The 230,686-nt window shown below is 50.6% G+C and carries 210 protein-coding genes, 5 tRNA genes and 3 riboswitches (2 of these 218 only partly in view); of the genes, 62 read left to right on the top strand and 153 right to left on the bottom strand.

What is annotated here, in order from left to right:
* On the top strand, positions 1-5,110 hold the 3' portion of the coding sequence (locus tag ACYUJT_RS01550) for a DUF7601 domain-containing protein (protein WP_460318299.1). 1,169 nt of this gene lie to the left of the window's left edge; the window shows 5,110 of its 6,279 coding nt (coding positions 1,170-6,279); its start codon lies off the left edge, out of view; its stop codon occupies positions 5,108-5,110.
* A 22-nt stretch (positions 5,111-5,132) separates the two neighbouring features.
* Positions 5,133-5,912, top strand: a complete 780-nt coding sequence (locus ACYUJT_RS01545) for a sortase domain-containing protein (RefSeq protein ID WP_460318297.1) — start codon at positions 5,133-5,135, stop codon at positions 5,910-5,912.
* A 213-nt stretch (positions 5,913-6,125) separates the two neighbouring features.
* Here the strand turns inward: ACYUJT_RS01545 and ACYUJT_RS01540 are convergent, their stop codons facing one another.
* Complete coding sequence (locus ACYUJT_RS01540) at positions 6,126-7,043, bottom strand: aldo/keto reductase (RefSeq protein WP_460318294.1); 918 nt, start codon at positions 7,041-7,043, stop codon at positions 6,126-6,128.
* Positions 7,044-7,167: 124 nt separating this feature from the next.
* On the opposite strand from ACYUJT_RS01540, the gene ACYUJT_RS01535 reads away from it, so the two are divergent.
* Together ACYUJT_RS01535 and ACYUJT_RS01530 are read left to right on the top strand one after the other, a co-directional pair.
* A complete protein-coding gene (locus ACYUJT_RS01535) occupies positions 7,168-7,548 on the top strand; it encodes a MerR family transcriptional regulator (protein WP_460318292.1) in 381 nt (126 codons plus the stop codon).
* A 341-nt stretch (positions 7,549-7,889) separates the two neighbouring features.
* Positions 7,890-9,965: a glycosyl hydrolase family 18 protein gene (locus ACYUJT_RS01530; RefSeq protein ID WP_460318290.1), complete on the top strand. Its 2,076-nt coding sequence runs from the start codon at positions 7,890-7,892 to the stop codon at positions 9,963-9,965.
* Positions 9,966-10,025: 60 nt separating this feature from the next.
* On the opposite strand, the gene ACYUJT_RS01525 is transcribed toward ACYUJT_RS01530, so the two are convergent.
* Positions 10,026-11,018, bottom strand: a complete 993-nt coding sequence (locus tag ACYUJT_RS01525; RefSeq protein WP_460318289.1) for a zinc-dependent alcohol dehydrogenase family protein — start codon at positions 11,016-11,018, stop codon at positions 10,026-10,028.
* A 44-nt stretch (positions 11,019-11,062) separates the two neighbouring features.
* Positions 11,063-11,203 carry a hypothetical protein gene (locus ACYUJT_RS01520; protein ID WP_460318287.1) on the bottom strand — a complete coding sequence of 47 codons (141 nt, stop codon included), beginning with the start codon at positions 11,201-11,203 and terminating at the stop codon, positions 11,063-11,065.
* A 283-nt stretch (positions 11,204-11,486) separates the two neighbouring features.
* On the opposite strand from ACYUJT_RS01520, the gene ACYUJT_RS01515 reads away from it, so the two are divergent.
* Entirely contained in the window at positions 11,487-12,080 is a 594-nt protein-coding gene (locus tag ACYUJT_RS01515) for a 50S ribosomal protein L25 (RefSeq protein ID WP_460318285.1), read from the top strand.
* Between the two features lie 73 nt (positions 12,081-12,153).
* On the opposite strand, the gene ACYUJT_RS01510 is transcribed toward ACYUJT_RS01515, so the two are convergent.
* Complete coding sequence (locus ACYUJT_RS01510; RefSeq protein ID WP_460318283.1) at positions 12,154-12,720, bottom strand: GNAT family N-acetyltransferase; 567 nt, start codon at positions 12,718-12,720, stop codon at positions 12,154-12,156.
* Positions 12,721-12,844: 124 nt separating this feature from the next.
* Between ACYUJT_RS01510 and speD the strand changes: the two genes are divergently transcribed.
* Positions 12,845-13,654: an adenosylmethionine decarboxylase gene (speD, locus tag ACYUJT_RS01505; protein WP_460318281.1), complete on the top strand. Its 810-nt coding sequence runs from the start codon at positions 12,845-12,847 to the stop codon at positions 13,652-13,654.
* Between the two features lie 10 nt (positions 13,655-13,664).
* Here speD and ACYUJT_RS01500 read toward each other — a convergent pair whose 3' ends face one another.
* From ACYUJT_RS01500 to ACYUJT_RS01480, 5 genes are all read right to left on the bottom strand, one after another.
* On the bottom strand, positions 13,665-14,735 hold the full coding sequence (locus ACYUJT_RS01500) for a metal ABC transporter substrate-binding protein (protein WP_460319721.1): 1,071 nt from the start codon (positions 14,733-14,735) through the stop codon (positions 13,665-13,667).
* An 89-nt stretch (positions 14,736-14,824) separates the two neighbouring features.
* Positions 14,825-15,706, bottom strand: a complete 882-nt coding sequence (locus ACYUJT_RS01495; RefSeq protein ID WP_460318279.1) for a metal ABC transporter permease — start codon at positions 15,704-15,706, stop codon at positions 14,825-14,827.
* Complete coding sequence (locus ACYUJT_RS01490; RefSeq protein ID WP_460318277.1) at positions 15,643-16,359, bottom strand: metal ABC transporter ATP-binding protein; 717 nt, start codon at positions 16,357-16,359, stop codon at positions 15,643-15,645. Before ACYUJT_RS01490 ends, ACYUJT_RS01495 begins: the two co-directional genes overlap by 64 nt.
* 100 nt (positions 16,360-16,459) lie before the next feature.
* Positions 16,460-16,609 (bottom strand): 50S ribosomal protein L33, encoded by a 150-nt coding sequence (gene rpmG, locus ACYUJT_RS01485; RefSeq protein ID WP_059046469.1) that lies wholly within the window; start codon positions 16,607-16,609, stop codon positions 16,460-16,462.
* A 48-nt stretch (positions 16,610-16,657) separates the two neighbouring features.
* On the bottom strand, positions 16,658-17,875 hold the full coding sequence (locus ACYUJT_RS01480; RefSeq protein WP_460318274.1) for a GTP-binding protein: 1,218 nt from the start codon (positions 17,873-17,875) through the stop codon (positions 16,658-16,660).
* Positions 17,876-18,081: 206 nt separating this feature from the next.
* On the opposite strand from ACYUJT_RS01480, the gene ACYUJT_RS01475 reads away from it, so the two are divergent.
* Both ACYUJT_RS01475 and ACYUJT_RS01470 read left to right on the top strand, forming a co-directional pair.
* Positions 18,082-19,128 carry a permease gene (locus ACYUJT_RS01475; RefSeq protein WP_460318272.1) on the top strand — a complete coding sequence of 349 codons (1,047 nt, stop codon included), beginning with the start codon at positions 18,082-18,084 and terminating at the stop codon, positions 19,126-19,128.
* A gap of 33 nt (positions 19,129-19,161) precedes the next feature.
* Positions 19,162-20,022 carry a TIGR03943 family putative permease subunit gene (locus ACYUJT_RS01470; protein WP_460318270.1) on the top strand — a complete coding sequence of 287 codons (861 nt, stop codon included), beginning with the start codon at positions 19,162-19,164 and terminating at the stop codon, positions 20,020-20,022.
* A gap of 100 nt (positions 20,023-20,122) precedes the next feature.
* Here ACYUJT_RS01470 and ACYUJT_RS01465 read toward each other — a convergent pair whose 3' ends face one another.
* From ACYUJT_RS01465 to ACYUJT_RS01450, 4 genes are all read right to left on the bottom strand, one after another.
* The gene (locus ACYUJT_RS01465) at positions 20,123-20,917 is read right to left on the bottom strand and encodes an ABC transporter ATP-binding protein (protein ID WP_460318268.1); all 795 of its coding nucleotides are present in this window, start codon (positions 20,915-20,917) and stop codon (positions 20,123-20,125) included.
* On the bottom strand, positions 20,917-21,834 hold the full coding sequence (locus ACYUJT_RS01460) for an ABC transporter permease (protein ID WP_460318266.1): 918 nt from the start codon (positions 21,832-21,834) through the stop codon (positions 20,917-20,919). Before ACYUJT_RS01460 ends, ACYUJT_RS01465 begins: the two co-directional genes overlap by 1 nt.
* 31 nt (positions 21,835-21,865) lie before the next feature.
* Positions 21,866-22,933 (bottom strand): ABC transporter substrate-binding protein, encoded by a 1,068-nt coding sequence (locus ACYUJT_RS01455; protein ID WP_460318264.1) that lies wholly within the window; start codon positions 22,931-22,933, stop codon positions 21,866-21,868.
* Positions 22,934-23,230: 297 nt separating this feature from the next.
* Positions 23,231-24,718 carry a copper amine oxidase N-terminal domain-containing protein gene (locus ACYUJT_RS01450; RefSeq protein ID WP_460319720.1) on the bottom strand — a complete coding sequence of 496 codons (1,488 nt, stop codon included), beginning with the start codon at positions 24,716-24,718 and terminating at the stop codon, positions 23,231-23,233.
* Positions 24,719-25,080: 362 nt separating this feature from the next.
* Between ACYUJT_RS01450 and queC the strand changes: the two genes are divergently transcribed.
* From queC to ACYUJT_RS01425, 5 genes are all read left to right on the top strand, one after another.
* Positions 25,081-25,749 carry a 7-cyano-7-deazaguanine synthase QueC gene (gene queC / locus ACYUJT_RS01445; RefSeq protein ID WP_460318262.1) on the top strand — a complete coding sequence of 223 codons (669 nt, stop codon included), beginning with the start codon at positions 25,081-25,083 and terminating at the stop codon, positions 25,747-25,749.
* Positions 25,746-26,240 carry a 6-carboxytetrahydropterin synthase QueD gene (gene queD, locus ACYUJT_RS01440; RefSeq protein ID WP_460318260.1) on the top strand — a complete coding sequence of 165 codons (495 nt, stop codon included), beginning with the start codon at positions 25,746-25,748 and terminating at the stop codon, positions 26,238-26,240. Before queC ends, queD begins: the two co-directional genes overlap by 4 nt.
* Positions 26,233-26,973, top strand: coding sequence for a 7-carboxy-7-deazaguanine synthase QueE (gene queE / locus ACYUJT_RS01435; protein ID WP_460318258.1), 741 nt, complete (start codon positions 26,233-26,235; stop codon positions 26,971-26,973). Before queD ends, queE begins: the two co-directional genes overlap by 8 nt.
* A 53-nt stretch (positions 26,974-27,026) precedes the next feature.
* On the top strand, positions 27,027-27,524 hold the full coding sequence (gene queF, locus ACYUJT_RS01430) for a preQ(1) synthase (RefSeq protein WP_460318256.1): 498 nt from the start codon (positions 27,027-27,029) through the stop codon (positions 27,522-27,524).
* Positions 27,525-27,602: 78 nt separating this feature from the next.
* Positions 27,603-28,574 carry a 2-hydroxyacid dehydrogenase gene (locus tag ACYUJT_RS01425; protein WP_460318254.1) on the top strand — a complete coding sequence of 324 codons (972 nt, stop codon included), beginning with the start codon at positions 27,603-27,605 and terminating at the stop codon, positions 28,572-28,574.
* A gap of 90 nt (positions 28,575-28,664) precedes the next feature.
* Here the strand turns inward: ACYUJT_RS01425 and ACYUJT_RS01420 are convergent, their stop codons facing one another.
* Both ACYUJT_RS01420 and ACYUJT_RS01415 read right to left on the bottom strand, forming a co-directional pair.
* Complete coding sequence (locus ACYUJT_RS01420; RefSeq protein ID WP_460318252.1) at positions 28,665-28,907, bottom strand: hypothetical protein; 243 nt, start codon at positions 28,905-28,907, stop codon at positions 28,665-28,667.
* Positions 28,908-28,970: 63 nt separating this feature from the next.
* Complete coding sequence (locus ACYUJT_RS01415) at positions 28,971-30,500, bottom strand: MDR family MFS transporter (protein ID WP_460319719.1); 1,530 nt, start codon at positions 30,498-30,500, stop codon at positions 28,971-28,973.
* A 333-nt stretch (positions 30,501-30,833) separates the two neighbouring features.
* On the opposite strand from ACYUJT_RS01415, the gene ACYUJT_RS01410 reads away from it, so the two are divergent.
* Positions 30,834-31,919 carry a M24 family metallopeptidase gene (locus ACYUJT_RS01410; RefSeq protein WP_460318250.1) on the top strand — a complete coding sequence of 362 codons (1,086 nt, stop codon included), beginning with the start codon at positions 30,834-30,836 and terminating at the stop codon, positions 31,917-31,919.
* Between the two features lie 140 nt (positions 31,920-32,059).
* Here the strand turns inward: ACYUJT_RS01410 and ACYUJT_RS01405 are convergent, their stop codons facing one another.
* Positions 32,060-32,758, bottom strand: coding sequence for a queuosine precursor transporter (locus ACYUJT_RS01405; protein WP_460318248.1), 699 nt, complete (start codon positions 32,756-32,758; stop codon positions 32,060-32,062).
* A 220-nt stretch (positions 32,759-32,978) separates the two neighbouring features.
* Between ACYUJT_RS01405 and ACYUJT_RS01400 the strand changes: the two genes are divergently transcribed.
* Positions 32,979-34,667: a methyl-accepting chemotaxis protein gene (locus tag ACYUJT_RS01400; RefSeq protein ID WP_460318246.1), complete on the top strand. Its 1,689-nt coding sequence runs from the start codon at positions 32,979-32,981 to the stop codon at positions 34,665-34,667.
* Positions 34,668-34,739: 72 nt separating this feature from the next.
* Here the strand turns inward: ACYUJT_RS01400 and cobS are convergent, their stop codons facing one another.
* The 12 genes from cobS to cobD all read right to left on the bottom strand — a co-directional run bounded on the left by cobS (position 34,740) and on the right by cobD (position 47,196).
* Positions 34,740-35,663: an adenosylcobinamide-GDP ribazoletransferase gene (gene cobS, locus ACYUJT_RS01395; RefSeq protein ID WP_460318244.1), complete on the bottom strand. Its 924-nt coding sequence runs from the start codon at positions 35,661-35,663 to the stop codon at positions 34,740-34,742.
* Positions 35,660-36,250 carry a bifunctional adenosylcobinamide kinase/adenosylcobinamide-phosphate guanylyltransferase gene (cobU, locus tag ACYUJT_RS01390; protein WP_460318242.1) on the bottom strand — a complete coding sequence of 197 codons (591 nt, stop codon included), beginning with the start codon at positions 36,248-36,250 and terminating at the stop codon, positions 35,660-35,662. Before cobU ends, cobS begins: the two co-directional genes overlap by 4 nt.
* Positions 36,247-37,326, bottom strand: coding sequence for a nicotinate-nucleotide--dimethylbenzimidazole phosphoribosyltransferase (gene cobT, locus ACYUJT_RS01385; RefSeq protein ID WP_460318240.1), 1,080 nt, complete (start codon positions 37,324-37,326; stop codon positions 36,247-36,249). The genes cobU and cobT overlap by 4 nt, the downstream gene beginning before the upstream one ends.
* A gap of 799 nt (positions 37,327-38,125) precedes the next feature.
* Positions 38,126-38,911, bottom strand: coding sequence for an ABC transporter ATP-binding protein (locus ACYUJT_RS01380; RefSeq protein ID WP_460318238.1), 786 nt, complete (start codon positions 38,909-38,911; stop codon positions 38,126-38,128).
* The gene (locus ACYUJT_RS01375; protein WP_460318236.1) at positions 38,908-39,954 is read right to left on the bottom strand and encodes a FecCD family ABC transporter permease; all 1,047 of its coding nucleotides are present in this window, start codon (positions 39,952-39,954) and stop codon (positions 38,908-38,910) included. Before ACYUJT_RS01375 ends, ACYUJT_RS01380 begins: the two co-directional genes overlap by 4 nt.
* A complete protein-coding gene (locus ACYUJT_RS01370) occupies positions 39,951-40,952 on the bottom strand; it encodes an ABC transporter substrate-binding protein (protein WP_460318235.1) in 1,002 nt (333 codons plus the stop codon). Before ACYUJT_RS01370 ends, ACYUJT_RS01375 begins: the two co-directional genes overlap by 4 nt.
* A 194-nt stretch (positions 40,953-41,146) precedes the next feature.
* Positions 41,147-41,402: riboswitch (cobalamin riboswitch) on the bottom strand.
* Positions 41,403-41,468: 66 nt separating this feature from the next.
* Positions 41,469-42,431 (bottom strand): TRM11 family SAM-dependent methyltransferase, encoded by a 963-nt coding sequence (locus ACYUJT_RS01365; protein WP_460318233.1) that lies wholly within the window; start codon positions 42,429-42,431, stop codon positions 41,469-41,471.
* A 108-nt stretch (positions 42,432-42,539) separates the two neighbouring features.
* Positions 42,540-43,511 (bottom strand): MsnO8 family LLM class oxidoreductase, encoded by a 972-nt coding sequence (locus ACYUJT_RS01360; protein WP_460318231.1) that lies wholly within the window; start codon positions 43,509-43,511, stop codon positions 42,540-42,542.
* 104 nt (positions 43,512-43,615) lie between these two features.
* Positions 43,616-44,224 (bottom strand): histidine phosphatase family protein, encoded by a 609-nt coding sequence (locus ACYUJT_RS01355; protein ID WP_460318229.1) that lies wholly within the window; start codon positions 44,222-44,224, stop codon positions 43,616-43,618.
* Positions 44,225-44,267: 43 nt separating this feature from the next.
* Entirely contained in the window at positions 44,268-45,230 is a 963-nt protein-coding gene (cbiB, locus tag ACYUJT_RS01350; protein ID WP_460318228.1) for an adenosylcobinamide-phosphate synthase CbiB, read from the bottom strand.
* The gene (locus ACYUJT_RS01345; RefSeq protein WP_460318227.1) at positions 45,227-46,105 is read right to left on the bottom strand and encodes an adenosylcobinamide amidohydrolase; all 879 of its coding nucleotides are present in this window, start codon (positions 46,103-46,105) and stop codon (positions 45,227-45,229) included. The genes cbiB and ACYUJT_RS01345 overlap by 4 nt, the downstream gene beginning before the upstream one ends.
* Positions 46,102-47,196, bottom strand: a complete 1,095-nt coding sequence (gene cobD / locus ACYUJT_RS01340; RefSeq protein ID WP_460318225.1) for a threonine-phosphate decarboxylase CobD — start codon at positions 47,194-47,196, stop codon at positions 46,102-46,104. Before cobD ends, ACYUJT_RS01345 begins: the two co-directional genes overlap by 4 nt.
* A gap of 253 nt (positions 47,197-47,449) precedes the next feature.
* Here cobD and ACYUJT_RS01335 point away from each other — a divergent pair, with 253 nt between their 5' ends.
* From ACYUJT_RS01335 to ACYUJT_RS01325, 3 genes are all read left to right on the top strand, one after another.
* On the top strand, positions 47,450-48,457 hold the full coding sequence (locus ACYUJT_RS01335; RefSeq protein ID WP_460318223.1) for a lipoate--protein ligase: 1,008 nt from the start codon (positions 47,450-47,452) through the stop codon (positions 48,455-48,457).
* Positions 48,458-48,478: 21 nt separating this feature from the next.
* Positions 48,479-49,381, top strand: a complete 903-nt coding sequence (locus ACYUJT_RS01330; RefSeq protein ID WP_460319718.1) for a DMT family transporter — start codon at positions 48,479-48,481, stop codon at positions 49,379-49,381.
* A 132-nt stretch (positions 49,382-49,513) separates the two neighbouring features.
* Entirely contained in the window at positions 49,514-50,317 is an 804-nt protein-coding gene (locus ACYUJT_RS01325) for a Cof-type HAD-IIB family hydrolase (protein WP_460318221.1), read from the top strand.
* A gap of 671 nt (positions 50,318-50,988) precedes the next feature.
* Here the strand turns inward: ACYUJT_RS01325 and ACYUJT_RS01320 are convergent.
* Both ACYUJT_RS01320 and ACYUJT_RS01315 read right to left on the bottom strand, forming a co-directional pair.
* On the bottom strand, positions 50,989-51,774 hold the full coding sequence (locus ACYUJT_RS01320) for an MBL fold metallo-hydrolase (protein ID WP_460319717.1): 786 nt from the start codon (positions 51,772-51,774) through the stop codon (positions 50,989-50,991).
* A 466-nt stretch (positions 51,775-52,240) separates the two neighbouring features.
* Positions 52,241-53,305, bottom strand: coding sequence for a sulfate/molybdate ABC transporter ATP-binding protein (locus tag ACYUJT_RS01315; protein WP_460318219.1), 1,065 nt, complete (start codon positions 53,303-53,305; stop codon positions 52,241-52,243).
* Between the two features lie 369 nt (positions 53,306-53,674).
* Between ACYUJT_RS01315 and ACYUJT_RS01310 the strand changes: the two genes are divergently transcribed.
* The 5 genes from ACYUJT_RS01310 (at position 53,675) to ACYUJT_RS01290 (ending at position 60,175) form a co-directional block, all read left to right on the top strand.
* Entirely contained in the window at positions 53,675-54,724 is a 1,050-nt protein-coding gene (locus ACYUJT_RS01310; protein ID WP_460318217.1) for a LacI family DNA-binding transcriptional regulator, read from the top strand.
* 118 nt (positions 54,725-54,842) lie between these two features.
* Complete coding sequence (locus tag ACYUJT_RS01305) at positions 54,843-56,096, top strand: ABC transporter substrate-binding protein (RefSeq protein ID WP_460318215.1); 1,254 nt, start codon at positions 54,843-54,845, stop codon at positions 56,094-56,096.
* A gap of 94 nt (positions 56,097-56,190) precedes the next feature.
* Positions 56,191-57,081: a carbohydrate ABC transporter permease gene (locus ACYUJT_RS01300; RefSeq protein ID WP_460318213.1), complete on the top strand. Its 891-nt coding sequence runs from the start codon at positions 56,191-56,193 to the stop codon at positions 57,079-57,081.
* A gap of 2 nt (positions 57,082-57,083) precedes the next feature.
* On the top strand, positions 57,084-57,902 hold the full coding sequence (locus ACYUJT_RS01295; protein ID WP_460318211.1) for a carbohydrate ABC transporter permease: 819 nt from the start codon (positions 57,084-57,086) through the stop codon (positions 57,900-57,902).
* Between the two features lie 23 nt (positions 57,903-57,925).
* The gene (locus tag ACYUJT_RS01290) at positions 57,926-60,175 is read left to right on the top strand and encodes a glycoside hydrolase family 31 protein (protein WP_460318209.1); all 2,250 of its coding nucleotides are present in this window, start codon (positions 57,926-57,928) and stop codon (positions 60,173-60,175) included.
* Between the two features lie 238 nt (positions 60,176-60,413).
* On the opposite strand, the gene ACYUJT_RS01285 is transcribed toward ACYUJT_RS01290, so the two are convergent.
* From ACYUJT_RS01285 to ACYUJT_RS01275, 3 genes are all read right to left on the bottom strand, one after another.
* Positions 60,414-61,010: a TetR/AcrR family transcriptional regulator gene (locus tag ACYUJT_RS01285; RefSeq protein WP_460318207.1), complete on the bottom strand. Its 597-nt coding sequence runs from the start codon at positions 61,008-61,010 to the stop codon at positions 60,414-60,416.
* A gap of 5 nt (positions 61,011-61,015) precedes the next feature.
* Complete coding sequence (locus ACYUJT_RS01280) at positions 61,016-61,648, bottom strand: YigZ family protein (RefSeq protein ID WP_460318205.1); 633 nt, start codon at positions 61,646-61,648, stop codon at positions 61,016-61,018.
* A 132-nt stretch (positions 61,649-61,780) separates the two neighbouring features.
* A complete protein-coding gene (locus ACYUJT_RS01275; RefSeq protein WP_460318203.1) occupies positions 61,781-63,136 on the bottom strand; it encodes a glucose-6-phosphate isomerase in 1,356 nt (451 codons plus the stop codon).
* A gap of 175 nt (positions 63,137-63,311) precedes the next feature.
* On the opposite strand from ACYUJT_RS01275, the gene ACYUJT_RS01270 reads away from it, so the two are divergent.
* Together ACYUJT_RS01270 and ACYUJT_RS01265 are read left to right on the top strand one after the other, a co-directional pair.
* Positions 63,312-64,208: an NAD(P)-dependent oxidoreductase gene (locus ACYUJT_RS01270; RefSeq protein ID WP_460318201.1), complete on the top strand. Its 897-nt coding sequence runs from the start codon at positions 63,312-63,314 to the stop codon at positions 64,206-64,208.
* A gap of 20 nt (positions 64,209-64,228) precedes the next feature.
* Positions 64,229-64,393 carry a hypothetical protein gene (locus ACYUJT_RS01265; RefSeq protein ID WP_460318199.1) on the top strand — a complete coding sequence of 55 codons (165 nt, stop codon included), beginning with the start codon at positions 64,229-64,231 and terminating at the stop codon, positions 64,391-64,393.
* 605 nt (positions 64,394-64,998) lie between these two features.
* On the opposite strand, the gene tkt is transcribed toward ACYUJT_RS01265, so the two are convergent.
* The 11 genes from tkt to ACYUJT_RS01210 all read right to left on the bottom strand — a co-directional run bounded on the left by tkt (position 64,999) and on the right by ACYUJT_RS01210 (position 82,324).
* Positions 64,999-67,023 (bottom strand): transketolase, encoded by a 2,025-nt coding sequence (tkt, locus tag ACYUJT_RS01260; RefSeq protein WP_460318197.1) that lies wholly within the window; start codon positions 67,021-67,023, stop codon positions 64,999-65,001.
* Positions 67,024-67,207: 184 nt separating this feature from the next.
* Entirely contained in the window at positions 67,208-70,120 is a 2,913-nt protein-coding gene (locus ACYUJT_RS01255) for a VWA domain-containing protein (RefSeq protein ID WP_460318195.1), read from the bottom strand.
* Positions 70,104-72,098: a vWA domain-containing protein gene (locus tag ACYUJT_RS01250; protein ID WP_460318193.1), complete on the bottom strand. Its 1,995-nt coding sequence runs from the start codon at positions 72,096-72,098 to the stop codon at positions 70,104-70,106. The genes ACYUJT_RS01255 and ACYUJT_RS01250 overlap by 17 nt, the downstream gene beginning before the upstream one ends.
* Positions 72,099-72,134: 36 nt before the next feature.
* Complete coding sequence (locus tag ACYUJT_RS01245; protein ID WP_460318191.1) at positions 72,135-73,064, bottom strand: DUF58 domain-containing protein; 930 nt, start codon at positions 73,062-73,064, stop codon at positions 72,135-72,137.
* Positions 73,061-74,053, bottom strand: coding sequence for an AAA family ATPase (locus ACYUJT_RS01240; protein ID WP_460318189.1), 993 nt, complete (start codon positions 74,051-74,053; stop codon positions 73,061-73,063). Before ACYUJT_RS01240 ends, ACYUJT_RS01245 begins: the two co-directional genes overlap by 4 nt.
* 29 nt (positions 74,054-74,082) lie before the next feature.
* Positions 74,083-75,738 carry a phage tail tape measure protein gene (locus tag ACYUJT_RS01235; protein WP_460318187.1) on the bottom strand — a complete coding sequence of 552 codons (1,656 nt, stop codon included), beginning with the start codon at positions 75,736-75,738 and terminating at the stop codon, positions 74,083-74,085.
* A gap of 50 nt (positions 75,739-75,788) precedes the next feature.
* Entirely contained in the window at positions 75,789-76,730 is a 942-nt protein-coding gene (locus ACYUJT_RS01230) for an ABC transporter permease (RefSeq protein WP_460318185.1), read from the bottom strand.
* Positions 76,717-77,655, bottom strand: a complete 939-nt coding sequence (locus tag ACYUJT_RS01225; RefSeq protein ID WP_460318183.1) for an ABC transporter ATP-binding protein — start codon at positions 77,653-77,655, stop codon at positions 76,717-76,719. Before ACYUJT_RS01225 ends, ACYUJT_RS01230 begins: the two co-directional genes overlap by 14 nt.
* A complete protein-coding gene (locus tag ACYUJT_RS01220; protein WP_460318181.1) occupies positions 77,652-80,045 on the bottom strand; it encodes a DUF7408 domain-containing protein in 2,394 nt (797 codons plus the stop codon). The genes ACYUJT_RS01225 and ACYUJT_RS01220 overlap by 4 nt, the downstream gene beginning before the upstream one ends.
* Before the next feature lie 191 nt (positions 80,046-80,236).
* Positions 80,237-81,136 carry a formyltetrahydrofolate deformylase gene (gene purU / locus ACYUJT_RS01215; protein ID WP_460318179.1) on the bottom strand — a complete coding sequence of 300 codons (900 nt, stop codon included), beginning with the start codon at positions 81,134-81,136 and terminating at the stop codon, positions 80,237-80,239.
* A gap of 72 nt (positions 81,137-81,208) precedes the next feature.
* On the bottom strand, positions 81,209-82,324 hold the full coding sequence (locus ACYUJT_RS01210) for a deoxyribonuclease IV (protein ID WP_460318177.1): 1,116 nt from the start codon (positions 82,322-82,324) through the stop codon (positions 81,209-81,211).
* 137 nt (positions 82,325-82,461) lie between these two features.
* Here ACYUJT_RS01210 and ACYUJT_RS01205 point away from each other — a divergent pair, with 137 nt between their 5' ends.
* Complete coding sequence (locus tag ACYUJT_RS01205) at positions 82,462-82,935, top strand: DUF2621 domain-containing protein (protein WP_460318174.1); 474 nt, start codon at positions 82,462-82,464, stop codon at positions 82,933-82,935.
* A gap of 91 nt (positions 82,936-83,026) precedes the next feature.
* Positions 83,027-83,962: a TIGR01777 family oxidoreductase gene (locus tag ACYUJT_RS01200; protein ID WP_460318172.1), complete on the top strand. Its 936-nt coding sequence runs from the start codon at positions 83,027-83,029 to the stop codon at positions 83,960-83,962.
* A 45-nt stretch (positions 83,963-84,007) separates the two neighbouring features.
* Here the strand turns inward: ACYUJT_RS01200 and ACYUJT_RS01195 are convergent, their stop codons facing one another.
* The 3 genes from ACYUJT_RS01195 to ACYUJT_RS01185 form a co-directional block, all read right to left on the bottom strand.
* Complete coding sequence (locus tag ACYUJT_RS01195; protein ID WP_460318170.1) at positions 84,008-84,382, bottom strand: FHA domain-containing protein; 375 nt, start codon at positions 84,380-84,382, stop codon at positions 84,008-84,010.
* Between the two features lie 281 nt (positions 84,383-84,663).
* Positions 84,664-85,785, bottom strand: a complete 1,122-nt coding sequence (locus ACYUJT_RS01190; RefSeq protein ID WP_460318168.1) for a DUF4238 domain-containing protein — start codon at positions 85,783-85,785, stop codon at positions 84,664-84,666.
* Positions 85,786-86,359: 574 nt separating this feature from the next.
* Complete coding sequence (locus tag ACYUJT_RS01185; protein WP_460318166.1) at positions 86,360-86,890, bottom strand: hypothetical protein; 531 nt, start codon at positions 86,888-86,890, stop codon at positions 86,360-86,362.
* Positions 86,891-86,967: 77 nt separating this feature from the next.
* On the opposite strand from ACYUJT_RS01185, the gene ACYUJT_RS01180 reads away from it, so the two are divergent.
* Both ACYUJT_RS01180 and ACYUJT_RS01175 read left to right on the top strand, forming a co-directional pair.
* On the top strand, positions 86,968-87,669 hold the full coding sequence (locus ACYUJT_RS01180) for a hypothetical protein (RefSeq protein ID WP_460318164.1): 702 nt from the start codon (positions 86,968-86,970) through the stop codon (positions 87,667-87,669).
* Between the two features lie 112 nt (positions 87,670-87,781).
* Entirely contained in the window at positions 87,782-88,411 is a 630-nt protein-coding gene (locus ACYUJT_RS01175) for a hypothetical protein (protein ID WP_460318162.1), read from the top strand.
* 98 nt (positions 88,412-88,509) lie between these two features.
* On the opposite strand, the gene ACYUJT_RS01170 is transcribed toward ACYUJT_RS01175, so the two are convergent.
* The 20 genes from ACYUJT_RS01170 to ACYUJT_RS01075 form a co-directional block, all read right to left on the bottom strand.
* Positions 88,510-90,072: a DUF6382 domain-containing protein gene (locus ACYUJT_RS01170; protein ID WP_460318161.1), complete on the bottom strand. Its 1,563-nt coding sequence runs from the start codon at positions 90,070-90,072 to the stop codon at positions 88,510-88,512.
* A 20-nt stretch (positions 90,073-90,092) separates the two neighbouring features.
* Positions 90,093-90,605, bottom strand: a complete 513-nt coding sequence (locus ACYUJT_RS01165) for an A24 family peptidase (RefSeq protein WP_460318159.1) — start codon at positions 90,603-90,605, stop codon at positions 90,093-90,095.
* 14 nt (positions 90,606-90,619) lie between these two features.
* The gene (locus ACYUJT_RS01160; protein ID WP_460318157.1) at positions 90,620-91,621 is read right to left on the bottom strand and encodes a TadE/TadG family type IV pilus assembly protein; all 1,002 of its coding nucleotides are present in this window, start codon (positions 91,619-91,621) and stop codon (positions 90,620-90,622) included.
* The gene (locus tag ACYUJT_RS01155; protein ID WP_460318155.1) at positions 91,590-93,812 is read right to left on the bottom strand and encodes a hypothetical protein; all 2,223 of its coding nucleotides are present in this window, start codon (positions 93,810-93,812) and stop codon (positions 91,590-91,592) included. Before ACYUJT_RS01155 ends, ACYUJT_RS01160 begins: the two co-directional genes overlap by 32 nt.
* A gap of 30 nt (positions 93,813-93,842) precedes the next feature.
* Positions 93,843-94,496 carry a TadE/TadG family type IV pilus assembly protein gene (locus ACYUJT_RS01150; RefSeq protein WP_460318153.1) on the bottom strand — a complete coding sequence of 218 codons (654 nt, stop codon included), beginning with the start codon at positions 94,494-94,496 and terminating at the stop codon, positions 93,843-93,845.
* The gene (locus ACYUJT_RS01145; protein ID WP_460318151.1) at positions 94,496-94,693 is read right to left on the bottom strand and encodes a Flp1 family type IVb pilin; all 198 of its coding nucleotides are present in this window, start codon (positions 94,691-94,693) and stop codon (positions 94,496-94,498) included. Before ACYUJT_RS01145 ends, ACYUJT_RS01150 begins: the two co-directional genes overlap by 1 nt.
* A 37-nt stretch (positions 94,694-94,730) precedes the next feature.
* Positions 94,731-95,606, bottom strand: a complete 876-nt coding sequence (locus tag ACYUJT_RS01140) for a type II secretion system F family protein (protein WP_460319715.1) — start codon at positions 95,604-95,606, stop codon at positions 94,731-94,733.
* A 19-nt stretch (positions 95,607-95,625) separates the two neighbouring features.
* On the bottom strand, positions 95,626-96,426 hold the full coding sequence (locus ACYUJT_RS01135; RefSeq protein ID WP_460318149.1) for a type II secretion system F family protein: 801 nt from the start codon (positions 96,424-96,426) through the stop codon (positions 95,626-95,628).
* Between the two features lie 41 nt (positions 96,427-96,467).
* The gene (locus ACYUJT_RS01130) at positions 96,468-97,685 is read right to left on the bottom strand and encodes a CpaF family protein (protein WP_460318147.1); all 1,218 of its coding nucleotides are present in this window, start codon (positions 97,683-97,685) and stop codon (positions 96,468-96,470) included.
* Positions 97,682-98,839: a P-loop NTPase family protein gene (locus ACYUJT_RS01125; protein ID WP_460318145.1), complete on the bottom strand. Its 1,158-nt coding sequence runs from the start codon at positions 98,837-98,839 to the stop codon at positions 97,682-97,684. The genes ACYUJT_RS01130 and ACYUJT_RS01125 overlap by 4 nt, the downstream gene beginning before the upstream one ends.
* 149 nt (positions 98,840-98,988) lie before the next feature.
* Positions 98,989-99,423, bottom strand: coding sequence for a thiol-disulfide oxidoreductase DCC family protein (locus ACYUJT_RS01120; RefSeq protein WP_460318143.1), 435 nt, complete (start codon positions 99,421-99,423; stop codon positions 98,989-98,991).
* A 167-nt stretch (positions 99,424-99,590) separates the two neighbouring features.
* Positions 99,591-99,869: a hypothetical protein gene (locus ACYUJT_RS01115; RefSeq protein ID WP_460318141.1), complete on the bottom strand. Its 279-nt coding sequence runs from the start codon at positions 99,867-99,869 to the stop codon at positions 99,591-99,593.
* Between the two features lie 164 nt (positions 99,870-100,033).
* Positions 100,034-100,459 (bottom strand): organic hydroperoxide resistance protein, encoded by a 426-nt coding sequence (locus tag ACYUJT_RS01110; protein ID WP_460318139.1) that lies wholly within the window; start codon positions 100,457-100,459, stop codon positions 100,034-100,036.
* Positions 100,460-100,556: 97 nt separating this feature from the next.
* Positions 100,557-101,438: an LptM family lipoprotein gene (locus tag ACYUJT_RS01105; protein WP_460318137.1), complete on the bottom strand. Its 882-nt coding sequence runs from the start codon at positions 101,436-101,438 to the stop codon at positions 100,557-100,559.
* A 13-nt stretch (positions 101,439-101,451) separates the two neighbouring features.
* Positions 101,452-102,690, bottom strand: coding sequence for an ABC transporter permease (locus tag ACYUJT_RS01100; RefSeq protein WP_460318134.1), 1,239 nt, complete (start codon positions 102,688-102,690; stop codon positions 101,452-101,454).
* Positions 102,687-103,391 (bottom strand): ABC transporter ATP-binding protein, encoded by a 705-nt coding sequence (locus ACYUJT_RS01095; protein ID WP_460318132.1) that lies wholly within the window; start codon positions 103,389-103,391, stop codon positions 102,687-102,689. Before ACYUJT_RS01095 ends, ACYUJT_RS01100 begins: the two co-directional genes overlap by 4 nt.
* 91 nt (positions 103,392-103,482) lie before the next feature.
* Complete coding sequence (locus ACYUJT_RS01090; protein WP_460318130.1) at positions 103,483-105,201, bottom strand: alkaline phosphatase; 1,719 nt, start codon at positions 105,199-105,201, stop codon at positions 103,483-103,485.
* Between the two features lie 200 nt (positions 105,202-105,401).
* Positions 105,402-106,406 (bottom strand): aldo/keto reductase, encoded by a 1,005-nt coding sequence (locus ACYUJT_RS01085; protein ID WP_460318128.1) that lies wholly within the window; start codon positions 106,404-106,406, stop codon positions 105,402-105,404.
* Between the two features lie 236 nt (positions 106,407-106,642).
* Positions 106,643-106,725, bottom strand: a tRNA-Leu gene (locus ACYUJT_RS01080).
* 62 nt (positions 106,726-106,787) lie between these two features.
* Entirely contained in the window at positions 106,788-107,150 is a 363-nt protein-coding gene (locus ACYUJT_RS01075) for a helix-turn-helix domain-containing protein (RefSeq protein WP_460318126.1), read from the bottom strand.
* A 218-nt stretch (positions 107,151-107,368) separates the two neighbouring features.
* Here ACYUJT_RS01075 and ACYUJT_RS01070 point away from each other — a divergent pair, with 218 nt between their 5' ends.
* Positions 107,369-108,007: a PAS domain-containing protein gene (locus ACYUJT_RS01070; RefSeq protein WP_460318124.1), complete on the top strand. Its 639-nt coding sequence runs from the start codon at positions 107,369-107,371 to the stop codon at positions 108,005-108,007.
* Positions 108,008-108,029: 22 nt separating this feature from the next.
* On the opposite strand, the gene ACYUJT_RS01065 is transcribed toward ACYUJT_RS01070, so the two are convergent.
* Both ACYUJT_RS01065 and ACYUJT_RS01060 read right to left on the bottom strand, forming a co-directional pair.
* Positions 108,030-108,740 carry an AzlC family ABC transporter permease gene (locus ACYUJT_RS01065; RefSeq protein ID WP_460318122.1) on the bottom strand — a complete coding sequence of 237 codons (711 nt, stop codon included), beginning with the start codon at positions 108,738-108,740 and terminating at the stop codon, positions 108,030-108,032.
* Positions 108,741-108,754: 14 nt separating this feature from the next.
* Positions 108,755-109,072, bottom strand: coding sequence for an AzlD domain-containing protein (locus ACYUJT_RS01060; RefSeq protein WP_460318120.1), 318 nt, complete (start codon positions 109,070-109,072; stop codon positions 108,755-108,757).
* Positions 109,073-109,265: 193 nt separating this feature from the next.
* Here ACYUJT_RS01060 and ACYUJT_RS01055 point away from each other — a divergent pair, with 193 nt between their 5' ends.
* Entirely contained in the window at positions 109,266-110,123 is an 858-nt protein-coding gene (locus ACYUJT_RS01055; protein ID WP_460318118.1) for an HAD family hydrolase, read from the top strand.
* Positions 110,124-110,246: 123 nt separating this feature from the next.
* Here the strand turns inward: ACYUJT_RS01055 and ACYUJT_RS01050 are convergent.
* The 6 genes from ACYUJT_RS01050 to ACYUJT_RS01025 all read right to left on the bottom strand — a co-directional run bounded on the left by ACYUJT_RS01050 (position 110,247) and on the right by ACYUJT_RS01025 (position 111,940).
* Positions 110,247-110,329, bottom strand: a tRNA-Leu gene (locus tag ACYUJT_RS01050).
* A 164-nt stretch (positions 110,330-110,493) separates the two neighbouring features.
* Positions 110,494-110,568 (bottom strand) — tRNA-Glu (locus ACYUJT_RS01045).
* 162 nt (positions 110,569-110,730) lie between these two features.
* Positions 110,731-110,822 (bottom strand) — tRNA-Ser (locus ACYUJT_RS01040).
* Positions 110,823-110,829: 7 nt separating this feature from the next.
* Positions 110,830-110,905: transfer RNA gene (locus ACYUJT_RS01035), tRNA-Asn, on the bottom strand.
* A 255-nt stretch (positions 110,906-111,160) separates the two neighbouring features.
* On the bottom strand, positions 111,161-111,406 hold the full coding sequence (locus ACYUJT_RS01030) for a hypothetical protein (protein ID WP_460318116.1): 246 nt from the start codon (positions 111,404-111,406) through the stop codon (positions 111,161-111,163).
* 60 nt (positions 111,407-111,466) lie between these two features.
* Positions 111,467-111,940, bottom strand: coding sequence for a SprT family protein (locus tag ACYUJT_RS01025; RefSeq protein ID WP_460318114.1), 474 nt, complete (start codon positions 111,938-111,940; stop codon positions 111,467-111,469).
* A 130-nt stretch (positions 111,941-112,070) separates the two neighbouring features.
* Between ACYUJT_RS01025 and ACYUJT_RS01020 the strand changes: the two genes are divergently transcribed.
* On the top strand, positions 112,071-112,421 hold the full coding sequence (locus ACYUJT_RS01020) for a hydrolase/acyltransferase (RefSeq protein WP_460318111.1): 351 nt from the start codon (positions 112,071-112,073) through the stop codon (positions 112,419-112,421).
* A gap of 75 nt (positions 112,422-112,496) precedes the next feature.
* Positions 112,497-112,634, top strand: coding sequence for a cortex morphogenetic protein CmpA (gene cmpA / locus ACYUJT_RS01015; RefSeq protein WP_460318109.1), 138 nt, complete (start codon positions 112,497-112,499; stop codon positions 112,632-112,634).
* 159 nt (positions 112,635-112,793) lie between these two features.
* On the opposite strand, the gene ACYUJT_RS01010 is transcribed toward cmpA, so the two are convergent.
* The 3 genes from ACYUJT_RS01010 to ACYUJT_RS01000 all read right to left on the bottom strand — a co-directional run bounded on the left by ACYUJT_RS01010 (position 112,794) and on the right by ACYUJT_RS01000 (position 115,457).
* On the bottom strand, positions 112,794-113,429 hold the full coding sequence (locus ACYUJT_RS01010; protein ID WP_460318107.1) for an XTP/dITP diphosphatase: 636 nt from the start codon (positions 113,427-113,429) through the stop codon (positions 112,794-112,796).
* A complete protein-coding gene (rph, locus tag ACYUJT_RS01005; protein WP_460318105.1) occupies positions 113,426-114,184 on the bottom strand; it encodes a ribonuclease PH in 759 nt (252 codons plus the stop codon). The genes ACYUJT_RS01010 and rph overlap by 4 nt, the downstream gene beginning before the upstream one ends.
* Before the next feature lie 211 nt (positions 114,185-114,395).
* Positions 114,396-115,457, bottom strand: coding sequence for a GerMN domain-containing protein (locus ACYUJT_RS01000; protein ID WP_460318103.1), 1,062 nt, complete (start codon positions 115,455-115,457; stop codon positions 114,396-114,398).
* 156 nt (positions 115,458-115,613) lie between these two features.
* Here ACYUJT_RS01000 and ACYUJT_RS00995 point away from each other — a divergent pair, with 156 nt between their 5' ends.
* Positions 115,614-116,180 carry a phosphatidylglycerophosphatase A family protein gene (locus tag ACYUJT_RS00995; protein WP_460318101.1) on the top strand — a complete coding sequence of 189 codons (567 nt, stop codon included), beginning with the start codon at positions 115,614-115,616 and terminating at the stop codon, positions 116,178-116,180.
* A gap of 75 nt (positions 116,181-116,255) precedes the next feature.
* Here the strand turns inward: ACYUJT_RS00995 and ACYUJT_RS00990 are convergent, their stop codons facing one another.
* The 3 genes from ACYUJT_RS00990 to ACYUJT_RS00980 form a co-directional block, all read right to left on the bottom strand.
* Positions 116,256-117,266 (bottom strand): MBL fold metallo-hydrolase, encoded by a 1,011-nt coding sequence (locus ACYUJT_RS00990; RefSeq protein WP_460318099.1) that lies wholly within the window; start codon positions 117,264-117,266, stop codon positions 116,256-116,258.
* Entirely contained in the window at positions 117,263-118,012 is a 750-nt protein-coding gene (locus ACYUJT_RS00985) for a methyltransferase domain-containing protein (protein WP_460318097.1), read from the bottom strand. The genes ACYUJT_RS00990 and ACYUJT_RS00985 overlap by 4 nt, the downstream gene beginning before the upstream one ends.
* A gap of 193 nt (positions 118,013-118,205) precedes the next feature.
* The gene (locus ACYUJT_RS00980; RefSeq protein WP_460318095.1) at positions 118,206-119,465 is read right to left on the bottom strand and encodes a peptidylprolyl isomerase; all 1,260 of its coding nucleotides are present in this window, start codon (positions 119,463-119,465) and stop codon (positions 118,206-118,208) included.
* 258 nt (positions 119,466-119,723) lie between these two features.
* Between ACYUJT_RS00980 and ACYUJT_RS00975 the strand changes: the two genes are divergently transcribed.
* Positions 119,724-121,079: a dipeptidase gene (locus tag ACYUJT_RS00975; RefSeq protein WP_460318093.1), complete on the top strand. Its 1,356-nt coding sequence runs from the start codon at positions 119,724-119,726 to the stop codon at positions 121,077-121,079.
* A gap of 365 nt (positions 121,080-121,444) precedes the next feature.
* Here the strand turns inward: ACYUJT_RS00975 and ACYUJT_RS00970 are convergent, their stop codons facing one another.
* The 6 genes from ACYUJT_RS00970 to ACYUJT_RS00945 form a co-directional block, all read right to left on the bottom strand.
* Positions 121,445-122,371: a nucleoside hydrolase gene (locus ACYUJT_RS00970; protein ID WP_460318091.1), complete on the bottom strand. Its 927-nt coding sequence runs from the start codon at positions 122,369-122,371 to the stop codon at positions 121,445-121,447.
* A complete protein-coding gene (rbsK, locus tag ACYUJT_RS00965) occupies positions 122,347-123,303 on the bottom strand; it encodes a ribokinase (RefSeq protein ID WP_460318089.1) in 957 nt (318 codons plus the stop codon). Before rbsK ends, ACYUJT_RS00970 begins: the two co-directional genes overlap by 25 nt.
* A gap of 19 nt (positions 123,304-123,322) precedes the next feature.
* Complete coding sequence (locus tag ACYUJT_RS00960) at positions 123,323-124,810, bottom strand: bifunctional metallophosphatase/5'-nucleotidase (RefSeq protein WP_460318087.1); 1,488 nt, start codon at positions 124,808-124,810, stop codon at positions 123,323-123,325.
* Between the two features lie 45 nt (positions 124,811-124,855).
* Complete coding sequence (locus ACYUJT_RS00955) at positions 124,856-125,692, bottom strand: carbohydrate ABC transporter permease (protein ID WP_460318085.1); 837 nt, start codon at positions 125,690-125,692, stop codon at positions 124,856-124,858.
* Positions 125,693-125,694: 2 nt separating this feature from the next.
* Positions 125,695-126,591: a carbohydrate ABC transporter permease gene (locus ACYUJT_RS00950; protein ID WP_460318083.1), complete on the bottom strand. Its 897-nt coding sequence runs from the start codon at positions 126,589-126,591 to the stop codon at positions 125,695-125,697.
* 61 nt (positions 126,592-126,652) lie between these two features.
* The gene (locus ACYUJT_RS00945) at positions 126,653-128,008 is read right to left on the bottom strand and encodes an ABC transporter substrate-binding protein (protein ID WP_460318081.1); all 1,356 of its coding nucleotides are present in this window, start codon (positions 128,006-128,008) and stop codon (positions 126,653-126,655) included.
* 197 nt (positions 128,009-128,205) lie between these two features.
* On the opposite strand from ACYUJT_RS00945, the gene ACYUJT_RS00940 reads away from it, so the two are divergent.
* A complete protein-coding gene (locus tag ACYUJT_RS00940; RefSeq protein WP_460318079.1) occupies positions 128,206-129,927 on the top strand; it encodes a sensor histidine kinase in 1,722 nt (573 codons plus the stop codon).
* Positions 129,924-130,688 carry a response regulator transcription factor gene (locus tag ACYUJT_RS00935; RefSeq protein ID WP_460318077.1) on the top strand — a complete coding sequence of 255 codons (765 nt, stop codon included), beginning with the start codon at positions 129,924-129,926 and terminating at the stop codon, positions 130,686-130,688. The genes ACYUJT_RS00940 and ACYUJT_RS00935 overlap by 4 nt, the downstream gene beginning before the upstream one ends.
* A gap of 72 nt (positions 130,689-130,760) precedes the next feature.
* Here ACYUJT_RS00935 and thiC read toward each other — a convergent pair whose 3' ends face one another.
* The 4 genes from thiC to ACYUJT_RS00915 all read right to left on the bottom strand — a co-directional run bounded on the left by thiC (position 130,761) and on the right by ACYUJT_RS00915 (position 136,012).
* Positions 130,761-132,542, bottom strand: a complete 1,782-nt coding sequence (thiC, locus tag ACYUJT_RS00930) for a phosphomethylpyrimidine synthase ThiC (protein ID WP_460318075.1) — start codon at positions 132,540-132,542, stop codon at positions 130,761-130,763.
* 93 nt (positions 132,543-132,635) lie between these two features.
* Positions 132,636-132,747: riboswitch (TPP riboswitch) on the bottom strand.
* Positions 132,748-132,912: 165 nt separating this feature from the next.
* Positions 132,913-133,137 carry a helix-turn-helix domain-containing protein gene (locus tag ACYUJT_RS00925; protein ID WP_009225122.1) on the bottom strand — a complete coding sequence of 75 codons (225 nt, stop codon included), beginning with the start codon at positions 133,135-133,137 and terminating at the stop codon, positions 132,913-132,915.
* A gap of 132 nt (positions 133,138-133,269) precedes the next feature.
* Positions 133,270-134,760 carry a glycerol kinase GlpK gene (glpK, locus tag ACYUJT_RS00920; RefSeq protein WP_460318072.1) on the bottom strand — a complete coding sequence of 497 codons (1,491 nt, stop codon included), beginning with the start codon at positions 134,758-134,760 and terminating at the stop codon, positions 133,270-133,272.
* Between the two features lie 784 nt (positions 134,761-135,544).
* Positions 135,545-136,012 carry a MarR family winged helix-turn-helix transcriptional regulator gene (locus ACYUJT_RS00915; RefSeq protein ID WP_460318070.1) on the bottom strand — a complete coding sequence of 156 codons (468 nt, stop codon included), beginning with the start codon at positions 136,010-136,012 and terminating at the stop codon, positions 135,545-135,547.
* Between the two features lie 275 nt (positions 136,013-136,287).
* Here ACYUJT_RS00915 and ACYUJT_RS00910 point away from each other — a divergent pair, with 275 nt between their 5' ends.
* From ACYUJT_RS00910 to nagA, 3 genes are read left to right on the top strand one after another with little or no spacing between them, the layout of a single operon-like run.
* Positions 136,288-137,127 (top strand): MurR/RpiR family transcriptional regulator, encoded by an 840-nt coding sequence (locus ACYUJT_RS00910; protein WP_460318068.1) that lies wholly within the window; start codon positions 136,288-136,290, stop codon positions 137,125-137,127.
* Position 137,128: 1 nt separating this feature from the next.
* Positions 137,129-137,857 carry a glucosamine-6-phosphate deaminase gene (gene nagB / locus ACYUJT_RS00905; protein ID WP_460318067.1) on the top strand — a complete coding sequence of 243 codons (729 nt, stop codon included), beginning with the start codon at positions 137,129-137,131 and terminating at the stop codon, positions 137,855-137,857.
* A gap of 2 nt (positions 137,858-137,859) precedes the next feature.
* Positions 137,860-139,044 (top strand): N-acetylglucosamine-6-phosphate deacetylase, encoded by a 1,185-nt coding sequence (nagA, locus tag ACYUJT_RS00900; protein WP_460318066.1) that lies wholly within the window; start codon positions 137,860-137,862, stop codon positions 139,042-139,044.
* Positions 139,045-139,138: 94 nt separating this feature from the next.
* Here nagA and ACYUJT_RS00895 read toward each other — a convergent pair whose 3' ends face one another.
* Positions 139,139-140,377, bottom strand: coding sequence for a YhcN/YlaJ family sporulation lipoprotein (locus tag ACYUJT_RS00895; RefSeq protein ID WP_460318065.1), 1,239 nt, complete (start codon positions 140,375-140,377; stop codon positions 139,139-139,141).
* A gap of 147 nt (positions 140,378-140,524) precedes the next feature.
* Here ACYUJT_RS00895 and ACYUJT_RS00890 point away from each other — a divergent pair, with 147 nt between their 5' ends.
* Positions 140,525-141,601: a glycosyltransferase family 4 protein gene (locus ACYUJT_RS00890; protein ID WP_460318063.1), complete on the top strand. Its 1,077-nt coding sequence runs from the start codon at positions 140,525-140,527 to the stop codon at positions 141,599-141,601.
* A 29-nt stretch (positions 141,602-141,630) separates the two neighbouring features.
* On the opposite strand, the gene ACYUJT_RS00885 is transcribed toward ACYUJT_RS00890, so the two are convergent.
* From ACYUJT_RS00885 to ACYUJT_RS00765, 25 genes are all read right to left on the bottom strand, one after another.
* Positions 141,631-142,686, bottom strand: a complete 1,056-nt coding sequence (locus ACYUJT_RS00885) for a glycosyltransferase family 2 protein (RefSeq protein ID WP_460318062.1) — start codon at positions 142,684-142,686, stop codon at positions 141,631-141,633.
* Positions 142,687-142,703: 17 nt separating this feature from the next.
* Positions 142,704-143,693 (bottom strand): polysaccharide biosynthesis protein, encoded by a 990-nt coding sequence (locus tag ACYUJT_RS00880; protein WP_460318061.1) that lies wholly within the window; start codon positions 143,691-143,693, stop codon positions 142,704-142,706.
* Between the two features lie 47 nt (positions 143,694-143,740).
* A complete protein-coding gene (locus tag ACYUJT_RS00875) occupies positions 143,741-144,430 on the bottom strand; it encodes a glycosyltransferase (protein ID WP_460318059.1) in 690 nt (229 codons plus the stop codon).
* A gap of 45 nt (positions 144,431-144,475) precedes the next feature.
* Positions 144,476-145,765: a nucleotide sugar dehydrogenase gene (locus ACYUJT_RS00870; RefSeq protein WP_460318057.1), complete on the bottom strand. Its 1,290-nt coding sequence runs from the start codon at positions 145,763-145,765 to the stop codon at positions 144,476-144,478.
* Positions 145,766-145,856: 91 nt separating this feature from the next.
* Entirely contained in the window at positions 145,857-146,789 is a 933-nt protein-coding gene (locus ACYUJT_RS00865) for a glycosyltransferase (RefSeq protein ID WP_460318055.1), read from the bottom strand.
* Between the two features lie 102 nt (positions 146,790-146,891).
* Positions 146,892-147,299 carry a hypothetical protein gene (locus ACYUJT_RS00860; protein ID WP_460318053.1) on the bottom strand — a complete coding sequence of 136 codons (408 nt, stop codon included), beginning with the start codon at positions 147,297-147,299 and terminating at the stop codon, positions 146,892-146,894.
* 137 nt (positions 147,300-147,436) lie between these two features.
* A complete protein-coding gene (locus tag ACYUJT_RS00855) occupies positions 147,437-148,156 on the bottom strand; it encodes a glycosyltransferase (RefSeq protein WP_460318051.1) in 720 nt (239 codons plus the stop codon).
* On the bottom strand, positions 148,153-149,088 hold the full coding sequence (locus ACYUJT_RS00850) for an NAD-dependent epimerase/dehydratase family protein (RefSeq protein WP_460318049.1): 936 nt from the start codon (positions 149,086-149,088) through the stop codon (positions 148,153-148,155). The genes ACYUJT_RS00855 and ACYUJT_RS00850 overlap by 4 nt, the downstream gene beginning before the upstream one ends.
* Entirely contained in the window at positions 149,081-149,911 is an 831-nt protein-coding gene (locus ACYUJT_RS00845; protein WP_460318047.1) for a dTDP-4-dehydrorhamnose reductase family protein, read from the bottom strand. Before ACYUJT_RS00845 ends, ACYUJT_RS00850 begins: the two co-directional genes overlap by 8 nt.
* Positions 149,908-150,894 (bottom strand): polysaccharide biosynthesis protein, encoded by a 987-nt coding sequence (locus ACYUJT_RS00840; RefSeq protein WP_460318045.1) that lies wholly within the window; start codon positions 150,892-150,894, stop codon positions 149,908-149,910. Before ACYUJT_RS00840 ends, ACYUJT_RS00845 begins: the two co-directional genes overlap by 4 nt.
* Positions 150,884-151,978 carry a non-hydrolyzing UDP-N-acetylglucosamine 2-epimerase gene (gene wecB, locus ACYUJT_RS00835; protein WP_460318043.1) on the bottom strand — a complete coding sequence of 365 codons (1,095 nt, stop codon included), beginning with the start codon at positions 151,976-151,978 and terminating at the stop codon, positions 150,884-150,886. Before wecB ends, ACYUJT_RS00840 begins: the two co-directional genes overlap by 11 nt.
* 4 nt (positions 151,979-151,982) lie before the next feature.
* Complete coding sequence (locus ACYUJT_RS00830; protein ID WP_460318040.1) at positions 151,983-153,413, bottom strand: glycosyltransferase family 4 protein; 1,431 nt, start codon at positions 153,411-153,413, stop codon at positions 151,983-151,985.
* Positions 153,414-153,479: 66 nt separating this feature from the next.
* On the bottom strand, positions 153,480-154,613 hold the full coding sequence (locus ACYUJT_RS00825; protein WP_460318038.1) for a CgeB family protein: 1,134 nt from the start codon (positions 154,611-154,613) through the stop codon (positions 153,480-153,482).
* Positions 154,614-154,650: 37 nt separating this feature from the next.
* The gene (locus tag ACYUJT_RS00820; protein WP_460318036.1) at positions 154,651-155,739 is read right to left on the bottom strand and encodes a CgeB family protein; all 1,089 of its coding nucleotides are present in this window, start codon (positions 155,737-155,739) and stop codon (positions 154,651-154,653) included.
* Positions 155,740-155,900: 161 nt separating this feature from the next.
* A complete protein-coding gene (locus tag ACYUJT_RS00815) occupies positions 155,901-156,275 on the bottom strand; it encodes a hypothetical protein (protein ID WP_460318034.1) in 375 nt (124 codons plus the stop codon).
* A 3-nt stretch (positions 156,276-156,278) separates the two neighbouring features.
* Positions 156,279-156,581: a hypothetical protein gene (locus tag ACYUJT_RS00810; RefSeq protein ID WP_460318033.1), complete on the bottom strand. Its 303-nt coding sequence runs from the start codon at positions 156,579-156,581 to the stop codon at positions 156,279-156,281.
* On the bottom strand, positions 156,578-156,928 hold the full coding sequence (locus ACYUJT_RS00805; protein ID WP_460318031.1) for a restriction endonuclease subunit S: 351 nt from the start codon (positions 156,926-156,928) through the stop codon (positions 156,578-156,580). The genes ACYUJT_RS00810 and ACYUJT_RS00805 overlap by 4 nt, the downstream gene beginning before the upstream one ends.
* A 23-nt stretch (positions 156,929-156,951) precedes the next feature.
* Positions 156,952-157,239, bottom strand: a complete 288-nt coding sequence (locus tag ACYUJT_RS00800) for a nucleoside-diphosphate sugar epimerase (RefSeq protein WP_460318029.1) — start codon at positions 157,237-157,239, stop codon at positions 156,952-156,954.
* 121 nt (positions 157,240-157,360) lie between these two features.
* Positions 157,361-158,713 (bottom strand): glycosyltransferase family 2 protein, encoded by a 1,353-nt coding sequence (locus tag ACYUJT_RS00795; RefSeq protein ID WP_460318027.1) that lies wholly within the window; start codon positions 158,711-158,713, stop codon positions 157,361-157,363.
* Positions 158,710-159,768 (bottom strand): GT-D fold domain-containing protein, encoded by a 1,059-nt coding sequence (locus ACYUJT_RS00790; protein ID WP_460318026.1) that lies wholly within the window; start codon positions 159,766-159,768, stop codon positions 158,710-158,712. The genes ACYUJT_RS00795 and ACYUJT_RS00790 overlap by 4 nt, the downstream gene beginning before the upstream one ends.
* A gap of 32 nt (positions 159,769-159,800) precedes the next feature.
* Complete coding sequence (locus ACYUJT_RS00785; protein WP_460318024.1) at positions 159,801-160,532, bottom strand: sugar phosphate nucleotidyltransferase; 732 nt, start codon at positions 160,530-160,532, stop codon at positions 159,801-159,803.
* Between the two features lie 27 nt (positions 160,533-160,559).
* Positions 160,560-161,306: a glycosyltransferase family 2 protein gene (locus ACYUJT_RS00780; protein WP_460318023.1), complete on the bottom strand. Its 747-nt coding sequence runs from the start codon at positions 161,304-161,306 to the stop codon at positions 160,560-160,562.
* Positions 161,303-162,397 (bottom strand): glycosyltransferase family 2 protein, encoded by a 1,095-nt coding sequence (locus ACYUJT_RS00775; protein ID WP_460318022.1) that lies wholly within the window; start codon positions 162,395-162,397, stop codon positions 161,303-161,305. Before ACYUJT_RS00775 ends, ACYUJT_RS00780 begins: the two co-directional genes overlap by 4 nt.
* A gap of 4 nt (positions 162,398-162,401) precedes the next feature.
* Positions 162,402-163,217: a glycosyltransferase family 2 protein gene (locus ACYUJT_RS00770; RefSeq protein WP_460318021.1), complete on the bottom strand. Its 816-nt coding sequence runs from the start codon at positions 163,215-163,217 to the stop codon at positions 162,402-162,404.
* Between the two features lie 193 nt (positions 163,218-163,410).
* Positions 163,411-164,568, bottom strand: coding sequence for a glycosyltransferase family 4 protein (locus tag ACYUJT_RS00765; protein WP_460318020.1), 1,158 nt, complete (start codon positions 164,566-164,568; stop codon positions 163,411-163,413).
* Between the two features lie 206 nt (positions 164,569-164,774).
* Between ACYUJT_RS00765 and ACYUJT_RS00760 the strand changes: the two genes are divergently transcribed.
* Positions 164,775-165,869 (top strand): YheC/YheD family endospore coat-associated protein, encoded by a 1,095-nt coding sequence (locus ACYUJT_RS00760; protein ID WP_460318018.1) that lies wholly within the window; start codon positions 164,775-164,777, stop codon positions 165,867-165,869.
* Between the two features lie 58 nt (positions 165,870-165,927).
* Here the strand turns inward: ACYUJT_RS00760 and ACYUJT_RS00755 are convergent, their stop codons facing one another.
* From ACYUJT_RS00755 to ACYUJT_RS00745, 3 genes are read right to left on the bottom strand one after another with little or no spacing between them, the layout of a single operon-like run.
* Positions 165,928-166,728, bottom strand: coding sequence for an energy-coupling factor transporter transmembrane component T family protein (locus ACYUJT_RS00755; RefSeq protein ID WP_460318016.1), 801 nt, complete (start codon positions 166,726-166,728; stop codon positions 165,928-165,930).
* Positions 166,725-168,332: an ABC transporter ATP-binding protein gene (locus tag ACYUJT_RS00750; RefSeq protein ID WP_460318015.1), complete on the bottom strand. Its 1,608-nt coding sequence runs from the start codon at positions 168,330-168,332 to the stop codon at positions 166,725-166,727. The genes ACYUJT_RS00755 and ACYUJT_RS00750 overlap by 4 nt, the downstream gene beginning before the upstream one ends.
* 3 nt (positions 168,333-168,335) lie before the next feature.
* Complete coding sequence (locus ACYUJT_RS00745; protein WP_460319714.1) at positions 168,336-168,938, bottom strand: ECF transporter S component; 603 nt, start codon at positions 168,936-168,938, stop codon at positions 168,336-168,338.
* 105 nt (positions 168,939-169,043) lie between these two features.
* Positions 169,044-169,155, bottom strand: a riboswitch (TPP riboswitch).
* A gap of 155 nt (positions 169,156-169,310) precedes the next feature.
* Between ACYUJT_RS00745 and asd the strand changes: the two genes are divergently transcribed.
* Positions 169,311-170,126, top strand: coding sequence for an archaetidylserine decarboxylase (gene asd / locus ACYUJT_RS00740; RefSeq protein WP_460318014.1), 816 nt, complete (start codon positions 169,311-169,313; stop codon positions 170,124-170,126).
* 111 nt (positions 170,127-170,237) lie between these two features.
* Here the strand turns inward: asd and ACYUJT_RS00735 are convergent, their stop codons facing one another.
* From ACYUJT_RS00735 to pdxR, 4 genes are all read right to left on the bottom strand, one after another.
* Positions 170,238-171,131, bottom strand: a complete 894-nt coding sequence (locus ACYUJT_RS00735) for a DUF4097 family beta strand repeat-containing protein (protein WP_460318013.1) — start codon at positions 171,129-171,131, stop codon at positions 170,238-170,240.
* A 211-nt stretch (positions 171,132-171,342) separates the two neighbouring features.
* Positions 171,343-174,894 carry a glycosyl hydrolase 53 family protein gene (locus ACYUJT_RS00730; protein ID WP_460318012.1) on the bottom strand — a complete coding sequence of 1,184 codons (3,552 nt, stop codon included), beginning with the start codon at positions 174,892-174,894 and terminating at the stop codon, positions 171,343-171,345.
* Between the two features lie 468 nt (positions 174,895-175,362).
* Complete coding sequence (locus ACYUJT_RS00725; protein ID WP_460318011.1) at positions 175,363-176,148, bottom strand: helix-turn-helix domain-containing protein; 786 nt, start codon at positions 176,146-176,148, stop codon at positions 175,363-175,365.
* A gap of 59 nt (positions 176,149-176,207) precedes the next feature.
* Complete coding sequence (gene pdxR / locus ACYUJT_RS00720) at positions 176,208-177,668, bottom strand: MocR-like pyridoxine biosynthesis transcription factor PdxR (protein ID WP_460318010.1); 1,461 nt, start codon at positions 177,666-177,668, stop codon at positions 176,208-176,210.
* 124 nt (positions 177,669-177,792) lie between these two features.
* Between pdxR and ACYUJT_RS00715 the strand changes: the two genes are divergently transcribed.
* The 3 genes from ACYUJT_RS00715 to ACYUJT_RS00705 all read left to right on the top strand — a co-directional run bounded on the left by ACYUJT_RS00715 (position 177,793) and on the right by ACYUJT_RS00705 (position 180,051).
* Positions 177,793-178,416 carry a pyridoxamine 5'-phosphate oxidase family protein gene (locus ACYUJT_RS00715; protein ID WP_460318009.1) on the top strand — a complete coding sequence of 208 codons (624 nt, stop codon included), beginning with the start codon at positions 177,793-177,795 and terminating at the stop codon, positions 178,414-178,416.
* Between the two features lie 101 nt (positions 178,417-178,517).
* A complete protein-coding gene (locus ACYUJT_RS00710) occupies positions 178,518-179,813 on the top strand; it encodes an aminotransferase class I/II-fold pyridoxal phosphate-dependent enzyme (protein ID WP_460318007.1) in 1,296 nt (431 codons plus the stop codon).
* Between the two features lie 106 nt (positions 179,814-179,919).
* Positions 179,920-180,051 carry a YjcZ family sporulation protein gene (locus ACYUJT_RS00705; RefSeq protein WP_460318006.1) on the top strand — a complete coding sequence of 44 codons (132 nt, stop codon included), beginning with the start codon at positions 179,920-179,922 and terminating at the stop codon, positions 180,049-180,051.
* 77 nt (positions 180,052-180,128) lie between these two features.
* Here the strand turns inward: ACYUJT_RS00705 and ACYUJT_RS00700 are convergent, their stop codons facing one another.
* The 5 genes from ACYUJT_RS00700 to ACYUJT_RS00680 all read right to left on the bottom strand — a co-directional run bounded on the left by ACYUJT_RS00700 (position 180,129) and on the right by ACYUJT_RS00680 (position 185,095).
* Complete coding sequence (locus tag ACYUJT_RS00700; protein WP_460318005.1) at positions 180,129-181,358, bottom strand: ABC transporter permease; 1,230 nt, start codon at positions 181,356-181,358, stop codon at positions 180,129-180,131.
* 3 nt (positions 181,359-181,361) lie between these two features.
* On the bottom strand, positions 181,362-182,108 hold the full coding sequence (locus tag ACYUJT_RS00695) for an ABC transporter ATP-binding protein (protein ID WP_460318004.1): 747 nt from the start codon (positions 182,106-182,108) through the stop codon (positions 181,362-181,364).
* Between the two features lie 37 nt (positions 182,109-182,145).
* Entirely contained in the window at positions 182,146-183,603 is a 1,458-nt protein-coding gene (locus ACYUJT_RS00690) for a DEAD/DEAH box helicase (protein WP_460318003.1), read from the bottom strand.
* Positions 183,604-183,742: 139 nt separating this feature from the next.
* Positions 183,743-184,519 carry an SDR family NAD(P)-dependent oxidoreductase gene (locus tag ACYUJT_RS00685; RefSeq protein WP_460318002.1) on the bottom strand — a complete coding sequence of 259 codons (777 nt, stop codon included), beginning with the start codon at positions 184,517-184,519 and terminating at the stop codon, positions 183,743-183,745.
* A 114-nt stretch (positions 184,520-184,633) separates the two neighbouring features.
* Entirely contained in the window at positions 184,634-185,095 is a 462-nt protein-coding gene (locus tag ACYUJT_RS00680) for a chemotaxis protein CheX (RefSeq protein WP_460318000.1), read from the bottom strand.
* A 283-nt stretch (positions 185,096-185,378) separates the two neighbouring features.
* Here ACYUJT_RS00680 and ACYUJT_RS00675 point away from each other — a divergent pair, with 283 nt between their 5' ends.
* Together ACYUJT_RS00675 and ACYUJT_RS00670 are read left to right on the top strand one after the other, a co-directional pair.
* On the top strand, positions 185,379-186,281 hold the full coding sequence (locus ACYUJT_RS00675; RefSeq protein ID WP_460317999.1) for a LysR family transcriptional regulator: 903 nt from the start codon (positions 185,379-185,381) through the stop codon (positions 186,279-186,281).
* A gap of 30 nt (positions 186,282-186,311) precedes the next feature.
* Positions 186,312-187,121 (top strand): histidinol-phosphatase, encoded by an 810-nt coding sequence (locus tag ACYUJT_RS00670; protein WP_460317998.1) that lies wholly within the window; start codon positions 186,312-186,314, stop codon positions 187,119-187,121.
* A gap of 131 nt (positions 187,122-187,252) precedes the next feature.
* Here the strand turns inward: ACYUJT_RS00670 and ACYUJT_RS00665 are convergent, their stop codons facing one another.
* The 7 genes from ACYUJT_RS00665 to ACYUJT_RS00635 form a co-directional block, all read right to left on the bottom strand.
* Positions 187,253-187,852, bottom strand: a complete 600-nt coding sequence (locus ACYUJT_RS00665) for a GNAT family N-acetyltransferase (RefSeq protein ID WP_460317996.1) — start codon at positions 187,850-187,852, stop codon at positions 187,253-187,255.
* Between the two features lie 25 nt (positions 187,853-187,877).
* Positions 187,878-188,039 (bottom strand): hypothetical protein, encoded by a 162-nt coding sequence (locus tag ACYUJT_RS00660; protein WP_460317995.1) that lies wholly within the window; start codon positions 188,037-188,039, stop codon positions 187,878-187,880.
* Between the two features lie 4 nt (positions 188,040-188,043).
* The gene (locus tag ACYUJT_RS00655) at positions 188,044-188,196 is read right to left on the bottom strand and encodes a hypothetical protein (RefSeq protein ID WP_460317994.1); all 153 of its coding nucleotides are present in this window, start codon (positions 188,194-188,196) and stop codon (positions 188,044-188,046) included.
* A 75-nt stretch (positions 188,197-188,271) separates the two neighbouring features.
* A complete protein-coding gene (locus ACYUJT_RS00650) occupies positions 188,272-189,006 on the bottom strand; it encodes a DUF1361 domain-containing protein (protein WP_460317993.1) in 735 nt (244 codons plus the stop codon).
* A gap of 134 nt (positions 189,007-189,140) precedes the next feature.
* Positions 189,141-190,451 (bottom strand): beta-N-acetylhexosaminidase, encoded by a 1,311-nt coding sequence (nagZ, locus tag ACYUJT_RS00645; protein ID WP_460317991.1) that lies wholly within the window; start codon positions 190,449-190,451, stop codon positions 189,141-189,143.
* 23 nt (positions 190,452-190,474) lie between these two features.
* Positions 190,475-190,642 (bottom strand): hypothetical protein, encoded by a 168-nt coding sequence (locus ACYUJT_RS00640; protein WP_460317990.1) that lies wholly within the window; start codon positions 190,640-190,642, stop codon positions 190,475-190,477.
* Positions 190,626-191,555: a GNAT family N-acetyltransferase gene (locus ACYUJT_RS00635; RefSeq protein ID WP_460317989.1), complete on the bottom strand. Its 930-nt coding sequence runs from the start codon at positions 191,553-191,555 to the stop codon at positions 190,626-190,628. The genes ACYUJT_RS00640 and ACYUJT_RS00635 overlap by 17 nt, the downstream gene beginning before the upstream one ends.
* Before the next feature lie 196 nt (positions 191,556-191,751).
* On the opposite strand from ACYUJT_RS00635, the gene ACYUJT_RS00630 reads away from it, so the two are divergent.
* The 4 genes from ACYUJT_RS00630 (at position 191,752) to ACYUJT_RS00615 (ending at position 195,733) form a co-directional block, all read left to right on the top strand.
* On the top strand, positions 191,752-192,429 hold the full coding sequence (locus ACYUJT_RS00630; RefSeq protein WP_460317987.1) for a response regulator transcription factor: 678 nt from the start codon (positions 191,752-191,754) through the stop codon (positions 192,427-192,429).
* Positions 192,426-193,805: a sensor histidine kinase gene (locus ACYUJT_RS00625; RefSeq protein WP_460317986.1), complete on the top strand. Its 1,380-nt coding sequence runs from the start codon at positions 192,426-192,428 to the stop codon at positions 193,803-193,805. Before ACYUJT_RS00630 ends, ACYUJT_RS00625 begins: the two co-directional genes overlap by 4 nt.
* Before the next feature lie 141 nt (positions 193,806-193,946).
* Complete coding sequence (locus tag ACYUJT_RS00620) at positions 193,947-195,059, top strand: ABC transporter permease (RefSeq protein ID WP_460317985.1); 1,113 nt, start codon at positions 193,947-193,949, stop codon at positions 195,057-195,059.
* Positions 195,059-195,733: an ABC transporter ATP-binding protein gene (locus ACYUJT_RS00615; RefSeq protein ID WP_460317984.1), complete on the top strand. Its 675-nt coding sequence runs from the start codon at positions 195,059-195,061 to the stop codon at positions 195,731-195,733. Before ACYUJT_RS00620 ends, ACYUJT_RS00615 begins: the two co-directional genes overlap by 1 nt.
* Positions 195,734-195,772: 39 nt before the next feature.
* Here ACYUJT_RS00615 and ACYUJT_RS00610 read toward each other — a convergent pair whose 3' ends face one another.
* From ACYUJT_RS00610 to ACYUJT_RS00595, 4 genes are all read right to left on the bottom strand, one after another.
* Positions 195,773-196,111 (bottom strand): n-acetylglutamate synthase, encoded by a 339-nt coding sequence (locus ACYUJT_RS00610; protein WP_460317983.1) that lies wholly within the window; start codon positions 196,109-196,111, stop codon positions 195,773-195,775.
* Positions 196,112-196,167: 56 nt separating this feature from the next.
* Complete coding sequence (locus ACYUJT_RS00605) at positions 196,168-196,632, bottom strand: hypothetical protein (protein ID WP_460317981.1); 465 nt, start codon at positions 196,630-196,632, stop codon at positions 196,168-196,170.
* 100 nt (positions 196,633-196,732) lie between these two features.
* Positions 196,733-197,134, bottom strand: coding sequence for a suppressor of fused domain protein (locus ACYUJT_RS00600; protein WP_460317980.1), 402 nt, complete (start codon positions 197,132-197,134; stop codon positions 196,733-196,735).
* A 28-nt stretch (positions 197,135-197,162) separates the two neighbouring features.
* Positions 197,163-197,609 (bottom strand): DUF2569 domain-containing protein, encoded by a 447-nt coding sequence (locus ACYUJT_RS00595; RefSeq protein WP_460317979.1) that lies wholly within the window; start codon positions 197,607-197,609, stop codon positions 197,163-197,165.
* A 404-nt stretch (positions 197,610-198,013) separates the two neighbouring features.
* Between ACYUJT_RS00595 and ACYUJT_RS00590 the strand changes: the two genes are divergently transcribed.
* Together ACYUJT_RS00590 and ACYUJT_RS00585 are read left to right on the top strand one after the other, a co-directional pair.
* Complete coding sequence (locus tag ACYUJT_RS00590; protein ID WP_460317977.1) at positions 198,014-202,198, top strand: S8 family serine peptidase; 4,185 nt, start codon at positions 198,014-198,016, stop codon at positions 202,196-202,198.
* Between the two features lie 208 nt (positions 202,199-202,406).
* Positions 202,407-203,066, top strand: coding sequence for a L,D-transpeptidase family protein (locus ACYUJT_RS00585; RefSeq protein WP_460319713.1), 660 nt, complete (start codon positions 202,407-202,409; stop codon positions 203,064-203,066).
* Between the two features lie 717 nt (positions 203,067-203,783).
* Here the strand turns inward: ACYUJT_RS00585 and ACYUJT_RS00580 are convergent.
* Positions 203,784-206,327 carry a beta-mannosidase gene (locus tag ACYUJT_RS00580; protein ID WP_460317975.1) on the bottom strand — a complete coding sequence of 848 codons (2,544 nt, stop codon included), beginning with the start codon at positions 206,325-206,327 and terminating at the stop codon, positions 203,784-203,786.
* A gap of 254 nt (positions 206,328-206,581) precedes the next feature.
* Between ACYUJT_RS00580 and ACYUJT_RS00575 the strand changes: the two genes are divergently transcribed.
* From ACYUJT_RS00575 to ACYUJT_RS00545, 7 genes are all read left to right on the top strand, one after another.
* Positions 206,582-207,937: an ABC transporter substrate-binding protein gene (locus ACYUJT_RS00575; protein ID WP_460317974.1), complete on the top strand. Its 1,356-nt coding sequence runs from the start codon at positions 206,582-206,584 to the stop codon at positions 207,935-207,937.
* Positions 207,938-208,051: 114 nt separating this feature from the next.
* Positions 208,052-208,948 (top strand): carbohydrate ABC transporter permease, encoded by an 897-nt coding sequence (locus ACYUJT_RS00570; RefSeq protein ID WP_460317972.1) that lies wholly within the window; start codon positions 208,052-208,054, stop codon positions 208,946-208,948.
* Positions 208,945-209,778, top strand: coding sequence for a carbohydrate ABC transporter permease (locus ACYUJT_RS00565; protein WP_460317970.1), 834 nt, complete (start codon positions 208,945-208,947; stop codon positions 209,776-209,778). The genes ACYUJT_RS00570 and ACYUJT_RS00565 overlap by 4 nt, the downstream gene beginning before the upstream one ends.
* A gap of 91 nt (positions 209,779-209,869) precedes the next feature.
* Positions 209,870-211,630, top strand: coding sequence for a cache domain-containing sensor histidine kinase (locus tag ACYUJT_RS00560; RefSeq protein WP_460317969.1), 1,761 nt, complete (start codon positions 209,870-209,872; stop codon positions 211,628-211,630).
* Entirely contained in the window at positions 211,630-213,141 is a 1,512-nt protein-coding gene (locus ACYUJT_RS00555) for a response regulator (RefSeq protein ID WP_460317968.1), read from the top strand. Before ACYUJT_RS00560 ends, ACYUJT_RS00555 begins: the two co-directional genes overlap by 1 nt.
* Positions 213,142-213,692: 551 nt before the next feature.
* A complete protein-coding gene (locus ACYUJT_RS00550; protein ID WP_460317966.1) occupies positions 213,693-214,679 on the top strand; it encodes a helix-turn-helix domain-containing protein in 987 nt (328 codons plus the stop codon).
* A gap of 149 nt (positions 214,680-214,828) precedes the next feature.
* Positions 214,829-216,112, top strand: coding sequence for a glycoside hydrolase family 27 protein (locus ACYUJT_RS00545; protein WP_460317964.1), 1,284 nt, complete (start codon positions 214,829-214,831; stop codon positions 216,110-216,112).
* A gap of 151 nt (positions 216,113-216,263) precedes the next feature.
* Here ACYUJT_RS00545 and ACYUJT_RS00540 read toward each other — a convergent pair whose 3' ends face one another.
* Positions 216,264-217,079 carry an AraC family ligand binding domain-containing protein gene (locus ACYUJT_RS00540; RefSeq protein ID WP_460317962.1) on the bottom strand — a complete coding sequence of 272 codons (816 nt, stop codon included), beginning with the start codon at positions 217,077-217,079 and terminating at the stop codon, positions 216,264-216,266.
* Positions 217,080-217,197: 118 nt separating this feature from the next.
* Here ACYUJT_RS00540 and lacZ point away from each other — a divergent pair, with 118 nt between their 5' ends.
* The gene (gene lacZ / locus ACYUJT_RS00535; RefSeq protein WP_460317960.1) at positions 217,198-220,308 is read left to right on the top strand and encodes a beta-galactosidase, LacZ type; all 3,111 of its coding nucleotides are present in this window, start codon (positions 217,198-217,200) and stop codon (positions 220,306-220,308) included.
* Between the two features lie 192 nt (positions 220,309-220,500).
* On the opposite strand, the gene ACYUJT_RS00530 is transcribed toward lacZ, so the two are convergent.
* From ACYUJT_RS00530 to ACYUJT_RS00480, 11 genes are all read right to left on the bottom strand, one after another.
* Positions 220,501-220,914 (bottom strand): DUF3888 domain-containing protein, encoded by a 414-nt coding sequence (locus ACYUJT_RS00530; RefSeq protein WP_460317959.1) that lies wholly within the window; start codon positions 220,912-220,914, stop codon positions 220,501-220,503.
* Between the two features lie 77 nt (positions 220,915-220,991).
* A complete protein-coding gene (locus ACYUJT_RS00525; RefSeq protein ID WP_460317958.1) occupies positions 220,992-221,522 on the bottom strand; it encodes a GNAT family N-acetyltransferase in 531 nt (176 codons plus the stop codon).
* 306 nt (positions 221,523-221,828) lie between these two features.
* Positions 221,829-222,239, bottom strand: a complete 411-nt coding sequence (locus ACYUJT_RS00520; RefSeq protein WP_460317957.1) for a family 43 glycosylhydrolase — start codon at positions 222,237-222,239, stop codon at positions 221,829-221,831.
* A complete protein-coding gene (locus ACYUJT_RS00515) occupies positions 222,236-223,219 on the bottom strand; it encodes a pectinesterase family protein (RefSeq protein ID WP_460319712.1) in 984 nt (327 codons plus the stop codon). Before ACYUJT_RS00515 ends, ACYUJT_RS00520 begins: the two co-directional genes overlap by 4 nt.
* A gap of 34 nt (positions 223,220-223,253) precedes the next feature.
* Complete coding sequence (locus ACYUJT_RS00510; RefSeq protein ID WP_460317955.1) at positions 223,254-224,144, bottom strand: dienelactone hydrolase family protein; 891 nt, start codon at positions 224,142-224,144, stop codon at positions 223,254-223,256.
* An 11-nt stretch (positions 224,145-224,155) separates the two neighbouring features.
* Complete coding sequence (locus ACYUJT_RS00505) at positions 224,156-225,517, bottom strand: glycoside hydrolase family 28 protein (RefSeq protein ID WP_460317953.1); 1,362 nt, start codon at positions 225,515-225,517, stop codon at positions 224,156-224,158.
* A gap of 103 nt (positions 225,518-225,620) precedes the next feature.
* Positions 225,621-226,718: a glycoside hydrolase family 88/105 protein gene (locus ACYUJT_RS00500; RefSeq protein ID WP_460317951.1), complete on the bottom strand. Its 1,098-nt coding sequence runs from the start codon at positions 226,716-226,718 to the stop codon at positions 225,621-225,623.
* Between the two features lie 64 nt (positions 226,719-226,782).
* Positions 226,783-227,658, bottom strand: coding sequence for a carbohydrate ABC transporter permease (locus ACYUJT_RS00495; RefSeq protein ID WP_460317949.1), 876 nt, complete (start codon positions 227,656-227,658; stop codon positions 226,783-226,785).
* A 21-nt stretch (positions 227,659-227,679) separates the two neighbouring features.
* On the bottom strand, positions 227,680-228,645 hold the full coding sequence (locus ACYUJT_RS00490; RefSeq protein ID WP_460317946.1) for an ABC transporter permease: 966 nt from the start codon (positions 228,643-228,645) through the stop codon (positions 227,680-227,682).
* A gap of 126 nt (positions 228,646-228,771) precedes the next feature.
* A complete protein-coding gene (locus tag ACYUJT_RS00485; RefSeq protein ID WP_460317944.1) occupies positions 228,772-230,307 on the bottom strand; it encodes an extracellular solute-binding protein in 1,536 nt (511 codons plus the stop codon).
* Between the two features lie 196 nt (positions 230,308-230,503).
* Positions 230,504-230,686 carry the final stretch of an extracellular solute-binding protein gene (locus tag ACYUJT_RS00480; RefSeq protein ID WP_460317943.1) on the bottom strand. 1,344 nt of this gene lie beyond the right edge of the window, so the window shows 183 of its 1,527 coding nt (coding positions 1,345-1,527); its start codon lies beyond the right edge, outside the window — the gene reads right to left on this strand; the stop codon is at positions 230,504-230,506.

Genomic DNA, 230,686 nt, shown 5'->3' with positions numbered 1-230,686 from the left:
GAGCGATGATACTGTTTTAGTGAGTGCAGGTCAAGAGATTTCCTTTGCTCCAGACTGGATTCAGACCGCAGGCTCGCTGGACCACGAGAATCAGATCATCACATGGACCACCGATGTCAATAGTAAGTACAACAAGAAGGGACTAAAAAACTTTACCATCACAGATGTGCTGCCGACAGGCCTCGAGTTCATGTCAGCAACATATCAGACATGGGAAGACGGTATTACATCCGGTTCAAAGTCGATTACTCCGGATGCAAACGGCGTTTACTCCTTCGGGGATATTAATGGGCGCGTCCAACTGGTGATTCAGTCCAAAATTATAAGCGGAGACGACTTCACCAATGTACCACGCGCCAACTGGGATTTGGAGACCAAGGACGCGAACGGAAATGCCTTACAGAACAATGATGTTAAAACTGGTACCAGACCCAATGCGGTAACCGACGAGGCGAGAATCATCGTCGGGGCGCATACGTTCACAAAAGCAGGCTCTATTTCGATGGCAGATTATAACCTAGGCGGCATTACATGGACCGTCAATCTAACACCACAGTATGCCCTGCCAAATGCCGTCGTATACGATGTGCTGATCCATGGCGGAGATTTGAACGTCTTGGACAACGCTGTGGATGAAACCGGCGAGGTAAGCGCGGAAACGATTGCGAAAATCAAAGCAAAAGTTAATACTGCGCAGCTTTGGAAGAGGTATCAGGATGGAACCTTGAAGGGTGTGACCAATGCAGCCGGCTTGAACATGAAGGCTATTCCTTTAACTGTGAACGGTGAAGTGGTTGCGGATTTGATCAAGGTGACCGGATACAACACCGACAAAGCTACATCTTTCAGTTTCCGTGCACTTGAAACCAACCTGGATGTCCTCTTCAGGCAGGATATTAACGCAGGGAAAACACGCTGGAACCGGGCTTTGCTCTTTGACGGTGAAAACGTAAAACAAGCAGAAAATCAGATCAACCTTCACCTGCGTATTCTGAATAAGGATATGCTTACGGCATCCTATCCTATTAAAAAGGACGGGACGGCTGACACATGGTATACCCCGAACGACGTTCACCGCTATATCGGTTATGATGGTACATCAAGCGGCGACGAATACACCTTGGCTGGGTATGACCGTACAACCAAGACCGTCACCTTCCGTCTAGGCGTCAATATGCCGGGCTACAACACGGTCGAAATGGCGAGAGACGGCGGAAATCGGGTTATCACCAATGTGAAGCTGGTGGATACCTTGCCGGAGGGTTGGGAATTTGTTCCTTTTGCAAATGGAAAGGACTATGAGCTTTACAAGGGCTATTCGGATAATGACAGTGGCACCGGCTATGGGGTTCGAAACAACGCCGTGTCAATCATCGAGCCGAACGACCGTGCTCATGTGGTGAGTTTCTCCCATAGCGGCAACGTAGGTACCTTCACCTTCTCTGAACTGGAAGGCCCTTATGTCATTTTGGTAAAGGCAAGACCTTCCAATGCAGCGCTGGAGAAATATTTGGAGGAATACACTACAATCGGCACAGACAGGCAGGTGCTGTATAACAAAGCCGACCTGCATATGACCTGGGGCGGTGCGGAAAAGGTCGTCACCGAACAGCGCAAAGTTATCGTCCCTATTCAGACCCTGGGCAAGTCGGTAACTAAGCCAGTTCCAGGGGTACTGGAATGGACAGTGAACTATACCCCGCCATTCAACATGAAGCAGGGCGTTTATTTGCAGGATACCTTAGGTGCAGGTATGAACCTGCGCTATGATGTAGGCGGGAATCTTGTACTGACAGCGCCTAGCATGGCAGTTTATCCTGCTAAAATGACTGCTAGCGGTGCTCTGGAACGGGACGGCGCAGCACTGGATCTAAGCGACCCGAATGCTGAAGTTCAGGTCGAAGCTGCACCAGGCTCGGGAGGCACCACAGTTCTAAAATTCAAAATGGACGACCCTAATAAGTTTTACCAGTTTGTGTATCAATCAGAGGTTGACCCATCTAAAACAAAAGCCGGGGACAAAATGGGCAACGAGGTAAAGCTGATTGGCGATGATAAGCTAAAATCTGTCAGTGCCAGAAGCGAAAGTACGCTGGACAGCTCAGACGTAGCCGGCAGTTCAAGCTCCAATGCCCAGCTCCCCCTGAAAAAGGTAGATCCTGATGCTAAGCCGCTAAAAGGCGTGAAGTTTACGTTGTTTAAGAAAGACGACGGAACTCAAACCGCCGAAGGAACAACCGGGGATGACGGTAAGCTCAATCTGCTATTCCCGAACCCGGGGTATTATGAGCTGAAAGAAACCTATATTGACACAAATACTTGGCTGCCGATCACACATGTGTACCAGGTATATGTAGGAAATACGCCAGGAAAGCCTATCTGGGTAGACGGCATAAAGGTAGATACGAATAATCCGCTGGTTGTGCCTACGCCGGCGCAAGGAAAGCTGACCATCAGCAATGAGGTGAAAGGAAACGGCAGCGATTCCTCCAAGGATTTTGAGTACACCGTAACCTTCACCGGCGAAGGCCAGGACGGAGAGTACACCTATAAGAAGCCGGATAATACGTTTGGCAAGATCAAGAGCGGAGGCAAGATTACCCTCAAGCACGGGGAATCAGTGACGCTCCCGGCATTGCCTGCGGGTCTGGTCTATACGGTAACCGAGGCCGATTATACCGCCGATGGCTACACGACCGCCCCGGGGAATAAGCAATACTCCGACAAAATCGAGAATAAAAGCGACCACAAAGCAGATTTTGTCAACGAGCGGTACGTTAGCGATCTGACCGTCAGCAATACCGTCACGGGAGACGGCGCAGAACCGGGCAAGCCGTTTAAGTACACGGTCACCTTTGACGGTACAGGAAAGGGTCAAGATTACAATTACGAGCATTCAGACGGCACGACGGGCAAGGTCAGATCCGGCGATACCTTCGAGCTCAAGCATGGTGAGACCCTTAAAATCAAGGATCTTCCAGAGAATTTGAAGTATACGATCACCCAGGACGGTTACAAGAACGACGGCTACGCGACCATCCCTGTGGCATTGTCTGATGAGGGAGTCATGGCGCGCGCCGATCGCGAAGCGGACTTCACCAATGAACGGACCGTCAACAAGCTGACGATCAGCAACACGGTCATGGGCAACGGCGGCGATAAGACGAAGGAGTTCGAGTACACGGTGACCTTTGACGGCACAGGCAAGGATGGAAGCTACTCTTACGAGAAGTCGGACGGCGGCAAAGGTACGATCAAGTCCGGCGGTACCTTCACACTCAAGCATGGAGAGACACTGGAAATTGTGGGTCTGCCTAAGGATCTGAAATACACAGTGACTCAGAAGGACTACACAGCCGACGAATACGCGACCATTCCTGAGGATCGGTATTATACCGGAATCATGGAGGGCAAAGATGAAGAGGCCCCGTTCACGAACGTGCGGGTCTTAGAGGGCGGCCTGCTCATCAGCAACACGGTTAAAGGCAAAGACGACGACAAGAGAAAGCCGTTCAAGTACACGGTCACTTTCACAGGCGAGGGAGCGGACGAATCCTACTCCTATGAGAAGTCGGACGGCAGCAAGGGCACGATTATGAGCGGAGACACCTTCGAGCTTACAGATGGCCAGACGTTCGTTGTGCAAGGACTTCCGACGTATCTCGAATATACGGTGATCCAGGATGATTATACGAAGGACGGCTATGTGACGGATCCTGAAAGTCTCGTTCACACAGGCGCAATTCCGGAGAAACAAGTGGCCGAAGTACACTTTGTCAATACCCGTCCGTATCTGGAAGGCGTACTGCGTGACAACAACACAGGCCAAGAAATTCCGAATGCGAAAATCATCGTGACGAACAAGAAGACCAACGAACAGCAGACGATTTGGACAAATGATAAAGGTGAATATTCGATCCCTGCCCAGGCGGATACCGACTATACGATCACGTATACGAAGCTGTATCAGGTGGGCAGGATGGATGTCCCTGTCGAGTTCACGCAGAAGGCCAATGTGGACAGCAGCGTAACGGACGAGACCGTTCCGGCGGACATTACGGCGGTAGGGATCATTCTGTTCAAGCAGCTGGATGGAACAACAGAGCTGTTCAACGATTCGTTTACCAGCAATATGTATATCTATTTGAAGGACAAAGACGGCAATTATATTAAGGAGAACGGCCATCCCAAGGCGTTTCCGATGGCTTCGAACGGCACCTTCTCCGTAGAAGGGCTAAGCGAGCAGAAGTACACCATGGAAGTTCGCTATAAAGCTGAGATCGGCGAGGAACTGCTCTTCAAAGTGATGCAGCTGAACGTGAAAGCTAACGGAGAGCTGAATATTTCCGAGGAATTGGTCGACCCTTACGGTACGGTTTATGATGAAACGACAGGAGATGCCATTACTGGCAAGAAAATTGACGGAGCCAAAGTTACACTCTATTATGCGGATACACAGCGGAATAGAGATAACGGCCGCATTCCGGATACGAAAGTAACGCTTCCTCCAGTTCCGAATTTCCCGCCGCACGATAACGAGAGCCCGGAACAGGATAGCGACGCAAATGGCTTCTATGCGTACATGGTGTTTCCTGAAGCGGATTACTATCTGATCGTAACGAAGGATGGATACGAGACGCACAGGAGCGATACGATTTCAGTCGATTTTGACATTGTAAAATACGACGTGCCAATGAAGCCGATCCGTTCAGGTGGCGGCTCCGGTGGCGGATCAGGCAACGGCAACAGCGGAACCGACAACAGTAACAGCGGAACCGACAACGGCAGCAGCGAGGCCGATAACGGCAATAGCGAAGCTGACAACGGCAATAGCGAAGCCGACAACGGCAACAGCGAAGCCGACAACGGCAATAGCCAAGCCGGCAACGGCAATAGCCAAGCCGAGAACGGCAACAGCGAAGCCATTAACGGCAATAGCGATGCCGGTAACGGCAATAGCAAAGTTGGTAACGCCAACGACGAGCTGGACGATGTTCCGAAAACAGAGGATAATAGCACATCGCCATTCTTCTATATGGCTTTGGCGCTGATGTCCTTAATGGTAATCGCGTTCTGTCTGTCCAGCAGCAAGAAGAAGCACATTCAGTAAACGGAAAGGCGGTAAGAAGAAAATGAGCAAACTCAAAAAAGTTCTTATCGCCTGTTCCACTCTTCTGTTGATTTTCTCTCTCTTCTCTGTTGCGCGAATTCTTTTGCGGGATTATGCTGAACAGCAGCGAATGAAAGAACTGGCAGCGGTCTGGAAAAACGGATCAGGCACAGGCGGGGGCTCTGCCTCCCCCTCCCCTTTCAGCACGAAAGCGCCCGGGCAAGTCATGCTCCCCGAATTTCAAGAGCTTTACGAGAGAAACCCGGACATCATCGGTTGGCTGAAAATGGACGGCACCCGTATTGATTACCCGGTCATGCAGAACCCGCAGGATCCGCAATTCTATCTCAATCATGATTTCGATAAAAAGAAGAGCAAAAACGGCCTCCTCTTTTTGGACGCATCCAGCCGGATAAACGATTCAGGCATTTTGCTGATTCACGGACATCATATGAAAAGCGGCCTGATGTTTGCAGATCTGATGAAGTACAAGAAAGAAAGCTATTATAGGGAGCATGCTACTTTCGAGTTCAGTACGCTTTACGAGAAGGAAGAATATGAGATCGTTGCCGTTTTTCTCTCACAGGTTTATCGCAAATCAGACAACGTTTTTAAGTACTACCAGATTGAGAAGGTAGGAACCCCCGCCGAGTTCGAGTCGTATGTTCAGAACATCAAAAAACTTGCTCTCTACGACACAGGCGTAACAGCCCGGTATGGCGATAAGCTGATTGTACTGTCTACTTGTGAGTACTCAACCGAAAACGGCCGGTTGGCAGTGGTCGCCCGAAGGCGTAAATGACGATGTTGAAACACGGGGTCAAGCAGATTCATATCACGTTCTCCACTGGAGGACGTGATTTTTTTTTGAATATGTTTAACCCTTTCTGTGAACATTTATCGCAGCCAAGCTGGAAATGTGATTTTGCGGACGATTTGTCCATGGTTCACTAACACGAAGAAGAAAAAAAAATGCCCTTAGGATAAGGGCATAGAAGAAAAGATTATGAAAGAACTAGGGAAGCACATTCCCTGCCGCGCGGTAAATTTCGTACCACTCTTCACGAGTAAGCGTGATGTCAGCAGCTTTGCAGCAGTCCAGTATTCTCTCCAGACTCATCGTACCGGTTACCGGCTGCATTTTAGCCGGATGACGGAGAAGCCATGCAATCGCGATCGTGGTGTTGGAAACCTCGTATTTTGCCGCGATCTCATCGATTTTCCGGTTCAGTTCAGGGAATTTGTCGCTGCCGAGGAAAACCCCTTCAAAGAAGCCGTATTGGAACGGCGACCATGGCTGAATAGTAATATCATGCAATCGGCTATAATCGAGAATGCTGCCGTCACGGTTGACCGCAGCGTCATTTTCCATGTTGACGTTGATTCCGTTTGAAATCATCGTCGCATTCGTGATGCTCAGCTGCAACTGATTCGCAACCAGCGGCTGCTTCACATGCTTCTTCAACAGCTCGATCTGCATTGGCTTTTGGTTGGAGACCCCGAAATGACGTACCTTGCCTGAGCTCTCCAGCTTATCGAACGCCTCTGCTACTTCCTCCGGTTCCACCAAGGCGTCAGGACGATGCAGCAGCAGCACGTCGAGATAATCGGTTTTTAACCTTTTCAGAATACCGTCTACGGAATTCAATATATGCTCTTTGGAGAAATCAAACATACCCTGGCGAATGCCGCATTTGGACTGCAGGATAATTTTCTCGCGCACATCATCATTCATATGAATCGCATCAGCGAAAATCTCCTCGCAGTTGCCGCCGCCGTAAATATCCGCATGGTCAAAAAAATTCGCCCCTGCTTCAAGCGCCGTCTGCACAAATTTCTCCGCCTCGGCTTGTCCCAGCGAATTGATGCGCATGCAGCCAACGGCAATCACCGGCACCTCCAGGTTGCTGGTTCCAAGTTTCATCGTTCTCATGATTCATATCCTCCTTGTCTAAACTTTTGAATCAACGGCTTGTATTGTACAATAGAATCTTAAGCCTTAAAGTTAACTTCAAGTCAAGAGCTGCACACCAAATTATATTCGGGAGAGAAATAAGATGGCGATGATCTACTCCATTAAACAAGTATCGGAAAAAACTAATTTGCCTAGTCACACGCTGCGTTATTATGAAAAAGAAGGACTGCTCCCGTTCGTCAAGCGCAGTGAAGGCGGCATACGCCGCTTTACCGACGACGATTTGGAGTGGCTTGGATTAATCTGCTGCCTGAAGGAAACAGGCATGCCTATTAAGCAGATCAAGGAATTCGTCGATTTAAGCGTACAAGGCGGAGGAACGCTGAAACAGCGCTGTGAAATATTGATCGAGCATAAGAAAAACGTCGAGAACGAGATCCGAACCATGCAGAAACATCTGCAAAAAGTAACGACCAAAATCAATCATTTCACCACACAATACGAGGAGTACGCCGGTCGTTGATGTGCTGCAATAAAGCCTACGCACTGAATAGAGGTAAGCCGTGAAAACACCATAGAGCTGACTAGGGCCCTGTTAACATTCATAACTGGGCTCTTTTTTTGCATAAAACTCCTTTTAACCCTGTCGCCGAATTTGATATACCTCTCCATACAATATGGTAGATTTTTCTCCCCTAATCACACAAACCTCTCCCTTCATACGAATCCGCCTAGCAATTAGAATAATAGGTAACCCTTTCCTATTATTTGCTGATTATTCCATAAAGGGGGTTGATAGATTCTTAGATTTGCCTGCAGGCTTCATGCACTACAAAACTATTGGACAAGAGGTGGATTTAAGCAATGACACTACGTAAACAATTATTTTCAAAGGGCAGCATCCTGCTGTTGGCTATCATCGTAACTCTATCTGTGTTTTCCTCATTGGCTTACGGGGGGCAAAAAGCGGAGGCGGCTTCCGATTATAAAATCATCGGCTATTATCCGTCCTGGGGGGCGTATGGAAGGAACTATAACGTCTCCGATATCGATGCCAGCAAAGTGACGCACATCAACTATGCGTTCGCGGATATTTGCTGGAACGGCATACACGGAAATCCGGACCCTACCGGACCTAACCCGGTCACTTGGTCCTGTCAAGACGAGATCGGCACGATCAATGTGCCAAACGGTACGATCGTACTCGGCGATCCCTGGATCGACGCCCAAAAATCCTTCCCGGGCGATACCTGGGATAAACCGATTAAAGGGAATATCGGCCAGTTGATCAAGCTGAAGCAAGAGAATCCTGGACTGAAGACGATTATTTCCGTCGGCGGCTGGAGCTGGTCGAACCGCTTCTCCGATGTGGCGGCAAACGCGCAAACACGCGAGACCTTTGCCAACTCGGCGGTTGATTTCCTGCGCAAATATCAATTTGACGGCGTGGACCTGGATTGGGAATATCCGGTTGGCGGCGGATTATCCGGCAATAGCGTCAGCCCTGCGGATAAGCAAAACTATACGCTGCTGCTGCAAAAAATCCGCGAGAAGCTTGACGCAGCCGGCGCGCAAGACGGTAAAACCTATCTGCTGACGATCGCCTCGGGCGCAAGTCCGTCATTTGCGCAAAATACCGAGCTTGCCGGCATCGCATCGGTTGTCGACTGGATCAATATTATGACCTACGACTTCAACGGCGGCTGGCAAACCGTTAGCGCGCATAACGCTCCTCTTCACTACGATCCTGCCGCTGCTGCCGCAGGAGTGCCCGATGCAGCGACATTCAATGCCGCCACTGGAATTCAAGGCCATCTGAATGCAGGCGTTCCGGCAAGTAAAATCGTAATGGGCATGCCGTTCTACGGTCGCGGCTGGGCAAATTGCGGCTCCGGCGGCAACGGACAGTACCAAAGCTGCTCTGGAGTCTCGAACGGGACATGGGAATCCGGCATTTTCGATTTCAGCGATCTGGAAGCGAATTATATCAACAAAAATGGATATACTCGTCATTGGAACGACACGGCTAAAGTGCCATACTTATACAACGCCTCAAGCCGCATTTATATTTCCTATGACGACGTAGAGTCCTTCAGCCACAAAACCGACTTCATTAAGAGCAATGGTCTAGGCGGGGCCATGTTCTGGGAGTTCAGCGGCGACCGGAACAAGACGCTCTTGAACAAGCTGGCGAGCGATTTGTCCACAGGAACGGGCGGACCTGGCAACGGTTCGGATACGACGCCGCCAACTGTACCGGCGAATCTTCAGGTTACTGGAAAAACGCCTACCAGCGTCTCCCTCTCCTGGGGCGCATCCACGGATAATGTTGGCGTTATAGGATATACGGTCAGCTACGGCCCGAACGAGTTGAGCGTGTCCGGCACGAGTGCCACGATCAGCGGACTCGCACCGAATACAACCTATACGTTTACAATAAAAGCCCGGGATGCCGCGGGCAACGTATCCGCTCCAAGCAGCCCATTGTCCGTCACGACAGACCCGGCTGCCGGCGATACGACGCCGCCAACCGCACCTGCGAATCTTCAGGTCACCGGAAAGACATCGAACAGCGTCACTCTATCCTGGGGTGCATCCACAGATAACGTGGGCGTTACAGGATATACGGTCAGCTATGGCTCGAACGAGCTGAACGTATCCGGCACGAGCGCCACGATTAGTGGACTCACACCGAATACGACGTATACGTTCACGGTAAAAGCCCAAGATGCCGCGGGCAATGTATCCGATGGCGCTTCAGTGACGGCAGCGACCGATGCAGACGGCGGGAACGCCATTGCTCCCTGGGCGCCAAACGTCAACTACAAGGCTAACGATCAAGTGACATACGAGGGCCAAACATACTATTGCATCCAAGCCCACACTTCCCTGCCAGGCTGGGAACCGGCAATCGTACCGGCATTGTGGGGTTTACTGTAAGATATATTCCAAAACAGCAGCACAGGAGCAGAGATCCTGGCTGCTGTTTTTTATGTGGGGTTACATAAGAAAGTATTTCCCCGGGTTTCTCCCGGAAGCTTCGGCGGCACGTACCGCGGCGCCTGCCTTCTGCAGCTCAAAGCGCGACCGCGGCAGTTGCAGCACAAGCTGTTTCGCTTGGATTAAGGACATCAGCTCCCTAAAAGTATCCTGCCACACTTGAACGCTAACTGTCTCATTCCAATGCCGCAGATGAAACAGCTTCGCCGCAGCGGTCGTACTGCGCCTGATTTCGACCCAATCCAGCGGCACTCCCGATAGAAGCCCCAGCGTTACAAACACCCCGTCTGCGCGTACGCAGCAAGCCAGGTCCGTACCTGGGCCGCCTCCGATCATATCCACCGCAGCGTCTGCCCCCAGGCCGCCAGTCTGCTCCATGATGGCCGGCTTTAGTGGAGTCTCATCCGTGTTGATCACGGAATCCGCACCTAGCTCAAGCAGTTCTTTCGTGTGATGATCATTTCTCGTCACTGCGATGAATCTTACGCCAAAAATTTTGCACAACTGGGCAAAAATCCGTCCGAGCGCAGAGCCGCATGCGTTGACGACAAGAACCGCCCCTGGCTTCAAGCCCAATATATCCCGGCAAATAAGCCATGCAGTCACCGGGTTGATATACAGCTGCGCTGCCTCATCATCCGTTATAGCATCCGGAATGGCAACGGCCCAGGACGCTGGCGCCTTCACGTATTGCTGCCAGGTTCCTTCACCCCGCAGCGGTAGCACCCGCTTGCCGATCAACTCCTGAGCGACATCCTTCCCCACGTCCTTCACAATGCCGACGCCTTCGTATCCAGGAATGCAGGGAAGTGATATCCGGTGCGAATACGCTCCCCGGATCGGAATCAGATCCGAAGGATTGACCGGCCGGGCGATCATTCGGACTAGCATCTCACCTTGTCCGGGGGCTGTAACGGGCCTCTGTTCGACCTTCAGGACGTCTTCAGGCGTTCCGAATTCATGAAAGACGATATATTGGTTATCCACGCACATGGCCTATCCCCCTCTCACCGAAGCATACAGCAGTTATTTTCCAATCATTGATTTCTTCTAGTATCCCACAGGCTCAGCACGCCAGGTTCTATTTCCACAAAACGGTCCGTTTCTCCTTCATGGCAGACGAGCAAATAACCTTCTTTGTCCAGCTGCACTTGAATCAGTCCCATCGTTAAGTTCATTCAAGCATAATTATGGTAATTAGTACAAAGTGATGAATAACAGCTGTCAGTTGTCGACAGACCAACACGTTTATGCTATCGTTATTTTATAAGGCATTTCGCTTCCAACGAAGCGAGGTGCCTTCATGTATATGTACATCTATTAACATTTAATGTTAACCAGGGCGGTGATGTCATGGTGCTCTTTATACCCCCGCGCAGGGGGCGAAATCAATGTTCACGGACGGATAGGGATTTTGGGAGCACAAAATATTATTGTTGAATTATAAGGAGTGTTGTAGTGATGAGAGCATGTTTTGCAGCGGAACAAAGATCACCCATGAACAGGTCTGGCCTGAAGCGCCTGCGCCACAGCGGACGTCTTCCAGGCGTTGTTATGGGACTGAACAAAGAAAGCGACATGATTCATATTTCCTCGCAGGAATTTCAACGTTGGGTCAGAGGCGGAGGATCAGGGTTATTGGAGGTTCAAGTGGGAGGCTCCGATAAAGTCCCTGTACTGCTCGAAGGATTGCAGCGGGATGCTGTGACACGCGAATATATTCATGTGGATTTCCTCCGTGTAAAGAAGGATGAGCTCGTTCGTACGAGAGTAACGCTTGATTACGCCGGTACCCCGAAAGGTACGAAGTTGGGTGGCATCGTACAGACGCAGAGCACATTCATCGAGGTTGAAGCATTGCCTCACCAGCTGCCGTCATCCATCAGCGTCGATATTAGCGGGCTGGATGTTGGTGATTCACTTCTAGTCGGAAATGTAGAGCTTCCGCCTGAAGTTACGTTGTTGTCTTCGGAAAACGAGCTGCTCGTTTCTGTCGTTACTCCGAGAATCCAAGCTGAGGATCTCGAGGCCCAGGACGAGTCGGCGGAAGCATAACCATAGATGCATAAAGCCAAAAAGGCGGGTCCGGTATAATGCCGGGCCTGCCGCTTTTTTTAACAGATGAAGTTTATACATATTCCTCTCGTAAAATGCCGTAAATCTCCAGATCGACCACGCCCTTGCCGGACCATAGATGAGCTTGCCTCAGGATGCCTTCCTGCTGAAAGCCATTTTTGAGCAGCACCTTTTTGGATGAATCGTTCGACGGCATCACTTCTGCTTGAATGCGGTTTACATGGGCATTTTCAAATAGAAACTTGACCACAGCCTGTACCGCCTGCGATGCGATCCCTTGTCCCCAATGCGATTCCGACAAAAAATAACCGATCGTAACCATATTCACCTTCTGGTTAAAATCGAAGACCTCCAGAATACCAACCAATCTGTCCTCGTCCTGTCTTTGGAAAATTCCCCATTTGATCCGGGTGCGCTTCGTGAAATCCCGCTCGAAATGCCCAATCATCGATTTGACCGTCTCTTTATTATGCTTGGGAATAATCCCGCAATATTCGAATACATTGTCATTGCTATAAATGGAATATACTTCGTCAAGATGGCCAAGCTCAATTTTCTTCATGATCAGGTCTCTCGATTCCAGCAGTGGAAATGCATCGAAAATAGCTTGCATATTCATAGGATCGCTCCTCTGCAAATAAAGTACTTACTCCATTATAATCCATAATTCTTACGGCCGTTAGAGAAGAGGCAGAATGGGTATAAAGATAATTAAGGCATATCATTTAATAACGGAGGCTGCTATGACACTGACACCAAAACAGCGTATAGAGCTGCACGAATTCAACAACCTGACCAAATCGCTAAGCTTCAATATGTATGATATCTGCTACACGAAAACAAAGGAAGAACGGCAAGCTTATATAGAATATATCGACGAGCAGTACAATTCGGACAGACTGACCCAGATTCTCATGGCCGTGTCCGACATCATCGGAGCACATGTACTCAATGTGGCCAAGCAAGATTATGTGCCGCAAGGAGCGAGTGTGACTGTGCTAGTATCAGAGGGGCCTATCGTGGAGGTGCCTACGGAGTCTTTTGAGGAATCACCGGGGCCGCTGCCGGACAACGTGGTATTACAGCTCGATAAGAGCCATATTACCGTCCATACGTATCCCGAATATCACCCGGACGAAGGAATCAGTACGTTCCGGGCCGATATCGACGTGTCCACCTGCGGTGAAATTTCGCCGCTCAAGGCGCTTAATTATTTAATCCATTCCTTTGATACAGACATTATGACGATCGATTACCGGGTTCGCGGGTTCACGCGGGATATCAATGGGCATAAGCTGTTCATCGACCACGAGATCAGTTCTATCCAGAATTACATCCCGGATGAAGTTATTGATGCGTACCATATGATTGACGTGAACGTGTACCAGGAGCATATTTTCCATACCAAATGCAAGCTGAAGGAATTTGATCTGAACAATTATTTGTTCGGCTATACGAAGGACAAACTTAGCCTGCAGGAGCAGGCGGAAATCACCGAGCTGCTGAAAACGGAAATGGATGAGATTTTCTATGGCAGAAACATCTCATCCTAAGGCTTTAAGGCTATTCGTTAAGCGCTAATTTCAACGCCTCTAAGTTTTGTCGCATCAGTGCGATGTAATCCCGGCTGTTACTTAAATCTTCCTCCGTTAAACCTTCGATTGGATTAAGGATGGCCGTTTGGGCGCCGATTTCTTTAGAAATGGCTTCGGCTACTTTGGAGGATACCAGCGTCTCGAAGAAAATTGTCTTCACATCGTGCTCCCTGGCAAACTTGACGATATCCGCCATCTGGGCTGCCGACGGCTCCAACTCCGGCGACAGTCCGGCGATCGGCACCTGCTGGAGCCCGTACTCCCGCGCGAGATATCCGAATGCGGCGTGCTGTGTAATGAAATCCTTGCGCTTCACGCTCGCAAATGCGTCTCGAAACTCCTGATCCAAAGACTCTAACTTCGCCACGTAAGCGTCCGCGTTTTTCTTGAACAGCTCTTGATGTTCCGGCGCGGCCTGAGAAAGACCTGCTTCAATATTACGAACCTCCTGTACCGCAAGGGCCGGAGAGAGCCATACATGCGGATCCAGCCCGCCGTGATCATGATCGTGATCATGGTCATGGTGACCGGCTGCTTCATGGTCGTGATCGTGATCGTGAGCCTCTTCATTTACCTGCTCATGATCGTGGTCGTGGTCGTGATGCTCATGATCCTCGTCCCCGGCATGTTCATGCCCATCACCGTCATGATGATCATGCGCGTCGGCATCCTCAATAATGTCGAGCCCGTGACTGGCTTCTATTTTCACGAGCTTCTCGCTGCTGACGGCGGACAGAACCTGCTCTACCCAGCCCTCCATGCCGGCGCCGTTATAGACGAACACATCGGCTTCCTCCAGTTTGGCGATATCCCGGGGTGTTGGCTCCCAGTCATGCGGCTCAACGCCGCTTGGTACTAGCACCTGCACATCAGCTGCGTCTCCCGCTACTTGTTTCGTGAATTCATACATCGGATAAAAGCTGACTTGAATATTCAGTTTACCCTCGCTGGAGGAGTCGGGAACCGTCGAGGCGGGAGACTCCGCTTCTGCTCCGCCAACGCCTGCGCCCCCCTTAGCGCCACATGCCGCAACGACCATGATGACCGCAAGCAGCAGTGCGGCGGCAGCTAGCCCCTTGTTCCATACTCTATTCCTTCCTTTACTTCCTGTTTGAATGCGATGTTTATTCACCCTTCCACTCCCTCTCGAAAATTTGAAGTTCTGCTTTCTTGTCCCATAAGCAGAGCTTGTTGTTTGTACCTACCCTGTCTCCGCCGCAGTTTCTGCACGAGCATGCCGGACAACAGCATCAACAGCAGCATAAGCGAAATCGTGCCTCCCGGCGGTACGTTGACGTAATATGAAATGGTCAAACCGCTGAAGATGCCCAGCCATCCGGCCGCGACCGAAACCAGCAGCGCCATCGTGAACCCGCTGGCAATGCGCAGGGCGAGTGAGGCCGGCAGAACCATAAGTGAAGAGACGAGCAGGACGCCGACGATCGGCATCGCTGCGGCCACCGTCATGCCTGTTAATACCGCAAACGAGAACGACAGCCGCTTCACCTGCAAACCGCTGATCTGCGCCGTCTCTTCGTCAAAGGTCATATTATAAAGCGGTCTGCGCAGCACGAACAAATAAATCACCCCTGCCGCTGTCACGCCGCCAATCAACCACAGTCCCGCATCATTCACCGCCACAATCGAGCCAAACAAATAGGAGCTGAAGCTTTTGCTCCAATTGGTACGCAAGCTCATGAGCACGATGGCAAGGGCAAGACCCGAGGTCATAATGATCGCTACGGACATTTCGCTATAGGTCCGATATGCCTGCCTCAACCTATCCACAAGAACTCCGCCAAGGACGGCGGCTGCAATCCCCGTCATGGTGGGATTCATACCAATTAAGGAACCAAGCGCCACCCCGGCCAAAGAGACATGGGACAGCGTGTCCGCCATCAGCGCCTGCCGCCTGAGCATCAAATAGACGCCTAAGACGGGAGCGATTATTCCAAGCATAGCTCCGGCCCAAAATGCACGCTGCATGAACTCGTAGTCAAACATTGCCATCCCTCGCTCTCCCGCTGTTCCAATGAAATGATGCGATCCAAGTATTTTCCCGACTCCTGAAGCTCATGCGTCACCATGATGACGGTCATGCCATGCGTTGTAACATAATGGCGCATAAGCTGATAGAAGCCCAATCTTCCCTGCTGATCCATTCCCGCCGTAGGCTCATCCAGGACAAGCACGTTCGGCTGCCCCGCCAAAGCCCTGGCAATGCAAATCCGCTGCTTCTGTCCCCCGGACAGCTCCCCAACTTTGCGATGCCGGTATTCCCACATGCCGACCTGCTTTAAACTCTGCTCGACAATTTTATGCTGTTCCCCTGTAAATCGCTTGAACAGGCCTAACCGGGAATAGCAGCCTGACCTGACTAATTCCAGCACCCGGCTGGGAAAACCGCTATTAAATGATGCTACGTTCTGCGGCACATATCCGATATTTAAACGCTCCCCTTCCAACGCCTCGGTATAGATGTGCACCGAACCGCTCCATGGTTCAAGCAGGCCGAGCAGCAGCTTCAGCAATGTTGTTTTGGCGGCGCCATTAGGGCCGGTAATTCCGACAAACTCTCCTTTATGAATATCCACGGAAATGCCGCTGAGCACTGGCGTATCCCCATACCCGAATACGACATTCCGCATGGAAGACAAAATCATGCAAACCCCTCACTTATACGTAAATATTACGATTAACAAAACCAACACTTCCACCTTTAATCCGCAGATGCAAGACGCTGCTGCGCGCTTATATTCCATCCTATCTAGTTTCGCGATGAATAGTATATTTCCTCAGACGCGGCGAATACTTTCTTAGCTCCAGACGTTCGGGATGCGTTTTTTTGTTTTTCGTTGTGGTATAGTTACGATCCCCGCATTCTGTGCATGCCAGCGTTACGACTACTCTCATTCGATACCCTCCTTTTAATTCAGCCAAAATTTCTGCCTGCTTAGCTTCCTAACCAAGGCCTGCTGCTAAATACTCCTCATCGCTGATCCACGGAAGTGGGTTACGGAAGCTGGCCCAATCCATGCCCATTTCTTCCTCTGTCAACAGGCATTGATCCAGTGATTCCTCAATCTCGGCACGGTCCATATGTATGCCGATAAACACGATTTCATTGAGGCGGTCTCCCCATACTTCATCCCATTTCCGTCTCATCTCCGGCTCGCTGCGGAGGACCTCCTCCTGCTGCTCTTGCGGAAAAGACGCCAGCCACTGCCCCGCCGGCCCAAATTGAATCGACGGTCCGGCCTGGCTCAAGCTCGCCGCCAAATCCGTCTTGGCCGCGATCCAGGCCAAACCTTTCGCACGCACGACCTCTTCAGGCCACTCGCTCATAAAGCCAGCCAGCCGCTCCGGATGAAACGGCCGCACTCTGCGGTACACAAAGGAGCTGATGCCGTATTCCTCTGTCTCAGGGGTATGGCTCTCCTGCTGAAGCTCCTTGATCCAGCCGGCGGACGTGCTCACCTGCTCGAAATCAAACAAACCTGTATTCAATATTTCCGCAGGATCGATGCTGCCGTGCTGTGATCGGATAAATTTGGCGGTTGGCTGCAGCTTTCTAAGTACCTCCTCCAGTTCATCCAGTTCCTCTTCTCCGATCAAGTCGCATTTATTCAGTACCAGCACATTGCAGGTTTCGATTTGATCGATCAACAGATCTACGACATCCCGCGTATCCTCTTCACCGCTGGCCTCGCCTCTCTCGAGCAGCGTCTCCCCGGAGGAGAAATCATGCCAGAAACGATAGGCATCAACGACGGTCACCATACAGTCCAGCCTAGCCAGACCACGCAAATCAATCCCGGTCTCTGTATCCTCATAAGTAAAAGTCTGGGCAACCGGAATCGGTTCACTTATGCCGGTAGATTCAATGAGAATATAATCAAATCTCCCTTCCTCCGCCAGCTTCTGCACTTCCTTCAGCAAATCATCCCGCAGGGTGCAGCAAATGCAGCCATTGGACATTTCTACCAGTTTCTCCTCTGTCCGCGACAGATTGGTTTCTGCGCTTACCAGTCCTGCATCAATGTTTATTTCGCTCATATCGTTGACAATGACGGCAACTCTCAGCCCCTGGCGATTATTCAACACATGGTTCAGCACCGTTGTTTTCCCCGAGCCCAAATATCCGCTAAGCACGGTAACCGGTAATTGTTTATCAGCCATTCGCCCGACTCCCTTCGTAAATCAGAATGATAACACAGACACTAATCGTAAATTTTACGATTAATAGAACCTAATATAATATCTGCCCGCCAGTTTGTCAATGTTAGCTGACAGGCAAAGTTTATGATTTCTGTTCTGAACCTCGTCCGTTACTAATAGTAATTATTATGATTAAGATAAACCTATGAAAAATAGAGGAGATTGCTATGAACCCATTGCGCCTATCCCGATGGCTTCCCTTTTTGCTTCCCGCAGCCTTTGTATTGGCCTGCCTAATCGTTATTTCACCCGCTTTGCTGCCTTTGATTTCGCTTGACTTCAATTACCTACATCTGTTCAAGACAAGCTTTATTGGCATACTGCTGGAGGCGCTCCCTTTCGTGCTAATCGGGGCGCTGCTCTCCTCGCTCGTACATCTATATATTTCCGAAGACACATTAAGCAAATGGATTCCCAAAAACCCCGCCGCCGGCATTTTATTCGCCTGTGCGCTAGGTTTCATATTTCCGGTGTGCGAATGCGGAATGATTCCCCTGATCCGCAAGCTCATTCAAAAAGGAATGCCCGTATACATTGCCGCCGTATTCATTTTGGCCGGACCGATCGTCAACCCGGTTGTATACGGCGCGACCTATATGGCGTTTCGGCTGCATCCGGAAATGGTCTATGCCAGAATGGGATTAGCCTTCGTTGCCGCCGCAGCGATCGGCTGGATGATTTACGCCACCTGGAAAGGGAATCCGCTAAGAGCCAAACTCCTTCCAGACGCTTCGAGCCATAATCACAACCATAATCATTCCCACGAACATGCCCATGGACATCATCACGATCATTCCCGGCAAGGCAGGAAGATAACAGCCGTATTCGTTCACGCGGCCGACGAAGTATTTGACATGGGAAAATACTTGATCATGGGCTGCCTCATTACGGCCGCTATTCAATCCTTTGTTCCCAGAGAGAGCCTTCTCGCCATCGGCGGCGGGCCTGTTGGTTCCTACGCCTTCATGATGGGCTTCGCCTTTTTATTATCGCTGTGCTCAACCTCCGACGCCTTTGTCGCTGCCGCATTCACGCATACGTTTTCGGCCGGCTCCCTGCTCGCCTTTCTCGTATTCGGACCGATGCTGGATCTCAAGAACGTCCTGATGCTCCTGTCCGTATTTAAAGCCAAATTCGTACTTTATTTCGCCTTTCTCATCTGTACCGTCGTATTTATCGGCTCTGTCCTCGTAGGCAAGCTCTATCTAAGCTGATACCCATTCCCTAAGCGAAGGAGGTTTACCATTATGAAAAAAGCCCACACAACACTGCGGCGGCAGCAGCTTGCACGAAGCTTCATTTTATTGGCCTTCGCCTTATTTATCGCCCATCTGTCCAGAAGCGGCACGCTGCATTACTATATCGCCCCGAAAATGGAGCCTTGGCTTCGCTACAGCGCGATTCCGCTCGCTGCCATGTCCCTATGCCTCGCCTGGGAGGCACTGTTTCGCAGCGCTTCCCCCGCCTGCGGCTGCGAGCACCATGCTGCGCCTGCATCCCTGTTAAAGAGCGCCGCTGCTTACGTCCTCTTCCTCGTCCCGTTGCTGCTCGGCGTTTTTATGCCAGATCAGGCGCTAGGCAGCATGGCGGCAGACCAAAAGGGCATGCAGCTCTCATCTCCTGCGCTGAACACGGAGCACCTCAACGATGTTTTCATCGCCCCGGACAAGTACAATACGGAGTTCGCCGAGCTCGCCAAAAAATTATATCCTCAAGACATTATCGAAGTTAAACCGGAAATTTACTCCGAGACGATAGGCGCCTTCGAGCTGTTCAAGGATCAATTCCGGGGCAAAACCGTGAAGCTGAGCGGCTTCGTCTATGAGGATCCCGGCTCGGACAGGGCGCGTGAATTCATTGTTGGCCGATTTCTTGTCCAATGCTGCACCGCGGACGCCTATCCGTTCGGCGTCGTCGTTTCCTCAGCTCAGCCTCTTCCCTGGTTCGAGCGGGATGCCTGGATCGAAGTGCAGGGGACGCTGCAAACGACGCTCCGCGACGATCGGGAAGTCCTCGCCGTCTCAGCGGAGGAAATCCGCGAAATTCCCCGCCCGGCGACGCCTTATGTTTACCCGAATGATCATCCCCTTGAAGCGTTCGATGAATGAGATGGCAAAAAAGCCGCCATACCCCGTCGCATTGCGATGCGTCAAGGGTATGGCAGCTTTTATGTTATGCGCCCGCTGCATGGCAGACGGCGCATGATTTCTATCCGAGCACGACACGGTCGTCCGACAGCTTGTGCCCGCTGATTCTTTCGAATTCGCCAAGCAGCTCTTCGATCGTCAGCGTCTTCTTTCTCGCTTCATTCACGTCAAGAATGATGCGGCCCTTATCCATCATGATGAGGCGATTACCGAGACGAATGGCCTGCTCCATGTTATGCGTCACCATCAGCGTCGTCAGCTTCATCTCGTTCACGATGCTCTGCGTTAGCTGCGTCACCAACTCGGCCCGAGCCGGGTCAAGCGCGGCGGTGTGCTCGTCCAGCAGTAGAATTTGCGGCCGGGTGAAGGTCGCCATCAGCAGGCTGAGCGCCTGGCGCTCACCGCCGGACAACGTGCCGACCTTGGCCCGCAGCCTATTCTCCAGCCCGATGCCAAGCCGGCTGAGCTGCTGGCGGAACAGGACGCGGCGCGAGGCATTGATGCCCAGCCCCAGCCCTCTCATCTTGCCCCGCGAATACGCCATCGCCAAATTCTCTTCGATCGTCATATTCGGCGCCGTACCGGCCATCGGATCCTGGAAGACCCGGCCAATCCAGCGGCTTCTTTGGTGTTCGATCAAATGGCTGACCTCGTTCCCGGCAATGCGGATCTCACCGACGTCAGGTTTGAGTACGCCGGAGATCATATTCATCAAGGTGGACTTCCCGGCGCCATTACTGCCGACTACGGTAACAAAATCACCTGGCTGCAAATGCAGACTGACGTTAGCGAGCGCAATCTTCTCATCCGGTGACCCGGGATGAAACAGCTTGGAGACATTCGATAGCTCCAGCATTAACGCCCACCCCCCATACCTACATGTTCACCAAGCGACTCCGCAACCTCTTTTGAGCGTCTCCGGCCAAGCGAGCGCTGCTTGGATGCGCGGCGCACGGATGGAAGCACCAAAGCAACAATTACGATCACCGCGGTAATCAGCTTTAAATCCGATGTCTCAAACCATTCGATGCGCAGAGCCAATGCGACAACCACACGATAAACGATCGAGCCTACGATCGCGGCCAGCGTAGCAAAGAATACGGTTCTCGCCCCCAGAATTGCTTCCCCAATAATGACGGAAGCCAGCCCGATAACGATCATACCGATCCCTGACGTGATATCGGCAAAGCCAGACTGCTGGGCAATCAGCGCACCCGATAAAGCAACCAGCCCATTCGACAGACTTAGGCCAAGAATAATCGTGTTATCGGTATGTGCGCCGAAGCTGCGAATCATGCGCTTGTTATCCCCGGTTGCGCGCAGCGCAAGCCCGAGATCCGTCTTAAAGAACAAGTCCAGCAGCAGCTTGATCGCAATTACGACGAACGGCATCAGCCACAGCGGGGAAATGGAGCTAAAGAGCGTTGCTTCGCCAAGCAGCGATACGTTGGGTTTGCCCAAGATCCGCATGTTAATCGAGTAAAGCGCGATCATCATCAGTATTCCTGACAGCAGCCCGTTGATGCGGCCTTTCGTATGAAGCAATCCCGTAAGCATACCGGCGATGATCCCGCCGCAGCAAGCGAGCAAGGTAGCCATTACCGGATTTGCTCCTTTCGTAATCATGACAGCTGCGATTGCGCCGCCCGTCGTAAAACTTCCATCCACCGTTAGATCCGGAAAATCCAAAATCCGAAAGGTAATATATACTCCAAGCGCCATCAGCGCATAAAGCAGGCCGGATTCAAGGGCTCCGATTAACGAGTTCACCATGATGAGTACCTCCTAAATGATTGAAACCAGCCTATTCCAGCAAGTTGTTCTCCTTGTCGTTAACCATGTCTTTCATGGCGTCGGTAACCTCGATTCCTTGCTCGGCAGCCGCCTTGAGATTCAGGATCAGATCCAGCTTGTCAGGGAAGGTGACCGGCATGTCGCCGACTTTCTTGCCTTCTTTCAGCACTTCAACAGCCATTTGGCCCACTTGGTAGCCATGATCATAATATTTAAAACCGACTGTAGCAAAAGCACCCTTCTCTACCGTATCGCGGTCGCTGGAGAAGAATGGAATATCATGCTCGTTCGCAATTTGAATGACGGTGCTGACTGCCTCGACAACGGTATTGTCCAGCGTCGTATACAGAGCATCGGCGCGGCCAACGAGCGATTCTGCCGCCTGCTTCACTTCGGAGGTGTTCGTTACCGGCGCTTTGATCAGCTTAATGCCGTGTTTTTGAAGCGCTTTCTCTGCGTGATCGGCCATGATCACAGCATTCGGCTCGCCTTGGTTAATCACGACGCCAACCGCTTTCACTTCCTTGAAGTTCTCAGCGATGAAATCCATCAGCTTGACGATGGCTTCCGGGTTCGTGTCAGATGCGCCAGAGACATTTCCGCCTGGCTTCTCCAAGTTATCGACCAGTTTGGCATCCAATGGATCGGTAACACTAGCGAACAAAATTGGCGAATTCTTAACCTGGCCTACAAGAGCCTGGGCTGGAGGGGTAGCAATCCCGAGGACGAGATCGTATTTCTCTCCGGCAATTTTTTGTGCAATCGTTAAGTTATTGGTCGGATCTCCCTGCGCGTTATTATAATCGAGCTTCAGGTTCTCGCCCTCTACGATGCCTGCATCTTTAAGCGCAGCGAGGAATCCTTCGCGGGTCGCATCCAAGGATGGATGCTCGACGATTTGCGAAATCGCGATTTTATAGCTCTCCTTGCTCGTATCGGCCGGAGCCCCGGTTTCAGCGTTGCCTTTGTTGGCCGCATTCCCGGTGTTGCTGCCGCCTCCGGCATTATTGCTGCCGCAACCGATTACCGTAATCAGCATCGCGACAATGACCATTAAAACTCCAATCTTCTTTTTCATACCGATAACCCCTCTCTCAAACAATGATAGATAACCCCCATAAAGATTTAGGCCACGAAAGCATGATCCTGCTAACGCTTTCCTATACGAAAGTGTTAAAGCGACAAATCATGACGGGCTGCTCTTTTTGAAGAAAGTATTATTCCTATCTTAAATGGAGGTTAATGGTACGTCAATTATTAAATAGCGGTCAATTTGCTAAGCTAAAAAAAAGAACTGCGAGCCTATTCGGTTCCCCGAACAAGCCGCAGTCCTTCTCTGGTGGACCTGCTTCACGCGCAGATTGCCGCTTGGCAATTAGTCGCGCGTTATAGTGATCCAACCATCCTCGTCTACATGCACCTTCGCTCCTAATGCTTCAGAGATAAAACGAAGCGGCACATACGTCTTGCCGTCCGTATGGATGAATGCCGGCTCGGACAACGTGGCTGCCTTTCCGGCTACCTTCGCCTGCTTAGAGCCGATCGTCAGCACAATCTCCTCTTGCGTGATATCGTCGATAAGCGTAATCGTCTTCGTTTCCTTGTTCCATTTCATCTCCGCATCGAGCTCAGCAGAGATGTAGCGCAGCGGCACGAAGCTGGTGCCGTTCTTCTGGATCACTTCGTAATAGTCGCCCGGATATCCGATCAACACATATTTGGAAGTGATTTGCATTTTGTCTTTAAGCAGCGTGTAAATGATCGAGCCCGGCTCGAAGTTGCGCAGGATTTGCCCCGGAGTGATCTCCTCGTCCCTGAAATCCAGCTTGCCTGCGTTTACGTTAACTTGATCCACGGCTACATTTCCGCCTACATTCCACATTTCGGATTCACTGCGTACGGTAAATGCTTTGATTGGCACGCCTTCGCCTTGAGGAATCGCTACCGTCAGCTCCATGTTCTGCTTGCGCGTGTTCAGGTCGCCGTCGAAATATATATCCGTTTTGAGCACAGTATCCTTGCCGAGCACGGTGTTCAGCTCCGGCATTTCTTCGAACAGAGCGGCAGCCTGCTGATCGTAATCCTTCAAGATCTCGCTCAGTCCTTCCTGAACTACACCGTACATGGCAGCAACGGTGAACTCTTTGGAGGATGCCGGTCCTTCATCGAAAGCGTCCGTTCCGAATTGTGCGCTAAGAATCGGATAGAATGTGTCATAGAAAGTGCCGATCAGCTCTTTCAAGCCTGCTTCGTCCTTCGATACATTCGTCAGCAGCGGCTTGACCAGCTTCACCAGCTCATCACCGCGAATTTCGGCATGCAGATGAGTCAGGCTAAGCGTTTCTTCATTGACTTTCTCCTGCACTTTTTCCACGGAAATCGTGGATGGATTCGGCATATGCTTGAGCAGGAAGCCAGCAGCCTTAACCCCGAATTCCTGAGCCTGCTCATTGTACGGCTCAAATGCAAGATACTCTGAGGATGCATCCTCTAGGGATATGTACAGCGGCTGCTTTGCCCCTTCAACTTGGATTGCCATGCTTTTGGCGTCCATGGAAATATGGTATGGAAGCTTCTCGCCGGAAAAACCGATCGAGCCTTTGAGCGACATCGTCGAAGGATCCTTGATTTTGGCATGGTCAATCGTTAAAGAAATGGAATTGATAAGGTCTATAATTTCCTTGTCTTCTGCAGACACATTATCCGCAGGGACAACTTCAACCGAAACCTTCTGCTTAAATTCACTGGATTGAACTTCCAGGCTCTTCTGCAAAGCCTTATTTACGTCATAGCCCCCTACAGCTTGGCAGCCCGTAAGGAAAACCAACAACAGCACTAGCGGCATCGCCAGCCATTTGCTCATTTTTTTCAAAATATTACCTCCTACAAATTAATATATTCTATTATCCTGTATCCCCAGCGCCTTGTAAATAAGAGAAAACAACTAGTTGACAGCTCTTGGAACAACAGTTTCCTCTTAATTTATGCTATAATGACATCGATTGTTAAGCACAATTGAAGAAGATCCATGCTGCTAAGGCATGGGAGAGGTTCGCGAACTCCCTCTATAAAAAACTACCGGCGCTTTGCGCTTTTTTTTGCCGTGCGCTTTTAGGGCCATCGGCGTGTTTTTTCATAGTGTCACAGTTCAAGAACTCTCTTTCTTCTATGTAAATGATGCTCCTCGCATCCTTTCACAAAATTCAGAAGAAGAGAGGTTTTTTTATGCTTCAACAAGAAAAAGCCGTCGTCGTATTCAGCGGCGGTCAAGACAGCACCACCTGCCTGTTTTGGGCATTGAAGCAATTCCGCGAAGTCGAGGTCGTAACCTTCGATTACGGCCAGCGCCATAAGCAGGAAATCGAATGCGCCCGCGGAATCGCCAAAGAACTCGGGGTCGAATTCCACCTGCTCGACATGGGGCTATTGTCTCAGTTAAGCCCGAATGCGCTGACCCGCCACGACATAGACATCGTCCATGAGGACGGCGAGCTTCCCAACACTTTCGTGGAAGGACGCAACCATCTGTTCCTCAGCTTTGCGGCAGTTCTCGCCAAGGGAGTCGGGGCAAGGCATATCATTACCGGCGTATGCGAAACGGATTTCAGCGGTTATCCGGATTGCCGGGACGCCTTTGTCAAATCGCTGAATGTTACGTTAAACCTAGCCATGGATCATAATTTCGTCATCCATACCCCGCTCATGTGGCTCGATAAAGCCGCGACATGGCAGCTTGCCGACGAGCTTGGCGCCTTTGACTATATCCGGGAGCGCACGCTCACCTGCTATAACGGCGTTATCGGCGACGGTTGCGGAGAATGCCCGGCCTGCAAACTAAGGCTTGCCGGAATGGAGTCCTATCTCCAAACGCGAGCAAAGGGGGAGACGTTATGAGCTTCGTACCCGGCGAATTTCGCATCGTCGACAAACTGCAAAAGCTGGGCGAGGACATTCCCCGCTCCAAATTAAGATATCATCAGCGGCGTGTGCTGGTGAGCAAGGAATTCACGTTCGACGCCGCACACCATTTACACGCTTATGACGGCAAATGCAAAAACTTGCATGGCCATACTTATAAAGTTGTTTTCGGAATCAGCGGGATCCCGGACGAGCTCGGCCTTACGATCGACTTCGGCACGATCAAGACGATCTGGAAGCAGGAGATCGAAGGTTATCTCGATCATCAGTATCTGAACGAGTCGCTGCCGCTGATGAACACGACGGCGGAAAATATGGCCGTATGGCTGTATGAGCAAATGGAGCAGGCGCTGCAAAAAGATACCTACCGTTCCCCGGAGCTGCAAGCCCGGATGGAATTCGTCCGCCTGTACGAGACGCCGACCAGCTATGCCGAAGCAAGACGGGAGTGGATGAATGGTGAGTAACCAGCATCAGCCGATTCCCGTCCTCGAAATATTCGGGCCAACGATTCAAGGAGAAGGCATGGTCATCGGCCAGAAGACGATGTTCGTCCGCACGGCGGGCTGCGACTACCGCTGCTCCTGGTGCGATTCAGCCTTTACCTGGGACGGCAGCGCCAAGGATGACATCCGCCTGATGACAGCCGAGGACATTTATGCTGAGCTGCAAGCTCTGGGCGAAGGCCGCTTCTCCCATGTGACGCTGTCCGGCGGCAACCCTGCCCTCCTCGGCGGGCTTGGCGCATTGGTGACACTGCTCCATGAGAATGGAATTGCCGCAGCAGTCGAGACACAGGGCTCGCGCTGGCAAGATTGGCTCGCCGAGATTGACCAGGTGACTCTGTCTCCGAAGCCGCCCAGCTCGGGCATGACGACTGACTGGGACGCGCTGGATGACGTTGTTTCGCGGCTGGCAGCCAGAGCTTATCCTTATAGCCAAAGCCTGAAAGTCGTCGTCTTTGACGAGGAGGATCTAGCCTACGCGAAGAAGGTGCATGCCCGCTATCCGGACATCCTGTTCTTCCTGCAGGTCGGCAATCCGGATGTCAGAAGAATGGATATCCAGCAGCATACCGCCGATCTTCTGGAGAGATACGAGCAGCTAATCGATCAGGTCGTCTCCGACCCAGAGCTGAACGATGTCCGCGTGCTGCCTCAGCTTCATGCGCTCGTATGGGGAAACAAACGCGGCGTCTAGCGTTCTCTATTATTGCTGAAAACAAGAAACAATCCGCTTAGGAGGAATTAAATATGACTGGAAGACAAAACGAAGAGCTTCAGGATTTAACGCTGCTTGGCAATCAAAAGGTGCAGTATTCTTTTGCCTATGATCCAAACATTCTCGAAAGCTTCGATAATAAGCATCCATACCGCGATTACTTCGTGAAGTTCAATTGCCCGGAATTTACGAGCCTGTGCCCGATCACGGGACAGCCCGATTTTGCCACCATTTATATCAGCTACATTCCCGACATCAAAATGGTTGAAAGCAAATCTCTGAAACTGTACCTGTTCAGCTTCCGCAACCATGGCGATTTCCACGAGGACTGCGTGAATATCATCATGAACGATCTAATTAAATTAATGGACCCAAGATATATCGAGGTTTGGGGCAAATTTACGCCGAGAGGCGGCATTTCGATCGATCCGTACTGCAACTATGGCCGTCCCGGCACGAAATACGAGGCCATGGCCGAACAGCGCCTGATTCAGCACGATATGTACCCGGAGAAAATCGATAACCGATAATCGAGGTTCGGACGGCTGCAATCTGTTACAATAAATAAATAGATGATTGCAACCTATTCCGGAGGGGAGATAACTGCCTTGAAGCCGAAAGTATTCATTGCCCGCAACGTTCCTAAGGAAGTAGAAGACTATATCGCCGAGCATTGCACCTACGACAAATGGGACCGCCCCGAGCTGATCCCCCGAGATGCCTTGCTGGCCAGCCTGTCCGATGCGGATGGGCTGCTCACCTTCGGCGGCAAAATCGATGCCGAACTATTGGACCATGCGCCGAAACTGAAGGTGGTCAGCACGATGAGCGTGGGCTACAACCATTTCGATCTGGACGCGATGAAAGCCCGCGGGGTTATGGGAACCAATACGCCGGACGTACTCAACGAGACCGTCGCGGATTTGATTTTCGCTCTAATGCTGGCCGCTGCCCGCAGGGTCCCGGAGCTTGACCGCTACGTGAAGGAAGGCCGATGGAAGCGCGGCAATAACCAGGATCTGTTCGGCCTGGATGTCCATCATAAGAAGCTGGGGATCATCGGCATGGGCGGCATCGGGGAAGCCGTTGCCCGCCGGGCCAAATGGGGCTTCCAAATGGACGTCCTGTACCATAACCGCAGCCGGAAGCCAGCTGCCGAATCGGAGCTTGGAGCCATGTATCGCTCCATGGACGAGCTGCTTCAAGAAGCTGATTTCATCGTGCTGATGACGCCGCTGACCCCGGAAACGGAGCGTCTGATCGGCGAGCGGGAATTCAGGCTGATGAAGCCGACTGCGATCTTTATCAATGCGTCCCGGGGGCAAACTGTCGATGAGCAGGCGCTCATCCAGGCTTTGGAGCAAAGGACGATATACGGGGCTGGATTGGACGTCTTCGAGCGGGAGCCCGTGTCGCCGGACAATCCTTTATTGAAGCTGCCGAATGTCGTTACCCTGCCTCATATCGGCTCGGCAACGAGCAAGACGCGCTTCGATATGGCGATGCTGGCCGCCGAGAACCTGGTCGCCGCCCTCAGCGGCAAAATTCCGCCGCAGCTCGTGAAGGAGCTTCGCCCTTAAGCTATGCCGGAACAACTGTAATTTTTGCCTAACAACAATAAAGGATGGATCAGGGCCTCTGATCCATCCTTTTTGGTGCCTAATGACGGTTTATTCGTCGTCTTCAAAGCCAGTATGATATTTGCCTTCGCTTGAGGAGCGATGCTTGGTCACTGCCTTTTCTCTTTCCTCCCGCACTTCCAGCCTCAAATCCTCCACGGGAATCGGGTCGACATGCATCTCGCTCTCGTGCATATCAAACAAGCTGGGATTGCTCGTCGGATACTGCTCGGGATGATCCCAGCTTCTTGCCCGGTTACCGGGCTTAGCACCATTTCTGGACTTGTCCTCCATATGTTATCACCTCGTATGCGTTGTAATCTTTTTATACCTCAAAAAGATACAAAATAAACGTGCCTACGAAGAATGCTGTGACTGCTTCTCGCTCCTGCCCTTTGGTAAGATACGGTCATTCGGCATGCATAATACGACGAGAACCGCTAATCCGGCGGGAACCAGAGCCCACATAAACGTATGGGCAATCGAAGAGGACAGCGCCCCTGTTATTTTCTCCAGTACCGGCAGCGGAATTTCTCCTCTCTTCTCCGGGGACAGCACTTCCCTCATATCACCGAACGATTGCCCCAGCTGGCCCGTTCCCATGCCCCCGAAAGCCCGCTTCATTTCATCCGCGACCAGATTTCTTTGCACGATTCCAAAAATTGTAATTCCCAATGTCATTCCGAGCGATCGCAGGAACGAGTTGGTGGACGTGGCCGCTCCACGCTGGCGCATATCAAAATGATGCACGGCCGCCATGCTTAGCACGGAAAAGGAATAACCGACCCCGAACCCGGTCAGGATGCTGTTCATCGTAAGCATGGTGCGGGTAGTATCGATGGACATCGTGCTTAAGGCAAATATTCCGCTCACAAAGCAGATGACGGAGATCATCATGATCGTCCGATACGACAGCCGCGTGGATAACATCCCGCCCAGCATGCTGCCGACAACTGAGCCGATCATCATCGGCATCAGAATCAAGCCCGAATTCGTCGCCGAACCGCCAAATACGCCTTGAACATAGATTGGAATGAATACAGTGGCCACGATGAACACGCTGCCGTAGAGCAGGGCCAGGCCGCTGCTTGTCGCATATAGCCTGTTCTTGAACATGCTGAATGAAATAATCGGCTCCTCTGCCCGCGTCTCGATGAACAGAAAAGCGATAAGTAAGACAGCAAAGCCCGCGAATAAACCGAGGATTGCCGTCGAATCCCAAGGATAAGTATCGCCGCCCAATTCCAGCGCGAACATCAGACACACGACGGAGCCGACAAGCGTAAATGCGCCGCCCCAATCGATTCGCTGCTTGGAACGAGACAGCGATTCGCGATAGAATACGATAATTAGTGCAAGGCAGATCAGGCCGATCGGCACGTTGATTAAGAACACCCAGTGCCAGCCCAGCGTGTCCGTGATATAAGCACCCAGCAGAGGACCGAAGATGCTGGAGGTTCCAAACACCGCGCCAAGCAGTCCAGTCATCTTGCCCCGCTTCTCCAGAGGAAATATGTCATATATAATCGTAAAAGCAATCGGCATCAGCGCCCCGCCGCCAATCCCTTGAATGGCCCGGAAGATGCTCAACTGGGCAATGCTGCCGGCGAATCCGCACAGTACCGAGCCACCTAAAAACGTAATGATCCCGAAAATAAAAAAGCGCTTGCGCCCATACATATCGGACAGCTTGCCAAAAATCGGAGTCCCGGCCATTACGGCAACCATATAGGCCGAAGTGACCCAAACGAACTGTTCCATGTCGCCAAGCTGCGACACGATGGTACCCATTGCCGTAGTAACGATCGTGTTATCCATCGCCGACATGAGGATCGCCAGCATCAAGCCGATCAAAATGAGAGAAGTGTTGTCCTTCTGTTTGGTCATCAAATAGGTATGCTCCTTTAACTTATTCAAATTGGATATACTTGCTTCTGTTGTTTATTTTATTGAAAATAGGCGGAATGTAAAGCAGCTTTGTAATACGACAAAGTACGAGCATTCACTTACAAATATTGTAATAATATGATACAATAATTACCGTGATCACAGCCTCATCCATTTCAAGCTTGAATAGATACACTTCATATGGGGATGTCCTGGAAGAGGACGTCTTTTTTCTTGAAAAAACTTGTCTCGAAAATAGTTCCGCCGAACTATGTGCGTCGTATCTTTTACCCTATAATAAATAAATAAGTTTCAAAGAGAGGGAGGTACCATATGAACTCCAAATGGGCCATACTGGAACAAAAAATGCGGGAGGTGGGCATACAAACTCTAATCATTACCGATCCCAAGCACGTCTATTACTTGACAGGCTTTCTTAGCAATCCTCACGAACGGTTTCTGGGCGCCGTATTTTCCATGGGCAAACAGCCCTTCCTACTTGTCCCCAAGCTGGATGAAGAGAATGCCCGGGCGGCAGCCGACATCGCCGAAGTCGTCACGCACAGCGATACGGATAACCCTTATGAAGTGTTGAAAAGAAATCTGAAATCCTCGGTAGGTACGATCGGTTTTGAAAAAGACCATATGTCCGTAGCGCGCTTCGAGCAGCTTCAGGAATCCCTGTCCTTCGCCAGATATCTGGATGTCGGGCCTTGGCTGCGCCAGCTTCGCAACCGCAAATCGCAAGAGGAAATCGAGAAAATCCGCCATGCGGCCAACCTTATCGAACGGGTATTACAGGACACTCTGCCCCGTGTAAAAATAGGCGTAACGGAAAACGAGCTCGTCGCTGAAATCGAGTACCTCATCCGCAAAGTAGGCGCCGAAGGCCCGGCCTTCGATTCCATGGTGCTTACCGGCAAGAAAACTGCCCTCCCCCACGGAGTACCGGGCAGTCAGGCCATAGCGAGCGGCGACCTGCTTATGTTCGATATCGGGCTGTATGCTGGCGGTTATGCCTCGGACATTACGCGTACCTATGCCGTCGGCCATTTGGACGAATCGCTGCAGCGCATCTATAATACCGTCCGGGCTGCTAATGAAGCCGCGATCCAGGCGATAAGGCCCGGCGTCTCCTATGCTTCGATCGATAAAGCCGCCCGCGACGTCATTACGGATGCAGGATATGGCTCCTACTTCATTCACCGGCTTGGCCATGGCCTTGGCATCGACGTTCACGAGTTCCCCTCCGTCCACGGCGAGAACGAGCTGCTGCTGGAAGAGGGCAACATATTTACCGTCGAGCCGGGAATTTATGTCCCAGGACTGGGCGGCGTCAGAATTGAGGACGATGTCGCAGTAACCGCTTCGGGAGTCGATGTGTTAACGACGCTTCCAAAGGAGCTTACTTATTTATAAACCACTTTATTAAACAACAGACAACCTGAAGCAGCCTCCGTCGTCATGATGGTGGCTGCTTTGCATTTCATATTGAATGTATCCTCTGCTGGGCGCGGCCATGCCATTCCTCTTCTGGATACCGTACGGTTTAAGCCCAGCTATCTTGCTTGCGCCGCTTCATCCTCATCGGAATGATAGTTTCGGGCGATATATAGAAATGGGGTACCTGCAGCGGTGAGGACAAATTTAATGACATAAGTCGTCAGTAAAATTTCCGTCCAAATGCGCAAGCTATATTGCCCGGCAAAAGCAATCGTGCAGAAAATTAGCGTATCCACGAACGAGCTGACCATCGTGCTGAAATTGTTGCGAATCCACAGCTGCCCGCGGCTCGGGTAGAACTTCCTAATCCATGCAAACAGCCGGACATCCAGAAATTGACTAATGAAGTATGCTGTCAGGCTTCCCAGCGCGAGCCTCGGCATCCAGCCGAATATGCTCTTTAGTGATTCTTGAGCCAAATCCTCGGGTTGAGGGGTGAAGACCAAGGCCATCTGCATCAGGACGGTCGTCATAATCAAAGTAAAGAAACCGAACCACACCGCTTTTTTGGCTTCGCCGCGGCCGTATTTCTCATTGAGCAAATCACTAGTCAGGTAGAGGCTGACATACATCGTATTGCCGAGAGTCATCACGATCCCGAACATTTCGATCGTCTTCACTACTTGAATATTGGCAATGACCGTGGCTAAGCCAATCCACGCATAAAGCCCTTTTTTCCCGAACCAGCGATAGCATATCAAGAAGAACGTAAAGTTCACGAGGACGAACAAAACGCCCCATCCGAAGTTGAACATAAGATTTCCTCCCTATGTTTTTGTCTCATTTATGAAAATACCGTGAAAAGTTTATGAAAAAAGGGAAAAATGACCAATACCCTATTTCCAAATGGGAGAACTTGCTATATCATATGTCTAATGAACCAATGGTTAATATTTCGCTTGGGTGAATGGAAGGAGACCAAAAGTAACAGCGACTGACCAAAATGGATTAAATAGATTAGGAGGATTTTTTGTCATGCTCGGAATCAAGCATTCAATTAGCCGTAAATTCATGACAACCTTTGCTGTCGTCATTGTATTGTCTTCATTGTTATTCAGTATAAGTTTTTACTACGTATCCATGGGGATCATCAATAATAACGTTTTGCCCCAGTTTGATAAAGTTCTACATACGAGTACGCAGGATATTTACCGCAGGCTCGACACTACCATGTCCCTCCAGCTGCTTAAGGGAAGTGAGAATAACCGATTCGGCGTGGAGGCTTACTTAACAAAGAGTGCAGAAGAATTTCAACTAGATACGGTTTATCTCATTCACCTGCATGATGAGCAGCCTACCGTCCTTGCGGCGAGCTCTGGCTCTGCCATGCAAGCTTCTGAAGCGATTGCCTTGCAGAATGCAATGAAGCAGGCGTCCGCAGGCAAACTGGCTATTAGCGACCTGTATTCGGACAAGTTCGGCTACCATAAGACGGCTTATATCCAAATTCCAGGAAGCGAGCTGTTGCTGGCCGTAGGAATGGATGCTACCTTCGTCAAGGAGAAGCAGTCGGAAATATTTTGGATCTGCTTCGTCATTACAGCCGTCATTATCATTGTTGGGTCTGCAGCAGCCTTCTGGATCAGTAAGCGCATTACACGGCCCCTAAAAAGCCTGACGCAGGTTACCGATAAAATGGCCCGCGGCGATTTCCGCCAATCGATCCAGGTTCAAGGCCATGACGAGTTGGCTCAGCTCGCGGCAAGTTTCCGCACGATGACAGAGCAGCTAAAGGGAATGATCTCGAGCGTACACCATACGTCCCAGGCTGTCGTTAACAATTCGGATAGCCTGCTAAGTTCGGCGCAAACCTTCGAACAATTGATTTACAGTTCCAATGAAGCTACACAGCAGGTAGAAAAGGGCAGCACCACGCTTGCCTCAACCGCAGCCGAAAACGCGCGGGCCATGGAGGAAATCTCCAAAGGCATACATTATATCGCGTCTTCCTCAGCTGAAATCACCGAAAAAATCGGCGAAGCCTCGCAGAAGGCGATAACAGGCAATGAGCTGGCGCACGACGCTGTCGACGGCATGCTTCTAGTTGAAGAAGCCGCCACGGAATCGATGAACCATATTTCTCTGATGAACGAGCGTTCCGAAGCAATTGCCCAAATTGTCGGAACGATTAAGGAAATCAGTAAACAAATCAACATCCTGTCGCTCAATGCCGCTATCGAGTCGGCCCGTGCCGGCGAACAAGGCAAGGGCTTCGCGGTCGTAGCCGAAGAAGTGCGCAAGCTTGCCGAGCAATCCCGCATCGCTACGGATGAAATCGGCGATTATCTCCTCGCTATCCAGGAGGAATCCGGCAATTCAGTCCGCGCTATGCAGCGGGTGAGCGAGGAAATCCAGTCTGGTACGGCTCGCGTCAAAAACGCAGAAGAAGCCTTCTCCCAGCTGACGGAATGGATTCAAGCGATTAACTTGACCATCCAGTCGATCTCTTCTTCTACCCAGCAGGTCTCGGCCAGCGCGGAAGAAGTAACCGTCTCTGTAGAGGACGCGGCTGACATTACCGCCAAATCGCTCGAGATGATCGAAGAGATTGCTGGCAATTCGGCAAGTCAGGCCGAGGAAATCAAGGATCATGCCAACACGGTGCGCAACCTGCACGAAGGTGCGCTATCCTTGCGGGAATCCGTCAGCAAATTTATCATCTGATAAATTCATACAATTTATTACAGCCATAAGGAATGCCGTGATACTTTGGTATCACGGCATTGTTATTTTTCTTTACCCAAAACAAATCACCGCTGCTAACAGCACCGCAGCTTCCAAACCTTCATTCAAAGCACCGTACACATCTCCCGTTAACCCGTGAAGCCGCTTGCTAATCCTGCTAGCTGCCAGCGTACCGGCGAGCCAGGCGATACAGGGCGCAATGAAATATAGCAGCAAAAGCGGCCAGGTAACAGTTCCCTGCTCCAGCCAGGCCATTGCCGTTAATCCGACGGCCGATAGCAGCAGGGAGGCAATCGTGGAAAAAGCGATACTGCTCAGCTTCAGTCCGCGAAAATTGCCTGCAAGTCCTTCGCCCTGGCGTGCCGTCGGCCATGCTTGCATCGCATAGGTCATAAACCAGCGGCTCCATATCGCTGCCATCAGAAGCGCTGCGCTAGCCTTGGCTAAACCGTAGCCGATTAGCGTGTAGAGGAGAGACATTTTCAACATGAGCAGCAGCACGCAAGCGATGACTCCCATGGCACCGACACGGCTGTCCTTCATGATTTCCAGCATTCTCTCCCTGCTTCGATAGCTCAGCAACGCGTCCGCCGAATCCATCCAACCGTCGAGATGCAGCCCTCCAGTCAGCCAGATCCACAAAGCGAGAATGAACACCGCTGCCGGCATCGGCGGCAGCACCCAAGCACAGCCAACAGCAGCCAGACCCAGGGCAGCTCCAATTGCGAAGCCGACCAGCGGATAATACTTGGCACTCCGACGAAGTATCTCCGGCGTAAAATTCACCTCAACCGGCACCGGGAACCGCGACAAAAATTGAAACGCTGCCGCCAGCGGCCAATCCTTGCCGGTATTCTTACTGGGATTGGCATCGGTAATGGTATTGGTGTCAGTATTGGCATTTGTGCCAATATTACTTTCGGAATTAGGGCTACTTGTCTCGCTAGGATTGCTACTGTTGTTGCTCCTGCTCATAGCTTATACTCCATGCTCTTCAGCTCAATCGGAATTCCTGCCGTAACAAGAAACACCTGGTCAGCAATAGCGGCTATACGCCGATTCAAAATCCCAGCCAAATCCCGATACTGCCGGCCCAGCGCATAAGCGGGAACAATTCCGCTGCCTACCTCGTTAGTAACGATTACAAGGGTGCCTCTATAACTTGCGATCACCTCAATAAGACGATCGATTTCCCTCATCATTTTGGCTTCGGCATCATCCTGCTCGTGTACAACAAGCAGCATATTGGACAGCCAGAGCGTTAGGCAGTCGATCAATACGGAATGAGAGGCTTCCCCTTCATATTCTCTATGCCCTTCTTCGAACTGACGGCTTCCCAAATTTAAGAGTAAATCGCCTAGTTGCAGCGGCTCCTCGATCGTCTCCCACACATAACCTGCTGATACCCTCTGCTGGCGATGCAGAGCGATCCTCTGTTCCATTTCCGCATCGAATGCCTGAGCCGTGGCGATATAATATGACTTGGACGCATGCTTCATACACCAACGTTCGGCAAAGCTGCTCTTTCCGCTCCGGGCGCCGCCAGTTACCATAACGATCACTTCGTATCCTCCTCGGCAGCCGGCTCACCCGCAGAAATTCCCGCGCTTTCAAAAGTAGCCATTTCCTTCATGATCCGGCAAGCTCCATCAATCAGATGCAAAGCAAGCGCGCCACCCGTTCCTTCACCGAGCCGCATATCCAGCTCCAGCATCGGGGAAAGACCCAGCTCGCGCAGCACTTGATTATGCCCCGGCTCCTGCGAGTTGTGGGAAGCTACCATATAGCTCGCCGTCTCCGCACATAACCGCTGAGCGACCAAAGCTGCTACGCTAGATATAAATCCATCGATAACGACCGGGCACCGATGGGCCGCCGCGCCCAATATAACTCCGGCTAGACCGGCGATCTCCAGACCGCCCACCTTGGATAGTACATCGAGCGGATCGCTGGCATCCGGTTGATTTACTGCGATCGCCCGTTCTACCACGGAAGCCTTATGCTGCATCTTCCGTTCATCGATGCCCGTACCGCGGCCAACACATTCTGCCGGAGTAATGCCCGTAAGCACACTCATCACCGCAGAGCTGGCCGTGGTGTTGCCGATGCCCATCTCTCCTGTGACGAACAATGTTGTGCCTTTATTCACAGCTTCCTTCACGACAGCAACCCCAGCCAATACAGCTGCCTCAGCTTCCGCACGGCTCATCGCCGGTCCCACGGCCATGTTGGCCGTTCCCATCCTCACCTTCCGCTCCACCAAATTCGGATGGCTCAGCACGGCATTCACGCCGATATCGACACACAGCACTTCCGCCGACGCTTGACGGGCAAATACATTAATCGCCGCTCCGCCAGCCAAAAAATTCAATACCATTTGCGGGGTTACCTCTGCCGGAAAAGCGCTAATCCCTTCCTCGCATACCCCATGGTCCGCAGCCATCACGATGATCGCGCGCTGCGGGAAGCCCGGCTTCACCTGCCCAGTAATCCCAGCAAGCTGTACCGCCAACGCCTCTAGCTTCCCAAGACTGCCCGGCGGCTTGGTCAAACGGTCCAAATGCTCTGTTGCCGCCTCTGCCGCCGCTCTTTGCAGCGGTGCAATTGATTCAATGACGTCCGTAATGGAATAACTCATCCTGCAGCCCTCTTCTCTAAATTAATCTACTATGTCTGTCGATTGACACTATTCGCAACATGCATGTTCTTGCCTGGGCAGACACATAGGGCACGTGTAATCAAGCATGATGTTAATGGTTTACGGACACAGAAGGCGCTATTTGCCCTATTTGCGCAGTTTACAGTGACCTAACGGACACCAAAGCCCCTATTGCCCTCAATTCTGCTCAAAAAGCTAACTTTTGTGCACTATAGCGGATCCACGGTCCGTTAGCCTACTGTAGACCAAGGTTTTACGTGAAATAGCGGAACCAGGGTCCGTAACAAATCCATCGGTGAGATGCAAAGCTTCGGGCCCAAATTATGGACGAAAGCTTCATATAGCCCAGACAAGCTAAAGTATTTAAAACTTACTTGTAACTTCTAGCTTACGGACACAGAAGGCGCTATTTGCCCTATTTGCGCAGTTTACAGTGACCTAACGGACACCAAAGCCCCTATTGCCCTCAATTCTGCTTAAAAGGCTAACTTTTGTGCACAATAGCGGAACCACGGTCCGTAAGCCTACTGTAGACCAAGGTTTTACGTGAAATAGCGGAACCAGGGTCCGTAACAAATCCATCCGTGAGATGCAAAGCTTCGGGCCAAAATTATGGGCGAAAGCTTCATATAGCCCAGACAAAGCTAAACTGCGCCAAACTTGCATGCATCTACTAGTTTATGGACACAGAGGACAGGCGCAGCTACAGGCAAAGCTTCAGGCGGTACAGCTACAGTCGCGCTACAAGCAAAGCTACAGGTGCAGCCCCCTCCCCGTCTCATGTCCCCTGCTCGCTCCGCAGCAATAGTTGGGGCACACCGCGATCCGGGTGTATGACCGAATAAGCATCTACTTCAAACAGCGACTTCACTATTTCCGGGGTAATAATTTCGTTTGGCGTCCCCGTAGCAACGATTTCACCGTCCCTTAAAGCGAGGAGCTTGTCGCAATACAAGGCCGCCAAATTCAAATCGTGCATCACAGCAACGACCGTTAAATGTTCAGCTCGCTGCCAGCTCGAGACCAATTCCATGAACTGCATCTGGTAACGGATGTCGAGGTATGTTGTCGGCTCATCCAACAGCACGAGCTCCGGCTGCTGCGCCATCACTTTACCGAGGGCAACCCGCTGCCTCTGCCCGCCGCTAAGCACATGCAGCGGCTTGTTTTCCAGCCCTTGCAAATCCAGACGGCTTATAATTTCATTGAGCAAGGCCTCCGCACCGCCGCCTTCTTCCTTCCCGCGCCAATTCTGAAAAGGGAACCTCCCCATTTCCAGCACCTGCCGCACCGGAAAAGCCATCGGCGGCAAGCCATCCTGCTGAAGCACGGCGAGCTTCCTTGACAGAGCCTTGCGCCCATAGGCAGTCAGCGGCCTGCCATCCAGCGTTACCTCCCCCGTCTCAGGACTCTCTATGCCTGACAGCACATTCAGCAGCGTCGTCTTTCCGCTGCCGTTAGGCCCGATAATTCCCCAGAAATCGCCCCGCTGCACCTGCCAGTCGATCCCCTTCAGCACCGTCTGGCGTCCGTAGGATTTTCCTATGCCTTGAACTTCGATCATTGCAACTCCTCCATTCTCCGCTTCTTATTCCGGTATAGCAGATAAGCAAAGAAAGGAGCGCCGACAAAGGCCGTGACCACGCCCAGAGGTATCTCCGTTGGGGCCAGCACCGTCCGAGCGGCAAGGTCGCTCCACATCATGAATATTCCACCGCCAAGCGCGGAGAGCGGAATAATCAACCGGTAGTCCGGGCCCGTCATCAGCCGTATCATATGCGGGATAACCAACCCGACAAATCCAATTACTCCAGATACGGATACAGCCGCCGCACTCATAAGCGTTGCCACAAGTAGAACCAAGAGCTTCGTGCGGTCGACATTCAGTCCGGAATGGGCTGCCTGACGCTCACCAAGCGCAAGCAGATTCAAGCTTCGCGCCTGGCTCCATAGGAACAGCAAGCCAATGACCAAATACGGGAAAAGGATGATCGTATACGACCATCCGCGCAAACTGAGACTTCCCATTGTCCAGTACAGTATTTCGTTAACTGTCTTTTTCGACATCGCCGTCAGAAATGAAACGATCGCGCCGAGGAAAGACTGCATGACCACGCCCGACAAAATCAGGCTTTCAATCGGGATTTTCCCGTTTTCCCTGGCCAGCCACATCACAACAAGCAGCGTGCTTGCCCCCGTTATAAACGCTATGACCGGCAATGTAAACACGCCGATTAAAGAAAACTGCCAACCGAAGAAAATCAGCGTGGCCGCGCCAACTGCCGCTCCTGATGACACGCCTAAAGTAAATGGATCAGCCAGCGGATTGCGCAGCACGCCCTGAAATGCGGCCCCCGCCACCGCCAAAGAAGCACCGACCAGCATGCCAAGCAGAACGCGCGGCAGCCGAACCTGCAATACGATTTGCTCTGCCGAGACATCCCAGTCCGGCGTAATCATGCTGCCGATCCAAGGCAGGCGGTGAAGCAAGATGCCGATAATCTGGCCGGTCGGCAGAAAGACGGAGCCAACGCCGATGCAGACCAGCAGCGTAACAGCCAGAAGCATCAAGCCCGCTCCTCCGTATCCCGCCAATTTATTCCTCATTGCTGGATCAATTCCGGATAAATAGCCTGCGCCATTTCAAGTAATCCCTGGGTTACGCGCGGTCCAGGACGGCTGAGCAGGTTATCGTCCAAGCCGATGACGCGGTCTTCCTTCACAGCTGTGATTTGATCCCAGCCGCCGCGGGCCTTGATCATGTCGCCGATCGTCTTGTTGTTCTCGTCGACGACATTTTTGGCAAACAGAATAACGTCCGGGTTCGCCTTAATGATGTTCTCTTCGTTGATTTCGTTCCAGCCTTCCAGATCAGAAGCCACGTTCTCTCCTCCGGCCAGCGTAATCAATTCGTCCATAAACACGCCTTTCCCAACGGTCCAGCCTGGCGAAAACTCGATATAGACTTTCTTCTTCTGATCTGAAGTCAAGGATTTAACAGCATCCAACACCATGTCGCGTTCTTTCTCCATTTGAGCGACGACTTCCGCTGCTTCTTTCTGCCGGTCTGTAATTTCCCCTACGGTTCTAATATTGGCCAGAGTTTCGTCCAGATTTGTCGGATTCGATTGATAAACCTTGATTCCGAGATCGCTAAGACTTTTTACGGTTGCCGGATCAATCAAATTGCCGGCCAGCACCAAATCCGGCTTGGCGGCAATGACCGCCTCAACGTTTACCTGGAACCCGCCCATACGCGGCTTGTCCTTCACCGCTTCAGGATAATCGTCGACATCGGACACCCCTACGATTTGCTCATCAAGGCTAAGCGCGAACAATCCTTCCGTCTCCGATGGAGCCAGCGAAACGATCCTTTGCGGCGCAGCTTCAAAAGTAAAGTCCGCTCCTGTTACATCCTTCACCGTTAGCGGATAACTCGTTTTCTGCGAATCCGCCTGCTCTCCTTGTCCCGTTTGAGCGTTCTGCTCCTGCTGCGCAGGTGCATTCGCATTGTTCGTCCCCGCCACATCCTTGCCGCAGCCAGCCATTACGACGAGCATGATCGCTAGCAGCCAAATCCCCCAGAACTTTCTAAACTTGTTCATGAATCTCTCTCTCCTTACAAGGTGTATAGTTTATACATGAAACGCCCGCTCAAAATGAAAAATAGCAGAAGGACAGAAAAAAGCCCCATCCGTTCAGGATCGGGCTACGTCTACAAGGCCATGTACGGCTCAAGCATCCAGCTTGTCCGGAGCATAGTTCTTTAAGCAGAACGTTATCCTTTCCTCGAAGGACCGTCTCTTCATTCCCATAGGCAGGTCTCCTGACTCCAGGTTGCCGATTCGGCTCGCCTTCCCATCTTCGCGTTCTCCTTCCTGCCGTACCTTAATGGTCAGGCAAAGCAGCAGTTCAACGAACGACAGTGGCATAAATGAGCTTCATCCCTGTTTACAGTGGCGGGACCGTGCCGGAATTACACCGGCTTCCCTATTAACCCGTGGCGGAGGCTTATGGATAAGCGCCGCTTTGGGACCTACGGTTTTTCCACTTGATTCTAGGCATTCATACATCTTCATCTGTATTGGATTATAGGGGAAAATCGCGCGGATGACAATCATTCATCCCTCTCCACCCGGCTCGCATACCCAAATGTGTCTGACAAAAGAACTTTTGCTGACCGTCCCGTAATCGCAAATGCGAAAGCCAGCGCAAACAATCTCTTCCTCCAACTGTTCCGTGGAGACGATGACTGCCCTTTGGCTAAACCTTCTTATGCTGCCCAGCATTTCCCCCCGCTCCTCGGGAGACAGTACGGAGCATAAATTGTACGGCATGTCCACGATGGCCGCATCGTAAAGCCCGCCTATTTCATTTAAATCGCCCAGGCTGACCCGATCATCGCCGTATCCGAAATGGCGCAAATTGATTCTAGCTCCCCGAACCGCTAGCGGGTTAATATCCCGGCCTACGATATCGATCCCCATCGATAACGCCTCGATCAGCACATTCCCCATCCCGCAGCAAGGGTCGATCACCTTGACGGCGTGCGGCTCGGGCACCGCGATATTCACCAAAGCCCTGGCGACAGCCGTGCTCAGTCCCGTAGAATAATTGCGCGGCTTGCTCTTATGATGCAGCCAAACGGACTCTGCCTCATGGCATATTCCAAGCAGCCAGCGTCCATCAACAGACATTAGGCCGAACGTCACCTCGGGACTGCGCATATCCGCTTTGCCGCGAATCCGACCACCGATCTGCCGCTCGATCTCACGCTGCTCCTCGTAGCTGCGTCCGAGCATACCGGCTAGCTTAATGCATACAACTTTAAAAGTTTTGCCCTGAAGATCAAGCTCAGCCACTTGCGAGGCCAGCCTATCCAAGTCATATCCCTCAAACATTACATCTATCCGGAATGAAATAAACGGACTACGGCTCGGATCGATCCGCCTGCCCGTTTCCACGTACCCCGCCTTACCCGCCGGCTGTCCAAACATAGCCTCAAGCTCCATTTCACACAGCCGCCGCTCATTCTCATGACAGGCGTAAGTGTAAATGTAACGGCCGCTGTTATCCATATACATTGTTTCTTCCTCCAACCATTAACTAACTTCGGCCCTTTTGCTCGGGTCAAGCTTCCTTTGCAGTGATATAGCGATATGGGGGTCATTAATGTGCGCTATCAAGCTCCATCAAGCACCGTCGAGCTCCCTGAGCGCCTCGGCTAGCAGTCTATAGCATTCCAGCCTTGCCGCGTAGTCCGGGATGGGGGACACGATCAGAAATTCGTCATTTGCGTATTCGCCCTGCAAATCCTTAAGCTGCTTATATACGCTATGCGGCGTACCGCTTATGCTTCGGAACGTACCTCGGCCCGTTTGTCTTGCCTTCTCATCGAGCACCTGCACCCAGTGCGCAGCCTCACTTTCCGCCGCTGCACAGATCACGCTGACGGCCAGCATCGTCTTCGGCGAGCTTTGCAGCGGAGAGGGGATAAAACCGTCTCGATAGGAGGCCAATGTATCTGCGCCGTCATACTCGCCCATAAACTGTCCAAAAACATAACCCGTTCCGAATTTAGCCGCATATTCCGCGCTTTTCTTATTAGTTCCAAGCATCCAGACCGCCGGTTCGATTTGCGGCTGCGGCCGTGCGGTTACGGCATGTCCCTCATATTTGTAAGCGTCCTGGAGCAGCTCCAGCAGCGAGGAAATCGTCTTTGGCAGCTCAGCAACCCGTGCTAGAAAATTGCCGCTAAGAGCCATGACGGTGTGCGCTTCTCCTCCCGGAGCACGCCCTAATCCCAGATCCACCCTGCCGGGATATAAAGCAGCCAGCAGCCGGAACCACTCCGCTACTTTCAACGGGCTGTAGTGAGGCAGCAGTACGGCCCCTGAACCGAGGCGAATCCGCTCTGTCTTTGCACCGACATGGGCCAGCAGCACCTCGGGCGAAGAACAGGCCAGCCCGGGCATATCATGATGCTCAGCCGTCCAATAACGGAAATAATCCCACTTTTCGGCATGCTGTGCCAAGGACACAGCTTGTCTTAACGCCTCTTCATCCGAATGCCCGGGTAAACAGGGAACCAGATCCAGCACACTAATCGCCAGCGGCGCAGATGTTCCCGTTTTTGTTTCTGGCAAGCCCATCACTTCCTTCATCGATATTGATGCGTAAAAATTAGCTTTAAATCATTTTATCCGCTCAAAGGCTTCGCCTTATGCTATTGCGACGTGCTTAGTCATAGTACTCCTGATTGCGCTAATCAGTGTGCAGTTCTCTCTTCGATCCTAAGTTTCAATACGCCTCCAGCTTCGATAGCCGTATCCCAAAACCCCGCTCCAGGCTGCAGCAAAGAGGAAACGAGCGCGACGACACCCCCATGGGTGACCGCGAGAATTCGCTGCTCCATGTTATCATCTGGATGATGATTGCGCTTTTCCAGGCTTACCCACTCCTCATAGATATGGCTTACCCGCCGGTGAAAGTCATCCCATGCTTCTCCACCAGGTGGAGTTACCGATGCCGGATCATTGATCCAGGCACGATAAAGCGGATCTTCCTTAAGCATTTCGTACGTCAGCCCTTCCCATTGCCCGAAGTTCATCTCCCGCAGGCGCGTATCGAACACAGCCCTCCCGGTAAGATCTGGCCTAACCCTCGCCAGAGTCTGACGACAGCGCAGCAGGTCGCTGCAATATATCGACGAGAAAGAAACGCCATCAAGTTCACGTTCCAGCCCCTTCAGTCCAGACGCTTCGTCGTCCAATAGAGCAACATCCGAATGCCCCTGATAACGCCGCTCCCGATTCCAATTAGTACGTCCATGGCGGACTAGCCACAGCTCAGCATCGTAACTCTTTTGCTTATTCACCCATTCCGCCTCCCGATCAGCTTTTAACTATATCGATCGGGAACTAAAACCCGCCCGTTAATGCCAGCCCCAACACAGTTCCTAGCAGCACGAACATATCCGAAACCACAAACAGCATTCGGCTCGTTTTTGGAATGTCGTCTGCCTCCAGGTCACGGGTCTTGTCCCCCATATACGCACGAAATGACACCACTCCGTGATAAGAATTCTCACCGCCCAGGCGAACGCCGAGCGCGCCGGCGACGGCCGATTCCGGGTACCCGCTGTTCGGGCTCGGATGGGACGAAGCATCCCGCCGCACCATGGCGGCAGCGCCCTTGGCATTAAAGCGCAGGAGCCAGGCTGCAACAATCAGCAGCAGGGCCGTAAAGCGCGCAGGAATATAATTCGCAATATCGTCAAGCCGGGCCGACGCCCAGCCGAGATCCATGTATTTCTCGTTCTTATAGCCGACCATCGAATCGAGGGTGTTGACGGCGCGGTAAGCCATCGCTAGCGGCGCGCCGCCCAGCAGCGCGAAGAAGAGCGGCGAGATGACGGCGTCGACGATATTCTCGGCGACCGTCTCCACCGCTCCGCGTGCCACTTCCGGCTCAGGGAGATGTGCGGTGTCGCGCCCGACGATCATGCCGAGCGCGCGCCGCGCGGCCGGCATATCCCCGCGGCGCAATTGGCCGCACACCTCCATGCCGGCATCGCGCAGCCCCTTGGCCGCGATGGTCGTGGCGATCAGCGCGGCTTCCGCCAGCGCGGCGAGCCACGGGCTGACCTGGGCCAGCAAACGCAGCACGGCCCAGGTCACGGCAAAGCTGCCGCCCGCGACAAGCAGCGGCAGCAGCAGCCCCGCGGCCCGGTAGGCGCGGGGCTTAACCAGGCGGCGAATTGCCGCCTCGATCGCGCTAATCGCCTTCCCCATCCCGACGACGGGATGGGGAAGCCAGCGCGGATCGCCAAGCAGCCGGTCGAGCGCGTACGCGACCGGCAGCACCCACCACGCGGCCGTCATTTCGGCCCTCCGGCCGCGGCCAAAGATTCGCGAACCGCGTCGTACACTAGGCGGCCTATAACGCCGCCCAGGTCGGTCGCCGTTCCCGCGTAGGCGTGCAGCAGCGGCCACTTGGCCCGCTGACTGACGCCCAGCATGACCGCATCCGTCGTCGTGCCGGTTGCGATCATGCCGTTCTCGGCGTCGCGCACGCCGAGATCGCTTAGCGCGGCCGCCTTCGCCTCCGTCGCCGTGATGACGGCGTTAACCATGGCCGCGGGGGTCATTTTGCCGTCGACGACGAGCATAATGTTGATCGTGCCCGGCGTCCAAGAGGCGGGGAACGTCGTACGCTGCACGCCGGCCCGGGCCGCGTTGGATACGCCCGCCGTCACGCAGCACAGCACGCCGAAATCGGTTCCCTGCTCCTCGAAGACCGCCGCATGCTTCAACTGCACCGCCGTGAGGAGTCCGGCCGTTCCCTGCTCAGGATATCCCCATTCGCCTAGCAAACTCCGGATATCCCGCACCGGATCTTCACAGTGATAGAACCTGTCCACGTATATATTCACAAACCGCTCAAGCGAATGCATTCCGCCGCCATATACCGCACTGCCTAAGCCATCCATCGGTTTCGGCGCTTCCAGCAAAATATGCCGCTCCTTCCGGCACAGCTTCAAGCCCGGCCAAATTTTTGCATGGTAGACCGTCTGATCAACTTGATCCATATCGCCAATTTGGCGGGTTTCATTCACTTTGGCGGGTTTCGCCTGACCAGCCAAACCAGTCCGATTAGCCTTATTTACCTCACTGACCTCTCTGACCTCTCTGACCTCTCTGGCCCCTCCAGCCTCCACAGCTTGTTCCGCTTGCACATGTAAAAAAGGGGTCGTCATTTCTGCACTCCTCCCATCACTTGCTCCATTTCCCGGATCAGCACGGCATTGGCCGCCCGATCCTTCACGGCGACGCGGATATGACCGGCGTCAAGGCCCGGATACATCGCGCAGCTTCGCACGAGTACGCCGCGCCGGCCCAGCGCCTCCTGCATCGCTTCGGCCGTCCACGGCTCCGCAAGCCTCAGGAGCAAATAGTTGGCTTCTCCCGGCGTCACCTCACAGCCTAGGCGCTCAAGCTCAGCACTAAGAAGTTTTCGCTCCCCCGCAATCGCGGAGATCGTCGCCGTCTCGTATTCCGGCCCTGCCTGAAGGCTGATCTCCCCCGCTCGCAGCGCCAAAATGTTAACGCTCCACGTCACCTGCTTATTTCTCATCGCAGCCGCCATTTGCGGATGGGCGATGCCGTAGCCGAGCCGCAGACCGGGGATCGCATAGAACTTCGTCATCGACCGAACGATAATAACATGAGGATATCGCCACAGTTCAGGCAGCAGCGACTGCCGCCGCTCCGCAGGTATAAAGTCGATGAACGCTTCGTCCAGCACAATATACGTATCATGACGCTCCCCGGCCTCAGCAAACCGCCTTAATTGCTCCACATTATACTGGACGCCGTTCGGATTGTTCGGCTGCCCCAGGAACACGAGGTCGCTGTCCGCGATCAGCTTCACGATTTGCTCTGGCTCGGCGCGATAATCCCGTTCTGCGGTGCCGTAAATCGCATGCACCTCCGCCCCGAACTGCCGGGACAGCGTTTCGTATTCCGAGAAGCAGGGCTGCACGACCCCGACCTTGCTTGGCGTTAACGCCAATAAGATAAGCGCCATGATTTCCGCCGCGCCGTTGCCGACACAAATGGCTGCCTGCTGTACCCCTTGACGTTCGGCCAATAAGGAGAGCAGAGCCCGATGGCCTGGATCGGGGTACCGAATAATTTCGGGCAGCGCTGCCCGCAGCGCGTCCAGCATGCCGGGCGGCGGCCCGAGCGGGTTAATGTTTGCGCTAAAGTCGGTGAATTGCCCCGGCGCAAGGCCGTATCGCAGTGCTGCCGACTCTACATCTCCTCCATGTCCGTACACTTCCAACATTTCGCTATTCCTCTTTTCCCCATAACCATTTATGTATTTCTGTGTTTTCTAACTGCTTTCGCCCAAGTTCAATGCCCTCATTATGAGGTTAATCCCTATACTCCGTCAATGATGGCACCCCGAGCTTAGCAATATATGAAAAATGACGGCACCCGCTTTTTTCCTTTGGTTTCAGCCTTAATTGGTTTACAATGAACGATAGGATATTTCAAATTTGCAGATTACAAATATAGATTTGGATGGAGGAAGAATCATGCTGTTTATTGATAACCAAGGGATTACCGACGCCTCGGTCAATCTGGCCATCGAGGAGTACGCGCTGAAGCATCTTCCGCTCGAAGATGACAGCTATTTGCTGTTCTACATTAATGCGCCGTCGATCATTATCGGCAAGCATCAAAATACGATTGAGGAGATCAATCTCGATTACGTCAAAGAGAATAATATCCAGGTCGTGCGCCGTTTGTCCGGCGGCGGTGCGGTGTACCACGATCTGGGCAACTTGAATTTCAGCTTCATCACAAAAGATGACGGACAATCCTTCCACAATTTCCGCAAGTTTACCCAGCCGGTCGTTGAAGCGCTGCAATCTCTTGGCGTCAATGCAGAGATGACGGGCCGCAACGATTTGCAGGTCGGCGAGCAGAAAATCTCCGGCAACGCCCAGTTCTCCACGCGCGGCCGCATGTTCAGCCACGGTACGCTGATGTTCAACCTGAATTTGAATGATGTCGCCGCTTCGCTGCATGCGAATCCGGAGAAATTCAAATCCAAGAGCACCAAATCCGTGCGCAGCCGGGTAGCTAATATCATTGACTTTTTGGAGCAAAAAATGACGATCGAGGAATTCCGCGCCGAACTGTTGCGGTTTATTTTCAGTATGGATGCGGCGGACAAGGTCCCGCAATATCGTCTGACCGAGGACGATTGGAGCAAGATCCACGAAATTTCCAAGGAACGTTATAAAAATTGGGATTGGAATTTCGGCTTGTCCCCGGAATCCAATGTAAAGCATTCGAAAAAATTCCCGGTAGGCATCATCGATCTGCGCATGGACATTAAAGACGGCCATATCCAGGATATTAAAATTTACGGCGATTTCTTCGGGGTAGGCGATGTCACCGATATCGAGGACAAGCTGCGCGGGGTGCGCCATGAGGAAGAGGCGGTTCGCCAGGCGCTAGCAGGCATCGACATCAAGCACTATTTCGGCAACCTGGAATTTGATGATTTCGTGGGCCTGGTCTTCCTGAAAGAGTAGCCAATCGTGAAAATAATGAACATGCCGCGCTCACGCATCGCCGACCTTAGCCTGCTGGCTGTCGCCATGATGTGGGGCTGCACCTTCCTGATCGTGCAAAATGCGGTGCAGGCTCTCCCGCCGCTCGCCTTTAATGCGATCCGGTTCATCGGAGCCTCCCTGCTGCTGGCGATCATTACGTCGCTATTCTACCGGAAGGATTGGCGGCGGTTCGATCTGCGCTTGCTTGGCCATGGCATGCTGCTGGGACTGTTTTTGTGCGCGGGCTACGGTTTTCAGACGGTCGGGCTGCTCTATACGACGACCTCTAATGCCGGATTCATCACCGGCTTGTCAGTGGTGCTTGTACCGTTCCTGTCGGTAATTCTGTTCAGTCACAAGCTGTCCGCTTTTACCTGGATCAGCGCGATGCTCGCTGCAGCCGGGCTGTACCTGCTAACGTTCACGAACGGCAGCTTGTCACTGAACCGCGGCGACATCCTGATTCTGTTCTGTGCCCTTGCCTTTGCACTGCATATCGGTTTTACCGGGCTCTATGCCCCGCGTTATCCGGCGCTGCCGCTGGCTACAGTCCAGTTGGGGGTAACCGGACTGTTCAGTCTGGCTGCCTCCCTCATGACCGAGCATGTCGGAACTTTGGCCCAAACGACGGAACTGCTGCTGCGACCCGAGGTGCTGCTGGCGCTTCTCGTTTCGATCGGCCCGACTAGCGCATTTGCCTTTTGGATTCAGACCGTCTGCCAAAACTATACGAGCCCTGCCCGGGTTGCCGTCATTTACGCGATGGAACCCGTATTCGCAGCGATTACTGGCGTGCTGTTCGCCGGCGAGCAGTTAGGATGGTCTGCGCTGCTGGGCTGCGGCTTTATTTTTACCGGGATGATTCTTGCCGAATTAAAAGCGGGGCAGAGTCCGGATCAGTGAAGTGAAAGCTCATCCGCCCCGAATTCTGCCGACATGAAAGAAAGCATCCCCTCGCTTCCTACTAAGGGTGCTACTTAACGGTCGTTGCTAATTGTTGCTTCAATCATGACTAGAAGAGGAGATATTCAGACGATGTATAAGCTCATTGCAATTGATATTGATGATACTTTAATTAACGATAACAAAGAGGTTACTCCAGCCACGCAAAAGGCATTGGAAGAAGCGGTCGCAGCAAGAGTCGTCGTTACGCTAGCGACCGGCAGAGCCTATTCCTCAGCTCAGGCTATCGCGCGCCAGACCGGCCTCAACGTGCCGATCATTACGTACCAGGGCGCCTACGTCAAAAATCTGCTCGACGAGAAGGTGCTATACGAGCGCTACCTCCCTCTGGATGCAGCCAGCAAGCTTTTTGACTATTGCGTCGAGCACAATTTGCATTTGCAAACATATATCGATGATAAGCTGTATTCGAGAGAAGAGAATCAGAAGCTGATCGACTATACTTCCCTCAACAATACGGAGTATTTTATCGAGCCGGATTTTGCCAAACTCGTAGCCCAGCCTACGCCAAAAATGCTCATTATCGACGAGCCCGATTATTTAGACGAAATCGCCCCATTGCTTCGCGAGCTGCTTGGGCCTTCGGTGCATATTACCAAGTCTAAGCCGAACTTCCTGGAGTTCATGCACAAAGAAGGGACAAAGGGCCATGCGCTGAAATTCATCGCAAATCATTTCGGCTGCGGATTGCATGAGACGATCGCGATCGGGGATTCCTGGAATGACCATGAAATGCTGGAAGCCGCCGGACTCGGTGTCGCAATGGGCAACGCAATCCCGGCGCTGAAGGAAATCGCCGATTATGTCACTCTGAGCAACAACAAGGATGGAGTGAAGCACGCGATCGACAAGTTCATTTTCAACCGGGAAGCGTAATGTTTGCCGAACATTCATAGATTAGCGTCACAATAAAGAACCTCGCATTTTTAGGAATGTGAGGTTCTTGTATTTGAATCTGAATTTAAGCTAAGGAATGAATCACTACGGGAGCAATAATGCTGTAAAACTGTAGTATTCTGCTGCATTTCACAATTTCCCTCTAATTTTCGAGAGCATTCTTTGATAATTCATAAGCGGAATGTATTTTATACAGCTAGTTAAGCTATTTTATCAAAATTACATGTGCTAAATGCAAAACATGCAGTTAGTTTGCCTGAATAGAGCTCATTCGTCGAAAAAGCTTAAAACTAAATGTAGGTTTTGCACTTAGTTACCTCTAACACGGCCAAAACCGCTGAACTAATTGCAGGAAATACATCTAGTTACCTTATCTCATCTTACCTTATCTCATCTTATCTTACCTTACCTTACCTTACCTTACCTTGTCCTTACTCCTCACCAACTAGGTACAGTCATAAATCAGTAGCTAAATTTACTGGAAAGGATGACTCCAGTCAATTAAGGGGCCGTGTAGTTTTCGCATTAGTATGCCGTATTTACGTCTCCATAAGAGAACTTTCCTGTACTTGCATCAATATCAACCTTTTCCTTGCATTCTCATAATTACAACCATGCAAGCTTCCAGATCAATCTTGATGCATGATATCTTAACTCAACTCAACCATCTGTCCTGTATAAGCCAGCTCCACGCCTTCGGGCAGTGCGTAGTCGCGGCGCAAGTCGATATCGTGGGACATATGGGTAAATAGCGAGCGCTTTGGCCGAACTTCCTGAAGCAGTTCCAGCGCCTCTTGGATGTCATATACAGAGCGGGTCGAAAATTCGGCCTTTTCCACATAGAAGCTCGTTCCAAGAATGAGCAAATCCAATCCGTGAAGCGGCTCCTTCTGTTCCTCGGAAAGCGCGATCGCGTCAGAGCAATAGGCCCAGGTGTATCCTCGCTTAGTCAAACGATAGGCGTAGGAATAGCCATTTTTGCCGTGAAATACCTTCCAGCCCTCGATATGCCACCCAGCCAAATCAAAACCTTGATCTATCGCATGCATATCCAACTGTGCCGGCAGCCACGGGTATTGGCGCAAAATCAAGTCGATCACTTCCTGCGGCGCATATAGCTGTCCCCGCCGGTTCAACCAGCGGCAGGAATCCGCCCATTCCGGCAGTCCGCCGATATGATCGAAATGAGCATGTGTCACCACAATATGATCTATAAAACGCAGGCCTTTCCGCTCCATCGCCTCACGCCAATCCGGGCCGCAATCGATAAGGATTGTTCCCTCCCTGCCTTCTAGCAGGACGGACGAGCGATACCGACGATTAGTGCCCTGTTGTCTCGCTTCACAGCATACCTCGCATTCGCAATATACCCTGGGTACGCCCATCGCGTCTCCTGTTCCCCAAAACGTTAATCGATCCCCAACTGCCTCGGTCATGCTGTCTGCCAGTTGTTCATTGAATTGTACTTTCAATCGTCCATCCTGTTGTTCACTCAATTGCTCATCCAGCTGCTCATCCAGTTGTTCATTCAGCCGTTCATTCAATTGTTCGTCCATTAGTTCATCTAGTTGATCCGCCGTCTCCCCGGCCCTGTCGTCATGTGCTCCTTTACTCACTTCCTAGTCACCCCGTTGTCCACAAAGATAGTCTATTGATATCGATTTCTATTTAATCCGGTTTAACACAATGTCATCAATTCGATCATAACACAGACTTGCCTTGCATCCATATCCTCAGCCCTCAGTCATCCTATGTAAGATAAGTGTGAACCCGCCACCAAATAATCACCAAGCAATAACCCCTCCACACATTCTCAGCATAACTTTTCGTCTCCCATCAAAAACAACCGTCCTCATGAATCCAAGGACGGTTGTCAGAATAACGATATGATGCATACAGAAACTAAATCATTACGCTCAATGGATCGGCCTTCAACGGATTTTCTACAATCCAGCTCTTCTCGTCATTAAACAGATACGCGCGGTGCACCAGCACCCTTACCTCCTGCCCGGCATGAAGAGTCTCCTTCTCCAGCGACCGGAATGTCGTTAGTTTATGACCGCCCACCTCAACTTCCACGAGCCATTCGCTTCCACGGAAGTGCAAATGCCGCACGATCCCTGGAGCAGTTGCGGATTTCAAAATGAACTCCTGCTCCGTCCCAACCTCAATATACTCCGGACGCACGAATGCGCGGACACCCGGATCTTCCGCCGCTTCCTCAAAACCTTTCAAGTCGGAAGCTCTCTCCACTAGCGTAGATTGCCCGATAAACGAAGCAACGAACGGCGTGATCGGCTCCTTATAAATATCCCAAGGCGTTCCCTTCTGCTCCAGTCGGCCCTGGCTAATGATCATGATTTCATCCGCAACCTCAATTGCCTCATCCTGATCATGCGTGACAAAAATAGACGTGATTCCAACGCGCTCGATCAACTCGCGGAGCCAGGAACGGAGCTCCTGGCGAATTTTGGCGTCAATCGCGGCAAACGGCTCATCCAGCAGCAGCAGCTGCGGCTCTGGAGCCAGTGCGCGGGCGAAGGCAACCCGCTGGCGCTGCCCGCCGGACAGCTGATGCGGGTAACGCTGCTCAAAGCCTTTAAGGCCGGTCAGCTCCACAAGTTCCATGACCCGCTCCTTGATCGCTGCCTTCGGAACCTTCTTCACCTGCAGGCCGAACGCGATATTGTCAAAAACCGTCATATGCTTGAATAAGGCATAGCTCTGAAAGACGAAGCCGATCCCGCGCTCTTGCGGAGCAAGGTTATTGACACGCTGACCATGAAACAGAATTTCCCCGGAATCTGGTTGTTCCAAACCTGCCAACATGCGCAAAATGGAAGTTTTCCCTCCACCACTCGGCCCGAGCAAACCGATCAGCTGCCCTTTCTCGATTCCGAAGCTGACATCTTTTACGGCATGAAAATTACCAAAATGTTTGTCCAAGTTTTTTACTTCCACATGCATTCCAGGCCACACCCTTTCATTGAATCCCTTTATCTGGATCACTTCATATATTATTCTTATGAATTTACTCGGTATTATATCAAAAACAAAAGCACCTATGGGTTGGTGCATATTGGTGCATACAAATATCCTCGCTTGATAATCTTTAAAAACACTTTACCAAACCCTGCCTTTACCGTCAATCCATTACGTTTCATTAATTTCATAACATTTGATGAAGGGTGATATGGCCATATCCCTGCTGTAAAAGGGATTGAGGAATGAATTGAAATATAAAATGATTAACGTAGATCATTTTTTTAATGAAAACGTTGACATATCGTCAGGTTTTCTTTTATGATTATTCCGAGAGCAGGGATGTGAAAGGTGATGAACATGTCAAAAGAGTCTTACAGCAAGGTAACCGTGAAAACGCTAGCGGAAAAACTCGGTTTATCAGTAGCTACGATTGATCGAGCATTAAACCAGAGGGGGAATGTCAAAAAGGCGACCTATGACAGAATCATGCAGGCTGTCGAGGAGCTTAACTATTCACCGAACAAGTCAGCAAGCTATTTGTCCAGGAATAGAATGATATCCATTGCCGTCATTTTCCAAACTTATCCCATCTATTTCTGGGAGCAAATCGAGATCGGCGTGAAGAACGCGCTAGATGAGCTGTCTCATTTCGGCCTTCAAGTGGAAATCATCCGTACAATGAATTCTAACATTGAAGAGCAGATCAAAAAGATCAACGAAGTTGTAGACAGCGGCAAATACGACGGCATCGCCATCTCCTCCGACGGTTCCTTCGAGATTGCGGAGCTGATTGACAAAGCTGTAAACAAAGGCATTGCCACCTGCACGTTCAACACTGACTCTCCAATAAGTAAGCGCTTATTTTACGTCGGCTGCGATTATCGGGATGCCGGTAAATTAGCCGCAGAGCTGCTGTGCAAATTTATCGGCCGCAAAGGTAAAACAGCCTTCATCCTGGAGACGGAGAACATGTTCCAGTTCCAGCAAAAGATCCTGGGCTTTCGCGAAGTCATCGGCCGTTACGACAACGTGCAAATGATCGGCCCTCTCAAACTGGATAGGAATAATATCGAGGCCTCTATGGAACACTTAATGAAAGATCAGCTCTCGGACGTAGACGGCATTTATCTGGCCACAGGTCAGCTTGCCATTATGTCCCAATACATCGAGAATTGGGGTCTTGACGTTGCCCTCATAGGTCATGACATGACTCCAGAAGTACATGATTATTTGCAAAAAGATATCATTACAGCGACGATTTGCCAGGATCCGCATAATCAAGGATACAACGCCGTCAAGCTCTTGTTTGATCATTTGACTCGTCCAACCGATTTCATTCCATCTCTTAACTTAAGCAAGCTTGAAGTCGCTCTGCGCGAAAACGCCGATTTCTTTCTGTGATTTTTTGCATTTTGTCTCCAAGCAGCACTTTTTGCTTCAAAATGATTAACGTACATCATTTCTAAAACATTCCAATCATATTTAAACTCATTTTAACAAACAAAGGGGCTCGTTAAATATGAAAAAAAAAGCATCTCTTATCCTCATTGCCATGATGATCTTCAGTCTCGTGCTCACCGCATGCGGAGGAGATCAAAAAAACGCCGACAAAAACAACACAAGTAACAGCGGAGCCAAAAAACAAGTCACATTTTGGTATTATTTCGGCGGAAATGAAGAAACTGCGATTAAGGGCGCTATTCAAAAATACAACAGCTCGCAGGATCAATATCAAGTTGTCGGACAATACGTACCATTTGGCGACATGAAGAAAAGATTGTCCGTAGGCCTAATGGGCGAAGAATTACCGGATATCGTAACCATCGATAATCCTGACCACGCTTCCTTCGCTGCAGCCGGAATATTCGAAGACATTACTGACCGTGTCAATGAATGGGGTCAAGGGGACCAATACCTTGATGGCCCTTTCGAATCCGCCAAATATGAAGGTAAGCTATATGGCCTTCCGTTTACGAGCAACACGCTCGCCCTCTATTATAACACCGACATGTTCAAAGAAGCCGGAATCACCGGGCCGCCTAAAACTTGGGACGAGCTTCGCGAAACAGCCAAAAAATTGACAACCAGTGATCGTCACGGCCTTGGATTTGCTGCCGTTAAATCCGAAGAAGGTGCTTTCGACTTCCTTCCATGGCTGCTTTCCACAGGCGCTAACTATGACAGCATCGATTCTCCCGAAGCTGCCCGCGCATTCACTTTCTTAACGGATCTCATCAAAGACGGCTCCGTCAGCAAAGAAGTTATTAATCTATCCAACAGTGACACTCTTAAGCAATTCTCTTCCGGCAAACTGGCTATGATGATCAATGGCCCATGGAACATTGCCGGCGTAAAAGCAGATGCCCCTAATATGAATTTTGCCATTGCCAAACTGCCGATCGACAAACAAGATGCTTCCGTACTTGGCGGTGAGAATATCGGTATCATTAAAGGCAATAACGTAGATGGCGCCTGGGATTTCTTGAAATGGATGTCCGAAGCGGACAACCTCGAAGCTTTCCTTGTGCAAACAGGCTATTTCTCGCCTCGCAAAGACGTCGCCGAAAAATCCGACCACTGGAAGAGCGACGAATATCTAAGCGGATTCCTGGAGCAAATGCAATCCGCACAGCCACGCGGTCCGCATCCAAAATGGCCTGAAATCTCCTCCATCATTCAAGAGGCATATCAAAAATCATTCTCTATGACGATGGATCCAGCCGCTGCAGCTGCAGAAGCCGGACAAAAAATCAAAAGTGTTATTAATCAATAGTCAGTAAAGCAACAAAGACTCTATTCCTCCTTCCCCTTCGCCTGAACTTAAAGGTGCTGGGGAAGGACAATCCCTTAGAAAGGGGCAGTTTCTTGTGGAATTAACCAAAAAAAATCTGCTGATCAGTCTGGCCTACGTTGTGCCCGCACTTATTTTCATGCTTGTATTGATCGGTTATCCGCTCTTCTACAACATCAAAATCAGTTTTCAGCAATTGGATCTGACGACGCTGAACAATCCGGATGTCGCGTTTGCGGGTCTTGAAAACTACCGCAAAGTCATCGGCCTGGACTCTTTTCATATCGCGTTTAAAAATACCTTCTTCTTTACGTTTTGGAGCATCTTCCTGCAATTTACGATCGGTTTTGCGCTCGCCTTGTTCTTTAATATGAAATTCCGATTGGCTGGATTTCTAAGAGGCTTGACGCTGGTATCCTATCTAGTTCCGATCGTTATTACATCTCTCTTGTTCAAATTTATGTTCAACCAAAGCGTAGGGATTATCAACTACGTCCTGCTCTCCATCGGTTTCGTAGATCAGCCGATCGAATGGCTGACACATCCGGAGCTTGCTATGTGGAGCGTCATTATCGCCAACGTATGGGTGGGAGCGCCGTTTAACATGATGCTGCTATCCACCGGGTTATCCTCGCTACCGGAAGACATTTATGAAGCGGCGTCGATCGATGGCGCAAATAAATTCAAACAGTTCGTGTATATGACCCTACCGATGCTTCGTCCGGTTATTATGATCGTCATCATGATGGGCTTCATCTTTACGTTTAAAGTGTTCGATCTGATCTTCGTCATGACCGCCGGCGGACCAGTAAATGCAACAGAAGTACTGTCGACCTTGGCCTATAAGCTGTCCTTTGACCAATTCAATTTCTCTCAAGGCGCAGCGGCCTCAAATATTCTTTTCTTCATTCTTTTCATAGTAAGTCTGATTTACTTGCGCATGGTTCGCAGCGATGAGGTGATGTAAAAATGCGAAGATCAAAAGAGCTTATATTAAGCATAGCTGGAATCATCATTGTAGGCGCGCTCCTGTTCCCAATATATTGGATGGTCGTCAGTTCATTCAAAGTACAAGGCGAAATCTTCCAGATGCCCCCAACCTTGATTCCGAATGAATGGTATGTAGGTGGCTACACCTCACAGCTTGGTGGTGCACTTGGCAGAAGCTTTATTAACAGTTTAATTGTAGCCATTAGTTCGATGGCCATCGTCGTCGCACTGGCCATACCTGCTTCTTACGGACTCGCGAGATACCCCGTTCCCGGCAAGAAGTGGATGATTCTGTTCTTTCTTGTCACGCAAATGCTGCCGGTAACTGTAGTTCTTACGCCGATGTTTATTTTGTTCAAGAAGCTGGCCCTGCTCAACAGCTTGGCAGCGCCTATTCTCGCAACAGCAACACTTGGAATTCCGTTCTCAGTGCTCATTCTTAGAACCTATTTCCTGAATGCACCGAAGGAGCTTGAAGATGCAGCAATGATTGACGGCTGCAACCGATTCACTGCATTCCTGAGAATCATGATTCCCATCTCTTACCCGGGAATTGTCGTATCGGCTACGTTCTCGTTCCTCTTCGCCTGGGGCGATTTGATTTATAGCATGACCTTCATTAGTAATTCCGATATGTGGCCACTAACAGCTGGGGTATACAATTCCATGGGCAAATACGGCATTCAGTGGAACAATCTGTTGTCCTTTGCAACCATAACCGTTCTTCCCGTCCTAGCCATGTTCATTGTATTGCAGCGTTATATCATTAGCGGACTTACTAGCGGAGCGGTTAAATAATATAGATATAGGTGGGGAAATCCATGAAACATTATCAAACCAGCAGACTCAATGAAGCTATCGACGTTAGCATTCCTTTTCATCAGTCGGATACCTTGAACTTTATGGGGGATCAGGTCACCGACTTCGATCCGCAATCGAGAAGCGGCCGGATCAAGTGGCTGCGCTCTACCCGCAAGCCGAGACTTGCGTTCAACCAATACGACTTCTTTATCGAACCGACACAATCATGGGAGTTCCCGGTAGAATACCCGGAATCCCCGGAAATGCCTTTTGATATTTCTTTTGTTACACCAAGAACAGCGCGTATTCGCATACAAACTCGGAGAAAAGTTGCCAAAGAGCAGCCTTCTCTCATGATTTCAGGAGAAATCAACGAGGATTCAACGTGGACATCGGCCACAAAGACCGATGATGGCTATGTATGGGAGAGCCAATTCGGAAAGGTCGAGCTTGGGCTTCATCCTTTCCACCTGACTTTTAAAGACGCGAACGGTAAAGTGCTTACGCAAACCTGGCATCATCAAGATACCTTCAGTTTGCAAAATATGTACCCAGTCCCATTCTCATTTGCCCGTTCTATTCAAGATATGTCCCATAAAATCGCAGCTACCTTCAGCCTGTCGCCAGGCGAGAAAATTTATGGTACCGGCGAATCCTTCACTGGATTGAATAAGCGCGGCCAGCGCATCGACCTGTGGACCCGCGACTCGCTCAGCGTGCAGACCGGCGATATGTACAAGCCGATTCCTTTCTTCTTGAGCAGCAGGCAGTACGGCATGTTTATCCATTCCACAGCGCCGATCACGCTCGATATCGGCAAGGAGTACGACGCAGCCAATACGATTTACATGGATGACGACAGTATGGACCTTTTCTTCTTCTTCGGCGATCCAAAAGAAGTACTGAGCGAATATACCGCATTGACTGGCAAAAGCCCGGTACCGCCACTATGGTCCTTTGGGCTGTGGATGAGCCGGATTACGTATGATTCGGAAGCACAGACCCGGGAAGTTGCCCAGAAGCTGCAGGAGCACCAAATCCCATGCGACGTCATTCACCTTGACACAGGATGGTTTGAGGAGGATTGGCGCTGCGATTACGAATTTTCCCATACCCGGTTCGATGATCCGCGGAAAATGATCGAAGATTTGCGCAAGCAGGGACTTCGCGTCAGCCTATGGCAAATTCCTTATTTCACGCCGACGAACCGCTACTTCCAGGAGTTGATCGATAAGGGGCTTGTCGTTACCGATCCTGACGGAAACCTGCCAACAGAGGATGCGATTCTCGACTTCAGCAATCCGGAGACCGTAGCCTGGTATCAGGAGAAAATCGCCGAGCTGCTCGAAATGGGCGTTAGCGCCATTAAAGCGGATTTTGGCGAAGGCGCACCGATCTTCGGGCGGTTCCATTCCGGTCAGAGCGGCCGATTGGAGCATAATTTGTATCCGCTCCGCTACAACAAAGCCGTCGCCGATGTGACCGAACGCGTCAACGGAGAACATATCATTTGGGCCCGCAGCGCCTGGGCCGGCAGCCAGCGCTATCCGATCCATTGGGGCGGCGATACGGAGAACACCGATTCCGCCATGTTGGCTTGCTTGAGAGCAGCCCTCTCGATCGGCCTAAGCGGCTTCTCTTATTGGAGCCATGATATCGGCGGATTCGTGAAGGAAAGCCCAGAGGCGCTATACCGCCGCTGGATGCCTTTTGGCATGCTGACCTCCCACAGCCGCTGCCACGGTGCCCCTCCGAAGGAGCCTTGGGCATACAGCGACTCGTTCATGGACGACTTCCGGGCCGCAGCTGAAATGAAATATAAGCTGATGCCTTATATTTATACGCAAGCCTATTTAAGCTCGCAGGCTGGCCATCCGCTGCTCAGAGCGATGTTCCTGGAGTTTCCGGAGGACCCGACCTGCTGGATGATCGAAGATCAATACCTCTTCGGCTCCGACATTCTCGTCGCGCCATTGTTCGAGGAAACTGACCATCGTACTGTCTACTTGCCGCAAGGACAATGGGTCGATTATCAGACTGGAGCCGTATATGAAGGCCAGCAATGGTTAACGATTCAGGCCGGTCAAATTCCGATCATTATGCTCGTTCGCGCTGGCGCTTCGATCCCGCATGTAGAGGCTGCACTGACGACGGACCACATCGATTGGGAGCAAGTAAACATGACCGCGTACACTGCGGACGGAATTACGCAAGGCCAAGGCAAATTCTATCATCCGCTCCGCCAGGAATGGGTTGAAGTGAACTCATAATATGTTCATATAAAAACAATAAAGAAGTAGGGTATCCTCATACCTTACTTCTTTATTTATTGTTTATGCATTTGTACGATTACTACTCCTTTGGAGGCATGTCACGAACCAAACCATGATAGCGGTAGTATAGTGTATTTACGAATTGGAAGTTTGTTACGTTATTAAAGTAATGTAATAAAGGAGTACAGCTATAACAATGTAAATGGATAAAGCACGAACCGAAAACAAAAACGTCCTATGACGTCAATCGGTAATTGCTCTGACTAAGCATTTTGACATGAGTAATGGCTGCAGGCATAATTTCATCAAATGTCAACCGATCTTGAATATAGAACGATATGAACCCATGGATTCCCAAAAACATGCTAAGCGGGAATGCCTGGTTGTTTTCCAAAGGATGTCTCTCTTCCTTCAGGAACCTCCTGACGATCGATTCGAACATATCGAAGCACTTCGCCTGCTCACTGCGACAATAGGCCAATATTTCTTCATCCCGAAGCATGAACATGATTTCATATTGATGCGGATGCTCCAGGCCAAACTTAATGAATTCCAGCATCAATTGCTCAATTTTGGTTAGCCCGTCCACCGGCGGAGATTTCATGACTTGGGTGCACAGTTGGGTCAGATGATTGAAATCCTGCACCACGATGGCATAAAACAGCTCCGCTTTCTCTTTAAAATGATAATAAAGAGAACCGTGACTATAGCCCAAATGCTGCCCGATGCTTCTCATCGATATCCCCCGGTATCCCTTGGTGATAAACAAATGTCTGGCCGCATCCATTATTCTTTCCCTCGACAACTCCTGCTCTACTGCTCTTCTTGCCATAGGCATTATTCCCCTTTAATAAAGTAAACCTGGTTACCTTCCTTCAATACGACCTGTCCTTGAGTCAAATCGACTAACCAAGCTTTAAAGGCTTCCGCCTCGCTTTCCAGCGGCAGACATAACAATGTGACGTTATCCGCAAAAGCGGTCTCTCCCGTCCGGATTTCCCGGTTTCTCAGCTCATTCTCGACCTTGCCCAGCCATGTGTAGTCAATCTCGGCAAATATTTCGCGATGAAGCACGCGGGTAATGACTTCTCCCGCCTCGGTTGCCGCAACCGCACCGTCCGTGTAAGCCCGGATCAATCCGCCTGCCCCAAGCATGATGCCGCCGAAATAACGCGTTACGACGATCGCTACATTTTTGAGACCCTGCAGCTTAATCACTTCCAGAATCGGTTTGCCAGCAGTTCCGCTCGGTTCTCCATCATCTGACTGCTTCTGGATTTCGTCCCGTTCCCCGATCATATAGGCGGAACAGTTGTGGGTGGCATTCCAGTGCTTCTTCTTGATTTCTTCAATAAATGCAATCGCTTCGGACTCGCTTTCTACCGGCTTAATATGCCCGATAAAACGCGATTTCTTGATTACGATTTCCTTCTCTCCGGCTCCGCGAACCGTCTTGTAACGCTCTAGCATAGTTGATCATCCTTATAGAATGTGCCAAGAAGCAGCCCAACCGGCATACTCCGGTGAACTGCTTCCCTGGCGCTGATATCTTCTGGTTAAAACGATGTTGTCCCTTGTCCTTTTGAAACTTGCTTAAAGATCTTATTCGGACAATCTTGCTTCCAGTTCTGCTTTTTCTTTCTCAAAGCCCGGTTTGCCGAGCAATGCAAACATATTTTTCTTGTAGGCTTCAACACCCGGCTGATCAAATGGATTTACTCCGAGCAAGTAGCCGCTGATGCCACAAGCTTTTTCAAAGAAATATACGAGATAGCCGAAGGAGTACGGCGTCAAATCCGGAACGTTAACGATCAGGTTAGGCACTTGTCCGTCCGTATGAGCGAGCAGCGTGCCTTGGAACGCCTTCTTGTTCACGAAATCCAGCGTCTTGCCAGCAAGGAAGTTCAAGCCGTCGAGATCCGCAGGATCAGATTCAATCGTGATATGGCTAGGGACTTCTGTCACTTGGATTACCGTTTCGAAAATGTTCCGGTTACCTTCTTGAATGAACTGCCCCATCGAGTGAAGGTCCGTACTGAAATCTACCGATGCCGGATAAATTCCTTTGTAATCTTTGCCTTCGCTTTCGCCGAACAGCTGTTTCCACCATTCAGACACGTAATGCAGAGATGGCTCGTAGTTCACGAGAATTTCCGTTACTTTGCCTTTGCGGTACAGGGCATTGCGCACTGCTGCATATTGATAGCTGGCATTCTCGGCCAGGTTAGGGTTGCTGAATTCCTTGGCAGCCTCGGCAGCGCCTTGCATCATTTCGTCGATGTTAATGCCTGCTGCAGCGATTGGCAGAAGGCCGACAGCCGTAAGCACGGAATAACGTCCGCCTACATCGTCCGGGATCACGAAGCTCTCGTAGCCCTCTTCCGTTGCCAGCTTCTTAAGAGCGCCTTTCTCGCGGTCGGTTGTAGCGTAAATGCGTTTGCGCGCTTCTTCCTTGCCATATTTCTTCTCAAGCGCCGCGCGGAAAATACGGAACGCGATCGCCGGCTCTGTCGTCGTACCAGACTTGGAGATGACGTTAACCGAGAAGTCTTTGCCTTCGATCAGATCAAGCAAATGATTTACATAAGTGGAGCTAATATTGTTACCGGCAAAATAAATTTCCGGAGTTTTGCGTTTGTCTTTCGGAAGCAAATTGTAAAAGGAGTGCGACAACGATTCAATCGCTGCACGTGCGCCAAGATAGGAACCGCCGATTCCAATGACGATCAAAACGTCGGAGTCGCTTTGGATTTTGGCAGCAGCCTTCTGGATGCGGCTGAATTCTTCTTTATCATACTCTGTCGGCAGATCGATCCAGCCGAGATAGTCCGAGCCAGCTCCCGTGCCGTTATGTAACTGTTCATGAGCTAGGCGCACCGACTCCGTCAAATAATCGATTTCGTGCTGGCCTACGAACTGGAGAGCTTTGCTGTAATCAAAAGTGACTTTTTTAGACATGGTAATTCATTCCTCCGTCTACACAATATTGTTTCTATCTCACTGCCCTATCCACAATTAACTTACACCTAGGATACTGTAAATTCCTAATGAAGACAAGGCACAATATGCAGTATTCCAATAGTCATGGTAAAATAATTAAATGCTGTTCAATTCCTTATAGAAGGTGATTGCAATGAAAAAAATCGGATTTATCGGCCTCGGAACGATGGGTGCTCCCATGGCCGCAAACTTACTTAAACAAGACTACAAGGTTACCGTGTTCAACCGCACAGCAGAGAAGGCCGAGACGCTCGTCCAGCAAGGAGCTGCTCTAGCAGCCACTCCAAAGGAAGCGGCTCAAGCTGCCGACACCGTAATTACGATGGTCAGCGACGATGCCTCGATCACCGCCGTTTACGACGGTGATGAGGGCCTTCTGCAAGGACTTCGTCCAGGCAGCACCGTCATTGACTGCAGCACGATTTCTCCCGCGCTTGTTCATAGATTGGCTGGCGACATTGCCCGGCTGGGCGGGCAGTTCCTCGATGCGCCCGTTACCGGGAGTTCCCCAGCCGCTCATGCCGGGACGCTCGTATTCATGATCGGCGGGCCGGCCGATACGCTCGCCGAGCAGCGGGACATCTTTGAAACGATGGGCCAGAAAATACTCCACATGGGCCCGAACGGCAGCGGAGCCGTCGCCAAGCTGGCGCATAACACGATCGTCGGCATCAACAACCTTGCTCTGGCCGAGGGCTTTGCCATCGCGGCCAAATCCGGGCTGCCCGCCGACCTTTTCCTCGAGCTCGTCCAGAACGGCTCTGCTGGCAGCAAGCAAGCGGAATTGAAAGGGCGTAAAATCATTGAGCATGACTTCACCAATCAATTCTCCCTCTCGTTAATGCTCAAGGATTTGAAGCTCGCCTCCTCGATGACGGACGGCGCCGGCATCCCTGCCCCGATGCTGAACATGGCCAAAAGCATGTTCCAAGCCGGCCAAACCGAAGGCTTTGGCGACGAGGACCTCTCCTCGGTCGTCAAGCTCTACGAGGCCTGGATCGGCCAGACGATCGGCGGCAAAAAGCTGTAGCCGATCGTCTGGCCCTGGCCGTGCAGGCGTCCGGCCCGATTGGCCGGGCCCAAGGCGCTGGGGCTAGGGCGCTGGGGGCTGGGGGCTGGCTGGAGGCTGAGTGCTGTGCTAGACGCTTAGCGTTGGGGGCTGGCATCAGGCCAGCCAGAGACACACCGCGCGAAAGTGATCCGGACAGTGCCTAAAGCCCCTTGTAGTGCTAACGGGAGTCGGGGATACCCTTGTAGCTCCAGTATCAGAGGCCGTCACGAGTTTGGAGAACGAGCAGTGTAACTAGCGATCCCATGCTGTGCTGCCATTATTTCGGCAGCGTGTGTCCAGGATAAGATCGGTTTAGGTGAATAAGCGGTTCGCATTCCTCAAACGCCGCGGTCTAACGAACCTCATGGGCACCGCCCCAAACGACCCGGTCTAACGGACATGAGGTCCGCTATTTACTACTTTTCGGCATTTCCCAGCACCTAACGGACACAGGATACGCTATCCTTGATAAAACCGCCTCAATTCCTGCGAAATCCACCCAATAACGGAACCCGTGTCCGTTAGCGCCGGCTTTTTCACGATTTCAGCGGCATAGCGGAACCACGGTCCGTTAAGTCCGTCCGATGCGCATATTACTGGTGCTGAATTGGCAACAATCGTTGAATAAATCTCCGAATGTTGTAATTTTGCGCTGTCGCGATTTTACACAACAAAGTAACCTTAAGCGCCACTCCACCCCGCTCATCAAGGCAAAAAAGGCAGGCCCTTGCGATATGCACGGTGCCTGCCTTTTTCATGCTTTTCTAATCTATTTCAACTGCTCTTTAACATGCTTCACAACGTTCTCGACCGTAAAGCCGTATTCTGCGATGACTTTATCGCCAGGTGCAGATGCGCCGAACGTGCTAATGCCGATAATAGAGCCTTTCTCGCCAGCATAACGCTCCCATCCGAATGGATGTGCCATTTCAATAGCTACGCGTGCTTTAACGTCTGGGAGAATAACAGAATCTTTGTACGCTTGATCCTGCTTGTCGAACAGATCCCAGCTGGACAGGCTGACAACGCGAACATGAATGCCTTCTTCAGCAAGCGCCGCTTGCGCTTTAACTGCCAATTGCACCTCAGAACCAGAAGCAATCAGCTGAGCAACCGCTTTGCCGTCCTTCGCTTCAGATACAACGTATCCGCCGCGTTTTACGCCTTCGCGAGCTTTCTCGGCAGTGGTTTCAAGAACCGGCAGGTTTTGGCGAGTCAGTACCAATGCTACCGGATTGCCTTTGTTCTCAACCGCATAAGCCCAAGCTGCAGATGTCTCGTTGGCATCAGCCGGACGAATTACTGTCAGGTTAGGAATGATGCGCAGGGAAGCAAGTTGTTCAATCGGCTCATGCGTTGGTCCGTCTTCGCCGACTGCGATACTGTCGTGCGTCAGAACGTAAGTGACCGGAAGGCCCATCAGCGCAGACAGACGTACTGCCGGACGCAAGTAGTCAGTAAAGACAAAGAACGTACCGCCGAAAATTTTAAGACCGCTGTGCAGCGCAATCCCGTTCATAGCAGCAGCCATAGCAAACTCACGAACACCGAAATACAGGTTGCGTCCCTCGCGGGATTCAGGTGTGTAGAGCGGCAGGCCCTTCAGGTGAGTCATCGTCGAGCTCTCAAGGTCAGCGGATCCGCCAAGAAGCTGAGGAACGCCGCCAGTCAAGCCGTTAAGCGCATTACCGGAAGCCACGCGCGTAGATACTGGTTTGTCCTCTGCACTGTATTTAGGAAGATCAGCATCCCAGCCCTCTGGAAGATCACCAGCAATAGCAAGCTCGAATTGAGCTGCCAGCTCTGGGTATTCTGCTTTATATTTCGCAAACAGCTCATCCCAAGCTTTGTTTGCAGCGATGCCTTGTGCTTTTACTTTTGCAAAGTGCTCGCGCACCTCCTCAGGTACGTAGAAGTCCTCTTCATATACCCATTTATAATATTCTTTCGTCAGCTTCGCTTCATCAGCGCCGAGTGGTGAACCATGCGTTCCGCCGGATCCGCCTTTACCTTGCTTGTTCGGGCTGCCGTAACCGATAACCGTCTTCACTTCGATCAGTGTAGGACGCTCGGTATCCGCTTTGGCTTCGGCGATAGCTTTTTCGATCGCATCCAAGTCATTGCCGTCTTCTACGAGCAGCGTTTGCCAGCCGTATGCGTCAAAGCGCTGTCTGACATTCTCGGAGAAGCTCAGGTTCAGTTTACCGTCAAGTGTAATATCATTGGAATCATACAAGAAGATCAGCTTGCCAAGCTTCAGATGGCCTGCGAGAGAAGCCGCTTCACTAGCTACGCCTTCCATCAGGTCTCCGTCACCGCAAATACCGTAAGTATAGTGGTCAATAACTTTGTAATCGCCTTTGTTGTAAGTAGCCGCCAACTGAGTTTCAGCCATAGCCATACCCACAGCCATCGCGATACCTTGTCCGAGCGGGCCTGTTGTCGCGTCTACCCCTGCGGTATGTCCGAACTCAGGGTGACCCGGCGTCTTACTGCCCCATTGACGGAATTGCTTGAGATCGTCAAGGGAAAGATCATAACCGCTCAAGTGCAGCAAGCTGTAGAGCAGCATGGAGCCGTGTCCGGCGGACAATACGAAACGGTCGCGGTTGATCCAGGTTGGTTGGTCAGGGTTATGCGCCATCGTCTTAGCGAACAGCTGGTAACCCATTGGCGCTGCGCCCATCGGCATTCCCGGATGACCCGACTTAGCTTTCTCGATCGCATCTATAGCAAGAGTACGAATCGTTGTGATCGACAAATTTTCGATGACCTTGTTGTCTGAAAGTGGCATTCTAGCTTCCTCCTTAGTAAATGAAGAAATACGTTTTGGTTACAAAACAATCACTTTGAAAAAATCATTTTGACTTTATATATTGTAACACGTTGTTAAGCACCTTTCCATATCCCTTTTTGTCATACCCTGCCCTGGATGATGACTTTTTTATGCATTTGATTCAAATGCGGTGAAGATGCGGCTAGCGCCGCCCCCGCCGCTTGGCCTCCAGCAGCCGGCCAAACGTGCCCTCGCCCGGCGCCTCAGCCGCGCTTCCGGCTTCCTCCTGCGGAGGGGAAGCCGGCTTGGCCCGCGGCGTAAGCCCCGCGGGCTCGCCGCCCGTCCCGCCAGCAGGCGGACGGGCCACACGCGGCGCAGGCTCCACGGGGGCGACAGTATCGCCCCCGCCCTCTGCGCCGTAGAAGCTGGCCGTTCGCGCCTTGCGCGCGGCCAGCCGGGCCAGCCTGGCGTCCGCTCCCGCAGGAGCGGCGCCGGCTTCTGCCGCCGCAGGCGTACCGCCGCGGCGGCGCCAAGGCATGGCGGCGGCTGCCAGCCGCTCCGCCATGCGGCCCCACGGCAGCGCCAGACGGCGCACGGCGATGTCGGCGAGCCAGAGCAGCAGTGCGGCGATCAGCAGCGCGCGCTCCCAGCTGCGCAGCGACTTGTGCGGCTGCACCGGGAAGTCGAACGCCGCGCCCGGCTCCTCCCAAGCCAGCACGCGTCCGCCCGTTAATGCGGCAAGCTTGGCCAGCTTCTCCCCGGCGTCCTCCGTCACAATCCGGTATTCCGGAGAGTAAGGAATCACGAACCCGGTGCCCGTTCCCCCGCCGTCCACAACTTCATCCCCGCGCTTGCCCTGCAAGTGAATCAGGAAGGATCCAGGTTCCCTAACCGCGGTCACTCCGCTATATATCCCAGGTGACGTCTGAATAAGAGGAACAGTAACATCATTTAAATCCTCGCCTGCAATGACTGCTTCCAGTTCATCGGGCGGTGTCACGCCTTCCGATGCGGCCACTTCAAAATAAACCTCGTTGCCCTTCACCGTAGTGCTCACCTCAAAAGGCGCAGCCGAAAATTGCGGAAAAGTCCATTTCACCATATCTGCGAACGCATTCGGGAATCCCGGCCAGTTCACCCAATCCCGCGACCATTTTCCCGTCAGGTCGCTCGTCCAGGCAACGGTTCGTCCAGAGCCGTACTGCCAGCGGGCAAGCAGCGGGTCGGGTTCCGGGCTCGCCAGCACCGTCTGCGCTGTCGATTTAGCCGATGTGGCCACATAGCCATAGATCGTCGGCAGCCCACCCGACAACGATTCGCGCCAGTCTCCTGGCTGCACAAGCGCAGGAACGAAAGGTTTGTCCACAATATATGTTCTGGCAATCATGGCTGCTTCCCGGCTGAATATCGTAGGCAGCGTCGTTGCATCTTTTACGAAATAATAGCGCCCCTTAGCTCCCCGGGCGAGCGATTCCAGCAGCTGCGTGTCCGCGCCGTCGCCGACTGCCACGGTGGACATCGTCATATGGTTGTCATTCATCGTGCTTAACAGCTCAGTGTAACCCGAATTGACCGCCGACTGCCCATCCGTGAGCAGAATGATATGCTTGCGCTGGGCCTCGGTGCCCAGCAATTTATCTGTCGCCTCCGCTACGGCAGGATAAATATCCGTCCCGCCCGCGCTCGGAATGCTGTTGATCTTGGCAATGACATCATCTTTCTGGTTGCCGAGCTTCGTCGGCTCTACAACCCACCACGGCCTGTCATCAAATGCGACAACCCCGACCGTATCCTTGGAGCGCAGCAACTCCACCGTCCGCATCGCCGATTCCTTCGCCAGCCTGATGTTGTCTCCTTCCATGCTGCCCGAACGGTCTATGACTAGAATGAGCCCCAGGGACGGAATTTCGCGCTTGCCCTGCAGTTCCATCGAGACCGGCAGCAGCTTCTCGATCGGCGTCTTGAAATACCCGCCCATCCCGAAGCTCTCTTCTCCGCCAACCATCATAAAACCGATGCCGTAGGAACGTACCGCCTGTTCAATGAGCTCCATCTGCTTGCCGCCGACCTGTTCACCGGACACATTATTGAAGATAATGCTATCATAGCTCGCGTATTTCGCCATCTCCGTCGGCAGCAAACCCGGCTCGGTGACTGCGTATTGAATTAATCCCGATTTCAGTGCGTTTTCCAGGTTGAAGGACGTTCCCGGCTTCCCTTCCACGATCAGCACCTTCGGACTGCCGGTAACGCGGGTAAAAGCATAACTTTCGTTGTTCGCCGCCTGCTCGTCCCCGTCCATGAAAATTTCCGCCTTATAGCGATGGAGCCCTGGTTCCCTGGCCAGACCTTGCAATGCGAAGCGGTTCTCCCCCCGCTCCAGGGCAACTGTTTTGCGGCCAATCTCCCGGTTATCCTCATACAAGCGAAGTTCGCCGCTGCCGGAAAAAGTACTGCGTATCAATACCTCGAATGTAAAAGATTCCGCCCTGTACAGTTTCTCCGGAAGATGCAGCGACTCGACGGCAGCATCCTTCCGCTCTTTAGCCGGAGCCTGAAGCACGTCGACGCTGATGCCTCTCTCCTTCAGCGTTCTTGCTGCGGAGAGCGCATCTCCTACATTTTCTTCGCCGTCCGAAATGACGACGATCCGCTGATTCCCTTTGCCCCCGAACAAACTGCTGCCCAGTTGAAGACCCTTCTCCAGATGGGTGAATGCCGCATTCACTTCCGCCTTGGCTCCGCCGGAAGACAACGGCAGGGGATCAAGGTTCTTCTCAATGGCGCCGTCCAGCCCCGCCGATACGACGGCAACGCTGTCCTGTTCCCCTTTGGCTCCCGATGCCTGCACTGCCCATGCCATCGCGGCATCCGTATTCTCCATGCTGGCGGAACGGTCGATCAGAAACACGACTTCCTTATTTTTAACCAATGTAAACGTCTGAAAACCGGCCAAGGCCAATATAAGCAAAATAACGATCGTTGCCCTCAGGCCGACGGCCCATTTCTTCCTCCCGCCATGCAGGCGAAAATCTGAGCGGTACGCGTAGAATGCACCAGCAGCGGCAAGAATCAGCAGCAGCAATACCCACGGATGACTAAATTGAACGCCCACGCTGGTACACCCCCCATTCTGCAATAATTACGATCAGAGCCAGTAATGCAGCCAAATACACAAGGGAATGCTTGGAGCTAGGGCCGATGCCGCCCAATGCCTTCCCGGAAGTATCCGGACTAGTATGGGCGTCTTCTGAAGTCTGGTCTGCGGCCGTGCCCCCACTGCCGTTAAAACCAAGCGGCTTCGCCTGACCGATCGCGGATTCGGACGGATGAGCGATCACCTCCAGGTTATATCCGGGCAATGTACTGCCATCCGCCCCCTTCATCTCAAACCGCCATAAGCCGGGAATTTGGGGAGCAGTTTGTACCGCTGCCAAGCTTTGATCTATTACAGCCGCCGGAATCGGAGCAGCGCCCATGTCCAGAGCATAACCGTCCGCCGCAACCCATGAAGCCTGAGCAGCTTCCACGTTTACGGGAATCTCCAGCTCCGCACCGGCAACCATACGGCCAAGTCCGGCCGCCCTGCCCGTTTGCAGCCACTGAACAGCGTTATTGACCATGACCGGGAACTCCGGACGCAGCGGCAAATCGCCGTCGCTTAACGAAAATAGAAAGACTAGCCGATTGACTCCGTTCTCCGTGCCGGCATATGCCGCCGGTCTAGAACCGATTTCCATGAGCGGCTTGCCCCATGGCGGCAACTCCCTTGCCAGAAGGGCGGCGGAAGGCGCGTCAACGAGCGATATATAGCGGGTTACCGGATGATTAGCAACGGTCGTTCTACCGTTAGGAGGCTGAATCTTCTCACCGTCTCCGCCTAGCGTCCAGGATGGCGTCTCATTGACTAGGCGGCTCCACTCGCCGGACTTAAGATAAGCCGGAGGGGCACCATCAATGATGATCATATCCGGCTTATCCTTGGGAAGTGCCGGGCCCTTATCTCCTTCATTAGCAGATTCGTCCGAGGGAGCGCTTGTCCCCGGCTCCATTCGGGTTACCCTCGCGCCGGACAGCTGGAGCGCTTTTTCCAGGAACAGATTCCCCTCTGAAATGAGCAGCACATGGGGCACCCCGCCTTTCTCGCGAAAAGCGAAAGCCTCGTTGTCCGCCGCATAATCGTCGCCAGGCTCCAGTCTTATTTTATAAATGTCCGCGGCGGGCAGCTCGTCGAAGGTTACAGTTACAGCCTTGCCGCTATCCACCTTTACGGACTTCGAAGTGAGCAGTTGGCCGTCCCCGGACAATTTCAAGTCGGTCTCAAACGGCCTTCCGCCATAGTTGCGAATGACAGCTACCCCTGTGCTGAAATCTCCGTCGTTTTTTACCCCGAACTGCTCTACTGCGGCATTACTCGCGCCTTCCCCTTTCAGGGATACAACCTCTACCGGAGCTGAAAACGAAATATCATCTGCCAGTTCGCTCCACTGCTCATCTGTAAACAAGAGCACCCTTGCATCGGAATCGTCCCGCGTCAATGCCGCTGCAAGGGACATCGTTTCCCGGTAGGCAGCCTTGCCGAATTCGGCCTTCAGCTTATCTACCTGATCGCGAATGGCCTTCTGATCTGTCTCGCGAGTGAGCAGCACTTCCGGTTCCATCCCCAACTTAAGCAAAGTAACCTCGCCATCCGTACCCATCGAGTCGATATATTCATTAACCTTCACCTTGAGGTCATCCATCGCCATAGGGGATGAAGCATCCTTCCCGGATTCTCCGCTTCGCTGCGCACTCATGCTCGCCGAAGCATCGACAACAATAACGGTATGTCCCGACAAGCCTCCTTTGACCCAAACGAACGGCATCATCAGAGCAAGCACAAGCAGTGCCGCAGCCAGAAGTTGCAGCCACAGCAGCAGCCGGTTTTGCAGCTTCTGCCAAGGACGATTGGCCTCGATATTGCGCAGCACGCGATTCCACAGCAAATGGCTGGGTACCAGCGTATCCACATACTTGCGCTTAAACAGATACATCAGCACAATCAACGGGATCGCTACAGCGAACCATAGTCCGGACCAAGAAGTAATTCCCATCCTTCCACCCCCTTCTTGTTGTATAAGTCCGCATTGCTAGCCGAGCACCCCAGCTCCGCGCAGCGTCTCGAAGATTCCTGTTTCCAGCGGCACGTCCGTGTTTGCCTGTATATAAAAAATAGCCCGCTCACTGCAGAATCGCGCAATTTCCGCTTGGTAAGCCTGCAGCGTCCGTCTATATTCCTCAAGCACTTTTCCGGTCAAAGCAATTTCCTTGCCCGTTCCGAGCTCGCTGTCCACCAGTCGCAAATCTCCGCTTAAGGCAGGGGATATTTCCTCCGGCGCTAATACGTGCACCAATACGATTTCCTGTCCCGCAGCAAGAAAATAGGACAAGGTCTCCGCCAGCTCTTCGATGCCTCCATCCAGCCAGAAGTCCGAAAAAATCCAGGTCATCCCCGGCTGCTTAGGAAGCGCTTTGGGCTGCCGCAGCGCCTGGGACAACCGACCCTCGCCGCCTGGCTCGGCCGACTGTAGAAATGAAAACAACCGAGCCGCCGAGGCTTTTCCACGCACAGGCGGAAGCTGCCCCTTCACCTCCGATTCGAATACGGCAGCCTGAACGCGGTCATAAGACGCCAATGCCATATATCCAATCGCAGCGGCAAGCTGCTTCGCATAGTTCAGCTTGTTCCCAGCTGGCTTAAGCCCATCCACTGCGCCGAACGCCTCTTCTCCTCCAAAGTTCATCGAGGCGGATACGTCCACATACAGATTCACCTGCAGCTCCTGCTCATCCCAATACTGACGGACGAAGGGTCTGCCCGTCCTTGAATAGACGCCCCAATCGAAGCGGCGAATATCGTCTCCAGGCGCATATTCGCGGTAATCGGCAAATTCCAGAGATGAACCGAAACGGCTCGAGCGCCTCTTGCCCTGCATCGTTCCGCGAACTCGCCGCTTGGAGTCGATCGACAGCCGCTCAAGCCGGGGAAGAAGCGACGGTGGAAGGAGAGGCACGCTCATCTTCTTGCTCCCTCAAGCGCGGACAGAATATCCTCGATCAGCGAATCCGTGGAGATTCCCAGCGCTTGCCCCTCGAAATTCAGAAACAGGCGGTGGCGCAATGCGGGAACGGCAACCGCCGCAATATCTCCTGTGGATACATGCATTCTCCCCTTCGTGATCGCTCTGACCTTGGCCACCGATACGATCGATTGGATTCCTCGCGGTCCCGAACCGAAGCGCAAATATTTGCGGACGGAATCCGGAGCCAAGGTCTCTTCAGGATGCGTCATCATCAGCAGGCGAACCCCGTAATCCAGCACATCGTCGGCAAGCAGAACCTCCTTCGCAGCCCGCCTGATTTCCAGCAGCTCGCTGGCTGAAGCCAGCTTGTCGGCAGTCGGCTGACTGCCGGAAGTTGTCCGGCGGACGATCTCCTTCAACTCATCGGGCGATGGATAGCTGACATGAATTTTCAACAGGAAGCGGTCCAGCTGTGCCTCCGGCAAAGGATACGTCCCCTCGTTTTCCAGCGGATTTTGCGTCGCTAGGACAAAAAAGGGCTGCGGCAGCCTGTGCGTCTCGCCGCCGACGGTGACCGTCTGCTCCTGCATCGCCTCAAGCATGGCGCTCTGTGTCTTCGGCGTGGCGCGGTTAATCTCGTCCGCGAGCACGATGCTGCTGAATACGGGCCCGGGCTGAAAGACAGTGTCCGTGCTGCCCTGTGGACCGAAGCGAATGACATTCGTTCCGGTAATATCGCTCGGCATCAAATCGGGCGTAAACTGAATTCGCGAGAAAGACAAGTCCAGCGTATCGGCAATCGTCCGGACGAGCATCGTCTTTCCGAGTCCCGGAATGCCTTCAAGCAGCGCATGCCCGCCGGCAAAGACGCACCAGAGCAGTTGCTCTACGATCTCCTCCTGGCCCACGATGACTTTCCCGATCTGCTCCCGCACGCCGGATATCGTATTTTTCCACGACTCCACCTGCACATTTGCTTCCAACATCATATGTCCCCCTTCTGCTTCATCCTCAACTAATACCCCGGGTCTATTTCCGTAAAATAGCTCTCCACTAGGCTTTGCACACTTTGCGGCAGCTCACTCCGCTCCAGGGAGCGCTTCGCTTCGGCGGCATAATCGCTGTACACCTCATCATAAGGCCGGCTCACGCCGTCAAATACAGGCGATTTGCCGCCCTTTTGCACATCTCCGCCGCCGCCATGGATTTCACCGCTGTCCCGCTCAACGTTTCCGCTGCCTTTCAGATCGCGAGGCGTCGTTACGAGCTCGCGTCCGCCGCTGCCGAGCCCAGCGCCCTGTCCATTGCCGGCTCCCTGCCCGCCGCTGCCGCTGCCTGCTCCAGAGCCAGAGCCTTGGCCGCTGCCCTGACCTTGCCCCTGTCCCGAACCGTCGCCAGCTCCGCCTTCACCGGAAGTCCCGCTTCCCGGTTCCCCGCCAGCTAGCACAGCATCACCGGCCCATTGCTCGGCGATTCCTCCCATGCTCCACGTATCGGATACGGCAAGCCCGGAGGCGGCCATCTGCTCCGCCAGCCCCATCCCTTGCTTAGCCAGCGCGGCCGCCAAAGCCGCGGCAGCCTCAGCTTGGTCAAGGTCGGAACTCATGCCAGCCATGCTCTCTTGGATCGCTTGCTCCAAAAGCTCCAAAGCCTGCTCTATTTCTTGCGAATTTCCATTCTCAAGTGCCTCTGCTGCCTTTTTCAATGCTTCGGCCAACCGCTGGGCTTTCTCATCGTTCTGAGGAGCGGCCTCTGCAATTTGCCGCAAATCCTCGGCCAGCCGCTTTCGTTCCTCCGTAGACATGGAGGCGGCCTTTTGGCGAAATTCCTCCATTTTCTCGCTCAGTGTCTGCTGATTTTGCTGCTTTAGCGCCTGCGCCAGCCCTAGGGATAACGGATTGGCCTTCCAGCCCTCCAGCCATTTCTCCATTTCCTGCTGCTTCAACTCCATTTTATCGGACATTTCCTTCAGGCTCTTCATCGCATGCTCTACGCTATCCAGCGCCTCTTCCGGTTCTTTGCTGAGTTCCAGCGCCCGCCGCAGCTCGGCGATTTCCTTCGCTAGCGCCTCCTTCGCGATCGGCTCAAGCTTGCGTGCCTCCAGCTCCTTCAGTTGTTCCTCCGTCTTCTGCTGCTGAGCATTTACCCATTCCTTCTGCTCCTTGCGCTTCGTAAGTTCCTGCTGCATCGGATTCGGCAAAATAGCCAAGATGACGAGCACTATTAATAAGCTAGTGGCGGAGAGCCAAAATTTGCGGCGAACCGGGAAAGGAAGGCGCCGCTTGATCTCGCGAATGTACGCTGAACCGTATTGAACAGCCTGTGCTCGCTGCCATTCTGCCGCTAACGCGTCGGATTCACCATACGCCAGAGCTGTCGCCATGTCGTCGCGGCGCTCTTCACCAGCAACCGCCCGATCCATCTTGCGAGCCGCCTCAGGCAAAGACACTCGTTTGGCGAATAATCCCCATAGCAGCCCGCATAGCGTGCAGAGCACGACTAGCCCCGCTCCTTGCCACAGCAGGCCATCTATCGGGCACACGCGCCCGGCGGCTAACCACAACAGTGCAGCTCCCAGCCCGGCAAGCAGTCCGTAGCGGGTTCCTTTCCAGGCTTTGAGCCACTGCATGCGGCGCCGGACTACGTTAAGCTGCTCGTAAATTTCTTTCATGCTGCCCGCCTCCTTCCCTCAATCCATCTGCAAACCCTTTTTATATGTGGTTATTTCTCCGTCTGCTCATTCTCATGTGCTTCCCAGTCTGTCTGCAGCCGCTTCTTGATTCGAGCACGTCTGACCGGACGAATGTAGCGGATGGCCAGCCACAGCGCCAATACAATTACAACAGTATATACCAACAGGAACTGCTGCCACAGTTGGATCGGCGCACCAGCTTGCTGGCTATTCCACCGCGTCAGAAAGACGGAATCCGAAAACGAAGGTTCAAAGATGCTGATCAATGCTCCTGCGGGATTAAGCCCAAGAATGAATCCGATCCACGAGTAATCCGGCGCAGTTACCGTCCCCGCAGCATAATAATTAGCTTGGACAACGCCCATGGCAAGCAAGTAAATAATCCCGGTAAGGAGGAAAATAACGAGCCCTACCCCGTAAGTCATAATGACCGCGACGATCGTCCGCTTGAACAGCGTAGAGAAAAGCACCCCAAGCGAGCCGAGCAGCAGCATGATAAACAAATAAAACAAGAAAACGAATATAAGCTGCTTCGGGGCAACCCCGCCGTAAAGAAACGCAATGCTATATACGGGCAGCGTCGCCAAAATGACCAGCGTCATGAAACTCAAGGACGATACGAGTTTGCTCAAAATAATCGTCGACGAGCTCTGCTGTGTCGTCAGCAGCATGTTCAATGTCTGCTTCTCCCGCTCTCCGCTAATGACTCCAGCCGTCAACGCAGGCGTCATAAATGCGATGAGAACAAGCTGGGCGATGCTGAGCGCGTAGAACATGACGCGGCTGGTGCTTGGATCGATCCGCCCTGACAGACCAGCTCCGCTGCTCATCAAGACATAGATGATGCCCATCGCCAGAAATCCCATGACCAGAACATATGCAAGCACCGTCACCGCGGAACGGGAGGTGCGCATTCGCAGTCTGAACTCCTTATCCATCACAGGATTGATTAGAATTCTACGCCAATCCATCTGACGCGCCTCCTTTCGTGATCTCCAGGAATACATCCTCGAGATTCGTCTGTGCTTCATGGAAAGATACGACCCCATAGCCTGCGCCGATGACTTTGCTCAGCAACAGAGCCTGCTCGGCATCACCACCGCCGAAATGCACATGAACCCCTGTTTCGTCACTCAGCACCTGGCTGACATGGCGTTCATCCCGCAGCATGGCAGCGAGCTCGTCTCCACGGTCCATGACGCGAATATGCAGCACCCGCTTCACACGCAGGCGGTTTTGAATGTCAGCCACCTTGCCTTGAGCAACCATCTCGCCGTGCTCAATGACGCCGATCTCATCCACCATCTCCGCAAGCTCGGGCAAAATATGCGATGAAATGATAATCGTCTTGCCCATCAGCTTCAGCTCTTTCAAAATCTCCCTCATCTCGATCCGCGCCCGCGGATCGAGACCGGATGCCGGCTCATCGAGGATGAGCACGTCCGGATCATGCACAAGGCAGCGGGCCAGGCACAGCCGCTGCTTCATGCCGCGGGACAAGCTGTCCACGTAGGCATCCCGCTTATCGCTTAGATTAACCAGCTCGAGCAGCTGCGGAATAAGCTTCTCCCGTTCAGGCCGTGGAATGCCGTAGCTGGCTCCGTAGAAATGCAGGTATTCCGTCGTTCTAAATTGATCATATACCCCGAAGAAATCCGGCATATAGCCTATTCTCTTTCGTACCTCATGCGGCTGCTCAGTGACCTCGAAGCCGCCTACCGATGCCGTGCCGGAGGTCGGCAGCAGCAGCGTTGCCAGAATAGACATCGTCGTCGATTTGCCGGCTCCATTCGGCCCAACAAAGCCGAATACGGTTCCTTTTGAAATGGAAATATTCACCGACTTCAGCGCTTCGAAACCGCCGTAAGTTTTAGTTAAATTACGTATCTCGATCATTGGCTGCTGTTCCCCTTTACAGAGATTTCTGGCAAATCGAAACTGCTCCAATCCTGCGCCGTGACGATAACGCGCAGCGTTGTTCCCCCAATCAGGTATTGCTCAATCGGCTGGGGAAGATCCGCTGTCCCTTGATTCCATTGGATCGGCTCAGACTCTCCCTTGGACGCGTTCCATACCGCCACGGTCATGTTGTACCCCCTATTGTTCTGGCGCATGACAAGCTCCGAATATTTCACATTGCTTGGCAAAATGTATTCGAGCTCCAGCTCGCCCCCGGACATATGAATACTCCGGCTCGTTTCATACCCCCAGTCGGAGGAAGTCGCCTTGCTGACGGCAGGCGCGATATAACCGTAAGGTATGTTCCATTGCCCGTCTTTGTGGAATTCCGGTTCAACGCGCTGAACCCACATGTTCAGCGGGTCAGCGGCTACTTTTTTGCCATTCACCTCATAATTCAGCAGCTCATCCTTGCTCCAGCCGATAAAGGCATAGTTATTCGTCATATTGTTCTGGCTGAAATAGGCGTTAACGAGACCACGAGGCCGCTCCAGCTTCATATCCTCCACACGATTGCCCTGGGAAGGAAACATTAAGTAGCCGTAATCATTGTAGGTGATGGTCAACGGCAAGGAGGTAATCGCTGCCGTCTGATTTATGGCGATATCGCCAAGCAAATATATTTTATCGTTCAAAATAATCGCCGTGTTCGTTAAATCTGCAGAAGTCTTGTTCGTCACTGTCCCTTGAGGAACGCCCTGGGCATTAATGGAGATGTCAAACTCCACCTGGCCCAGCTGCCGATCCTCTAGCTGCCTCACGGTTAATTTGGCAAGGGAGCGATGCGTCATTCCCTTTAAATCGACAGCCGTACCGCTGTCACCGAACCGAATCAGCTGCCGCTCCGAGCCAACCGCCTGTCCACCGGAAATGAGTCCGTCTTCGCGCTGCACTGTAACGTGCGTACCCGCCGGAAAATTTAGTTTATAATCGCCGCTTCGCGGGATAAATAACGCTGTGGACGTGCTTCGTTCGGCATACCCATGGCCATTCAATTCGACGATGCTGAGCGTGTTCGTGCGCAGCGTACTTTTTCCCGTCGTGCCGGCCACATAAATTCCTCCGCTGGCCAATACGGCAATAACCGGAATGAGCAGCCAGGCCCACTCTCGCTTATCGAGCTTTTTCAGTAAGAAATAGAGCCCCGGCGCAACGACGACCGCATATCCCAGCAGCAACCAGAGCAGCAAGGAAAAAGGCGGCAGTGCCAGACTCGGGAAATAGTCCAGCAAATAGTTGATCCTCTGCGCCAAATCCCCTCTCCCAGGCATACCGCCTTGCGAAGCCGAAGCCAAAGGGGAATGCTGCTGAAACACCGTATTCCATACATCAGCATGACCAGACCACGATTGCAAAGGCTCCATGGAAACATCGTAGGCCGCATAAATGACGCTGCCCTTGCTTACGTTCCAGGAGGCGAACAGCGGCTGCTCACCTTTTATAAGTGTTCGTGCACCTTCTTTCAGCTTAGCGGCCGAAACTGGAATGGCTCCATCTAGGGGGATCAACTTGCCTGTCGCTTTCTCCAGTTCCTGTAGGGAAGTGACATCGGCAAGTCCCGAATAGTCTACGGGCGACAAATCCTCGAGCCCTTGAACCGTTTTCGTATAACCTGCGCCTCCACCCAGTACAAGCGTTCCTCCAGCCTTCACCCACGCTTTAATTGCTTCCGTTCGCTTATCCCCGAGTTTGCCCGCCGGGTAGTTATTGATGACGAGAATATCCAGCCCCTCCAGCAGCACGCCGTCCTCCGGCAGCTGCTCCGGTTTGAGCGGAATAACCTTCACGTCCTTCCCCTTGCCGTTCAGCACGTTTAGAAAATTCATGCTGTCCGGATCCGAAGCCAGTACGCCGATTAAGGTGCCATTGTCCCCGCTGGTATTCAAATACGGGGTCGAGGCTTTAAAGGGGATGTATTTTCCCGTTTCCGCTGAATCTTTATAGAAACGAATCGAGTTGTTATCTTTATGAAAGGAAGTTCCTAAGATGCCTAAAGTGACTTCCTTTGGAGTACCCGCCGGCAAATCAACTTTTGCCGCGTACGAAGCCCGATTGGAATTGTACGGGTATTCTGTTTGGACAACGATATCCCCGGAAATATCCGTGTCGCTGGTCAGGGTAATTTTTAGCGGCGTCCATTCTCCTATTTTGTAATGGCCATCGTAGCCGATTTCCGTCTTAATGCTGATCGACGGCTCCGCCGCATAGGCAGTTTGAGGAATCACAACCCCCGGCAGCAGCACGATTATCGCGGTTAAGAGCCACAGCATCGCCAGGGATACCCTCTTCTTGTCATATAAGAACAAATGATTCTCTCCTCTCATCATGAAAATGATCCTATATATAAGGACGTATTCAAGCGTAAAATGTTTACAAGCCGGCTTCTATTTTTCTGCATAAAACGGCAGCAACTTACAAGTATCCGCGAAAAATATACAACTAAAGCCGTCCAGTATGACAGGCATGCCAACTGAGACGGCTTTCTAGTTGTTGAGGTAATCTATTTACCTTGTCGTTATTAGCTGAATACGACGGTTTTATTCTGATGCACAAGAATGCGATCCTCGATATGCCATTTGACGGCGCGGGCCAGAACGACTCTTTCGATCGTACGGCCGATCCGCTTAAGCTCGCCAACGTCATCGCGGTGGCTAACGCGCTGAACATCCTGCTCTATGATTGGGCCGCCATCCAGCTCCTCGGTAACGTAATGGGCGGTTGCGCCGATGATCTTTACGCCGCGGTCATAGGCTTGGGCGTACGGTTTGCCGCCTACGAAGGCCGGCAGGAACGAGTGGTGAATATTTATGATCCGGTTCCGGTAAGGCTCGATTAGAGCAGGTGACAGAATTTGCATGTATCTGGCCAGCACGATTAAATCGACCTTCCCATTAACCAGCTCCAACTGCTTCTGCTCAGCTTCCCTCTTCGTATCCGGCGTAACCGGAATATGATGGAACGGAATGCCGAACGATTCGACGTATTCTTTATTGTCGGGATGATTGCTGATGACCATAGAAATTTCCGCATCCAGATCCCCGGCTTGCCATTGCCACAGCAGTTCTACGAGGCAGTGGTCCTCCTTCGATACGAAAATAGCCAGCTTCTTCTTCTTGTTCAGTGGATAGATTTCCCATTTCATTTCGAACTTGGCGGCAATAACCGCAAAGTCCTGCTTTACTTGATCCATATTGTCATGCAACCGCTCGAGATCGAATTCGATCCGCATGAAGAACATGCCGCCTTCGGGGTCCATCGTATACTGGTCCGATTGTACGATGTTTGCTCCATGCTGATGCAGGAAATCCGACACCGCGGCCACGATGCCAGGCCCGTCCGGACATGAAATCAACATCCGCGCCCGGTGATTCTCATAAGGTTTGACAGGTCTTGCGCCTGATTTTACATGTATATCCATCTTTCTATCAAATCCTCCTGCTAACTATTGTAAACAACTGGTTCTTATTTTGATTCTACTTCGTGCTTTGATTTACAGACCTTTGGCTGCAAGCCAGCCGATCAGCCGGAAATTGATTTGCTCCTCGCTGTAGTCCGGGAACAGATTGGCTTCCAATACGAGATCGTAAAGCCGCTCCAGCGGTTCTCGCGGATCCGCCTTTCTTGCTTTGGCATCATCCTTGAGCAATTTCCATGTATCCAGCACGTACGCACGCTGTTCAATATCGCGTTTCGCAAAGAAGCTATTTAGCAGTTCTACTTCCGACAGGAAGGATTCACCGAATCTTTCGGCAACATTGCCGCGAAGCAGGGCGATTTCGACTTCATACATCGGACGCTGAGTTTTAGCTTCTTTGCCGATCCAAGGCGTCTCCAGAATAAACGGACGCCCCTGCAGCAATTCGTGATGCACCAAGCGGTTAAGAGCTTCGAATCCGATCCATCCGGTACCGATCGGCGTATGGCGGTCTTTCCGCGCCCCTACCGGGTTTTTGCTGTCATTGACATGCACTACGGCGATCCGGTCCAAACCGACCAGCTGATCGAACTGGCGGAGCACGCCATCGAGATCATTAACGATGTCGTAACCCGCATCATGAATATGGCAGGTGTCCAAGCAGATCGTCAGGCGCTCGTTATGCTGGACTTTGTCGATGATGGCGGCGATTTCCTCGAAGCTGCGCCCCATTTCTGTCCCTTTGCCGGCCATCGTCTCTAATGCGATGTTGACTTCCGTTTCATCCGTTCCGTTCAACACCTCATTCAAGCCTTCGGCGATCCGGTTAATGCCGTATTCGGCATCCTTATCCGTGAATGCGCCCGGATGAAGCACGATATTTCGCACGCCCAGCGCATGGGTACGGCGAATTTCCTCTTGCAGGAAGTCTACCGCCAGCTGGTACGTGTTAGACTTATAAGAACCCAGATTAACGATATAAGGCGCATGGACGACAATTTCGTCAATGCCGGCAACGGCCATCGCGGCCTTGCCGTCCTCGATATTCATCGATTCGATCGGTTTGCGGCGCGTATTCTGTGGTGCGCCGGTATATATCATAAACGAGCTGGAGCCGTAAGATGCGGCCTCCTCTGTTGCGGTTAATAGCCCCTTGTCCGAGAACGAGACATGCGAACCTATTTTTAACATTTCCTTTATCCCCCTTATGGACAACGTTCTTTAAACAAACCTATTTTATCTTGAATATCGATATAAATCCACAAATAAGGTATAATTCTTAAAGATTGAAGGGTTTTAAGGACTAATTTTTCGAGGTGAATGAATCGATGCCGCACTTGAATATAACTTGGTTTGCACTGGCTTCGACCGGGCCGAATCGCTGGTTTATGAACTCGATAGCATTTTGGGGCTTCGTCATGCTCGGCGTCATGTGCATCGGCGGTTTTTTCATGTTCCGCAAATTTCTGAAGGTGCTCCCCAAAGCCGATGGCATGTCCAAGCTCGATTGGCAGAATCATTGGGTGGAGAAAAGCCGGCATTTGTGGACGGATGAAGCGAAGGCGTTTCTTGATCTGTTGGTACAGCCCGTACCGACCCCATTCCGGGATATCGCCAAGCATTCGATTGCCGCTGAAATCGGCAAAATCGCCCTGCAGGAGGAAGCGGCCGAGGTTACGCAGGATCACTGCATCAAAGGCTATATTGTGGCTACGCCAAAGCGGGACTACAAGTTCCTAATGAGTTTTCTGGAAAAGAGCAATATTGACTACCGCCCCTATCAGCATCTGATCAACAAATAGCCCAGGTTATGCATCCGGCCGCGACGTTTGAAGAACGCCAGCTAGCCGGATGTTTTTCTTATAATATATATATTTTCTAGGAGGGGTCGCTTTGAAAGTTTGTATTACCGGGGGAACCGGATTTATCGGGAGTGCTTTAGCCTCCTTCTGGCAGCAGCAGGGGCATGAAGTTACGGTTATCACGCGCCGCAAGCCCAAGCAGTATGATCAAAGCGATCCCAAGCCTCAGACGAAGCAGCTCACCGTTCCTCTTGCCTACCTGACCTGGGAGCAGCTTGCTCAGCCTTCTTCGAGCAGCATCGAGGTGGATGCAGTCGTCAATTTGGCCGGTACGACCCTGAATCAGCGCTGGACTGATAAAGCCAAAGACAGCATTCTGCAATCCAGGCTGCAAGCGACGGATTTGACCGCCAAATGGGTACAATCCCTGAACACCAAGCCCAAAGTAGTTATTCAAGGCTCGGCCGTTGGAATATACGGAACATCCCTGACAGATACATTTGATGAGAGCGCTCAGCCTGAAGCGGATGACTTTCTCGCAAATGTGACCCGGCGCTGGGAAGCCGCAGCAGAGGATGGTTTCCAGGGCATTCGGCTCGTAAAGCTGCGGACGGGCGTAGTGCTCGGAAACAAGGGCGGCGCCTATCCGCTCATGCGCCTTCCTATTCTGCTTGGAGCGGGCGGCAGAATAGGCACTGGCCGGCAGTGGGTGCCCTGGATTCATCTCCACGATATCGTAGAGTTGATCGATTTCTGCGTGATGCATTCGGAAGTGAATGGCGCAGTCAACGCAGTAAGCCCAAATTCAGTAACTAACGAAGAATTCGGCAGGATCGTTAGCCGGATTCACCGCAGACCGTATTGGCTTCCGCTGCCAGCCTTCGCATTAAAGACGATGCTTGGTGAAATGTCCGCTCTGCTGCTGGAAGGACAAAAGGTTTTGCCCCAAAAGGCGTTGCAGCACGGTTTCCGTTTTCAGTTTCCGGAACTGGAAGCGGCCGCAGCAGATTTGAAGAAACGCCAGTAAGCCCGTCGTCCGGGGAGAGACAGCGGGCTGTGCATACATATTTTTTTACGGTTCACTTCTTCCCTTGGGACTTTGATTCTCCCTGCTGTAACGAAACGTAACCTCAGCAATGGTAAACGAATCTCCCGGCTCGAGCGGATAGTCTTTATAAGGCGCGAGGAGTTCGCCGTTTAATTTGGTGCCGTTTCTTGAGCCTAAATCCTTGATGCGGCAGGCATCTTCTAGGATCATAAGCTCGACGTGAGCACGGGATACCCCGGCCTCCTTCTCTACATATTGGGCTAATTCCTCGGAGCGGCCGATAATAAAGCTGCCCTTGGATAAAGGGATTCGTTCGGTTCCAGCACCTGAAGAGGTTATTTTCTCTAAAAAATTTACGCTGCCAGATTGACCTTGCTCTGACTTCGCTAAATCCTTCAATAGCACGGTGGCAGGGAACGCTGCAGCCGAGGGTGCTTCAACAAGCTCACGGTGCGGCTTGGCTATCGGCTCCTGAATCGGTTCGTAGGATTCGAATGACTGCTTTGGAGAAGGTGCTATAGCTCAGGAGGGATTATTTTGTAGGGCCAGCTGTAACAATGTCTAGTTCAACCAATTTGTTATTACCTCTCTTTTGGATACGATCAATTTCTTTGTCGGAGTCAAGCCAGTTCATAATCAGTATACTCTTCCAAAAAATATATTTTACGCAAGTCATAGTTTTATTCGGAAATAAAACTATACTCGTCTAATGATTTTTCTATTAATGCGTTAGGATGGGATTTAATTATCATATGGTGCCCTTTTTTATACATGTTATTCACAATGGAATAATTCCTTTGACATTTACTCAGGCAGCACCTCTTATATTTTTTACCGCTTCCACACTTACAAATTTCATTCCTTTTGGTATTTATATTTATGGTATGTTTAAGTTCTCGAAAAAAATCCCACTGCTCAATATCTCTGTCAAAAAAGAACACCTCTTTCTTCCTTAATGCTACGGTTTGTTTACCTGATTCATAACTTGCTACGGCTCTTGACGGGGATTCAATTCTGAAATCATCTGCAACTAATTCTATCGGTTCTCTATACTTTCCTATACATTTAACATATGAATTGTTAATAATTGTTCTATTCACTTCTTTAACTTGTTCATTTGACAACATATTAACTTGGGTAGATTTTATATAATCTGGTTTTTCTCCATTAAAATAGGCAATATAATATTTGCTGGATAAAGGAATTAGCATTAACACATCTTTTAATCCCAAATGACGATTGCTTATATTTATATACTGCCCCTTAATACTTAAAGCTGAAGTAGTCACATATTGATCGCTAAGTAAAAAACTATCTTCTTCACTTTTTATAATTGAAAAATCATAATACTTAATTATTGTATCTTTCAATTCCGCTAAGTATATTGAATTCATTATTTTTTCCAGCATCAGAGGAATCTTATCGTCTTTATGAAGCCCATCAAAAGCATATTCATTAAGCAATGCTCCACTTTTGTAATAAAAAACAAAAAAATCTCTCATATAGGTCTCAGCCTGCTTTTTTATGTCCTCGATATAATTTGAATCAGACTCTAGATTTTCGATGATTTTTCTCATGGCTGGAGCAAAGTAGCTTTCAATTTTGCCAAATTCCTTTTCCAAGTAGTTCTCTTCTAAATAAGGATGTTCATATGTATACCTTTCAGACATAGATTGTCTATAACTAATTGGGTAGATCTTTTTTTGCTTAAGAAGTATCTCGAATACCTTACCTTTATTATTAGCAAAATTAGCAAGTATACTTTGAGGAATATAATGTTGATTTTTAGTAATAGTGTTCATTAGCTTATCCTCCCGAAGCAGTAACTTATAGAGATTTGGCATCTCTCAATAAAATTTCCAATTAAATTCATATGTAGATTATTTTCTCCACTTCTTCGACAGTTCCTCTTTCTAATGATGCCCAAATAAAATTTGTCTATATGCATAATATTTACTAGAAGGTGCAAGCGATCTATCATAACTCCTAGAACATCATCAAAATGGAAATCCACATGAACGACTAAAGACTTTTCACCAATCTTTCCTCAAGTCTAGCAATTTCCCATGCAGCAAACACCCAATTTTGATCACGCATATGTAATATTTGTTTATCTGGTGTATGAACTCTCCATTCAATATTTACTCACTACTAACCATCTCTTTTCCAAATTAAAAATTATGCTTTCTTAATCACCTTTGGGATTATTTCACCATAACTATAATGCTTAAATGATGGTAACATAAAATCACTCCAAGTAATTTGGAGTGATTTTAAAAAGGCTTCTCGATTTTTTAGTTCAAGTTGGTTCAAATCAACTTGAACCTTACAAAGAACTTAACTTATTAAAAGCATCGGTATCTTGCTTGTGCTTTTTTATACACATGGAATCCAATATTCAGACCAATAATTCTTCCTTAAATAATCTTGTCCATTGGATTCGTCAATAAACTCGATTAATTGTCTCAGAATAATAAATTGCGCTGCAACTGAGTTAACCGCGTTTAATAAGTTTCCTTTTGTGACATTTTTAATTCTATCGTGTTTAATCGATTGATAATCTTTCCACCAATTCAAATTAGCATATGGTTTCGAAGCATCAATATTTTCAAACGGAAAAACTACTATCTCGTCATTGTTTATTGTTCGCATACCAGTTGCAAAACCAATATCATTGTTTTTTGCAATAACTTGGACATAATCTTTCATCTTAAAATACTTACCTTCACTTTGGATACCATAATTAATGCAAAGTTGTTTAAATAATGAATCTAGTTCCGAACAAGATAATAATAAAATAGAAGCAAACTCATCTGAATAAACATTTTTGTTTTTATCAGAATGAGTTACAAATTGATTAGTTTTTACTAACATATTTTCAATCGACGAATAATATTGCCAATGCATTTCGAATACTGATCTGTTCAAAGATTTTATCCTTTCTTACTTAGTTTTAGCTAAAAAACTTAATAATTTTAAAGCATGTGCATACTGCTGATGCTATACCAGGTGGAGTGTTTGCAGGTAACCCTGATATGAGTCAATTATCTCATAGAACAGACTTAAGTGATTTACAAAAATCAAAAACGAGTAATTACATTGTTAATAATGATCCACGTGATGAATTAGCTGCAAATGTTTCGAAGCAAAAATCGATAAATTTTCAACCATTTGCAATAGATCCAAGAGGTGCTATTAGAGTAAATCTTGTTACGTATGGTTCTTACGCTGAACTTGCTGTTCAAGATATAGCTTCAGGAACCTTCAGCACTATTCAGAATAATCTCATGTGGATTATTGGTAATTTTATAAAGGGAACCGTTGCTTCCGTTATTTACAACGTTGTTGGTTTACTCTTAGATAATATAGATGTAACAAAAGTAGCAACAGCTAAAACTATGGTTGGCTATACCTATCCAACTAAGCAAGGACAGGTTTGGTATAATAATACTTGGAATACACTTTTTGAAAGCACAAACAGAAATACTTACAAATATTATTATTCTGTCTATTGGAACACAGACAAAGTTCAAAGACAAGGCACAAAGGACTTCACGCCAGAATATGGGTATGGACCAGAAAGAATTCAAAAGGCTTCGCATTATGACGACAATACCAATATACAAAATCAAGCATATAATAACTACCTGCAAGGGAAAAAGTATACAACTGAGGAATGGTATTAATTAATTTTGAGGCCCTCCAAGGAATATGTTCTTTGGAGGGCAAAAAATTTACATAATACAACTTTAATTGTGGTAAACACATATTAGTTGAATAGTATGGAGGTTTCATATAATGAAATGCAAAATTCAATTTCTCATTATATTCTCAATTTTCTTGTTAATAGCTGTAGCTTGCGACAAAAATACTTCTTCCAACGCCGAGGAGAATATATCAAACATTACTAAAAATGAGATTCGAACTGATGGATATACAAAAATTTCTGAAAAAGAAGATTTAGAAAAGAAAATATCCCAAAACAAAAATGTTTTCAAAAAAAATCAATCAAGTACAAAATACAATATATCTGCTACTGTCACTTTTAATCATGAGGAAGACGCTGATCGTTTCATTTATGAAATTGTAATGGATAACTATACAGAAGAACTGAAGAATGTCATTCAATCATTTACTTTGGAGCCAAGTATGATTGATTATCTTTTAACCGGTGACTTGACAACTACAAATGCACTAAATGATACTGAAACTAACCTCAAGCCTAATAAGGAGCCTTTCGGATTAAGCTTGTTTAGAGGTTACGTTATTAATGAGGAAACAATAAATAAACAGATTGCTGATATTTATCAGAATATGTTTATAAAAATATCTTATGGTGAAGAAGATGATAGGACTGAAGAGTATTGGCATGTTGAAGCAACTCCTTCTCAGGAAATAATCGAATACTTTAGTTCATTAGGAAATTAAAGTTCGATTCTGATTTGAAGAAACGCCAGTAAGCCCGTCGTCCGGGTAGACAGCGGGCTATGCATACATATTTTTTTACGGTTCACTCCTTCCCTTCGTCATGTAGAATTTTGAATCTCTCTGATGTAGCGAAACATAACCTCGGCAATGGTAATCGAATCTCCCGGCTCGAGCGGATAGTCTTTATAAGGCGCGAGCAGTTCGCCGTTTAATTTGGTGCCGTTTCTTGAGCCTAAATCCTTGATGCGGCAGGCATCTTCTAGGATCATGAGCTCGACGTGGGCACGGGATACCCCGGCCTCCTTCTCCACATATTGAGCTAATTCCTCGGAGCGGCCGATAATAAAGCTGCCTTTGGATAGAGGTATTCGTTCGAATCCGGTACCTGAAGAGGTCATTTTCTGTAAAAAGTTTACACTCCCAACCTGACCTTGCTCTGACTTCGCTAAATCCTTTAATAGTACGGTGGCCGGGAACGCTGCAGCCGGGGGCGCTTCAACAAGTTCGTGGTGCGGCTCGGCTGTTGGTGTCTGAATCGGTTCGCAGGATTCGAATGACCGCTTTGGAGAAGGCGCAATAGATGGGGATGGATGATTCCATCTCCATTTCTCCTCATAGCGGTTCAGCTTGCTGCGTTTGGTGAAGCCGATTTCGCCATCATCTTTCTCCCCAGTCAAGCTAACCTTATCTTCAATTTGAAGATCCCTTTCCTCACTGCCCTTGTCCCTAAAAAAACTAAGCAGATCAAGTTTGCCGCTAGTTATTAGCAGCGCAATGATTGTTACAACCAGAGATGATCCCGTACTGATATACAATCCGCCGCCAGAGGGCCTATCCAAATACGCGAGCTTCCAAATTAGCGCAACTAGTAACGCAGCGCCTAGCCATATATAAGCAGGCTTAATTTCAGTTCGGCTTCCGGTCTCCTCCTCCTGTAAATCTTCTTCTGCCTCCGTCAAAGTCCCCGCGTGAATGCTGGCAGAATTGGATAATATATTTATTCGGCTTTGAATTGGGCGTGAGTTTAGGCCTGGTTCACGAGCAGTAGGCGGAACATACAGCTCTCCTTGTTCCCCATTTGAATCTTCCTCGAGTAGCAACGATGTCAGCAAATCCTTGAGCCCGGCGACCGAGAACAGCTCTCCTCCGCATAAACCGATAATTTTCTGGATACCGCTCCCCTCCATATCTTTAACTCTTGTCATCAATCGATTGACGAGATTCAGCATAGATTGGGCTACGGAATGATCTGGCGACATATGGAGCAACGGCAAATAAGCTAGATAAACGGTGCCGCTGGGCAGCGGATCTTCGACAAAGATATGATCCTCATCCAGCAGATAGTTTCCGGAAGAAAGCATGTATTCCTTGCTATTATCAAGAATCTTAACGATTTGCAGCAGAAAGCTATAAAATTCCGTCATGGTCAGCCAATCGCTTTTTAGGCACTGCGACAGCATTCTTTTTCCAGTAATCTCATAATGCAGCGTAACGTTGAAATCAATCTCCCTTACATCAAGCCGCAGCAGATGAGGGATCACCACCGAATTCAGCATATTCCGCTGAACGCCATTCAATTGCTCGGCATGCAGCCCCTCTCCTGCATTAATCACCATATATGTTCCGTCATTCCTGACAAAATCAGTTACTATCCCTTTCAATTTAAGCTCACTCCCCGCCCCTAAAAATAATAGACTGCCATGATGGCGCCGGGCAGCACAGCCAGCATGAACGGAAAGGTCAGCGGCTTATCATTCGTTGCAATGGATTGAATCGGTCTTATGCTGCGCAGCATGATGACTCCCATTACACTGCGCAGTATGCCGCCAATCCGCCTCATCGCTTCCCTTCTGCAAATCAGAATCAAAATGCCGATGCAGCCGGCAACCAGAAGCGAATACATCAGCACGGATAACGTTAACGGTACGCCAACCCAAGCCCCAATTCCGGCAAACAACTTTACGTCTCCCCCACCTACGGCTCGCACCGCATACAAAATCGCCATCACGCCAAAGCCAACGGCAGCGCCCTTTATAGCAAATCCAAAACCTGATGCCCCGCCGAAAATCCCATGATATGCAATACCGAGCACCGTTCCGGCTATTGTAATCACATTGGGGATTTTCATCGTACGAATATCGGTAATGAACGCAGCGGCAAGCAATAAAAAGCAGCCCCACATTTCCACAAGCATAGCAGCTCTCCCCGTTATTTTTTATTCGGACTTTCAACAGCAAACTCTGCTGACGTGCGCAGTCCATCCTCCGTCTCGACGACAAATGTCCAGGTACCAGGCGTCGTATTCCCTCCGACAAGCCACTGCCACTCCACAATGCCGTTTTCATCCGCAGAAGCCTCCCCTAGAAACTTGGCTTGGCTTACCCCGCTCTTGTAGTAAACCGTCAGCTTGGCGGTCGAGCCCGGCTCGACTTGCGCGCTGATCCGCGCTTTGTGGCCGGCATATGCCGGGTCAGGCTTAGTCAAGATCACCGGAGCCTGTCCGTCGGCCTGTTCCCTGCTTGCGTCCGTCTCCAGTTCACCCGTATCCCCGATCCAGAGCCGTTCCTGCGCCCTCGCCTGAAGCACGATATTCCGATTGCTGAAGGGCACTTTAATCGGCAGCTCATAGCTTAACTCGATGCCGAAGTAAGGATTTTTTCCCGTCTTCAGATCAGGCACGGTAATCCGGCTCACATGAATCCACCGCTCGCTAAGCACTGTATCCTGCACGAACGGCTGCAACAGTGGTTTCACTACGGGATCAAGAACCGCTTCCAGCACGCTGTTCTTTAAGTCGCTCAGCGGTTCATCCCCCTTGGCTGCCGCATCCGTGACCCACTTGGATAATGGTTCGGGAAGCTTATCAGCATACTGCCCGGCCCATTCCGACAGCGACAGCTTGGGCATATTCCAGTTAAATTCGCTCCCCTGCTCTAGAGTCCCGTCATCATCCTTCCTGTTTCCGTTGTTTGGCTCCGAATACTTGTCTGCGGCCAAGGCAACAGGATATATATGCGCAGACACCTGCCTTACTGCATTGGAAGTAACGCTGTGCAATTGTACGGAATAGACGGTCATTTGAACCATGTATATGAAGAAGAACATGACCATAATGAAAATAGGCAACACAAGTGAAGCTTCCAGCACAATGCTCCCGCGAGAGGCTCTATCAGCAGCTTCAATATGAATAATGCGCTTGTTTGACGGCATAATATCGGCTTCCTTCCACTCGTCCCTGTAAACCGCCGGCACTGCCAATGGCTTTGGACACCCCCGGCAAAAACCATAATGGTAAAGCTACGCTTACTTCGCCTTGAATATAAGTAGCCCTTTCATCGGGATTGATGCCCGTTTTAAAGCGAATTACCGATAACATCCGCGACAGACGCTTGTCTCCGGCTCCATGCAGCAGCAGAAATAACCGAAGGTGATCCCTATAGGAAAGCTCAATTCTCAAATAATCGCTAAGCTGGATGCTGCCCTTTTGACATAGCCGAACCATATCTTTGACGGCCTCGACAACTCCATAAAGCAAGGCGGAAGCCAGAATCAATAGCGGGTTGACCTTGTTTGCATTTTTGATGAGTCCCTCCATTGTACGGATCGCCAGACGCATGGTGAATATTTCACCGTAGGCGGCGGCAACATTTCCCGCCGGATTATGAAAACCGTACAATATGTATTCCACTTCCTGCCGCTGCGGGGCAAATTGCTCTATCATCGCATCCAGCTTATCCGACCGGCCTTCCATCAGCTCCTTAAGCGTGCTGACATCGAAAAAATCAAAGTAACTGACAATGTACTCCGTCTGATAGCCATTGTCCGTTATGCTGGACATCATGTCGGACAAGGACGCGTACAAAGCATCCATGCCCCCCATGGCCTGCTCTCCCATCTCGTAAGGATCAGAATTGCGCCCCCGGATACTTTGGCCCGATTCCGCGGAATGATCCTGATTCAAGGAGCGATTGTCATCAAAATAAGACTTCAGCACATCGAATTGCTTCTGGTGCTCGCCCATTTTGCCCTTAAGTTCCTCGATCTGACGGAGTAAATTGAACGCATCCTTCAGTTCTGCAGCGGCTTGCTTCTCCGTCTGCTTGCGCTGTGCGTCGCTCGTGCGGTGAGCCTCAACTACGGCTTGAATTTGCTGCAGCACATTGCCGCTCCCTGAATCGGAATAAGTCCGCAAGTAACGATCAATTTCACGACTAGAATGAATCGTCTCCGATTTGAAGCCGCTGGCGCTGCCGGAAGATACAGCACCTATAGCTGAAGATCTGGATAGCAAGGAGACAACGGCTTGATGAGCACTGTCAAAGCTCGACTCTTGGGCGTCGATCCCTGCTTCCAAGTCCTCTAAGAGCGACTCCTGCAGCAGCAAGGCATCACTCTTGCCCCGGATCTCGGCGATTTCCGCCTCGCCGGAAGCGGCTTCATCTCCTCCTATGCTTAGTCCCTGGGATACTGAATCATATCCATACTGCGCCGGCCTGCTCTCGGACTCCTTGATGACCTGTCGCATTTGCTCGTTGATATCCCGTATCTCTTCAAGTAAAGCTCTAGCCGCGGGAAGATGCTGGACATGCTGCGCTGCGGCCTCCTCATCAGCTTGCGAAAGTGCATTAAAAGCCTTGCCCGCAGCATACCGATAATCCGCCAGCAGATCGGAATACATTCGCTCGGACGCCTCCCTATCACGATCCTCTTCCGCTTTGGCCAAGTAGTCACTGTATTGGGAGGCCGCATCAGCAATCAGGTGAATCCGGCCGCCCAATGAATTGTCCGAAATGTACGTATAATTTCCCCGGGCCAGGCGGTCTGTATATCCCTTTGCCGATGCAGCGGCTTGCTTCTGCGCAGACAGTAATTGATCCAATTTATTCTCCCGCTGCTCATACAGCCTCTGAAGCTTGCTAAGCAAATCCACCGTATTAGAGGCCTCTTTCATGACCTGGGACATCGGCTTGAATTTATTGACGACCTCGATCGCAAAATCAATCGGTGCTTTATATTTCATTTCCTCGCGAATTTGTTGCCTGAAGACAGAGTAGTTTCCCAATGGTCGCTGCAATTCTACAGAGGAAGAATCCAACCGCGCTCCCATGATGGGCAAATCATCACTTCGCATTGCCAGATGAAAGTTATCCTCAAGCACCTTGGACATTAAATAATTTTCGTCCGTCTCGCCAAACGCAAACAATCCGTATTCCTCCAGCAGTTGCTTGTCGTACGCAGATAGAACGGAGCGTGATGTCGCATGAGCGAGCGCCTCTGTTCTCGCTTGAAGCGCCGACATTCTGGCAAAATCAATAAAGATCGCCACAAAAGCAAAGACAGCCGCAAAAATTACAATCAGAAATACCGTTACTGCCCCCTGTTCTGAACGGTGCTTATCCAAGATAGGAACCCCCTTCATAATGACGCGGCCTTATTTTGCATATAATTTCAGCGCTTTCCCTGCATCAGCCTGATTGACATGCTCCTTCCCGGTTCCCTTGAACCTTGCTCCGTAATAACGGGCCAGCTCAACGGTGCGAATCCATTCCACCGGCTCTACAATATAAGAAGCGGAATGCCCTGATTGCATGACGTCCCCGATGACCGCCTCCAGCGGAGCAAGGGGGACGTTTCGCTTTAAAGATACGGAAACTTTACGAAACAGCAGCCTGTTATCGTATTTCATTTGCCCTTCTATCCCAGCTGGAATTTCACGGCCGGTATTTCCCAGCTTCTTCAAAGGCAGACTGCTGCCGTATTCATCACCGCTTGGCAGCTCCAATAAGGCCGAGGAATTCCCCCCGAACGAGCCAAAGAGAATCTGCAGCATCCCGTCGTCATGTATTCGCCAGTACAGCGAATCATGCTGATCATCCTCATAGGCACCTGCCCTTGGTTCACGGTAGCTGTTGTCCCAGACATATGCGCTTCGCTCGGCAGCTACAGAAGCCGTATGTCCCAGCACCGCATTTTGGTATAAATACATGCAAAAAAACAGCAGCAGCAATATCGTAAAAAATATGACCGGAAATACGAGTGAGGCTTCTATCGTAAAGTTACCATCCTTGTTCCGTAGCAGTTTCACTATTCTCCGCCGTCCATGAATGAGTCCGTTTTTTTGCCGGCCTTGGAGAGCAGATTCTCAATAATCGCCTTCAGCTCCTTACGAAAGACGACAGCAATAATAACGATGACCGCGATGATCAATATCATCTCAAGCATGCCGAGACCGTCCTCATTTCGCCATAGCTCTCCCATTCTTCCGCGCAATACCTTTAACATGGCCAAATTCCTCCTCGATTTAATAAATAACTAAAAGCTACAAATCCATAATCATAAATGCGGGAGTCCCCACCAAAACAACAATAATTAAAAACAACAGTACCATCGGAAATACCAGCTTGGATGAAGCCTGTTCTCCCAAGGTCTTCCCGACCGCTTTTCGTTTCTCCCACAGCGAATGGGACAGATCGCGAAGCGCCAGCACGAAATCGCTGCCGCCCCGGCGAAAATTCAATAATACCGCCGTCGTAAATGCAGACACCTCCTGAATACCGCAGCGCTTGCTAAAGCCTTCCATGGCCTGAGCAAAGGAATATCCTCCTTCGCACTCCCGCTGCATTTGAAACAGCTCGCGATACAAAGGATGACTCTCTTGCCCGCGCTTCCGTTCCAGGCATTGCTTGATCGCCTGCTGCACAGTCGATCCGGCGCCGACAAGCAGGATGATTTTATTCAGCAGCTCCGGTAGTTCAAGCAGAATCTGCTGTTCCCGCCGCTTCACCTTGCCGTGCAGATCGCTAATCAGCGCGACCGGCAGCAGGACGGCGAGCAGCACCCCGATGAAGAACCCGCTGGCTTCTCCCTCCATCGCTATAGAGATCAGACAGCCGCCTATCAGCGGCAAGTAACTATAGGTGAGCATCTCCGCCAGAAACAGCATCGTGTATTCCCCGCCGCGCTGCTGGCCGTTAATCTGCCTCACCGAACGTTGAATTTTGAAGAAAAACAACGGAAACCTTTGCGACACCTGAATCCGCTCCAACACATAAAGCATCGGAGGAGCAAATCTCTGCAGCCGGATACCATCCATCTCCAGCTTCGCAGCACCGGGATACCGCCGCGACGTTTGACCGTACAGCACACTCCACGCAAGGAGCAGGACGATCGCCAAAATTCCCCACAGCAAGTTCATATCCATGTGAGCACCCCTCCTAAACACGGATATCCATGATCTTCATCATGATCCAGGCGCATAAAGCAAACAGAATTAAGGCAACCGACGAAATGACCAGGCCAGCTCCTTGGTGGAGCGGCTGCATATAATCCGGAGAAGTCAAATCCATGAACAATAGAAACAGGACGGGGGATGCCAGCATCGCCTTGGCCTCAAAACGCTTTTGAGCAATCATGACGCTGATTTCCTGGCTGATTTCCAGCTTCTCGCTAATAATAGAAGAGGTTCTTCTCACGACTTCGACCAGATCGCCTCCGGAGCGCTTGCAGGTCGTAAACACATCCGCAAAATTGTTGATGTCCTCCATGCCGGCCCGTCTGCTGAAATTCTGCAGCGCATCCTCGATCGGCTCCCCGTACTCCATCCGGGTGCAAATGATCCCAAGCTCGATCATGAGATCATTCTTGCCGTCCGGATACAGCAGCCGCAGATCCTGAATCGCTTCGCGAAATCCATTCTCGACGGAACGGCCTGCTGCCAGCGAGGAGGACAATGAATAGAGCGCCTGTTTAAAATTTAGGCTCAACGCTTCCCTCCGCCTGCGAAGCAGGTACCTGCTCCATGGCTTCGGTACAAATACCGCCGCGCCAGTAAGCAGGAACGCCAGCAGCCAGGAATGGAAAAAGATATATCCGACAGCAAAGAACAATGCGCCCCCTACAGTCAGGCAGAGCATAATTTGCTTTCGCGACAATACGTAATTCTGATACTCCGGCAGCCCCTCCGCTTCACTCCCTGGGGGAGAAGGCCCGCGGTTTCGTTCAAGCCCCAATTTCATTATGAGTTCTCGCCTCCTGCCGCTCTAAATGGTTCAACCTCCTATTCCAAATCAATGCCCGCCATGCGAAGCTTATCTAGATGAACCAGGCTCCCCCGCTTAATCAATTTCCCGCGGATTCTCCCCTTGATCTCTGCTTCTTCCTGAAAAACATATAACGGATTCAGCACCACCTCCCCCTCGCTTAAACCACATACTTCCGATATTTCCGTGACCCTGCGCGAGCGATCCCTCAGCCTGGATAGATGGACAAAAATATCAATCGCCGAGCCGATTTGCTGGCGTACCACTTGAATAGGCAGTTCAACCCCGCTCAGCACCATTGTCTCCAGCCGGCTGATCATGTCCTTGGTGCTGTTAGCGTGGCCAGTTGATAAAGAGCCATCATGCCCTGTATTCATCGCCTGCAGCATGTCCAGAGCTTCGCTGCCGCGGACCTCGCCGACAACGATCCGGTTCGGCCTCATTCGCAGCGAAGCGCGGATTAAATCCCGGATGGAAATTTCTCCTTTCCCTTCCGTATTGGCATTGCGCGTCTCCAAGGAAACTAAGTTCGGTACCGTGACGATTTGCAGTTCCGCCGAATCTTCAATCGTGATCACCCGTTCATCTGGCGGGATATATTGCGAAAGTGCATTCAGGAAGGTGGTCTTTCCGGATCCCGTTCCCCCGCTAATAAAAATGTTGTATTTCCCTTTGACAAGACTTTGCAGAAAAACAGCCGCCTCCTCGGTCAGCGAACCCCATTCCACCAGCCGTTCCATTGTTACAGGCTGCTCCGGAAACTTGCGAATCGTCATCGTGGGCCCCTTGAGCGCTACCGGCGGAAGCACGATGTTCACCCGCGACCCGCCCGGAAGCCTTGCATCCACGATCGGCGACGAGTCGTTCACGACACGGTTTACTGTAGAAACGATGTTCTGAATAATATCCTCCAGCTTCTCTCTCGATTCGAAACGCACATCAATCCGCTTCACCTGGCCGTCCTGTTCAATAAAAATTTCTTCATGGCTATTGATCATAATCTCTGACACCGACCGGTTGTCCACGAGAGGCTGAAGAACATCGAGTCCCCGAAAAGAGTCATACAGCCTGCGCACCCACTTACGCTTCTCAGAGGCCGTCAACTCATAAAGTCCGCTGTCCTCAAGCACGCGGCGTTCAATGTAATCCATCAGCTGCAAGTCAGATAGCGTCGAAGTCATGTCTAGCCCCGAGCGAATGCTTGCGCGCAGCTCCGTAAAAAACTCCTCCGTCAACCCAAAGTCCCCCCTATTCCAAGCGAGTGCCTCCCGCTGTATAAGCTGCGGCAGAGCTTAAGCACAGCCTTCTGAAAAGCCGGGGAATGCAGTAAAGCTCCTTGACTCGCCCCCTGATTCCAGGAAGGTATATAAGGAAACACGATCTCCGCTGTCAGGCCTGGTCTTGGCAGTGATTGGACCGCTTCCCCCATGCAGCGATTCACCGCAAACAATGCCTTCCCCATGATGCGGCGAAATCGCTCCGGATTTGATCGCTCCATGTGTGATATCCATAATCCGCTCTTGCGCATCACGTTCCATTCGTCGGCCAGCAGCCAGACCAGCTTATCGGAACGCTCCAGTACCGCCTCCGTTCGCGTGTTAGGATACGAATCGACGTCCGCGATAATGGTGTCGTAAAGTCCACTGTCCGCAATAAAATCAATCAGCCGAGCCGTATCCCCGGATTCCATTTCCAGCATTTCATTTAAATTGTCCACTGGCCCAAACGTATCACTCTCAAGGACGGGATGCCTGTACGCATAAGCCGAGACCGGTTGGTTCATAGGCTCACCCCGCTCTCCCGCCGCTTTCAGGTCGTATAGAAGCCGGGCAAAGCCAGGGGCACGATTCTGCCCTTCCCGCAATGAGGGATTTTCGGATAAAAAGCCACTGCCGATCGTTTCCAGGTTAAGATAAAATACCTTGCGGCCTTCTCCAGCAAGCTGCTTTACAAGATGAGCGGCTACCGTTGTCTTGCCGCATCCGCCTACCGCGGAGTAAACTCCGACGACAAGCGCTTTGCCCTCCGCCGGCTCCCTGGCCGCAGTTCCTCCCCTCGCACATTCCAGCACGGCCGTCAGAAGCAGAGGCAGCGGCTGATATTTGGAAATGCTCTTCCCGTATCCCTTCGCATTCCCATCTTCCTCAAGATAAATATATGGGACTGGTGGCGTCTCCCCGCCGCCCAGCCATGCCTCAAGAAACGGTTTCTCGGCCAATACGACATCTGCGTAAAGCCGGCTTGATTCCATATGCCGCACGAAAGCATCCTCACGGCTGAACGCCGTTACGAAAAAGCTGCGATCAAACTCGCTATGGCGGATATAATGCAAAAAAGGCTCGATATACTGCTCATCCCTAGCCGCCAGAACAAGCCGAACTGGAACCACCCTTATCACCAACCTTTCAAGAACGCAAAAAAGCACCGTCCAATAACCGCGGGTGCGGTTGTTGGACGGTGCTTCCGTCGTTCATCCCTGAAATTTACAGTTAGAATAACATACTTCGCTGACTCTCGCAAGGCTTTTCCTAAAGATGATTATCCATCCTTCAAAAAACGTTCCTTATTCTCTTTCGTGGGCACAAGGCATGTCTCGTCCTTGCCGAACCAGCGATAGCGATTAGCCGCAACGATACGATATACAGCATCCCGCATGAATCGCGGTACAATAATGAATCCAAAAGCAAGCGGCCAAGGAAAACGCAATCCCTTTGCGATGCGGAGCGCAGCCGATGACCGGGTATAATAAACGCCGTTCTGATACAGGACGATCGTGTCTATCCGCCCAGGGGCAATGTCCCGGCTTGGGCTGCCGTGCAATAGTCTCTTCCCGGCTTCAGACTGCAGGGAGGCAAACCGAAAACGGCGCTCCGGGTCCCGCTTAATAATAAATTTGACCGCCCCCTGGCATAGATGGCAGACGCCGTCGAACAGAACTACGTCCTTATCATTATGTTCCGAATTTTGAGCCATCGTTCCTTCACCTCGCTTTGGAGCAATTATAGCATGGCTCGGAACAAACGAAAAAAGCAAGCGGGTCAGCCAAGGAATATTCCTTGGTCGACCCGCTTGCTTTTCAATCCTATGAACGGTTCCACAGAATTCTATGATTCCGTCTCCAACGTTGATTGACTGCTATCTTACTGAGCCAGCGCCTTCTCAATCCACTGACCATCATCAATTTGCTGCAAAATCTCTCCGCTGAATTTGTCCATGCATTTGCAAATGAAGTCTTTGCGGCATACCGGACAAGGAGTTCTCTGAAGCCGGCTGACGCCCGTAAGCCGCCACTCCGGATTCCGGTGGAAAAATACCCGGCACGCTGTGCCATCAGCCATTGTGACAATGAATTCATACAGTCCTTCTTTTTCGTTGCTGCTGGCCTTGGTCACGTTCTGTACACTCGGTCTGTAAGACATGGTCATCACCCGTATTATCAGATTTAAATCCTAATTAAGTACTTAGACATATTAAATAATTTTTTACGGCGTGTCAACTTGGAATTGAATGACAATTAAATCCATTTCAACGTGAAAAAGACTTCCCCAGAACAGTATTGCCCATGAGAAGCCTTTTCATATCATTAACTTTCAATTAAGTTCAGCTTCACCTCAATATTGCCTCGCGTCGCCTTCGAATACGGGCAAAAGTCATGCGCTTTATGCAGCAATTGTTGGGCTGTGCCGCGCTCTACTCCCGGAATTTGCGCATCGATGGCCACGGCTAATTGGAATCCGCCATCCGAAGGATCCTTGCCTATGCTCACATGATGCTTCACGATTGCCTTCTCCAGCTCTATGCCGTCTTGTTCCGCTACATACTCCAGAGCGCTGGCGAAGCAAGCGCCATATCCGGCCGCGAACAGCTCCTCCGGGTTGGTGCCGGAGCCTCCTTGTCCTCCCATCGCTTTGGGCATGCTCAGTTCCAGCTTCAATGCCCCGTCCGAAGTCTCCACGGTGCCGGTTCTTCCTCCCTGAATCGTAGCGGTTGCTGTATACATTGCTTCCATGAATCGTTCCCTCCTTGTTAAAAATTCGGGTCATTGTCCATTTAAAGCAAAGAGACCGCTTTGAAACGTCTTACGCTGTTCTTTCTTATTTTTCCCGTTATGATTTGATTTCCTTGAAGGAGGCATCATACAGGCGGAACATCGTTTTATATCCCGACTCATCGATTTTAATGCCGACGTCAAGGCGTCCTGTGATCTCCAGCGGCTCCGACTTATATCTAAGCTTTACATCATTTGGCACGAACACAATCATGATCTTGTTCCAATAAGTCTCGTCCCCGTTGTCAAAGGGGCATTCCGCGCCGGGTTCAGGGATGAGCAGAAACCAGTTTTTATCGAAGGACAGCACCTCGCCCATAAATCCCTTGATCGTCACCGTAGAACCGCTGAGATCCCAGAAGCGGTCCGATGGCGTCGTTTGATCATCCCCGTCAAAAAATTCCGACCAGCCGATCTTCACCGGACCTGCTTTCTTCGTCTCTTCTGCAGCTTGCGGTTTATTTTCCTTCACAGTCGGTACTGCCTCCGCTTTGGGAGCTGCATTTACCACAGTCTGTTTGGCGCCCTCCTTCACGTCCTTTTCGGCCGAAGACGGCGCCTTGCTTTCGTCCGCTTTAGCCGCCGATGGTGCCGCAGCAGAATCGGCAGCCTTGCTTGCTTCCCCCGCTTTATCGGCTAGTTTAGCTTCGGAGACGGCGAGCTCCTGAGCGGGAATTTCCTGAGCGGGAATCTCCGCCTTAGCAGTATCATCCCCATTAGCCTGCTGCTCCAACCTGCCTTCATCTTCCTTCAATTCCTCAGCAACAGGGGAATCTTCCGGCGAAGATTCATAAGATTTCGGGGTATCTGCTGCCGTGCTGCGGTTTGATGCAGCCGCCGCAAACGAGCCTGCCTGTTCGCCGGCCAGTTCCTTCTGCCCGCATGCTTGAAGCAAAACGACAGTAACGATAAGCGGCAGTAAGAGTATTATTTTTTTCAATCTGGAAACCTCCTTACGCTTTGAATAAAGACAATGAATCCATCCGGTACAACCGCAGAGCCGGTGCCAGGGAGGCAATGGCTCCGATCGCCATCGTTGCCGCCGCGATGATCATATGATCGGTACTCCACTGAAACGGAGTGATTTGGATACCGGCATAGCTGAACAGCGTATCCTTCAGCACATAACTCGCCGTATGACCGGCCATAATTCCTAAGACAAGCCCTGCCGCCGTTACCAATAGCCCTTCCCCGACCAGTGTCATCAGCACATAGCCCTTTGACTTTCCCAGCAGGCGCAGGAGGCCCACGTCCTTCGTTCTTTCATTGACCGCTGCAATCAGTGACAACAGAATCGATATTGCTGCCAGGATGACACAGAGCATCGTCACAACCTCAATGATCCCGGCTCCTTGATCCACGAGATTCACCACATCCGCTACGGCTTTGCTTGTGTAGACGGCCTGAACTTGAGACATGCCCTCCAGCTTCGTTTTCAATCCCTGCGCACCTAGCAGGCTAGCCGGCTTGATTAGAATAGCCGTAATCTCCCTATCTCCCGACACCTGTCCGTGAACGGCCCAAGCGTAGTCCAGGGTCGTGAAGACCGCCCGATCATCTGGCGTGTTCAAAACGGGCAAAATCCCTTTTACCATATAAATGAAGCTCTCGTGGTCATCATGATGTTCGCCTGACTCACCGTGGCCTTCCTCTTCATGTCCATCGTCATCCATGTTTGCATGATGCACGCCTTCGACCAATCCATGGGCCCCCGTAAAGGTATCTCCCGCTTGCAGCCCGAGCATTCGAGCCACGTAAGCCCCGACGACCACCTCGCCGGTTTCGGTGTACAAGCTTCCTGCCTGCAGCTTCTGGTCGCCATATCGGGTCAAAAAATATTCCGGATCGACGCCCACAATTGGATAACCGTTATAGTTATCGCCAGTCGTAATGGCATACGCCTTCTCGACGCCGCTGTCCTCCAGAACCAAATCCATTGTGCGCCCAGGAATGTTCCCAACGGGAGCGCCAATGTGATAAAAGGTATTTAACACCAGCTGGGTTTGGCTTCCCTGCGCCCCAACGACGACGTCAAACGGACCATATCCCTTCTGCGCCCCTTGTTCGACGCTGGCCTTGGATAATGAAAGAAGCAGGACGAACGCAACCGTGGCTGTTACCGAGAGAATCGTCAGGAGGGACAGGAATTTCCGATGCAGCATATTTCTAAGGATCAGGTGAAAAAAGTTCATATCGCCCTCTCCTCCCGAATCCCTGTCAAGCGCTTCGCTCCGCTGATCTTATTGATTTCGCCAATATGGACCCGTTTCGGAAAACGGTTCGCCATGTTCAAATCATGCGTCACGACGATTAGTGTATGCTGTTCTCCGCGGCAAAGCTCGAGCAGCAGTTCCGTGACTTCATCCGCCGTCTCCCAGTCCAGGCTGCCTGTTGGCTCATCCGCCAATACAAGCGGCGGCTCATTGACGAGCGCTCGAATGATCGCTACGCGCTGCTGCTGTCCTCTGGACAGCTGTGACGGCAAATGGCGGCTGCGGTCACCGAGCCCAACCCGCTCAAACCAATGATCAACGCGCTCCCGCCGCTCTGCAGCACCCATTCGGGCTGACATCACAATTTCGACATTCTGCCTTGCCGTGAGCGAAGGAATCAGGTGAAAATCCTGCAGGATATAGCCGATGCGGCTGGCGCGAAAACTATCCCTTACCGGCTCCGTCATGCGGTGAATCGCTTGCCCGTCGATATGCACCTCCCCTTCATCAGCCCGAAGAATTCCGCTAATAATATGAAGCAAGGTGCTTTTGCCCGAGCCGCTTGGACCGATGATCGCTAATTTCTCCCCATCCCCGACGTCCCATTGCGGAATGTCCAGGATCGGAATACAGCTTCCCCCGACATGAAATCCTTTCTTCACCCCTTGAATATGCAGCATATCCCTTTCCTCCCATCTGAAAATGCAGGAAAACAGGAGAAGCTATATTCCCCTGTTTCCCGGCTGGGCATCCCCATTTGTATGTTTATCCTTACTTCAGTACGATTCGTTCGGACAGGGCATCCCATTTCAACGATTGTCCCGAAACTTGGTTGAATGCCGTTAACGGAAGGTACAACACATCGTTATCGATATCTACAGTGAGCGAAGAAGCATTACCGTTCATTTTAGCCGTCTTGGCGTTCAAATCCACAGTGATCGTACCGCCCTTGCCGCTGATCGTAGCTATACCGTTTGCAACCTGGTACTTGCCCCCAAGCGCTTCCGCTAATGCTTTGGCCGGATAAAGAACTTCATTGCTGCGATTAATTTTGAATTTCGGGTACAGATGCTTCGCTTGCAGGTTAGCCGTCGCTTGTTGCAGATCAACCCCCAGTACTTCGGCGCTGGCTGTAGCGATCCGGGTATTGTCGATTTGACCCTTCACTTTCTCGGCGATCGGACCGTATGCCCACACGCCTACGTCCACAGCGGAATGCCCGTGACCGGACCAGCCGACAAGCAGACGCTTGGAGATGACGGCGTTATATCCGCCCTCACGTTTATAAGAGGAGCCGTCGCCATCGAGGATGTATTGCGCCTCTTCGTCAGTCAGATCAGTAATCCAGGTATTGTTCGCAACGATTTTTTTCACGTCCGCGATCGTTTTGGCTTCATTCAAAACTGTTACTAAGCTCTCAGAGGAGTTCTTCTGTTTGTTCCACAGATCCACGTTCAGCTCATAAATGTTATCACGGGATAAGGAAAGGCCGCCCGTTTCATGGTCCGCCGTAACGACGACCGACGTATTTCCATCCTTCTTGGCAAATTCAATCGCCACTTTGAAGGCTGCGTCGAAGTCAAGCGCTTCTTGGACCATCGTCGGCAAGTCGTTCGCATGGCCGGCATGGTCAATGCGTCCTCCTTCGATCATAATGGCGAACCCATTCTCGTTGGCGGACAAAATTTCGAGCGCCTTCGAGGTCATCTCAGCCAAGCTTGGGACTTCGGCTGTACGATCCGGCACGTAAGCAACGTGGGAGCTTCCGAACAATCCCAACACTTTGGAATCCTTGGCGGACAGCTTGTTCAGGCTTTGTCCTGTTTTTACGACTTTATAGCCTTTGGCTTCGAATGCGGGAAGAAGGTTTTTATCGCTCCGCTTGCCTTTATCTTCTTTCGTCAGAAAGAACGATTCTCCGCCACCAAACAGCACATCGATCCCGCTATCCAGATACTGCGATGCGATTGCGTTCTCGTTGTCACGGTTACGCACATGGGAAGCATATACAGCCGGGGTAGCATGAGTGATACGCGCTGTCGTAACTAAGCCCGTTGATTTGCCGCTGAGCTCAGCCGCTTCAAGCACGGAGGCATACGGCTTAGAGACGTCTTCGTTCGAGACGCTGATTCCCGCGTTATACGTTTTATGACCCGTAGCAAACGCCGTTCCTGCAGAGGCCGAATCCGTTACGATCCCGGAGACGATTTGCCCGCCGTCTTCCCCACGATCCGCATAAGTCGTCGCTTGTCCGACATAGTACGGATCCAGATTCAAGCTTTTTACATTATTCTCATACTGTTGAAAATAACGTGCCGCCGATACTTGCGCCGGCCCCATACCATCCCCGATCAGGACGATCAAATTTTTGGATTGCCCTTTCGAGACAGCCGCCCCCGAGGTATTCTCCTTCGCTGTTGCAAATGATCCGGCGGAGACAACGGATAACACCAAGCCTCCGATTGCCAAACCTTTCAGTAGTTTATTCACTAGATCCCCTCCCAAAAATGATCAGAACTATTACGAGTGTAAATCCCAATCTTTATGGGAATGTCAAATATTTGTTGTCCCAGTGTTAAACCTGCAGGCCCGGCACATTGGCGACAGCAGACGCTCAAACTGCTTTTTTGCAGCAAAAAAACCTCTCGCAGAGCAAGAGGTTCAAGTTATTGCGTTGTATATAGTTATTGTTACCAAGGGTAGTCGCCAATATCCTCCATCACTTTATCGATTTCAAGCAATTCCTCCTGCGACAACGGAACTTGTTGAACCACCCGGACATTCTCTTCGATTTGGCTGACCCGGCTTGCGCCGATCAGCACCGAGGTTGCGCCGCCATCCCGGAGCACCCAGGCGAGGGCCATCTGGGCCAAGCTCTGACCGCGCCTTTGAGCGATTTGCTCAAGCTGGCGAAATTTTTGTATGCGCTCGGCAGTAACGGCTTCTGGTCTTAAAGTAAGCTGTCCCGATCCGAGCTCCCCTTCGAGCTTATCGATGTATTTGCCTGTCAACTGCCCGCGTCCCAGCGGACAAAAAGCGATCGAGCCGACTCCTTGCTCAGCAAGCACGTCCTGTAGGCCATCCTCGATCCAGCGATTCAACATGGAATAGTTCGGCTGATGGATCAGCAGCGGAGTTCCCAGCTGCCTTAATATTTCGGCGGCCTGTCTCGTCTCCTCCGGCCCGTAGTTGGACAAGCCGACATAGAGTGCTTTCCCCTGCCTTACAGCCTGATCCAGCGCACTCATCGTCTCTTCCAACGGCGTGTCAGGATCCGGTCTATGATGATAAAATATATCGACGTAATCAATCCCCATGCGCTGCAAGCTCCGATCGAGACTGGCTAATAAATTTTTCCGCGAGCCCCATTCCCCGTATGGACCAGGCCACATATAGTATCCCGCCTTCGATGACACGAGAAGCTCGTCCCGGTAAGGGGCTAGGTCCTTTTTTATTACTTGGCCAAATGTTTCTTCGGCGGAACCTGCCGGCGGACCGTAATTGTTTGCCAAATCGAAATGGGTGATTCCGAGGTCGAAGGATCGCAGAATCATGGCGCGTGAATCCTCAAAGGGCTTGTTTCCGCCGAAGTTTTGCCATAATCCCAGGGATACTTCCGGCAGCTTCAGACCGCTTCTGCCGCAGCGTCTGTATTTCATTTCATCGTATCTTCTCTCATCCGCCTGATAGGGCATATTCCGTTCCTCATTTCTGCAACATATTATGTTATGATTTAGGACACATCATGATAGTACTGTATCGATTATACCCGCCAATACAGGAATTAGGAATGTCGGCAGGTTAATGACATATGGCATAATGTTACCGTTCAAACTAGAACCGACCGGTGATTCGACTCCCAAATGACAAAAAAGGCCGTACCTTGAGTAGATATATTCTACAAAAGATACGACCTTTCTTCGTTTGCATATGCGGTCGAGAGGACTCGAACCTCCACGGGTATACACCCACTACCCCCTCAAGATAGCGTGTCTGCCATTCCACCACGACCGCGAATTATGATTGAAACGAACATTTTATATTATATCGCCGTGGGGATTAAAAGTAAAGTGATATTATTTTCCTCCCGATTTCTTCATCATTCTGCGGTATTCGGTAAATTCCAGATACTCCTGAATAAAAGCCTTCTCCTGCTCGGTCAATCGGCTGCCGAGGCGGGTCCAGTTCAAATCGTCCGCAGCATATGACTCCCTCTCCTCCAGCATCTGTCCTGGCTGGTGTTCCCGTCCGGTCATCAGCCAATCCAGGCTCACATCGAAATACGAGGCAATATCGATGAGCTTGTTCGTGCCGGGCGAAGATTTGCCGCTCTTCCAGTCGCCCAAGTTTCCGGTGCTGATGCCAAGTTCCTGGCAGAATTCCTTTTTGGTCATGGCTTTTCTTTTGATGAGCGATTCGATTCTTTCGTAAATAGACAATTCTTCACCCTCCTTCACAATAAATAATTACGCAATTACGTCATTTTATTGTAAAGTTACGTGTTTGCGTGTATAATTTTTATTAATTCACTTCTATGTACTGGACAATCCTTCCAGACCATTATATCATAGACCGCCCTGCGCCTTCATTTCTTCGACCCACTCCATGTTGATATCCAGCATTTATTTTACTTTTATTCCAGATAGGAGTGTTCGTGATGACCCATAATCCCTCTTTATGGATTTCGGCTGCTCAGTCCCTGAATCAATGCCTGGCCATAACCGATGCCCAAGGTACCATTCAGCATGTGAACCCAACCTGGGCAACGAAGGCCTTGCAGTTGGGGCTATCCCCCTTATGGGATAGGCCCGGATTGAATCTTATAGAATTTCTGAGAGATCCGGACAACCGAGAATTATGCCCCGACTCCCCGATGTTTCTTTCGCAGTTGAATAATATCCTTCAAGGGGATAGTTCTTTTTATAGCAAGGAGTTCCACATGCATTTATCGTTGTCGCGAGAAACGATATGGTTCCAATTGGAGGTTCTTCCGCTCATCGAACAGCACAGTTCCCGAATCTGCGGTGTTGTCCTTAGCTGTATGGATATGACCCGTTATAAGAAATATGAGCTGCAGCTTGTAGAGATTATCTCTCAAATCCGAACACTGCGCGGGCTGCTTCCGATCTGTGCGGTTTGCAAGCGAATCAAGGATGAAGAGAACCTTTGGGACGATATCGAGAACTTCTTGATCAAGAATACCCATGCGGAATTTACTCATGATATATGTCCGGATTGCATCCGTGTTTTATATCCCAAATATTCTTCTTTCCTTGATTTACCCAATGACGAATAGAATCCGCGCTTATATCCGAATATCAGCTCCCGGACTGCCTATTCGTTCTGCTCTTTTGTCTGCCCAGGAGCTGTCCTACTGTGGCTCCAACAAGTCCTCCAGCGATAAGGCCGATCCCGCCTAAATTCATGAACCCTGCCAGCGTAGCTAATCCCGCTCCTGTACAGGCTGCAAGCATATGGGGAAGAGTGCGCTCTCCGGCGAACAATAGTGCCAAGAACAACGCAGGAAGCGCAAAGCTAAGCACAGCGGCTGCCTCTGGGGGGACAATCCCGCCGATTCCCGCACCGACTACCGTACCTGCGATCCATGATCCGTATCCAGCCAACGCAAAGGTCAGATAATATGAAGGGGTCAGTCTTTCACCGGCAGCAGCACGGTTCGAGGTTACGACAAAGCTCTCGTCCGTTAATCCTAGCGCAGCCAGCCATTTCAAAGATTCCCGCCAGTGTGCCAAATACGGACCCATTGTAGCACCATATAGAACATGCCGCATATTCACAAGCAGGATGGTGACAATGATTGTAGCGGGAGCCGTAGCCGTATCGATCATGCTGATGAGCATGAACTGGGCTCCCCCGGAATAAATCCATATCGAGCTAAAGACTGACGTATACCAAGGCACCCCGCTCGAAGCTGCCAAGACGCCAAAAGTGATCGATAAAGGAAAATAAGCCAGCATTATTGGCAGTACATCCCTTAACGCCAAAGCTACTCTATCTCTTCGACTCATCCTTGTATCCCCTGTCACATGAAGTAATATAATATAGCAAAACAAGCGATGCCTGCCACTACGGTCAAGAGCAACCGCCGCGTCCACCAGGCGACCGCTATCGTCGGTATAGCCGCTAACAGCATAATATTATCCTTAATAGGAACCCATTCCCCATTGTCCAGCAATAATAATGGGCCTAGCAGGGCTCCAAGAACTGCCGGCGACACGTAAGAGAGCCATTCCTTAGTGCGTTCCGACCATTGTACCCTGCTTCCAAGCACAAGCGAGCCTGCGCGAAACAAATAAGTACCTGCTCCAATGAGAAGTATAATCCAAAGTTGAGATTCCATTACCTATCCCTGCTCCTAAGTTTTCTTTTATATATTTATAATTTCAAGAGGCACTTCCATAATCATTGGGTTTTCCGCCCCGATTACCCTAGATTCATAGTAACATAGTTTTCCCTGTGTTGACCTGAAATCAATTTCATACTTTATACTCTTAGCAAGCAACCACAGAACAAGCCATAGGGAGGCTATAAACATGAAGTTAATTGCTATCGATCTGGACGGAACCTTGCTAACCGCCGAGAGCAAACCAAGCGTGGAAGGCCTGGCGGCCATTCGCAATATTTTGTCCGGCAACGAACATGAAGTAACGATTTGTACAGGCAGAGCCCGCTTTGATGTAAAAGAGATCATTGGCGGGGATTTATCCATTCCGATCATTTCCTCAAATGGAGCTGCCGTGCACGATGAGCGTGGACAGCTTCTCAAAGAGACGCCGATTCCCCACGCCATTGCTGTCGAGTCCATAAATTACTTATTGGAGCAGGACGTTTATTTCGAAATATTTTGTCCCGAAGAGATCTATTCGCCATGTGGCGGAGAAGGCAAACTTCAGGCCGAAATCGATATCCTTGTCAGCGCCAATCCAGACACAGATATCGATACGCTGCAAATCGGTATACAAACCCAGTTCCAGCAATTCGGCTTCCGGCAAATCGATAATCTCCGTGAAGTCGTGCAAGCCGGATCCCCCATTTATAAACTGTTGATATTTACTTACGATGAGGCAAAGCTGGAACGAATCCGCGAGCATTTCCGCGGACAGGCTTTCGTCCACACAACAGCCGCTGCCAAGCATACGTTAGAAATCATTTCGACCGAGACGGACAAAGGTAGCGCACTCCAATTTCTAGCTTCCTATTACGATATCGACATGACCGATACAATTGTTATCGGTGACAGTTATAATGATATTTCCATGTTTAAAGTAGCCGGAACAAAGGTAGCGATGGGCAATGCCGTTGAAGAAATCAAACAGCTAAGCACTATGACTACCCGCAGTAATAACGAACATGGCGTAGCCTATGCCCTAAACACGCTTCTAAATCTATAGCTTCCATTACAGAGCATCCTCGCCAATGGCGAGGATGCTTTAGTTTTCTATTGCTGTATGTAGATTACCAAGAAAAAGTTCAAAAAAACCCTGCTTGCGCAAGGTTCTTCTCTTTGTTATGAATGCGGTCGAGAGGACTCGAACCTCCACGGGTATACACCCACTACCCCCTCAAGATAGCGTGTCTGCCATTCCACCACGACCGCATATTAAGTTGTTACGCCTCTCACCCTACTGAAGCATATTAACAAAAATGGTGACCCGTAGGGGATACTCTCTCTTCGTTCGAGACTGCGAAGTATTCCTACCGAAGCTGATGCTCCGACGAACCCCCAAGGGATTCTCACCCTACTGAAGCATATAACAAAAGTGGTGACCCGTAGGGGATTCGAACCCCTGTTACCTCCGTGAAAGGGAGGTGTCTTAACCCCTTGACCAACGGGCCATTATAATAAGTAAAGCGATGTCTTTTTTTGAGCGACAACAAAAATTAGTATAGCAAAATTCCAGACCATTGGCAACCCTTTTTTTACAAAAGAAATAAAAAAAGTCCATCAGGACTTTGGCGTAACGCTCCGACGAACCTACCGAGGGTTCTCATCTATAGTGGCGGAGAGAGAGGGATTCGAACCCTCGCACCGCTTACGCAGTCTAACCCCTTAGCAGAGGGTCCCCTTATAGCCACTTGGGTATCTCTCCAAAGACATGGCTCCCCGAACAGGACTCGAACCTGTGACAACTCGATTAACAGTCGAGTGCTCTACCGACTGAGCTATCAGGGAACACTAAAACACTATAGATTTAGAGTATAATTTATCATGATTTTGAAGCAAAGTCAAGAAGAGAACATGCCGCAAGAAGGGCCTGGCTTTACAGCCAGACCTTCACAGAGTCAGGAATCCTTTCGGTGCCGAGCCAGTTCGATGAGCATAACGATGAGTACCAGCAGTTGAATTAGCATCTCCGCACTCATTTTGCCTCGCCTCCATCCGCATATTGCTCCTTCGAGACCGGCTGCTCCTCTCCCTTTGGAATCCCTACGCTCCCACTTCATATATATGACAAGCTGAACCGATTCTTGCCAACAAAAAAGAACCATCATCTCCATTGTAAGAGATCAGGTTCTTCCGTCTGTGCTTATTCTGATGTAAAAGCTCCTGCTTGGTTTTGGTTTTTCTCGTTCTCAAATCTGCTGCGGCAAAAAGGCTTCTGCCTAACTCCGGGTTACGTCTACCTTCACGTGTTAATTTATCACGCATTCGTTTGGCTTTGGATTTAGCCATAAATGATCACATCCTAATGCTTTTTTTGTAGTATATCACATTTCAGAGCCACTGCTTATTTCAATTTTTCTCCTCATAGCTCGACAACTGAAGGATTCCCGTGCACTTTCCACAGCGGTACCGCCGAGGGTCGACGCGACGTTTACGCAAATATTCCATTCCGCAGCTTGTACACTTGAGCATGTACCTATATGGCAAAGGCCTTCTGCCCTGCTCACCGGGCAGTGATTGACAGTATCTGCTCCCCCCCACCCGACTTAATAACGTTTTGAAATCCGAATCCCGGTGCCTGTAACCTTTGCCCAAAATGTGCAAATGATAGTGGCACAGCTCATGTTTGATGATTTTCTCTACTTCCTCAATCCCGAAAGCAGCCAGTTGAGCCGGATTAATCTCAATATTGTGGGACTTCATGAAATATCTGCCGCCTGTCGACTTAAGCCTCCGGTTGAACCTAGCTTCATGGCGAAAGGGCAGCCCAAAGCTGTGAAGCGAAATCTCCTCGACCCAAACCTGCAGTTGTTCATCCGTCATGAAAAATCCTCCCTTCACCTACCCCAAATTACTATTCCTGGCCTTGATCAAACGCTGTTTGTACTTGAATTCTAACTTCCTGTTAAGCTACACTGTCAAGTAGCAATAATTGAAAAGGAGACTGTATAAAATGTCCTTAATGAGATATGTCATTCTACAGCAGGGAAGCGATTTGCGTTTTGTGGAAATGCCTGCAGATTACGCTTACCAACTAAGTGCCCTCAATCTGCGTCTGAACAAGGAGATCGACAAACTAACCGCAGCCCAGGTTCCATCCTTGCCGCAAGCGATTGCCGAATGCGACCAGCTTGATCTGCTGCAAGAATCACTGCAGATTACAAGCGGTTTGAATTACATTAACGAGCTTGAGTCTGCCTTCTCCGCAATACGCGAAGAGAATTATCCCCTGATCTCTTTGCTGACGGAAATTCGCGCGCTTCAGGCCCAACTGGAGCAATGGTACGAGGAAGAAGGCCAATAAAGCTCATGGACCTGCACACTTCACGGCTTCTCCCCATATGCTACGTACATAGGGAAAAGTCGGGAGGAGATTTTATTGCCTAATTGGCTCAGCAACCAGATGATGCGTGCCTTTCATAAAAAGGACCGGCGCCAAATTCGCCTGCTTAATGATTGTTGGTTTTTTTACTATAGCCGCCGCAAAAACAACAATGAGAACAACCAAATTCAATAACATATCGGCCAACCGTGTCATGCCAAAAGCCCCTTTAAGCTCAGCGTTCAGTCCGTCCTTAAGGAAAATGACAGGCTTGTACACGGTCACTTAAAGGGGTCATGATAGCAACACCACGTAATCCAAATTCTCAGAAGTCTCTGCACCGCTAGAGGCTTCTTATTTATTCATGCCCTCCATTTGCTGGGTCAGTTGGCGCAATGCCGCCCCGCGGTGGCTAATTGCCTGCTTCTCCGAGACGGTAAGCTCAGCAAGGGTCTTCTCATACTCCGGCAGATAGAATAGCGGGTCGTACCCAAATCCGCCTCCACCGGCCGGCTCTGACGTAATCCAGCCTTCCACCGTTCCGGAAGCCTCTGTAAACTCCCCTGTTGTTGGGTTATACAGGGCAAGATGGCACACGAAACGGGCAGTACTAAGCAGTGGCTGCTCCGTATCTTCCCCAAGCCGCATGCGCTCCAATTCACTCAGGAGCTTGGCATTGTTGTCTTCATCCGAAGCCCCCTCCCCAGCATAGCGGGCCGAATAAACACCAGGCGCGCCATCCAGCTTGTCTACGCATAATCCCGAATCGTCAGCCAGAACCGTCTGACCCAGGAAATCGCCCACTTCCTTTGCCTTCTTACGGGCGTTCTCCGCAAACGTCTCGCCATCCTCGACCACTTCCGGAACCTCGGGATAGTCGTACATGCTCTTCACGGGCTTGCCCAAAAAAGCAAGCGCATGGGCAAATTCCCTCACTTTCCCTTGGTTTCGCGTGGCTACGATAATGGCCGATTCCTGACTATTGATCATACATCCGCCTCCGCTTGCTTGCTTCCGATCTTCAACGCAATCGGTCCGAGTGCTTCACGCTGAATTTGAATCATTTCGCGAATGCCTTTCTCTGCTAGCTCCAGCATTTTATTCAATTCTTCCCGGGAAAACGGATTCTCTTCGCCGGTCCCCTGTACTTCGACAAACTGGCCTTGTCCCGTCATGACCACATTCATGTCCACCTTGGCCTTGGAGTCCTCGTCATAATTAAGATCAAGCAGCGTCTCCTGGCCGACGATACCGACGCTGACGGAAGCCAGATAATCGGTAATAGGGAATACGGGCAAAGAATGCTTCTGAACGATCTTGTTCACAGCCAGTGCCAGAGCAACGAATGCACCAGTAATCGATGTTGTGCGTGTTCCCCCATCGGCCTGCAGCACATCGCAGTCAATCGTGATCGACCGCTCGCCAAGCGCTTGCAAATCAACGATGGAACGCAGAGCCCTGCCGATCAAACGCTGGATTTCCATCGTCCGACCGCTTTGCTTGCCCCGTGCCGATTCGCGCTGGTTACGGGAGTGGGTTGCCCGGGGAAGCATGGAGTATTCTGCAGTTATCCAACCTTTGCCCTGGCCTTTCATGAACATCGGCACCTTCTCTTCGACGGTAGCCGTACATATTACCTTCGTGTCTCCAACCTCGATGTATACGGATCCTTCTGCATACTTGTTAATATTTACTGTTAAGTTCAATGGCCGCCGCTCGTTTGCTTCACGCCCGTTTATTCTCATCGTAACCCGCCTCCTACGTTTCATGCTGTCTTTACGCTTTCCCTATTCTACCAAAGTGTAAGCATAAAATCACCATTCCATTCCTTCCTGGCGATATATCTATATTCACCCTTCTCAGTACGGATACTCAATAAGCCAAAATACCTTTTATAACAGAACTGGGCTTGCCGCAGCAAGCCCAATAAGTAATCAATGCATTGTCATCAAAACATTATAGAGGGATTTCATTGATGGTTTCCGGTCTAGACACCGGTTCGCTATATTTCTGATTATCGAGCCCAATGACATCCTTTTCACCATTCAACCATATCCGCACCTGATCTTCCTGCGTATTCTCCGTTACGGTAAGAACAAGCGATTGCAGCATTTGGGCGGGAACCCTCTCCCCGGGATCAAACATATCGTCACTGATCGCTACGGTAACTATTCCATCCTGGGATACTTCAACACTGTCGACGCTCGTATTATCGGTAACGACCCGTTCCAGCCCATCCCCCTGAACCGGCCCTTTGATCAACTCATGCAGCGCTGATTGAATCCGGTCGGAGGCACTTGAGACAAAACGAGTCACCGGCACATAATATTGCACCCCATCTGGTGTCGCCGCCGAGAAATACACGGTAACCGGACTACTCAGCGAAAGGCTCGTACCGCTGTTGATTTCCAAGTTGATGCCTAAAGCTCGTGTCAATGGACGATCCAGGGGCGTTCCATCCACGGGCATTTCGTTCAGCTTGGCTCCGTTGACCCAAAGCTGAACCTGTCGAACGTCTGGATTTTCCGTTAACGTCCAGGCAAGAGCCTCCATAATCTTACGCTCATCGTGAGCATCATAATTTCGGAATGGCTCCGTAAATTCAACAATCGCCAGCTGCTGATCCTTCTGCAGCGTAACCGCCTCGACTTCCGTCCCTTCCGGCAGCACTCCTGTAAATCCTTCCGGAATAAGCTTGGCGTAAGGACCGTCCTTTACTAAGCTCTCCAGAGCTCTTGTCAACTGCGTGCTGCCATCCTCATCAGGCAGCCGTAGTGCCACCGGAGCAAGCAAACCGTGGTCGTTCTCCAAATAGACGGTGGAAACTGATCCGTCTGTACTCAGGCTTGTCTGGTCTGCTGCTTCAAAGCTCCTAAGCATCTCATATTCGGCATCTGCAGGCGGAGGATCGATTTGACCCGACGATTTTGCGGCAAAAGGGTTACAGGCTGTCAGCAATAACGGGAGCGCGAGCATTCCCGCTACGGCAGTATTGCGTAATGAGCGGTTCCAATTCATGACCAGGGTCCTCCCTAACATTTTTCTAAGGTTTGTATTACTATATATACGAGCCCCTTCTTGAAAAATAACTAATTTTTCCCGGAAGTGGACAAACTGCATCTTAGCCGAGTCAGACGATTCAAGCACATGAACATATTAGAGGGGTAGAGGTGAATGGGGATGGATCAACCAAAAGCGAAGGTGCCTTACAGTTTGAACAGTAAAAAGGTTGCTGATGCCACCATGGAGTGGCTGCATAAACGCGGGGTGAAACTTAGTGAAATTGCCGAGCTGGTCATGCTGCTGCAGCAGCAGTATTACCCAAGCCTGACTATGGAGGAGTGCATCCACAACGTGGAGCAGGTCCTCAGCAAGAGAGAGGTCCAAAATGCCGTGCTGACTGGCATTCAATTGGATATTTTGGCGGAGAAAGGGTTACTGATTCCAGAGCTGCAGGATATGATCGCAAATGACGAAGGTTTGTACGGCGTCGATGAGATTTTGGCTTTCTCCATCGTTAACGTTTACGGAAGTATCGGTTTTACGAACTATGGCTATGTGGACAAGCTTAAGCCCGGCGTATTGGAACGGTTGAACGATAAAAGCTTAGGACCCTGCAACACATTCCTTGACGATATTGTCGGAGCGATTGCCGCTTCGGCCAGCAGCCGGATCGCACACCGCAAACAGGCCGAACGCGAGAAGGAACGCGGCGAGGAGACGATTGACTCGGACCGCTAAATTTCCTTGCCGGCATAAACAAAGAACAAGCTGCGTAACACGCGGCTTGTTCTTGTTTTATTACCCGTATGACCTTTAAAATGCTCTGTAAGATTCCTGCAATGCCCTAAATCGGAACTCCCCGTTCCCGCCAGCCTCTTCCAAGGCCGTGCGCCCTTGGCGGACAAGCTCGAGTAAATGAGCCAAGGTCTCCGACATCGCAAACCGCATTTGATGAATGCCCAGCTTGGTTCCGAACACGGCTCTGCAAACCTCGAAGCCTGTCAAAGGGCTCTCCTGCAAAAGCTGCTCCATCCGCTCCAACCGCTGCTCATGATGCTGGATCAGCAGGGTAATCCGCTCATTGAAATAATCAAAGGGGCTGCGGTGTCCTGGAAACGCCATACTAACTTCGTATGTACCCAGTCGCTTCAAACCATCCATAAAGGACTGCAGTGGATTCGGTTCGCTGCCTGGCACCAGGCTGATGTTGGGAGATATTTGCGGCAGCACGGCATCACCACAGATCATGATTTTGCTGCTCCGATCATAGTACGACATATGACCGGGAGCATGGCCGCCGCTAACCACCGACTCCCAACTTCTCCCTCCCATGACGATTGAGCTACCTTCCGTTACAAAGGTAACATCGGGGAAGGGCGTCACTTGAGCCATAAAGCTGTGCAAATGCGGAGGCAGCTGACTCAGCCACTCTTCAGGCATGCCATGCTGCCGGAACAGGAGAGGCAGCGCTTCATTGACCGTACTATTCGCTCCCCACATCCGCTCAGCCTCTTCGTAAGACCTTGCGGACATGTAGACTGGAGCTTGGGTCAATTGCTGCAAATACCCAGCCATACCGAAATGATCGGGATGATGATGGGTGATGACGATCGACGCAATATCGCCTGGATGAAGCCCAAGTTCCCTCAAGACCCCTTCCCATTCCTTCTCCGTCACTTCTGTTCGCGGACCTGGATCTATGACAGTGACTCCCTCTGGACCGCGGAGCAGATAGCTGTTCACCTGCCGCAGCGGGGGAGCCATGGTAATCGGAACTTGAATCACGCCGGCTTCGTCCCATTCCTGAAAACGACCGGCCGTCATAAGGATCTACCGACCATGATCATACGAGGGGAGGTTTCCGGGTCATAGGGAATATCGCCGTAGCCCCCGTAAACATGCTCCAATTGCAGGCCGCTTTTCTTCAGCATTTCGGTAAAGTCTTCTTGATTGTACAGCTTGATCCGTTCCAAATAATGCCTTGGTTCATCCGTCATGCCCGAGTTCGAGTCCGTATTCCGGATTGTTATGTGCTTCTTCACATATCCGTTCTGAATGCTGCGTTCTTCCATAATGTGCTGCCCTTCATCCACCCGCTCGGAGCGAGGCACCAAATGCTCCACCGTATATGCTGGATTCAGGAAATCAATAATGAATTTTCCACCCGGTTTCAGCACTCTGCGAATTTCCTTCAATACCTTGATATGCTCCGTATCCTCCTCGAAATAACCGAAGGAAGAGAACAAATTGACGACCGCATCAAAGCCGCCATCGTGTGGCAAGTTGCGCATGTCGCCCTTTAACCAAGTAACGCGGCCCTCGGGATCATTTTGCTGTGCTTCCCGCAGCAGCACGTCCGATAAATCTACTCCCGCAACCTCATAACCCGCTTCAACTAACGCCATAGAGTGCCGTCCCATACCGCAGCAAAGATCGAGCACTTTTGCCCCTTTAGGCAAATCCAGCCAGGAAATCATCGTATGTACTTCACGTTTCGCTCCTTGCACGTCGCGATGTTTATAGACAAGTAAATAATCTTCACCAAAGCTGCGTTCATACCACTCCGCCATCAGAACTACTCCTCCCCTATCTGTACATAAAACTTTCTAATCATAAGGTTATACATAAACCTCGCAACTTGCAATCGAAATTGACATCCGCTTCCAGAGCTTCTTCGCAATCGAGCCGAAATGCAGCGATAGCCAGCATCCCTGTTATGGAGACGCTGGCTATCCTTAAATTGAATTCTTCTTTACTCAAAAATTAGCTTGCGGAATTATCGCTGTTCTCTGTATCCGCATCCGTCAGTTTATTGGTGATCTTCGCTTGGCTCTTCAGTTCATCATACCAATCTCCGAACAGTTCCGACACTTGCTGCGCTTCCAAGCCCTTGCGAATCTCTTCTTTATTTTCTTCAAATGTACCCTCTTTGGCTTCCTTGCGGTCGGTCAATTTGATGACTTTGTATCCATCGTCGGTTTTCACGGCGTCGCTGATTTCATCCTTCTGCAGCTTGAACGCAGCCTCCTCGACGGCTGGCTCTACTTGTCCCCGCTCAAAGAATCCCGTATCTCCGCCCGAATCCTTAGTGAACATATCCAGCGACTTGTCCTTGGCAAGCTCGGCAAAATCCTTGCCGTCCTTCAATTGCTGGATGATCTCCTTCGCCTCATCTTCCGTTTCTACCAATATAACGGAGGCCCGAACCTGTTCAGGAGTATTGAAGGAATCTTTATACGTTTCGAAAGTTTCCTTCACTTCTTCGTCCGTCACAGTTGTTTTGTCCCCAAGCAGCTTGGTCACCATAACATTCAACTCGGCTTCCTGCTTCAAATCGTCGATCGTCATTCCATACTGCTGAAGCATTTGCTCCAGCACCTCGAGACTGCCGAAGGATTTCGTATAATTATCGATTTCGGATTGAATATCTTCTTCCGTCACAACAATCTTCTTCTTCTTGGCCTCCTGCGTGAGCAGCGTCTTCATGACCATCGCATCCAGCGCTTGCTTGGCTTGCTCTCCCCCGTTGGCCTTCACGAGTTCATTATACAATTCAGTCTGCGTAATTTTAGTACCGTTAACTGTGGCCACGACATCCTTCTTGCTATTAAGCTGCGGAAATACCAATGCAATCACAAGTCCGGCGGCTAGGATCAAAGAGATGATCGGCCAAGCTTTGGACGAACCGGTTGAGGGGGGAGGCGTAGATCCAGCCCCTGTATTGGCTTGTCCGTCAAAATAATATTCCGGCCTGGCAGCAGTCTGTGTTGGCTCAATCGCCTCGATCGCTTGCACAGCTTCCGGTTCCGTGAAGTCTATCTCAGCTTCTGCTTCCGTACTGCCTTCAGCAGCCGCTTCAGCCTCATCATTGTTATCTTCTGTATTTACGCCTGCTGCGGTCCCAGCCTCTGTTTCCGATCCCGTTGCTGCTTTATCGGCTGTTGCCGTTTCCGGGGAAGTGCTTCCTTGCTCTAGTTCTGCCCCCTCTAATGATCCCAATTCCTTCTTATCTTTATCATCCATTTACTCAATAACTCCCTTCATCTACTAACGACCCGAGCTCTCGTAATGAAGCTCTCTTTAAAGAGAGTACCAGAATTAGTGAAATCATACATTAAAGAAAAATAAAATTAACGAGACTTTTATTAAAATCTGTTAAATTCACATGACAAGCAATGCTCGCGGTTAGAATAATCATGTCATCTCTTTGTATTCGTGTTAGCGGGCAAAACGTAGTAAACTAAAGGAGTTACAATAAAGTCCGGGAGGATATGATCAACGATGAGCTATGAATCCTATTTTCAAAAACACAGAGAACAGCATTTGGACGAACTTAAGCAATTGCTAACAATACCAAGCATTTCCGCACTATCCGAGCATAAGCCCGATATCGCCAAAGCGGCGGAGTGGATTTCCAGTTCGTTATCGCATGCTGGGCTTGAGAATGTGGAAATCATTCCGACCAAGGGGCATCCGATTATTTACGCAGATCATCTGCATGCACCAGGGAAGCCAACCGTACTCGTCTATGGACACTATGACGTTCAGCCTGTGGACCCGCTGCATTTATGGGAGACTCCTCCATTCGAGCCGACAATCCGGGACGGCAAGCTGTATGCTCGCGGAGCAACGGATGATAAAGGACAGCTGTTTCTGCACATCAAAGCCGTAGAGGCCATTTTAAAGGAAGAGAAGCAGCTTCCGGTCAACATTAAGTTTTGCATTGAGGGAGAGGAGGAAATCGCCAGCCCTAATCTACCGCCATACTTGGGTGATCATAAGGAGAAGCTGGCAGCTGATGTGGTGCTCATCTCCGATACGGCTCTGCTTGAACCTGGAAAACCGGCCATCTGCATTGGGCTGCGTGGCCTGTGCTCCTTAGAAGTCACGGTGCACACCGCCAATACGGATCTGCACTCGGGAACCTTTGGAGGAGGCGTACCAAACGCGCTGCATGCGATCGTTTCCTTGCTGGCTTCGCTCCATGACGACAAAGGAAGAGTAGCCGTGGAAGGATTCTATGAAGGAGTTCCTGAGCTAACCCCTGCCATCCGTGAGGAATTCGCCAAACAGCAGTTCAACGAGAACAAATTAAAAGCCGATCTCGGCCTAGACACGCTCTATGGTGAGGAAGGCTATAACTTCGTGGAACGGACCGGTGCCCGCCCTACACTGGAGCTGAACGGGGTATATGGCGGATTCCAGGGAGAAGGCTCCAAGACCGTTATTCCGAAAGAGGCTCACGCCAAAATTACATGCCGCTTAGTCGGCAATCAGGATCCACAGGATATTTTGGACAAAATCGAGGCTCACCTCAAGCAGCATGTACAGCCTGGCGCCAAGTTGAACATCGTCCAAGTCGAAAAGGCCCGGGCGTTCACCATCGATCCTGCGAATCCAATGCTGCAAAAAGCAGCAGACGCTTACGAACGCGTATATGGCACACGTGCCCTGTTTACGAATGACGGCGGCTCCATCCCAATTGTCGAAACGTTATCGCGCGTCCTGAATGCTCCGGCCGTCATGATGGGCTTTGGACTACCGGACGAGAACCTTCATGCTCCGAACGAGCACTTCAATCTGGAGAACTTCGATAAAGGGCTGTTAACGATTGTAGACTATCTGAAGTCGCTCTAGTACAGGCGAAAACCTTCTAGCACCCTCCGTACGGAGGGGTAGAAGGTTTTTTTCTATAAGATGTTCTAAATAGTTCAACTTATAATAAATGGATTTATAGCAGTTAGTTTCTGCGGCACTGAAGGAAAAATAGATTTAAATGGATTTCATGTCTTTAAAAGAAGGGAGATTGCCAATGTTGGACTGGACTCTTGATTTAGGTTCATAAAATCCATCTAATCCCCTGAACCATTCACTTAGGGCGCGATTAGATACATGAATTCCATTTAGTGTATGACATTTTGATATATGCATCTTATGGCACGGCAGCATAGTGTACAACAGCTTATATCAAATGAATTAATAAATAGGATACAAATTATTTGTTAACTAATCGTCTTCACAAACAAATCCCAGAATGCCTGCTGATCCAGCTTAAGCGGGACATTGGCGTTTGCCAGTTGCTGCGTGACGTCCAGCATGTCGATGACGGACATCCCGTAGGTAAAATCGCCTTTCGTCTCGATATCCACGTGCAGCCATTTCGCCTCGAATATGGACGGGTCGATGCAGTAAGCGATGCAGCAGGGGTCATGAACTGTCGCCCCGGCTAAGCCCAGCTTCAAATTATGCTTCTCATAATCCCCGATCAAATCCAGAATGAATCGAGACATGCGATTGTTTACCCCAGCGAATTGCTCTTTAACCTCCGGAGTTGCCATCGCCTGATTCGTCAGGTCCAGACCGATCATCGTAATTGGGACACCGCAGCCAAATACGACTTTTGCCGCTTCGGCGTCGGCAAAAAAGTTGAACTCCGCCGCCGGCGTAATGTTGCCCATCGTCCCGCCGCCCATAATGACAATTTCCTGGATTTTGGCGGCGATTTCCGGCTGCTTGCGCAAAGCGAGCGCCACGTTGGTCAATGGCCCTATCGCTACGAGCGTAATATCCCCTTCCGACTCCATCAGCGTACGGATAATAAAATCAACTCCATGCTCGGGCACGATTTCTTTCTGGGGAGGCGGCAAGTGAATCCCTCCGATGCCGGAATCGCCATGCACATAATCGGCAAATACCGATTTGCGGACAAGCGGCTGCCGTGCGCCTTGAGCCACGGGAACATGCTCAACTCCCACAAGCTCGCATAAACAGAGGGCATTCCTCGTCGTTTTCTCCACGGATACATTGCCTGCCACCGTCGTGATGCCCAACAGATCAATATGGGGGCTATAGGCCGCTAAAATGATCGCCATTGCATCGTCGATGCCCGGGTCGCAGTCCAATATTATTTTCCGTCGCGTTGCTGCCATCCGATCACTTCCTTCTCTTCGCGTATAAATTCCATGACTTCCTCATACTTCGGCATTCCCGTTTGGGCACCCAGTTTCGTTACCGAGAGGGCCGAAGCCGCTACGGCAAAAGATACGGCATCCTCCAACCCGGCTCCCGTTCCTAACGCATAGGCCAAACTTCCATTAAATGTGTCACCTGCTCCGGTCGTATCCACGACGGAAACCCGGTGGGCGGATTTCTTCTCCATCGTGCCGTCCTCGGTCATATATGCGGCTCCCTCCGAGCCCAAGGTGATGACGACCTGCCCCGGGCCCATCCGAATCAGCTGCTCTGCGGCCGATTTCCAAGCGGTTCCCGAAACCTCAAGTTCTGTCAACAGACCAAGCTCTGAGCGATTGGGCGTAATATAATCCGTGTTCTCCAGCAGCTTCTCAGGAAGACTCTGCGCCGGGGCAGGATTAAGAATGACGATTTTACCATACTTACGAGCCAGCTCAGCCGCAGCCGTGACTGTCTCTACTGGAATTTCCAATTGCAGAACAACAACGTCCGCTTGTGCGAACAATTCCTCATGGAGATACACATCCTCCGGCGTACAGCTTGCATTCGCACCGGGAACGACGACGATCTGATTGTCTCCCTGAACGAGCAGTATCGACGCCATTCCAGTCGATTCCCCCGCAGAAATTCTAACCGCAGCAGCTCCCACGCCATTCTGCTCCAATGACTGTCGTAGCTCCGCGCCAAAAGCATCATCTCCTACAGCGCCAACCATCGTAACCTTTGCGCCAAGCCGGGCAGCGGCTACAGCCTGATTCGCCCCTTTACCGCCAGGAATGAAATGGACCTCTTCGCCCAGCAGCGTCTCCCCTATTTCCGGGGTACGCTCCACCTTTACTACAATATCCATATTCAAGCTTCCGACTACTACAATATTGGGCTGTCTCACTTTTCCGTCTCCTTATCAACTATTGCAAAATAATTCTTCCCTCCACCTTTGGAGCGATCGTTTGTAACTTTTTGATATAGTCCACGACGATTTCCCGTTCAATTACAGAGGTGCTGCGGACGTTCGTCCCTCTTAAAAAGCCGGTAAAGCCGTCGCCGCCCGAGCGAATAAATGCATTGACCGCAATCGTATACGTACCGTCCCGCTCCACCTGACGGCCATTCACGATGGCCGAAGCAACCCGGTCTCCAATTTCCCGCTTCGTATCGATGACGAGCGTAAGCCCGGACTGCTGCAGCACACCGGAAACCATTCCCGCGCTTTGCTCCAGCAAATGAAGAAGATCTGTTCCGCTCATCTCCATTAAATAAATTTCCGAATTGAACGGAACGACATTCATAATGTCTCCGTAGGTAACAATGCCTTGCTCAATATCCGCTCTCAGCCCGCCGCCGACCTGAAAGGCAGCATCCGCATTCGTAAAGTCCAGAACCGCGTCTGTAATAAGATTCCCTAAAGTCGATTCTTCAAAATAATTCCTTGTAAACGCCGCCGTTGCTTGTCCGAGCGGCTGGTCGATCAACACCTTTAGCTTTTCTTCCCAGTAGTCGAGACGGCCGGCCAAAATCGGATCTGCTTCGATTTCATCGGAATAAATCGGCACTAAATATCCTTTGTGTTCCACTATTTTCTTTGCCTCGGCATCGACCGTCAGATTAAGATATCCTACGACTGTTCCTAATCCACGAGTGGATACGAGCAGCGTGCCGGTATTGGCCGCAACATAAGGCTCGGCAATCGATTTATGGCAGTGACCAGCTATCAGCACATCGATGCCTGTCACGTTATTGACAATATACACGTCTTCCTCAAAGTCACGTTCCACGTCCACCTCGCGGTCTTCCGTACCTTGCTCGGCCGGAACGCCCTGATGGGCAAGCACGACGACCAAGTCGACATGCGGTCTGAGCAAATTAACGTATTCTTGGAGAATGGATTCCTGGCTACGGAACTCGAGCTCGGTTACCCGGTCTAGCTGGATCGTCTCGAGGCCCGCTTTTTTACCGTGAATGCCAATCACGCCGATGCGGACATCGCCCGTATCAATGATTTCATAAGGCTTCGCAAACAAAATATTCGTATTTTTATAGAAGATATTGGCCGACAGAAACGGAAACTGCGCCTTACTGAGCAACTCTCGCGCCCTTTGCCAGCCGTGATCAAACTCGTGATTGCCCACGGCAACCGCGTCATAGCCAATATAATTGTACAGATCAATCGGTGCCTCGCCCTCGGTCAGCGTACTGATCGGCGGCCCTGTTAAAATGTCGCCTGCATCAAGCACCACCACGTTCTCCTGCTCGGATCTCACCTTTCTCACATAGCTGGCCAAGTGGGCGGCTCCCCCCATCAGCGGGCTGCCGTTTACCCAAGTCGCTCTTACAGGTTGATCCTGGGCGTGAAAATCATTTGTGTATAGTATCGTCACTTGCTTCAATTTAGTCATCTTCTCTCTCCCCTTATCAATCCTTGTCGCTTTAAGACTTATCTGTTATTTGCCGGAGCCTGCCGACATTCCCTCAATAAATTGCCGTTGAAAAATCATATATACGATAATGCTCGGAATCATACTAATAACGGTACCTGCAAATATGAGCGCGAAGTTGGTCGCATTCTCACCCGTAAACGAGTACAGGCCGATCGACATCGTGAAATTATCATTGGAAATCAACAGTACGAGCGGTGTCAGGAAATCATTCCAAATATTCATGAACGTGAACACGAGCAGTGCGACCAGCCCTGGCTTCGCCAGCGGAAGCATAACCTGCAGGTAAGTTCTCCACTCGCTTGCCCCGTCGATTTGCGCAGATTCCCGCAGCTCGGCCGGCACATCCTTGAATGTATTGCGCATCAGGAAGATGGAGAACGGCAGCGCCTCGGCAGCCGATACCAGCACTACCCCGCTTAGCGTATCAATGATGCCCATCGCCTTGAGTTGGAAAAATACCGGAATGATAATCGCTTGAACCGGCAGCTGCATGCCGATCAGGAATAAATAGAACAACAGATTGCGGCCCTTAAAGGCGAATTGGGCAAAGGCATATCCTGCCGGACAAGCCACGAGCGCCACGAGGATCATGCCCGAAACTGTAATATAGGCGCTATTGAAAAAGTATCTTTTGAAATTCCCCAGATTCCAGGCCTCGAAGAAATTGTCCAGCTTCCAGGAGGCGGGCAGGGCAAACGGATAATTCGCGATTTCAAAGTTCGTCTTGAAGCTGCCCAGAATCGCCCAGAAAATCGGGGCAACGATGACGATGAGCAGCAGGGATAAAACAACGTATAAAATGACCTGCGGATATTTTCGCGTGCTATGGCTGCTGTGCATGGTCACTCCCTCTTTTCCCGGTAATAATTGAATAACACCGTACAACCCATGACAATGAGGCCCAATACTAGGCTGCCGGCCGTCCCGTAGCCTACCTTATTCATACTGAAAGCTGCTTTATAGACATAAGTAGGGACGATTTCGCTCATATAGAAAGGCCCGCCCTGCGTCATGATCCAGACTAGCGCAAATCCTTTGAAAGAATAAATGATCACCATGCTGATGACAATATTCAGCGTATTGCGGAGGCTAGGCACCGTAATGCTCCAGAACTTGCGAAGCGGTCCGGCTCCGTCGATGTCGGCTGCCTCGTAAATCGAATAATCGATATTTTGTAATCCGGCCAAATATAGAATCATATACAGTCCGTAAAACGCCCAGGTGCTGACCACGACGAGCGCCGGAAGCACCGTTAGCGGCTCCCCAAGCCAGTTGCGCGCCAGACTGCCCAGGCCGATGTCGCGTAGGAACTCGTTCAGCAAACCTGCATTCGGATCGTAAATCTTCGTCCAGAGTACGCCGATGACGGCAAGCGAGAGCACTGACGGCAAATAAAAGGCCGCCCGAAAAAACATTCTCCCTTTCCGCACCTTGCTGATCATAATCGACAGCACCAGTGTCGGAATGACGACAAGCAGTAGACTGAGCAAGAGCCATATGACATTATGCATGAGCCCTTTGATGAAAATAGCGTCCTTGGCCAAATTCGCATAATTGTCCAATCCGATGAATTCCATTTGCGGCGACGAGCCGTCCCATTGGAAGAAGCTCAATTGTACCGCTTGTCCTACTGGCCACAGCAGGAAGGTAACATACAGTATAAAGGCGGGAAGTATAAATGATGCGATGACGAGCCTGCGTCTCAGCACCCGGGTCTTTCCCATCGAAGCCGTTTCCATCCTGGTCCCCCCTCTGTCATAACCGACCAGGACTCAGGACGAGTCCTGGTCATAATGTATTTTACTTTTTGGTAATTTTGTAGCCTGCGGCCGTATCCTTCTCTTTGCCCTCCTGAATTTTCTTCGCGGCTTCCAGTGGCGATGTCAAGCCGCCCACGACTCCCTGCAGATTCTGGAAGTAGGCTTCCTTCGTTTCCGGGCCGATAAATACCGCCGGGTTATAACCAGAATCCTGTTCGACCGCCTTCATCGCTTGCTCCAGAAGCTGGCCTGCCGGCTGGATGGACTCCGCGCTCTTCGATACTAGAATGTAGTTGTAGTTCGTATCCGCGAGTACGACTTTGCTGAAATCGGACAGCACGTAGTTGAGCCAAGTGATGGCCAGGTCGTCATTTTCCGCTTTGCTCGGTATAACCCAAGTCGTGCCAAGGCCGCTGGCTGGCGCCGCCGTTTTTCCATCGATGAAGGACGGAATCGTAAACGCGCCCAGATTGTTGTCCACCTTGTTCTCTACTGCGTCGACGATGATTTGCGAGCTGTAGAAGCCGATCGCGGTCTTCTTGTTCAGGAAAGCGAATTTAGCATCTGCTGCCGTCTGGGAGATGGACTCTTTGGCGACATAGCCTTTTTTCACCCATAGCTCCAAAGCTTCGATCGCCGCGACTACTTCAGGATCATCCCATCGGCCGTCGCCGTACAGCAGGTTCTCCATCTTCTCCCGGCCTGCGCCCGACTCGAGAAGTGTCGAGAACATCCAACTGATCGGGAAGCGGTCGCGCGCACCTACGCTAATTGGCGTAATGCCTGCTTCTTTCAATTTGTCGAACGCTTGGATCAACTCCTCCTGCGTCGTCGGTACTTGAATGCCGTATTGCTCGAACATGTCCTTGTGGTAATAAGCCTGCAGCGCATCCATCGAATGAGGCAGCTCGTAAATATGCTCGGAACCGGAAACGAGGTTATAGGCAAACGGCTTGATTTTGTCCTGCCAGCCGTTTTCTTTGTATTCCTCGTCCAACGGCTTGATTAGGTTGGCGTCGGCCAATATCTTTACGCGGCCTGCGCCAGCATTGATAAGCATGGCATCCGGAGGTGTAACCCCGGATTGCAGAATCGTAGTCAGCTTGCCGTTCTCCACCTGCATGTCGCCGGTCGTCAGCTCCACTTTGATGCCTGGATTGTCATTTTCAAAGTTTTTGACGACGTTGGACCAAATATTTTTCTCCAAATCGTTAAAATAGTTCGGAATCATCAATCTTAGCGTTCTGTCTCCACCAGCCTGCTGACTGGAAGCCCCGTTCGACTTGGCACCGCTTTCATTCTGTTTGGAAGAAGACCCTGCTGGCGACTGGCAACCCGATAATACAAGCGCGAAAATCAAAAGCAAACTAGCGATAAGCTGTAATCTTCTTTTCATGCTGTTCTCATACCCCCTGTTGTTTGTGTCAAGCCGGCTTATGCACAACTATACCGCCTTCTTCTTCCGGTGAAAATGTGACAAAACATTGAAAAAGGTGAAAAAAAAACGGTTCATGAGGACTGGTTAAGCTGACCATTGATTTCAGAAAAAACTTTTGCTAATTTAGAATAATCCTAAAGAAAGAAGGATGAGCGATGAAATTCTACCACACGTTATTCGCGAAATTGTTCGTCTCCTTCTTTATTTTGTTTACGGTGCTGCTGCTATTTCTAGGCTGGATTACGTACCGGAACTCTGCCTCCTCGCTCAACCGGCAGTTGAATAGTGAGGCGGAATCGACCTTTAACCGCAATTTCAAAGTGCTGTCCATTTACCTTAATGACTTGAATCGTATGAGCGATGCCATCGCCATGAGCTCGGTCGTCTCCGACTTCCTGAAGAACAGGAGCGAGTCTGATTATTATGCGTCTTTTCCGAGAATAGACGACATCATGAAGAGCGCAAATTCGATTCGGCCGGAAAATACAGGCATTACGCTTGTCAGCAGCAACCAGTTCGTGTATTACTACGGCTATTCCCTCAATCGGGACAACGAGAACTTCTCCCGCTTCGACTGGCTGCCGGAAGAAGCTCAGCTGCAGGAGAGAGCGTATGTAACCCCTTTGCATCTAAGGCCGTACAGCAACTTGAACAGCGGCCAGAAGGTATTCTCCTTCGTGCGCAAGCTGCACAGCATCGATTTGCGGGCTACAGGCCTGCTTATTATCGATTTCGATCTTGATGCGCTGAGCCATTTGTTTTCGGCGGATCCGGCATTTGGCATGAACGAGTCCGAGGATTCACTGCGTTTCTACATTCAGGATCAGCAGGGAACGGTAGTCTATCCACATAACGAAGCCCACCATACTTTGCCCGGCGATTTATCGAAGTATCGCCTTGTTCAGCGAACGGAGCCGACGACCGGATGGACGATGTCTGCTTATTTTCTCGAGAATAAGTGGTACGAGCCAGTTTATAATATTCGCAAAATATTTGTAAGCGCCATCATCGTCAGTCTGCTCATCGGTGCGGTCGCTTCCCTGTTCATTTCGACCCGCTTTTCGAGGCCAATCAAGCAGCTTCGCCTGCTAATGAAGGAGGTCGAGCAGGGCAATTTCGATGAGCAATTTCAAATTACGGCCAAAGATGAAATCGGCCTGCTGGGGATCGGCTATAACAAAATGGTCAAAAAAATCAAAGACTTGATCGAGCTTGTCTACACGGAACAAAATCATAAGCGGATCGCGGAGGTTGCCGCCCTTCAGGCCCAGATCAACCCTCATTTTTTGTACAATACCCTGGAGTCCATCAATTCACTGGCCCGGCAGAGCAAGGAGAAGGATATCAGTAAAATGATCGTCCTGCTCGGCAAATTGCTGCGGATCAGTATCAGCTCTTTCGAGGAGTTGGTGCCGTTCTCCAAGGAGCTGGAGTACCTGCGGCTGTATCTGGAAATCCACCAGCTGCGGCTGAAGAAGCAGATCAGTTATACGATCCAGGTCGAGGAAGAAATTTATGATCTTTACACGGTAAAGTGGATTTTTCAACCGATTCTCGAAAACGCCATTATGCACGGCCTGGATCCGAAGCAAAACGGAGGCTGCATTGAGGTGAAGGGTTGGATCGAGGACGATGTGGTCTGGATCGTCATTCAGGACTACGGCGTCGGCATGGATAAGGAGGAATTGAAGCCGCTTCAAGAAGCGCTGGCAAATGATTATGAGCAGTTATCGAAAAAGCAGGAGCACATCGGACTGTTTAACGTTCAGGCGCGGATCAAGTACCATTTCGGAACCCGCTACGGCATTATGCTGGACAGCGATACCAACCGGGGAATGAAAGTGACGATTATGCTTCCAAGGAGGGAACACGGATGACCTGCCGGCTATTGATCGCAGATGATGAACGCATTATTTCGGAAAGCCTGAGCACAATGGAGGAGTGGACAGAACGGGGGATCGATGTCGTCGGCACCGCGGCCAGCGGCCGCGAGGTGATCGATTGGTTAGAGCGTACCCGCATCGACCTGCTTATAACGGATATCCAAATGCCGGATATGAACGGACTTGAGCTGATGGAGCATTTACACAAGCATCGGCCGGAGATCCATATGATCGTCATCAGCGGGTATGAGGAGTTCGATTACGTTAAGAAGGCGATGAAATACCGGGCTGCCGGATATGTACTTAAACCGATCGATACGGACGAACTGCTTGCCATCGTGGACGACATTCTAGCAAAGAATACGTCACGGCCGCAGAACATTGAGGAAGCCGATCCCGAGCTGGTACCCATGACCTATCATGAGACCGTAGTGGAGCGGGCTATTGCGTATATGCATGATCATCTGGACAAAGACATCAGCCTGAAGGAAGCCGCTGAACAGTTCCACCTAACGACACAGTATTTTGGACAGGTGTTCAAGTCGGTCACCGGACAGACCTTCCTCTCCTATTTGACGCAAATCCGGATGGAAAAAGCATGCGAATTGCTGAAAAACCCAGAGCTGACGCAGTATGCCGTTGGGGAACTGGTCGGCTACAAGGATCCCCGTTATTTCAGCAAAGTATTCCACAAGACCTATGGTATGACGCCCAGAGATTACCGGCGGCAATTGGTGAAAAAGGATTCGATTTGATTTGTAGTACGACAAAAAGCCTCCTAGCTCCTTCCCATTTCGGGCAAGATGCTAGGAGGCTTAATAAGCTAGCTATCGATAAATGACATTTCCCGTTTCTTTGAACTGCTGTGACTTTTCCTTGAAGCCTTTGGCAATAGCCTCCCCTTCTTCAAGTCCATGCTTCCTAGCATAATCACGGATATCCTGTGTGATTCGCATACTGCAAAATTTAGGGCCGCACATGGAACAAAAGTGAGCGGTCTTGGCGCCTTCCGCAGGCAGCGTTTCATCATGATACTCCATAGCCCTCTCCGGATCGAGCGAGAGGTTGAACTGGTCTCTCCAGCGGAATTCGAACCGCGCCTTGGATAACGCGTTATCTCTTTCTTGGGCCCCAGGATGCCCCTTCGCTAGGTCGGCTGCATGCGCAGCTATTTTATAAGCGATGACTCCCTCGCGGACATCGTCTTTATTGGGCAAGCCCAGATGCTCCTTAGGGGTTACGTAGCACAACATTGCAGTCCCAAACCAACCGATCATCGCGGCTCCGATCGCAGAAGTAATATGATCGTAGCCCGGGGCAATATCGGTCGTTAGCGGACCTAGGGTATAGAAAGGGGCTTCCTGGCAAACCTCCATTTGTTTATCTACATTTTCTTTAATCAAATGCATCGGCACGTGGCCGGGCCCTTCGATCATCACCTGAACGTCATGCTTCCAAGCGATTTGGGTCAGTTCGCCGAGCGTCTCCAGCTCAGCGAACTGAGCCTCGTCATTGGCATCCGCAATCGAACCTGGCCGCAGGCCGTCACCAAGCGAAAAGGCGATATTATAGCTTTTCATGATTTCACAAATTTCTTCGAAATGGGTATAGAGAAAATTTTCTTGATGATGAGCAAGGCACCAGGCCGCCATGATGGAACCGCCGCGGGATACAATGCCCGTAACTCGCTTAGCCGTCATTGGAATATACCGCAGAAGCACTCCAGCATGGATCGTAAAATAGTCAACGCCCTGCTCCGCTTGCTCGATCAATGTATCGCGGTAGACTTCCCAGCTTAACTCCTCGGTCTTTCCGCCTACCTTCTCCAATGCTTGATAGAGCGGAACTGTGCCTACAGGCACCGGTGAATTGCGGATAATCCATTCCCGCGTCGAGTGAATGTTCTTCCCCGTGGAAAGATCCATAATCGTGTCAGCGCCCCAACGGGTCGCCCATCTCATCTTCTCGACTTCCTCCTCAATAGAGGAGGCGACGGCCGAGTTGCCGATGTTTGCATTGATTTTGACTAGAAAATTCCGACCGATGATCATGGGCTCGCTCTCAGGGTGATTGATATTCGATGGTATAATTGCTCTGCCTTCAGCGACTTCCTTGCGAACGAATTCCGGGTCTACGTTCTCCCGGATCGAAATATACTCCATTTCAGGAGTGATGACTCCTTTTCTTGCATAGTGCATTTGCGTCACATTACAACCGGCTTTCGCCCGAAGAGGCTTCCGGCCTATTCCGGGGAAAGTCTCTGTGTGCTCATGATGTTTTTCTGTTTGATATCCATCGTCCTCAGGTCTAGCACTCCTGCCCTCATATTCCTCAACATCCCCCCGCTCCAGAATCCAATTTTTGCGATTCTTTGGAAGCCCTGCCCTTATATCCGTATGGTAGCTAGCATCTGTGTAAGGACCACTGCAATCATATACCCGAACAGGTTGATTCTCCTCTACCGATTCTCCGCGAACCGTTGGGGAAAGTTCGATCTCTCTCATTGGCACCTGTATATCCGGACGCGAGCCTTGAAGATATACCTTACGACTGCCTGGAAAAGCTAAAATCTCGGGGTCTGCGGTGTGGTTATTGATTTCGCTTGCCATTTCTATTCCTCCTTAGAATGAATGGGTTCAAGCGGAGCTGTAGCAGCCGAGTGCAACAAAAAAGACCGCAACGAAAGAAGCGGTCTTTGTATACACAAAGGCTTGAACGTTTCCTCCGCTGGCATTACCCAGATCAGGTTATACGGTCGACAGCGCAATAGCTATCCTCTCAGCCTGGTTGGCCCAAGCTCCCGTTTATTCAATTCACTAATTTATAATATATGGAAAATGAGGAATTATCAACCCTGTACTCTGAAACTAAAATGAGCTACGCTTCCAGCTCCAAGCAACAAAAAACCTTCTAACTCTCTCGCCTGCCGTCCCGAGAATTAGAAGGTTTACGGTTCTTTGACGTGTTTTGGCCAAACCGTCAGATTTTCAGTTCCCCAAGCTTGATCAGCTCGACGACCGCCTGCGCACGACCTTTTACGTTCAATTTCTGCATGACATTAGAAATATGATTTCGTACGGTCTTCTCGCTAATGAATAGTTGCCCCGCAATGTCGCGCGTCGTTTTATCCTGCACGAGGAGTTCAAAAACTTCTCGCTCACGATGAGTCAACAGAAATTTGCTGTTACGATCGCTGCTCTTCAAAATGCGTCACCCCTCCTTGCTCGGGTTTTGTGGTATAACAAGGTTAAGGGATACAGTCAAAACATATTATGAAAAATAGCGGGTAAGCGTGCGATACAAAGCAAAAATGGGCTGCTTTCGGCAGCCCATTGCTCATTTAAAGGCCATAGCGGCATAAATAGCCTTTTTCCAGCCATTATAGAGCGAGTCCCGCTCATTTTCCGGCATCGCTGGTTCGAACCGCCGTTCCAGACTCCAGATGCGCCTGATTTCATCAAGATCCTGCCAATATCCGACGGCAAGCCCGGCCAGATAGGCTGCTCCCAGGGCGGTCGTTTCGCGTACAGCCGGACGTTCAACTGGAACATCCAAGATATCGCTTTGGAACGCCATCAGGAACGTATTCGATACCGCTCCCCCGTCCACCCGCATCGTATTCACCTTGTAGCCGCAATCCTTCTCCATCGCCACAAGAATGTCTTTTGTCTGATAAGCCAAGGATTCCAAGGTTGCGCGGATGAAATGCTCCTTGCTCGTTCCCCGGGTGAGGCCGAATACAGCCCCTCGAACCTCACTATCCCAATACGGACTGCCTAAGCCTACAAAAGCCGGTACAACATATACCCCCTCCGTGGACTCGACTCGTTCGGCATACCTCTCGCTATCCTTGGCCTCCCGAAACATTCGCAAGCCATCTCTTAGCCATTGTATGGCCGAACCTGAGACAAAGATACTACCTTCAAGCGCATAGTCAACTTTACCGTCAATTCCCCAAGCGATCGATGTAATGAGGCCATGCCCCGACGAAACCGGCCGCTCTCCCGTATTCATCAGCATGAAGCAGCCTGTGCCATACGTCGTTTTCACCATGCCCTGCTCGAAGCAATTCTGCCCGAATAAAGCGGCCTGTTGATCGCCAGCGGCTCCCGCAATCGGCACCTCATGTCCGAAGAAATGATACGGCGCCGTACGTCCATAAACCTCAGAGGATGAGCGGACTTCGGGAAGCATGGCCTTTGGCACCTGAAGCAGCTCCAGTAGTTCGTCATCCCAGCACAGCTCATGAATGTTATACATCAAAGTCCGCGATGCATTGGAGTAGTCGGTTACATGCACCTGTCCCCCGGTCAGCTTCCAAATGAGCCAGGAATCGATCGTACCGAAGAGCAGCTCTCCCTTCTCCGCACGCTCCCTTGCTCCCTCGACATGATCCAGAATCCACTTTACTTTCGTGCCCGAGAAGTAGGGATCGATCAGCAATCCCGTCTTTTGCTGGAATACCGGATCATGGCCCGCTGCCCTAAGCTCCTCGCAGATATCCGCCGTCTGGCGGGATTGCCAAACAACGGCATTGTATATATGATTTCCAGTCTCCTTCTCCCAAATGATCGTCGTTTCCCTCTGGTTCGTAATGCCGATCCCGGCCACCTGCCCCGGCTTTACCCCTGACTCCGACAAGCATGATGCGATCACCGCGAGAGTAGAACCCCAAATCTCATTAGGATTATGCTCCACCCACCCGGGCTTTGGAAAATACTGCGGAAACTCGCGCTGCGCCAAGTGCACGATCTCCCCTTGCTTATTAAACAGAATCGCCCGCGTACTCGTAGTTCCCTGGTCTAGAGCAAGTATATATTGTTCCATAAACATCCTCCGCTCTTGAACTTTGGTCATTTTTGTTATTAGCTAAGCCTAAACGTCCCTTCCCCTTCAAGCTCCAGCTTCGTTTTAAATTGCAGATATCCAATAAATTAAACATTCAAAATTAATTCGAAATATTAACCTTATTCTACCTCGTTAGCGGATTGCGTTACAATTGAAAATACGACATCGAGCCGGTAAAGTACTACCGTGACGTTTATTCAGAATAACCATCCACACTAGGCAACAGCAAGTTGCCAAGCACCGTTATCCAGAGCTCAACAAGAAACTTCAGGCACTCTAAATATCATCAAACCAACAGTAACTTCAGGTACTCTAAGCACCTCAAACGCAAAATGTAACATCAAACAACCTAAGTAACTAGCTCACAAATTTCCAGCACCTTTAAAACGTATGTGCAAAATAGCACCAACAGCTCGGTTACCGAGAAGCTAACGGACCCAAAAGCCGCTATTCCTGCTTTTTTGCTGATTTTTTACGATCTTACGGACACATAAGCCTTTAAGCCTTTATTTGCCAAAAACGGCTTGATGCTCACCTATTTTAGGCTAATAGCGGAACTGCGATCCGTTAACGCTGAGTTTGGCGTCTTTTTACATAAATAGCGGAACCACGGTCCGTTACATTACAGCGCAGCACAAAAAAGAGCACCCACAAGGTGCTCAACCGTTGGCCGCCATACAGCTCATTTCTGCTTCGAAGATCCGTTCAAGATGGATCTTGAAATGACGGGCGATTTCCGGATTGCTTTCAAAATCCCCGCCTTTTATATTTCCTTCGCCTCTGCAGCTTCTTTCTCTTTAAGGCGTCCCGCCTCGTCAAACTTGTTGATGACGCGTTCCAGCACTTCCTTCTCATTCTCGTCCAGGCAAGCGAAGTAACGCGTCAGCACTTCCCTGGATTTCTTCCGCGCTTTCTGATACACTTCCTTGCCCTGCTCCGTAATGGATAACAGCACGGCACGGCGATCCTGTTCATCATGTTTGCGTTCTACGTAGCCGTTCTGAACGAGGCGGTCGAGCATCACCGTGATCGCGCTCGGCTTGACGACAAGCGCCTCCGCCAAATAAGTGACATTACAGCTTTGCTCTTTCGCTATGAGCGACAGCATATGAAACTGCGGCCCCGTTAATGGCAGATCGCGGTGCTGCATAATTTCGTTTTGCAGCTTTTTGACGACCATCGAAAATTTCGATTGAAGCCGGTCTATATAGTGATCGAGATTCGGATCCACGCTATTCCTCCTCATCGGGCAATAATACGGATTAAACCCGTAAGCTTAAGCAAATATTAGTGTATTATGCGGTTCATAAAAATACAAGGAACTCCGTTTCAAAAGTGTCACATTGGTGTAATAAAACACCTTGCATTATAAAGTGGAATATTTTATTATGTACTAAAATAGTTTTCATCATTTTTGTAATATTCACAAAAATTATTTTCTTCCCTTTTGTACATCTGTTACAGGAAAGAAGGTGAACCTACATTCTTACTCCTATTCTGCATGCGTTGTCTACACAATTGAGCAGCTTGCCGCCACAAGAAAGACGACTGGCAGAACACATTCTAAGTGCCCCTAGTTCCGTGATCCATATGGGCATTACTGATCTCGCTGAGGAGTGCGGAATCAGTCCTTCCACAGTGACAAGATTTTGCAAGTCGTTTCATTTCAAAGGATTTCCCGATTTTAAAATGAAGCTGGCCTTTGAGGTCGCTCACAAACCTTCAGAAAGCCATTATCAGGATATAATCGCAGGGAATGATCTGCACAGGATCGTGCAGGCCATGGAGGCGAATCATCTGGCTTCGATTACAGATACAACGCGTCTATTGGATATCAGGCAGCTCCAGAGAGCCGTAGAAATACTTTGCGGCGCTAAACGAATCGATCTCTACGGTGTAGCTACGTCTTCCGTCATCGCGCAGGATTTCTACCAGAAGCTCATTCGCATCGGCAAAAATTGCACTGCATTCGCGGATTCCCACATGCAAATCACTTCGGCATCCAGCCTTAGCGAGGGCGATGCCGCACTGGCCATTTCCTATTCCGGAGAGACGCCGGAGACGATAGATGCGCTGCGCTGTGCCAAAGACTCCGGTGCGCTCACCCTATCGTTAACCCAATATGGAAGCAGCACCCTTGCATCCCTCGCGGACATATCCTTGTTCTCATCTTCGTTAGAAGAAGGAATGCGCCGGGGAGATATGGCTTCAAGAATTGCTCAGCTGCATGTTATTGATATCCTATTTACAGGAATGGTAAGTCTGGAATTTACGGAATATACCCCTAAGCTAAAAAATTCATACCAGAACGTCCAAATCTATCGTAAAACTACTGGAGGCGAATAATATGTTTAATATCATTAAAGTAAACAATGAACAGCAATTCAATGAGACCGGAGCAGGAATTATTGCAAGCCTGCTGCAAACGAATCCGCGGGCTACGCTAGGACTGGCTACTGGCGGGACTCCTGTCGGGGTATACCAGCATCTGATTGAGCTGCATAAGCAAGGGCTCGTTAGCTTCAAGGAAGCCCGCAGCTACAACCTGGATGAGTACATTGGCCTGGCTGAAGATCATTCGGAAAGCTACCGCAGATTCATGAACGAGAAGCTATTCAATCATGTAGACATCGATTTGAGCAATACCCATGTGCCATCTGGCGTATCCGGCGATGGGCACAAAGTTGCAGAAGAATACACACAGCTTCTGGAGCAAGCGGGCCAAATTGACTTGCAGCTTCTTGGCCTTGGCCACAACGGGCATATCGGCTTCAATGAACCTGCGGATGAATTGAAGGCCACGACGCATGTCGTCGAGTTGGACGAGGTTACCCGCAAAGCTAATGCGCGTTACTTCGACTCTATCGACGAAGTGCCGACTCATGCGATTACAATGGGCATCGGCTCCATTCTAAAAGCGAAGCAAATCTTGCTGATGGCCAAAGGAGCAGACAAGGCTGAGATCGTGGCCAAAGCATTAAAAGGTCCTATAACAACGCAATGCCCAGCCTCCCTATTGCAGCTTCATCCTAACGTTGTCGTTATCGTCGACCAAGACGCCGGGGGGCTATTATAACCATGACTGCCTCGAACCGGAGTTTTCAAATTACTCACGCCGAAGTCGTTACGTCAAAAGGCATCATACATGACGGCGCGGTGGTCGTAGAAGAAGGTCAAATCGCATACGTAGGCTCGACATCAGGAATGCCTTCAGATTCTCCGGCTTCAGCTTCAACAATTGACGCTGGCAGAAGTTATGTGTTGCCAGGCTTTATCGATGTTCATGTTCACGGGGGGATGCTCGAGGATTTCTCCAGTCCAAGCAAGGAAGCCTTTGACGCCATTACGAAGCTGCACTGCAGCCAAGGCACAACGTCCATGCTCGCTACAACGATGACGATGCCGCATAACGTGATTGATGAAGTGCTTCAGGAAGTAAACGAGTATATGTCGAAGGATATGCCGTACGCTCAATTGGTTGGCGTTCATTTGGAAGGCCCGTTTATCAGTCCGAAATGGCCTGGTGCCCAGAATCCTTCACATATCGTGCCTCCAAACCGTTCCTGGGTGGAAGCGTGGAATAATAAATACCCTGGCCTGATCAAACAGGTGACCTTTGCACCGGAAAGAGAAGGAGCATTGGAACTGACCCGATATCTTCGCAAAGAAGGTATCGTCGCGGCGGCAGGCCACACCGATGCCACTTACGAAGAAATCATGGCAGCCGTTGAAGTCGGACTGCATCATGCCGTTCATACCTTCAATGCAATGACTCCGCTTCATCACCGTAAACCGGGAACAGCTGGAGCGGTACTAAGCACCCCTAGAATAAGTGCAGAAATCATCGCAGACGGTATTCACGTGCACCATGCGGCCATTTCCCTTCTGGCTCAGGTGAAAAATGACAACAATCTGATTTTAATTACAGATGCCATGTCGGCAGCCGGGCTTGGGGACGGCGATTACATGCTTGGCGACCTTCCCGTTGTCGTAAAGGATAGTGTATGTACCCTTAAAGACAGCGACAACACGCTTGCCGGAAGCACTCTAACCATGATTCGCGGCTTCCGTCATCTCGTACGGGAAATCGGCCTTTCGGTCGAGAAAGCGTCTGAAGCAGCCAGTTTAAACCCGGCAAAGCTTATTCGAATCGATCATATCACCGGCTCTGTCGAGACGGGAAAACAAGCGGATTTGCTGCTTGTCAGCCAAGATTTGAATTTGCAGGCTACTTGGGTCCAAGGGCGGAAATTTGAAGCCTAGTCACATATATAGATAACCAAAAGCAGCAGCCAAGGATTTGAGCAAGATTCATCCTTAGAGCTGCTGCTTTTCTCGTTACAGCACTATATGCTTCTTATCGGGTTACCCCACCTGAGAATCCTGCGCCGCTGCCAGTTCCAGTGCCTGTAGTACCGGACATTCCCGTACCTGTACCGGTCGTTCCAACGCCGCCACCTGTATTTCTATATCCGCTCGGACCTGTCATCGTACCAGCACGTCCTGGAAATATCCGGTTAACGAGATGTTCAAAATCTCTAACACGACCCTGCAAAGTCGCTCCGGTGCGGTGTTGCGTTGCATAATTGCTGACGTGGGTCATAAATTCCGGATCACCGGATACGTGTACATTACGAATATGTGGAGCCGTTTTCTTGACAATGCTAGAAATATGATCCTTTACACTTTGAGGGACGTTATCAACGACCGCCCCAGTTCCCGTACCAAGTCCGCGAACAGGAGCAGTTCCTACTCCATCAACGTTAGTTCTATGACGCGTGCCCTTCATTCCAAGCATTCCATCAGTACCGCGGCTTAATCCTGTCATCCCTCTGTTTCCGCGGGTGGTCGTGTCAAACAGACTGCCAGCAACGCCGGATCGGCCCATAAGTCCGCCGCCAAGTCCGTCATTCGTTCCATAGCCGGTACCATAACCGGTACCCAAACCTGTTCCTGCTCCCATACCTGTCCCGGTCCCAGTGCCAGTACCTGTACCATAACCAGTTCCTAATCCTGTGCCAGTGCCTGTACCATATCCTAATGTGCCGTTTCCAAGGCCAGTCCCCGTTCTTGTTCCATAACCGTAGCCCGTTCCGGTTCCAAATCCAGCCGTGCCGTTAGGAAAAGCACCTGGCGTTCTTCCAAGACCTGTCGTACCGGTGCTTGTCATTCCATAATTTGTCGTACCTTGGTTACCATATCTTGTTGTAGTGCCGTAATTCGTGCCAGGATGCATACCGCTTGCTCTTGTCCCTTGATGACCTTGTCCATGCAGCGTTACCGCGACGTAAGCATCGCGATCGGTAACGACGACATGAGCGGATTGGACCTCACGAAGCTGAGCTACCTTATTGCTCAATGCGGGGCTGTACTTCAACGAGTTTATACGCTCGCTTTGGCCGTTGCCTAGACTCCGCGTGAAATTCCGGTCGCCTGGTCGCAAGGAGTTTACGTCGTAATTTCGGTAATTCTTGTTCCGAACGTTTTGGGTTCTTAGGTTCGTATTATCGGTTCTGGTTCCGCAGCCCGTTAATCCGACCATTCCGGCAATGAGCGTCGCTGACAGAGACAAGCTTACAACTTTGGCAATTCGCATGTAATCATCCCCCCGTTATTAAAGTGATGGATAATGAACATCCGTTAGGATGCTCCCGGGGATGCCGTTGCATACAGGTAAACATACCCTCACCCTTAAATTTTCGGCGCGTACTATAAGATATACATTTGGCGAGGTGACTTTATCATGAAGGTTCTGTTCACGTTCATTGTTCCAAGCGGAGGCATGGAAACATTAAATCGCCTGCGCTGTGAAGCACTACGAGAAGTAGCCATCAAAGGACATCTCCTTTATTCAAACGCTGGATCCGGCCTGCAGAACATCAAAGACATTCCTACCTATATATCCCCCACAGACGATGAATTATACAAAATTCTTCGGATGTTTCAATACGATGCCATCATTACCACATCCGATTTCCTTATGCCGCAAAAATTGCGCAAACTCAATTATAACGGTCCCATTATATTCGAAGCGCAGGGGCTTGGCACGATGATAAGTGCCCGGAGAACGTTAAAAGACGGCGCATCAATTCTTGAGGCTAATTGTCAAGGTGCACTATTGCCGCCCACACCGCACCTTGTTCAACTGATAACTGATTTTTGTCCTGCCCTTCCGAAATATATTTTTCCTAATCTGCTTGATACCGTTAAATTCCGTTATCGCCCTCAGACAGTTCCCTCGAAGCCGGTTATTGCATGGGTTGGACGACTCGAAAAGAATAAGAACTGGAAACTATTCCTGAAAATTGCCCAATCACTTGTGAATATCAAAAATGAACTTTCCTTTTGGGTATTTCACGATGATAAGCTTTGCTCAAAGGAAATGTTGGATTTATTTTGGGAAAAGGTCCATTCTTACGGCCTACACGATCACATAAAAGTTTATGCGAATGCCCCGCATTCGACGATGCCGGATTATTTATCTCGGGTGGGCGACTCCGGGGGATTTCTTCTCTCCACCTCCGTGCTTGAAGGCTTCGGCTACGCCGTGGCTGAAGCAATCGCCTGCCGTTGTCCCGTACTCAGTACCGATTCGGAAGGCGTACGTTTTTTTATCCGGCATAATGAGACTGGCAAATTTTTTGAGAGGAATAATATGGATAATGCAGTGCATCAGGCGCTGGAGCTCATGGACAATTTGCAATTGCGCAAGCAGATCCGTAACCGAGGTGCAGAATACGTATCAAACCTGATGTCACCCCAGCAATATGCTGCAAACTTCCACAACATGCTATTAAATCTTAAAGCGAAGCAGGGTTGAGCCCCGCTTCGCTTTATTGTTGCCGCGGCTTAAGCTCGCAGCAATGTCTTGAATTTGATTCGATTACTCAAAAGCTGGGGATCCTGAGGCAAATATTGAAGCGCTTGTTCATTATGCCAGTCGGCCTGCTCTAAATCCCCTTGATTTGCATAGCAAATACATAGCCTGCAATGGGGAAGCCAAGTGCGAAAACTGCGATTTTCCATAATACCTAGTACTGGCCCGTCTGCAATATGAAGAGCCTGCTGATACCAGTAAACGGCGGCTCCCCATTGCCCACGTTCTTCAAAGCACCCTCCGATTGCACAGCAAACCTCGCTCTGCGGCATATCGAATTGGAGGGAATGGAGGAGCGCTGCCAGCTTCTTCTCCCTTAGTCCCAGTTTCTCGTAGCAATCAGCCAGTTTGATGCACGCTAGTACGCAATCGTCCATTAAATTTTGCGGCTGCCGCAAGAAACGGTCGAATTGAATAACAGCCTCATCAAACCGGTTTGAATCCGCCAGTTCACTGCCATAATGCAGGAGCAGCCGCCCTTTCAATTTCCCGCCGGAGCCGACCCATTTATCGATGATCCGCAAATTCCGATCCGCATGCGACCCTCTCCTTCGATGTGACACGGCTATATCGGCATAACATACCTCTGCTCCCGCAACATCAATATATTCGTGAACAATTCCGATCCATTTAAAGCCTTTGTCCCTTCGGACAAGACGATGCCTCCGGGATAAGATGAGAGGTTTTCCTGCTGAATCGAAGGATAAGTGGTAATCCATCATAACGGCTTCCTTTTTTGCGGACAAATTCTCCTTCAGCTTCTTCAGTTTTTCACGATCCGCTGGCAATAAAATGTCATCGGCATCCAACCACATAATGAATTCCTGGGTCGCCTTGTCAAATGAATAATTCCTTGCAGCTGAGAAATCATCGTTCCAAGGATAATCATATATTTTTGAAGTGTATTTGCCGGCAAGCTCTTTGGTCCGATCTGCAGAGCCGGTATCCACGATAATAATTTCATCAACAATGTCGTATACTGAATCCAGGCATCCTTGCAGATATTTCTCTTCGTCTTTGACAATCATGCATAGGCTTATAGAAATCAGGAAATGAAGCCTCCTTCCCGGAGAAGATTGACGATCTCCTGATTGGAAATCAGGCTGTCATTCGAGTGATATTCGTCAAAGCTAACTAGCTGAAGGTGGCTGTATTGCTTGATAAGCTGGGCAGGAGGATTGGATGGAAGGATAACGAAGTACTGCTCATTATATTTGTAAGTGTACGGTGATTCATACCGGGAGACGAGCACTTCATGCAGTTTCTCGCCAGGTCTCATTCCGATTTCTTTTAACGGAACCGTATTGCCCAAATAATGCTCGGCTAGCGCATTGGCAATGTCGGTTATTCGGCAAGCCTGCATCTTCATGACAAACATCTCGCCGCCAATCGCTGTTCTGGCGGCCTTAAGCAGCAATTCAATCGCTTCATTCAACGTAAGGAAAAACCGGGTCATCTTGGTATGGGTCAACGTCAGATCGCTGCCTGATTGCAGCTGCTGAACGAACAACGGCACGACGCTTCCATTCGTCCCCAGTACGTTCCCGCCCCGTATGCATGTAAACCGGGTATGCTCGCTTAAATAATTGGCATGGATCATTAGCTTCTCGCCAATCGCCTTTGTCATGCCGTACGTATTGATCGGATCTACCGCCTTATCGGTAGATACGTCAATAACTTTAGCAACCTTCTGGGCAATGCTGGCTCGAATAATGTTTTCCGTACCCAGAACATTTGTCTTTAGAGCCTCCGTTGGCTGATGTTCGCATACTGGAACATGCTTCAGAGCCGCCAAATGAAATACATAATCCGCCCCCTTGCATCCAAATTCAACGGCATCATAATCACGAACATCGCCGATAACGAATTTAAGCCGGGGGTCATTTCCGAAATCCCGCTGCATTTGGACTTGGGCATATTCATTGCGGGAGAAAATGCGGATCTCTGCCGGGTTCTCCCGGAGAAGTGTTCGAGTCAGTGTCCTTCCCCACGATCCAGTGCCCCCGGTTACAAGAATAATTTTATCCTTAAACATTACAGCACCTTCCTTTCTTTCGACCCGCCGGAGCCAAACCTGCCGTTTCAGGAACTTGACTTATAATCCCGCAATACAGCCTCAATCTCTTCCAGCAGCATCCGATTCTCATTCGGTACCACCTTAGGAGAAGTATTGGTAGAATGCACAACGTTAACCCAATTGCGTCCAGCAAGCTTCTCATGTGGAAATTTGATGACATGACCGTGATCTCTAACCGTATATCTATCGCCCTTCAAATAATTTTGAACCTTGTAAATCAGCACGTAAAATTGCGGGGAGGCATAAAATTTCGGAGCCATGATGTTATGATCTCTATCCCAGTAGTATCCATGCTGATTCAGCAGCGCCCAAGTCTCAGGATGATGCTGATATGCATGCAGTCTCTCAAAATAGGTTCTATGAAGCAAATCATCCGAATCAGTTCTGGCAATATATAATTCATCCGCTCCTTGAGCGTATTCGGAGACCGCCTGGTCAATCTCTCCTACGGGAACAAAACGGATATTATCCGGCAGCTTAATTTGAAGATCGTGAAGCACTTCGTAAATTACGTCATGTGATCTTGGATCATATTTAAGCATAGTCTGGAAATCCTGGTTGGTCTGATAGATCAGGCTGTTCAAAGTCAAATCCCGGAACAGCTTGAGCCGATGCTCTATCCAAGGCCGGGTCAATCTATCCTGGCACATGCCCATATTGTTAAACCGAATATCGATAACCAACCTCCTAGTCAACCCAATTCCTCCTGTCTTTTGATTTAAAATCCTGCATATACCGTTTTACGCCGTGTCTATGCGCCCTCCGCCAAGCACAATTACTTTGGCCTTCCCGGACATACCCGCTGTCGCGTTGCGCGTATCGAATACAAGGCGTGAATGCTTCAATACCTCACGCAACGGGAGCTCCCGATGATCAGTTGCAATGATGACGCAGTCCGCAAGGCGAAACTCCGTTTTGCACGCCTGTGTTGCCTGAAGCATACTTCCATCTATATCAAGCTTCTTGATATAAGGATCATCATACGATACCTTTGCACCTTCTTGGACAAGCAGGCGTATCAGCTCGATGGAGCTGGAGCCGCGAATATCCGCAACGTTCTTCTTGAAGGTTACGCCTAACACGAATATCCTGCATCCCTTCAACATATCTTGGCCAATCGCTTCCTTAATTTTGGAGAGCACATAGGCAGGCATACTCTCGTTGATGCGAGAGGAAAGTTCTATATACGAACTGCTTTCCCCGATTTGCTGCGTTTTCCACTGCAGATAATGCGGGTCTACAGGGATGCAGTGCCCCCCGATTCCCGGACCGGGATAGAATGCCGTATATCCAAACGGTTTAGAGGATGCAGCCTCTACGACTTCCCATACATTGATATTCAGCTTATCGCACAAAATAGCAAACTCATTGATGAAAGAGATGTTCACGAAACGAAAAGTATTTTCCAGAAGCTTCGTCATTTCGGCTGTGTCCGTGGAGGACACTTTAATCACCTTGCTAAAAACGCTCTTATAGAGCTGCTCTGTCCGAACGGCGCAAGTATCAGTTACGCCACTGACTATTTTAGGGATGGCGGTTAACCGATACTCATCATTTCCAGGATCCACTCTTTCGGGAGAGAAGCCGATAAAGAGGTCCCTGCCTGTTTTCAGCCCGCTTTGTTCCAGCAACGGCAGCAGCACTTCCCTAGTCGTTCCTGGATAGGTCGAGCTCTCCAATGTAACCAATTGACCGGGCTGCAAATAATCTCTCAGACTCTTAGCAGCATCGATAAGAAAAGAAAGATCCGGCACATGCTCCTTTGTTAAGGGAGTAGGCACACAAATAATAATCGCTTCGGCGGGATTAATGTCGCTAAAATCAGAGGATATGCGCAACCTGCCCTGCTCAACAGCTAATTTGATGACCCCATCCGCAACATCGGCAATATAACTTTTGCCTAGTTTCAAACTCTGAATCTTATGTTCATCCATATCAATCCCGATAACGCTATATTTTTTCTCAAGAAACGCTTCTGCCAGTGGCAATCCTACGTAGCCAAGTCCAATGATTGCAATGGTTCGACTCAATGTCAGCCCTCCTTCTCCTTATGCTGCTAGAGTAGTATATGAGAGAAGAATGCTTTTAGCTTGGACATCTGACTTCCTTAAGATCCAACTTTCATCTGGAATTCACGATTTGTCGAATAATTGCAATCAATCTCTGAGCACGTACTGCCGTCGTATGCTTTTCATGGATAAACTCGTAGCCTTGTCTCGTGATTTGCTCGCGCAAGGCATCATTCTCCGGACGCAAATAGAACTCAACCTTCTCCTCAAAGTCATGTTCGGAAACAGCTACAAAATGCACATCCGGCCTAAAGCCTAAATCTCTTAAATCCTCGTTCCGCGAGGCTATTAAGAGAGTATAGCTCGCAAGCACTTCAAAGTATTTGCGCAAAGAATATTTATGAATGGAATCGCACGTCAGAAAAATTTTGGCCCGGTTGGCCTCCATGGCAAATTTTTGGGCAACCAGCACTTGTTGATCCGATTCGAAGTTGGCATAGCCCGGATGCTTATGAAAGACGAAGCCCGGCCTTTTCATATACGTATTTTTCATTAAGTGACGCAGCGGATATATTCTGCGGTTGATCGCTCCCATGAGTAAAATATCAATGTCCTTCGCCTGACCATAATTTCGAAATACCGTAGGCTCGGCAAAATGGGGCAGCCAAAATAAATTCCCCTCAAATTCGGGATATCTGGCGCGAAAAGCGCTGCGGTAAATCGTAAAGATGTTTTCCGGCTTGCAAGCGAGAAACTCCCTTCGCTTATCTACATGCCCATGAAGATCATGCATAATCATGCCCCAAGGAATCTGCAGATCGAAGACCCCTTCAACAGGGGGACAATGCGTTGAATGAAACATATCATTCAACAGAATGAAATCAGGGGTAAACGGAATTCGCTCCAGAATCTCGCTCATTGTCCCGCCCTCATGACAAAGTGCCAGATCAGCGTGCTTCGCCAGTTCCAGCTGTAAATAATGAAAGTTCCTCTCTAAATACTGACTGAAGTCCTTTGTAATAAACAATATTTTGAGCCGCTTCATAAACCTCATTCCTTTCCGAGGCGGCTTTCAAGATTTCTCAATAAGAAAAAAAGCTCGAAAGCCTGCCTAATTCATCTGACAAGCTTTCGGACAGCAGCAGCATTAAGAAGTTGACGCTATACCAACAAATGATTCAGGACCATTTCGAATCGATGTCGAGATGCCCGATACGTAGCTGCTGTAAATTGTTTCTGGCGCACCCGGCGCATTAATATCAGCAGTAACAAAGGTTGTCAAATGGGTGGCTGAAGATTCGCTGACCACATCTTCAATCGTATGAATGACATTCTGCGGAGCATAAGTCGCGCCCCGTACGATTTCAATCGTAACCACATCTCCGATATCGCCAAGGATACCGATGGTTCCATGCAGAATAACGATCGGATTAGGGATGTTCTTCGTTTGCAGCCCTATAATGCCAAAGAGCTCCGGCGCCGAAGACAGCGGCGTCCCGGGTGACCCCGTCCGATTTGAATTGAGGGATGTTCTAGCATCCAAGAAAACGCCCAAAAGCAAATCACCTCCTGAAAAGAAGTTACATTACCATATGCTCGTTTATTCGACGTGGCCTAGACAGTTCACATAAGGCAAAAGCTTAATTTGGCCCTTAGACCGGCAACTTGAATACGCAGCGGAATAAAGGAGCCTCATGCATCCCGAAGGCGATGCAGCAGACGGTGAAAAGCCCTTTTGTACCGAGATCGTAAAGATGCAATCTCTTGCACAATGACCGGTTCATGCCGAATTGTTCCCATGCCGGGATGGCGCCGATAAGCGATCAAAGGCTGGTTCACATAATGAAATGGAACTCCGGCCAGCAACATTCGGCACCACAAATCATAATCATGCGTATAAGGGAGTTTCTCATCGAATAGTCCCACCCGCTTAAGCAAGCTGCGTTTAATCATTACGGTGCAGCCGTTGATCGGATTTCCGCGCAGAAATGTCTCCAGCAGCTCTCGACGGGTCATGGGCGAAGCTCCTGCCCCGTGTTGGGTAAACGTACCATTTTCATCGATATAATCGAAATTCGTATGGGAAATGACTGCTTTGTGTCTCAGCATTTCATGAAGCTGAATGTTGATCTTATCGGGATAAAATATATCATCCGAGCTTAGCCAAGCGAAATAGTCTCCCGAAGCATGGCGTATTCCGTGGTTCAGCGCAGTTGCCGTTCCCCCGTTGCGCTTGCCTAAATAATGAATGCGGTGCTGGTAAGGGGCCAGCAGCTCCGCATAAGAAGTAGAACCGTCGTCCACCACAATGATTTCTATATTAGGATAAGTTTGATCTAGAGCGCTTGATACCGCCTGCGCAATATAAGGGCAGTTATAAAAAGGAATAATGATGCTTACCTTCACACTCATAAACGATCCGCATCCTCCCATCGATAATATTGTAAAATATCGCTTACCGAGGTCTCCCACGGGATCAACGGGCTCCAGCCCATTTCGCTCAGGAGCTCGGGCTGTATTAGGGAAGCACTTTCCGAGATCCCTTCTTCTGCTCCTTCCGTGCCCACTTCTTCAAGCGGACACGGTATTCTGGCCATATTTATGAAGCTTTTGCATACATCGCCGAGTCTTCTCTCGACTCCGGAACATACCGGGTACACCTTCCCCGCACTTCCTTGACGCAAAAGCAATTCATAGGCATCTACCGCATCTCTGACATCGAGAAAATCCCTTTTGGCGTTCGCTGAAGACAGCCGGAACCTCGGCCTGGATTCTCCTCGTTCCAAAGCGGCAATATATCCTGCCAGCAGGGAGCAAATGCCAGTGGAGGGACCGGGGCCGATCAGATTACAAGGCTCTGCCAATATGACGTGTTGATGGAACAGTTCTCCCCATGCCAATGAGACGACCTCTTGGATCGATTTGCTCAGTCCGTATGGATGAGTCGGTTCTATAGGGAAACTCAAATCAAATTTAAGGCGCGATCCAGCGATTAATATGGGAGTTCCCCCGTGCTGATGCAGAGCATTTAACAAATACACGGTCCCCATAATATTGCTTTCCATGTATAAAAGCGGATTTTCCCAGGATTCAGGAACGGAATTTTTGCCGGCCAGGTGAAGAACATAGCCAGGTGATATCCGCTGGACGGCTTCGTGGATCTCTGTCGGCCGGTTCAAATCGCACACATAATAATCCACATGTTTTATGAGGGGCAGCGCTTTGAGGGATGAACGGGATCGGACAATCGCAGCTACCCGGTAACCTTTCTCGGCGAGTCTCTTGCAGGCATGCTGTCCGGTAAAACCTGCTGCTCCGGTAACCAGAACGATGCGGTTATCCATCGCCTTTCATCCACTCTGCCATTTCTTCAATCATGCCGCGAAAGGAAGGCAATGCAAAATGAACATCCTTCCGAGTCGATACCAAGGTGCGGTCAATTACCGGCTCATCCGCGGGAACGATGGTTACATCCTGCTTGTTCCAGATTTCCTGAAATAGCTTCAGCATATCATGCTTCGTGACGGTTTCTGGATGTGCGAGATGCACGAGACCCGATAAGGAGGAGTCCAGCACGGAGTCGATGACCTTCGCCAATTGAATGGTTGTCACTCCGTTCCATGGAACCCGGCGATACCCGTTTACTTTTCCTTTTTGACTTAAGAACCAGTGCAGCAATCCGATTCCCTGCTCGCGTATTTCGGGTCCAATAATCGATGTCCGAATCGTAAGATGCCCCTCGTTCCGTACCTCCCCGAGCGCTTTCGTAACCGCATAGGTGGATGTGCCGTCGGTCATGTCATTTTCCGTGTATCTCCCTTTGCTGCCCAGAAATACGCAATCTGTACTGATGTGGATTAATCGGGCAGACAACGCATCTGCTGCCCGGCGCAGCCGATGTGGGAGAAATCCGTTAATATGATAAGCGCCTATTTTATCCAGATCCGCGCAATGGTTCAGTACACCTACAGCGTTAATGATGATATCCGGATTGACGAGTTGAATGGCCCGGTCTACCGCGGATACGTCGTCAACGTCAAGAATGAGCGACCCGGGGTCGCTCGCGTCCCGGGTCGTATAAAAAACATGATGTTTCCCCTGCCGCTGGAAATAACGAACGAATACATGACCTGCCATCCCGTTGCCGCCGACGATTAAAATCTTCATGATATGAACCCTCCGCGAATCAATAAATTCCGGATATCGTCTTTGTTCATTAAATTGTGCTCCGAGCTAAAGCTGTCAAACGGGACAAGGGGATACTGGCTGTATCGCTCCTTTAATTCCGGCAGATTCAAGTTAGGGAGAATCACCAAATATTCGCGGTCATAGACTACGGTAGTCAAGCTCTCGTATTCGCTCATCAGAATTTCATGAATTTTCTCGCCAGGGCGGATACCAGACTCAATAATTTCCACGTTCTCCTTGCCTGATGCTTCAATCAGCACCTCGGCCAAATCCACAATCCGGCAGGTCGGCATGGACATAACGAAGATTTCCCCGCCGATACTTTCGACGGAAGCCTTGAAAAGCAAGCTAATGGCGTCCGGAAGTGTAAAGAAGAAGCGCGTCATTTTAAAATCCGTGATACGTACATGATTTTTGTTTGAAATTTGGTTTTTAAACAAATGAATCACGCTGCCATTGGTGCCAAGCACATTTCCTCCGCGCACACATACGAATTTCGTATCGCTTTGCAGCAAATTGGCATATACGATCAGCTTCTCACCGATCGCCTTGGTCATGCCGTAGAAGTTAGAAGGATTTGCCGCTTTATCCGTAGAAATGTAAATCACTTTTTTCACTTTATTTTCCATAGCGGTCTCAATGACATTCTGCGTCCCAACTACGTTAGTCTTTAAAGCTTCATAGGGCTGATCCTCACAAACGGGAACATGCTTTAATGCAGCCAAATGGTATATGATATCGACATTCTTGCACGCATCCATCAAAGCCTCTTTATCGCGGATATCGCCGATACGAAACGTAAGTCGGGGATCCTCGAATGCCCGGCTCATGGCGACCTGTGTAGACTCATTGCGTGAAAATACGATAATTTCCTTAGGCTGCTGAAGCAGAACCTGTTTGACGAGCTCATATCCCCATGATCCGGTTCCTCCTGTCACGAGAATAACTTGATTATTGAACATTCACCTTCCCCCCCAGCACGAATTTAACAACCTTCCGTGAGACTCGCTCTTCCAGGTAACCCTCGGGACAAGTCCAGGAGCGCTCCAGACCGATCATTAACCCTACTGCAGCAGCGATTCTCTGCGAATCCAGTCCGGATACGACATTGCTGCCGCAATCCACGGTTTCGGGCCGTTCCGTCGTTCTGCGAATAGTTACCGTAGGCACCTGCATGATGCAGCACTCTTCCTGTACGGTGCCGCTATCCGTCAGGGCGCAGCGGGCATGCCGCTCCAATTTAACGAAATCGAAGAAGCCAAAAGGCTCATGGAACTCAACAAGTGGATTCATTTGAATTTTCAAATCGCTGGCGATACGGGACTTCGTTCGGGGATGGATGCTGCAGATCAGGCGCTGGCCATAGGTTTCAGCTACTTTGTTCAATCCCTCCATGATCTCGTGCAAATGGCCGGGATGATCCACATTCTCCGCGCGGTGCGTCGTAACCAGGAAATACTGGCCTGGCTTGAGTTTCAGCCGTTCCAGAACATCACTGTGCGCAATGAAAGGCTCGTAATGCTTCATGACCTCATAGATTGGATTGCCTGTCAAAATGATCCGTCGGCTCGGCACGCCTTCCGCTAAGAGATGCTGCTTGCTTTGCGGAGTATACGGCATATTAATTGTAGAAATCGCATCGATCAATTTGCGGTTCTTCTCCTCGGGCACCTCCAAATCAAAGCAGCGGTTCCCTGCCTCCATGTGGATGACAGGAATGCCCATCCGCTCTGCCAATATGGCGCACAGCGCACTGTTCGTATCCCCAAGAAGGAGAACCCGATCCGGCTGTTCTGCATTTAATATCGATTCCAATTGCGAATACATGGCGGCTAGCTGGTTCCCCAGCGTAGTATTGCGGTTTTTTAAAATATAGTCCGGCTGCCTGAGACCGAGCTCTTGAAAAAAAATATCGCTAAGACTGGTATTGAAATTTTGCCCGGTATGCACCAGCACATGTTTGTCGGCATAATGATCCAGCAGGGGAATAATCAAGCTGAGGCGAATGATTTCCGGTCGAGTTCCGAGTATGGTCAAAATTCTCACTATCTCATCTCCCTGTTGAAAGTCTTTTCCTGACTTTTCCTCTTTTTCGCATACGGCTAACCCGCCGAGTCCGACGCATGTTTCGCGCTCCATGTTTCATTCGGGCCCTGCTTCCATTCCGCCGGCGCTTCAAACGCTTCAGGCTCTTAAGCCGTCTGTGAGCGGAGGGCAATACCCTGGCCTTTTTAGCCCCGCGTCTCGCCCTTGGTTCCGATTTAGGCACAGGCCGAAGCGCAGGCAGACCTGCACCATTAGGAGTCAACCCATTCATGTGACTCAACACAGCCTGCAGATTAGCTTCGTAAGCTTCCGGACCGAAGCAAGCTTCAATCTGGATCCGGTTGTTGCTGCCAACCGATTCTATTAGGCCCGGCTCTTCCAGCAACCGAGACACTTTGGCGCTAAGCTCAGAATAGTCTCCGGCAGAAACGAGAAACGGCTGGTTGCCCGTTAATCGTAATATTTCTTCCAGGCCTCCGGATGCGTAGGCAATGACCGGCTTCCCTAGAATCATTGCCTCCATGGCCGTAAGACCGAAACCTTCCTCCCGCAGGCTGGGAACAATAACGATGTCCATCGCGCTGAAAGCCGCTTCAATGTCAGACACGTAATCGATAAATACGAACCGTTCCGCGTAAGGAGATTCAGCGACCCTTTGCTGCAGCCTAAGATAATACGGCCCATTTATTTCAGCGCCGATCACCACAAAACTGCTTTGCTGATATTGGCCTGCCAATATCAGAGCTGCTTCAATAAAATGATCCGCTCCCTTCTCGGCGGTCAAATAGGACGAAATATAGCCAATCAGCCGATTATCAGAACCCACCTTCCATTTATGTCTCTGCTGCTCTCGCAACTGCGGCCACTTATGGGGGCTGAAATCGCTCCAAGACCAGGAAGGATATAGGATATTGAGCTTCCCGGCTGAGCAGCCGCGTAAGGGAAAGGCTGCCGATTCCGAAATGCAAATAATCCAATCGCTGTACCGATCGATAATTTGGGTAGAGGCTTCCGTGTATCCGTTGCTGGCAATCACTTCGGTAATATGCCAAATAACGGGGATACCCATGGATTTCGCTGCCATGGCCGGGATCACATGAACACTGGTATTAACAAGCACGTAATCCGGCCGTTCTTTAGATAAAAGCCGTGAGGTTTCTTTAAACGCTGCCTCCTTCAGAGAATCCTCAATTTGCTGCGCCAAACCTTCATGAGGCAAACACATTCCGTAAAGGAGCGGAATATTCTGTACAATCGTTCTTATGCCGTGTCGCCTGGCTAGCCGGGATAACAAGCCCTCTTTAGGAACGACTATAACGCATTGAAAATACGGTGATAATCTCGTGGCCAGAAAGAGCAGCAGTTTCTCTGCTCCTGTTATATTTCTCTTGTTGCAAATATGCGAGAATAACAACAGCTTCCTCGATTCTGACATAACGGCCTCTCCTCATAAGGGGGTAAGGAGAGCCTCACCTCCCCGTCTTGATAAATGACAATCAGTCTAACCAAAAACCCGGCTGAGCATTTCATGAAGACGGTGGGAATACGTATGCTCACGATAGGTTCTCTCCAAAGCGTTAAGGGCTATCTCACGACGTTCCGTCTCATGACTTAAATAATAATTCACTTTGTCATACAGCTCGCTCGAGCTGCTGAAGGTTTCAATTTCCTTGCCTGGAATATAGAAGCTCGCTAAATCATCTCGCACATCAGCAAGCTGTAATGTTGCGCAGGCGGAGATTTCGAATGTCCGGGGGTTGGGAGAAGCAGCGGTAAGGCCGATCGAATTGTTATTTACGGTTGTATCATAAGGGGAACGATGCATATTCAGCACGATCTTAGATCCGCTGTATACTTCTCCCGTTTCGCCGGGTCCCATCCATTTTCCTATTTCTATCCGGTCAGGATAGGAGGCATATTCCGGCAATCGATCCCACCAAATTCCATTAATCGTCAAGCCTTTCTCCATCAAACCGCCAATAATCGGCTGCAAAAATTCAATGCGGTTCCAGTAGGCCGAGCCGATGAAGCTGATTTCACGCCGAACAGGCGAACGGGTCAACGTTGGACGGTAATGGCCTACATGGGCTGCAAAGGGCAAATAATATACATTGGCGCACCCTGCAGAACGGTAGAAATCCAGGCAATTACGTTCCAAGGTAAATACGTAATCATAATGAGGCGCAGTTCTTACAGTCATGTCGGTGTAATAAGGGTCATCCGTCAACCAAATTGCAGTACGTACCCCTTGAGAGCGTACCGCGTCCACTTGCTCCACAGGCATTTCCATCCCATCCAGCACAAGCATTAAATCGGGCACAATGCTCGCCGCAAGTTCCGAGATCGGTTGCTTGGGTCCCGCTACGTTCACTTCCGTTGCCAGCGTTTGGAGAGTGGCAATAATGGCTTCATCGATCGGAGCATAAGGAAATCCCTTACCCGAGGACACATAGAGGACTTTCAAATCTCTTTTGGGAAAATGAATATGGGCCGCTTCCACGATCGCTTTTGCACGTCCGCGCAAATATCCCTCATCATAGCCGCTCTTTAATCCTGCTTCCCTTCCTCTCCGGCTAGAATCATACACTTCTCCTTCTCTTACAGCCGTTGACTGTAAATCCGAATGAACGATCATGTCGTCACTCCCTCTTGAATTATCGCGTCACAATTGCTTACTTCATTTTCAATTTGGTAAGCAAGTTTTTAATACGTCGATGAAACGTATGCTTGGACCGAGTCGTCCACAAAGAGCGCCAGGCCATTTGGAGACGCTCTTGATCATGGCTCAAGTAATAATCGATTTTCGCTTGAAGTTCACCTGCGTCAGCAAATGTCTCGATGTCATACCCTGGTTTATAATGCAGTGTTAAATCGTTGCGAATATCTGTAATTTGCAATGTACCGCAGCCGCTGATCTCAAAGGTTCTAGGATTGATCGAGCTCCCCGGAATATTCAAGCCATTCCGGTTATCCAATCCGGCCTGCGTAGGACGATGAAGATTAATGACGATCTTGGCTCCGTTATAATACGACACCGTCTCTTCCGGCTCGATCCATTTGTTGTTTATGAACCGGGACAGCCGGTCGTAATCAGCCAGACGATCCCAATGCTGCCCCGCAATGAACACTTTCTTGTCCTGCAGGTAAGATGCCATCTGATTAAATAGCTCTACGCGGTTCCAAAAGGCATTGCCGATAAAGCAAATATCGTAAAGATATTCCGGCGAGGAGCGCACCGGGCGGAACATTTGCGGATTAGCAGCAAGCGGAAGATAATGAACATTCCTGCAGCCGTTTCTTTGATATAGTGCTACGCATTCCAGTTCATGCGTAAATACGTCATCATAGGTTTGCGCAATCCGTATTGTATCGTCCGTAAAATAGGGGTCATCGACAAACCATATCGCCGTACGGATTCCCAACTCGCGTATGGCCATGATCTGCTCCTCGTGCTCGGGAGGAAATACATGCAGCCCATTCATCACAAGCACCAGATCAGGGCGGTATGAGACCGCCATAGCCAATGCGGACCCAGGATCGGCCACGACGGATTCTGCCACCAGTCCGCTTAATGCTTCCGCTACCCCACGATCGATCGCCTCGAATCCTTGAGGAATATAGAGTACGCGGCATTTGCTTTTGCTAGGCGATTTTTGCTTCGGAATTCGCTCCAAAACAGCCTGACACCCGCCGAACCGGTAGCCTTCAAAATAACCATCCCGGAAAGCTATGCTAGAATCCGATTTGTTCAAACTTTTCAAGGCAATTCATCCTATCTATATTGAAATTTCCTAGGTCTGTATAAATATATGCTTGGAGGGCATGTGCATCATGGACGACTACCCGGAAAACTCATAAATTGGCGAATGCCACGAAAAAGCGGGCTCTCTCCGGTAATCCCGGAGCAAAAGCCCGCTTGCATTCAAACTCTATTCTTATACGCTAATTTGTGGCCATCCTCAAAGCCTTTAGAAAATCCCGAATTGAATCCCTCCTGGTAGGCTACATCATAGGCCTGCTGAAATAAGGCCGGATCATCTACAGGAGCGGCTGGCAAAGGCACTGCCGGTTCAGGACCCGGCACTACCGTAGGGGCAATCTCAGCTTGGCGCTGCGGAATGTTCGGCTTTTTTCGCCGTAATCGCCGCCCATGCCTGACTCTACTGCCAGATTTCCGGCTAAGATGTCTGCGTCTGCGTCTAAGCGATATCTTGCGTTTGCCCCCTAAACTTGTTCTTCTTCTTTTTCTTTTGACTAGCTTAGTACGGCTTTTCCGCCGGGTTTTGGTCGTTAACATTCTTTAATCCTCCCGTTCTCCTCGGGCAGCGATGTTAGCCGGGTAGCACGAATCCATAATCCAGGGCATTGAAGGAGTTCCATATTGTACTTGATGCAGAGTAATGCCACACACCGTTTGCGCAATGGCTTGCTGGTACCTGGTCAGAGCTTGAATATTATGAGCCAAATGGCGTGCCGTCTCAGCCGAATGATCCGTCACATCTGCCAAACTGTCCAAAATTCGGGCCATCGCCGTTTGGCTCTTGGCGATCGAGTCTATCAGCCGCAGCTTGGATGCCTCGACCGAGCCAACACCCGTTATCATTTGTCCGAGTCCTCCAAATCAAAGGAACCGCTGAATAATCCGTCAAATCCGCCATCGTCAGAGCCCGATTCCTCCTCATCGGATATGAGGACAGCCTTCAAATTGCCGTTAAAACCGTTCTGCAGCTTGGTTAACCCGTCTATCACTTCAACGAGCTGTTCATGAATATCGAGCGGTTCCGACAGCATCTTCTCATGACTCTCAAAGCTTCCGCCATGCACATGGTTAATCATCCAATTGCGCGCTTTTTCAACCTCTACCGCCTTTGCCTCCAAAATCATGGCAACATTCCATTGAACCTTGGCCGCCGCATCCAACACATTCAAAAAAGACTGCTCTCTGCTCATGATATCATCCCCACTCTAGCAACCTATTCTTCATCCTGATCTTTTAATTGCTTGACCACGAGTTCCAAATTTTCTGCCATGGCTTCCTGCAGATCGGCAATTGAATTCAAATAGGAGACAACGCTCTTGTTAATGCGCCCCGCGTTTTCAATCAACCCGTCGGTTCCATCAAAAGCCGGATCGGCATCTGGTATGGAATGAATGATCTGCGCTATTCGCACCGCAACCTGCCGCTCGGCATCGATGATTCGCGCGATCTGCGCATGCGAGTGGGACATATGGATGATGAGCTCCGTGATCTTCTGTTCCACCGGGATTCCCCCTACTTTGCTCGATTAACCGGGGACACTAGCGTAACTGATCACCGGCCCCGGCTTCACCTGTTCCAGCATATGCGGGGCTCAGCTTCCCCGTTACTGCAATGACGGGGTATTATAGATCTTCTGATTTTAATCGGGGGGGCGGAAGGATCGGCACACCTTCCTCATATTGTTTGAGCTCATCTAATGTAAGGAGATCAGGCTCGATAGGCAGACCCCACAGCTCGCGAGTATAACCCGAAGCAAATTCGCGCATCCGGCCCCGGTCGAACTGATATAGCTTGCCGTTCTCACACCGGACGACCGCTCCCTCCTGCAAAAATTCACCTTCCGTAGGGGCTTGTTTGCACTCTGACAACCGGGTTCCCGTAGGAATTCGCAGCAAATCGATGACTGAAAGCCTGACCGGCTTCATCGGCAGGCCTCTGGACGACACTTCAATCAACGGATATTTAACGCCATACTCCAACCAAAACGGCTTGCCTGCTCCTTCCACCCAGACGTGTGTCGGAAAAAAATCACTGGATTTGCGATGACGAAGCTCTCTCTCTTTAGCGTTCAAACGCTGAATAAGTTCAAACGGTTTGCCCCATTTTTCGTGAAAAAGACGCTCATTTTGGCGATTTACGACGACATATCGTTCGTCGCCCAGCCTCTTCATGGTCACGCTTCCGATATGGTGCACGAATGTATCCCCGGCAATGACCAGGCGTTTGCCCTGCAGCCGCAGGCGCAGCATCCAGTCATCATCCTCGAAGTTGCCGATCTCATATCCTTCGTCGAAATAGCCTACCTCCTCAAACAGCTCGCGGCTAAACAGCACGCAAAAGCCCACGAGCCGATCGGTCTCCCGCCATTTGGATCTGTCCGCCACATTGTAATTCGCCGCAAATGATTCCATTTCAGACCGGCTATGATAATCGGTATCTATTTGCTGCTCGCCGCCGATATAATTCGTAACCGGACCAACCGCCGCATTGGGGTTGCTGTCCAGTACGGCGATCATTTGTTTCAGCCAGCGCTCAGTTACAATGACATCGTTATTTAACAGCACTATCTTCTGTCCCTTTGCCATCATCAATCCGGTATTCACAGCGCTAGCAAAACCTAAATTCCCGCGGTGGCTGCCGACACGAACCGCGCCTCGCCGCTTCTGCAGCGCCTCACCTGTTCCGTCTGTGGAACCATCGTCGATGACAATGATCTCATAGGGATGCTCCGTATGAGCTTCAATACCAGCTATGCACTGCAGGAGCAGCTCTTTTTGATTGTACGTAGGAATGATGATGCTCGTGCCTTCGAATGGAATTGCAAAAGCGCGCTGCCCCTCCTCTACCCCTAGCCGATATCCGGCTTGAAATCCGATCCCGTATTTCCCGGCATGTTTTCTCTTCGAGCGGCTAATCGCCTCTGCCCGTTCCCTCTGTACAGCTTCCCGCAGCGACATACGTCTGCCTCGACTCATCCGTTCACCTCCACCTCCGGTAGCAAGAGGGCCTCTCCGCTCTCCAGCCGATTCGCCAAATGCCCCATGTCAAACGACACTTTGCCTAATTCTTCGGCGATGGCCGTACAAATCATTACAGCGGCAACCCCAGCCGCAACTAAGGCAAGATCAAATTCGATCAAAGCGGCTTGTTCTACGATGCGCTGTACATCATGCACTCCGTTAACCGGGGTGACGATCCCTGTAACCTCTAGGCCGCCGCTTTCGAGCACACCTGATAATCCAGCCGCCTTATTTCCGATAAGAAGCAGCTTCTGCCCATAAAGCATTCGATATAGCAATCCTTGTTCATGCAAGGCGTAATTCACCGTAGAGGAAGTCATCCTCAGCTTGTGGTGGGAAATATCTAGCTGATTCAAGGCCGGAAATAACAGCCCTTGGAACGAGGGGTGACGAGACACGGGAATACCGACGATATTCGCCTTGCGGATGGATTCCGCTAATGATCGGCTGGCTGCCGCATCAGGCAGCGTAACCCCAGCATAGGGCAGAAACGGTCCCCATAGCCTGGCTTGCTCCGTGGAAATGATCATATCATGCGCTAGGGTGAGCAGTTCCCCGTCACCGAGCCGGATGACCGAAAACGGCCGCCGCTGACCCAGGGCACGAATGATTTCCGTGCATACTGCTGTCGGAGACATGATTGGAACGAGCGAGGCCGTTACTTGCTGAATCCCTCGGGCGATCACATCATCAAGGGTAAGATCCGGCAGTACGGTGTAAGGAGGGAGCTGCCGTTCAACCTTTGCTTCACCGCCCTCATAGTAGCCTTGCCGATAGCCTTCGTCATAGTTACTAGCCGCGCTCGCCCCAGGAATAGTTATGTCCTTTGGGGAAGGCTCTGGCAGTGGTTCAGGCAGAGGCGCAGGCGAAGTACTCATGGGAAGCCATTCGTCTGCTGCCGTACTCGACCGGTTCCGTGCCGACGCTCGCCTCCCTGTCTTCATCCGGCTTCTTATCCTGTTCCAACCACGCCTTCTGCGCTTGTGCCGTCTGCTGCGCTTCCAATTCATGCAAGCCCCCCTCTCGCTCATCATGATGATTGCTAAGGAAGCACGCCTCTCATCCGTACACCGGCCTCCAGCAGCGATTCGAACGTTCCTGCATCCCCCCACCACAGTTGGAGAACATCGTACTCCAGCTTCCCATCTCTAGCGTATAAGTTGTTAACGTCGGTGATTTCCAATTCCCCCCGGGCAGAACGGTCTATCGCGTTAATTCGTTCGAAGACCATATCATCATACATGTAGATTCCCGTCACGGAGTAGTTGGATTGAGGTTTCGCCGGCTTCTCTTCAATATAGGAAATCAGGTCGGGACGAGACTGATCGAACACCGGAACCCCGTACCTCCTGGGATCATCAACCGGTTTAAGCAGCACTCTCGCACTTCCATGAATCTGTTTCATATAACTCTGAACATAAGGCGTCAAATCATCCAAAAATAAATTATCCGCCAAGAGCACAACGAATTTCTCCCCGGGCGCGATAAAGCTTTTTGCCAAATTTAGAGCTTCGGCAATTCCGCCGGCGGTTTCCTGTATGCGATAGGTCAGGTTTACCCCGAAGTTCTCTCCGCTCCCCAAATAATTCGTATATAGTTCTGCAGATTGCTTGCTGATCACGAGAAGAATGTCCTTGATCCCTGCTTGCCGGAACCGTTCGATGCCATAGCTTACCATCGGATAACTCCCGACCGGAAGAAGATGTTTATTTATGATTCGAGTCAACGGATAAAGGCGGGTTCCCGTCCCTCCCGCTAATATTACGCCTTTCATCTGCTTCCCTCCCCAAAGCTGTTTTTGTCATAGATATATCCAGGGGTCAATCCCCCACTTATCGATAAATTTCTGGCGATTGCACTCGATCAGATCGTCCCAGCCACCCGGATTTGCTGACGCAAAGCTGGCGCTTCCCGCATGATAAATGAGCGTATCCCCGCTAATGAGCAGCCGAAAGCCATGCTGGCGCGCACGGTAGCAATAATCGTCGTCCTCATAATGCCCCGGCGAGAAGCGCTCGTCGAACAGCCCGACGATTTCCCGCAGCCTTCGTTTGAATAAGAAGCATAGACCGACAATACGCTGGGCCTCAAGCCACTTCGCCGGATTGGGGCGGTTATGCCGGCTTGCGACTTGCATAAACTCTTCCTGCGTATCCCACACGACCTCTATTTGCTGGCATCCGCTCGCATAGTTGGTAACCGGCCCGACAATACCTACGTCTTCCGCGCTGTATAGCGCGCGAAGCATGTTCGACAGCCAGCGCGGCGTGACGATGACATCGTTATTCAGAAGAAGCAACTGCTCGCCGGAAGCGATAGAGAGCCCCCTGTTGCATGCGGCAGGGAATCCTTCATTTTTAGGCAGCGCTATAAATGTAAGGCCCTCTTGAATGCAATATTCCTGCGTCCCATCCGTAGATCCGTTATCGACAACAATAATTTCATATGGAACTTCGGTATGCTCGCGGATCGATTCAATGCAGGAGGTCAGCAAGTGCAGACCGTTATACGTTGGGATAATGATACTGGTCAGCTTTGTCTCATTCATCTGCCATTCCTCTTTCTAGCCAGTTCACTGCGCGGCATCCTTGTCATTTTCAGCCTGCATCCCTGCAGGCGCATTACCGCTTCAAACGCTTCGACATGATCGCCAAGGATTAGCTGAGCGACTTCATTTCCATCGCCGACATTCCCGCTGCGCAGCCGGTTGTTTCTCACCACGTCCACCGGGCGTGGAGCTCGGACCTTCAGTCCATATGCGATAGCCAAAGCCTGCGCTTTCGGGGGCACGATTAGCGCCTTGGCTCCAAGAGCAGCTAAGGCCCGGCGGGATAAAGCATGGGGAACGGCGGTCAAGGAATTCGCCTTCAAATCGGGCCGGCCCAGCATATAGTTAAGAAACATCTTGCTGCGGGTTACGGTATCCTGTTTGGAGAATGGCGGCAAGTATGGTGAGATGTCATTCAGAACAACGTCAACCCCTTTCCCGATCTCTACTAGGAAAGAAGCTAAGTCCTCGGCGGCAAGGACGATATCGCCATCCGCAAACAACACGGTATCACCGCTAGCAAGCGATGCTCCAATAGCACGGGCAACGTCATGCCCCAGCCGCTCCGGGTAGCTTACTACCGTTACGCGCTCGTTGCTTTCGATGGCGCGGAAGCTGCCGTCCTTGCATCCATTCAGTATGACGATAATTTCCTGAAGGGGCAGACAGAGCAATTCGTTTATAACGGATGCAATCGTCCTCCCCTCATTGCAGGCGGAAACAACCGCGGACGCTGTCCCGTACAGTGGCAGCGGAATTCCCAGCACCTCTTGCTTTACGATCATGTTATACCCGCGGCGGTAAGCTTTCGAAATGGCTAGCACACTACGCCAAGGCAGTGTTGTATGGCATTTCTCCTCATACCATTCCATATAGCAGGCCTGCATATGTTCATACGAATGTGAGTCATCCTTCTCCGCCAAAGCTGCGGCAGATCCCGCTTGATAGGCCTTCTCCTCAAGCTCCCTCCATTTCATCTCGCGCTTCACTTGTGCCTTAGACGATTTTTTCCGCTGCAGGCGGCTGTGGGCATGATTTTGATTGGAAGAACGCTGCCTGCTTATCGGTATCTCGTATTTTCTTCTTGGCATGCCCTCACCTCACCTTGTCTCGCCTGCGTCCGAGATCCCCGTATCCCCCGCGCGGGCCTTCTTCCTGAATGAGCCGATTTACGGCTTCCAAATGATCTCCTGTGATCAGGCTGGTTAGTGGATCGGCTCTCCCGTTTTTGTATTTAACCGGATTTAGCCTTCCCACTTGAACGGAGTGCACGGCTCTTACTTTACATCCGCGAAGCACCGCAGCAGCTAGAGCTACCGGCGGCACCTCGAGCGCGCTATACCCAATGGCTTCGACCGCCTTGCGGCTCATGGCATGAGGAACCGCCGTCAGGGAAGCTCCTTTCAAATCGGATCGGCCTAGCAAGGCGTTAAGCGAATATTTAGCCAACACAACCGGATGAATTTCCCGTCCTGCCGTAGGCCCCGAATAATCGTTTAGAGCCACGTCCACTCCCTCTTTCACCGCCTTGACGAAGGGGCGAAGCTCCATAGCTGGAATAACCATATCGGCATCGATGAACAACATGATCTGTCCTCTAGCGGCTTCTGCGCCGACGCGGCGCCCTATGTCGTGTCCAAGCGGCTCGGCAACGGCAATGACGCGGGCTCCGCATTTCCTGGCCAATGTCTCTGTCCCATCCGTCGACCCGTTAGCCACGACGATGATTTCGCTGTAAGGATGAACCCTGCTAGCTTCATAGAGAACGCCCTTTAGTGTATTTCTCTCGTTCATTGCTGGAACAATGATAGACACCACTGGGTTTGGATGATTTTTCACGCGCCACTTCAACCGTTTATGATATCTGATCCGCCGTGCGGAGCGGCGTGCCAGCTTGCGCTTCCTAAGCATGTTTTCACCTCCCAGTTCCAGCTGCTTCTGCATGATAGAGCGAATAGGGCTTTTTGTACTACCTCCTACAGTGTATGTTCGTGGGGGGGCGTTGCAACGGCAAACGTACAGTCCTTTCCTTCCGAAAAAAGACAAAAGACTATTCTCGGTTTCGCGGAACAATCCACCGATGAATAGTCTTTAATCCAGCCTGCTATATTTTTGCTTCCTGCCCTTTCATCAATCGGACCCAACGGGCCGAAGTATGCTGCCAACGAAACCTGCGGCGCGCCAGTTCCCGGCCCGCCTGCCCCATCTTCTTGCGAAGCGGCTCGCTGCCGAGTAAAGCAACAATCCCTTCCACCAGATCATTGGGCATGGATGCCGGCGGAAGGAGCAATCCAGATTCTCCGTCGATGACGACCTCAGGGATGCCCCCAGCCCGGCTGGCCACGATTGGAACTGCCGATGCCATCGCCTCTACGTTGACCAAACCGAAGGCCTCATCTTCCTCGGAGGGAACGACGATGAGATCAGCCAAATTGTACCAATCGGCGACGCTCGGGTAAGGAGCGTACGGCAGGAACACCACTCTATCCCCAAACGGCTCCGCCATCTTCTTCAAACGCCTGACATACTGGCTCTCCCGGTTGATCCCGTAATATGCGCCGCCTACGACAACGAGCATCGCCTCCTTCTCCTGCTGTATGATTGCAGGAAAGGCCTTCAGCAAATGATGAACTCCCTTAGACGGAAGCAAGCGGCCGATGAACATAATAATTTTACGCCGGCTCCATCCCAAATCCGTAAGCCTGGCTTGTCGCAAGTATTCACCCGGCGAGGTCCACCGTGGCGCGAAATCCTCAAGGCTTACCCCCAACAGATTAACGGATATTGGCGTCTGGAGCGATGGAAAACGCCGCTGAAGCTCTTTTTGCAAATACTGGCTGTTCACGATGATCCGATCCACCTTCTCCAGTAAGCAGCGCATTCTTGCGGCAGACTGATAGGAGGCGTCAAAGAAAGTAGTTGAGTGAAAGGTCAGGAATACCTTGGCCATCGGCAGCCTGCTCTTTAATTGGTAAGCAAGCAAGGGGCGATTATGAACATCCACTCGGTCGGGATGCCACCTTTTCAAATGGCGAAGCAGTGATGTTAAGTATAGTCTGCCTCCGGGCATGCGAAAGCATGGGACGGATTCCAGGCTTCCCGGGCTCTGGATCTGGCCGTCCGACAGGCCGAATATTCGAATATCCAGTTCATCTGCAGCCAATGGTGCCACCTTCTCGATAACCCGTTCGACGGAGCTGCTATGTCCTGAAGGAATCACAAAGGTCCCAGGCGTAATGACCGCTACTTTTAATCTGCTCATGCGCTTGGCTTCCTCTCTGCAAAAATAAACCCGCATTCCAAAATATGCGCATTCTGCCGGTAAGGTTAATGCCCCCTCGGAAGCATCCTTGCAGGCGGTTCTTTTAGCTAAAACAGGCTCATGATACAGCACAGTCGTCCACGCTATTTAGGTTATAGCCACATAAACTGAACCAAAAAAGTCGTATACGAAAAGGAGGAAAATCCATGGGGCAAGACCATGTCGGTATTCTGCTAAACTCCAGCATGTACCGGGGAATTCCCCAGCGCAAAACCGGCCAGGAATCGATAGCTAATTATGAGGAGGCGGCACGGGCTAACGGATTCATTCCTTGCTTTCTGAGATTAGGGGATATCGATGCCGGATCAAACAAAAGCATTGCTTACGTGCAGAGTGGCTACGATTATGTCAAGACAACAATCCCTACTCCCAGGGTCATTCATAACCGCGCGCTCTACAGAGATGCAGGCGCCCACCGTAAAATCCACAACCTCGTTTCGCAGGGGATTTGCATCTTTAATGTAAACAATCGTTACGGAAAAAACGTCGTCCATCGTCTCTTGCAAGAGGATCCATATTTATCGGAATACCTTCCAGAAACGGCCGAAGCTTCTCCCGCTTCTCTGCGAAGAATGATGTCGGAATACGATGACCTTGTATTGAAGCCGGTACGCGGATCGGTTGGATATGGAATTATGAGAGTACAGCGGGATGGAACAGCCTGGAAATTAGTATATTCCTCCAAGAACAGGAGAGGCTGGATCACGGATAGAGTCACCAAGGAGAACATCCCGGCTTGGCTGCATCGCAGGTTCATTCAAACCCCTTATCTCATACAACAGCGCATTCCGCTTGCCGAATACGATGCCAGGCCGCTGGATCTGCGCGTAACCGTTCAACGCGGCGCTTTTGGCGCATGGGGCATTACCGGGATATTCGTCAAGATCGCTCCCCAAAACAGCTTTCTCTCTAACATTGGCAAAGGGGGACGCCCGTACCCCGTCGGACTGCTGACGCAATGTCTTCCCGCTAGAACTGTACCGGATATCCTTTACCATGTCGAACATTTATCGCTCACCATTGCGAGGCATTTGTCCTCGCGCCTGCCTCTGCTCGCAGACCTCGGGATCGACATCGGCTTGACGCAGGAAGGACAACTCTATTTCATCGAATGCAACGGCAGGGATCAGCGTTACGGCTTCAGAAAAGCCGGATTGACGGATATTTGGAAAGATACGTATCAACGGCCTATGGATTTTGCCAGATATTTATTTGACCGTGATCAGTCAAAACTGACCTAACCAAATAGAAGTCCAAATCCGCACTGAGCGAATCTGGACTTCTATTGGTTATTGTTATTCAGTATCGTACATCCGTGATACCGAATAGCGGATATATGATAGCTAGGTTAAAAGCCGCTGCCATTGCCAGACACAGCAGGAGCAGCAGCCCTAGGTCGTATAGCGTAAACTGGGAGGTATAATAATAAGTCCTGCGCCGACTATTGTGGAACGCCTTTGATTCCATAGCTACCGCTACGCGGTGAGCCCGGCGAATGCTTTGCGACAACAGCGGTACAGCATACAGCTTGGTTTGCTCGATCCAGCCGCGGATGCCGCGGCTATGCCGGACACCCCGAATCTTGAGAGCGCTGCGCCGGATTTGGAACTCCTCCCATACCATCGGCAGCAGCCGAACCGAGGCCATAAAGCTGTACGCGTATTTCGGAGCAAGCTTCACCTTCTGCATCAGGGCATAGAACAAGGCGACAGAAGAGGTCGTCAGTACATACAGCAGCCCCTCCGCGGCAAAAGTCACCGATTTGAAGCCGATATGGATGCCACGATAGAAGCTTTCCTCCGATATGCGGATGATTCCCCATTTCCACCAAAGCGTATCCCCTTTGCCAAAGAGAATCATCGTAATGGAAGAGGATACAAATACGAACAGCAACGGGAGAAGCAGCAGCATGATCTTCCACGGAGGATGGCCGCTCATCAGAAAAAGTACAAGAAAGACAGCTATTGCCTGGTAAGCAATGAAATCCAAGCTGTGCGTGAATAAGGTCAACAGGAACAGCAGCACGATCATCCCCAGCTTGGCAGCAGGGTTAGCCCGGTGCAGCCAGGTCGTTCGTCTAGGTGTTAGAAATTGTTTCATCGGTTCCCCTCTTCCTGCTTGAGACGCCTTATACGCTCTCCCCGCTCCGTCCATCGCTGGGATACGATTCTTCCTTCCCGGACTTCCCAACGCTGGGTTGCGACGATATCCGCAATCTTCTCCTCGTGCGTAACCATCACGATCGAGGTCCCTTGACGACGCAGCTTCTCGCAAACCTGCAGGATCGCAAAGGTATTGACGGCATCCTGCCCGAAGGTTGGTTCATCCAGCAGCAGAATGGGTTTATTCAGCACCGCGGCGCCAGCCACGCTTAATCTCCGCTTTTGTCCGAGAGAGAGCTGATAAGGGTGACGGTGGTTCAGCCCCTCGAGGCCGAAGGTCAGTAAAGCCTCATCGACTCGCTCCTTCACGAGCTTCTCCGTTAATCCCTCCAGCCGCAAGGAAAAAGCAATTTCCTCCGCCACATGCTCAGCGACGAATTGAAACTCGGGATTCTGGAACACAAAGCCGATGCGGGATGCAGCCAGCTCCACGTGCTTATCGCGCTTGTTTCTGCGCCATCGGCTCTTCCTTGCGGTCCGGTCGGATTGCCTATTATCCAAAGGCTCTCCTTGCAGCAAATAATTTCCTTCCGAGCGGAGCAGCCCCATCAGGCTCAGCAGCAGCGAGCTCTTTCCCGCCCCGTTAGGCCCGGTAATCGCAATGAAATCGCCTGGAGAAACCGTGGCATGCTCAATCTCAATCACCGGCCTGCCATGCCTTAGGCCTGTGAACCGGGATACCTCCAGCAGCTTCCCGGCAGAGAGCGATGCCGGCTGCTCCTGAGGAACCGGTTCAAGAAGCGCTTCTCCCTCGGGCGATAAGAAGTAGTGCTCCCATACGCCGGGATACCAAATACCGAACTCCTTCAGCTCAGATTGATACGTGCCGAATACCTCTTGCGGCGCCCCATGTCCGAGCAGTTGCCCTTCCGGGCCAAAAAGAATGACCCGATCGACAAAGCCGGCAATTTCCTCGATCCGATGCTCGACGATAATCAGCGTCCGATCCGGGGAAACCTTCTTGACCGTATCCCAAATCTGTTCCCGGCCTTCCGGGTCAAGCAGCGCGGAAGGCTCGTCCAGGAACAGCACCTGGGGATTGGAGAGCAACACGGAGGCCAGAGCCAGCCGCTGCTTCATCCCCTGGGACAAGGTGTCGATTTGGACATGCAGCTCCGGCAACTGAAGGCCGACTGCCTGAAGAACCTCTTCCATTCTTCCCAGCATTTCATTTTGCGGAACAGCCAGATTTTCGAGAACAAAAGCTAGCTCCTCATCGACATACGGCATGCAAAATTGGGTATCCGGGTCTTGGAATACAAATCCCCAGGATGGCGGCTGTATCCGATCCTCGCAGCGCATCGGCACCTCGACAAGCGAAGGAATAATACCAGAGAGCACCTGCAGCAGGGTAGACTTCCCACTCCCGCTCGGACCGAGCAGCAATACCTTCTCTCCCTGCCGTACATGAATAGTAAGATCTTTAAAAATGAAGCGTTCTTCACCCGGAAATTTAAGCCGCAGCCCAGTTACGCCAGCTGCTATAGCCGCTGCCCCGTTCTGCTGGTCGCTTACCGCGGCGGATGTCAATATAGGCATCATCGCTTAATCGTCCAGCGCCGCATAATCTTTGTCTTCCACAGGCCGCAGCAGATTGGTTACTCCCGTGGCCTCTACCGCCTTCACAATCGCATATGCCAGATATCCGCAAATCAGGGCGGAGCTGACGGCGCGCATGCCGTATTTGGCAATCAGCAGCCAAGTCTGGTAATCCTGGATGTATCCATAATAAATGTCCGGAATCAACGAACCTACCGCCGCGGCTATACCTGCCAAAGCCGCCACAGCTGCTGAATAGTTCTTGTAGCGGAATGCCGCAAAAACCAGCTCAGCGCCCAGCCCTTGGAGCACGCTGTACATTACAAGCTGTATCCCCCACTCGCTGCCGAACAATATCGATACGTGCGCCGCGGCAATTTCGGCGATTAGCGCTACACCGGGCTTGCGGATCAGTAGAAACACCAGTGTAGACGCCATAAACCACATGCCATAGACGAGTTCATCCGCCTGCGGGAAAAACGAAAACAAATTATATACCGCGCTCCAAAAATAATAAACTACCCCCAGGACGATCGATACGAAAATCGTTACGAGCAGATCGCTCAGCTTCAACCCCCGGCCGCCTTTTCTTTGTACTGCTTCTTGCATTACGGTCATCTCCCCTTCTTCTTCCTTCTTTGAATTAGTATGGCTAAAAAACAAAAAAACCGCTGGATATGCTCAGGCGGCTGTATGAGTTCATAGGCACGAAAAAACCTTGAACAACGGATTATCTACGCTGGCATTATCCAGATCAGATTAACGGTCAGCAGTGGATTGTACTGCAATCTCAGCCTGATTCCCTCAAGCTCCCGTATCACTATGCGATTGATTTAACCATACAACAAGAGATGCTGCAGTAGCAAGCATTATTTAAATATTACAGCTTCGTTGTTGATTTAGTTTGTATTATATGTCAATATAGTCGGAAATGGAAAACGGCAGCACCATTGTTCAGCACAGGAATTAGGGGGAACCAATTTGACCGCAAAATGGATGAAATGGATGACGGAGCTTACCTCCCGGAAATGGATCTCCCGGCTGATGGGTCGGTTCTCACACTCAGAAGCAAGCCGGCTTCTTATACCTACTTTCGCTAAATCCTATGGCATTCCGCTGCATGAGGCCGAGAAGGACATTAAAGAATACCGGACATTGAACGAATTCTTCACACGCAAGCTTAAGCCGGACATGCGCCCGATTCATTCCCTCCCGGAGGGATTGATCAGCCCCGTCGATTCATTAATTACCGCGATGGGAGAAATTCGGGCGGGAACAATTCTCAACGTAAAGGGCCAAGACTATTCTTTGGAGGAATTGCTTAATTACTCTCCACGCACGGAAACCTATAATCACGGTTTTTTCTTCGTGCTTTACCTTAGTCCGACCGACTATCACCGCATTCATGCCCCCATAACGGGGAACAAGCTGGAAAGTGAGCATATTAAAGGGAAGGTCTATCCAGTCAACGACTTTGGAATGAGAAATATGCGGAGGGTACTCAGCCGCAACGAGCGGCTTATCACTTACATTTCCCACGATCTAGGAGAAGTTGCCGTCGTTAAAGTTGGGGCTATGAACGTAAGCAGCATCAAATATACAGATTCCGAGGCGAAGCATTGGAACCGGGGTGACGATATGGCTTATTTCGAATTCGGCTCGACCGTCGTCCTGCTAGTCGAGAACGGTACATTTGAGCCGCTTCCTGAGCTTGCCCCGGGCTCTAAGGTCAAGATGGGAGAGCCTTTAGGGAGGTTCTACCCCGCCGGCAAGCGCAGCACAACAGTCAAATCTTGACTTGAACGGAGACAACGAAATTTCTTATATCTTTCACCAAGCAGGCCGCCCTTCATTTAATGGAGACGGCCTGCTATTATCTTACGGCTATAACGCCCGCTTGCCTTCGCCTTACTCCACGGTAATCCTGCCAACTTGTGTTTGCAGCAAGATCTCCCCTCCGCCGCCATTGACCTGGCTCGTTCCTTCCGCAGCTCCGGTGATTTTTCCTACCTCATTCTTAATAACAAGCGTGCACTGCACAGCATCGTCCAGGGCTGCATTAATATTTCCGATCTCCGTTTTGACATTAAGCTTGCCTTCGCCGCTCAATTCGGCAATACGCACGTCAACGCTGCCCGTGGACGTTATTATCGATGATTGCCCCGTAATGCGGACATTATCCATTTTAATCTGTCCGACTTCGCTGCGGATGCTGTAGCTTCCTTTCAGGTCATGAAGCTCAACTATGCCTACATCATTCCGGATATCATAGCTCTCCATGGCTAGCGGTACTTCTATCTCGTAATCGATCATGAAGTCGGAGAATCCGTATTTTTTTTGCGCCCATTTCCACAGGCTTGAATTCGGGTCATCCTGCGGATGCACAGTGATCCTCAACTGATCGCCCTTCTCGGTCACAGCTACCTCAGCTTGATCCAATATGCGCTGCCTGCTCTCCTGCTTGGTCGATTTTCCAAACCACACGACGGCATGAACGCGGATTTTATCCCCATCATACGTGCTGACTTTGATATTTCCAACTGTATGGTCAACGCTAAGCTTTGTCGCCTTGCCCATCTGATGGCTCACCGAAATATCCCGGGACAATCCCGCTTCCTTGCTCCTCTGCCCCCACTTATCCGCAGCATTGATGACCGACTGCTCCAGCGAGCTGGTGGCCTGGACAATCGCTTCATCGGATTTATCTTGTATGCCGCTGCAGCCGGCCAGCACGGCCAGCGTTACTGCGGCCGCCGTCATTGTTATGGAATTCAATCTCTTTCTGCTTCTGACACGACTCATAGTCCGCTCCTGCCTCCTATTATTATCATTGTTGAATTTCCCCTCATATGTACTCTCTTAATTGTAACGGTTTATTTATACGGCTCCACAGGCTGAAGACCGGAGTTATCCCAGACCTGAGGCTAGGATGCCAGCTCTCCCCAAAAGACTTGGATAATAAGAAGAGGCCAGCATCCCAAACAATGCCGGCCTCTGTTTAAATAATACAGCGTTATTTCTTCGTTACCAGTTTATAAATGATTTGTGCCGCTTCGGCCCGGGTCAAGTAGGCTGCAGGAGCAAACTCCCCTTGGCCTCTGCCTTGAATTAGTCCTAGGGAATGAGCCGCATTTACCGAAGCTGCCGCCCAATCCGCGATTTGGGCTGCATCTGCAAAGCTTCCTGCAGCTTCCTGTGTGCTTACGCCGCCTCCCTGAATCGCATAGGCCTTCATCAGCATTACAGCCATCTCTTGTCTAGTTATCGAAGCATCCGGGTCAAATGTCCGGCCGTCACGTCCTTGCACAAGGCCTGCCTTATAAGCCCCTGACAAGGACTGGTAGTACCATGCACTCCGGGATACATCCGTAAACTCATCCATAGCTCCCTGCTCAAGCTTCAACGCGCGGGACAGCATGACTGCAAATTCTGCACGGCTGACCGAGCGGCCAGGCTCATAAGAGCCGGTTGGCGTTCCCGCAACGATTTGCCGCAGCGCTAGCCCGGATACCGCTTCATGAGCCCAGAACGTTTCCGGTACATCTGCAAACCGCTTCGTAAACTCCAGCACCGCATATTTGCTGAAGTGGCTGGCTTGTGCGCTCATCTCTCCGTTAGCCCACTGCCCGCCCACATACTCCAGCTTACCTTCGTCGGAAACATAGAAAATACCTGTTTGTTTAATATTGTGAACTGCATCCAGCTTGATCCGGATCGTAATCGGAGACCGGAAGCTCTTTAGCTCCTTCTCCGTCCCTTCACCGGTTATCAAGCTTAGTTTGAAATCGTAAGCCTGCCCAAGCGGCTTGATCGTGATAGACTCATTTTGCAAGACTCCCTGCTTCAGAGCAGATGCAAGAACTTCCTGCTCTACAGCCGCAAACTGCAGCGCAATTCCATTGCCTGACGAAGCTCCCCCTAACTCGATAAGCTGCCGCAGAACATCCGCCGGAATAGTCAGGGACAGGCTCCCGTTTGTCAGTTCCAACGGGCGATTCCCTAGGAAAGCTATCGACGCTTCGGTCAAAATAACCTTGTTCACATCCGGAGATACTGTAACTAATCCGGATCCTGATTCAGCGATAGTAATTTGCTCCGGTTTAATTGTCACTTGTCCTGAAGCAGGCTCGGATTTCACCGGTTCTGACTTGTCTGCTGCCGGGCTAGAAGTCGAGGTAGTTCCGCCACCGCCACCGCCCCCTGGAGCCGTCGGATTTGTTGGATTCGTTGGGTCCGTTGGATCTGTAGATTCCGCCGCGGTGAGCACCAGCTCGACGTCATCGAAATACCCCCAGATGTCCGCGGGTGCTTCAACCTCGAATCCGACCGTCAACGCACCGTCCTTCACTTCTATATCTTCAATGACATACTGTTCCCAATTATTCCATCCTTTATTGACCATGTCCGCGCTGCGAATCATGCCTGCGCTATCTTCGGCAAACAGCTTCAGCACAGTTTCCCCGCCGCCTCCGGAAGCCCAGGCTTTCAGCGTATAGGTTCCATTCGGCAAATCGGTAATGGCTTGCTTCAATTGATAGGCATATGGCGAACCATACCAGTAATTAAAAGCATGGCTCCCAGAATGGGCATTGGCAGCGTTGTTCTCTACCTTGCCTGCCGCACTCGTACCGGACAGTTCCCAATGGCTCAGATCGTTGCTCTCAAAACCGCCGTTCTTTAGCATATTCTCCTGGGCCAGTACCATAATGTCGACTTTGGCCCGTTGCTGCATTCCGGCAATTGTGCCGTAGACCGTAAATGTTCCCGGCGTTTGCAGCTGCGCTGCCGGGATGCTGTCCCATGTCACGCTTTTCTGTAAAATCGATCCTTCGTTATACAGCACCTTCACCGTCGACGGAAGCACAGGAGCTGCTCCCTTGGATACTGTAATCTTATCAGCAGGATAAGCGAGAATCGGAAGTATGTCGGTTATGCTCCCAGGCATGAACCGGAATACGTTCAACGAATCCAGGGCATTGCCGTTATAATCGAACATCGCCTGGTTCTCCCACGCATTGCCCTCTCCCGCTTTCCAGCCTACCCCTGGCAGCCAGGCCGGCTCCCAATAAAAGACCCCGAGTCCCTGATGGTCTCTCACGCTCGCTACCGTATTGAATACCGTTTCGATGACGAGTTTTTGATTTTCCACCGTAGCAGGGAATCCGGCGATATCCGTCTCATTCTGGTTAACAATATTACCGTGGTTATCCCCGTTCTCGTAGGTATAGGCATAAGCTGTCTCTACGACAACAACCTGCTTGCCATATCTCGCTACCAAGTCGTTAAGATTGCTCTTCAAATCCTGGAAAGTCCCATGCCAGTATGGATAATAAGACAAGCCGATAATGTCGTAATCCACGCCGCGCGCCTTGATTTGATCAAAGAAGCTGCGGAATTTGCTGTTGCTTCCGCCTTCGGCGAGATGAAGCATGATTTTAGTCTCATGGTTTGCCGGCGTCGTATCGCGCACGGCCTGAATTCCCTGCTTCAACAGCTCGGCCAGGTTATCGAATCTACTGGTCGATCCATCAGGCAGCATCATCCCGCTATTGATCTCATTACCGACTTGCACCATATCCGGATAAGCATTTACCGCCTCGAGCTCCGTCAACACCTCCGAAGTGTAGTCGTAAACCGCCTGCTTCAATTCCCCGAAACTGTACCCTTGCCAAGCAGCCGGTTTTACCTGCTGCCCCGGATCAGCCCAAAAATCGGAATAATGGAAGTCTACAAGCAGCTTCAATCCTGCTGCCTTGACCCGCTGCGCCATCGCTATCGTATGCGTTTTGTCATTATACCCGTCCGCCTGCACGGGATCGTTCCAGACACGCAGACGAACGTAGTTGACGCCGTGATTTTTCAAAATCTCCAGCAGATCCTTCTCTACTCCGCCTTCGTAATATTTGACTCCGATGTCCTCTAGTGCCTGCAGCGTAGAAATGTCCACGCCTTTAATGAAATCGTCAGGGTCAAACGGTTGGCCCTGCACGACCTTCACCAGTTCGATATCGTCAAAATATCCCCAATAGTTAGCCGGAGCGGCAACATCGAAGCCAAAAGTCATTTCTCCTCCGACAACTTCGATATCCTGAACTATGTACTGGGTCCAATTGTTCCAGCCCGTATTGACGATAGCTGTACTTTGAACAGACGGATTGCCGCTAGCGTCTGTCGTCTCCGCGAAAAGCTGCAAATCCGCAACTCCATTTTCTCCCGAAGCCCATGCCCTCAGTTCATAGCTTCCATCCTCCAGCCCACTGATCGTTTGCGACAAACGAAGCTCATACTCATGGGCGTCATACCAGTAGTTAAAATAATAATCCCCGCTTTGAGCTTCGCCTGCGTTTTTCGGCACCGTGTATGCGTAAGTGGCCCCGGTTACAGTCCAGCCCGTAATGTCGCCGCTTTCGAACCCTGGATTGTTTATCGCAATTTCTACGGATGCCGCGCTTGCTCCCGCTGCTTCGGCCATCCTCGCCTCCGAGCTGAACAGAACGCCTGGCAGCGCCAGCAATACAATCAAGAAAATAATGAACGGCCTTTGAATCCTTTGCATTGTTCTCATTGCTTCCCTTCCTCCTTATACAGTAGCTGCATTGAAAATAAACGATCCGGTGCAATGACGCCCCAATGACCGTCTATGCCTCTATTGTAGTAGGATTGAACCAAGACGAGGATTCAGCGCGCCAACAAAATATAATACTATTTCTACGATATCATGGATATTTTCAACGCAAACTTGCGACTTCCGTCTGCAGAGATTAAAAAAGCAGCCGGCTTCCACAAGCCGCGCTGCTTCTATTTGCAATGCCATATTCAGCTATAAGTATTAGAACCAGTTATCTCCTTCAAGGTTGGATACCCGGTTGCGACGTATACGATTTCTAAAGATGTTGCCGCCAGCTGCCAAACACTGACGGCTGCGAATCCGCCGTCTTTGTCCCACTATGAATCACCTCCTCCAAGCCGCAAATCTACAACCATTTACCCGGAACGGAGGTGTTTGAAACACTTTTATTTTGAATTTTTTTCCTTATCTGATTTCCGATGGACTTCGTCCGGTATGCTGCTTGAATTGGCGGCTAAAAAAGAAAATATCCTTATATCCAAGCGCATCGGCCACCTCAGTCACATTCATCCCCGCATGCAGAAGCAGATGCTGGGCCCGGTCTATTCTTGATTTAATGATGTATGCCTGAACCGGCATGCCAATCAGTTCCTTGAACTTCGTAGAAAAATATCTTGGCGAAAGCCCTGCGCGCGCCGCCAAACTTTCTACTTTATGCGGCAGACCCGGGTGCTGCACAACGTAATTGGCTGCCTCCAGAATAATTTCTACCAGCTGATTGCTCACCTTTTTCTCCACGGGAATATAGCGTTCCTCGCGCAGCAGGTGAATCAGCAGTTGTTTGAGAATCAACTGTGCTTCTTCCTCAAAGGCGTAAGCTTTAAGCAGAAAAAGGCGTACGTAACGCGACAGCAAGTATTCGAAATCAAGCGTATCCTCTAACTTGCGATAAGGATTCGGCACCTCGCTAACGGGCTCACTCAGATCAAAATGAATATAGGTCAAGACAAGCGGACGCTGCGGATTATGCGTAGCGCTAGTATGGTCGCCGCGCCGAAACAAAAAGCAGCTTCCTTTGGCGACAGGGATCGGCTGGTTATTCAAAGTGACTATGCCTTCCCCGCTCCATACATAGAATAAATCGTAATTCGCCAGCGGCTTATCCCGCTTATGCCATTTCCAGCCTGGCTCGCAGACGATTTTTGCAAAAGCCGGCTTCAATATGATCGAGGATGGTGATACGTGGAGCATGTCCTTTCCCTCCTGAGTCAAAATATCCCTACTTGCCATTTCTAGCTATATTATATCGTCTACTTGCGCCTGCTTAAAATAACTTTCCACACATCCGCCATACGCCGAATTCCTTCCTCTATCTGCTCTTGATCCAAATGGGCAAAGCAGAAACAAGCCGCAGGAGCTCCGGGTGCCAATTGGTAATCGGCAGCATCCCGGAATTGTACACCGCCCGCAAGCGCCGCTTCGCGAAACAGCTCGTAATCCTCCTCCTGACCGCGCCAACGCGCGTAAATGAGCAAGCCTGCATCCGAAGGCTGGAGCTCAAACAACTCCCCGGCATGTTTATGCATCATCGCGCGGAACCATCTATGTTTCTCCCCATAGTAGCGCCGCATCCTCCGCAGATGGCGGGCATATTCTCCACGCCGCATAAACCGTGCCAGCGCACGCTGCTCCAGCCTCGCTGGCGATACGGGCTCGTACAGCGCCTTGGCGCGGATCACCGGCTGGACGAGGCTGGGCGGCAGCACGGCGTAGCCGATGCGAAGCGCGGCGAACATCGTCTTGGAGAAGGAGCCGACATACACGACCCGCTCCTCGCGGTCGAGTGCCTTCAGCGGCTCCAGCGGGCGGCCCGCGAAGCGAAACTCGCTGTCATAATCATCTTCGATGATGACAGCGTTCCGCCGCGCCGCCCATGCAAGCAGTTCCCGGCGCCGCGCCGGGGACAGCACTGCGCCGGTCGGGAATTGCCGGCCCGGCGTCACAAACAGCAGCCGCGCGTCCCAATCGCGCGGCACGATGCCTTCGCCGTCCACCGGCGCGGGGACGGCGATGGCTCCGCAGGCGGCGACGGCTCTGGAGATCCCCGTGTAACACGGGGTCTCCAGTACCGCCGGCTGGCCCTGACCCAGCAGAAGCTGGGTCAGCAGCACCAGCGCCTGCATGGAGCCATTGAACAGGCAGATGTGCTCCGCATCTGCCGCAATGCCGCGGCTGCGCCGCAGATGAGCCGCGATGGCTTCGCGCAGCTCGATATCGCCAGCCGCGTCCTCAAGCATCAGGGAGGAAGCATCGAGCTCCTCCCTGACCGCAGCAGCGATCGCGCTCTTCCATTCGGCGAGCGGAAATAAATCCAGGGAAGGTCCGGCATCGCAAAATGAGATCATGCTGCCCGAAGAAGGCTCTGCCTCCTCCGTCCTTAACGGCGAGCCCGATACAGTACGCCCCCATGCCGACAGTTCGATCGCCGCACCTCTGCGGGGCTCCTCTTCTAACCGGGGAGCGGCACCGGACACAAATGTGCCGCTCCCCGCAACCGAGCGTATATAACCGTCGCCGTGCAGCATATCGTAGGCCTGCGAGACGCTGCCGCGGGATACGCCGTACAGCACGGCTAATTCGCGCGTGGAGGGCAGGCGGGTACCCTCGGGAAGAGTACCTTCGTGAATGGCCTCGCGCAGCGCATGATAAAGCGCCCAATATTTATAGCGATGCTGCTTGCTATGCTTTTCCAGCGGTAGAATAAAATCCACGGGTAACAACCTCTCTTCGTAAAGTGGACTAATAAAATTAATGTAAATTGGTTCTTTTTTATTGTCAATTCAGCCCATACACTAAGTTGAAGCTACTATAAATGATCGTATGGGGGATTGCATGATGAGAAGAAAAGAATTTTCGATGAGCGAAGACGAACAAGAAATCGCCGATTTCCTGCGGGAGATGAGCTTCGGCTTTCTCGGAACCGTGGGCAGTGACGGCGCATGCCGGGTTACTCCTTTGAATTTTGTATACGGGAATGGTTATTTTTATTTCCACGGCAGCCTCGCCGGGGAGAAAATGAAGCATTTAAAGGCAAATCCGCAAGTAAGCTTCACGGTGGCCAAGGAGTATGCAATCATTCCGTCCTACTTCACCCATCCACAGCTGGCTTGTCCGGCCTCCGCCTATTTCAAGAGCGTCATGGTTCGGGGACACGCCGAAGTCGTGAACGATTTAGAGGAAAAAGCCGAAGCCTTCACGCTATTCATGGAGAAGCTGCAGCCGGAAGGCGGCTATGAGCCTATCGATCCGGAAGATCCGCGGTACGCCGGGCAATTAAAGGCCGTCGCTCTCTTTCGCATCGTTCCAGAGAACATCAGCGCCAAATTCAAATTTGGACAAAACTTAAATAGCAGCAGCTTCGAAGACGTTCTTCAAGGGCTTCAGGAGAGAGGCGGGGATTTAGATAAGGAGACGGTGGAGCTCATGCATAAGTACTGTCCTCATCATGCCGGGGGCTAAGATGAATTCCATCGACTCCATACAGTCAAAGTGATATAATGTTAGGCAGTAAATTCGGAAGCTAACTATTATATCAAACTGATCGGAAGGATGATTACGCAATGAATCCACTTGCGGAGCAGTTGAACGAAAGTCTTAAAGCAGGTAACGCCCATTTATATGAAATGTTGTCCACGCTGGGCAAGGAGATTTATTTCCCCAAAGAAGGAATCCTCAGCCAATCCGCTGAAGCCTCCAGCCTTGCGAAGAAGTTCAATGCCACGATCGGAATTGCCACGGAGAACGGCGGCCCGATGCATCTTGCTGTCATTCAAGACAACTTGTCCGCCTATAAGCCGCAGGACTTGTACCCATACGCTCCCCCTGCCGGCAAACCCGAGCTAAGAAGCGTCTGGCGTGAGAAGATGATCCGCGAGAATCCTTCCCTAGACGGCAAAAGCTTCGGCAATCCCGTAGTAACCAACGCGTTGACGCACGGGCTCAGCATCGTAGCAGACCTGTTCGTCGATGAAGGGGACGCCGTGATCTATCCGGACAAAAATTGGGAGAACTATGAACTGACTTTCGGCATTCGCCGTCACGGCGCCATCGTTAACTATCCGCTATTCACGGAAGATATGAAGTTCAATAGCGAGGGTCTCCGCGAGTCACTTCTTGCGCAAAAAGACAAAGGCAAAGCCGTTGTTGTTCTTAATTTCCCGAATAATCCGACCGGCTACACTCCGGGTGCCCAAGAAGGGGAACAAATCATCGCCGCCATCCAGGAAGCTGCGGAAGCGGGCATCAACGTTGTGGTCGTTACTGATGACGCCTACTTCGGACTATTCTTTGAGAATTCCTTGTCCGAATCTCTCTTCGGGAAGCTCGCCGGACTTCATCCGCGCATTTTGCCCGTAAAAGTGGACGGCGCCACCAAGGAAGAATACGTCTGGGGATTCCGGGTCGGCTTCATTACCTTTGCAGCGGAGAGCAAGGAGGTTCTTGCAGCTCTGGAGCAGAAAACGCTGGGCATCATTCGCGCCACCGTATCAAGCTGCTCTCACCCGTCGCAGACGTTTATCCTCCATGCGCTGAAGTCGCCGGAATTCGAAGGGCAGAAAGAAGAAAAGTTCCATATTATGAAGGGCCGCGCCAACAAGGTAAAATCCCTGCTCGACAGCGGAAAATACGGCGGTGTATGGGAATACTACCCGTTCAATTCAGGCTACTTCATGTGCCTTAAGCTGAAGGATGTTCTGGCCGAGGCAGTTCGTCAACGCTTACTTCAGGAATACGGTGTCGGAACTATCGCCCTTGGCGATCACGATCTGCGCGTCGCCTTCTCCTGCATTGCCGAGGAGAATCTGGAAGAACTGTTCGATATTATATACAAAGCCGTTCTGGACTTGAGAGGCTAATAACACGTAACGGGAAGCGGCACAATCGCCCAAGCATGCGTTTACCCCTTAACATACAATACGATGTAGACATTTACACTATGTCAGTGTGGAAAGGGGTATGTATATGAGCGGTGTTGACGGAGTAAGAGGCGGTTGTGGCAGCTGTGGCGGATTTGGCCCTGGACTGGGGACCAGCACAGGTACGATTCTCGTACTGTTTATTTTATTAGTCATTGTAAGCCGTGTTTTCATTTAATCCACGGACCTGGAACGAAATAAAACGCCCTGCAGCTGCAGGGCGTTTTGTCGTAGATTTAAGTCTTTTTGATCATTCTAGTCGTCTTCTTCAAGTTTGCTCCATTTGCGGGTCCAGTTCGCACGAAGCAGCAGTACGAGCAGCACGCCTGCGGCCAATCCGCCCGCGCTGATCAGCAGAACCGAATCGGTACCCGCAGAAGCCGCAAGCAGGGGCAGCCATAGAACAACTGCCAAAACAAGCAGCAGCTTCGTAATCAGCCGCAGCACTTCCTTGATCCGCACCCCTTGCATAATCGGGTAATAGGAAGCTGCCGGAGAATCACGGTGGACAAAGCGAAGCGCGGATAGCTGAGTGCCGATAATGAAAATAAAGAACACATAAACAGCAGCTCCGATCCAGGAATGCCCCGTCCAATATATGATCAGCATGCCAAGCAGCGTTAAACGAGTTATGATGCCAAGCAGCTCGCTTCTAACAAAGGTCTTCATCAGCAAATAACGGTACGAGGTTCCCTGTTTCCAGGGAACCCGGTTCCCCGCCGTAGAGAGCCAGCGGCGGCGAACGACCTTCTGTCCTTCCGCCGGTATCTCCACAAACCAGCCGAGAATCATCATCGTCCGGGCCGCTCCGGCCTTCTCGTTAGCAATCAAGCTCTCCCAAGGGACGGCATGCTTCATCGGAAAACGCAAGGCAAGTACGTAATTCGCGCTCAGCAGCAGCATGAACAACAGGCTCTTCCACCATTCCGGCAGCCAGATCCAGGCCGCGAGCATAAGCAGGATAAAGCACCAGCGGAGCAGGCGGTAGCCTGCCCTGGCCCGGGATGTCGCAATTCTAACTTCCTGCCAGGCCCCGTAAGCGCTCAGCACCTTCAGGAGCAGCAGTACAAGCAGCATTGCCCACAATGGGATGGCTGCTTCCCCGCTTAGGACATACATAGGCCAAGCGGTAACGGTGACCAGATACAGCCCGAGCAGCTTGTAAATTACCCCGCTAAAATACGCTGGGGACAAATATTGCTTCATTTTCGATTCCTGCGGCAGCAGAAAAATGACGTCCGCCGGCTGCACATAAGTTCGAAACCCGGAATATACCGTGAGCGGCCCGAGCAGTAGGAGCATGATCCAGCGGACGGGCAGATCAGGTGGCAGGGCCTGAAGGAATGAAGTGTACCATGCCGAGAAAACAATACACAATATGAGGAGCACGACCGCGACTCCACTCTGAAATACGTAAGGCAGATAAGGAATGACCTGTCCCCAAAACGATGATTTGCGCTGGCTGCGCAGCGCCCTCAGTTCCATCTCCTACTCCCCGTCCTTGACCAAGGCATAGAACATGTTCTCAAGCGATGCACCCGGCATCTGGGCCTGCTCGGCTATTTCATTCAGGGTCCCTTGAGCGATGACTCTGCCTTTGTGAAGTACAATAAACCGGTCGCAATAATTTTCAATCGTCGATAAAATATGCGAGCTGAGCAGGATCGAAGACCCGCTCTCTTTCATCTCCATCATGAAATCCAGCAGGGAACGGATTCCGAGCGGATCCAGTCCCAAAAACGGCTCATCAATAATATAGAGCGGAGGCCGGGCTACGAAAGCGCACATAATCATGACTTTCTGCTTCATGCCTTTGGATAGATGCATCGATAGGCTGTCCGCCTTCTCCTCCATATGGAAGAGCTTCAGCAGCCGCTTTGAACGCTCCTCATAATCCTTTCGCTCCACGTTGTAGGCTCTGGCCGCGAATTCCAGATGCTCTCTTACGGTCAGCTCTTCATACAACAACGGCGACTCCGGGACAAAAGCCAAGGAGGACTGGTAAGCCTCCGGCTCCTCGCTGCGCGTCTTGCCTTGAATTACGACGCCGCCTCGATGAGGCGTCATCAATCCCAGAATATGCTTCATCGTCGTACTCTTGCCCGCTCCATTCAGCCCGATCAGGCCGACCATTTCTCCAGGCTGCACATCAAATTGGATGTCATGCAGCACGGGACGACCAAGGCTGTAGCCCCCGCTCAGTTCTTCTACCTGCAAAACGGGCGTTTCACTCACAACCGTTCCCCCCAATCCTCAATTCTTAACGCTTAACCTATTCTTTATTCCGCTTCTCCTTCAGCCACCGGGGAGCCCCTTTGTTCTTGCGGTCCTGATTCCTGTCATTCTTCCTTCCGCCGTTCGTGCTGCTTCCCTTTACGGCTCCTGAACCAGGCCGTTTTGCCCCTCCGCTGCTGCCAATGGCAGCCCCGGATACATCCGCTCTTCCTTCTCCTCGTCTAGCTTGCGTTCCTTTTGCAGTCCCCTGCTTGGCAGTACTTTGTCTCGCAGTACCTTCTCTTGCCGCTCCTTGCCCAGCAGATCCTGAAGCCCGGCCTGTCCCTTGAGTGGTCTTGTTTCGCCCGCCAGAGGATGCATCCGGGTCAATAACTTTGCCGGCATACATAGTCCGAGCGGAGATTTTGATTCCCAGCTCCCTCGCAAATTTACGAATAATGAACTCCTCTTTAGCAGAAATGATCGATATAGCCAGCCCTTTGCGCCCCATTCGTCCTGTACGGCCGACACGGTGCACGTAGTACTCCGTATCCGGCGGAGGATCGAGATTGACGACGAGCTCAAGCTCCTCGATATCCAATCCGCGGGCCGCGATATCGCTGGCGACCAGTACACGAATTTTCCCTTCGCGGAAACGGCGCAGCGTAGCGGCCCTAACCGTTTTGTCGGCATCCCCATATAACGCTCCGGCGCTAAGACCGACGAAATTCATCTTCGCCTCGACCTCGGCAATATTGTCTGTGTGATTAATGAACACAATCGTCCGAGACGGATCATAATGCCGGATGATTCGGCGCAGCATATCGATTTTTTCGCGTTCCTCCGTCATAAAGTAAATATGCTCCAGGCTTTTGGCGGTACGCTGTTCCGGCTCAATGCCGATCTCTACGGGATCTGTCATCTCCCTTCCGGCAAGATTCCTAATCTCCGCATTGATCGTGGCCGACAAGAACATCAGCTGCCTCTCCCGCAGCGTTCCCCGCAAAATATGTTCGACGTCGGCTGTTCCGCCCAACTGGAACATTTGATCCACTTCATCGACGACAACCATGCGCACCGTATGCAGTTTTAGCTTGCGCAAAGCCAGAATTTCGCGGATTCGTCCCGGCGTTCCGACCACAAGCTGCGGGTGCTGCTTGAGCCGCTCCAACTGCCGTTTGATCGCCGCCCCGCCGATCAAGGCTTGGACACCCACGCCCAGCGGCTCGCCATATTTCTCAGCTTCGCGGTAAATTTGCATCGCCAACTCTTGTGTCGGCGCCAATACAATTCCCTGCAGCGTCTTCTCCGCAGTATTCATTTTTTGCAACATCGGCAGCAGATAAGCCAGCGTCTTTCCCGTCCCCGTCTGCGACTGGGCCAGCACGTCGCGGCCGCTCAGCGCAGCAGGGATGCTCTCCGCCTGCACTGGCGATGGCTCGTTAATTCCGTATTCCGCCAATCTGGATAGCAGCGGCTCCTCAATACCTAATCCGGCAAAACTTGTCGTATTCATATCTGTTCATCCTCACGTAAAAGTCATATCTTTCATTATATGCGATAACAGCAAATCCCACCAAATTCGCCATGATTTTTATTTCCTCCGAGCTTTCCGAGCCCTAAAAAAAACCGGCTGAATCCAGCCGGCTCATCTTCTATTTCTTATTTAACATCCGGTAGCTCAGCATATCCGCAAGACGAGGAAACAGCTGATAAAACTTCGCGCCTGCTCCGAAGGCCCATGGCATATTCACTTCCATCGGCCCTTTCTCCACGGCAGCGACAATCGCTCTCGCGACCCGTTCCGGCTTTAGCATGAGCCATTTCACGTTGTTCACATATTGACCGGTAGGGTCAGCCAAATCAAAAAACGGAGTGTCGATCGGCCCTGGGTTGATCGTGGTTACTTTAATGCCATATTCCCGGACCTCCTGACGAAGCGCGCTGCTGAAGCCCAATACGGCATGCTTCGTAGCACTATAGGCCGTCGATTTCGCTGTTCCCAGCTTACCCGCAAGGGAAGCGACGTTGACGATTCGCCCGGATCGAGCCTGCTTCATATAAGGAAGTACGGCCTTAGTACATCTTACGACCCCCATGTAATTCACGTCCATCATGGCGGCAAACTCTGCAAGCGGCATCTCGTCGCAATATGTAAATTTGCCGTAGCCGGCATTGTTCAATAGGCAGTCCACCCTGCCGTACTGAGCGTAGATTTCTTTAAACCCGTCAGCAACGGATTCGTCGTCCCCTACATCCATGGGCACCAGCTTGAATGGACCTCGAAGCTCCGCTCCGATCTTCTCCAGTTTATCGACCGACCGGGATGCTAGTATCACGTCCGCGCCGCGTTTGGACAGCATTCGAGCCGTCAAGGCTCCAATTCCGCTTGAAGCTCCCGTAACTACAACAACCTGATTCTTTAACGACATATGCATAGTCCTCATCTCTTCCACAGGATCATCCGGACAGAAATAAAGAACTAGCATCCAAAAAATACGCGATTTTTAGAGCTAGTTCCCGGTTCCGTAAATTCTATTCTTATTCTAAGAGATCATGACTTGAATATCCAGTTCACCGATTCCGTCCATCATCAGCGGGATGCATAATGCTTTGCGAGGGGTTGTATCATTCATGGCTGTGCCGGTCTTGATGACTTGAGGCGGAGTAATGTCGACAACGTAGCCTTGATTCGATAAAATCGTGCTGGCATTTCCACTAATCATGTTGCCAAGCTCTGAAATAGCACTTTGACCCATTTCGTCCATTTCGGTAAGAACAAATCCGCCCATCATGGCCGACACGATCCGCAAAGCAACCGTCTCTTGAAGGCCGAACACGACCATACCGCTGTAATGCCCGGTCATACCGATTTGTATCCATATATGATCATGCATCGGAGTAATATCTTTGACTCCAAGATTCCCTGTAGAAGGTGAGATCTGAATGACCTGTTCAATGACCGACCTTGCGGATTCCAGAAAAGGATTTATCACTTCCGCTTTCACTATTTATGCGCCCCTTTACACTTGGAAGTAATTAATTCAATACAAAAGTCCCGTTTTTTCGCTTGTACAACATTATACTTTATTCCTACCAATAAGTCATTAAAAATCGAACAATGCAATTTGTTGGAATATACATTTTATTCTTCCAAGGCGTCTAATCCCCTGAGGGCAATTGTCCTGCATTGCGTTATTAAGGGATAATCCCCTATAATTAATGAAATAAACATGTTCGCCATCGTGGCATCTAAATAAGCTGACAAACAGCTGCGAAAGGAGAGTTCGGATGAACATAAGCCAACTGGAAACGCTGCTTATGATTTCCAAGACCAAAAGTTTTCGCAAGGCGGGGGAAATGCTCAACCTGACTCAACCGGCAGTTTCCGCACAAATCAAAAGCCTGGAGGACGAATTCAATACGGTGCTTGTCGACCGCAATCAGCCTGTAACATTGACAGATCGCGGACAGGTATTTCTAGAGCGTGCCGAGGCTATCCTTGATATTGTCGAGGATCTGAAGCAAAAGCTGTCCGATATGGAACATATCCCGCAGGGACTTATCGTACTGGGCACGACCACTTCGATCGCCATACAAATTTTGCCGCGGATTCTATCCTATTTCCAAGACCAATTTCCTCTGATCAAGACGACGATTCAGTCCATGCCCTCCTCGCAAATTTATCAAAATGTAGAGCAAGGACTCGTTGATATCGGCATCGGCTATTTGATCGAGAATAATCCACAGGTTCATGCATCCGTCCTATATTACGATACGTTCGCGCTCGTCGTGTCGCCGCTTCATCCTTTAGCTCAGGCAAAATCGCCCACGCTGGATATGCTGAGGGATGTTCCCATGATCATGCTGTCCCCGGATACCGTGGGCAGACGATTCGTCGACGAGGTCTTCCGCAAGCATGCCATAGAACCTGAAATCGTTGTAGAGCTGTCGAGCAGCGAGGAAGTGAAGCGAATGGTGGAAATCAATTTGGGCGCCGCGATCATTTCCAAGCAATCCGTGATGCGAGAGCTTCGTCAGGGCTCATTGTACATCGTTCCGATTCCCGAGCTGGAAACGACCCACCCCGTCGGCGTCATCTATAAATCAGGCCGATACATCAATTCGGCAATGCAGCAATTCCTTGGCGATTTGAAAGGCATGCCGGAAACCCATTTCATTGGTTCCGAATAACCTATTCTAATATATAAAAGGAGTATCAGCATGAAATTTGATCTGCACACCCACCACTTCCGCTGCGGCCATGCCGACGGCAACATCCGTGATTATATTGAGGCTGGCATCAAAGAGGGATTGTCCGTTATTGGCATCAGCGACCACACTCCATATTTCGGCAGTCCGGAGGAACATCCTTTCCCGAGCATAGCGATGGCTAAGCAGGAGTTTAAAAATTACGTCGAGGAAGTCCTCCAGCTAAAACGCGAATATGAAGGAAAAATCGATGTTCTGCTCGGAATCGAGTCGGACTTTTTCCCCGAGCATGCCGAAATCTACCGCCAAACGCTGGCAAAGTACCCGTTCGATTATGTTATCGGATCAGTTCATAGTGTCAGAAACGTCAGCATTTTCAATAAAAACCGCTGGAAGAAGCTGAGCGAGAAGCAGCGCATCGCCGACAAGGAAGCCTATTACGCCTTGATCCAGGAATCGGCCCGCAGCGGCATGTTCCAAATTCTGGGCCATATTGACGCCATGAAGGGAAATTATCCGGAATTCTCGGACATTCCCGCCGCCGAGGCGATTGATGAGACGCTCAAGGTCATTGCCGAGGAAGGTGTTGCCATAGAGATTAACACCTCTGGCAAGACGAAGCTGTCCGGGGGCTGGTACCCTTCGGATTCCATTCTGGAAAGAGCTTTGCATTTCGGGGTCGAAGTCACCTTTGGATCGGACGCTCACGTACCTTCCCGCGTAGCCGACGAATGGGAGCTGGTTGCCGCTCGCCTCAAGGAGATTGGCTTCACGCAATGGGTATATTACAAAAACAAAACCAAACAGACGGTGCCGCTGTAAAATTGTAAAAAGACAAAAAAAAGAGAACCCACACGTACGGCGCTGGGTTCCAAAGACAAATATATTCAAAAGGGGGTCATGTATTAAGTGTACCCCCTTACTGTTAGAGAACGATCACAGTAATATTTCATTTATGTAACAAACAATGTATTTTTATTACCTAATTCGCAATATTCCCCCCGGTTGATCGCATACAGCTTGAGCCTCTCTTCATTCCCTCGCTCCCTCGATCCGTTAAGCACCGCCTTAACATACGTCATCCCGCATTTTTGCAGAACACGCTCCGATGCAGAATTATCCTGTGAACAGCGCGCTTCGATCCATTCAAGCTCCAAGGATTCGAATGCGAAATGAACCAAAGATCTCGCCGCTTCCGTCGCATAGCCCTGTCCCCAGCATGCCGGGGACAGCAGATAGCCGAGCCGTGCTTTGCCTTGGAGACGATCCCAATGCTGTAACGAGCAGACACCGATGATACTGCGGGATTGCTTCAATTCTATGGCAAAATGAAGATCGCGAAGGCTCTCGTAACATTCCGCAAAATAACGGTATAGCCGCGCCGGGAACAGCAGGGTCTGCGGCTCGAGCAATGCGCTGCGCCTTACCAGCGGATGAATCATGTACTGATGCAGCTCCTCGCAATCTTCCGGCGTAATCCGGCGTAATATCAGACGCGGACTTTCCAGCACGGGAATTGCTTGGCTGCCATCCCGCTTGACGCGTGTACTCATGCCTCCTGCCCCCTATTCTTTTCTTTTACAATCCTTCTTCTTTGGATTCAGAATGATCCGTTGCTTCCGGATTTCCCTTAAATATCTGCCGAAAAACGCCCAGCATGGATAATGCATAGGCTACGGTTACAAAGCTGAAGAACAGTTCCATAACGACGACTAGCCTAGACGTGTTGTCCACCGGCATGATATTACAGAACATACAAAATAACCGAGCCGAGGACAAATAATACGATCGGCGCAAGCAATATAAAGCGGCTCGTGACCCTTTTGTTGAGAATATACAGCACGCCGACCAAAGCAAGCATGCCTAACACATTTAACCATATCCACCATGATTGCACGCTGCTCCCTCCTGGGTAAAGCCTGGTTCTTGCATCCTACTAACCATTACCCAGAAGGAGGCCGATTGAGCACGTTCATCTGTTTCTCTGCAGTTGCTGCGCAATACCGAAATAATAAGCAGCCACATAACAGAATAAGGTAATCAGGAATATCCATTTGCAGAACCCGATCGCATGCCGCAAATATTCGAAATCCATCAAATATATGATCGTTTCGCCCAGAATACGCACAGGCTCCTGAAGCACATCCCAGCTATTCCAGCGAATGAATCTTCCTATGTATACGCCAAAGCTGCTTAGCAGCAAAACAGCGACAACGAATACCCAGCCTACAACCGTTCCCAAATATTTGCGAACGAGCGCATGAACCGAAGCTAAAGAGGCCGTGGCAACGGCCAGGCCGAGCAATGCGGCGAAGAGCATCGTAAACAAATGATCCCAGAACAAATTTTCTTCCCAGAACCGCATTCCCGTACCGGAAGCAATAGGATAGCGGTTAAAGGGATGCAGCAGATCCGTAATCAAATATGCGGCATTGGGATAGAAAAACAACCACAGCAGCCCGACTCCAAGGAACAGCAACAGCTTTAGCATTTTTCCCTTCAGCAAACTGACCATATCCAGCACGATCGCTAGGCCAAGTGGAATCCATGCCAAAAACGTGTTCCACAGCATAAATAAATACGGAGGTCTCCCTCCTTCCGGCAGCTGCGTATGTACGACATATCTCATACCAATCAACGTGGCGATAAATAGAATCAGATACAGTACCCATTTGCCCGGGTATCCGAGCGATCTCCAATCTTGCAATTGCTATGCCTCCTCCTGTCAAAACACTTTCCATAAGCTCTGTTATGTCTTGTTAGGCTATAGACGTTCTACAAAGCCGGAAAGTTACAATTGTTGACAAACAAGTGTTTGGTAAAAAAAGGGGAGGCTGAGTGTTATTTTAGTTTCCTGATCTTATGTTTGGTCAAAATATCCGAAATCTCTTGGTTAATGACCTTGATATCGGGACCGGACGCCGGATCGTCCCTCAGGCCGTACTTCTCTTTCAGCTTCAAAATAGAGTATACCCGTTCGTCAAGCACCTCTGGCGAAATAGCTCCACGCTTCACGGCCGCAGTCAGCGCATCGATTACCGCAAGCTGCCGTTCCCGCTCGTGTCCGACCAGCACGATATTGCCCCCGCCCTGAATGAACTTTACTGCCGCTTCCCCGATGTCGTAGTGTTTTACGATCGCTCCCATCGTCATATCATCGGTGATAACAACGCCTTCAAAGCCAAGTTCCTCACGCAGCACATCGTGGATGACCGCCTTGGAGAACGAAGCGGGCTGCTCAGCATCAAGCTTTGGCATCAGCAAGTGCGCAACCATCACGACGTCCGCCCCTTCTTCGATCGCTCGGATAAAGGGCACAAGCTCCAGCTTCCGCAGCCGCTCCATATCATGCTCAACCACAGGCAAGCCTAAATGGGAGTCGACCGAAGTGTCGCCGTGCCCTGGAAAATGCTTGAGCACAGGGATGACTCCCTCCTGCCCGATCCCTTGAAACATGGCAATACCCATTTCGCTGACGATCTCTGCATTGCTTCCGAAGGCTCTGCTGCCAATCACCGGGTTATCCGGATTGCTGTTAATATCCAACACGGGTGCAAAATCCATGTTCAAGCCGAATCCGGCCAGCTCTTTGCCGATTACGGATCCGAGGCCGGACGCCAGCTCCGTACTGCCCGCCTCGCCGATAATCTGCGCAGATGGCAGCGCTTTGAATTCCTCCGGCATACGGGAAACCCGGCCTCCTTCTTCGTCAACGCTGAGCAATAATGGCACCTTATTATTGGCATTCATTTTTTTGAGCTGATTGAAGAAAGCGACCGCCTGCTTGGAATCGCTAATGTTGTTCTTGTAGAAAATAAAGCCGCCAACATGGTGCGATTCAATGAATTGGCGCGCCGTATCGTCCGGGGCCGTGCCTTCCACTCCGACCACGACTAATTGGCCAATCTTCTCCGCCGTGCTCAACTGCTCCAGCATCCGCCGGGCGGAATCATCCCCCTGTCCAGGGTTGCTATGATTGCCGTTCCCCTGCGGATTTGCTCCGGTCTCAGGCTGCCGAACATCCGTCTCGGACTGCTCCGGTGCCGCCGGGCCTTGATCGGTGTTTGGCGCTTGCTTAGGCGCACAAGCCGACGATATAGCAAGCGCAAATATAAGCATAGCAATCAAGTATGAACGCATCACTTGCTTCATGAACCCTGCCTCCTGTCTAATCGTTATGTCCCGATGGAATCCAGCCACAGAATGACGGCGAACGCGATTTGCAATAAACTGAGCACGCCGAATAAGATCATGATGACGATAAAGATCGTCCGCAGAAGCTTTTTTCCAAGGCTCCAGCCTTTACGGCAGGCCTCCCGGAACGGGTTAACACTGCTCTCCATGCTTCTCCTCCATCTGAACCATATGGTGCTGGTCATGCAGGATGAAATCCTTCAAATATTGCGCTACGAAAAACGGATGCCCGTCCGCATCGATGTATTCTTTATTGTAGGATTCGTCCGTTAATGACTGGATGGCGGCAATGATCTTCTCCCTGTAGAAAACCGCCTGCTCGGCCAAACTCGCGATGCTTGTCTGCTCACCATACAACTGTGCCTTCCGGTTGAATTCGTCATAGTCGGTATGCCGAAGGGTCAGCGGCTCCTGTTTATATATCTTGTCGATGGCATGCTTATAAAAGTATTTATCCCACAGCAGGATATGGCTGACGACGGCTCGCAACGGCCATTTTCCCGGAGCAACCGGTTGATTCCAATATGGTTCATCCCGTTCACGAAGTTTGACTGCAAAAGCAATCCAATCCTGGAACGCAGTTAGAAGCTCCGCCCTTTCATCCTGGTACATATGTTTCTCCAGGAAGACGAGATTTAACCGCTCATGCACCAGTTCGGTTCGAAAAATGCTGTATCCGAGCTTCTTATATAGGTACAGATTTCTTTCGCTTACATGTCCGGTAAACAACTCGAATCTTGCACAGTGAGCGAATAGCCGCTCAAGCTCCCGAATAAGCGCCGTGCCGATCCCTCGATTCTGGTAATCAGGGTGGACGATGACTTTTCCAATATGACATGTTCCATTACCCTCACGGGCTCTTGCCGAACCGATGATCATGCCATCATCCAGCACGGCTTTCAAAATCGTATGCGAATGCGATTCTTCAATGAAGTCCTCCAACGTTTGCGTTAACGGCGGGATTTGTTCATCCTGATAAATAAGGGCTTCACTTTCGTAAGCCTGATATTGAAGCTGCAAAATTTGCTGTAAATCAGCTCTGTCGGCGACGGTTATCCTCATGCGCATTGAACCTCCCTTAACCTTGTTTAGATTAGCCTTATTTTACCATGAAGATGTATAATTAGGTTGTTCTAATAATGCCTGCTTCCTCATTTGTGAAAAGACAAGAAATTGCGGTATATTGGCTTCAGTTGGACTGCCACTTAACGGCTTTATCTTTATAGCTTTATAGTTCAGACAAGGAGATGCATAATACGTGATCCATATTCTTATTGCCGACGACGACCCGCATATTCGCGAGCTCGTACGTTATTATCTTGAAGCGGAGGGCTATTCCGTCGTGGAAGCAGCCGACGGAGGAGAAGCGTCTGACCGGCTTGCAGCCCAGAAGATCCACCTAGCCATCGTCGACGTGATGATGCCGAACAAAGACGGGTACCAGCTGTGTGAGGAGATCCGGGAATACTATGACTTCCCCGTTATTCTGCTCACGGCCAAAGATCAACTGATCGACAAGGAGATGGGTTTCGCCGTCGGAACGGACGATTACCTGACGAAGCCTTTTGAGCCGAAAGAGCTTCTATTCCGCATCAAAGCTCTGCTTCGCCGTTACCAGATGGTGAACGCCGAGACGATCCGATTGAACGATACCGTCATCGACCGGCGAAGCTATGAGGTGCATAGCAACGGCAAACTTTTTATGATCCCCTTGAGGGAATTCGATTTGCTCTCACAGCTCGCCAGCTATCCGAACCGGATTTTTACGCGGGAAGAGTTGATTCAGCTCGTATGGGGCACGGACTTCGACGGAGATGACCGAACGGTTGACGTGCATATCAAGCGCCTTCGCGGCCGGTTCGGAGACAGCCACCAGGATTTCTGCATCACCACGGTGCGCGGTGTAGGCTATAAGCTGGAGGTCGCTCCCCGATGAAATCGCTGTATTTGCGTATCGTCATCACGACGATCTTCGTCATGATCCTGAGCTTTCTCATCGCCTTTGTCGGCTCCAACCTGTATTATCAGCATCTTTTGAAGCCGTTCAACGATCAGAAAATTACGGCGATGGCCAAAAGCATCAGTACTTTCTACGAGCAAAACCCAGAGCTCGATCCAGTATCCTACTTCAGCCATGTGGGCGAACTCGGCTACCAAATGTATTTGGTTCCGCCCTTCGAGCATGGGAGCTTCTACGGCGACCCGTTCCGGGAGACGAAGCTGGATGATGCCATCGTACAAAGCGTCCTCCGGGGCGAGGAGTACCACGGCGTCTCCAAATTTTCGACAGGGCCTTTTGTGACCGGCTTCTTTGACAACGTGCTGATCAACACTGTCGGAGTGCCTGTGCACGCCGCAGGCCAGGATTACGCCTTATTCGTCAGGCCCAACGTGGGCGTCCTGTTCGGGGAACTGAGAATTTTCTTCGCCGTACTGGTCGTACTTTCGGTTCTATTAAGCATTCTGTTCGTCATCATCAGCACCCGCTACATCGTAAATCCGATCGTGAAGTTGACCGAGGCGACCAAAACACTTGCCCAAGGCAATTACAACATTCAGCTTGAGGTGAAACGGCGGGACGAAATCGGCAAGCTGGCCGGAACCTTCATGCAGATGGCCAAGAGTCTGGAGCAGCTCGACCAGATGCGTCAAGAATTCGTGTCCAACGTATCGCATGAAATTCAGTCTCCGCTCGCCTCGATTCAAGGCTTCTCGCATACGCTGCAATCGGCGGATTTGCCGGAGGAGCAGAAGAAGCGGTATTTGGCCATCATCGAGAACGAGAGCCGCCGCATGTCCCAGCTTGGCAAGCAGCTGCTGATGCTCGCTTCGCTCGATAAGGAAGAGACGATTCTGGACAAGCAGCTATTCGATATGTCCGCCCAGATCAGGCAGGTGCTGTTCATGCTGGAATGGAGCTGGCGCGAGAAGGAGCTGGCCGTGGAGCTTGATCTCCCTCCAGCGTTTATTGTGGGGGATGACAAGCTGCTGCATCAGGTGTGGATCAACCTCATTACGAACAGCATCAAATACACAGAGCCTGGCGGTACTATCGCGATCCGCCTGCGCCAGACCGAAGCCGAGTGCCGCGTGGATATCGAGGATACAGGCATCGGCATAGCCGAGTCGGATCTCCCCTACGTGTTCAACCGTTTCTACCGGGTAGACCGGGCCAGGGACCGCAAGGAAGGCAGCAGCGGCCTGGGTCTGGCCATCACGCAGAAAATCGTTGAGCTGCATCAAGGGCGCATCGAAGCGGCCAGCGAGCTTGGCAAAGGTACCACTTTCCATATTACCCTGCCAAGTCGTTAACAAAAACGTCTATCGCGTAATTGCAAGAAAGATAGACCGCACTAGTCGGACATGACCCGTTCATATTCCGTTCATAGAGAACTCTTATAGTTTAGTCAGGACCTGATAGACAGACTATAGGAGTTAGGAGATGAAGCTGTCATGTTTCTTGCTTTACGAGAGTTGAAACACGCCAAAATGCGGTATTCACTCATCGCGTTAATTATGGTGCTGATCGCATGGCTGGTGTTATTCGTATCTGGACTGGCCCAAGGCCTGTCCTCTGATAATGCCTCTTCCATTCAGAATATGAATGCGGATTATTTAATAGTGCAAAAGGAGTCGGATCACCGCTTGACCCGCTCCACAATTTCGGAGGCACAGCTTGCGGAAATCCGCGAATTCACGGACAAGGCATCCGCCGCCCCGCTGGGCGTGCAAATGACCGCCGTGACCAAAGCGGGCGAAGCGAAGAAGCTCGACGCCACGCTGTTCGCCATCGAAACGGAGGGGATATTGGCGCCAGCCCTTGCCGAAGGACGGATGATCGATGAAGATACGCCGGATGAGGCGGTCGTCGATCTTTCTTTTAAAGAGGCGGGAGTAGTGCTCGGGGATGTCTTGGAGGAGCAAATGTCCGGACAGCAGTTTAAGGTGGTCGGATTCACGAAAGGGCAGTCCTTCAGCCACTCCCCGGTCATCCACGTGAATTTCAAGGAATGGGGTTCGCTTAAGGCCGCAGTCTCCAGAGGCGGCACCAGCGACGGCACTAATTATAACGCCATCGCACTTCAAGCCGATACCGCTAAAGCGGATCAAATCGGCGAATCGATTTCGGGGATTGAGGTCATTTCGAAGGATCAGGCGCTGCAGGGCATACCTGGATATAAGGAAGAACAGGGCTCCCTGCTCATGATGGTGGCTTTCCTGTTCGTGATTGCGGCATTCGTGCTGGCGGTATTTTTCTATGTGATTACGATTCAGAAGATGAACCAGTTCGGCGTGCTGAAAGCAATCGGCGCAAGCTCCGGCTACCTAGCCCGCAACATCATATCCCAGGTCATGACGCTCTCCGTCACGAGCCTGGCCATCAGCATCGGGCTTACCTACGGGGTAGCGGCCATTCTGCCGGCCAGCATGCCGTTCGACCTCAGTCCGGGTCTCGTGGGCCTCTGCTCGGTGCTGTTCCTGGCAGTAGCAGTCGTCGGCTCCTTGCTGTCCTTGTACCGGGTCGTCAAAGTCGATGCCATTGAAGCGATAGGGAGGACTGCGTAATGAGCGATAAACTGCTAATGGAAAATATAAGCAAGGTGTATGGGGATGGGGATACTTCAGTCAAGGTGCTGAAAGAGGTCTCGCTCGAAGTGAAAGCCGGAGAGTTTGTGGCGGTTGTCGGTCCGTCTGGAGCGGGAAAAAGCACATTCCTGTCCATCGCCGGGGCGCTGCTCTCACCAACGAGCGGACAGATCGCCCTGGGCGGAGAGGACATTACGGACCTGACTCCGCCCGAACTGAACCGGATTCGCCTGGACAAAATCGGTTTCGTCTTTCAATCGTCCAATCTAATCCCTTATTTGACGGTCATGGATCAGCTGCTGCTCATTGCCAAGCTGGCCAAGACGCCGCGCAAGGCGGCGGAAGCCAAAGCTGAGGAACTGCTTCATCGGCTAGGACTTGCGCATCGGCGGAACCATTACCCGGACAGCCTGTCCGGCGGAGAGCGCCAGCGCGTAGCGATCGCCCGGGCATGGATGAACAACCCGGAAATCATCCTCGCCGACGAACCGACCGCCAGCCTCGATTCTGACCGCGGCCGAGACGTCGTGCAGATGCTGGCGGACGAAGTGAAGCTGCACGGCAAAGCCGCCGTCATGGTGACGCACGACCAGCGGATGCTCGATCTTTGCGACCGTGTCGTCCATATCGAGGATGGAAAATTAACCGAATAGAAAATTGCCAGGCCGATCTAAGCATGAGATCGGTCTGGCTTATTGTTCTTCGATGATGGAATGTCCTTTGGAGAAATCGCGGCAGGTCCACTGCCATTCCTCATGAAGCTGAAGCTTGCCGGAAGGCAGGACAACTGGGCGGGAATAACATTTGCCCGTCATGATCTCACCTTTGTCGTTTACATGATGATATCTCATATCCAGTTCCCCCTGGTGATTGGCGTTAGCGATCAGATGCCCCCGCACAATTCCTCCTCCCGCATACTCGGCCCAGACGATGTTCCCTTCTTGATAATACCGGAATATCGTGCTGCTATTGACTTCTCCATTCTCGGTCGTTTGCACGGAGGCAAATGTTTTCCCGTTATAGTTGATCAAAGGCTTCTCCTCGCTTCTATTGTTAATTTTAAGTCTTTGCGGCCTTAATTCTCAGATTACTGAAGCTTCTTCACCCCTATGGGTCTCATTGTGAGCGGAGTATACTGAATGGTATAAACCTCGCCCTTCTTAATCCCATGCGGAAGAATGTAATGCACTGTGATTTCGCCAATATGAACTTTATTGCTGAAACTCTTTCCTCTTCGCCCACCCGACTTTTCAATTTCTATAACTACTCCGCTTACCTGCTTGGGACCACTTACCATTAACAGCCCGAATCCCGCTAACTCACGCAAACAGAAGGAAAGCAGCAAAATAGCGAATAAAACATTAGCCCAGGGCGGATATTTCTTATTCTTATTCTTATTCGCATTCTTATTGTTCTCCATGACTGGTTCATTTGATTGAGGAGGCTTCGGCAGCCCACTCCCAGCGCTCAGGTTCTCGATCAGAATTCCAATAGCCAATAAAAAAGCAAGCAATATCAAAATGATTAATACCCAAAGGTGGAAACGGTCCAATCAGGACACCCTCTTCACAATATTTATAGCAAAAGAAGGGCACAACGCCCTTCTCCTACCGTGTTTGTTCCAATCCGATTTAGCCCAAATGAAAGCCAGCTTAAAAAATCCAAAACGCTTTTTTACAGACATTTTTGCGGGTCGGATCCACTATTTCACTGATTCCCGCCTTCTCCAATTTAGGATATAAAGCCTCGGCCCCCCGGTTCACCTTCAGCTCCATCTCCTCTTTATACAGAGGAAGAAGACTGAAGAAATGCACCGCCTTGTCTTCGGAGAAAGTTAGCGTAAAGAAGGATTCAGTATTATCTACGTTCGTAGGCACCGTAAGCATCATTCCCGATAGCTTCGTATTGCTCGCATACGGCTCGGCCGGGTCGCCGTTCGGGATTGTATGCTCGGCAAACAGCCAAGTGTCGTATTCATGCGGAAGTCTGGCCAGTTGCTTCAGGCAGCGAATCGGCCAGTAGTAATTCTCGTCCTGGAATGCTTTTTCTGTCATCTGCCAGGTATGTATTTTGAGTTCACTTCTAATTTCTAAACGTATTTCGTACGCGCTCTGATTTCAAAAAATAGGGAATCCAGATAGCGCATCCTACCACACCGCCAATGATCGTCGAAACCCCGCTTACTCCTCCTACCTCCCTAGCCATAGGAATTTGATTCACCATAACAACAGTGATTAATAGCAGCAAGAAATTAATAAGATAAAACGTGATCATCATACGAGGCAATATTCTTTTTTTCTGATAGAAGCTCACTAAGATAAAGATGGTAAATATGAGCATGATCGCCGCAGATATGCCCTCTACCATGAATGTTGTCTTCCACATAGGATGATAATACGGCGAGCCCGGAGAGGTCAGAGGATGCCCCCCAGCCGACCCGGTTAGCGACACTGATTGCAGCATAGTAACCGCTCTTGTAATGATCGAAGTATACAAACTAATTTGAACGAGTATTAGCCATCCTCCCAATCCTGATACACCTAGCGGGGTTTCTTCCGTTTGTCTGTTTATTTCATTTTCTACCATTACTACACGCCCTTTTCAGTCAAAAATTATTGTGCAACAAGCAACTAACATTCTATCTATTTATAGTTCAAACCTCCCATTTGTATAGTTATTCCATTATATCCGATATTGTTACAAATATATACAATTTACTACAATATAAAACCTACTAAAGAGATATGGTAATTCTTTATTACTAATGGTAAAATCTTCTTTAGTATTTTTTCCCTACTAAACTAGCAAAAACTAAACTTCGTCCATTTATCGTACGAGGGGGATTGGTATAAGGCCTTGTCTATGCTTGGCAGCTGACATCAAACTGGAACTGAAATTCATATCAAATATTTTAACCAAATGGAGGGAGTTATTTGAAGAAAAGTTTTTGGTTTCGCAAATCGTTTGTTGTTATTCTGTCTTTTGCACTACTGGTCGGACTTTTTCCTGGCGGAGGCAGCGCTGCGGCTGCAAATTCGCTGCCCCTGCAAATAATCGATGATTTATTAATTTCAGCCGAATCCGCAGAGACGTTCATTTCGCCGCAAATCGATACAAGCTCTCACAGCAAGGTTCGTGTTATTGTACAGCTCGAAGGACAACCTGCCGCCGTGGGCAAATATGCTGCCCGGATGGGGATACGCTCGCTGGCTGCTGCAGCAACGGAATCCGCAGTTCGCAATGAGCAGAGGGATTTCCTGGAAGAAGCGAAGGACCAAGGCATCGATCTGCAGGTGAATTATCAATACAACACAGTATTAAATGGCTTCGAAATAACGATTCCCGCCAATGAAATACCATCCCTTGCCGAGATTCCAGGCGTTAAATCGATCCAAGAAAATAGCATCTGGTACGCTCTTCCGATCGCCTCCACCACTGCGGCCGATGCAATCAATTATGACGAAACTCCGCTGAAGCAAATCGGAGCCGATGCCGCTTGGGCCAAAGGACTGACTGGCAAAGGCCTTAAAGTCGGCGTCGTCGATACAGGCGTAGATTATACTCATCCTGATTTGAAGGATGCATATAAAGGCGGGTACGACTCTTTCTACAACGATAACGATCCTTATGAAGAGATCCCGCTTACTCCAGCCGAAGATCCTTATCAAGTCGGTTACGGCGGGACAGCTCACGGTACCCACGTCGCGGGCATTCTCGTGGGAAGAGCGGCCAATACGTCCGCCAGCATCGCCCAGAAAGGCGTTGCCTACGAAGCCGATCTCTATGCTTACAAAGTGCTTGGACGGGATCTGGTAGAACCCGGAACGGCGTCCGGCACTTCCGCGCAGGTTATTGACGGCATTGAACGGGCAGTGAAGGACGGTATGGATGTCATTAATCTGTCGCTAGGCTCGGACACGGAGAAGAACGTCAACTCTCCAGATGCCATCGCAATCAATAATGCCGTCTTGTCTGGGATCATCGTCGTCTCAGCAAACGGAAATGCCGGGCCGGGGCATTATACCATGGGATCGCCCGCAACCTCTCAGCTGGGGATTGCCGTTGGGGCGGTTACGAGCGACAGCAAAATGTATTCAGTCAATCTTGCCGCTGCTTTGGTAGACAATACTGCAACGGATCCCAGCGGGAACCCCGTCTCGGCGACTGTTGCTACCTATGGTCTATCCGACCCCCGGGCCATAGGCTGGGAGAGCGGCAATGAGAACTTGGCGCAGATTCTTGGTGACGTTCCGCATGAAGTAGTTTACGTTGGTCTTGGCGGTCTCTCTGACTATGCCAACAAGGATGTTGCCGGCAAAGTCGTTTTGGCTTCGCGCGGCAAGCTAACCTTCACTGAGAAAGTGATCTATGCGGGCATATCCGGCGCCAAAGCGATCGTAATTTTCAATGGCGTTAACGACGGGGATGACGCAGATTTAGATCCTCCTAACGCAGATAGAGACGATTATATCGACACCACGCTCGGCGACAATCCTCTATTTATACCTACCTTTGATATGAAGGGGGTAGAAGGACGCGAGTTGGTCAAAGCCATTATGGAGAATCCGGATTTATCACTCCAATTTACTTTTGGAACAAATTATCAACCTTTAATTAGTAAAGGCGACACTTTGGCCAGCTTTTCCTCCTGGGGGCCAAACGCTGACGCTAACTTAAGCATTAAACCGGATGTCATGGCCCCGGGCGTAAGTATTTTGTCCACTTATCCGGCATATGGCAAAAGCGATCCAAATGCTTCCTATGATCAGGCATATTTGCGCAACAACGGTACTAGCATGTCTACTCCATATGTATCGGGCTTAGCGCTCCTGCTCAAGCAGCAGCATCCAGATTGGACGCCGTTCGACATTAGGGCTGCCCTTGCCAACACCGCAGATGTAATCAGAGATGAGAATAACGACTTATACGACGTGTACCAGCAGGGCGCAGGGCGCGTCAATGCAAGCAAAGCGACGAGTACGCCGGCTTTGCTGCAGGCCCTTGAGCCAATTACGATTCTGGACACCAATTATTCGCCTAAGAATGTCATTAACTATAACTCTTCAGCAAGCTTTGGCGTTATAGCTCCGGGAAGCGTATCGGCGAAAACCCTGCAACTCAAAAATACTTCGAACCAAGCAGCAGACTATCAGGCTACTATAGAATGGCATGGCACTCATCCAGGTGTGGAGATAAGTCTGGATAAGAGCACAGTCACGGCAGCTGCCAAATCAACATCCGTCCTCCAGCTTGATCTGGATGTAGCAAATCATGCAGCGGTTGGCTTCTATCAAGGACAGGTTAATCTGGCCGGTTCCGGAGTGCCTGATCTACATTTGCCTTTCACCGTATATGTAGGCAGCAAGCTGCCCGATAACGGATTCGGAATTCAGGAATTGAAGCTTACGAATTCGGTTGTCTATCCTAATCGCAGCAGCCAGCAGACCGCAGACCTTTCCTTCCGATTGACTGCGACAGACACGAATTATTATGTCATTGATGTTGTAAACTTGGAGGATGAGTCTCTCGGTTATTTCGCAAGTGACATGCTGGAGGATTTGAATCAGCGATTTGCACCTGGCGTGTATACTATTCCAGGCATCAGCAGCAAGTATTATCCTTACGACGATAATGGCAGCGGAACGGAAACCCCAGCCTACCTCAGTGCTGGAACTTACAAAATATACGTTGCCGCGGCCCAAGTTACGCCAAGTGGCGAAATAGCAAAAAAGGGCGGTGAGGAGATTGCATATCATGCCATTACATCCTTCCGGGTAGACCTTAGCACAAACAATGCTAGCGGCGGCTCCGGTGGAGGAACGGGCGGCGGTTCCGGTGGTGGTGGTGCTCCGGCTCCGGGCACGCCTGCCATCCCAGCAACACAAGCTGACGACATTAGCGCGGCAGCCAGCGCAGTCATCGAGCAAAGGCAGAAGCAAGTGGTGATCGCTCCGATCAACGAAGATGCGAATAGTTCTGCGACGGTTGTTATCCGTGATGATGCTCTGAAGTCCGCGCTGGAATCGATCGGCGACGAGGCGGCGGCCATAATTATACCTATTCCTGATCATGACGGCCACCGCAGCCAGGTAAGGTTGAGCGCCGATCAACTCAAGCAATTGTCTCAGAAACTGAATGCAAAAAGTGTGATAGTCGTAAGTTTTGAAGGCTCCGCTGTTGCAATTCCAGCATCCCTGCTAAAAGGGGCACCTGCTGACGCTGGATTAGAAATCATCATTGCACAAGCAGATTCGAGCAAATCCAAATTCGCCGCCAAAGCCGCAGGAGCTGCGGTCATCGGCTCACCTGCAGCCTTCGAGGCAAATTGGATTTCGGGCTCTGTCAAGAAAGCTGTGGAGGTGCCAAGCAGCACATTCATTAAGCGCTCCTTCACAATTCCAGGCAAAATCGGAGCCAATCAGGCAGGCGTGCTCTACGAATCCAACGGCAAGATCAGGCCCGTAGCTTCCGTAGTCAAAGAACAATCGGATGGTTCTACGCTAGTAACGGTCAGCCGTCCCGGCTTCTCCGTATATGCTGCGGTTGGGCGTTCTGTAGAATTCAAAGATATTGCCAACTCCTGGGCAGCATCCGATATTACCGCTTTAGCGAACAAATTCATTATTGAAGGCACGTCGGCAGACACCTTCTCGCCGAATAACAATCTGACGCGCGCTGAGTTCACCTCCCTGCTCGTTCGGTCCCTTGGGCTGAAAGCAAGCGGTTCCGCCACATTCTCGGATGTGTCCGCTGCAGCGTGGTATGCAGACGATGTCGCAGCTGCATTCGAGGCAGGACTGATTCGGGGAACGGGCGACGGCAAATTCTCGCCGAATGCCAATGTCACCCGCCAGGAGCTGAGTGCTATTTTAGCTCGGGCCCTGCAGTTGACTGGCACTGAGCTAAAGACGGCGAATCCGTCGCTAAAAGCTTACAATGACGAAGCCGGCATTGCTGGCTATGCCATAGAGAGCGTCAAGACGCTGTCAGCGGCAGGCATCATCAACGGCGACCTAAACGATAACGGCCAGAGTTTCCGCCCGACTGCGCCTACGACACGGGAGACAGCTGCCTCCGCGCTTCGCCAATTCCTGCGCCAGGCTGGATTGGTTGAATAGGGCACAAAACATGTACACAATTAATTGAAGGAGAGCGAATAGCTCTCCTTTTTTACGCTATTTCTTTACAGCCGCATGAAAGCCGGACTTTAGCATAAACTACTCCTAAAATAAAACCCATGGTGAGATGATGACTTTAAACAATATTGCCAGAATCGGCATGCCGCTCAGATCGGCTTTATTCGTTTGCATTGTTATAATTACGGAAATGGCGATTTGCGGCTGGGGAACCTCCCCATCCATTCCTGTGTATGCTCATAAAGATCCTTCGCTGCCGATCGTAGCCGACGAAGGGCTATATACGATCGAGATTTATCCGCAGTATCATAAGCTGATTGTCCGGGCACAGGGGGAGAAATTCAAAACGTATCCCGTTGCGGTAGGAAACCTGTCCACACCAACTCCCGTTGGGGAATACAAAATAATATACAAAGGAACCGATTGGGGGCCCTCTTTTGGCCCACGTTGGCTGGGATTGAATGTCCCTTGGGGAACCTATGGCATCCATGGCACGAATAAGCCTTATTCCATAGGGCAGCACTTAAGCCATGGCTGCGTGCGGATGCGAAATAGAGACGTGATGGAGCTATATGATATGATTCCGGTCGGCACCAAAGTAACGATATACGGGCATGTGCTGGGCAATGCCAGACACGATCCCAGAGCTTTGGCCGAGGGGGATGTCGGAGGAGAAGTTCAACTGATTCAGTCCCGTTTGAAAAGCGCAGGATACTTTAACGGAGTCTGCAACGGTAAATTCCGCGCCGATACGACCGCCGCCCTGAAAAAATATCAACGCGATCATGGCCTCATTCCTAACGGGGTCGTCTCACTTAAGGTTTATGAATCCCTCGGATTGTGGGAATGACCGGCTATGTAACAAAACGCCTAAGTTTGGAGACATCAAAATAAAGCCCCCCAAGTGACTAAAGAGCCCTCCCAAGCGACTAAAGCTAAGCTTTAGATGCTTGGGGGGCTTTTGTGCCTTTTAGCTGGTTTGTTATTTAGTCCTGGCCGCCTCATGCAGCGCAATACCCAACGTGAAAGCGAACGGTTAACTCGATGCCTAGCGTTTAGCGCTAGCACCTTCCTTATGTGTCCTTAGCCAGTACCTGGCGTTTAGCGAGCTAGACTTGGTGTTCCAATCGGTATGCTTCGCCCCCCTTGAATTGTAACGGACCCAGAAGCCGCTATTCTCCGAAAATGTGCTCAGATTTACGTCTAGCGGACCGTAGTTACCTTATTTAATGAAAATTAGCGGAATTTCACTATGTTCGCTCCAGATAGAGAATCGTATGTCCGTTAGCCCAACGTTTTATGGCATTTTGTCACAAATAGCGGAACCTGTGTCCGATCAGAGTCATGCTCACGTCACAAAAGGCACAACGTCCAACAGGGTCGCATACGGCATACGGCATACGGCATACGGCATACGGCACACGGCACAATGACAATCTACAACGTACACTCACTACGCACTTATTAGCATAAGGCACTAACCAGACTAAACACATTAAACACACATTGACACAACATATCCCAGCACAATATACTGCCGCAGGCCGCCACTATGCTGCACTAATATCTACTCGATAAAATCCTTCATCGATCTAACCGTTAGTGTTCCCGGCTTGCCTGGAACGAACGCCTCATTGCTGGAGCTGCGGCGATGGAAAGTGACGGTGTGCGGCACGCCCGGAATGAGATCGAAGAAGTTATCGGTAAATATCCCCTCTTCCTCAGCCGACAGCCATACTTGCCTTGCAAGTGCATCCGTCTTCAACGTGAAGGACATGCCCCCGCTTCCCGGAACTTCCTCAACCGTAACTGCCGCGTCCGGCCATTCGATATCGCGGAATAACTCGAAGTAATATGGCTTGCTATCCAGCACCACACCATCCGCGTGTAACTCAGCCAGCATTACTACACGTTTCAGATCATGGTCGCCGAGCCACTCGCCAGTTTGAACCCGGTGCACGATATCTGCGGCATCGGCCCCGACAGCCACCTCATGGCTCATTTCGCGCAGCAGTTGACCGCTGAAATCAAATAAACTCAGCTTGAGCACACCCACGATAGGTTCCTGCCGATCTGAAACCAGATAAATGGCCACTTCGCCTTTCTGGGTATCATCGATCGATAGCATGACATCCTGGAAGCTGCGGCGTACCGTATACTGCAATGCCTTCCAGCGTCCGTAGTAGTCCATTCCCGCCCAGGAAGCAACTGGCCAGCAGTCGTTCATCTGCCAATACAGCGTACCCATGCAGTAAGGCTTATTCCGGCGGTGTGCCTCGATCGCCGTCTGAATCGCCTGGGCCTGCAATAATTGGCTCATGTACAGGAACGATTTAAAATCCCGTGGCTCCGGCAAATATTGGCTCATGTATTCCTTGATAAGCTGATTGCCTCTTCCGTTCTTCTGGTGGGCCAGCATCACCTTGGACTCGAGCTCCAGTTGATCCTCCGCAGCGTATTCCAGTACCGTTTTCAGCTCGGGAAAAGATTGAAAACCGTATTCGCTCATGAAGCGGCCAATCTTTTGGTTGTAGTTGTCAAACGGCTCTACTGCATGCCATACGCCCCAATAATGAACATCTCCTTCACCTGTTACCTGGGCTGCATGCTGATTCTCGTCCCCTGTCAGACTGCGCAGCGGGGATGACGGCCAATAATCAGTGCCTGGCGCCCATTTACGAACGGCCTCGGGCAGGATGCGATGGAACACGGCCTCGTAATCGGCCCAAATTTTGTCCCGAAGCTCTGCGCTGTCCATCTTCTCCTTCCAGCCCCAGCCCGTGCTCCAGGCATAGTGCGCCCAAGCCGAGTCGATCTCGTTATTGCCGCACCATAAAGCGATGGAAGGGTGATTCCGCAGTCGTCTCACATTGTATTCCGCTTCGGCAGCCACGTTGTTCAGGAACGCTTCGTCCCCAGGGTACATGCTGCAGGCAAACATGAAGTCCTGCCACACCAGCAGCCCATACTCATCGCATAACTCATAGAAGGCATCTTCTTCGTAAATGCCCCCGCCCCACACACGCAGCATGTTCATATTGCTCTCTACCGCTGAGGCGATTTCGTGGCGATAACGCTCCCGCGTTACCTCTGTCGTAAAGCTGTCATTCGGAATGTGATTGGCGCCTTTCATGAATACCCGTACACCGTTCAGCTTGAAGTAAAATGACGCCCCCGCCTCATCTTTCTCACGGACAAGCTCAATACTGCGGAGTCCTGTCCTTACGGTTCGATCCGATACGTTCTCCTCGCCCTGCAGCAATGCCGCATGAAAAGAATACATCGAAGGCTCGCCGAGCCCGCGGCACCACCATAACTTCGGGTCTGTAATATTCGTATCCAGCGTTAATGTCTGTAGACCAGGCCTTAGCGTCACTTCCTGTTCCCAGTTCATGTCCTCCGTGCCGATGCGTAACCGGCCATTCCAATCCGATACAGCCTCTACCTCTACAACGGCCGTTAGCTTGGCTTCCTCAATGTTTACCTCGTCCTGGCGAATGTACAAATCACCGATTGTTGGAACCGACCAGCCCTCCAGACGAACTTCCCGCCAAATACCGCTGGTTACGAAGCGCGGCCCCCAATCCCAGCCATAATGATAAGGCGCTTTGCGGGCAAAAATACTGACCTTGCGCTCCTCAAGCCCGCCCAATTCGGATTGATCATTTGTCGCCGGAAGGTCATATCCCAACTCCGCGAGCTTCGGCAAATCCTCCTTAATCGGCGAACGGAATCGAACAAGGATGTCATTGCTTCCCGTACGCAGAAGGTCCTTCACATCCACATGCCAAGCTCGGAACATATTATCGGCAGACAACGCATGCTGCCCGTTCACATAGACATCCGCATATGTATCAAGCCCTTCAAAAACGAGCTGGATCCGAGTCATTTCCGCCCAGCCGTCAGGCAGCTCAAAGCTGGATTTATATTCCCAATCCTTCTTGTCGATCCACTGCAAATCATGCTCGTTCGTCCCGTAGAACGGATCCGGAATCAAGCCATGACGCAACAAATCGGTATGAACCGTCCCTGGAACTGCTGCGGAAAGCCAATCCGTCTCATCACATGCTTTAAAACTCCACTGATTTAATATCTGCTGTTGAATGCTCATAAGCCCTCCATCAATGACATAGTAGAATTTTCTTGAATTATAATTTATTATATTACATTATCAATGAAATTTGTTATTGTTTTGTTATTTATTTTAGAAAACAAAATTCTCATTAATACCCCTCCCTTCTCCAACCCGGCAACAGGTTAATTAAAGACAATAAATAGCAACCTAGTACATTTAAAGTGAAATGACAAAACTATACAATTGATCTGTAAGCGCTACCAAATATTCGAAAAAGGGGCGATAAGAACATGAAAAAGAAAGGTTTATTGATCGCATTCATAACGTTTTTTGCGCTAACGACCTTAGTAACAGGCTGCAGCGGCAGCAAAGGCACCAGCAGTAATGGCGGTAACGGCGGTAACGGCGGTAACGGCGGTAACGGCGGAGCAAGCAACGGATCGTCTAATGTGGCCGAGAATAACTCCAACGGCCAAGGCGAATCCAATAAGCTGAGCGGGAAGGTTACCTTCCTAACCAACCGGACGGACATGATCGGCAAAGAATACGACGACTACGTCAAACGCTTCAACGAGAAGTATCCAGACATCAAGATCGAATTTGAAGCAAGTCAAACCGATTACAATCAGCAGATCAAAGTCCGGATGGCTAGCGGCGAACTGCCGGATCTGATGTTCATCCCGGATATCCCCAACTCAGATCTCCCTAAATATTTTGCTCCGCTTGACGATCTGGAGTTAAGTGCGGAGGTTTCATTTAAAGATTTCAAGTCTTATGACGGCAAGCTGTACGGAATTACGACGGGCAACTCAACCTCAGGAATCGTGTATAACAAAAAAGCCTTCGCCGATGCCGGAATTACCGAGCTCCCCAAGACGTGGGATGAATTCCTAGCTGCATGCGAGAAGTTGAAGCAAAACGGCGTTATTCCGCTCTCCTCCAACTTCAAGGATAAATGGCCGCTGGGGAACTGGGTCTACGATTTGCCGAGAGTCATCGAGAATAATAAGAATTTCCCCAACGAGAGGCTGAACATGGAAGCTCCTTTCTCCATGGATAACGGATACGGCAAGGCAATGTCCCTGCTGCGAACGCTCGCGGAGAAAGGTTATCTGGAGAAAGACATAAACTCTACAAACTGGGAGCAATCCAAGAAAGACGTGGCGAACGGCAAAATGGGCATGTATTTCCTGGGCAACTGGGTCATTAACCAAGTTATCGGTGTAGGCGCCGAATCGGACAATATCGGATTCTTCCCGCTGCCCTTCGACAATTCCGGCGAGATCAGAGCCGGCTTGAACCCGGATTTCTTTTACGCCGTCAACAAAGACAGCAAGAGCCTCGAGGCAACTAAGGCATTTCTGACCTGGATGCTGGAGGACTCCGGATACGAGGATTTCGCCGGGTTCATCTCACCGCTGGAAGGCCGCGAATCCAAGCTGACCCAACTCGCGGAATTCCAGGCTACAGGGGTAGATCTGCAGGAAGGCATGCCGGACGATCCAAAGGTCATCGAAATTTCCAACAAAGCGCAAGTCGACCTGCCCGCCATTGCCCAGGAGTTCGTGCTGGCGAAAGACCCGCAAGCCGTGCTTGATAAATGGAATAAAGCTTGGGCCAAAGCCAAGAAAGATCTCGGTTATTAATGAAACTGCTATTCATGAATCGGCATTAACCTTGAACATTACGCAAAATGGGTTATCGGTAGGCGATAATCCATTTTGCTGTCAATTTGGCGGATAGAAAGAAGGGATACGGGAATGTTCGGAACCTTGTCATATAAAACGCAGAAAAACATCATTATCTTCTCTTTTCTACTCATTCCAGTCGCGCTGCTGCTGCTCTTTACCTATTATCCGGCCCTTAAGCTGGTCTGGTTCAGCTTCACCGACTGGGACGGCTATAGCCCGGAGAAGCCTTGGGTAGGCCTGGACAATTACAAGGAAGTGTTCTCCAATCCGGATATATTTGGGGTGTTCACCCATAACTTCGCCTATTTTGTCATGGGTATTGTCCAGAATATCGTGGCGATTTATTTCGCCGTCCTTTTAAACGGCAGGCTGCGGGGAAGAAATGTGTTTCGTCTGCTGCTCTTCCTTCCCTACATTATGAACGGCGTCGCGGTCGCCTTCATGTTCGGTTATGTGTTCGATACGACGCAAGGCTCGCTCAATCTGCTGCTGCAAGCAGTCGGACTGACCAGCCTCGGGGAAACCAGCTGGCTCGGAACGCCAGGCCTGGTCAATTATTCACTGGCTTCAACGGGACTATGGCGATTCATGGGCTATAACATGGTCATTTACATCGCTTCCCTGCAGGCAATCCCGCGTGATATTTACGAGGCAGCCAAAATCGACGGCGCCAACGCCTGGCAGACCTTCTGGCGCATCACCCTACCTAATATGAAGCCGGTTATCCAGTTGAACTTGTTCCTCACGGTCACCGGAGCCCTCGAGGTCTTCGACCTTCCCTTTGTCCTTACCAAAGGTGGACCTGCCGGAGCCTCGCAAACCTACGTGCAGCGCGTCGTGGAGACAGCGTTTGCCTATAATCATTATGGCCTGGCCTCGGCCATGAGCATCATCCTGCTGTTCTTCGTCATCATCGTCGTCGGTCTTCAACAATTCGTGCTTAGCAGAGGAGGGAACGGAAAATGAGCAGCAAAAAATTCGAAGCACTCGACATCATCAAATATTTGTCTCTGCTGGTCGGCGTGTTCATCGTCCTGTTTCCTCCCTATGTCATCATCGTGAACTCCTTCAAATCCAGCGACGAATTCAATACGGCAAGTACGATGGCGCTGCCTGACAGTTTTTTTAACTTTGATAATTTCAAAGTTGTATTCGAGCGAGGCGGGCTGCTGAACGGCTTCGCCAATACGCTGATCATCATCTGCGCCGCCCTTGTCTTCAACATCATTTTTGGTACCATGGTCGCCTACGTGCTGGGCAGATTTACTTTTAAACTAAAAAAAGCCGTGTTTGGCGCCTATTTGTTCGCTACAGTCATACCTAGCATTACGACCCAAGTCGCTACGTTCGGAATCATTAAGCAGCTTGGTCTATATAATACGCTGGGGGCGCCAATTATTCTGTATATCGGGGCCGACGTCATCCAGATTATTCTGTACCTGCAATTCATCCGCAACATTCCGGTCGATCTCGATGAGAATGCCATGGCGGAAGGTGCATCGCTATTCCGGATTTATCGCTCGATTATTTTTCCGCTGCTTACCCCGGCGACGGCCACGCTCGTCATTCTAAAATCAATCAGCATTTACAACGACATGTACACCCCTTATCTTTACATGCCGAAGCAAAGCCTTGGCGTGGTGACAACGGTACTCATGCGCTTTCAGGGTGTGAACATCGCTGACTGGAACTTAATCAGCGCGGCTATATTGCTCATTTTGCTGCCGACCGTCGTCTTGTATTTTGTGCTCCAAAAATACATTTTTGAAGGCGTGACCAGCGGCGCGGTTAAATAACCGGCAATTTCTGCAGGAAGGACGGCAGCCTATGATTTCATCCCTTTTCTATCTATGTCGCAAAGCCTGGGTGTTCTTCGCTAACCTATCCATGCAAAAAAAGCTAGTCGTCATCTTCGTGTTCCTCATCTCCCTGCCGATTACGTACGTTAGCTACTCTTCGTACCGGGCGAACTCGAACTCCATTCTGAACAACATGACGAGCTCCGCCGGCCAAATGACCGACAACGCCATGGACAAAGTGGATCGCTACATCGCCGACCTGAAGCGGTATACCATCCTTCCGTTATACAACAAGGACGTGGAGAAGCACCTGGATGAACGGGAGACGGACTGGGAGAAGAATACGAGCATCAATATGTTTCTGATGTACCTAGCGAATATGAAGGAAGAAATTGCCGGAGTCTATATGGCCGATCGCTTCGGTACGATTTTTTATAATAAAAAACCCGGCATCAACGAAATGTATCCCGAAGAAAGGCTGGCAGAGTGGGAGATCCGGACGCGCGAGGCTGGCGTCTCTCCCGTGCTGCTCGGGACGCACCCAATTCGAGTCAACGGCTCTGAGCAGCGGCAGGTGTTCACCATCATGCGCTCCATTCAGTCCGTCAGTACGCTCAAGAACATCGGCATCATCGTTATCGATGTGGACATTCGCCTGTTTGAGGAGATTATCCAGCCGCTGAACACAGTTACGCACGGCAACACCCTGATCGTGGATGAGCATGGCAGAGTCGTATACAATTCCGATCCCGCCATACTGGGCAAAGATTTAAGCGGCAGTCCCTTGCTGGAGCAGGCCTCCGGGCTGCGCGGACATTTCGAGCTGGACATCGAGGGAATGCCGTACATCTCGGTCTACAGCGCATCTTCCAGCACCGGATGGAAAACGATTACCTACATTCCACTTACAGAGCTGCTTGCTCCAATGAAGCAAAGCCGCAACGCCCTTATGATTACGGCATTGCTCATTGTTTTCTTTGCCTTGGCGGTAGCGATCTTCATCTCCTACGCTCTAACCAAGCCGCTCACCCGTACGGTACGATTAATGAAACAGGTGCAGCGCGGCAACCTCGACGTTCATGTCGAGGTAAAATACAACGACGAAATCGGCCGGCTCGGCAGTCATTTCAACCGGATGATCGACCGGATCAAGGGACTGCTGCAGGAGGTGTACGAAACCGAGAAGAGCAAACAAAAAGCGGATATGCTGGCACTCCAAAACCAGATCAATCCGCATTTCATATATAACACGCTGGAATCGATCCGCATGCTGGCCGAGCTGAACGACGACGACCGCGTCGCCGAGCTCACCTATCTGCTCGGCCTGCAGCTCAGATACAGCATTACGCGCAGCGATGAGACGGTAACCGTCGAGCAGGAGCTGCGCCATGTCCGCAATTATTTGCAGCTGCTGCAAATCCGGTTTCCGGACAAATTGGATTTTCATATCGAGGTTCCGCACAATTTCTATCACTTACCGGTCATCAAGCTGGTTTTTCAGCCGATTGTTGAAAACGCGGTGTTCCACGGGCTAGAGAAGCAGGCGAAGCCGGGGACCATTACAATCACTGCCTGGAATGAAGGACCGGACGCTATCTTCGAGATTAGCGACGACGGTGTCGGCATGGATAAAGAAACGTTGGCCCAGTTGAATCGCAGCTTGACCGATGGCAAAATCGATAAATTCGGCATCGGTCTGCGCAATGTCAACGAAAGGGTCCGCCTGTATTACGGAGACGCCTCGAATCTGACGGTAGACAGCCTGCCTGGGAAAGGCACCATGGTAACCTTAAAAATTGCTGGTCTCCTGGAAGAAGAACATCGTATACGCTATGGGGAGGTAATTTGATGCTTCGAATGGTCATTGTCGATGACGAATCCTCGATCCGCGAGGGAGTAGCTAAAATCATCACCAAAGAAAACGATGCCTTTGTTGTGGCCGGTGTTTTCTCCAATGGGCAAGATGCGCTGGATTATATCGAGACATCGGACATCGACGTCGTCATTACGGATATTCGCATGCCGCTGGTCGACGGGTTGGAGCTCATTAAGCGGCTCAAATCCGTTCAACCGGAGATCCGGTGCATTATCATGAGCGGATTCACCGATTTTGAATATGCCCGTCAGGCGCTTCGCTGTTCCGCGGTGGATTATCTGCTCAAGCCGATCAACAAGAAGCAGCTATTCAAGCTGCTCTATACGCTGCACGAAGAGAAGGATGCCAGCCTCGGAAAAGAGCAGCGCCTACGCTCTGGGGTACTACTTTCTTATTTCACAAGCCCCTCCACTCTCTGCAGCAAGCTGCCTGAGCTGCATTTGCAGCTGCCCTATTTTGCCGTGCATGTGCTGCGCAGCCGCGATATAGAGGCGCTCCGCGAGCAACTGAATTTAGCCGTCCCGGACCTGAGCTGTATCGTGGATATCGTCGACACTAACGAAGGTATGCTGGCGGTTGTCAGTTATTACGCCGATGAACCCGATGCCAAGGTCATTAAGCAGCTCCCAGGTCAGCTGCAGCCAGGCCTTGCTTCCCTCGGCATCGTCCAGGCTGGCTCCAGCCGAGGATACAGTGAGGCAGCCCAGCTAAGCGAGGCCTACCGCGAGGCCGTTCGGGCATGCGACTACGGGCTATATGACTATTCGGCCTGGAGTTATTACCATTACGATGATTTGCCGCAGCCGGAGCCCAACCTCATGGATTGGTTCATCAGCACAAAGGATGTGCTAAGCGAGCATATGCAGATTTTAAATATTCCGCAAATAAAGGCGGACTTGGAGAAATTGTTCGACCAGACAATGGCCGCCAGAGCTTCCCGGCAATCTATCCTTTCCTTATGCCGATTGATTCATGATACGGCGTTAGCGGAGCTTCCGGAATGGAAATCGATATGCGCTCCTGCCGCTGAAGAGCCGCTGGATGAGCACATGCTGTCCTGTCTGGCTTTTGCGGAGCTCAAGAGCTTGTTCTTATCTCAATTCCTCAGAGGACTCGAAGATATTAGAGCAGGCCGCCTGCAAATGGCGGACAAATCCGTAGAAACGGTGAAACGCTGGATTCACGAGCACTACGACCAGCAAACCGAGCTTGGCAGCCTGGCCTCGATGGTCTACCTGACCCCCAGCTATCTCAGCAAGCTGTTCAAGAGCGAGACCGGCGTGACAATCACAGATTACTTGATCGAGGTGCGTATCAAGAAGGCGAAGCATTTGCTCAAGACAAGCTCCGACATGAAAATCCATGAGATCGGCTGCGAGGTGGGTTACCCCGATCCGGCTTATTTCAACAAGCTGTTCAAGCGCATCGTCGGCGTGACCCCTAATGAGTACAAGAAAATCAATGCGGTTACCCATAATAGCTAATCAGTACAGAACTCGGCAGAAACACCAATGGGGCTCAACAGTAACACCTAATTGCTAGGCGCAGTGAAGAGCGCACGCTTTAACGGGCTCCAGATATACTGTCCGTTAGGTACTACAAAGGTTGGTGTAAATGAGGGAAGAACTCTAGACTAGGGCATAGGTTCGTTAGTTAGTGAGGACATCGGTGTTTGAAAAAGTAACTTGGGTTTTGCTGATCTCTTACGGACCCTGGTTCCGCTATTTCGCAAAAATGCTACTTTTCCTGGAATTAACGGACACAGTGGACCTTATTTGTGTAGAATCGAAGGGTTCCGTGGTCATTTTCACTAAATAGCGCCTTCGGTGTCCGTTAGCTCGCTGATTTCGCGAAAAAACGGCAATTAGCGGAACCAGGGTCCGTTCAAGTACATTTCTTTCGCAAGGGCCTCCCCCTCCCCCTTCTTCTCCTCCTCCTATCGCGAAAATATGCTATCCTATGGATATTTACGAGTAAAATCATCCATATCATCCGGTTGGGCAAACGCAAATACCCGTAGGAGGCAAGGCAGATTATGAACTTAAAAATAGAAACTGGCTGGGGAACCTATGGTTTCAGATTTAATGACGTTCCCCATCTTCCCTTATGCGGCTTGTTTGCCGTAGGACATGAGGTTGTAGACAACCCGCAGTACTATTGGGATGGGTTGACCCGTACGGACGGCCCATTGTTTATTTTCCAATACACCGTTCAAGGGGAGGGTATTTTTGAGGCTGGGGAGAAGGTAGAGGCCCAACAGAGAGTTGGCGGAGAACAAGGCAAGGAACTAGATAGGAAACTTGGCATCAACGCAGCCCCAAAGCCGAGCACCGGAACCACCACGAGAATAGATGCGGGGCGGGCTTTCCTCGCCGAAATTCCCAGCAGCCACCGCTATTACTTTCTGGAGACAAACGCGGTGCCGTGGGAGTTCTATTTTTTGCTGATACGTCCGCGCACGGTGCTGCCACTTTGGAAGGAGATTGTTTCCCTCCTCGGCACAACGCCATACCTGAGCCCCGACAGTTTGCCGATCAAACGGCTCAAGGTGCTGTTCGACGAAGCGCACAGCGGCAATATCACGGATCCGTATACCGCCTCCTCCTATGTGTACCAATTTTTGATCGAACTGAGAAGAGCCGCTTCCGATCGCCACCGGGAACAAGAGCATTGGCCGCTCGCCATCCGCGAGTCCGTTCGATTTCTTGATGCGCATTACAGCCGCATGATTGGCCTCGATCAGCTTGCAAGGCAGCTGGGCTTATCGAAGTTCCATTTCCTGCGGACATTTACGAAGCATCTTGGCGTTACTCCGAACGACTATGTCAACCGGAAAAGGATTGAGCGGTCGATCGAGCTTTTGCAATCTACCGATTGGAGCATCGAGGCGATTGCCGGCGAGGTCGGTTATTCGTCGGGAAGCTATTATATTAAAGTGTTCCAGAAGTTCACGGGACAAACCCCCGGGTCTTTCCGCTCAGGCAATCATGCTCTGCAGTATAACCGGCTATTTTTCGACTAGAAGATTATCCCTTCATGCAACACAGCAATTCCGTGCTATTCATGTTCCTAAATTGTTGTAGATAGCTATTACTAGAGCATATTATGATGAAGCCATAAGAGCAATTCTATTTCATCACATATTAGGAACTTGGATTGGAGGAACTTGTTATGGATCATCGATCATTTGCCCCAACGCCGCCGATGGGGTGGAACAGCTGGGATTGTTATGGGGCTGCTGTCACCGAAGCTGAGGTGCGCGGGAATGCCGATTATATGGCAGAGCACCTAAAGGAGTATGGTTGGGATACGGTAGTTGTCGACATCCAATGGTACGAGCCCGGCGCCAATTCATCCATTTATCGTCCGTTCGTGCCGCTGGTAATGGATGAATTTGCAAGGCTTATGCCGGCGGAGAACCGCTTCCCTTCGGCGGCAAACGGCCAGGGCTTTAAGCCGCTGGCCGACTATGTCCATCAGCTCGGCCTGAAATTCGGCATCCACATCATGCGTGGAGTTCCGCGTCAGGCCGTTCATGCAGCCACCCCTATCAAAAACGCGCCCGTTACCGCGCGCGATATCGCCCATCCTAACTCCATTTGCCCTTGGAATACGGATATGTACGGCATAGATGCTGCCAAGGAAGGCGCTCAGGCTTACTACGACTCCTTGTTCGAGCTGTATGCCGAATGGGGCGTTGATTTCGTGAAGGTCGACGACATCGCCGCTTCGCGGCTCTATGATACGCATCAGCCCGAAATCGAGCTGATCCGCCGTGCGATTGACCGCTGCGGACGACCGATGGTGCTGAGCTTGTCGCCGGGTCCGGCGCCAGTCGAGTATGCAGAATTCCTCTCACAAAATGCGAACATGTGGAGAATGACGGACGACTTCTGGGACCACTGGGACCTGCTGCTAGATATGTTCAATCGCTGCGAGCGATGGCAGGACAAATCGGTAGAGGGCTGCTGGCCCGACTGCGACATGCTGCCGCTGGGCCATATCGGCATTCGTTCCGTGGATGGCGGCGGTGCGGACCGCTGGACGCGATTTACCCGCGAAGAGCAAATAACGATGATGTCGCTGTGGTGCTTGTTCCGGTCCCCGCTTTTCTTTGGCGGAGAGCTGAGGGACAACGACGAATGGACGTTATCGCTGCTTACCAATCGCGACGTACTGGAGATGCATCAATCCAGCTCAGGCGCCAGACTGCTCGAGAGGGAGGGACATCGCATCGTCTGGGGAGCCGACGGGGCGAATGGCCGCCTATACGTCGCCTGCTTCAATACCGGCGAAACTCCGCTTGAGTTCAACCTTCCGCTTCAAGGGCTGGGCATCTCGGCCTCTGTCCAAGCGAAGGAGTTGTGGACGGGCGAAACGACCGCCATCCGGGACAGCCTTTCGGCAAACGTAGCGCCTCATGGCGTAGCACTGTTCCGCCTGGAGCCGCTGTAAAACGCCCATCGAAATACTTTCAGGGAAGCTTAAATAACAATCCAAATCATAACGGGGCTACCCAATGGTTATCCAAACCATGCCTGGGCAGCCCCGTTTTTTGCATTCCATTCGCGACCACAAATCGTTGTGTTGAATATTTTCGCCAACCTCAAAGTCCATGCAGACTCATGAATTCCTTGGGGCTCATGCCGGATACTTGCCGAAATACGGAGCAAAAATAGCTCGTATTATCGAAGCCAACCTGCCGCGCAATTTCATAAATCTTTTTGTCCCGTTCGCTGAACATCAGCTGCTTGCTCCGATTGATTCGCTGCTGATTCACGTACTCCACCGGGCGAAGCTGCATGCTGTTCTGAAACAAACGGCACAGATACTGCGGAGAAACCGAAATGACCTCGGCCAAATCCTTCAGCTGCAGAGTCCGGTGAAGATTTCTATCGATGTGCTGCAGAACGGGCTTGATCCGCTCCATGTCATGTTCCTGGTTCAGTAGCGGCTGCAGCGTTCTTTTTAAATCCACCAGCAAGGCGTACAGCAGTTTGGAGTGCTCCAGAGAGGCGTACTGTCCGTTCTCATCCTGAAGCAGCAGCTCCTTCAACTCATGCAGCCACTTCTCCTCCTTTAACCTCTTCGGCCCAGATTCGCTGATTCCGGCATGAAGCAGCATCTGCCCAGCTTCTCTTCCTTGGAAGGACACCCATGCTACTTGCCATTGCCGGCTGATCGGAGCGTATTGATGCGTCACCCCGGGATACAGGAAGAAGACGTCCCCTGGACCGACGATATAACTCTGCCCTTTAATGATCAATTCCCCTTTGCCATCAAGAACCTGGTGAAGCTGGTAATCAGGAAAACCGTCCGGCCTGACAGTCTCAGGCTGATGCTCCCAGAAGCCAATCGTTGTCGCATACAGCGGCAAGAGCATCGCCTCCTGCGGATTGCAGAAAATCATCTTGCTGTCCACACACACGCCTCGTTTCATATTTTGATATAAATGAAGAAAATCCTTATATATCAATCCTATTCTATGGAATCTATAATATGAATATATCAATAAACGATCAAAAAAGGGAGTTGGTATCTTGCGCCAGAAACTTGTCTATCAACCGCCTGTCAACGGATATCCCGAATGGAACAATAACCCGGAGATTTTCCAGATTAATCGCATGGAAGCTCATGCCTCCATGATGCCTTACTCCACGATTGAGGAAGCCCTTGCCGGAAACAAAACATCTTCGTCCTACTACAAGCCGCTGAACGGCACCTGGAGATTCGCCTTTGCGGAAACCCCGGACCAGCGATGCAAAGATTTTTACAAACTGGACTATGATTACAGCGGCTGGGCGGAACTTCCCGTACCCTCCCACTGGCAACTCCACGGCTACGACTACCCGCAATACACGAATGTCCGCTATCCGTGGGAGGAATCAGAGCCAGAGCTCCAACCGCCTTTTGCGCCGACGCGGTACAATCCGGTCGGCTCGTACATCCGGACGTTTACGGTGCCGGAGGCCTGGCAAGGCCAGCCCGTATTTCTCAGCTTCCAAGGGGTGGAATCGGCCTTCTACGTCTGGGTGAACGGAGAACTCGTCGGCTATAGCGAGGATACCTTTACCCCAGCCGAGTTCGATATCACCGCCTATCTTGCTGCTGGAGAGAACAAGCTGGCCGTAGAAGTGTATCGCTGGTGTGATGCCAGCTGGCTGGAAGATCAGGATTTTTGGCGGCTGAGCGGCATTTTCCGTGATGTCTATTTGTACTCGGCTCCGGCGGTGCATGTTTCCGATTTCTTCGTACGGACCGAGCTGGATGAACAATATGCGGATGCTGAGCTGCAGCTGGATGCCAAACTTACAGACTATTTCGAGGCGAAGGCCGGCTGCACGCTGGAAGCACAGCTTTACGATGCCGATGAACGGCCCGTGTGGGATGCCCCCTATTCCGCTGCCGCTTCCTTTCAAGAAGGAAGCGAGCAGCAGCTAACGTTGTCCGCCCCCGTCCAGAATCCATTAAAATGGAGCGCCGAAACGCCGGATCTTTATACGCTGGTCCTCTCCGTGAAGGATGTCACCGGGCAATTGCTGGAGACGGTCAGTTGTAAAGTCGGCTTCCGCACTTTTGAGCTACAGGACGGGTTAATGAAAATCAACGGCAAGCGGATCGTCTTCAAGGGCGTCAACCGCCACGAGTTTTCCTGCGACAAAGGAAGAGCGATCACGAAAGAAGACATGATCCGGGACATTGAGCTGATGAAGGCCTACAACATCAATGCGGTCAGAACGTCCCACTATCCGAATCAGTCACTGTGGTACGAACTATGCGACGAATATGGGCTGTACGTCATTGACGAAACAAACTTGGAAACGCATGGCTCATGGGAATACGGGCAAAAGGAGCTGAACGACCGCAACGTTCCGGGCAGCAGGCCGGAATGGCGCGCCAACGTACTGGATCGCTGCAACTCCATGTTCCAGCGGGACAAGAACCATCCGTCGATCGTGATCTGGTCGCTGGGCAACGAATCGTTCGGCGGTGACAATTTTATCGCCATGCATGATTTTTTGAAGCAAGCTGACCCAACAAGGCTGGTGCATTATGAAGGGATTTTCCATTACCGGGCTTCCGAAGCGGCATCCGATATCGAGTCTACGATGTACATCAAGCCGAAAGAGGTAGAGCAGTACGCGAGAAACAATCCGCAAAAGCCATATATTCTTTGCGAATACAGCCATGCCATGGGAAATTCCTGCGGTGGGCTCCATCTATATACCGAGTTATTCGACCGCTATGACATCCTGCAGGGTGCTTTTATTTGGGATTGGGTCGATCAGGCGATCCGTGCCCAAACGTCAGACGGCACCGAATATATGGCCTACGGCGGGGATTTCGGGGAATCGCCGCATGACGGAAATTTCTGCGGCAACGGGCTGATCTTCGCCGACCGCACCGTAACGCCGAAGCTGGACGAAGTGAAGAAATGCTATCAGAACGTCAAGTTCGAGAGCGTGGACCTGCAGCAAGGCCGAATTCGGGTACGGAATCAGTATTTGTTTACGGATCTTCGCGAATATGCGCTGAAATGGGAAGTGCAGTTGGATGGCGAACCAGGGTCAAGCGGGATCGTAAAATTCAGTCTCCCGCCGGGAGAAAGCACGGAGGTCGTCATTCCTTTTCTTCCGATGGATCCTTGCGGGCCGGAAGCGATCCTGACCGTCTCCCTCGTGACGCGGCATAAGTCGATATGGGCGGAAGCCGGACACGAGGTTGCATGGGAGCAGTTTACGCTCGTCCCTTACTTTAACAGGGAAACTCCTGTCCTCGATAACGTCGCAGCCGTGACTGTTAGTGAGCTAAATGGAGAACTGTTGGTCTCCGCAAACGACGTTGCCCTCACATTCAACCAGAGCACCGGGGAACTCGTCTCGTATGCCTTATTCAGTATGGAGCTGTTAGCGGAGCCGGTTCGGCCGAACTTCTGGCGCGCGGTCACGGACAATGATTTAGGCAACAAACTGCACGAACGCAGCCGCATTTGGAAAGATGCACCGAACAACCGGCAGCTGAACGAATTTTCGTGGAAACGGGAAGGCTCAGGCTGCGTGATCACAAGCCGTTATGTTTTGGACACGGCCCTCCTTACTGCACTAACCATCGAGTATCGCGTCCTCCCGGACGGGACGATGGTGGTTTGCGAGGAGTTCGTTCCAGGCAGCGGCCTGCCGGAAATTCCTGAAATCGGGATGATGTTCAACTTACATGGCCGACTGGACACGATTGCCTGGTATGGCCGGGGGCCTCACGATAACTACTGGGACCGCAAAACCGGGGCACGGGTTGGCCTGTTCACCGGAACTGTCCACGACCAGTTCGTACCCTACCTTCGGCCCCAGGAGTGCGGCAACAAGACCGATGTCCGCTACGCCTGCTTGACGCAAGGAGCTGACGGCCCGGGACTGCGCATCGAAGCTTCCCCGCTGATGGAGGTGTGCGCTCTGCCGTGGACGCCGCTGGAGCTTGAGGCACACGATCATCCACATAAGCTGCCGCCAAGCCAGCAAACCGTGCTGCGGGTCAATTACAAGCAGATGGGTGTTGGGGGCGACGATAGTTGGGGAGCTCCGACGCATGATGAGTTTACCCTCCCGTCGAACCGGGCATATACTTTCAAATTTACGGTACAAGCAATTTCATAACAGATCAAAAAAGCCACTATAGCCAATAATGATAAGCTATTGAATGTGATGTTAGACATTTTATTGGCGAAATTAAAAATGGATAGAGATTTCAGAAAACATCTGAATCTCTATCCATTTCTTTGTTCATTTACAATTACATTATGACTTAGTAAATAGTATTGCTGAATTGAACAATCGTTTCCCGTTAGTTCAGCCCACACCTTTTTCATTCTTAATAATGTGTTTCCAATTGGGGGGCAACTCAAAATCTTTAAGATGTTCAAACCCTATGACTTCTACTCCTCCCATATTGTCAATCTTGAAGGAAATAAAATCAGATCCAACATCAAGATGGGGACCGATATAAGGTGTTACCGTCACATTAACAACGATATGGGAATCATGATATTCAATCAATACGTTTAATGGATCAAGGAATGGAGCAAACAAAGGCATTTCATTCAGTTTATCCTTGTAATAAAGATCTAATTGTTCTTGTATCTTGGGCGTTAACAAGGTAAGTATAACCCTATTTGGGTCTGCTTTCGTTTTAGCGTAAGTTGTCTGTATTGATGCTAATAACCAAATTATGATCAGAACATATACCATTACACTGCGTCGCATGGAGATTGCCCCTCAGTTTTTGGTTATATTGCCCATACGACTTCTACACTATCCTGCCTGTTGTTGTCATGCTATCGTTACCCGTTAGTTAAGTAACAACCTGCTATGTTATTCCAACCAATAGCCAATTCAACCAAATTATCCGTCCCTATTGTGATATTTTTCTGCCCTACAGGCCGACCACCTTGCGATATGTAAAATCCTAAAGATGGATTGTCCTTTAGTACCCATAGCATCATCGATGTGTAGCCTTTATTTTTTACTGATTCAACCACTAAATTGAAGAGTTTCTTGCCTATTCCTAAACCTTGGTATTCCCTTAACAAATAGATAGCATATAGCTCGCTTTCATGTATGAATTCCTTATTTCGATTTTGACCACCGCTGGAAAACCCAACAACATTTCCTTTTCCGTCTTCGGCAACAAATATTTTTTCATGTTCCTCTCGATTTTCAAATGTCCAAATCCAATTTTTCGTCCTATTCTCGACTGTAAGATTTGATAAGTATGAATCAGCAATGATTCCTTTATACGTTGTTTTCCAACTACCAACATGGACGAATGCAATCCTCTCTGCGTCTTCAATGGATGCTTCTCTTACCATCATTAGGTTGGCCCCCATTCTCAGAACTGAATATCAACCCATATTTTACCACGAAATAACTAAATTAAACTGCCCGTTAGGTTAACCTCAAATAAATCCCTCAAATATACTTGCAGTCTATTTGCTATGGTTTTCTGGTCGATATGTCATATCTTTTACATGTATAAAAATGGGCAACACAGAGAACTATTCCCCTCTGCATTGCCCACGAAATCATGTAATGTCTAACATTGTATTTAATTGCCTGTTGTTATTGGTGTTAGTGGAATTCCTCCATCTTCAATGTTACAGAGTAGTCCATGCTTTTATCTATAGCGCTGATACAAGTTTGTCTTCCTCGGAATAGGACAGCGCCGAGTCGAACCCGCGGTTCAAGCAAATCGGTTCCGACCATGGCCCTTCGATCCGGTCCGCGACCATTAAATAACTGTGACATTCCATGAAAGGCCTTTTCGCAATTCTTGTATCCGTATAAGTCAAGTAATATTGGTGGTCATGATAACTCAGCTGCGGCGTCCAAACACCGATGTCCGCACTGCTGCTCCATGCCGTATGGTCCGTCAATATATCGGTGTAATGCTCCCACTGGATCAAATCATTCGACTGATATATCCGGATCCCTGACAAGCCTTCGATATAAGGTACCGCTGCATAAAAAATATCAGCCACACTGATCATACTCGTGTTCGCATCGAAGTCGGCTAACAAAGGGAGTGTCATCGATTCTGCTCCTCTTCTCGCTTCCAAAAATTCGTCCCGGCAAACACCTGCTCCATCCGCAGTTCCTCCGGATCCGTATCACAGCAGCCTGCCCACGATACCCGCTGCAAGCGTAACGATCCAGCCTGGTCACCGCAATACTCCTCGTAGCAGACCGTCTTCTCATTCGCTGAATCGTTCCAGTTATCCCAGCCGCGCGGATGAATATGCTCGCCCAGCACGCAATTGACGTATGCGGTCCTGGCATATTCCCGCCACGGCCTCCCCAGGTATACGTCCGAAACTCCCGGAGCGGCGGTCAGGAAGCAGCGATGGAACACATAGCCATGCTTCTGCCCTTGCGGCGTGGAGGCTGCCGTGACGTAACCCGACTGACCCTCGTAATGGCGCAGGCTTCTCATCTCGCAGCCTTCAAAATAAGCCGTCGCTCCGCCAAAAATAAAATCCACAGTCCCCTCGATGTAGCAATGCTGATACAGCTGGCGGTAGTTCGCATGATGCTCCCTGAGCGGAATCCCGCCGAACTCTGCCCTTTCCCGGGGCGCCGGGGGCAGCGGTCCCGTAAACAGCGTATCCTGATGCCCCTTGAAAGAACAGTTCCTGAACACGGCCTTGTCGCAATGCGCATAGACCGCCACCGCCTGCCCGATTTCCGGCCCTTGGCCAGCCGTATTCGACACCACAATATTCTCCAAGACAAGATCGCTTCCGCCGAGAAACAATGTCGGCGTCCCGAAGGTTTCAATACGCTCGCCATGCTCGTCCAGCTCCCGGGCATATTTTCCACCTGTTATTTCAACATAGCCCAGGCCAATAATTCGCAAATGCGAACGATAGATAAGCACGTTCTCTTCATATATTCCCGACATGATATACAACGTTTGAACCGCGCCCGCACTTTGCAACCCTGGCAGTTCCAGAAAATCAATCGCCGCCTGGATGCTCTGGAAATGGCAGATGGATTGTTTCCCTACAATAATAGGTTCGGATAATTGCCATGAAATTTGTTCCATCCTATAAATGCTCCGCCAAAAATTTCTGCCAGGCTACCCGCATATCCAGCGTCTCCATATGCCCGGCGCTGGAAACGAACGGCTGCCAATGATCGGCTTTGCCTGCGGCCTGATAGGCCTCATACAGCCCGTCCGCCAAATACTCAACACCCTCGATCGGGGTCATCCGGTCGTTGCGCCCGACCATGCTCATGCGGGCCCGCGGCACGATAAGCTTCTGAATATCCAAGGTCTTGAAATGCTTCAGCAGGCCCGGCACGTATGAATAGAACCCATGATGATCCAGGCCCCGCTTGGCAATTAGCGTCTCCGCATCAACTTGCCCGCAAATGTCGATCGCGACCTTGATCCGCTCATCAAGAGCCGCCAGCCACCATGACATCATCGCCCCCATCGACATCCCCATCGTCGCGATGCGGGAAGCATCGATATCCTCGCGGTGGCACATATAATCGACCATACGCATATTGTCATAAATCATCATGCCCCACATTACCCTGCCCCGCCACAGCATTTCCTTGACGAGCTCGCTCTCCTTCTTGCCGCCGCGCTCGTTGAAGCCCCACATATCGATGCAGCAGGCTGCATATCCCATTCCCGTAAGAACCTTTGCAAACGAAGGCTCCTGCAAATAATGGCTGCTCTTGATAAATTCCTTGCGGCCCCGCTCATAATCCCCGCCATGGGAATGGTTGACGACAACGAGCGGGAACGGCCCTTCTCCATGTAAAGGTTTAGCCACATAAGCGGGTACTTGTTCGATTCCGTTCAGGTCGAGCACCAAAGATTCCAGTAAGTAGCCGTCGTGCTCCTCCTGGGTTAATACCGTCGCCGTGATCGGCTTATTGACGGGCAGATCTCCCAGCAATCCTCTTAATCGCTCACGTGTCATAACACTTCACCTCATTCAATAATATTATCGTTGGAAGGTGCGACTGCAACTTGCTCGACCAGCTTCTCAGGCTTGCTGGTGTTTCTGGACTCACATTGCGTGATTTCCACATTCTCGCCGTTTTCGATATAGAAGGCCGTGCCTTCATGGTTCTCAATCGTAACCCGATTAAAGCGAATATCTCTTACGTTCCCTAGATAAAAACCGCGGCGCTGCATTTTATCGATGCCTGCCATCATCGCAGGATAGCCTGGAATCGCATCCTTGGCCATGGAAATATCTATATCGTTGAACGTGATTTCGGAAATATACTGCTCAGCAAGTCCGTACAAAAATCCGGCTGCAGCATGGACGTTGCGCGCCGTAATATTCGCGAAATGAATGCGGCGGAAGCATGGGGTTTCCTCGGTGATCGGGTACGGATTTTTATCCCATACGTATTTCTCTTTGCCGCGCGGGCCGCAGAAATAATACAGATTCAGTTTAATTGGACAGATCACATCTTCCATCACAATGTTGCTGATGCGAATGTCTTCAACGATTCCGCCGCGACCCCGTCTGGATTTAAGCCGAATGCCCCGATCCGTCTGCTTAAACGTACAGTTGCTGATCGTGACGTTGCGAATATTTCCGCTCATCTCGCTTCCAAGCACGATGGCGCCATGACCATGAACCATAGTGCAATTCGTAATCGTAATGTTCTCGCAAGGCACCCGTTCCGCCGTATCTTCGGTTCCGGCCTTAATCGCGATGCAGTCGTCGCCAACGTCTATATTGCAGTTGCTGATGCGCACGTTCGTGCACGACTCCGGGTTAATGCCGTCCGTATTCGGCGAATCCGCCGGATTATAGATCGAGACATTGTCCACGGTGACATCGTAGCAGCAAATCGGATTCACGGTCCAGCTTGGTGAATTCCTGATGTTCACATCTTTAATCGTCACCCGCCGGCAGTTGTAAAAACCGATCGTCGTTGGACGCGGAAATTCCAGCTCCTCCGGTCTGTTCCGATGCTTATCCCACCACGGCTGTCCGTTCCCTTCAATCGTCCCGCTCCCGGTAATCGATACGTTCTGTGAATCGAAGCTGTTAATGCAAGGAGCATGCACCTGCCGCTTTACGCCTTCCCATCTCGATTCCACGGCAGGAAAATCATCCGGATTGGTGCTAAATGATAGAACCGCCCCAGGGTTCAAGCGCAATTCTATGTTGCTCTTCAGGAAAATAGCTCCGGTCAGAAACGTGCCCGCCGGTACATAGACCGTTCCCCCTCCAGCCTCGCTGGCCGCGGAAATCGCCTTGGCAATCGCCTCTGTCGCGGGTATCCCGCTGTCCCGCTGTGCTCCGTAATCCACTATGTTATATACTTGCATCTGCTCTCGCTCCCATTCTTATGCTATCGTCTTAGAAACATAAGGACCTGATACCCTGCGCTTCCAGAGAATCAAGTCCTGCTGCAAATGAAAATAGTTGCCATTAACCGTTGATTAAGGACTGCATCTCAACACATGCCATAACCAAGGCGCCAACCCCGTGCAAATCGTTATTTACTTTGGGGCGGGTAACATAATTATCGTAATCCCCGGCGGAGGTACCGATGCAGATGTCCGGCAGAATCAATCTTCCGTGTTCATCCTGCTGGAGCACGCTAATCAAACCCTTATAACCTTTTTGGGCTGCAGCCAGAGCTTTCTCTCCGGAAATTCCCAGCTTAACGGCCTTCGCAATCGTATACACGAATAAACACGAACCCGAGGTCTCTAGCCAGTTTTCGGGCATATGTCCCTTATCGACGACCTGATACCATAAGCCGCTCTCTTCGTCCTGAAAGCGAATCAGCGCCTCTACGAATTCGCCTAAAACGGGGAGCAATTCTGCGCGGCCCGGATGGTCGGCCGGCAGCAGATCCATGAACTGAGCTAGAGCAAGACCGTACCATCCCAGCGACCGGCTCCAAAATTCAGGAGAACATCCCGTCTCCGGATCGGCCCAAGGCATGCGGCGGCTTTCGTCCCAAGCATGATACAGTAGGCCGGTTGCCTCGTCCTTCATATTTTTGCGCATTAATCTCTCTTGATGAAGCACCGTATCACGCAGGCCCGTCTCACCATAGGCGTTGGCATACTTCAAGGAGAATACGCCGGCCATGTAAAGTCCGTCCAGCCACATTTGATAAGGATATTTATCCTTGTGCCAGAAGCCGCCCTCCGAGGTCTGATTAATGGTCAGCAGCAGATTTCTCAACTTCTCCGCCGCGACCCGGTATTTCTCCTGTCCCGTTCTTTCGTGAAGATTGAACAGCAGCAGCCCTGCCTGCATGGCATCCAGCTCATCCCGCTGAAAGTACAAATTGCCGTGCTCATCCACAAGATCGTCTACATATTCCTGAATGTACTCGACGTAACGATCTTCCCGAACCGTTTCCCACAGCAGCTCCATGCCGCATAAGAATACACCTTGATGGTAATGCCAGCGGTGAGCCGGGGGAAGCTCCCCCGCCTTATAGGTGTCCATTAAGGAATCGCATGCTTTTTTTGCCCAATCCAGCGGCGTAGCTGATACATTTACAGTCATTTCTAAGCTCCCTCCATGTTAACAATATCCTTTTGCTCCAAGATGAATTGCAAGATAACATGAATTACCCTTTCATCGAGCCCAGCATTGCCCCTTTGGCAAAATGCTTCTGCAAGAACGGATACACCATTAGAATCGGCAGAGTCGCTACGACGATAACCGCCATTTTAATCGTCTGGTCTGGCGGCGGAACGACGCCGTCCAGTGTAGCGCTATGATCCAAACCGCTAGCCAGGACGACAATTTGTCTGAGCAGAACCTGAATCGGCCACTTCGCGCTGTCATCCAGGTACAGGATCGCCGTCAGATAGGTGTTCCAATAAGTAACCGCGTAGAACAACGAAATGGTCGCTATCGCCGGCATGGATAAAGGCAGTACGATTTTGAACAGAATGCCGAAATCATTACAGCCGTCGATTTTAGCTGATTCCTCAAGACCTTCCGGTATATTCTGGAAGAAGTTTTTGAGAATAATCATGTTAAAAGCGCTGATTGCCGACGGGATAATCAATGCAGCATACGTATCGATCATGCCCAGTTCTTTTACAACCAGGAACGTAGGAATCAGCCCGCCATGGAACAGCATCGTGAATACGACCATGAAGTTCACGACCTTGCGTCCGTCCAAATCCCGGCGCGATAGCCCGTAAGCCATCAAAGACGTCATAAACATACTGACCAATGTCCCCACCAGCGTCACTCCGATGGATACGCCCATCGCCTTGAAAATCGTACTCGTAGAGAAAATAAATTTATATGCCTCGAAGCTCCAAACTTTGGGGATAAGCACGAATTTACTGGCCGCCAATTCTGCGCTCGTGGTAAATGATCCTGCTACAACGTGCACAAAGGGAAGCACCGTGATCAATGCGATGATCGCTAATAAAGTAAAGTTTACAGCAGCAAACAACCTGCCGGTGAAAGATCTATCTTCTACCATTTCAATTCCTCCCGTAGCATATCAATAGACGCCTTCTTCTCCCATTTTCTTGGAGATTTTGTTTACAGTCATGACCAGAATGAGGCCGATGATGGATTTAAAGAAGCCGATCGCCGTACTGTAGCTAAACTGACCTTGTCTTAAACCTGCAGTATAAACATACGTATCGATAATCTCCGCAACTTCTCTGTTCATGGAATTGAGCAGCAAGTAGACGTGTTCGAATCCCAAGTCGAGAACGGAACCAATTTTCAAAATAAATAGTGTAATAATAACGCCCCTAATTGCCGGGATCGTGATGTGCCAAACTTGTCTTAGTCGTCCGGCACCGTCCATGCGAGCCGCTTCATACAGCCCTGGATCGATTGCCGCGATCGAAGCCAGGTAAATGATCGTACCCCAGCCTGCTTCTCTCCAGATCACCTGGATAATGTACATCGGTCTAAACCAGCTCGGATTTAGCAGAAAGTTGACTTTTTCAAATCCAAAAAAGACTAGCAAATCATTGATAATCCCTCCGTCCATCGTGACCATAACGAAAGAAATGGAGACGACGATAACCCAAGACATAAAATGGGGGATATACAGGAGCGATTGGAAAATTCTCTTGAAGAAATTCCCTCTGAGCTCATTCAGCATTAATGCAAGGATGATCGGTATCGGAAAATATATAAAGATATTCAGTCCGAATAGTACTATCGTATTTTTCAAAATGTTAAAGAAATCCGGTTCGCTGAACAGCCTGTTAAAATGCTTCATACCTACCCAGTTGCTTCCGAGGATGCCGTTGTAAGGCTTATAATCCTGGAATGAAATGATGAGTCCGTACATGGGCAAGTATTTGAATATAATAAAATACAGCAAGCCCGGCGCAATCATGACATAGAGCCATCGATTTCTCCATATTCGTCTTTTAACTTCATTTTTGTTCTTCGAAGCCTCGAGTACCGGTTGAGCTGTACTTGCCTGTGCGGTGACTTCCTGCATGATCTTCTTCCTTTCTGTTTCATATTGGTGCAAGGCTGCGCCGCTCTTAGGAATAGAAGAGGCTGTTGAGTGCATCAACAACCTTTTCTACTTCCTTCTTATAGCTAACTTGCCTTGGCCAAATCCTTATTTCTTGTATGCAGCGTTGTACTCTTCGATGATTTTATCTCCGCCCCGCTTCTTCCAGTTCTCAACTTCTTTCTCAAAACCGGCTTTATCGATTTGGCCGTACATATATTTGTAGGTTGCGTCCGTAATGATTTGCTGCAATTCGACGCCTTTCTCCGTATACGTAGCGGAATCAAGCGGTGCTGTAGGGTCAGGAACGCCTACCTTCACGTTCTCCAAGAGAAGCTCTTCTGCATGGATTCTGCCTGGCAGGGTGTTATAAGCTTCGTACATGCCGTTCGTCTCGGATTCGCCGATGAGGCTATCCTTGTAGCCTTTGACTTCTCTTTCGATCAATTCCTTGTCGTCGGTTGGCTTGGCTTTGCCGTCTTCAACTGTATAGTGAACTCCTTCGATTCCCCAGAACATCACGTTAGCAACTTCCGGTGTCATCATTTTGTCGAAGAAGGCAAGAATTTTCTTCAATTCAGCCTCGTCTTTGATTGCGCTTTTCGGGAAAAGTACTACGTTGTTATATCCAGGAATCATCCATTGAGCGAACTGACCGTCCGGTCCGGCCACCATACTGTGTGTATCCACGACAGCGTCCGGAACGTTCTTGATGAGATCCTTGTGCAAGGAATCGATATCCTGCATGGAACCGCCGATATAAAGGCCTGCTTTGCCGCTGGTGAACATTTTAACGGCATCCGTCTTACTCGTTGCTGCAAAGTCCTGGTTCATGTAACCGCCTTCACGAAGCTTTTTAAAGAAATCCATCGTGTCGATATATTCTGGGAACGTAAATTCAGGCTGCAATTGGCCATCCTTCTCTCCCCAGCCGTTCGGTGTCCCGAACCAGGAGGATACGGTTTTGAACGCGCCGTAGATCAATTCGTTCCGGTCAACGACCCCGATCGTATCCTTCACATTGTTGCCGTCCGGATCTTGCTCCGTAAACGCTTTCGCCATTTCGAACAATTCATCGACGTTGGCCGGTGCAGAGAGATTCAATTTATCTGCCCAGTCTTTACGATAGATGATGCCTTGACGGGCCAGCGGTCTGCCGATGTACAGGGAGTACAGCTTGCCTTCGACTTTCGTATTATTGAGAATTTCCGGCTTCAGCTTGCTGAGGTTAGGGAACTCACTGAGGTAAGGCCCGATCTCCCAGAACTGTCCGTCTTTAATCGCATCCTTCATTTGAATGAAAGTGGTTTGGTTTTTCAAATAAGTCACTTGCGGCAGGGAACCCGTTGCAAAGGAAGAATTCAGTTTTTCTTCATAAGTGTCTGCCGGGAAAAATTGATACGTTAATTTCGTGTTCGTCAATTTTTCTAATTCTTTTTTAATGGTGTCTGGCGGAGTCTCTGAAGTATTAAGTGGAAGCATGATCTTGATTTCCGTCGGTGCATCCGATTCGGCGCCTTTCGCCGTATCGCCCCCTGTTGCCGGTGCTGTGGGTGCTGCTTTGTCGTTGCCGCCGCAGGCTGTCAGCATTACACTTAGCGTTAGCAATACCGCTAACATGATGGAGAAGGATTTTTTCTTCATAACCATTTTGACCTCCATTTGACTTATTGTGTTTACATGTTCAACAGTACAGCCTAAGCGAGATTACGAATACAATCATTTACTCATAAACGCCGGTATATCAAGGAATCTGAACAAATGATTATCAGCGTCATAAGGCGGTAATCGCACAAAAAACCACTGCGTTAAAGACGCAGTGGCTGCTTGTTGGCCATAATTAATTATCGCGTAATCGTTCGCGCTCCAGGGCTTGGCTGTACTCCTGAATAATCAGGTTGCCGCCGTTTTGCCGCCATTTCAGCGTCTCTTGCTTGAACTCTTCCGCCGTTATTTTACCCAAAATATAATTGTAGGTCGCATCGGTGATGATCTGTGACAGCTCAGCATTCTTCTCATCATA

The organism is Paenibacillus sp. YSY-4.3 (assembly GCF_054767475.1).
The sequence above is the reverse complement of the archived record's forward strand: the minus strand, read 5'-3'. Positions and strand labels throughout refer to the sequence as shown.

Excerpts from the sequence above, each read along its gene's own strand:
- ACYUJT_RS01545 (WP_460318297.1), top strand. The coding sequence starts at position 5,133 with ATGAGCAAACTCAAAAAAGTTCTTATCGCCTGTTCCACTCTTCTGTTG.
- ACYUJT_RS01540 (WP_460318294.1), bottom strand. The coding sequence starts at position 7,043 with ATGAGAACGATGAAACTTGGAACCAGCAACCTGGAGGTGCCGGTGATT.
- ACYUJT_RS01535 (WP_460318292.1), top strand. The coding sequence starts at position 7,168 with ATGGCGATGATCTACTCCATTAAACAAGTATCGGAAAAAACTAATTTG.
- ACYUJT_RS01530 (WP_460318290.1), top strand. The coding sequence starts at position 7,890 with ATGACACTACGTAAACAATTATTTTCAAAGGGCAGCATCCTGCTGTTG.
- ACYUJT_RS01525 (WP_460318289.1), bottom strand. The coding sequence starts at position 11,018 with ATGTGCGTGGATAACCAATATATCGTCTTTCATGAATTCGGAACGCCT.
- ACYUJT_RS01520 (WP_460318287.1), bottom strand. The coding sequence starts at position 11,203 with ATGAACTTAACGATGGGACTGATTCAAGTGCAGCTGGACAAAGAAGGT.
- ACYUJT_RS01515 (WP_460318285.1), top strand. The coding sequence starts at position 11,487 with ATGAGAGCATGTTTTGCAGCGGAACAAAGATCACCCATGAACAGGTCT.
- ACYUJT_RS01510 (WP_460318283.1), bottom strand. The coding sequence starts at position 12,720 with ATGAATATGCAAGCTATTTTCGATGCATTTCCACTGCTGGAATCGAGA.
- speD (WP_460318281.1), top strand. The coding sequence starts at position 12,845 with ATGACACTGACACCAAAACAGCGTATAGAGCTGCACGAATTCAACAAC.
- ACYUJT_RS01500 (WP_460319721.1), bottom strand. The coding sequence starts at position 14,735 with ATGGTCGTTGCGGCATGTGGCGCTAAGGGGGGCGCAGGCGTTGGCGGA.
- ACYUJT_RS01495 (WP_460318279.1), bottom strand. The coding sequence starts at position 15,706 with ATGGCAATGTTTGACTACGAGTTCATGCAGCGTGCATTTTGGGCCGGA.
- ACYUJT_RS01490 (WP_460318277.1), bottom strand. The coding sequence starts at position 16,359 with ATGATTTTGTCTTCCATGCGGAATGTCGTATTCGGGTATGGGGATACG.
- rpmG (WP_059046469.1), bottom strand. The coding sequence starts at position 16,609 with ATGAGAGTAGTCGTAACGCTGGCATGCACAGAATGCGGGGATCGTAAC.
- ACYUJT_RS01480 (WP_460318274.1), bottom strand. The coding sequence starts at position 17,875 with ATGGCTGATAAACAATTACCGGTTACCGTGCTTAGCGGATATTTGGGC.
- ACYUJT_RS01475 (WP_460318272.1), top strand. The coding sequence starts at position 18,082 with ATGAACCCATTGCGCCTATCCCGATGGCTTCCCTTTTTGCTTCCCGCA.
- ACYUJT_RS01470 (WP_460318270.1), top strand. The coding sequence starts at position 19,162 with ATGAAAAAAGCCCACACAACACTGCGGCGGCAGCAGCTTGCACGAAGC.
- ACYUJT_RS01465 (WP_460318268.1), bottom strand. The coding sequence starts at position 20,917 with ATGCTGGAGCTATCGAATGTCTCCAAGCTGTTTCATCCCGGGTCACCG.
- ACYUJT_RS01460 (WP_460318266.1), bottom strand. The coding sequence starts at position 21,834 with ATGGTGAACTCGTTAATCGGAGCCCTTGAATCCGGCCTGCTTTATGCG.
- ACYUJT_RS01455 (WP_460318264.1), bottom strand. The coding sequence starts at position 22,933 with ATGAAAAAGAAGATTGGAGTTTTAATGGTCATTGTCGCGATGCTGATT.
- ACYUJT_RS01450 (WP_460319720.1), bottom strand. The coding sequence starts at position 24,718 with ATGAGCAAATGGCTGGCGATGCCGCTAGTGCTGTTGTTGGTTTTCCTT.
- queC (WP_460318262.1), top strand. The coding sequence starts at position 25,081 with ATGCTTCAACAAGAAAAAGCCGTCGTCGTATTCAGCGGCGGTCAAGAC.
- queD (WP_460318260.1), top strand. The coding sequence starts at position 25,746 with ATGAGCTTCGTACCCGGCGAATTTCGCATCGTCGACAAACTGCAAAAG.
- queF (WP_460318256.1), top strand. The coding sequence starts at position 27,027 with ATGACTGGAAGACAAAACGAAGAGCTTCAGGATTTAACGCTGCTTGGC.
- ACYUJT_RS01420 (WP_460318252.1), bottom strand. The coding sequence starts at position 28,907 with ATGGAGGACAAGTCCAGAAATGGTGCTAAGCCCGGTAACCGGGCAAGA.
- ACYUJT_RS01415 (WP_460319719.1), bottom strand. The coding sequence starts at position 30,500 with ATGACCAAACAGAAGGACAACACTTCTCTCATTTTGATCGGCTTGATG.
- ACYUJT_RS01410 (WP_460318250.1), top strand. The coding sequence starts at position 30,834 with ATGAACTCCAAATGGGCCATACTGGAACAAAAAATGCGGGAGGTGGGC.
- ACYUJT_RS01405 (WP_460318248.1), bottom strand. The coding sequence starts at position 32,758 with ATGTTCAACTTCGGATGGGGCGTTTTGTTCGTCCTCGTGAACTTTACG.
- ACYUJT_RS01400 (WP_460318246.1), top strand. The coding sequence starts at position 32,979 with ATGCTCGGAATCAAGCATTCAATTAGCCGTAAATTCATGACAACCTTT.
- cobS (WP_460318244.1), bottom strand. The coding sequence starts at position 35,663 with ATGAGCAGGAGCAACAACAGTAGCAATCCTAGCGAGACAAGTAGCCCT.
- cobT (WP_460318240.1), bottom strand. The coding sequence starts at position 37,326 with ATGAGTTATTCCATTACGGACGTCATTGAATCAATTGCACCGCTGCAA.
- ACYUJT_RS01380 (WP_460318238.1), bottom strand. The coding sequence starts at position 38,911 with ATGATCGAAGTTCAAGGCATAGGAAAATCCTACGGACGCCAGACGGTG.
- ACYUJT_RS01375 (WP_460318236.1), bottom strand. The coding sequence starts at position 39,954 with ATGAGGAATAAATTGGCGGGATACGGAGGAGCGGGCTTGATGCTTCTG.
- ACYUJT_RS01370 (WP_460318235.1), bottom strand. The coding sequence starts at position 40,952 with ATGAACAAGTTTAGAAAGTTCTGGGGGATTTGGCTGCTAGCGATCATG.
- ACYUJT_RS01365 (WP_460318233.1), bottom strand. The coding sequence starts at position 42,431 with ATGTATATGGATAACAGCGGCCGTTACATTTACACTTACGCCTGTCAT.
- ACYUJT_RS01360 (WP_460318231.1), bottom strand. The coding sequence starts at position 43,511 with ATGAAGGAAGTGATGGGCTTGCCAGAAACAAAAACGGGAACATCTGCG.
- cbiB (WP_460318228.1), bottom strand. The coding sequence starts at position 45,230 with ATGACGGCCGCGTGGTGGGTGCTGCCGGTCGCGTACGCGCTCGACCGG.
- ACYUJT_RS01345 (WP_460318227.1), bottom strand. The coding sequence starts at position 46,105 with ATGACGACCCCTTTTTTACATGTGCAAGCGGAACAAGCTGTGGAGGCT.
- cobD (WP_460318225.1), bottom strand. The coding sequence starts at position 47,196 with ATGTTGGAAGTGTACGGACATGGAGGAGATGTAGAGTCGGCAGCACTG.
- ACYUJT_RS01335 (WP_460318223.1), top strand. The coding sequence starts at position 47,450 with ATGCTGTTTATTGATAACCAAGGGATTACCGACGCCTCGGTCAATCTG.
- ACYUJT_RS01330 (WP_460319718.1), top strand. The coding sequence starts at position 48,479 with ATGCCGCGCTCACGCATCGCCGACCTTAGCCTGCTGGCTGTCGCCATG.
- ACYUJT_RS01325 (WP_460318221.1), top strand. The coding sequence starts at position 49,514 with ATGTATAAGCTCATTGCAATTGATATTGATGATACTTTAATTAACGAT.
- ACYUJT_RS01320 (WP_460319717.1), bottom strand. The coding sequence starts at position 51,774 with ATGACCGAGGCAGTTGGGGATCGATTAACGTTTTGGGGAACAGGAGAC.
- ACYUJT_RS01315 (WP_460318219.1), bottom strand. The coding sequence starts at position 53,305 with ATGCATGTGGAAGTAAAAAACTTGGACAAACATTTTGGTAATTTTCAT.
- ACYUJT_RS01310 (WP_460318217.1), top strand. The coding sequence starts at position 53,675 with ATGAACATGTCAAAAGAGTCTTACAGCAAGGTAACCGTGAAAACGCTA.
- ACYUJT_RS01305 (WP_460318215.1), top strand. The coding sequence starts at position 54,843 with ATGAAAAAAAAAGCATCTCTTATCCTCATTGCCATGATGATCTTCAGT.
- ACYUJT_RS01295 (WP_460318211.1), top strand. The coding sequence starts at position 57,084 with ATGCGAAGATCAAAAGAGCTTATATTAAGCATAGCTGGAATCATCATT.
- ACYUJT_RS01290 (WP_460318209.1), top strand. The coding sequence starts at position 57,926 with ATGAAACATTATCAAACCAGCAGACTCAATGAAGCTATCGACGTTAGC.
- ACYUJT_RS01285 (WP_460318207.1), bottom strand. The coding sequence starts at position 61,010 with ATGGCAAGAAGAGCAGTAGAGCAGGAGTTGTCGAGGGAAAGAATAATG.
- ACYUJT_RS01280 (WP_460318205.1), bottom strand. The coding sequence starts at position 61,648 with ATGCTAGAGCGTTACAAGACGGTTCGCGGAGCCGGAGAGAAGGAAATC.
- ACYUJT_RS01275 (WP_460318203.1), bottom strand. The coding sequence starts at position 63,136 with ATGTCTAAAAAAGTCACTTTTGATTACAGCAAAGCTCTCCAGTTCGTA.
- ACYUJT_RS01270 (WP_460318201.1), top strand. The coding sequence starts at position 63,312 with ATGAAAAAAATCGGATTTATCGGCCTCGGAACGATGGGTGCTCCCATG.
- tkt (WP_460318197.1), bottom strand. The coding sequence starts at position 67,023 with ATGCCACTTTCAGACAACAAGGTCATCGAAAATTTGTCGATCACAACG.
- ACYUJT_RS01250 (WP_460318193.1), bottom strand. The coding sequence starts at position 72,098 with ATGGGAATTACTTCTTGGTCCGGACTATGGTTCGCTGTAGCGATCCCG.
- ACYUJT_RS01245 (WP_460318191.1), bottom strand. The coding sequence starts at position 73,064 with ATGAGCGTGCCTCTCCTTCCACCGTCGCTTCTTCCCCGGCTTGAGCGG.
- ACYUJT_RS01240 (WP_460318189.1), bottom strand. The coding sequence starts at position 74,053 with ATGTTGGAAGCAAATGTGCAGGTGGAGTCGTGGAAAAATACGATATCC.
- ACYUJT_RS01235 (WP_460318187.1), bottom strand. The coding sequence starts at position 75,738 with ATGAAAGAAATTTACGAGCAGCTTAACGTAGTCCGGCGCCGCATGCAG.
- ACYUJT_RS01230 (WP_460318185.1), bottom strand. The coding sequence starts at position 76,730 with ATGGATTGGCGTAGAATTCTAATCAATCCTGTGATGGATAAGGAGTTC.
- ACYUJT_RS01225 (WP_460318183.1), bottom strand. The coding sequence starts at position 77,655 with ATGATCGAGATACGTAATTTAACTAAAACTTACGGCGGTTTCGAAGCG.
- ACYUJT_RS01220 (WP_460318181.1), bottom strand. The coding sequence starts at position 80,045 with ATGATGAGAGGAGAGAATCATTTGTTCTTATATGACAAGAAGAGGGTA.
- purU (WP_460318179.1), bottom strand. The coding sequence starts at position 81,136 with ATGGATATACATGTAAAATCAGGCGCAAGACCTGTCAAACCTTATGAG.
- ACYUJT_RS01210 (WP_460318177.1), bottom strand. The coding sequence starts at position 82,324 with ATGTTAAAAATAGGTTCGCATGTCTCGTTCTCGGACAAGGGGCTATTA.
- ACYUJT_RS01205 (WP_460318174.1), top strand. The coding sequence starts at position 82,462 with ATGCCGCACTTGAATATAACTTGGTTTGCACTGGCTTCGACCGGGCCG.
- ACYUJT_RS01190 (WP_460318168.1), bottom strand. The coding sequence starts at position 85,785 with ATGAACACTATTACTAAAAATCAACATTATATTCCTCAAAGTATACTT.
- ACYUJT_RS01185 (WP_460318166.1), bottom strand. The coding sequence starts at position 86,890 with ATGCATTGGCAATATTATTCGTCGATTGAAAATATGTTAGTAAAAACT.
- ACYUJT_RS01175 (WP_460318162.1), top strand. The coding sequence starts at position 87,782 with ATGAAATGCAAAATTCAATTTCTCATTATATTCTCAATTTTCTTGTTA.
- ACYUJT_RS01165 (WP_460318159.1), bottom strand. The coding sequence starts at position 90,605 with ATGCTTGTGGAAATGTGGGGCTGCTTTTTATTGCTTGCCGCTGCGTTC.
- ACYUJT_RS01160 (WP_460318157.1), bottom strand. The coding sequence starts at position 91,621 with ATGCCGTCAAACAAGCGCATTATTCATATTGAAGCTGCTGATAGAGCC.
- ACYUJT_RS01145 (WP_460318151.1), bottom strand. The coding sequence starts at position 94,693 with ATGTTAAAGGTATTGCGCGGAAGAATGGGAGAGCTATGGCGAAATGAG.
- ACYUJT_RS01140 (WP_460319715.1), bottom strand. The coding sequence starts at position 95,606 with ATGAACTTGCTGTGGGGAATTTTGGCGATCGTCCTGCTCCTTGCGTGG.
- ACYUJT_RS01135 (WP_460318149.1), bottom strand. The coding sequence starts at position 96,426 with ATGAAATTGGGGCTTGAACGAAACCGCGGGCCTTCTCCCCCAGGGAGT.
- ACYUJT_RS01120 (WP_460318143.1), bottom strand. The coding sequence starts at position 99,423 with ATGGCTCAAAATTCGGAACATAATGATAAGGACGTAGTTCTGTTCGAC.
- ACYUJT_RS01115 (WP_460318141.1), bottom strand. The coding sequence starts at position 99,869 with ATGTCTTACAGACCGAGTGTACAGAACGTGACCAAGGCCAGCAGCAAC.
- ACYUJT_RS01110 (WP_460318139.1), bottom strand. The coding sequence starts at position 100,459 with ATGGAAGCAATGTATACAGCAACCGCTACGATTCAGGGAGGAAGAACC.
- ACYUJT_RS01100 (WP_460318134.1), bottom strand. The coding sequence starts at position 102,690 with ATGAACTTTTTTCACCTGATCCTTAGAAATATGCTGCATCGGAAATTC.
- ACYUJT_RS01095 (WP_460318132.1), bottom strand. The coding sequence starts at position 103,391 with ATGCTGCATATTCAAGGGGTGAAGAAAGGATTTCATGTCGGGGGAAGC.
- ACYUJT_RS01085 (WP_460318128.1), bottom strand. The coding sequence starts at position 106,406 with ATGCCCTATCAGGCGGATGAGAGAAGATACGATGAAATGAAATACAGA.
- ACYUJT_RS01070 (WP_460318124.1), top strand. The coding sequence starts at position 107,369 with ATGACCCATAATCCCTCTTTATGGATTTCGGCTGCTCAGTCCCTGAAT.
- ACYUJT_RS01065 (WP_460318122.1), bottom strand. The coding sequence starts at position 108,740 with ATGAGTCGAAGAGATAGAGTAGCTTTGGCGTTAAGGGATGTACTGCCA.
- ACYUJT_RS01060 (WP_460318120.1), bottom strand. The coding sequence starts at position 109,072 with ATGGAATCTCAACTTTGGATTATACTTCTCATTGGAGCAGGTACTTAT.
- ACYUJT_RS01055 (WP_460318118.1), top strand. The coding sequence starts at position 109,266 with ATGAAGTTAATTGCTATCGATCTGGACGGAACCTTGCTAACCGCCGAG.
- ACYUJT_RS01030 (WP_460318116.1), bottom strand. The coding sequence starts at position 111,406 with ATGGCTAAATCCAAAGCCAAACGAATGCGTGATAAATTAACACGTGAA.
- ACYUJT_RS01025 (WP_460318114.1), bottom strand. The coding sequence starts at position 111,940 with ATGACGGATGAACAACTGCAGGTTTGGGTCGAGGAGATTTCGCTTCAC.
- ACYUJT_RS01020 (WP_460318111.1), top strand. The coding sequence starts at position 112,071 with ATGTCCTTAATGAGATATGTCATTCTACAGCAGGGAAGCGATTTGCGT.
- ACYUJT_RS01010 (WP_460318107.1), bottom strand. The coding sequence starts at position 113,429 with ATGATCAATAGTCAGGAATCGGCCATTATCGTAGCCACGCGAAACCAA.
- rph (WP_460318105.1), bottom strand. The coding sequence starts at position 114,184 with ATGAGAATAAACGGGCGTGAAGCAAACGAGCGGCGGCCATTGAACTTA.
- ACYUJT_RS01000 (WP_460318103.1), bottom strand. The coding sequence starts at position 115,457 with ATGAATTGGAACCGCTCATTACGCAATACTGCCGTAGCGGGAATGCTC.
- ACYUJT_RS00995 (WP_460318101.1), top strand. The coding sequence starts at position 115,614 with ATGGGGATGGATCAACCAAAAGCGAAGGTGCCTTACAGTTTGAACAGT.
- ACYUJT_RS00990 (WP_460318099.1), bottom strand. The coding sequence starts at position 117,266 with ATGACGGCCGGTCGTTTTCAGGAATGGGACGAAGCCGGCGTGATTCAA.
- ACYUJT_RS00985 (WP_460318097.1), bottom strand. The coding sequence starts at position 118,012 with ATGGCGGAGTGGTATGAACGCAGCTTTGGTGAAGATTATTTACTTGTC.
- ACYUJT_RS00980 (WP_460318095.1), bottom strand. The coding sequence starts at position 119,465 with ATGGATGATAAAGATAAGAAGGAATTGGGATCATTAGAGGGGGCAGAA.
- ACYUJT_RS00975 (WP_460318093.1), top strand. The coding sequence starts at position 119,724 with ATGAGCTATGAATCCTATTTTCAAAAACACAGAGAACAGCATTTGGAC.
- ACYUJT_RS00970 (WP_460318091.1), bottom strand. The coding sequence starts at position 122,371 with ATGGCAGCAACGCGACGGAAAATAATATTGGACTGCGACCCGGGCATC.
- ACYUJT_RS00960 (WP_460318087.1), bottom strand. The coding sequence starts at position 124,810 with ATGACTAAATTGAAGCAAGTGACGATACTATACACAAATGATTTTCAC.
- ACYUJT_RS00955 (WP_460318085.1), bottom strand. The coding sequence starts at position 125,692 with ATGCACAGCAGCCATAGCACGCGAAAATATCCGCAGGTCATTTTATAC.
- ACYUJT_RS00950 (WP_460318083.1), bottom strand. The coding sequence starts at position 126,591 with ATGGAAACGGCTTCGATGGGAAAGACCCGGGTGCTGAGACGCAGGCTC.
- ACYUJT_RS00945 (WP_460318081.1), bottom strand. The coding sequence starts at position 128,008 with ATGAAAAGAAGATTACAGCTTATCGCTAGTTTGCTTTTGATTTTCGCG.
- ACYUJT_RS00940 (WP_460318079.1), top strand. The coding sequence starts at position 128,206 with ATGAAATTCTACCACACGTTATTCGCGAAATTGTTCGTCTCCTTCTTT.
- ACYUJT_RS00935 (WP_460318077.1), top strand. The coding sequence starts at position 129,924 with ATGACCTGCCGGCTATTGATCGCAGATGATGAACGCATTATTTCGGAA.
- thiC (WP_460318075.1), bottom strand. The coding sequence starts at position 132,542 with ATGGCAAGCGAAATCAATAACCACACCGCAGACCCCGAGATTTTAGCT.
- glpK (WP_460318072.1), bottom strand. The coding sequence starts at position 134,760 with ATGGAACAATATATACTTGCTCTAGACCAGGGAACTACGAGTACGCGG.
- nagB (WP_460318067.1), top strand. The coding sequence starts at position 137,129 with ATGTTTAATATCATTAAAGTAAACAATGAACAGCAATTCAATGAGACC.
- nagA (WP_460318066.1), top strand. The coding sequence starts at position 137,860 with ATGACTGCCTCGAACCGGAGTTTTCAAATTACTCACGCCGAAGTCGTT.
- ACYUJT_RS00895 (WP_460318065.1), bottom strand. The coding sequence starts at position 140,377 with ATGCGAATTGCCAAAGTTGTAAGCTTGTCTCTGTCAGCGACGCTCATT.
- ACYUJT_RS00890 (WP_460318063.1), top strand. The coding sequence starts at position 140,525 with ATGAAGGTTCTGTTCACGTTCATTGTTCCAAGCGGAGGCATGGAAACA.
- ACYUJT_RS00885 (WP_460318062.1), bottom strand. The coding sequence starts at position 142,686 with ATGATTGTCAAAGACGAAGAGAAATATCTGCAAGGATGCCTGGATTCA.
- ACYUJT_RS00880 (WP_460318061.1), bottom strand. The coding sequence starts at position 143,693 with ATGTTTAAGGATAAAATTATTCTTGTAACCGGGGGCACTGGATCGTGG.
- ACYUJT_RS00865 (WP_460318055.1), bottom strand. The coding sequence starts at position 146,789 with ATGAAGCGGCTCAAAATATTGTTTATTACAAAGGACTTCAGTCAGTAT.
- ACYUJT_RS00855 (WP_460318051.1), bottom strand. The coding sequence starts at position 148,156 with ATGAGTGTGAAGGTAAGCATCATTATTCCTTTTTATAACTGCCCTTAT.
- ACYUJT_RS00850 (WP_460318049.1), bottom strand. The coding sequence starts at position 149,088 with ATGGATAACCGCATCGTTCTGGTTACCGGAGCAGCAGGTTTTACCGGA.
- ACYUJT_RS00845 (WP_460318047.1), bottom strand. The coding sequence starts at position 149,911 with ATGAAGATTTTAATCGTCGGCGGCAACGGGATGGCAGGTCATGTATTC.
- ACYUJT_RS00840 (WP_460318045.1), bottom strand. The coding sequence starts at position 150,894 with ATGTTCAATAATCAAGTTATTCTCGTGACAGGAGGAACCGGATCATGG.
- ACYUJT_RS00830 (WP_460318040.1), bottom strand. The coding sequence starts at position 153,413 with ATGTCAGAATCGAGGAAGCTGTTGTTATTCTCGCATATTTGCAACAAG.
- ACYUJT_RS00825 (WP_460318038.1), bottom strand. The coding sequence starts at position 154,613 with ATGATCGTTCATTCGGATTTACAGTCAACGGCTGTAAGAGAAGGAGAA.
- ACYUJT_RS00815 (WP_460318034.1), bottom strand. The coding sequence starts at position 156,275 with ATGTTAACGACCAAAACCCGGCGGAAAAGCCGTACTAAGCTAGTCAAA.
- ACYUJT_RS00810 (WP_460318033.1), bottom strand. The coding sequence starts at position 156,581 with ATGATAACGGGTGTTGGCTCGGTCGAGGCATCCAAGCTGCGGCTGATA.
- ACYUJT_RS00805 (WP_460318031.1), bottom strand. The coding sequence starts at position 156,928 with ATGAGCAGAGAGCAGTCTTTTTTGAATGTGTTGGATGCGGCGGCCAAG.
- ACYUJT_RS00795 (WP_460318027.1), bottom strand. The coding sequence starts at position 158,713 with ATGAGTCGAGGCAGACGTATGTCGCTGCGGGAAGCTGTACAGAGGGAA.
- ACYUJT_RS00790 (WP_460318026.1), bottom strand. The coding sequence starts at position 159,768 with ATGAATTGGAAGCGCAGCAGACGGCACAAGCGCAGAAGGCGTGGTTGG.
- ACYUJT_RS00785 (WP_460318024.1), bottom strand. The coding sequence starts at position 160,532 with ATGAAAGGCGTAATATTAGCGGGAGGGACGGGAACCCGCCTTTATCCG.
- ACYUJT_RS00780 (WP_460318023.1), bottom strand. The coding sequence starts at position 161,306 with ATGAATGAGACAAAGCTGACCAGTATCATTATCCCAACGTATAACGGT.
- ACYUJT_RS00775 (WP_460318022.1), bottom strand. The coding sequence starts at position 162,397 with ATGCCAAGAAGAAAATACGAGATACCGATAAGCAGGCAGCGTTCTTCC.
- ACYUJT_RS00770 (WP_460318021.1), bottom strand. The coding sequence starts at position 163,217 with ATGCTTAGGAAGCGCAAGCTGGCACGCCGCTCCGCACGGCGGATCAGA.
- ACYUJT_RS00765 (WP_460318020.1), bottom strand. The coding sequence starts at position 164,568 with ATGAGCAGATTAAAAGTAGCGGTCATTACGCCTGGGACCTTTGTGATT.
- ACYUJT_RS00760 (WP_460318018.1), top strand. The coding sequence starts at position 164,775 with ATGGGGCAAGACCATGTCGGTATTCTGCTAAACTCCAGCATGTACCGG.
- ACYUJT_RS00755 (WP_460318016.1), bottom strand. The coding sequence starts at position 166,728 with ATGAAACAATTTCTAACACCTAGACGAACGACCTGGCTGCACCGGGCT.
- ACYUJT_RS00750 (WP_460318015.1), bottom strand. The coding sequence starts at position 168,332 with ATGATGCCTATATTGACATCCGCCGCGGTAAGCGACCAGCAGAACGGG.
- ACYUJT_RS00745 (WP_460319714.1), bottom strand. The coding sequence starts at position 168,938 with ATGCAAGAAGCAGTACAAAGAAAAGGCGGCCGGGGGTTGAAGCTGAGC.
- ACYUJT_RS00735 (WP_460318013.1), bottom strand. The coding sequence starts at position 171,131 with ATGAGTCGTGTCAGAAGCAGAAAGAGATTGAATTCCATAACAATGACG.
- ACYUJT_RS00730 (WP_460318012.1), bottom strand. The coding sequence starts at position 174,894 with ATGAGAACAATGCAAAGGATTCAAAGGCCGTTCATTATTTTCTTGATT.
- ACYUJT_RS00725 (WP_460318011.1), bottom strand. The coding sequence starts at position 176,148 with ATGCTCCACGTATCACCATCCTCGATCATATTGAAGCCGGCTTTTGCA.
- ACYUJT_RS00715 (WP_460318009.1), top strand. The coding sequence starts at position 177,793 with ATGAGAAGAAAAGAATTTTCGATGAGCGAAGACGAACAAGAAATCGCC.
- ACYUJT_RS00710 (WP_460318007.1), top strand. The coding sequence starts at position 178,518 with ATGAATCCACTTGCGGAGCAGTTGAACGAAAGTCTTAAAGCAGGTAAC.
- ACYUJT_RS00705 (WP_460318006.1), top strand. The coding sequence starts at position 179,920 with ATGAGCGGTGTTGACGGAGTAAGAGGCGGTTGTGGCAGCTGTGGCGGA.
- ACYUJT_RS00700 (WP_460318005.1), bottom strand. The coding sequence starts at position 181,358 with ATGGAACTGAGGGCGCTGCGCAGCCAGCGCAAATCATCGTTTTGGGGA.
- ACYUJT_RS00690 (WP_460318003.1), bottom strand. The coding sequence starts at position 183,603 with ATGAATACGACAAGTTTTGCCGGATTAGGTATTGAGGAGCCGCTGCTA.
- ACYUJT_RS00685 (WP_460318002.1), bottom strand. The coding sequence starts at position 184,519 with ATGTCGTTAAAGAATCAGGTTGTTGTAGTTACGGGAGCTTCAAGCGGA.
- ACYUJT_RS00675 (WP_460317999.1), top strand. The coding sequence starts at position 185,379 with ATGAACATAAGCCAACTGGAAACGCTGCTTATGATTTCCAAGACCAAA.
- ACYUJT_RS00670 (WP_460317998.1), top strand. The coding sequence starts at position 186,312 with ATGAAATTTGATCTGCACACCCACCACTTCCGCTGCGGCCATGCCGAC.
- ACYUJT_RS00665 (WP_460317996.1), bottom strand. The coding sequence starts at position 187,852 with ATGAGTACACGCGTCAAGCGGGATGGCAGCCAAGCAATTCCCGTGCTG.
- ACYUJT_RS00660 (WP_460317995.1), bottom strand. The coding sequence starts at position 188,039 with ATGCCGGTGGACAACACGTCTAGGCTAGTCGTCGTTATGGAACTGTTC.
- nagZ (WP_460317991.1), bottom strand. The coding sequence starts at position 190,451 with ATGAAGCAAGTGATGCGTTCATACTTGATTGCTATGCTTATATTTGCG.
- ACYUJT_RS00640 (WP_460317990.1), bottom strand. The coding sequence starts at position 190,642 with ATGGAGAGCAGTGTTAACCCGTTCCGGGAGGCCTGCCGTAAAGGCTGG.
- ACYUJT_RS00635 (WP_460317989.1), bottom strand. The coding sequence starts at position 191,555 with ATGAGGATAACCGTCGCCGACAGAGCTGATTTACAGCAAATTTTGCAG.
- ACYUJT_RS00625 (WP_460317986.1), top strand. The coding sequence starts at position 192,426 with ATGAAATCGCTGTATTTGCGTATCGTCATCACGACGATCTTCGTCATG.
- ACYUJT_RS00620 (WP_460317985.1), top strand. The coding sequence starts at position 193,947 with ATGTTTCTTGCTTTACGAGAGTTGAAACACGCCAAAATGCGGTATTCA.
- ACYUJT_RS00615 (WP_460317984.1), top strand. The coding sequence starts at position 195,059 with ATGAGCGATAAACTGCTAATGGAAAATATAAGCAAGGTGTATGGGGAT.
- ACYUJT_RS00600 (WP_460317980.1), bottom strand. The coding sequence starts at position 197,134 with ATGACAGAAAAAGCATTCCAGGACGAGAATTACTACTGGCCGATTCGC.
- ACYUJT_RS00585 (WP_460319713.1), top strand. The coding sequence starts at position 202,407 with ATGGCGATTTGCGGCTGGGGAACCTCCCCATCCATTCCTGTGTATGCT.
- ACYUJT_RS00580 (WP_460317975.1), bottom strand. The coding sequence starts at position 206,327 with ATGAGCATTCAACAGCAGATATTAAATCAGTGGAGTTTTAAAGCATGT.
- ACYUJT_RS00575 (WP_460317974.1), top strand. The coding sequence starts at position 206,582 with ATGAAAAAGAAAGGTTTATTGATCGCATTCATAACGTTTTTTGCGCTA.
- ACYUJT_RS00570 (WP_460317972.1), top strand. The coding sequence starts at position 208,052 with ATGTTCGGAACCTTGTCATATAAAACGCAGAAAAACATCATTATCTTC.
- ACYUJT_RS00565 (WP_460317970.1), top strand. The coding sequence starts at position 208,945 with ATGAGCAGCAAAAAATTCGAAGCACTCGACATCATCAAATATTTGTCT.
- ACYUJT_RS00560 (WP_460317969.1), top strand. The coding sequence starts at position 209,870 with ATGCAAAAAAAGCTAGTCGTCATCTTCGTGTTCCTCATCTCCCTGCCG.
- ACYUJT_RS00555 (WP_460317968.1), top strand. The coding sequence starts at position 211,630 with ATGCTTCGAATGGTCATTGTCGATGACGAATCCTCGATCCGCGAGGGA.
- ACYUJT_RS00550 (WP_460317966.1), top strand. The coding sequence starts at position 213,693 with ATGAACTTAAAAATAGAAACTGGCTGGGGAACCTATGGTTTCAGATTT.
- ACYUJT_RS00545 (WP_460317964.1), top strand. The coding sequence starts at position 214,829 with ATGGATCATCGATCATTTGCCCCAACGCCGCCGATGGGGTGGAACAGC.
- ACYUJT_RS00530 (WP_460317959.1), bottom strand. The coding sequence starts at position 220,914 with ATGCGACGCAGTGTAATGGTATATGTTCTGATCATAATTTGGTTATTA.
- ACYUJT_RS00525 (WP_460317958.1), bottom strand. The coding sequence starts at position 221,522 with ATGATGGTAAGAGAAGCATCCATTGAAGACGCAGAGAGGATTGCATTC.
- ACYUJT_RS00520 (WP_460317957.1), bottom strand. The coding sequence starts at position 222,239 with ATGACACTCCCTTTGTTAGCCGACTTCGATGCGAACACGAGTATGATC.
- ACYUJT_RS00510 (WP_460317955.1), bottom strand. The coding sequence starts at position 224,144 with ATGACACGTGAGCGATTAAGAGGATTGCTGGGAGATCTGCCCGTCAAT.
- ACYUJT_RS00505 (WP_460317953.1), bottom strand. The coding sequence starts at position 225,517 with ATGCAAGTATATAACATAGTGGATTACGGAGCACAGCGGGACAGCGGG.
- ACYUJT_RS00500 (WP_460317951.1), bottom strand. The coding sequence starts at position 226,718 with ATGACTGTAAATGTATCAGCTACGCCGCTGGATTGGGCAAAAAAAGCA.
- ACYUJT_RS00495 (WP_460317949.1), bottom strand. The coding sequence starts at position 227,658 with ATGGTAGAAGATAGATCTTTCACCGGCAGGTTGTTTGCTGCTGTAAAC.
- ACYUJT_RS00490 (WP_460317946.1), bottom strand. The coding sequence starts at position 228,645 with ATGCAGGAAGTCACCGCACAGGCAAGTACAGCTCAACCGGTACTCGAG.
- ACYUJT_RS00485 (WP_460317944.1), bottom strand. The coding sequence starts at position 230,307 with ATGAAGAAAAAATCCTTCTCCATCATGTTAGCGGTATTGCTAACGCTA.